This window comes from Streptomyces hyaluromycini (assembly GCF_002217755.1).
Lineage (GTDB): Bacteria > Actinomycetota > Actinomycetes > Streptomycetales > Streptomycetaceae > Streptomyces > Streptomyces hyaluromycini.
Genome location: NZ_BCFL01000031.1, coordinates 1 through 230,686, shown reverse-complemented (window position 1 = coordinate 230,686; position 230,686 = coordinate 1). Strand labels below are relative to the sequence as shown.

Annotated in this window: 195 protein-coding genes and 20 pseudogenes (1 of these 215 cut by a window edge); 103 read left to right on the top strand and 112 right to left on the bottom strand. The window is 70.8% G+C overall.

Translation table 11 applies throughout. The features are described 5' to 3' along the window. The 4 genes from SSP29_RS42580 to SSP29_RS42565 all read left to right on the top strand — a co-directional run. On the top strand, positions 1–1,009 hold the 3' portion of the coding sequence (locus tag SSP29_RS42580) for an NAD(P)/FAD-dependent oxidoreductase (RefSeq protein ID WP_089106313.1). The gene continues 410 nt to the left of window position 1, outside the view; the window shows 1,009 of its 1,419 coding nt (coding positions 411–1,419); its start codon lies beyond the left edge, outside the window; it ends in the stop codon at positions 1,007–1,009. Between the two features lie 79 nt (positions 1,010–1,088). Then, entirely contained in the window at positions 1,089–1,985 is an 897-nt protein-coding gene (locus SSP29_RS42575) for a dihydrodipicolinate synthase family protein (protein ID WP_089106312.1), read from the top strand. A gap of 58 nt (positions 1,986–2,043) precedes the next feature. Next, positions 2,044–3,045, top strand: a complete 1,002-nt coding sequence (locus SSP29_RS42570; protein WP_089106311.1) for a proline racemase family protein — start codon at positions 2,044–2,046, stop codon at positions 3,043–3,045. A gap of 45 nt (positions 3,046–3,090) precedes the next feature. Continuing rightward, positions 3,091–3,798 carry a GntR family transcriptional regulator gene (locus SSP29_RS42565; protein ID WP_089106310.1) on the top strand — a complete coding sequence of 236 codons (708 nt, stop codon included), beginning with the start codon at positions 3,091–3,093 and terminating at the stop codon, positions 3,796–3,798. 118 nt (positions 3,799–3,916) lie between these two features. Here the strand turns inward: SSP29_RS42565 and SSP29_RS42560 are convergent, their stop codons facing one another. Beyond that, positions 3,917–4,939, bottom strand: coding sequence for a LacI family DNA-binding transcriptional regulator (locus tag SSP29_RS42560; RefSeq protein WP_089106309.1), 1,023 nt, complete (start codon positions 4,937–4,939; stop codon positions 3,917–3,919). Positions 4,940–5,224: 285 nt separating this feature from the next. On the opposite strand from SSP29_RS42560, the gene SSP29_RS42555 reads away from it, so the two are divergent. The 8 genes from SSP29_RS42555 (at position 5,225) to SSP29_RS42520 (ending at position 15,795) form a co-directional block, all read left to right on the top strand. Continuing rightward, positions 5,225–7,168, top strand: coding sequence for a glycoside hydrolase family 127 protein (locus SSP29_RS42555; protein ID WP_089106308.1), 1,944 nt, complete (start codon positions 5,225–5,227; stop codon positions 7,166–7,168). Positions 7,169–7,200: 32 nt separating this feature from the next. Further along, positions 7,201–8,439 (top strand): sugar ABC transporter substrate-binding protein, encoded by a 1,239-nt coding sequence (locus tag SSP29_RS42550; protein ID WP_150136005.1) that lies wholly within the window; start codon positions 7,201–7,203, stop codon positions 8,437–8,439. 7 nt (positions 8,440–8,446) lie between these two features. After that, positions 8,447–9,406: a carbohydrate ABC transporter permease gene (locus tag SSP29_RS42545; protein ID WP_089106306.1), complete on the top strand. Its 960-nt coding sequence runs from the start codon at positions 8,447–8,449 to the stop codon at positions 9,404–9,406. Between the two features lie 44 nt (positions 9,407–9,450). After that, positions 9,451–10,212 carry a carbohydrate ABC transporter permease gene (locus SSP29_RS42540; RefSeq protein WP_089106359.1) on the top strand — a complete coding sequence of 254 codons (762 nt, stop codon included), beginning with the start codon at positions 9,451–9,453 and terminating at the stop codon, positions 10,210–10,212. Between the two features lie 30 nt (positions 10,213–10,242). Next, complete coding sequence (locus SSP29_RS42535; protein ID WP_089106305.1) at positions 10,243–11,973, top strand: RICIN domain-containing protein; 1,731 nt, start codon at positions 10,243–10,245, stop codon at positions 11,971–11,973. 222 nt (positions 11,974–12,195) lie between these two features. Further along, positions 12,196–13,839, top strand: a complete 1,644-nt coding sequence (locus SSP29_RS42530) for a serine/threonine-protein kinase (RefSeq protein WP_089106304.1) — start codon at positions 12,196–12,198, stop codon at positions 13,837–13,839. Between the two features lie 41 nt (positions 13,840–13,880). Further along, positions 13,881–14,846, top strand: coding sequence for a pirin family protein (locus tag SSP29_RS42525; RefSeq protein WP_089106303.1), 966 nt, complete (start codon positions 13,881–13,883; stop codon positions 14,844–14,846). A 313-nt stretch (positions 14,847–15,159) separates the two neighbouring features. Continuing rightward, positions 15,160–15,795, top strand: a complete 636-nt coding sequence (locus tag SSP29_RS42520; RefSeq protein WP_089106302.1) for a TetR/AcrR family transcriptional regulator — start codon at positions 15,160–15,162, stop codon at positions 15,793–15,795. A 19-nt stretch (positions 15,796–15,814) separates the two neighbouring features. On the opposite strand, the gene SSP29_RS42515 is transcribed toward SSP29_RS42520, so the two are convergent. Next, the gene (locus tag SSP29_RS42515; RefSeq protein ID WP_089106301.1) at positions 15,815–16,594 is read right to left on the bottom strand and encodes an LmeA family phospholipid-binding protein; all 780 of its coding nucleotides are present in this window, start codon (positions 16,592–16,594) and stop codon (positions 15,815–15,817) included. A 51-nt stretch (positions 16,595–16,645) separates the two neighbouring features. Then, positions 16,646–17,359: a TetR/AcrR family transcriptional regulator gene (locus SSP29_RS42510; protein WP_089106300.1), complete on the bottom strand. Its 714-nt coding sequence runs from the start codon at positions 17,357–17,359 to the stop codon at positions 16,646–16,648. Between the two features lie 96 nt (positions 17,360–17,455). Between SSP29_RS42510 and SSP29_RS57485 the strand changes: the two are divergent. Next, a pseudogene (locus tag SSP29_RS57485) lies at positions 17,456–17,665 on the top strand (MFS transporter); the annotation flags it as partial. A 94-nt stretch (positions 17,666–17,759) separates the two neighbouring features. On the opposite strand, the pseudogene SSP29_RS60540 reads toward SSP29_RS57485, so the two are convergent. Then, positions 17,760–17,852 (bottom strand): annotated as a pseudogene (locus tag SSP29_RS60540) (TetR/AcrR family transcriptional regulator); the annotation flags it as partial. 227 nt (positions 17,853–18,079) lie between these two features. Further along, on the bottom strand, positions 18,080–19,117 hold the full coding sequence (locus SSP29_RS42495; protein WP_107436376.1) for an RsbRD N-terminal domain-containing protein: 1,038 nt from the start codon (positions 19,115–19,117) through the stop codon (positions 18,080–18,082). Positions 19,118–19,534: 417 nt separating this feature from the next. Here SSP29_RS42495 and SSP29_RS42490 point away from each other — a divergent pair, with 417 nt between their 5' ends. The 6 genes and pseudogenes from SSP29_RS42490 to SSP29_RS61420 all read left to right on the top strand — a co-directional run bounded on the left by SSP29_RS42490 (position 19,535) and on the right by SSP29_RS61420 (position 25,713). Further along, positions 19,535–20,689, top strand: coding sequence for a VOC family protein (locus SSP29_RS42490; RefSeq protein ID WP_089106298.1), 1,155 nt, complete (start codon positions 19,535–19,537; stop codon positions 20,687–20,689). 28 nt (positions 20,690–20,717) lie between these two features. Continuing rightward, positions 20,718–21,656, top strand: coding sequence for a fumarylacetoacetate hydrolase family protein (locus SSP29_RS42485; RefSeq protein WP_089106297.1), 939 nt, complete (start codon positions 20,718–20,720; stop codon positions 21,654–21,656). A gap of 19 nt (positions 21,657–21,675) precedes the next feature. Next, positions 21,676–23,322, top strand: a complete 1,647-nt coding sequence (mhpA, locus tag SSP29_RS42480; RefSeq protein WP_089106296.1) for a bifunctional 3-(3-hydroxy-phenyl)propionate/3-hydroxycinnamic acid hydroxylase MhpA — start codon at positions 21,676–21,678, stop codon at positions 23,320–23,322. Next, a pseudogene (locus SSP29_RS42475) lies at positions 23,319–23,891 on the top strand (acetyl-coenzyme A synthetase N-terminal domain-containing protein); the annotation flags it as partial. The gene mhpA and the pseudogene SSP29_RS42475, both read left to right, overlap by 4 nt. Before the next feature lie 265 nt (positions 23,892–24,156). Continuing rightward, a complete protein-coding gene (locus SSP29_RS42470) occupies positions 24,157–25,449 on the top strand; it encodes an MFS transporter (protein ID WP_089106295.1) in 1,293 nt (430 codons plus the stop codon). 99 nt (positions 25,450–25,548) lie between these two features. Beyond that, positions 25,549–25,713 carry a condensation domain-containing protein gene (locus SSP29_RS61420; protein WP_107436364.1) on the top strand — a complete coding sequence of 55 codons (165 nt, stop codon included), beginning with the start codon at positions 25,549–25,551 and terminating at the stop codon, positions 25,711–25,713. A gap of 241 nt (positions 25,714–25,954) precedes the next feature. On the opposite strand, the pseudogene SSP29_RS57475 reads toward SSP29_RS61420, so the two are convergent. Further along, positions 25,955–26,125: pseudogene (locus SSP29_RS57475) on the bottom strand (IS481 family transposase); the annotation flags it as partial. A 71-nt stretch (positions 26,126–26,196) separates the two neighbouring features. After that, complete coding sequence (locus SSP29_RS42460) at positions 26,197–26,562, bottom strand: VOC family protein (RefSeq protein ID WP_089106294.1); 366 nt, start codon at positions 26,560–26,562, stop codon at positions 26,197–26,199. Positions 26,563–26,655: 93 nt separating this feature from the next. Between SSP29_RS42460 and SSP29_RS42455 the strand changes: the two genes are divergently transcribed. Then, entirely contained in the window at positions 26,656–27,621 is a 966-nt protein-coding gene (locus SSP29_RS42455) for a helix-turn-helix transcriptional regulator (RefSeq protein ID WP_089106293.1), read from the top strand. Between the two features lie 355 nt (positions 27,622–27,976). Continuing rightward, positions 27,977–28,827: pseudogene (locus SSP29_RS57470) on the top strand (methyltransferase domain-containing protein). A 228-nt stretch (positions 28,828–29,055) separates the two neighbouring features. Here SSP29_RS57470 and SSP29_RS42445 read toward each other — a convergent pair. Next, positions 29,056–29,751 carry an SDR family NAD(P)-dependent oxidoreductase gene (locus SSP29_RS42445; RefSeq protein WP_089106292.1) on the bottom strand — a complete coding sequence of 232 codons (696 nt, stop codon included), beginning with the start codon at positions 29,749–29,751 and terminating at the stop codon, positions 29,056–29,058. A 135-nt stretch (positions 29,752–29,886) separates the two neighbouring features. Between SSP29_RS42445 and SSP29_RS42440 the strand changes: the two genes are divergently transcribed. Beyond that, a complete protein-coding gene (locus tag SSP29_RS42440) occupies positions 29,887–30,813 on the top strand; it encodes a helix-turn-helix transcriptional regulator (protein WP_089106291.1) in 927 nt (308 codons plus the stop codon). Positions 30,814–30,995: 182 nt separating this feature from the next. Here SSP29_RS42440 and SSP29_RS42435 read toward each other — a convergent pair whose 3' ends face one another. The 8 genes and pseudogenes from SSP29_RS42435 to SSP29_RS42400 form a co-directional block, all read right to left on the bottom strand. Further along, on the bottom strand, positions 30,996–32,471 hold the full coding sequence (locus SSP29_RS42435) for an MFS transporter (RefSeq protein ID WP_089106290.1): 1,476 nt from the start codon (positions 32,469–32,471) through the stop codon (positions 30,996–30,998). A gap of 352 nt (positions 32,472–32,823) precedes the next feature. Then, positions 32,824–32,970, bottom strand: a complete 147-nt coding sequence (locus SSP29_RS57460; protein ID WP_245883511.1) for a helix-turn-helix domain-containing protein — start codon at positions 32,968–32,970, stop codon at positions 32,824–32,826. A gap of 405 nt (positions 32,971–33,375) precedes the next feature. Further along, positions 33,376–34,044 carry a hypothetical protein gene (locus SSP29_RS42425; RefSeq protein WP_089106358.1) on the bottom strand — a complete coding sequence of 223 codons (669 nt, stop codon included), beginning with the start codon at positions 34,042–34,044 and terminating at the stop codon, positions 33,376–33,378. A gap of 220 nt (positions 34,045–34,264) precedes the next feature. Beyond that, positions 34,265–34,606: a hypothetical protein gene (locus SSP29_RS42420; RefSeq protein WP_089106289.1), complete on the bottom strand. Its 342-nt coding sequence runs from the start codon at positions 34,604–34,606 to the stop codon at positions 34,265–34,267. Positions 34,607–34,690: 84 nt separating this feature from the next. Then, positions 34,691–35,122 (bottom strand): annotated as a pseudogene (locus SSP29_RS42415) (helix-turn-helix domain-containing protein); the annotation flags it as partial. Positions 35,123–35,413: 291 nt separating this feature from the next. Beyond that, a complete protein-coding gene (locus SSP29_RS42410) occupies positions 35,414–35,779 on the bottom strand; it encodes a peptidoglycan-binding domain-containing protein (protein WP_245883510.1) in 366 nt (121 codons plus the stop codon). 520 nt (positions 35,780–36,299) lie between these two features. Next, a pseudogene (locus SSP29_RS42405) lies at positions 36,300–37,114 on the bottom strand (IS5 family transposase); the annotation flags it as partial. 45 nt (positions 37,115–37,159) lie between these two features. Next, positions 37,160–37,744 carry a DinB family protein gene (locus tag SSP29_RS42400; protein ID WP_089106286.1) on the bottom strand — a complete coding sequence of 195 codons (585 nt, stop codon included), beginning with the start codon at positions 37,742–37,744 and terminating at the stop codon, positions 37,160–37,162. A gap of 5 nt (positions 37,745–37,749) precedes the next feature. Between SSP29_RS42400 and SSP29_RS61035 the strand changes: the two genes are divergently transcribed. Together SSP29_RS61035 and SSP29_RS57455 are read left to right on the top strand one after the other, a co-directional pair. After that, positions 37,750–37,878 carry a hypothetical protein gene (locus SSP29_RS61035; protein ID WP_275539787.1) on the top strand — a complete coding sequence of 43 codons (129 nt, stop codon included), beginning with the start codon at positions 37,750–37,752 and terminating at the stop codon, positions 37,876–37,878. A gap of 148 nt (positions 37,879–38,026) precedes the next feature. Then, positions 38,027–38,452, top strand: a pseudogene (locus SSP29_RS57455) (IS5/IS1182 family transposase); the annotation flags it as partial. 36 nt (positions 38,453–38,488) lie between these two features. Here SSP29_RS57455 and SSP29_RS42390 read toward each other — a convergent pair. The 4 genes and pseudogenes from SSP29_RS42390 to SSP29_RS52020 all read right to left on the bottom strand — a co-directional run. Next, positions 38,489–38,923 carry a VOC family protein gene (locus SSP29_RS42390; RefSeq protein ID WP_089106285.1) on the bottom strand — a complete coding sequence of 145 codons (435 nt, stop codon included), beginning with the start codon at positions 38,921–38,923 and terminating at the stop codon, positions 38,489–38,491. Positions 38,924–39,065: 142 nt separating this feature from the next. After that, positions 39,066–39,201, bottom strand: a pseudogene (locus SSP29_RS61635) (IS110 family transposase); the annotation flags it as partial. Positions 39,202–39,615: 414 nt separating this feature from the next. Next, complete coding sequence (locus tag SSP29_RS42380) at positions 39,616–40,002, bottom strand: hypothetical protein (RefSeq protein ID WP_089106284.1); 387 nt, start codon at positions 40,000–40,002, stop codon at positions 39,616–39,618. Positions 40,003–40,046: 44 nt separating this feature from the next. Further along, positions 40,047–40,226 (bottom strand): annotated as a pseudogene (locus SSP29_RS52020) (hypothetical protein); the annotation flags it as partial. 89 nt (positions 40,227–40,315) lie between these two features. Here SSP29_RS52020 and SSP29_RS42375 point away from each other — a divergent pair. Then, positions 40,316–40,807 (top strand): SMI1/KNR4 family protein, encoded by a 492-nt coding sequence (locus tag SSP29_RS42375; protein WP_089106283.1) that lies wholly within the window; start codon positions 40,316–40,318, stop codon positions 40,805–40,807. Positions 40,808–41,016: 209 nt separating this feature from the next. On the opposite strand, the gene SSP29_RS42370 is transcribed toward SSP29_RS42375, so the two are convergent. Next, entirely contained in the window at positions 41,017–41,568 is a 552-nt protein-coding gene (locus SSP29_RS42370) for a TetR/AcrR family transcriptional regulator (RefSeq protein ID WP_218036968.1), read from the bottom strand. 327 nt (positions 41,569–41,895) lie between these two features. Here SSP29_RS42370 and SSP29_RS42365 point away from each other — a divergent pair, with 327 nt between their 5' ends. Beyond that, positions 41,896–42,822, top strand: a complete 927-nt coding sequence (locus tag SSP29_RS42365; protein WP_089106281.1) for a zinc-binding dehydrogenase — start codon at positions 41,896–41,898, stop codon at positions 42,820–42,822. Between the two features lie 668 nt (positions 42,823–43,490). Here the strand turns inward: SSP29_RS42365 and SSP29_RS42360 are convergent. Next, positions 43,491–44,252, bottom strand: a complete 762-nt coding sequence (locus SSP29_RS42360; protein ID WP_245883508.1) for a zinc-binding dehydrogenase — start codon at positions 44,250–44,252, stop codon at positions 43,491–43,493. A 213-nt stretch (positions 44,253–44,465) separates the two neighbouring features. Next, a complete protein-coding gene (locus SSP29_RS42355; RefSeq protein ID WP_089106280.1) occupies positions 44,466–45,026 on the bottom strand; it encodes a carboxymuconolactone decarboxylase family protein in 561 nt (186 codons plus the stop codon). Positions 45,027–45,094: 68 nt separating this feature from the next. Here SSP29_RS42355 and SSP29_RS42350 point away from each other — a divergent pair, with 68 nt between their 5' ends. Next, a complete protein-coding gene (locus SSP29_RS42350) occupies positions 45,095–45,445 on the top strand; it encodes a winged helix-turn-helix transcriptional regulator (RefSeq protein ID WP_089106279.1) in 351 nt (116 codons plus the stop codon). A 250-nt stretch (positions 45,446–45,695) separates the two neighbouring features. Further along, the gene (locus tag SSP29_RS42345; protein ID WP_150135991.1) at positions 45,696–46,595 is read left to right on the top strand and encodes an NHL repeat-containing protein; all 900 of its coding nucleotides are present in this window, start codon (positions 45,696–45,698) and stop codon (positions 46,593–46,595) included. A 212-nt stretch (positions 46,596–46,807) separates the two neighbouring features. Here SSP29_RS42345 and SSP29_RS42340 read toward each other — a convergent pair whose 3' ends face one another. Further along, on the bottom strand, positions 46,808–47,065 hold the full coding sequence (locus SSP29_RS42340; RefSeq protein WP_089106277.1) for an IclR family transcriptional regulator domain-containing protein: 258 nt from the start codon (positions 47,063–47,065) through the stop codon (positions 46,808–46,810). Between the two features lie 213 nt (positions 47,066–47,278). Then, a complete protein-coding gene (locus tag SSP29_RS42335) occupies positions 47,279–47,677 on the bottom strand; it encodes a RidA family protein (RefSeq protein WP_089106276.1) in 399 nt (132 codons plus the stop codon). A 106-nt stretch (positions 47,678–47,783) separates the two neighbouring features. On the opposite strand from SSP29_RS42335, the gene SSP29_RS42330 reads away from it, so the two are divergent. The 3 genes from SSP29_RS42330 (at position 47,784) to SSP29_RS42320 (ending at position 50,128) form a co-directional block, all read left to right on the top strand. After that, the gene (locus SSP29_RS42330) at positions 47,784–48,716 is read left to right on the top strand and encodes a threonine/serine dehydratase (protein ID WP_089106275.1); all 933 of its coding nucleotides are present in this window, start codon (positions 47,784–47,786) and stop codon (positions 48,714–48,716) included. A gap of 129 nt (positions 48,717–48,845) precedes the next feature. Further along, complete coding sequence (locus tag SSP29_RS42325; protein WP_089106274.1) at positions 48,846–49,556, top strand: alanyl-tRNA editing protein; 711 nt, start codon at positions 48,846–48,848, stop codon at positions 49,554–49,556. Beyond that, positions 49,553–50,128, top strand: a complete 576-nt coding sequence (locus tag SSP29_RS42320) for a helix-turn-helix domain-containing protein (RefSeq protein ID WP_089106273.1) — start codon at positions 49,553–49,555, stop codon at positions 50,126–50,128. Before SSP29_RS42325 ends, SSP29_RS42320 begins: the two co-directional genes overlap by 4 nt. Positions 50,129–50,151: 23 nt before the next feature. Here SSP29_RS42320 and SSP29_RS42315 read toward each other — a convergent pair whose 3' ends face one another. From SSP29_RS42315 to SSP29_RS42300, 4 genes are all read right to left on the bottom strand, one after another. Further along, positions 50,152–51,246 carry an MBL fold metallo-hydrolase gene (locus tag SSP29_RS42315; RefSeq protein ID WP_089106272.1) on the bottom strand — a complete coding sequence of 365 codons (1,095 nt, stop codon included), beginning with the start codon at positions 51,244–51,246 and terminating at the stop codon, positions 50,152–50,154. A 204-nt stretch (positions 51,247–51,450) separates the two neighbouring features. Beyond that, positions 51,451–51,723, bottom strand: a complete 273-nt coding sequence (locus SSP29_RS42310) for a hypothetical protein (protein ID WP_145969019.1) — start codon at positions 51,721–51,723, stop codon at positions 51,451–51,453. A 51-nt stretch (positions 51,724–51,774) separates the two neighbouring features. Then, a complete protein-coding gene (locus tag SSP29_RS42305) occupies positions 51,775–52,611 on the bottom strand; it encodes an SGNH/GDSL hydrolase family protein (protein ID WP_089106270.1) in 837 nt (278 codons plus the stop codon). Positions 52,612–52,896: 285 nt separating this feature from the next. After that, positions 52,897–53,829 (bottom strand): catalase family peroxidase, encoded by a 933-nt coding sequence (locus tag SSP29_RS42300; RefSeq protein WP_089106269.1) that lies wholly within the window; start codon positions 53,827–53,829, stop codon positions 52,897–52,899. A gap of 330 nt (positions 53,830–54,159) precedes the next feature. Here SSP29_RS42300 and SSP29_RS42295 point away from each other — a divergent pair, with 330 nt between their 5' ends. Continuing rightward, positions 54,160–57,285 (top strand): AfsR/SARP family transcriptional regulator, encoded by a 3,126-nt coding sequence (locus tag SSP29_RS42295; protein ID WP_089106268.1) that lies wholly within the window; start codon positions 54,160–54,162, stop codon positions 57,283–57,285. Between the two features lie 37 nt (positions 57,286–57,322). On the opposite strand, the gene SSP29_RS42290 is transcribed toward SSP29_RS42295, so the two are convergent. The 3 genes from SSP29_RS42290 to SSP29_RS42280 all read right to left on the bottom strand — a co-directional run bounded on the left by SSP29_RS42290 (position 57,323) and on the right by SSP29_RS42280 (position 62,630). Further along, positions 57,323–57,898, bottom strand: a complete 576-nt coding sequence (locus SSP29_RS42290) for a sigma-70 family RNA polymerase sigma factor (protein WP_089106267.1) — start codon at positions 57,896–57,898, stop codon at positions 57,323–57,325. A gap of 232 nt (positions 57,899–58,130) precedes the next feature. Beyond that, the gene (locus tag SSP29_RS42285; protein WP_089106266.1) at positions 58,131–61,262 is read right to left on the bottom strand and encodes an ATP-binding protein; all 3,132 of its coding nucleotides are present in this window, start codon (positions 61,260–61,262) and stop codon (positions 58,131–58,133) included. 327 nt (positions 61,263–61,589) lie between these two features. Continuing rightward, positions 61,590–62,630, bottom strand: coding sequence for a zinc-binding alcohol dehydrogenase family protein (locus SSP29_RS42280; protein ID WP_245883507.1), 1,041 nt, complete (start codon positions 62,628–62,630; stop codon positions 61,590–61,592). Between the two features lie 196 nt (positions 62,631–62,826). Here SSP29_RS42280 and SSP29_RS57430 point away from each other — a divergent pair, with 196 nt between their 5' ends. After that, complete coding sequence (locus tag SSP29_RS57430; RefSeq protein ID WP_089106265.1) at positions 62,827–63,189, top strand: winged helix-turn-helix transcriptional regulator; 363 nt, start codon at positions 62,827–62,829, stop codon at positions 63,187–63,189. Between the two features lie 173 nt (positions 63,190–63,362). Here SSP29_RS57430 and SSP29_RS42270 read toward each other — a convergent pair whose 3' ends face one another. Next, positions 63,363–63,575, bottom strand: coding sequence for an MbtH family protein (locus tag SSP29_RS42270; RefSeq protein ID WP_089106264.1), 213 nt, complete (start codon positions 63,573–63,575; stop codon positions 63,363–63,365). A gap of 207 nt (positions 63,576–63,782) precedes the next feature. On the opposite strand from SSP29_RS42270, the gene SSP29_RS42265 reads away from it, so the two are divergent. From SSP29_RS42265 to SSP29_RS42235, 7 genes are all read left to right on the top strand, one after another. Then, positions 63,783–64,094: an anti-sigma factor family protein gene (locus tag SSP29_RS42265; RefSeq protein ID WP_145969018.1), complete on the top strand. Its 312-nt coding sequence runs from the start codon at positions 63,783–63,785 to the stop codon at positions 64,092–64,094. A 187-nt stretch (positions 64,095–64,281) separates the two neighbouring features. Then, complete coding sequence (locus SSP29_RS42260) at positions 64,282–71,406, top strand: non-ribosomal peptide synthetase (RefSeq protein ID WP_145969017.1); 7,125 nt, start codon at positions 64,282–64,284, stop codon at positions 71,404–71,406. Positions 71,407–71,410: 4 nt separating this feature from the next. After that, on the top strand, positions 71,411–72,157 hold the full coding sequence (locus tag SSP29_RS42255) for a sulfotransferase-like domain-containing protein (RefSeq protein WP_089106261.1): 747 nt from the start codon (positions 71,411–71,413) through the stop codon (positions 72,155–72,157). Positions 72,158–72,255: 98 nt separating this feature from the next. After that, positions 72,256–73,083: a phosphotransferase enzyme family protein gene (locus SSP29_RS42250; protein ID WP_089106260.1), complete on the top strand. Its 828-nt coding sequence runs from the start codon at positions 72,256–72,258 to the stop codon at positions 73,081–73,083. Positions 73,084–73,254: 171 nt separating this feature from the next. Beyond that, on the top strand, positions 73,255–74,208 hold the full coding sequence (locus SSP29_RS42245; protein WP_089106259.1) for a hypothetical protein: 954 nt from the start codon (positions 73,255–73,257) through the stop codon (positions 74,206–74,208). A 155-nt stretch (positions 74,209–74,363) separates the two neighbouring features. Beyond that, positions 74,364–75,131, top strand: coding sequence for a hypothetical protein (locus tag SSP29_RS42240; RefSeq protein ID WP_089106258.1), 768 nt, complete (start codon positions 74,364–74,366; stop codon positions 75,129–75,131). Between the two features lie 39 nt (positions 75,132–75,170). Further along, positions 75,171–76,376: a cytochrome P450 family protein gene (locus SSP29_RS42235; protein ID WP_089106257.1), complete on the top strand. Its 1,206-nt coding sequence runs from the start codon at positions 75,171–75,173 to the stop codon at positions 76,374–76,376. 86 nt (positions 76,377–76,462) lie between these two features. On the opposite strand, the gene sbnA is transcribed toward SSP29_RS42235, so the two are convergent. From sbnA to SSP29_RS42200, 7 genes are all read right to left on the bottom strand, one after another. After that, positions 76,463–77,554, bottom strand: coding sequence for a 2,3-diaminopropionate biosynthesis protein SbnA (gene sbnA, locus SSP29_RS42230; RefSeq protein ID WP_089106256.1), 1,092 nt, complete (start codon positions 77,552–77,554; stop codon positions 76,463–76,465). 36 nt (positions 77,555–77,590) lie between these two features. Further along, positions 77,591–78,661: a 2,3-diaminopropionate biosynthesis protein SbnB gene (sbnB, locus tag SSP29_RS42225; RefSeq protein WP_089106255.1), complete on the bottom strand. Its 1,071-nt coding sequence runs from the start codon at positions 78,659–78,661 to the stop codon at positions 77,591–77,593. Next, positions 78,658–79,662 carry a TauD/TfdA family dioxygenase gene (locus SSP29_RS42220; protein ID WP_089106254.1) on the bottom strand — a complete coding sequence of 335 codons (1,005 nt, stop codon included), beginning with the start codon at positions 79,660–79,662 and terminating at the stop codon, positions 78,658–78,660. The genes sbnB and SSP29_RS42220 overlap by 4 nt, the downstream gene beginning before the upstream one ends. A gap of 39 nt (positions 79,663–79,701) precedes the next feature. Continuing rightward, positions 79,702–82,983 carry a non-ribosomal peptide synthetase gene (locus SSP29_RS42215; protein ID WP_089106253.1) on the bottom strand — a complete coding sequence of 1,094 codons (3,282 nt, stop codon included), beginning with the start codon at positions 82,981–82,983 and terminating at the stop codon, positions 79,702–79,704. Positions 82,984–82,996: 13 nt separating this feature from the next. Continuing rightward, complete coding sequence (locus tag SSP29_RS42210; RefSeq protein WP_089106252.1) at positions 82,997–85,570, bottom strand: Pls/PosA family non-ribosomal peptide synthetase; 2,574 nt, start codon at positions 85,568–85,570, stop codon at positions 82,997–82,999. Between the two features lie 288 nt (positions 85,571–85,858). Then, positions 85,859–86,134 (bottom strand): hypothetical protein, encoded by a 276-nt coding sequence (locus SSP29_RS42205; protein ID WP_150135983.1) that lies wholly within the window; start codon positions 86,132–86,134, stop codon positions 85,859–85,861. Positions 86,135–86,209: 75 nt separating this feature from the next. After that, positions 86,210–86,650, bottom strand: coding sequence for an ATP-binding protein (locus SSP29_RS42200; RefSeq protein WP_089106250.1), 441 nt, complete (start codon positions 86,648–86,650; stop codon positions 86,210–86,212). 268 nt (positions 86,651–86,918) lie between these two features. Between SSP29_RS42200 and SSP29_RS42195 the strand changes: the two genes are divergently transcribed. Genes SSP29_RS42195 through SSP29_RS42185 form a run of 3 tightly spaced genes read left to right on the top strand, consistent with a single transcriptional unit; the run spans position 86,919 to position 88,905 of the window. Continuing rightward, a complete protein-coding gene (locus SSP29_RS42195; RefSeq protein ID WP_089106249.1) occupies positions 86,919–87,794 on the top strand; it encodes a Sco1979 family transcriptional regulator in 876 nt (291 codons plus the stop codon). Next, a complete protein-coding gene (locus SSP29_RS42190) occupies positions 87,791–88,063 on the top strand; it encodes a DUF397 domain-containing protein (RefSeq protein WP_089106248.1) in 273 nt (90 codons plus the stop codon). Before SSP29_RS42195 ends, SSP29_RS42190 begins: the two co-directional genes overlap by 4 nt. 35 nt (positions 88,064–88,098) lie before the next feature. Continuing rightward, complete coding sequence (locus tag SSP29_RS42185) at positions 88,099–88,905, top strand: SAM-dependent methyltransferase (RefSeq protein ID WP_089106247.1); 807 nt, start codon at positions 88,099–88,101, stop codon at positions 88,903–88,905. A 229-nt stretch (positions 88,906–89,134) separates the two neighbouring features. Here the strand turns inward: SSP29_RS42185 and SSP29_RS42180 are convergent, their stop codons facing one another. Continuing rightward, the gene (locus SSP29_RS42180; RefSeq protein ID WP_150135981.1) at positions 89,135–89,380 is read right to left on the bottom strand and encodes an antibiotic biosynthesis monooxygenase; all 246 of its coding nucleotides are present in this window, start codon (positions 89,378–89,380) and stop codon (positions 89,135–89,137) included. A gap of 19 nt (positions 89,381–89,399) precedes the next feature. On the opposite strand from SSP29_RS42180, the pseudogene SSP29_RS57425 reads away from it, so the two are divergent. Further along, positions 89,400–89,609 (top strand): annotated as a pseudogene (locus SSP29_RS57425) (IS5/IS1182 family transposase); the annotation flags it as partial. 99 nt (positions 89,610–89,708) lie between these two features. Beyond that, positions 89,709–90,248 carry a hypothetical protein gene (locus SSP29_RS52665; RefSeq protein WP_145969016.1) on the top strand — a complete coding sequence of 180 codons (540 nt, stop codon included), beginning with the start codon at positions 89,709–89,711 and terminating at the stop codon, positions 90,246–90,248. Between the two features lie 23 nt (positions 90,249–90,271). Here SSP29_RS52665 and SSP29_RS42165 read toward each other — a convergent pair whose 3' ends face one another. Then, the gene (locus tag SSP29_RS42165; protein ID WP_089106245.1) at positions 90,272–91,717 is read right to left on the bottom strand and encodes an NF041680 family putative transposase; all 1,446 of its coding nucleotides are present in this window, start codon (positions 91,715–91,717) and stop codon (positions 90,272–90,274) included. On the opposite strand from SSP29_RS42165, the gene SSP29_RS42160 reads away from it, so the two are divergent. Next, positions 91,618–92,997, top strand: a complete 1,380-nt coding sequence (locus SSP29_RS42160; protein WP_438363840.1) for a transposase — start codon at positions 91,618–91,620, stop codon at positions 92,995–92,997. The two genes, SSP29_RS42165 and SSP29_RS42160, sit on opposite strands and share 100 nt — an antisense overlap. A gap of 8 nt (positions 92,998–93,005) precedes the next feature. Here SSP29_RS42160 and SSP29_RS42155 read toward each other — a convergent pair whose 3' ends face one another. Together SSP29_RS42155 and SSP29_RS42150 are read right to left on the bottom strand one after the other, a co-directional pair. Continuing rightward, a complete protein-coding gene (locus tag SSP29_RS42155; protein WP_089106244.1) occupies positions 93,006–93,863 on the bottom strand; it encodes a chitosanase in 858 nt (285 codons plus the stop codon). Positions 93,864–94,003: 140 nt separating this feature from the next. Next, positions 94,004–94,204, bottom strand: coding sequence for a hypothetical protein (locus tag SSP29_RS42150; protein ID WP_150135979.1), 201 nt, complete (start codon positions 94,202–94,204; stop codon positions 94,004–94,006). 406 nt (positions 94,205–94,610) lie between these two features. On the opposite strand from SSP29_RS42150, the gene SSP29_RS42145 reads away from it, so the two are divergent. From SSP29_RS42145 to SSP29_RS42105, 9 genes are all read left to right on the top strand, one after another. Further along, positions 94,611–95,138 (top strand): hypothetical protein, encoded by a 528-nt coding sequence (locus SSP29_RS42145; RefSeq protein ID WP_089106242.1) that lies wholly within the window; start codon positions 94,611–94,613, stop codon positions 95,136–95,138. Positions 95,139–95,453: 315 nt separating this feature from the next. Then, positions 95,454–97,586, top strand: coding sequence for a hypothetical protein (locus SSP29_RS42140; RefSeq protein WP_089106241.1), 2,133 nt, complete (start codon positions 95,454–95,456; stop codon positions 97,584–97,586). Positions 97,587–97,700: 114 nt separating this feature from the next. Then, positions 97,701–99,221 carry a GT4 family glycosyltransferase PelF gene (pelF, locus tag SSP29_RS42135; protein WP_089106240.1) on the top strand — a complete coding sequence of 507 codons (1,521 nt, stop codon included), beginning with the start codon at positions 97,701–97,703 and terminating at the stop codon, positions 99,219–99,221. Beyond that, positions 99,218–100,645 (top strand): hypothetical protein, encoded by a 1,428-nt coding sequence (locus SSP29_RS57420; protein ID WP_089106239.1) that lies wholly within the window; start codon positions 99,218–99,220, stop codon positions 100,643–100,645. Before pelF ends, SSP29_RS57420 begins: the two co-directional genes overlap by 4 nt. A gap of 40 nt (positions 100,646–100,685) precedes the next feature. Next, entirely contained in the window at positions 100,686–101,687 is a 1,002-nt protein-coding gene (locus SSP29_RS42125) for a GDP-mannose 4,6-dehydratase (protein ID WP_089106238.1), read from the top strand. 43 nt (positions 101,688–101,730) lie between these two features. Then, positions 101,731–102,444 (top strand): nucleotidyltransferase family protein, encoded by a 714-nt coding sequence (locus SSP29_RS42120; RefSeq protein WP_089106237.1) that lies wholly within the window; start codon positions 101,731–101,733, stop codon positions 102,442–102,444. A gap of 7 nt (positions 102,445–102,451) precedes the next feature. Further along, a complete protein-coding gene (locus SSP29_RS42115; RefSeq protein WP_089106236.1) occupies positions 102,452–103,345 on the top strand; it encodes an NAD-dependent epimerase/dehydratase family protein in 894 nt (297 codons plus the stop codon). Beyond that, the gene (locus SSP29_RS42110) at positions 103,342–104,010 is read left to right on the top strand and encodes a spherulation-specific family 4 protein (protein WP_089106235.1); all 669 of its coding nucleotides are present in this window, start codon (positions 103,342–103,344) and stop codon (positions 104,008–104,010) included. Before SSP29_RS42115 ends, SSP29_RS42110 begins: the two co-directional genes overlap by 4 nt. Beyond that, the gene (locus SSP29_RS42105; RefSeq protein ID WP_150135976.1) at positions 104,007–104,948 is read left to right on the top strand and encodes an endo alpha-1,4 polygalactosaminidase; all 942 of its coding nucleotides are present in this window, start codon (positions 104,007–104,009) and stop codon (positions 104,946–104,948) included. The genes SSP29_RS42110 and SSP29_RS42105 overlap by 4 nt, the downstream gene beginning before the upstream one ends. A gap of 18 nt (positions 104,949–104,966) precedes the next feature. On the opposite strand, the gene SSP29_RS42100 is transcribed toward SSP29_RS42105, so the two are convergent. Continuing rightward, positions 104,967–105,539 (bottom strand): dihydrofolate reductase family protein, encoded by a 573-nt coding sequence (locus SSP29_RS42100; RefSeq protein ID WP_089106234.1) that lies wholly within the window; start codon positions 105,537–105,539, stop codon positions 104,967–104,969. Positions 105,540–105,706: 167 nt separating this feature from the next. Between SSP29_RS42100 and SSP29_RS42095 the strand changes: the two genes are divergently transcribed. After that, positions 105,707–106,078: a tetratricopeptide repeat protein gene (locus SSP29_RS42095; protein ID WP_089106233.1), complete on the top strand. Its 372-nt coding sequence runs from the start codon at positions 105,707–105,709 to the stop codon at positions 106,076–106,078. A gap of 46 nt (positions 106,079–106,124) precedes the next feature. On the opposite strand, the gene SSP29_RS42090 is transcribed toward SSP29_RS42095, so the two are convergent. From SSP29_RS42090 to SSP29_RS42080, 3 genes are read right to left on the bottom strand one after another with little or no spacing between them, the layout of a single operon-like run. Next, the gene (locus SSP29_RS42090) at positions 106,125–107,045 is read right to left on the bottom strand and encodes a M56 family metallopeptidase (RefSeq protein ID WP_089106232.1); all 921 of its coding nucleotides are present in this window, start codon (positions 107,043–107,045) and stop codon (positions 106,125–106,127) included. Positions 107,046–107,051: 6 nt separating this feature from the next. Then, entirely contained in the window at positions 107,052–107,468 is a 417-nt protein-coding gene (locus tag SSP29_RS42085) for a BlaI/MecI/CopY family transcriptional regulator (RefSeq protein ID WP_150135974.1), read from the bottom strand. A gap of 57 nt (positions 107,469–107,525) precedes the next feature. Next, positions 107,526–108,974, bottom strand: coding sequence for a PepSY-associated TM helix domain-containing protein (locus SSP29_RS42080; RefSeq protein WP_089106231.1), 1,449 nt, complete (start codon positions 108,972–108,974; stop codon positions 107,526–107,528). Positions 108,975–109,097: 123 nt separating this feature from the next. Between SSP29_RS42080 and SSP29_RS42075 the strand changes: the two genes are divergently transcribed. After that, on the top strand, positions 109,098–109,742 hold the full coding sequence (locus tag SSP29_RS42075; protein ID WP_089106230.1) for a peptide deformylase: 645 nt from the start codon (positions 109,098–109,100) through the stop codon (positions 109,740–109,742). A gap of 113 nt (positions 109,743–109,855) precedes the next feature. Here the strand turns inward: SSP29_RS42075 and SSP29_RS42070 are convergent, their stop codons facing one another. Beyond that, the gene (locus SSP29_RS42070; protein WP_089106229.1) at positions 109,856–111,283 is read right to left on the bottom strand and encodes a dihydrolipoyl dehydrogenase family protein; all 1,428 of its coding nucleotides are present in this window, start codon (positions 111,281–111,283) and stop codon (positions 109,856–109,858) included. Positions 111,284–111,417: 134 nt separating this feature from the next. Here SSP29_RS42070 and trxA point away from each other — a divergent pair, with 134 nt between their 5' ends. After that, the gene (trxA, locus tag SSP29_RS42065; protein ID WP_089106228.1) at positions 111,418–111,798 is read left to right on the top strand and encodes a thioredoxin; all 381 of its coding nucleotides are present in this window, start codon (positions 111,418–111,420) and stop codon (positions 111,796–111,798) included. Between the two features lie 16 nt (positions 111,799–111,814). Here trxA and SSP29_RS42060 read toward each other — a convergent pair whose 3' ends face one another. Both SSP29_RS42060 and SSP29_RS42055 read right to left on the bottom strand, forming a co-directional pair. After that, on the bottom strand, positions 111,815–113,251 hold the full coding sequence (locus tag SSP29_RS42060) for an aldehyde dehydrogenase family protein (RefSeq protein ID WP_089106227.1): 1,437 nt from the start codon (positions 113,249–113,251) through the stop codon (positions 111,815–111,817). Positions 113,252–113,375: 124 nt separating this feature from the next. Continuing rightward, the gene (locus SSP29_RS42055; RefSeq protein WP_089106226.1) at positions 113,376–114,422 is read right to left on the bottom strand and encodes a LacI family DNA-binding transcriptional regulator; all 1,047 of its coding nucleotides are present in this window, start codon (positions 114,420–114,422) and stop codon (positions 113,376–113,378) included. Between the two features lie 160 nt (positions 114,423–114,582). Here SSP29_RS42055 and SSP29_RS42050 point away from each other — a divergent pair, with 160 nt between their 5' ends. Both SSP29_RS42050 and SSP29_RS42045 read left to right on the top strand, forming a co-directional pair. Further along, complete coding sequence (locus SSP29_RS42050) at positions 114,583–115,254, top strand: TetR/AcrR family transcriptional regulator (RefSeq protein WP_089106225.1); 672 nt, start codon at positions 114,583–114,585, stop codon at positions 115,252–115,254. Positions 115,255–115,263: 9 nt separating this feature from the next. Further along, positions 115,264–116,430 (top strand): FAD-dependent oxidoreductase, encoded by a 1,167-nt coding sequence (locus tag SSP29_RS42045; protein WP_089106224.1) that lies wholly within the window; start codon positions 115,264–115,266, stop codon positions 116,428–116,430. Here the strand turns inward: SSP29_RS42045 and SSP29_RS42040 are convergent. Continuing rightward, the gene (locus SSP29_RS42040; protein WP_150135971.1) at positions 116,405–117,085 is read right to left on the bottom strand and encodes a TetR/AcrR family transcriptional regulator; all 681 of its coding nucleotides are present in this window, start codon (positions 117,083–117,085) and stop codon (positions 116,405–116,407) included. The genes SSP29_RS42045 and SSP29_RS42040 overlap by 26 nt on opposite strands. A 100-nt stretch (positions 117,086–117,185) precedes the next feature. Here SSP29_RS42040 and SSP29_RS42035 point away from each other — a divergent pair, with 100 nt between their 5' ends. Continuing rightward, on the top strand, positions 117,186–117,743 hold the full coding sequence (locus SSP29_RS42035; protein ID WP_089106223.1) for an NAD(P)H-dependent oxidoreductase: 558 nt from the start codon (positions 117,186–117,188) through the stop codon (positions 117,741–117,743). A 79-nt stretch (positions 117,744–117,822) separates the two neighbouring features. Here SSP29_RS42035 and SSP29_RS42030 read toward each other — a convergent pair whose 3' ends face one another. Then, entirely contained in the window at positions 117,823–118,704 is an 882-nt protein-coding gene (locus tag SSP29_RS42030; protein ID WP_089106222.1) for an LLM class F420-dependent oxidoreductase, read from the bottom strand. A 228-nt stretch (positions 118,705–118,932) separates the two neighbouring features. Here SSP29_RS42030 and SSP29_RS42025 point away from each other — a divergent pair, with 228 nt between their 5' ends. Next, positions 118,933–119,907, top strand: coding sequence for an alpha/beta hydrolase (locus tag SSP29_RS42025; RefSeq protein WP_089106221.1), 975 nt, complete (start codon positions 118,933–118,935; stop codon positions 119,905–119,907). A gap of 114 nt (positions 119,908–120,021) precedes the next feature. Here the strand turns inward: SSP29_RS42025 and SSP29_RS42020 are convergent, their stop codons facing one another. Next, complete coding sequence (locus SSP29_RS42020) at positions 120,022–120,480, bottom strand: (2Fe-2S)-binding protein (RefSeq protein WP_089106220.1); 459 nt, start codon at positions 120,478–120,480, stop codon at positions 120,022–120,024. 32 nt (positions 120,481–120,512) lie between these two features. After that, a complete protein-coding gene (locus tag SSP29_RS42015; RefSeq protein ID WP_089106352.1) occupies positions 120,513–122,567 on the bottom strand; it encodes a molybdopterin cofactor-binding domain-containing protein in 2,055 nt (684 codons plus the stop codon). A gap of 194 nt (positions 122,568–122,761) precedes the next feature. Between SSP29_RS42015 and SSP29_RS42010 the strand changes: the two genes are divergently transcribed. Next, positions 122,762–123,790, top strand: coding sequence for a helix-turn-helix domain-containing protein (locus SSP29_RS42010; RefSeq protein ID WP_089106219.1), 1,029 nt, complete (start codon positions 122,762–122,764; stop codon positions 123,788–123,790). 15 nt (positions 123,791–123,805) lie between these two features. On the opposite strand, the gene SSP29_RS42005 is transcribed toward SSP29_RS42010, so the two are convergent. Continuing rightward, positions 123,806–127,897, bottom strand: coding sequence for a bifunctional nitrate reductase/sulfite reductase flavoprotein subunit alpha (locus tag SSP29_RS42005; protein WP_438363841.1), 4,092 nt, complete (start codon positions 127,895–127,897; stop codon positions 123,806–123,808). 393 nt (positions 127,898–128,290) lie between these two features. On the opposite strand from SSP29_RS42005, the gene SSP29_RS42000 reads away from it, so the two are divergent. After that, a complete protein-coding gene (locus tag SSP29_RS42000) occupies positions 128,291–130,048 on the top strand; it encodes a SpoIIE family protein phosphatase (protein ID WP_089106217.1) in 1,758 nt (585 codons plus the stop codon). 112 nt (positions 130,049–130,160) lie between these two features. Then, a complete protein-coding gene (locus SSP29_RS41995; RefSeq protein ID WP_089106216.1) occupies positions 130,161–131,105 on the top strand; it encodes a polyprenyl synthetase family protein in 945 nt (314 codons plus the stop codon). A gap of 83 nt (positions 131,106–131,188) precedes the next feature. Here SSP29_RS41995 and SSP29_RS41990 read toward each other — a convergent pair whose 3' ends face one another. From SSP29_RS41990 to SSP29_RS41945, 10 genes are all read right to left on the bottom strand, one after another. Next, positions 131,189–132,214 (bottom strand): alcohol dehydrogenase, encoded by a 1,026-nt coding sequence (locus SSP29_RS41990; RefSeq protein ID WP_089106215.1) that lies wholly within the window; start codon positions 132,212–132,214, stop codon positions 131,189–131,191. 95 nt (positions 132,215–132,309) lie between these two features. Further along, positions 132,310–133,356 carry a helix-turn-helix domain-containing protein gene (locus SSP29_RS41985; RefSeq protein WP_089106214.1) on the bottom strand — a complete coding sequence of 349 codons (1,047 nt, stop codon included), beginning with the start codon at positions 133,354–133,356 and terminating at the stop codon, positions 132,310–132,312. Positions 133,357–133,372: 16 nt separating this feature from the next. After that, positions 133,373–133,834 carry a hypothetical protein gene (locus SSP29_RS41980; RefSeq protein WP_089106213.1) on the bottom strand — a complete coding sequence of 154 codons (462 nt, stop codon included), beginning with the start codon at positions 133,832–133,834 and terminating at the stop codon, positions 133,373–133,375. Between the two features lies 1 nt (position 133,835). After that, positions 133,836–135,425, bottom strand: coding sequence for an AMP-binding protein (locus tag SSP29_RS41975; RefSeq protein ID WP_089106212.1), 1,590 nt, complete (start codon positions 135,423–135,425; stop codon positions 133,836–133,838). 57 nt (positions 135,426–135,482) lie between these two features. Further along, positions 135,483–136,304, bottom strand: a complete 822-nt coding sequence (hcaB, locus tag SSP29_RS41970) for a 3-(cis-5,6-dihydroxycyclohexa-1,3-dien-1-yl)propanoate dehydrogenase (RefSeq protein WP_089106211.1) — start codon at positions 136,302–136,304, stop codon at positions 135,483–135,485. Further along, entirely contained in the window at positions 136,304–137,152 is an 849-nt protein-coding gene (locus SSP29_RS41965) for an alpha/beta fold hydrolase (RefSeq protein WP_150135966.1), read from the bottom strand. The genes hcaB and SSP29_RS41965 overlap by 1 nt, the downstream gene beginning before the upstream one ends. Before the next feature lie 39 nt (positions 137,153–137,191). Continuing rightward, positions 137,192–137,743, bottom strand: coding sequence for an aromatic-ring-hydroxylating dioxygenase subunit beta (locus SSP29_RS41960; RefSeq protein ID WP_089106209.1), 552 nt, complete (start codon positions 137,741–137,743; stop codon positions 137,192–137,194). 4 nt (positions 137,744–137,747) lie between these two features. Next, a complete protein-coding gene (locus SSP29_RS41955; RefSeq protein ID WP_089106208.1) occupies positions 137,748–138,950 on the bottom strand; it encodes an NAD(P)/FAD-dependent oxidoreductase in 1,203 nt (400 codons plus the stop codon). Beyond that, positions 138,947–139,282, bottom strand: coding sequence for a non-heme iron oxygenase ferredoxin subunit (locus SSP29_RS41950; RefSeq protein WP_089106207.1), 336 nt, complete (start codon positions 139,280–139,282; stop codon positions 138,947–138,949). Before SSP29_RS41950 ends, SSP29_RS41955 begins: the two co-directional genes overlap by 4 nt. Next, complete coding sequence (locus SSP29_RS41945; RefSeq protein WP_089106206.1) at positions 139,279–140,649, bottom strand: aromatic ring-hydroxylating dioxygenase subunit alpha; 1,371 nt, start codon at positions 140,647–140,649, stop codon at positions 139,279–139,281. Before SSP29_RS41945 ends, SSP29_RS41950 begins: the two co-directional genes overlap by 4 nt. 101 nt (positions 140,650–140,750) lie before the next feature. Here SSP29_RS41945 and SSP29_RS41940 point away from each other — a divergent pair, with 101 nt between their 5' ends. Both SSP29_RS41940 and SSP29_RS41935 read left to right on the top strand, forming a co-directional pair. Next, positions 140,751–141,746, top strand: coding sequence for a zinc-binding dehydrogenase (locus tag SSP29_RS41940; RefSeq protein WP_089106205.1), 996 nt, complete (start codon positions 140,751–140,753; stop codon positions 141,744–141,746). After that, on the top strand, positions 141,743–142,681 hold the full coding sequence (locus SSP29_RS41935; protein ID WP_167450131.1) for a 3-carboxyethylcatechol 2,3-dioxygenase: 939 nt from the start codon (positions 141,743–141,745) through the stop codon (positions 142,679–142,681). The genes SSP29_RS41940 and SSP29_RS41935 overlap by 4 nt, the downstream gene beginning before the upstream one ends. A gap of 25 nt (positions 142,682–142,706) precedes the next feature. Here the strand turns inward: SSP29_RS41935 and SSP29_RS41930 are convergent, their stop codons facing one another. Beyond that, positions 142,707–143,498, bottom strand: coding sequence for an IclR family transcriptional regulator (locus tag SSP29_RS41930; RefSeq protein ID WP_089106203.1), 792 nt, complete (start codon positions 143,496–143,498; stop codon positions 142,707–142,709). A gap of 111 nt (positions 143,499–143,609) precedes the next feature. Between SSP29_RS41930 and SSP29_RS41925 the strand changes: the two genes are divergently transcribed. Continuing rightward, on the top strand, positions 143,610–144,227 hold the full coding sequence (locus SSP29_RS41925) for a helix-turn-helix domain-containing protein (RefSeq protein WP_089106202.1): 618 nt from the start codon (positions 143,610–143,612) through the stop codon (positions 144,225–144,227). Here the strand turns inward: SSP29_RS41925 and SSP29_RS41920 are convergent, their stop codons facing one another. The 6 genes from SSP29_RS41920 to SSP29_RS41895 form a co-directional block, all read right to left on the bottom strand. After that, entirely contained in the window at positions 144,228–145,313 is a 1,086-nt protein-coding gene (locus SSP29_RS41920) for a hypothetical protein (protein WP_089106201.1), read from the bottom strand. 166 nt (positions 145,314–145,479) lie between these two features. Next, the gene (locus SSP29_RS41915; RefSeq protein WP_245883506.1) at positions 145,480–146,898 is read right to left on the bottom strand and encodes a lamin tail domain-containing protein; all 1,419 of its coding nucleotides are present in this window, start codon (positions 146,896–146,898) and stop codon (positions 145,480–145,482) included. Positions 146,899–146,984: 86 nt separating this feature from the next. Beyond that, on the bottom strand, positions 146,985–148,361 hold the full coding sequence (locus SSP29_RS60525) for a HupE/UreJ family protein (RefSeq protein WP_089106199.1): 1,377 nt from the start codon (positions 148,359–148,361) through the stop codon (positions 146,985–146,987). Further along, positions 148,361–149,449 carry a DUF3500 domain-containing protein gene (locus SSP29_RS41905; protein ID WP_245883505.1) on the bottom strand — a complete coding sequence of 363 codons (1,089 nt, stop codon included), beginning with the start codon at positions 149,447–149,449 and terminating at the stop codon, positions 148,361–148,363. The genes SSP29_RS60525 and SSP29_RS41905 overlap by 1 nt, the downstream gene beginning before the upstream one ends. A 278-nt stretch (positions 149,450–149,727) precedes the next feature. Then, positions 149,728–150,159 carry a thiamine pyrophosphate-dependent enzyme gene (locus SSP29_RS41900; RefSeq protein WP_089106198.1) on the bottom strand — a complete coding sequence of 144 codons (432 nt, stop codon included), beginning with the start codon at positions 150,157–150,159 and terminating at the stop codon, positions 149,728–149,730. Next, positions 150,128–150,799 carry a GntR family transcriptional regulator gene (locus SSP29_RS41895; RefSeq protein WP_150135963.1) on the bottom strand — a complete coding sequence of 224 codons (672 nt, stop codon included), beginning with the start codon at positions 150,797–150,799 and terminating at the stop codon, positions 150,128–150,130. Before SSP29_RS41895 ends, SSP29_RS41900 begins: the two co-directional genes overlap by 32 nt. 118 nt (positions 150,800–150,917) lie before the next feature. Here SSP29_RS41895 and SSP29_RS59215 point away from each other — a divergent pair, with 118 nt between their 5' ends. Continuing rightward, a complete protein-coding gene (locus SSP29_RS59215; RefSeq protein ID WP_150135962.1) occupies positions 150,918–151,388 on the top strand; it encodes an NAD(P)-binding domain-containing protein in 471 nt (156 codons plus the stop codon). Here SSP29_RS59215 and SSP29_RS41885 read toward each other — a convergent pair. After that, the gene (locus SSP29_RS41885; RefSeq protein WP_089106197.1) at positions 151,294–152,049 is read right to left on the bottom strand and encodes a GbsR/MarR family transcriptional regulator; all 756 of its coding nucleotides are present in this window, start codon (positions 152,047–152,049) and stop codon (positions 151,294–151,296) included. The genes SSP29_RS59215 and SSP29_RS41885 overlap by 95 nt on opposite strands. A 236-nt stretch (positions 152,050–152,285) precedes the next feature. On the opposite strand from SSP29_RS41885, the gene SSP29_RS41880 reads away from it, so the two are divergent. Together SSP29_RS41880 and SSP29_RS41875 are read left to right on the top strand one after the other, a co-directional pair. Then, positions 152,286–152,951 carry a DUF4097 family beta strand repeat-containing protein gene (locus tag SSP29_RS41880; protein WP_089106196.1) on the top strand — a complete coding sequence of 222 codons (666 nt, stop codon included), beginning with the start codon at positions 152,286–152,288 and terminating at the stop codon, positions 152,949–152,951. A gap of 199 nt (positions 152,952–153,150) precedes the next feature. Then, entirely contained in the window at positions 153,151–154,377 is a 1,227-nt protein-coding gene (locus SSP29_RS41875) for a YyaL domain-containing protein (protein WP_089106195.1), read from the top strand. A 13-nt stretch (positions 154,378–154,390) separates the two neighbouring features. Here SSP29_RS41875 and SSP29_RS41870 read toward each other — a convergent pair whose 3' ends face one another. The 6 genes from SSP29_RS41870 to SSP29_RS41845 form a co-directional block, all read right to left on the bottom strand. After that, a complete protein-coding gene (locus SSP29_RS41870) occupies positions 154,391–154,573 on the bottom strand; it encodes a hypothetical protein (RefSeq protein WP_089106194.1) in 183 nt (60 codons plus the stop codon). Positions 154,574–154,768: 195 nt separating this feature from the next. Further along, positions 154,769–155,425, bottom strand: coding sequence for a maleylpyruvate isomerase N-terminal domain-containing protein (locus tag SSP29_RS41865; protein WP_089106193.1), 657 nt, complete (start codon positions 155,423–155,425; stop codon positions 154,769–154,771). A 75-nt stretch (positions 155,426–155,500) separates the two neighbouring features. Then, a complete protein-coding gene (locus SSP29_RS41860; protein ID WP_089106192.1) occupies positions 155,501–156,925 on the bottom strand; it encodes a dihydrolipoamide acetyltransferase family protein in 1,425 nt (474 codons plus the stop codon). An 11-nt stretch (positions 156,926–156,936) separates the two neighbouring features. After that, entirely contained in the window at positions 156,937–157,914 is a 978-nt protein-coding gene (locus SSP29_RS41855) for an alpha-ketoacid dehydrogenase subunit beta (protein ID WP_150135959.1), read from the bottom strand. Next, positions 157,911–159,047 (bottom strand): thiamine pyrophosphate-dependent dehydrogenase E1 component subunit alpha, encoded by a 1,137-nt coding sequence (locus SSP29_RS41850; protein WP_089106190.1) that lies wholly within the window; start codon positions 159,045–159,047, stop codon positions 157,911–157,913. The genes SSP29_RS41855 and SSP29_RS41850 overlap by 4 nt, the downstream gene beginning before the upstream one ends. Before the next feature lie 175 nt (positions 159,048–159,222). Beyond that, positions 159,223–160,374, bottom strand: a complete 1,152-nt coding sequence (locus SSP29_RS41845; RefSeq protein WP_089106189.1) for an acyl-CoA dehydrogenase family protein — start codon at positions 160,372–160,374, stop codon at positions 159,223–159,225. Positions 160,375–160,535: 161 nt separating this feature from the next. Between SSP29_RS41845 and SSP29_RS41840 the strand changes: the two genes are divergently transcribed. The 3 genes from SSP29_RS41840 (at position 160,536) to SSP29_RS41830 (ending at position 162,489) form a co-directional block, all read left to right on the top strand. Next, a complete protein-coding gene (locus SSP29_RS41840) occupies positions 160,536–160,985 on the top strand; it encodes an Lrp/AsnC family transcriptional regulator (protein ID WP_089106349.1) in 450 nt (149 codons plus the stop codon). Positions 160,986–161,122: 137 nt separating this feature from the next. Beyond that, entirely contained in the window at positions 161,123–161,932 is an 810-nt protein-coding gene (locus SSP29_RS41835; protein ID WP_089106188.1) for a class II aldolase/adducin family protein, read from the top strand. 149 nt (positions 161,933–162,081) lie between these two features. Further along, positions 162,082–162,489, top strand: coding sequence for a RidA family protein (locus tag SSP29_RS41830; RefSeq protein ID WP_089106187.1), 408 nt, complete (start codon positions 162,082–162,084; stop codon positions 162,487–162,489). A 92-nt stretch (positions 162,490–162,581) separates the two neighbouring features. Here the strand turns inward: SSP29_RS41830 and SSP29_RS41825 are convergent, their stop codons facing one another. Together SSP29_RS41825 and SSP29_RS41820 are read right to left on the bottom strand one after the other, a co-directional pair. Beyond that, entirely contained in the window at positions 162,582–163,184 is a 603-nt protein-coding gene (locus tag SSP29_RS41825) for a helix-turn-helix domain-containing protein (protein ID WP_089106186.1), read from the bottom strand. Between the two features lie 92 nt (positions 163,185–163,276). Next, positions 163,277–163,972 carry an alpha/beta hydrolase gene (locus SSP29_RS41820; protein ID WP_089106185.1) on the bottom strand — a complete coding sequence of 232 codons (696 nt, stop codon included), beginning with the start codon at positions 163,970–163,972 and terminating at the stop codon, positions 163,277–163,279. 341 nt (positions 163,973–164,313) lie between these two features. Between SSP29_RS41820 and SSP29_RS41815 the strand changes: the two genes are divergently transcribed. Together SSP29_RS41815 and SSP29_RS41810 are read left to right on the top strand one after the other, a co-directional pair. Next, positions 164,314–164,706, top strand: a complete 393-nt coding sequence (locus SSP29_RS41815; RefSeq protein WP_089106184.1) for a nuclear transport factor 2 family protein — start codon at positions 164,314–164,316, stop codon at positions 164,704–164,706. 257 nt (positions 164,707–164,963) lie between these two features. After that, complete coding sequence (locus SSP29_RS41810; RefSeq protein ID WP_089106183.1) at positions 164,964–165,482, top strand: MarR family winged helix-turn-helix transcriptional regulator; 519 nt, start codon at positions 164,964–164,966, stop codon at positions 165,480–165,482. 32 nt (positions 165,483–165,514) lie between these two features. Here the strand turns inward: SSP29_RS41810 and SSP29_RS41805 are convergent, their stop codons facing one another. Continuing rightward, the gene (locus SSP29_RS41805) at positions 165,515–166,141 is read right to left on the bottom strand and encodes a TetR/AcrR family transcriptional regulator C-terminal domain-containing protein (RefSeq protein WP_089106182.1); all 627 of its coding nucleotides are present in this window, start codon (positions 166,139–166,141) and stop codon (positions 165,515–165,517) included. A 106-nt stretch (positions 166,142–166,247) separates the two neighbouring features. Between SSP29_RS41805 and SSP29_RS41800 the strand changes: the two genes are divergently transcribed. From SSP29_RS41800 to dacB, 3 genes are all read left to right on the top strand, one after another. Beyond that, positions 166,248–167,726, top strand: coding sequence for an FAD-dependent monooxygenase (locus SSP29_RS41800; protein ID WP_089106348.1), 1,479 nt, complete (start codon positions 166,248–166,250; stop codon positions 167,724–167,726). A 13-nt stretch (positions 167,727–167,739) separates the two neighbouring features. After that, entirely contained in the window at positions 167,740–168,495 is a 756-nt protein-coding gene (locus tag SSP29_RS41795; RefSeq protein WP_089106181.1) for an SDR family oxidoreductase, read from the top strand. 139 nt (positions 168,496–168,634) lie between these two features. Further along, complete coding sequence (gene dacB / locus SSP29_RS41790) at positions 168,635–169,963, top strand: D-alanyl-D-alanine carboxypeptidase/D-alanyl-D-alanine endopeptidase (protein WP_089106180.1); 1,329 nt, start codon at positions 168,635–168,637, stop codon at positions 169,961–169,963. Positions 169,964–170,172: 209 nt separating this feature from the next. Here the strand turns inward: dacB and SSP29_RS41785 are convergent, their stop codons facing one another. Then, a complete protein-coding gene (locus tag SSP29_RS41785) occupies positions 170,173–171,399 on the bottom strand; it encodes an MFS transporter (RefSeq protein ID WP_089106179.1) in 1,227 nt (408 codons plus the stop codon). Between the two features lie 216 nt (positions 171,400–171,615). Here SSP29_RS41785 and SSP29_RS41780 point away from each other — a divergent pair, with 216 nt between their 5' ends. Beyond that, positions 171,616–174,264 carry a beta propeller repeat protein gene (locus SSP29_RS41780; protein WP_089106178.1) on the top strand — a complete coding sequence of 883 codons (2,649 nt, stop codon included), beginning with the start codon at positions 171,616–171,618 and terminating at the stop codon, positions 174,262–174,264. Positions 174,265–174,301: 37 nt separating this feature from the next. On the opposite strand, the gene SSP29_RS60520 is transcribed toward SSP29_RS41780, so the two are convergent. Next, positions 174,302–174,790, bottom strand: coding sequence for a hypothetical protein (locus SSP29_RS60520; protein ID WP_150135952.1), 489 nt, complete (start codon positions 174,788–174,790; stop codon positions 174,302–174,304). A gap of 397 nt (positions 174,791–175,187) precedes the next feature. Between SSP29_RS60520 and SSP29_RS41770 the strand changes: the two genes are divergently transcribed. The 4 genes from SSP29_RS41770 (at position 175,188) to SSP29_RS41755 (ending at position 181,517) form a co-directional block, all read left to right on the top strand. After that, complete coding sequence (locus SSP29_RS41770) at positions 175,188–177,857, top strand: Ig-like domain-containing protein (protein ID WP_145969015.1); 2,670 nt, start codon at positions 175,188–175,190, stop codon at positions 177,855–177,857. A 151-nt stretch (positions 177,858–178,008) separates the two neighbouring features. After that, a complete protein-coding gene (locus SSP29_RS41765) occupies positions 178,009–179,373 on the top strand; it encodes an FAD-dependent oxidoreductase (RefSeq protein ID WP_167450129.1) in 1,365 nt (454 codons plus the stop codon). Positions 179,374–179,856: 483 nt separating this feature from the next. Beyond that, positions 179,857–180,765 carry an MBL fold metallo-hydrolase gene (locus tag SSP29_RS41760; RefSeq protein WP_089106175.1) on the top strand — a complete coding sequence of 303 codons (909 nt, stop codon included), beginning with the start codon at positions 179,857–179,859 and terminating at the stop codon, positions 180,763–180,765. A 122-nt stretch (positions 180,766–180,887) separates the two neighbouring features. Beyond that, complete coding sequence (locus SSP29_RS41755; protein WP_089106174.1) at positions 180,888–181,517, top strand: TIGR03086 family metal-binding protein; 630 nt, start codon at positions 180,888–180,890, stop codon at positions 181,515–181,517. Between the two features lie 154 nt (positions 181,518–181,671). Here the strand turns inward: SSP29_RS41755 and SSP29_RS41750 are convergent, their stop codons facing one another. From SSP29_RS41750 to SSP29_RS41730, 5 genes are all read right to left on the bottom strand, one after another. Then, positions 181,672–182,004 (bottom strand): winged helix-turn-helix transcriptional regulator, encoded by a 333-nt coding sequence (locus SSP29_RS41750; RefSeq protein ID WP_150135951.1) that lies wholly within the window; start codon positions 182,002–182,004, stop codon positions 181,672–181,674. Between the two features lie 545 nt (positions 182,005–182,549). Continuing rightward, complete coding sequence (locus tag SSP29_RS41745) at positions 182,550–183,536, bottom strand: SDR family NAD(P)-dependent oxidoreductase (protein ID WP_089106172.1); 987 nt, start codon at positions 183,534–183,536, stop codon at positions 182,550–182,552. Positions 183,537–183,547: 11 nt separating this feature from the next. After that, positions 183,548–183,838 (bottom strand): hypothetical protein, encoded by a 291-nt coding sequence (locus SSP29_RS41740; RefSeq protein WP_150135950.1) that lies wholly within the window; start codon positions 183,836–183,838, stop codon positions 183,548–183,550. Between the two features lie 64 nt (positions 183,839–183,902). Then, positions 183,903–184,037, bottom strand: a complete 135-nt coding sequence (locus tag SSP29_RS61415) for a hypothetical protein (protein WP_368669286.1) — start codon at positions 184,035–184,037, stop codon at positions 183,903–183,905. 339 nt (positions 184,038–184,376) lie between these two features. Continuing rightward, positions 184,377–185,582: an MFS transporter gene (locus tag SSP29_RS41730; protein ID WP_245883504.1), complete on the bottom strand. Its 1,206-nt coding sequence runs from the start codon at positions 185,580–185,582 to the stop codon at positions 184,377–184,379. Positions 185,583–185,720: 138 nt separating this feature from the next. Here SSP29_RS41730 and SSP29_RS41725 point away from each other — a divergent pair, with 138 nt between their 5' ends. The 6 genes and pseudogenes from SSP29_RS41725 to SSP29_RS57400 all read left to right on the top strand — a co-directional run. Then, a complete protein-coding gene (locus tag SSP29_RS41725; RefSeq protein WP_089106346.1) occupies positions 185,721–186,257 on the top strand; it encodes a TetR/AcrR family transcriptional regulator in 537 nt (178 codons plus the stop codon). Positions 186,258–186,602: 345 nt separating this feature from the next. Beyond that, positions 186,603–187,244 (top strand): TetR/AcrR family transcriptional regulator, encoded by a 642-nt coding sequence (locus tag SSP29_RS41720; protein WP_167450128.1) that lies wholly within the window; start codon positions 186,603–186,605, stop codon positions 187,242–187,244. After that, the gene (locus tag SSP29_RS41715) at positions 187,241–187,642 is read left to right on the top strand and encodes a hypothetical protein (RefSeq protein WP_089106169.1); all 402 of its coding nucleotides are present in this window, start codon (positions 187,241–187,243) and stop codon (positions 187,640–187,642) included. Before SSP29_RS41720 ends, SSP29_RS41715 begins: the two co-directional genes overlap by 4 nt. A 129-nt stretch (positions 187,643–187,771) precedes the next feature. Then, positions 187,772–188,209, top strand: a complete 438-nt coding sequence (locus tag SSP29_RS41710) for an ester cyclase (RefSeq protein ID WP_089106168.1) — start codon at positions 187,772–187,774, stop codon at positions 188,207–188,209. A 1,050-nt stretch (positions 188,210–189,259) separates the two neighbouring features. Next, a complete protein-coding gene (locus tag SSP29_RS41705; RefSeq protein WP_218036967.1) occupies positions 189,260–190,291 on the top strand; it encodes a serine hydrolase domain-containing protein in 1,032 nt (343 codons plus the stop codon). 189 nt (positions 190,292–190,480) lie between these two features. Further along, a pseudogene (locus SSP29_RS57400) lies at positions 190,481–190,573 on the top strand (IS5/IS1182 family transposase); the annotation flags it as partial. Between the two features lie 480 nt (positions 190,574–191,053). Here the strand turns inward: SSP29_RS57400 and SSP29_RS41700 are convergent. Beyond that, the gene (locus SSP29_RS41700; RefSeq protein ID WP_089106166.1) at positions 191,054–191,815 is read right to left on the bottom strand and encodes a DeoR/GlpR family DNA-binding transcription regulator; all 762 of its coding nucleotides are present in this window, start codon (positions 191,813–191,815) and stop codon (positions 191,054–191,056) included. An 89-nt stretch (positions 191,816–191,904) separates the two neighbouring features. Here SSP29_RS41700 and SSP29_RS41695 point away from each other — a divergent pair, with 89 nt between their 5' ends. Beyond that, on the top strand, positions 191,905–193,104 hold the full coding sequence (locus tag SSP29_RS41695; protein WP_245883503.1) for an MFS transporter: 1,200 nt from the start codon (positions 191,905–191,907) through the stop codon (positions 193,102–193,104). A gap of 65 nt (positions 193,105–193,169) precedes the next feature. Here SSP29_RS41695 and SSP29_RS60510 read toward each other — a convergent pair. The 4 genes and pseudogenes from SSP29_RS60510 to SSP29_RS41675 all read right to left on the bottom strand — a co-directional run. After that, positions 193,170–193,679 (bottom strand): annotated as a pseudogene (locus SSP29_RS60510) (carbohydrate binding domain-containing protein); the annotation flags it as partial. 651 nt (positions 193,680–194,330) lie between these two features. Further along, positions 194,331–195,971, bottom strand: coding sequence for a glycosyl hydrolase family 28 protein (locus SSP29_RS41685; protein ID WP_089106163.1), 1,641 nt, complete (start codon positions 195,969–195,971; stop codon positions 194,331–194,333). 10 nt (positions 195,972–195,981) lie between these two features. Further along, positions 195,982–198,609 carry a ricin-type beta-trefoil lectin domain protein gene (locus tag SSP29_RS41680; RefSeq protein WP_150135945.1) on the bottom strand — a complete coding sequence of 876 codons (2,628 nt, stop codon included), beginning with the start codon at positions 198,607–198,609 and terminating at the stop codon, positions 195,982–195,984. A 306-nt stretch (positions 198,610–198,915) separates the two neighbouring features. Next, positions 198,916–201,687 (bottom strand): ricin-type beta-trefoil lectin domain protein, encoded by a 2,772-nt coding sequence (locus tag SSP29_RS41675; protein WP_150135944.1) that lies wholly within the window; start codon positions 201,685–201,687, stop codon positions 198,916–198,918. Between the two features lie 403 nt (positions 201,688–202,090). On the opposite strand from SSP29_RS41675, the pseudogene SSP29_RS61410 reads away from it, so the two are divergent. Beyond that, positions 202,091–203,226: pseudogene (locus SSP29_RS61410) on the top strand (beta-1,3-glucanase family protein). Between the two features lie 52 nt (positions 203,227–203,278). Here SSP29_RS61410 and SSP29_RS41665 read toward each other — a convergent pair. The 4 genes from SSP29_RS41665 to SSP29_RS41650 form a co-directional block, all read right to left on the bottom strand. Then, positions 203,279–204,721 carry an aldehyde dehydrogenase family protein gene (locus SSP29_RS41665; RefSeq protein WP_150135942.1) on the bottom strand — a complete coding sequence of 481 codons (1,443 nt, stop codon included), beginning with the start codon at positions 204,719–204,721 and terminating at the stop codon, positions 203,279–203,281. Between the two features lie 117 nt (positions 204,722–204,838). Further along, positions 204,839–205,921, bottom strand: coding sequence for a lipocalin-like domain-containing protein (locus SSP29_RS41660; RefSeq protein WP_167450127.1), 1,083 nt, complete (start codon positions 205,919–205,921; stop codon positions 204,839–204,841). 58 nt (positions 205,922–205,979) lie between these two features. After that, a complete protein-coding gene (locus tag SSP29_RS41655) occupies positions 205,980–207,014 on the bottom strand; it encodes a type 1 glutamine amidotransferase family protein (RefSeq protein WP_089106161.1) in 1,035 nt (344 codons plus the stop codon). 42 nt (positions 207,015–207,056) lie between these two features. Further along, positions 207,057–207,893 (bottom strand): oxidoreductase, encoded by an 837-nt coding sequence (locus SSP29_RS41650; protein ID WP_089106160.1) that lies wholly within the window; start codon positions 207,891–207,893, stop codon positions 207,057–207,059. 192 nt (positions 207,894–208,085) lie between these two features. Between SSP29_RS41650 and SSP29_RS41645 the strand changes: the two genes are divergently transcribed. Then, the gene (locus tag SSP29_RS41645; RefSeq protein ID WP_089106159.1) at positions 208,086–208,763 is read left to right on the top strand and encodes a TetR/AcrR family transcriptional regulator; all 678 of its coding nucleotides are present in this window, start codon (positions 208,086–208,088) and stop codon (positions 208,761–208,763) included. 101 nt (positions 208,764–208,864) lie between these two features. Here SSP29_RS41645 and SSP29_RS52000 read toward each other — a convergent pair whose 3' ends face one another. Continuing rightward, positions 208,865–209,806 carry a helix-turn-helix domain-containing protein gene (locus SSP29_RS52000; RefSeq protein ID WP_107436361.1) on the bottom strand — a complete coding sequence of 314 codons (942 nt, stop codon included), beginning with the start codon at positions 209,804–209,806 and terminating at the stop codon, positions 208,865–208,867. A 452-nt stretch (positions 209,807–210,258) separates the two neighbouring features. Between SSP29_RS52000 and budC the strand changes: the two genes are divergently transcribed. Then, positions 210,259–211,035, top strand: a complete 777-nt coding sequence (gene budC / locus SSP29_RS41635; RefSeq protein WP_089106158.1) for a meso-2,3-butanediol dehydrogenase — start codon at positions 210,259–210,261, stop codon at positions 211,033–211,035. Between the two features lie 85 nt (positions 211,036–211,120). Continuing rightward, positions 211,121–211,471: a nuclear transport factor 2 family protein gene (locus SSP29_RS41630; RefSeq protein WP_089106157.1), complete on the top strand. Its 351-nt coding sequence runs from the start codon at positions 211,121–211,123 to the stop codon at positions 211,469–211,471. A gap of 25 nt (positions 211,472–211,496) precedes the next feature. On the opposite strand, the gene SSP29_RS58885 is transcribed toward SSP29_RS41630, so the two are convergent. Continuing rightward, positions 211,497–211,664, bottom strand: coding sequence for a hypothetical protein (locus SSP29_RS58885; RefSeq protein ID WP_167450126.1), 168 nt, complete (start codon positions 211,662–211,664; stop codon positions 211,497–211,499). Positions 211,665–211,694: 30 nt separating this feature from the next. Next, positions 211,695–212,162, bottom strand: coding sequence for a MarR family winged helix-turn-helix transcriptional regulator (locus tag SSP29_RS41625; protein ID WP_218036966.1), 468 nt, complete (start codon positions 212,160–212,162; stop codon positions 211,695–211,697). A gap of 67 nt (positions 212,163–212,229) precedes the next feature. Here SSP29_RS41625 and SSP29_RS41620 point away from each other — a divergent pair, with 67 nt between their 5' ends. After that, a complete protein-coding gene (locus tag SSP29_RS41620) occupies positions 212,230–212,742 on the top strand; it encodes a hypothetical protein (protein WP_145969013.1) in 513 nt (170 codons plus the stop codon). Further along, complete coding sequence (locus tag SSP29_RS41615; RefSeq protein ID WP_089106155.1) at positions 212,739–214,337, top strand: multicopper oxidase family protein; 1,599 nt, start codon at positions 212,739–212,741, stop codon at positions 214,335–214,337. Before SSP29_RS41620 ends, SSP29_RS41615 begins: the two co-directional genes overlap by 4 nt. A gap of 142 nt (positions 214,338–214,479) precedes the next feature. On the opposite strand, the gene SSP29_RS59210 is transcribed toward SSP29_RS41615, so the two are convergent. Continuing rightward, the gene (locus tag SSP29_RS59210; protein WP_089106154.1) at positions 214,480–216,909 is read right to left on the bottom strand and encodes an FtsX-like permease family protein; all 2,430 of its coding nucleotides are present in this window, start codon (positions 216,907–216,909) and stop codon (positions 214,480–214,482) included. Between the two features lie 41 nt (positions 216,910–216,950). After that, a pseudogene (locus tag SSP29_RS41605) lies at positions 216,951–217,409 on the bottom strand (ABC transporter ATP-binding protein); the annotation flags it as partial. Between the two features lie 731 nt (positions 217,410–218,140). Here SSP29_RS41605 and SSP29_RS57395 point away from each other — a divergent pair. After that, positions 218,141–218,908: pseudogene (locus SSP29_RS57395) on the top strand (transposase); the annotation flags it as partial. Between the two features lie 24 nt (positions 218,909–218,932). On the opposite strand, the gene SSP29_RS41595 reads toward SSP29_RS57395, so the two are convergent. Beyond that, positions 218,933–219,325 (bottom strand): nuclear transport factor 2 family protein, encoded by a 393-nt coding sequence (locus SSP29_RS41595; protein ID WP_368669288.1) that lies wholly within the window; start codon positions 219,323–219,325, stop codon positions 218,933–218,935. A gap of 602 nt (positions 219,326–219,927) precedes the next feature. Here SSP29_RS41595 and SSP29_RS61630 point away from each other — a divergent pair. Further along, positions 219,928–220,659: pseudogene (locus SSP29_RS61630) on the top strand (transposase). Positions 220,660–220,694: 35 nt separating this feature from the next. Here the strand turns inward: SSP29_RS61630 and SSP29_RS41575 are convergent. The 3 genes from SSP29_RS41575 to SSP29_RS61625 form a co-directional block, all read right to left on the bottom strand. Then, complete coding sequence (locus SSP29_RS41575; protein ID WP_089106151.1) at positions 220,695–222,332, bottom strand: Clp protease N-terminal domain-containing protein; 1,638 nt, start codon at positions 222,330–222,332, stop codon at positions 220,695–220,697. A 206-nt stretch (positions 222,333–222,538) separates the two neighbouring features. Further along, entirely contained in the window at positions 222,539–222,847 is a 309-nt protein-coding gene (locus SSP29_RS41570) for a transposase (RefSeq protein ID WP_150136020.1), read from the bottom strand. Between the two features lie 223 nt (positions 222,848–223,070). Beyond that, positions 223,071–224,149, bottom strand: a protein-coding gene (locus SSP29_RS61625; protein WP_438363839.1) for an IS630 family transposase whose coding sequence is annotated in 2 segments (ribosomal slippage) — positions 223,071–223,669 and positions 223,669–224,149 — 1,080 coding nt in all. Because the reading frame shifts where the segments join, the coding sequence is not laid out codon by codon here. Positions 224,150–224,246: 97 nt separating this feature from the next. Here SSP29_RS61625 and SSP29_RS41555 point away from each other — a divergent pair. Both SSP29_RS41555 and SSP29_RS41550 read left to right on the top strand, forming a co-directional pair. Further along, positions 224,247–224,840, top strand: coding sequence for an alpha/beta hydrolase (locus tag SSP29_RS41555; RefSeq protein ID WP_368669287.1), 594 nt, complete (start codon positions 224,247–224,249; stop codon positions 224,838–224,840). Then, positions 224,779–225,135 (top strand): annotated as a pseudogene (locus SSP29_RS41550) (hypothetical protein); the annotation flags it as partial. The gene SSP29_RS41555 and the pseudogene SSP29_RS41550, both read left to right, overlap by 62 nt. Here SSP29_RS41550 and SSP29_RS41545 read toward each other — a convergent pair. From SSP29_RS41545 to SSP29_RS41530, 4 genes and pseudogenes are all read right to left on the bottom strand, one after another. Further along, positions 225,092–225,832: an IS5 family transposase gene (locus tag SSP29_RS41545; RefSeq protein ID WP_174856052.1), complete on the bottom strand. Its 741-nt coding sequence runs from the start codon at positions 225,830–225,832 to the stop codon at positions 225,092–225,094. The pseudogene SSP29_RS41550 and the gene SSP29_RS41545 overlap by 44 nt on opposite strands. 266 nt (positions 225,833–226,098) lie before the next feature. Next, entirely contained in the window at positions 226,099–226,602 is a 504-nt protein-coding gene (locus SSP29_RS41540) for a GNAT family N-acetyltransferase (protein ID WP_089106148.1), read from the bottom strand. 165 nt (positions 226,603–226,767) lie between these two features. Then, a protein-coding gene (locus SSP29_RS57380) for an IS5 family transposase (RefSeq protein WP_089106147.1) occupies positions 226,768–227,585 on the bottom strand; the annotation gives its coding sequence in 2 pieces (ribosomal slippage) (positions 226,768–227,237 and positions 227,237–227,585; 819 coding nt in all). A 50-nt stretch (positions 227,586–227,635) separates the two neighbouring features. Then, positions 227,636–227,855, bottom strand: a pseudogene (locus tag SSP29_RS41530) (transposase); the annotation flags it as partial. Positions 227,856–228,322: 467 nt separating this feature from the next. Between SSP29_RS41530 and SSP29_RS41525 the strand changes: the two are divergent. Both SSP29_RS41525 and SSP29_RS60490 read left to right on the top strand, forming a co-directional pair. Further along, complete coding sequence (locus SSP29_RS41525) at positions 228,323–229,939, top strand: purple acid phosphatase family protein (RefSeq protein WP_150135929.1); 1,617 nt, start codon at positions 228,323–228,325, stop codon at positions 229,937–229,939. 477 nt (positions 229,940–230,416) lie between these two features. Continuing rightward, positions 230,417–230,686 (top strand): annotated as a pseudogene (locus SSP29_RS60490) (hypothetical protein); the annotation flags it as partial.

Below are 230,686 nucleotides of genomic sequence, written 5' to 3'. Positions count from 1 at the left end.
GCTGCCGTTCCCCGGCTGGACGCTCCCCGGTGTCGTCACGGCGGGCGGCGCGCAGGCCATGCTGAAGGGCGGACTGGTGCTGCCGGGCCGTACGGCGGTCGTCGCCGGCACCGGACCACTGCTGCTGCCGGTCGCGACCGGGCTCGCGGCGGCCGGCGCCCAGGTGGCGGCCCTGGTGGACTCCGCCGACCCGCGGGCCTTCGTACGGCGCTCACCGGCGCTGGCCGCCCAGCCGGCCAAGCTCGCCGAAGGCGCGCGCCACGCGGCCCGGTTGCTGCGGCACGGGGTGCCCACCCTGGTCCACCACACTGTCGTCGAGGCACACGGCGACCAGCGGCTCGAAGCCGCCACCGTCGCCGCGCTCGACACCGCGGGCCGGGTACGGCCGGACACCCGGCGGCGCATCGGCTGCGACACCCTGGCCGTCGGGCACGGCATGCTCCCGCACACCGACCTCGCCGAGGGCCTGGGCTGCCGGATCGACGGGGTCGCGGTGCACGTGGACGACGAGCAGCGCACCGACGTGCCGGGGGTGTGGGCCGCCGGCGAGGCAACCGGCGTCGGCGGCGCGGTCCTGGCCCTCGCCGAGGGGCACATCGCGGGCCGGTCTGCTGCCGCGCGGCTGTCGGGCCGGGAGCCGGACCCGCGCGGCTGGGCGGGGGCCGACCGGGCCCGTGCGGGTCTGCGCCGGTTCGCCGCGGCGATGGACGACGCCTACGCGCCGCCCGCCCACTGGGCCGAGCAGGTCACGGACGACACGGTCGTCTGCCGCTGCGAGGAGGTCACCGGCGGGGCGGTCCGGCGGGCCGTGACCGAGCTGGGCGCCGGAGACGTACGGACCGTCAAACTGCTCACGCGGGCCGGGATGGGCTGGTGCCAGGGGCGGATGTGCGGGACGGCGGTCGCCGGGCTCGCCGGCTGCCCGGAGACCGCGGCACGCAGGCCGTTCGCCCGGCCGGTGCCGCTCGGGGTGCTCGCGCGGGCGGGCAGCGCCGACGACGAACAGTGATATGTCACATGCCACCGGGGTGGTATGTGACATGCCACCCGGATCACCCCGACCACCCCGACCACCCGAAGGAGCCCCGATGTCCACCCCGCACCCCCACCCCTGGCGAGGCGTCCTCGTAGCCACCGCCCTCCCGCTCGGCGACGACCTCTCCGTCGACTACGACAAGTACGCCGAGCACTGCGCCTGGCTGGTCGGAAACGGCTGCGACGGCGTCGTACCGAACGGCTCGCTCGGTGAGTACCAGGTGCTCACCCCCGAGGAGCGCGCCAAGGTCGTCGAGACCGCCGTGGCCGCGGTCGGCGGGGCGCGGGTCATGCCCGGGGTCGCCGCCTACGGATCGGCCGAGGCCCGCCGCTGGGCCGAGCAGGCCCGGGACGCCGGCTGCGCGGCCGTGATGCTGCTGCCGCCCAACGCCTACCGCGCCGACGAGCGTTCGGTCCTGGCGCACTACGCGGAGGTCGCCAAGGCGGGGGTGCCCGTCGTGGCGTACAACAACCCCATCGACACCAAGGTCGACCTGGTCCCGGAACTCCTCGCCAAGCTGCACGGCGAGGGGTACGTCCAGGCCGTCAAGGAGTTCTCGGGCGACGTCCGGCGCGCCTATCATCTCGCCGAACTGGCCCCGGATCTGGACCTGTTGATCGGTGCCGACGACGTGCTGCTGGAGCTGGCGATGGCGGGCGCCAAGGGCTGGGTGGCCGGTTACCCGAACGCGCTGCCGGCCGCGACGGCCGAGCTGTACCGCGCGGCGACGGGCGGCGACCTGGACACCGCCAAGCAGCTGTACGGGCAGTTGCATCCGTTGCTGCGCTGGGACTCCAGGGTCGAGTTCGTCCAGGCGATCAAGCTGTCCATGGACATCGTCGGCCGCCACGGCGGCGCCTGCCGCCCGCCGCGCGTGCCGCTGCTGCCGGAGCAGGAGGCCGCGGTCCGCGCGGCGACCGAGAAGGCCGTCGCGGCCGGACTGGCGTGACCGGCGTGACCGGCGTGACCGGCGACCGGCCCCTGACCCCCGACCCACCAGGAGCGTCATGCGCAGCAAACTCGTCCTGCACGCCGTCGACTCGCACACCGAGGGCATGCCCACCCGTGTGATCACCGGCGGGATCGGGACCATCCCCGGCGCGACCATGAACGAGCGGCGGCTGTACTTCCGTGAACACCGCGATCACATCAAGCAGTTGCTGATGAACGAGCCGCGCGGGCACTCCGCGATGAGCGGGGCGATCCTGCAGCCGCCGACCCGGCCCGACTGCGACTGGGGCGTGGTCTACATCGAGGTCTCCGGCTATCTGCCGATGTGCGGGCACGGCACGATCGGCGTGGCGACCGTGCTCGTGGAGACCGGGATGGTGGAGGTCGTCGAGCCGGTCACCACCATCCGGCTCGACACCCCGGCCGGCCTGGTCGTCGCCGAGGTGGCGGTGGAGGACGGCGCGGCGAGGAACGTCACGCTGCGGAACGTGCCGTCGTTCTCCGTCGCGCTGGACCGGAAGATCGTGCTCGCTGACGGGCGGTCAGTGACATATGACATGGCATACGGCGGCAACTTCTACGCCATCCTCCCCCTCGACGAGTTCGACCTCCCCTTCGACCGCACCCGAAAGGACGACATCCTCCGGGCGGGCCTGTCCCTCATGGAGGCGATCAACGCGGAGGCGGAGCCGGTCCACCCCGAGGATCCGTCCATCCGCGGCTGTCACCACGTCCACCTGGTCGCACCGGGCGCCACGGCCCGCCACTCCCGGCACGCGATGGCCATCCACCCCGGCTGGTTCGACCGCTCCCCCTGCGGCACCGGCACCAGCGCGCGGATGGCCCAGCTGCACGCCCGTGGCGAACTCCCCCTGGACACCGAGTTCGTGAACGAGTCGTTCATCGGCACCCGGTTCACCGGCAGGCTCCTCGGCACCACCGAGGTGGCGGGGCTCCCCGCGGTCCTGCCCAGCTTCACCGGCCGTGCCTGGATCACCGGCACCGCCCAGTATCTGCTGGACCCGGCCGACCCGTTCCCGGCCGGCTTCGTACTCTGATTCCCCCGACGACCCGCCACCCGACGCCCCTCCAGGAGTTCCGCCATGGCCGACCGGCCCAGCAGCACGCCCACCGCCGCCAAGCCCGCCATTCCGTCGCTCGGCGGCCGGAAGCCGAACTTCCGGGAGCGGGTCGTGGACGTCCTGCGTGCCGCGCTGATCGCCGGTGAGCTGCGCCCCGGCGAGGTGTACTCGGCGCCGGGGCTCGCCCCCCGCCTGGGCGTCTCCGCGACCCCGGTGCGCGAGGCCATGCTGGAACTGGTGAAGGAGGGCATGGTCGAGATCGTTCCGAACAAGGGGTTCCGGGTCACCGCCGTCTCCGAGAAGCAGCTCGACGAGTACACGCACGTCCGGTCCCTGATCGAGATTCCGACGACCGTCGCCCTCGCGGCGACCGCCGACCCGGGTGACCTGGCGGCGCTGCGCCCGGTGGCCCTGGAGATCGTCACCTCGGCCGTGAAGGGCGACCTCATCGCGTACGTCGAGGCCGACCTGGCCTTCCATCTGGGGTTGCTGGCACTGGCGGGCAACGACCATCTCGTCGAGGTGGTACGGGACTTGCGGCGCCGTTCGCGGCTGTACGGGCTGACGGCCCTGGTGGCGGCGGGTCGTCTGAAGGCCTCGGCCGAGGAGCACCTGGAGCTCCTCGACGCCCTGCTGGCCCGCGACGAGCGGGCCGTGCGCGAGATCATGACCCGCCATCTGGGCCATGTCCGCGGCCTGTGGGCGGCCCGGCAGCCCGAGCACGGCTGAGAGCTCCTGGCAACTACGTCCCGGGGCGGGCGAGTTCGATGTCGTGATCGTGGATGCCGGCGCCGGAGACGGCCGCTTCGGCGTCGCGGGTGAGGATTCGGCGTACGTCCGTCCGCCGTCAGGTCGACTCGCGCACCACCAGGCGGCACGGCACCGTGTGCACCCCGGTCTCCGGCTCCGCGTCGATGGCCTGGAGCAGCCGGAGCGCGGCGATCCGCCCGATCTCGGCCAGGTTCATGTCGACGGTGGTGAGCGGCGGCCGGCAGGCGAGGGCCATCGTGTCCCAGTTGTCGTAGCCGACCACGGCGATGTCCCCCGGCACGTCCTTGCCGCGCTCGCGCAGCGCGTCCGCGACCCCTCGGGCGATCTGGTCGTTGCCGCAGAAGACGGCGTCCGTGTCGGGCGCCGTCCGCAGCACCGCGTCGGCGGCGCGCCGCCCCCAGGCCTCGCTCCACTCCCCGAAGTGCACGCGCCCGGCGGCGAGTCGGAGGTCCGCCTCGGCCAGGTGCTCGACGGCGTGCCGGGCGCGGTCGCGGGCGGCCTGGTGGTGCTCGGGTCCGGTGACATGGGCGATGCGGGTACGACCGGTGGCGAGCAGGTGCTCGACGGCGAGGCGGGCGCCGCCGCGGTCGTCGGTGACGACGGAGGTGTCGGCGGGGTCGGTCGACGGGGAGAGGGCGTAGACGACCGGGATCGCCGGGTCGATGCCGGTCAGCGGCGGGCGGGGGTCGGTGCGGCGGCCGGCGACGATGATGCCGTCGACCCGGCGGTCGGTGAGGGTGCGCAGATGGTGCTGCTCGCGGATGGCGTCGCCGCGGGTGTCGCAGAGCAGGACGGAGATCTTCCCGGCGCCCAGCGCGTCCTCGGCACCGAGCAGGACCGGGGTGCTGAAGCGGCCGATGCCGTCCGTCGTCATCAGGCCGACCGTCCAGCTGCGGCCGCTGTGCAGGCTCTGGGCATGCTGGTTGGGCCGGAAGCCGAGCGCCTCCACCGCGTCCAGCACCCGCTGCCGGGTCTCCGGGCGCATCCGGCCTGCGCCGTTCAGCGCCTTGGACGCAGTACCGACGCTGACACCGGCGAGCGCGGCGACATCGGCGAGCCTGGCCCGGCCGGCGGGCGGAGAGGCTGGAGCAGAGGTCACGGGCAAACCTTTTCCTGGACGGGGCCTCGGTGCTGCCGCGGGCCTCCCGACGGCAGAGCCGCCCCACATCGTCGCAGCCGCCCATCCGAAGTACCACCCCCTCCGGGCAACTTGAAAAAACTACGCCGGGCGTCTTGACCCCTTTCCCTGGCTGCCCTGTACTTCTCGGCGAGAAAACGGTTGCTCAAAGCAGTTCCCCACCACTCCGTGCTCGACATTCCAAACGGCGTTCGATATTTCGAAATTCACCTCCAGGCACCCCGTCCCTCCCCACCTCGGAGAGCCATGCCCCGCACCCGCTCCGCCCTGCCCTCCCCCGCCGGCCCGGTCCGTCTCACCCCCGACGCCCGTACCGCGCTGCGCCCGGCGGCCGGCACCGTCGACGGCGGCTTCTGGCACGACCGTCGCGCGACCAACGCCCGTGTCTCCCTCCCGCAGGGCCCGGACCTGCTGGAGTCCGCCGGGAACCTGCACAACCTGCGGTTGGCGGCCCCCGCGCCGAAGGCGCTGTCGGACGCAGCGGCCGACGGCGCGTTCCAGGGCGCGTACCCGTTCGTCGACACGGACGTCTACAAGTGGCTGGAGGCGGCGTCCTGGCACCTCGCCCAGGACACCGACGAAGCACTGGCCGCGGACGTGGCACGGATCATCGGCCTGGTGGCCGCGGCCCAGCAGCCGGACGGCTATCTCAACACCTGGTTCCAGCTGGTCAAGGGCGGTGAGCGGTACCAGGACCTGCGCTGGGGGCACGAGCTGTACTGTGCCGGCCATCTGATCCAGGCCGCCGTCGCCCACCACCGCTCCACCGGCCGCCCCGAACTCCTCGCCGTGGCAAGGAAGTTCGCCGACCACATCGACTCGGTGTTCGGTCTCCCCGGCAGCGGCAGGCCCGTCGACGGCATCGACGGCCACCCGGAGGTGGAGACGGCCCTGGTGGAGCTGTACCGGGAGACCGGCGAGCGCCGGTATCTCGACCTGGCCGGCTATTTCGTCGACCGGCACGGCCACGGCCTGCTCGGCGGCGCGGCCTACTGCCAGGACCGGGTACCGGTGCGCGAGGCGACGGACGTCGAGGGGCACGCCGTACGGCAGTTGTACCTGCTGGCGGCCGCCGCCGACCTGGCGGCGGAGACCGGGGACGCCGAACTCCGGGCAGCCTGCGAGCGGTTGTGGCACGCCATGACGACCACCAAGACCCATCTCACCGGCGGTCTCGGCGCGCACCACGACCAGGAGGACTTCGGCGACCCCTACGAACTCCCCAACGAGCGCGCCTACTGCGAGACCTGCGCGGCGATCGCCTCCGTCCAGTGGAGCTGGCGCATGGCCCTGCTCACCGGCGAGGCCCGCTACTCCGATCTGATCGAACGCACCCTCTACAACGGCTTCCTGGCCGGGGTCTCGCTGGACGGCGAGCGCTGGTTGTACGTCAACCCGCTGCAGGTCCGCGACGGCCACACCGACACCGGTGGCGACCAGTCGGCCCGCCGCACCCGCTGGTTCCGCTGTGCCTGCTGCCCGCCCAATGTGATGCGGCTGCTGGCGAGTCTGGAGCACTATCTGGCGTCGAGCGACGAACAGGGCCTGCAGATCCACCAGTTCGTCACCGGGACGTACGCGACCGAGCGGGTCCGGGTGCGCGCCGAGACGGACTATCCCTGGCACGGCACGATCGCGTTCACCGTCGAGGAGACCCCGTCCGACGGCCCCTGGACGCTGTCGCTGCGCATCCCGCAGTGGTGCCGGGAGTTCCGGGTGCGGTGCGGGGAGGAGACGTACGACCCCGCGGCGGACGACGGCTGGCTGCGGCTGTCGCGTACCTGGGCGCCGGGCGACCGGGTGGTCCTGGAACTCTCCATGGAACCCCGGCTCACCGCCGCCGACCCGCGCGTGGACGCGGTACGCGGCTGTGTGGCGATCGAGCGCGGGCCGCTCGTGCACTGCCTGGAGCAGGTCGACCATCCGGGCGGCGGCCTTGACGACATCGTTCTCGACCCGTCCCGTCCGCTCGCCGTGAAGCACCGCCCGGACCTGCTCGGCGGTGTCACCACCGTGGTGGCCGCGGGCCGGCGGCGCCGCATCCCCGGCGGGGGCTGGTGGCCGTACGCCCCCGCCCACGGCGTTTCTCCGGAACCCGGCGGCGAGCCGGTCGAGTTGACCGCGATCCCGTACCACGTCTGGGCCAACCGCGAGGACGGCAGCATGCGCGTCTGGCTCCCCACCTCCTGAGACACCCCGTCCTACGACAACGAGGTCACCCCGTGAAACCCACCCGCCGTACCCTCATGGCCGTCGCCACGGCCACCCTTCTCCCGCTCACCGCCTGCGGTGGCGGTTCCGGCTCCTCGGGATCGTCGTCCTCGGCCGGCGGGACGTACACCTTCTGGGACCCGTACCCGCAGTTCGACGCCTCCTCGGACTGGGGCAGGCGGGTCACCGCGTGCGGCAGCGCGGCCGGGGCGAAGCTCAAGCGGACCTCGTACGACACCACCGACCTGGGCAACAAGGCGCTGCTGGCCGCGCAGCAGGGAAACGCGCCGGACGTGATGCTGGTCGACAACCCGGTGGTCTCCACGCTGGTGGAGGCGGGGATCCTCAACAAGACCGGCGACCTCGGCCTCGACACCTCGTCGATCCAGCAGAACATCATCGGCGCCGGCACGATCGACGGCGCCTCCTACGGCGTCCCGATCGGCGCCAACACCCTCGCGCTCTACTACAACAAGAAGGTCCTCTCCGCGGCCGGCGTCGACCCGGCCTCCGTCAAGGACTGGGTGTCGCTCACGGCCGCGCTGAAAAAGGTCAAGGCGGCCGGGAAGAAGGGGATCACCTTCTCGGCGATCAACACCGAGGAGGGCAGCTTCCAGTTCCTGCCGTGGTTCTGGGGCGCGGGCGGCGACCTGACAAAGCTCGACTCTGCCAAGGGAGTTGCCGCGCTGTCGCTGTGGAAGCAGTGGGTGGACGCGGGGTACGCGCCGAAGGACGTGCTGCAGAACACCCAGACCACCAGCTGGCAGGAGTTCGCGACCGGGGACTACGCGTTCGGCGAGAACGGCACCTGGCAGCTCGGCAACGCCGACAAGGCCGGGTTCCCGTACGGGGTCGTCAACATCCCCGGACAGAACGGCGGTTCGGCGCCGGTGCCGACGGGCGGCGAGTTCGTGACCGTGCCCGTGCAGAAGGACTCCTCGCGGTACGACGTCAGCAAGAAGATCGTCGGCTGTCTGACCAGCTCCACCAACCTGCTGGCCACCGACACCACGCTGATGTACGTGGCGCCGACCGCTGCGGTGCAGACCGAACAGGTCGCGAAGAACGCGGAGTTGAAGCCGTGGGTGGCGGCGGTCGCGGCGGCGCGGGGCCGGACCAGCGGCGGTCTCGGCACCAAGTACCCGACCATCTCGCAGCCCCTGTGGACGGCCGTCCAGGCGGCGCTCTCCGGTGGCAAGAGCCCGCAGGACGCGCTGGCGGCCGCCCAGTCCAGCGCGCAGAAGGGCTAGGTCCGGCATGACCGTCGCCCGGGTCGACCGTCCGCGGCGAGCACCGGCCGCCGCGGCGCGGGCGAGCGGCAGCGGCGCCCGCTCCCTGCGCCGCAGGCGGCGGCTGACCGCGCTCGCCTTCCTGACCCCTCTGCTCGCCTACCTCGCCGCCTTCTACGTCTATCCGCTCTACCGCAACCTCGATCTGAGCCTGCGCGACTACACCGTGCGCTCCTTCGTGGCGGGCGACGCGCCGTTCTCCGGCTGGGACAACTTCCGCACGGTGCTGGACGATCCGACGTTCGGGCCGGCGATGCGGCACACCATGGTCTTCACCTTCGTGTCGATCGCCTTCCAGTACGTGATCGGGCTCGCCCTCGCGGTCTTCTTCAACCGGCACTTCCGGCTGTCGACCGTGCTGCGGGCGCTGTTCCTGATCCCCTGGCTGCTGCCGCTGATCGTGTCGGCGTCGACCTGGTCGTGGATGTTCAACAGCGAGTCGGGGGTGGTGAACTACTTCCTGCACTTCTTCGGCGTGGCACCCGTCGGCTGGCTGACCGCACCGGACTGGGCGCTCGTGTCGGTGATCATCGCCAACATCTGGATCGGCATCCCCTTCAACCTGGTCATCCTGTACAGCGGCCTGCAGAACATCCCGGGCGAGCTGTACGAGGCGGCGGCCCTGGACGGGGCGGGCGCCTGGCAGCAGTTCCGCCGGATCACCTTCCCGCTGCTGCGCCCGGTGTCGGCGATCACCCTGCTGCTGGGGCTCGTCTACACCCTCAAGGTGTTCGACCTGATCTGGATCATGACCAAGGGCGGTCCCGGCGACGCCTCCTCCACCCTGGCCACCTGGTCGTACCAGCTGGGCTTCGGCACGCTGCTGCCCAGGTTCGGTCCCGGTGCCGCCGTCGGCAACATCCTGATCCTCATCGCCCTGGTCTTCGGCCTCCTCCACATCCGCGTCCAGAGGAGGCAGGAAGCGTGAAGTCGCGCGGCTACACCGTGATCGGCCTCTGCCTCACCGCGCTGATGCTGTTCCCGGTGTACTGGATGCTCAACGTGTCCCTCACCCCGCAGCAGGACATGCGCAAGGACCCGCCCGACCTGCTCCCGCTGCACCCGACCTTCGAGGGCTACCGGGCGGTTCTCGACGACCAACTCCCCTACCTGGGCACCAGTCTGCTGATCGGGATCGGCACGGTCGCCCTCACTCTCCTGATCGCCGCCCCGGCCGGCTACGCACTGGCGAGACTGCGGCCACGCGGCGGCGGTGCGCTCGAACTGGCCCTCCTCATCGCGCAGATGATCCCCGGGATCGTCATGGCGATGGGCTTCTACGGCATCTTCCTGGACCTGAGTCTGCTCAACTCCTGGTGGGGACTGATCGTCGCGGACTCCACCATCGCCGTGCCCTTCGGCGTCATGATCTTCACCGCGTTCATGTCGGGCATCCCCGGCGAGCTCCTCTCGGCCGCCCGGATCGACGGCGCCGGAACCTGGCGCACCTTCCGGTCGGTCGTCCTCCCGCTGAGCCGCAACGCGATCGTCACCGTCTCGCTGTTCGGCTTCCTGTGGGCCTGGTCCGACTTCGTCTTCGCCAACACCCTGGACGGCGGCGGCAGTTGGAAGCCGATCACGCTCGGCATCTACAAGTACATCGGCAACAACAACCAGGAGTGGAACGCGATCATGGCCACCGCCGTCGTCGCGTCGGTCCCCGCGGCCGTCCTCCTGGTCCTCGCCCAGCGCTACGTGGCCGCGGGCGTGACCGCGGGCGCGGTGAAGGACTGACGCCCCCAACTCCTTGAGGAGACGCATGCCATGAGCCGCACACCCCTCAGAGCCGCCCTCGGTGCCGTGATACTCACGGCCGCCCTCGGCACCGCGGTGCCCGCCCACGCGGCGCCCACCTCCTCGACCACCCTGGTGGTGAGCGCCAACCAGACCCTGCGCTCGGTCACCCACGTGGCCTCGGGCAGCCTCTACGGCCTGGACACGGCGAGCGTCCCGGCGGACAGCCTCGTCGAGCCGCTGAAGCCGAACACCTTCGTACAGATGGCTCCCGGCGGCAGCCAGCTGCCCAACGGCGAGCCCAGCCCCGGCGGTGACGCCCTCGTCGTCGCCCCCGAGGCGGCCAGGGCCGGTGCCAAGGTCGTCGTACGCATGCCGGACTGGTATCCCGACTTCCCCTACAAATGGGTGAGCTGGAGCGACTGGCTGTCCGCCGTGGACAAGCAGGTCGCCTCGGTGAAGTCCTCCGGCGCCACCGACATCTCCGCCTACGAGCTGTGGAACGAACCCGACTGGACCTGGGACACCTCGGCGGCCGGCAGCTTCGACTCCGGGTGGGCGACGACGTACAAGGAGGTCCGTGCCAAGGACTCCACCACCCCGATCCAGGGCCCGAGTTACTCGGCGTGGAACCAGAGCTGGATGACCGCGTTCCTCACCGACGCCAAGGCCAGCGGCACCGTGCCCGACATCGTCTCCTGGCACGAGCTGCAGGGCTCGCAGAACATCGCCGCCCATGTCGCCGCCTACCGCACCCTGGAGACCAGCCTCGGCATCAGCGCCCGACCGATCGCCATCGAGGAGTACGGCACCACGAGCGAGGTCGGCGTCCCCGGACCGCTCGCGAGCTATGTCGCCAAGTTCGAGCGAGCCGGGGTCCACGACGCCGAACTGGCCTTCTGGAACCACTACGGCACCCTCGGCGACACCCTCACCGACACCGGCGGCTCCCCCAACGGGGCGTACTGGCTGTACAAGTGGTACGGCGACATGTCGGGGAACATGCTGGTCACCACGCCGCCTGCGCAGACCGGCATCGACGGCTTCGCCTCCCGCAACGGCGCGGGCAACCAGATCAGCGTGGTGACCGGCGGCTGCACCGGCTCGTGTGCCGTCACCGTCAACGGGCTCTCGTCGCTCTCCGCCTTCGGCAGCACCGTGCACGTCAAGCTGGAGTACACGCCGTCCAGGGGCCGTACGACCGCCGTCTCCGGGCCGGTCACCATCTCGGACACCGACTACCCGGTCAGCGGCGGCTCGATCACCGTGCCGGTGACGATGAACGCCTCCGACGGCTACCACCTGACCATCACCCCGAGCGGCTCCGCCACCTCGCTGGCCGGCCGCTACCAGATCACCAACAAGAACAGCGGCCTCGCCCTGGACACCAGCGGCGCGGGCACTGCCCAGGGCACCGCCGTCGTCCAGGCCGCCGCCACCACGGGCACCGACCAGAACTGGACGCTGGTGGCGGCCGGCAACGGCCTCTACAAGATCCAGCAGCAGGCGAGCGGACTGCTCCTCGGCATCACCAACGCGGGCACGAGTGACGGCGGCACCGCCCTGATCTGGGGTGACAACGGCACCGCCGACCACCTCTGGCAGCTGATCCCGTCCGGCGACGGCTACTACAAGATCGCCAACTACAACAGCGGGCTGCTGCTCGGGGTGACCAACATGAGCACCTCCTCCGGCGCCCAGGTCCTCCAGTGGGACGACAACGGCACCGCCGACCACCTGTGGAGACTGACCGCACGCTGACATGTGCCGCAGTGAACCCGAGCACACCCACGCGGGGCGACGACCGGCAATCGTTGCCCCGCACATCCCTCTCCGATTGATTCGCAGCCGGAAAGACCCGGTCGCTCCCACCTTCCCAGGAGTACAGCTCCGGCAGTCGGCAGATCCGAACAGGTGACCAGCAACGGGCGGTTATCGTGACGGGACTCATCGAACGCGGGCAGAGCTGGCGGAGGACGGGCGGTGTCGGACGAGGGGCGGCTGGTCGCCGGGCGGTACCGGCTGACCGAACGGATCGGACGCGGCGGCATGGGCACCGTATGGCGGGCCGAGGACGAGGTGCTGGGGCGACACGTCGCGCTCAAGCAGCTGCATCCCCGCCCGCACCTGTCCGACGACGAACTGGCCACCCTCTACGAACGCACCCGCCGCGAGGCCCGCAGCGCCGCCCGGGTCGTCCACCCCAACGTGGTCGTCGTGCACGACGTGGTGGACGACGACGGCCGCCCCTGCATCGTCATGGAGTACGTCGCCGCGCCCACCCTCGCCGACCTCCTCGACGGCGGCCGGACGCTCCCGCCCGAGGAGGCCGCCCGGATCGGCCTCGGCATGATCGGCGCACTGCGCGCCGCACACGCCGCCGGCGTCCTGCACCGGGACGTCAAGCCCGGCAACGTGCTGCTCGGCCCCGGCGACCGGATCGTGCTCACCGACTTCGGCATCGCGCTGACCGCCGGCTCGTCGACGCTCACCCAGACCGGCCAGATGGTCGGCTCGATCCCCTACATGGCCCCCGAGCGACTGCGCGGCCTGACTCCGGGACCGGCCTCGGACCTGTGGTCGCTGGGGGCCACGCTGTACCAGACGGTGGAGGGCCGGCCGCCGTTCCGGCGCGAGACCGCGATGGAGACGGCGTACGCCATCGTCACCGACCCCGTCGAGCCGATGAAGCAGGCGGGCCCGCTGGAGCCGCTCGTCCAGCTGCTGCTCGCCAAGGACCCGGCGGACCGTCCCTCGGCCGAGCAGACGGAGCGCGCGCTGCTGGCGACCTGGTCGGGAGCGGTGACGGAGGCGACGCGGCGACAGCCGACACCGACGCCGGCGGAGCAGGTGCCGGCCGGGGCGCGGACGACCGGACCGGTGACCACCGAGCCGCAGCCGACCGGCCCGGTCCGCCCCGAGCCGGTTTACGCCCAACCGGTGCACGCCCAACCGGTGCACGCCGAACCCGTCCGCGCCGAGCCGGTGCGCGGAGCCGCCGGTGCAGGTCGACGGCGGCGGCGCGCCCGGCGCGGCCGGCTCGTCCTGGCGGCCGGGGCGGTCACCCTCGCGGCGGCAGCCGCGGTCACGGCGGCCCTCGTGCTCCCGCACACACCCGCCGGCAAACACCCGGCGACGACGCCGAGGACGACGACGGCGAGCCCGCCTGTCTCCCCCTCTCCCCTCCCCCAGGCCTACCACCTCGTCACCGACAAGGCCCTCGGCGTCTCCTTCCCCGTCCCCGACGGCTGGACCACCGTCACCCGCGCCACCGACGAGGTCACCTACAAGGACCCGACCGGCCTGGCCGGCGTCACCATTGGCATGGTGGAACCGGCCGGCGCGAACCCCGTCACCCATTTCGCCGACATCGAGGCGAACACCAAGGTCAACTACCCGACGTACCGCAGGCTGCGGATGCAGCGGACCGCCTTCCGCGGGCAGCCGGCCGCGATCTGGGAGTTCACCTTCCGGGGCCGGGCCCGCGTCTTCCGCGCCATCGACCTGGGCTACGGCACGGAGGGCGGCCGGGAGTACGACATCTACCTCTCCGCGCCGGACGCGAGGTGGGACACCTACCGGCCGGTCTTCGACAACGTGAGGGACGGATTCCGTACGACCGGCTGACCGCTCGGCAACCGGGACCTTCGGCCGCTAAGTTGTCCGGCATGAGCAACCTTGACCGCGCGCCCGTTCCGAGCGTGTGCGGCGGCCGCGGATTCGTCGTCGCCGAACCCGTCCGCGAGCTGCTGAGCCCCCGCCACGTGCAACTCGGCGAGTCGACCGAGGTACGCCGGCTGCTGCCGAACCTCGGCCGTCGCATGATCGGTGCCTGGGCGTTCGTCGACCACTACGGGCCCGACGACATCGCCGACGAGCCCGGGATGCAGGTCCCGCCGCATCCGCACATGGGGCTGCAGACAGTCAGCTGGCTGCACCAGGGCGAGGTGCTGCACCGCGACTCGACCGGCAGCCTCCAGACGATCCGCCCGCGCGAGCTGGGGCTGATGACCTCGGGCCGGGCGATCAGCCACTCCGAGGAGAGCCCCAAGTCGCACGCCCGGTACCTGCACGGCGCGCAGCTGTGGGTGGCTCTCCCGGACTCCCACCGCCACACGGACCCGAGGTTCGAACACCACCCCGATCTGCCGACGGTCACGGCCCCCGGCCTGACCGCCACGGTCATCCTCGGCTCCGTCGACGGCGCGACGTCCCCCGGTACGACGTTCACCCCCATCGTCGGCGCGGACCTGGCCCTCGCCCAGGGCTCCGACCTGCGCCTGCCCCTGGAGCCCGACTTCGAGTACGGCGTCCTGGCGATGTCCGGCGAGGTGCACGTCGACGGCGTTCCGGTACTCCCGGGCTCGATGCTCTACCTGGGCTGCGGCCGCACCGAGCTCCCCCTGCGCGCGGAGTCGGACGCGTCGATCATGCTCCTGGGCGGCGAGCCGTTCGAGGAGGAGCTGATCATGTGGTGGAACTTCGTCGGACGCACCCAGGACGATATCGAACAGGCTCGCGAGGACTGGATGAACGGGTCGCGATTTGGGGAAGTGAAGGGTTACGGCGGAGCACCCCTCCCCGCTCCCGAACTGCCGCCGGTGCCGCTGAAACCGCGGGGCAGAGTGCGCTGAGCCGGGACTTCACAGTCCTGCACACAGATCCACCGGGCGAGGCGAAACGCACCCCGCCCGGTTCACTCAGATAGCGCGAGCAAAAAACGCGTCACGCCACTCGTTCCATCGCACCTCGAAGTGCAGGATTCGCCGGCGTGGGGTCTCCACGACGCCTGGGTGCCACCGCCAATGGCTCTGGTCCTCGGCCGGCAGGGGCGATTCGGTGTCGGAGCCAGTCCGATCGCGAGCGCGTTCGGCAGGCAGGAGGCGGCTTACGGTGATGGTTTCATCAGGACTGCAATGATCATCGGCGCCTAGTTAGACTCTGAGCATGCCTACGTCAGCCCCACCCAGCAACCGGTTCGAGCGGCGCCGCGCCGAGACCCGTCAGGCGCTCGTCCGTGCGGCCCGGCAGATCCTCGCCGAGACCGGCGACACCAGCGCCAGCATTCAGGCCATCGCCGAGCGCGCGGACGTCGGCTTCGGCTCCTTCTACAACCACTTCGAGTCGAAGACGGAGCTGTTCGAGGCGGCGGTGGCAGACGCCTTGGAGGAGTACGGACAGGCATTCGACACACACCTGGCAGGGATCGACGACCCCGCGGAACTCGTCGCGGCAGGATTCCGGCTCAGCGCACGCCTGACCACGTCCCACCCGGAACTGATGCAGGTGCTGCGCCGGCGCGGCCTCGGCCACATCCACTCGGACAACGGACTGGCTCGTCGCGCATCACGGGACCTTCGAGCCGGAATCGCCTCCGGCCGCTTCACCGCCCTGGACCCGACGTTCGCCCTCACCGGTCTGGGCGGAGTCCTGCTGTCCCTGGTGGAGCTGCGATTCTCCCGCCCGGACCTGGACGGCGACGAGGCCGCGGCGAACCTCGCGGAAATGGCCCTGCGCATGCTGGGCGTCCCTCCGGAGGATGCCCACGAGGTCGCCCGGCGCCCCCTTCCCGACCTCGTCTGAGCACCCTTCGGCACCGCCCCTACGCTGATGACGAACCGGGGCGGAAGGTGACCGAACGGCCGGTGAAGCGAGCTTCGATCCCGCGCTGCGTGGTGGTCACCGACCGCAGACGCAGGCCCTGGGGAACGTTCTGCAGCGGAATGAGCTGCGCGAGGGCCTTGTCGAGCACCGCCTTGAGCGGAGGCAGCAGTTCACCCTGACCGGCTCTGATGTCGGTAAAGGCGATGCGGTTGCCGCTCGCCGCCGAGACGGCCGCGCTCACGGTCACGTCACCCACGACCGGCAGGCCGGCCGTCGCATCGACCCGGTTCGGTCCGTCCCCCTGCGACACGGTCACCCCCAACGCGTGCGACAGGTCCTCGTACGACAGGAACGCGGTGGCGTCGACGCTTCGGGCGTGGGCCTCGTCGGCGCTCCCCGAGGTCTTCAACCCGTCGAGGCCGACCGTCAGCTTCGTCACGGGCAAGGGCCTGGTCGTGTCATCGGCGGGTAGGTCGTGGGCGGTGAGGTCGACGTGCCGCAGGCTGCCCTCGGCCAGTTGGGTCAGCACGGGGAAGCCACTGACGTGGACCGACGGCCGCTCCGCGGTTCCCATCCCCTCCTGAAACGCTTCGGCCGTTCGGCTCTCCGCACGGGCGGCGGCAATCCGGTCGACCGCGACGGCGCCGAGCAGCAACGCCACAACGGACGCGACGACGACGATCAGACGCCGCCTCCGGGGCGGGGGGCTTGTGTACACGGCACCTTCGCCGTAGTAGGGCTCGCCGACAAGATCGCCATCGGGTTGGGGCTGATACATGGGTGTCCACTCCAGGAAGTAATCAGGGGAACAAGTTCGGGTTGTGCGCGGTCACGCCCGCCACGCCGAGTCGGCGACCGTGTGCGGGATCCGGCCGATGTGCTGCTCAGGCGCCGATGCGCTCGGGGCGGCCGAGTCTCGCTCGGGTCGGCCGAGTCTTCGGACGCAGGATTCGGCGACACCGCCGTCCGCCCCCATCGCGACCAGCGCGGCGGTCACGGTGCCCCTACCGTCATCGGTCCAGGTCCCCGCGTTCACGCACTCAAGGAGTCCCAGCAGATACCCCTCCAGCGCCCGGCTCAACGGACCGGCCGGAACGCCGGCCTGGAAGACCCCCTGCCACTGCCCCCGCGCGATGATCGCCGCCGCCGTCTCGCGCGCGGGGGCGAGCACCTCGTCGACCCGCTCGGCCCCGAGGTCCTGGGGCGCGAGTCGAAGAAGAATGCGATACCGGTCGCCGACCGGCCACACGGCCATGACGAAGCGCGCCAGCTCCGTGACGGCGTCCGGCACGGGAGCCCCCAGGGCCCCGATCGCCTGTCGCAGTGACTCGGCGGCGTCCTCCACCAGCCCCTCCATGAGGGCGGCCCGGCCGCTGAAGTGGCCGTAGACGGTGCGCCGCACCACCCCCGCCACCTCGGCGATGTCACCGAGGCTGCTGTCGGGGTTACGGCTGAGCTCCTGCCGTGCGGCCTCGATGATGCGAGCCCGTGTGAGGCGGGTGCGGTTGCGGGCCGGTGTGTCTGCCGCCTGTGCGCGGGTCATATCAAGCCTCCGGCCGACGGGGGGAGGACAACCCGATACTTGCACGCCTGCGAGCAATAAACCAGTCTGCACATTGGCGGGCAATTAATCGTCCGAGGTGCCCCGCAGGCCCAGGCCCTGGTCGGCGCGGTCCACGAGTCCTTCGCCCACGCCATCGCCCACACCAGCCTCATCGGCGGCATCATCATGGCGGTCGGCACCGTGATCGTCATTGCCGTCCTCCCCGGCCGCAAGCACAAGGGCAGGCACCGCCACCAGGAGACGACGGTCACGCCGGCGGAGACCGAACCCGTGAGCGCCGCCTGAGCCTTCGAGGCCGACGCGGGCTGCGTCCGCCGAGCGGAGGACGCCGGAGGCCCGTGCCGGATCGGCATCCTCCCCAAGACGGGCCGTGCCTGATCCGCCCGAGCTCGTGACGCACGGCGGCCAGGATGCGCGCCCGGTTGGACCGCGCGTTACGCCGCTGCGGCACTCGGCCAACGGGCTGGGACACGGAAGACCTCGACGGAAGTGATCGGCGAGAGAACAGGCCGCCATCCCGGCACGCAGGTCCAGGCACGATCCGAAGCCCGGCCGCGCTCCGGGCCGGCCGCTCGGACCGGTGGCACTTTGGCGCCGGCCCACCCCCACGACCGGATCCCGCCCGAAACCACGACGCCCGGCAAGCGCCCCCACCCGCCCCGCCCATCGACTTCAAAGCCGCTGTTGACGATCAAAGGATCATGCGCCGCCTCCGCCCTCGCCGGTGTCCTGGCGACACCCGCCACCGCCCACGCCGACGGCGTCGCCGCCGCCCACCCCCAGTTCGGTTCCCGCCGGCAGGTAGCGGCAGGCGACCTCCACGGCGGACTGTTCCGGCGCCCGTGTCTGGAGGAGACTGCGCTGGAGGGTCAGAGCGGTGGCGCGGGCGTGCGTGTAACGCCGGGCGTTGTCGACGGCGACGGCCGCCCTGGCGACGATCTCCTGGGCCAGGAGCAGGTCCTCGTCGTCGTAGCGATCGGGGTTGCGGCCGCGGGAGAACTGCGCGACGCCGAGCGTGGTCCGGCGGGCTCGCAGCGGAACCGCCAGCGTCGAGTGGATGGCCGAACGGTCGTCGGGCCCGTCGGCGTGATACCTGCCGGGTTGCCCGGTCGTCAGAGCCCGGTGCAGTCGCGACGAGACCGGATAGCTGTGGAGCTGCTTCGGTGTGATTCCCGTTCCCGGGCTGTCGTCGGTCACCGAGCGCTGCGCGTACCGGCGCATCGTCAACGGTGCACCCGCGGCGGCGTCCTGTCCGACCAGTAGGGAGTCGAGGAGGTCGACGGTGGCCAGATCGGCGAAATGCTCGGTGGCGAGGCCGGCCAGTTCCTCGGCTGTGCGTGCGATGTCCAGGGTGGTACCGATGCGCATCCCGGCCTCGTTGACCATGGACAGCCGCCATCTCAGCCGACGGTCCCGCTCCTCCTGAAACGCCACGACACCCTGCTCGGAAGTTCGGTCCACGTACCCCGTCGCCAACTCGATCAGTTCGCGCGCCGACGCGCTGACCAGTTCGGCGTCGTCCGTCAGCCGGGGCAGCGCCTCGATCATCCGGTTGATGACGATGGCCTGGGCCAGCCGGTGAGCTCTCAGCATGGTGTTGACGGGAATCCCCCGCCGGGCCAGCCGACGCGCGCGATCACTGTCGGCGGCCGGTGGCTCGATCTTGTCCGGCTCGATGCCGAACTCGATGCCGATCAGTGCACCGACGATGTGTTCGGCGACGTTCTCGGATGTCATACAGGCGATGTCCGGGTCGTCCCAGAGTTCGGGAACCTGCTCCGCAGGACCTGCGCCACATCCGAGATCAGCGCGTCCGCACTCGTTACGCCGTACGGGCGAGTAGGGACGGCGGAGGGCCGAGCGGCACTCTCACTCGGCCTCCCGCACGCGGCTTGAGATCGATGCTGGTCGATCGGGGTATCGGCCTCCACCGGGCCGCCACCGGGCGCCCGGTCATCCGTGCCGCGAGAGTCCTGTCGAAGGCTGTCGCCATCAGGGGCCGAAGCCGCACACCCGCCATCACAAAACCACTACATCAGGCAAGCCGGATACTCCGGCTAGACCCGTCCGCCACTGCACTGAAGCCCGCTATTGACGATCAAAGCATCAACACTGATGATTTCCTCATTGCGGCAATGTTGCTTGGAGGACACCATGTCCGAAACCCACGTCAACGCAGTCGGCGCCGGCGACGTCAGGACGGCCCACCAGGACCTCCACAGCGAGCAGGGTGCACTGCGCGGCGAGCATCCGGGGCGGTCCCGGAACCCCGTGATCAAGGTGGCGGACCTGGCCTGGCTGGAGTTCGAGAAGCCCGACCTGGACCGGGCGGGGACCTTCGCCCGCGACTTCGGGTTCGGGATCGCCGCCCGCACGGACGACGAGCTGTGGCTGCGCGGTACTTTCGCCGGCTCCCCGTGCATGGTGATCCGCAGGGGCCGCACCAGCCGCTTCATCGGCCCGGCCTTCCGGGCGGCGGAACGGGCCGACCTGGACCGGCTCGCCCGGGCGACGGGGACGGACGTGCGGGACGCGGACGTCCCTGGCGGCGGAAAGGCCGTACACCTGCTCGACCCGTCCGGTTTCCCCGTGCGGGTGGTGCACTGCGGCGAGGACCTGCCCGCGCTGCCTGAACAGCGGCCGCTGCTCCTCAACTTCGGCACCGATCACCGGCGCAGGAACGCCACCCAGCGCCCGGCGCGCGAGCCGTCCCGGATCCAGCGCCTCGGGCATCTGGTGCTGGAGACACGGGTGTTCGCCCGCGCCCTGGACTGGTACCTGGACACCCTCGGCCTGATCGTGTCCGACTTCCTCTTCCTGGACGGCCAGCGCGGGCGCGGTCCCACGATGGCGTTCATCCGCTGCGACCAGGGCAGTCTGGCCGTCGACCACCACACCCTGGCCATGCACCTGGGCCCGGGCAACGGCTATGTGCACTCCGCCTACCAGGTCACCGACCTGGACTCCATCGCCGCCGGCGGCGAGTACCTCAAGGAGCGCGGCTACCAGCGCAGCTGGGGCATCGGCCGGCACATCCAGGGCAGCCAGCTCTTCGACTACTGGCGCGACCCGGACCGCTTCATGCTGGAGCACTTCGCCGACGGCGACCTGTTCTCCTGCGACGTCGAACCCGGCTGGGCGCCGATGTCCACGAGCGGCCTCGCCCAGTGGGGACCGCCCGCCACCCGCGACTTCCTCGGCGCGAACCCCTCTCCGCAACGCGTCCGCGACGTCATCGAAGCGCTGCGCGGCGACAACGAGATGGACCCCGCCCGGCTCCTCGGCCTGCTCAAGGCCGCCAACTCCTGACCCCCACCCCCGCGACGAAAGCACCGACATGAGCACCAGCATCCTGCGCACCGCCGAAGGCTGGTGGGTGGTCCGCGACGCGCGGGCCGTCCGCATCGACACCAAGGCCGTCACCACCGCCGAGTTGATCGCCGACCGGGCCGCCGTGCTGGAGGCGGCCCTCTCGGACGAGACGGGGACACCTGTCGCCGACCTGGTCGCCCTCTCCCCCGTCACCGCCCCCTGCCGGGTGGTCGCCCAGATGGTCAACTACCGCAGCCATGCCCGCGACTCGGGCTTCACCGGCGACATCCCCCCGGCCTTCTTCCGCAAGGCGTCCGGCTCGGTCAGCGGCCCCGACCAGGCCATCGTCCGCCCGGCACACGTGAAGTTCCTCGACTACGAGGTGGAGCTGGGCCTGGTCATGGGCGCGCCACTGCCGGTGGGCACGGTCGTCGAGGAACGGGACCTGCCGTCGTACGTCGCCGGACTCGTGGTCACCAACGACGTGAGCGCGCGGGACGTGCAGCTCACGAAGACGCAGTTCTACGAGAGCAAGTCGTATCCGACCTTCCCGCCCACTGGGCCGTACCTCTCCCTGCTGGACCCCGAGGACTTCGCCCACTTCCTCGACCTGCGGCTCAGGCTGAGCGTGAACGGCGAGCTGCGCCAGGACCGCGCCCTCGCCGACATGATCGTCCGCCCCGCACAGGCACTCACCCTGCTCGCCCGCTTCCAGACCCTCGACCCCGGCGACCTGCTGCTCACCGGCACCCCCGGCGGCACCGCCCTCAAGGCTCCGCCGAAGGCCGTCGAGAAGATCGGCTCACTCCTGCCGCCCGCCATGAAGTGGAAGGCGTTCTTCAAGAGCCAGGCCCGCAACCCGCACTACCTCAACCGGGGCGACCTGGTCACCGCGACGATCGCCACCCCGGACGGGCGGATCGACCTCGGCGAGCAGCGCAATCCCGTGACCGACGCGAACTAAGACCCTAAGCGAGCCGCACATGACCGCCGAACGCATCCCGCCGGACCTCCCCGTGGTGACCGCCGAACACACTCCGCCGGACGCACCCGTGGTGATCGTCGGAGCCGGACCGGTGGGCGTGACCGCCGCCCTCCTGCTGGCCCGGCGCGGGGTACGGACCCTCGTTCTCGAACGCCACCACGGCGTCTACCCGCTGCCGCGCGCCGTCGCCACCGACGACGAGGTCCACCGCATCCTCCAGGCGGTCGGCGTCCACGAGGAGTTCGCGGCCATCGCCCGCCCCGCACGCGGACTGCGGCTGCTGGACGCCCGGCACCGGGTGCTGGCCGAATTCCCGCGGACCGCGCAGGGAACCCACGGCTACCCGCAGACCAGCATGTTCGACCAGCCCGAGCTGGAGCAGGTGCTGCGCACGGCACTGGCCCGCACCCCGGAGTGCGAACTGCGCGGCGGAGCGGAGGTCACCGCCGTCGCGCAGGACTGCGCCGGTCCGGTCCAGGTGGTCTACCGCGACGACCGCGGGGAGCACGAGGTCCGCGCGGCCGCCGTCCTCGGCTGCCACGGCGCCAACAGCCTCACCCGCCAGGCCGTCGGCGCCGCCTGGGAGGACCTCCGCTTCGAGGAGACCTGGACCGTCATCGACGTGCGCACCAGCCTCCCGGTCCGCTCCTGGGAGGGCGTCGAGCAGATCTGTGACCCGCACCGGCCGGGCACCTTCATGCGGGTCGGCGAGGACCGCTACCGCTGGGAGTTCCGGCTGCCGGACGGCGCGGAGCTGGACGAGGAGCGGCTGCGGCAACTGGTCGCGCCGTGGGTGGACCTCGCGCCCGGCGCCGACTTCGAGGTGGTGCGCCAGGCGCAGTACACCTTCCGGGCCCGGATCGCCGACCGCTGGCGCCGGGGCCGGGTCTTCCTGCTCGGCGACGCCGCCCACCTCACTCCCCCGTTCATCGGACAGGGGCTGTGCGCCGGACTGCGCGACGCCTACAACCTCAGCTGGAAGCTCGCCCGGATCCTGCGGCAGGGCGGCGACGACAGGCTGCTGGACACCTACGAGAGTGAACGCAGGCCGCACGCCCGGCACGTGATCCGGCTCGCGGTCGCCATGGGGTGGGCCATGACCGGCGGCCAGGACGGCGCCGCCGCGCTGCGCCCGGTGGCCCTGAACGCGGCGGTCCGGATCCCGGGCCTGACCGAGCTGGCCGTCCGCGACCTGAGCCCGGCGCTGACCGCCGGTCCGCTGGTACGACGCCGGTTCCGCGTCGGCGGCCGCGACCCCGTGGGCCGCCTCGGCCCCCAGCCGTGGGTGACCGCCGAGGGGCGGCGCGTCCGCCTCGACGACCTGCTCGGTGACGGCTTCGCCGTTCTGGCCGCCGCGCCGCTCTCCCCCTGGCTGCGAACGGTCACCGACAGCCTGGGCGCCCGAACCGTCCTCGTGACGGCTCTGGACGACGACGGCAGCCTCGCCGCCTGGCTGCGCGCGGCGCACGCCGACGCCGTGCTGCTGCGCCCGGACCGCGTCGTGATGGACCTGGTCCCGGCCGGTGGCCGCGACTTCGGCGGCAGGGCCGACTGGGCACCCCTGCTGCACACCACGCGGGCCCCGCGCCCTTTTCCTTCCCAACGGACTGTTGGGACAAGCCTGCTGAGGAGTAGCAGGCGATGAACGCGCCGTACCCGGCACCTTTCTTCCCGCCCGATCCGCAGACGGCCGCAGGCAGCCGCATCGCGGAGTTCGCCCGGCGGCAGGGCATCGACAGCGGTGACTACGCGGCCCTGCACCGCTGGTCGGTCACCGACCTGGAGGGCTTCTGGGCCGGTGTCTGGGAGTACTTCGGCATCGACGCCGCCACGCCGTACGAGCAGGTGCTGGCGGAGGAACGGATGCCGGACGCCCGCTGGTTCACCGGGGCCACCCTCAACTACGCCCACCACGCGCTGCGGCACCTCGCCGACGACGACACGGCGATCGTCGCCCTGGACGAGACCGGCTCCGGGTACGAGGTGACCGGGAAGCGGCTGCGCGCCCAGGTCGCGTCGGTCGCCGCCACCCTGCGCGACCTCGGCGTCGGCGAGGGCGACCGGGTCGTCGGCTACCTGCCCAACACCCCGCACGCGATCGTCGCGATCGTCGCGTTCCTCGCCGCCGCGAGCCTGGGCGCGGTGTGGTCGGTGTGCGGGCAGGACTACGCCCCGCAGGCCGCCGCCGACCGGTTCGCCCAGCTCGAACCCACGACGGCCGCCTCCTACTCGTCGGTGGGGGCGGTGGGTTCACGGGGTGGTGCGGTGGGGGCGTATGCGTCGGCTCCGCACATCGGCGAGGAAGGCCAGGACGAGCATGCACCTCATGCTGGTCGTCACGTCACGTGAACGACCGGCTGTAGTACCGGGCCGGACTCATGCAGGACGAGAAACGGCGCCACAGCTGACGGGATTTCGGCGATGTCTGTGACTGAGGGTGGCATGGACATGGGCTGGGGGCGCTGACACCATCTGATGAATGGCCGGCGACAGTAGAACGCGTTCCTCGATCTGGCACAATCGCGAATTCCTGCTGTTATGGGGCGGCCAGACGGTCAGCGAGATGGGGACGCAGATCACCGTTCTCGCTCTGCCGTTGGTCGCCGTCGTGTTGTTGGAAGCCTCCGCGTTCCAGGTCGGCCTATTGGCGGCGGCGGAGACAAGTGCGTATCTCCTGGTGGCGCTGCCGGCCGGGGCCATAGTGGACCGGATCGCCAAGCGCCGGCTGATGATCTGGTGCGACCTCGCGCTGTTCGTGGTGATCGGCTCGGTGCCGCTGGCACACGCCGCCGGAGCGCTGACGCTCGCTCAGCTCTATGTTGTCGCACTGGTCTCCGGCGTGCTCTCCGTGTTCTTCTCAGTCGCCTACCAGGCCTATCTGCCGACGGTCCTTCACCGCGACCAGCTCATGGACGGCAACGGCAAGCTCGCCGCCTCCCGGTCGGTCGCACAGATCGCCGGACCCAGTACGGGCGCGGGGCTGGTGACGCTGGTGGGCGCCGCGGGGGCGATGGCCGCCGACGCGTTCTCCTTCGCGTTTTCGGCGTGCTCATTGTCGGCGATCCGTACCCGTGAGCCGCACCGTCCCCGGCCACAAGCCGACCAGCCTCCCACGCTGCGATCGCAGATCCGTGAGGGCCTCGACCATGTCTTCCGCGATCCCATCCTGCGCAACTCGGTGGCGTTCAACGGCACCGCCAATTTCTTCGTCATCATGGTGGAGACCCTCGGCCCGGTGTTCCTGATCCGCACACTGCATCTACGGCCGGGCCTGGTCGGGCTGCTGCTGGCGCTGGGGGCCGTCGGTGGGGTAGGGGGCGGCGTGGCGGCACGGTACCTCGCCCTGAGGTTCGGCTCGGCGCGGATCAGCTGGATCTCGATGACCGTGCTGTCGCTGCCCGGTCTGCTCATCCCACTGGCCGGGCGCGGTTGGTGGGTCCTGCTGTTCGGCATCGGCTGGATCTCGTGGACCTTCTCCTCCACCGTCGCGGGCATCTCGCTGACCAGCTACCGCCAGGCCGCCTGCCCGCCGGAGATGCTCGGCCGGGTCAGCGCCGCCGCTCGCTGGATCACCTGGGGCACACTGCCGCTCGGCGGTCTGGCCGGCGGCGCGCTCGCCACCGCCTTCGGCGTCCAGACCACGTTGTGGATCGCCGTCGCCGGCGGCTGCTGCGCGGGACTGTGGCTGTTCTTCTCACCGTTGCGCGGGATGCGCGACATCCCGCTCAAGGAACCCGAACCTGAACCCGAAGCCATGGCCGAAAAGCCGTGACAACACCCCGATGTCGTCAGGCCGTTCACCACGGCCGACCGAACGACCGGCGCCGCCACCCGGAACGAGTGTCGTCGAAGACAGTCACACCGTCATCGGATGGGGGAACCGATGATCCCGCTTTCCCACGCCCACCGTGGACTGTGGTTTGTGTCCCGACTCGGAGAACACGGCGCGGCCTACAACGTGCCACTGGCCCTCCGGCTGACCGGAAGCCTCGACCGCGATGCGCTGCTCCAGGCTTTCACCGACGTCGTCGAGTGACACGAGGTGCTGCGCACCGGCTTTCTGGAAGTCGACGGCGAGCCCTACCAACAGGTACGCGATACCGAGCAGGCCCGGCCCGTCTTCCTTGTGCGGGAGAGCGATCCGGAGCGGCTGACCGACGATCTCGACAGCGCGGCACGCCATGTCTTCGACCTTGCCGCCGAACTCCCCGTCCACTGCGGCTGCCCGTGCTCGGTGAGACCGACCACGTCCTGCTGGTGCTGTCCCACCACATCTGCCGGTCTTGCAATCCCGCATCACCGTGTAGCCGCCGGCGATTTACCCACTTGCCGGCGCATGCGCGAGAGATGCTCATCTCAGCGGCGACGGGGGCGAGGGGACGTGTCCGGCACCGCTTCACGAGCCGCCTACGGCCCTCGACGCTCAGGGGCGCATTCGCGTGGGGCACTCGTCGTCCTCTCGAAGCCAGACGACGGCAGGCGCGACACCTGTCGTGCGCGCCTGCCGCATTGCGGCCTTTCAGCCCCGCGGTGCGACGCGGATACGGTTCCCGTCAGGATCGGCTGCGAGGAAGGTCAGCCCGAACCCCGCATCATGAGGCTCGCGCAGGATCGTGACCCCCTGGGAATTCCACTGCTCAAAGGTCGCGTTGAGCTCGTCGGGTCCACCGTCGATGGCCAGGCAGACCTCACCGGTGCGCGGGACGTCCGGTGACAGATCCTCGAACTGGCCAGACCACAGACCGAGGTCAGCGCCTGGCCCGAGGTCGAAGGTGATGTATCCCGAAGTCTCGAACGAGGGGCTCATGCCGAGGAGGCCGCCGTAGAAACGAGCTGCGGCGGGAGCGTCGTTCACGTAGACGATGGACACGACGGATGCGGTCATGGTTGTTCCTTCTCCCAGGTCGTAGGTACGCATCCACCAGCCTGACCGGGATATGCGCCGCGTCGTGTCGCACATTCCTGAAAAAATTGGCGTGTGACCCCAGACCGCTTCTTCACCCTGATGCTGCTCCTCACATCGAGGGATGCCGTGACCACTCAGGAACTTGCCTCAGCGCTCGGGGTGTCCCTTCGAACCATCACCCGAGACCTGAACTGGCTCCGCGACGCCGGTCTGCCGGTGACCGCACACCGGGGCCGCCTCGGAGGCGTGACCATGCTGCCCGGGTCCGGGCCCGACCTCACGCGACTCACACCGGGCGAGCGTGATCATCTGTCGCTCACCGGGCTGGACGAGAAGCAACGTGCGGAGCTCAACGCATCGGCCGAAAGCCGGCGTGCGCTCTCCAAGATCGCCGCTGCACAGCCACGTCGAGTTCATGAGCTCCTGCCGCTCACCGACGTGGTGCACGTGGACAGCCGTCCCTGGCGTCAGGCACGAGCTTCCGGCACGACTCCGGCTTCGCTGATCGGCGCAGTGCGGCGAGGCCGCCGGCTACGGATCGAGTACGACAGCCCACGCGAGTCATACCCACGCGACCTGGTCGTGGATCCCTACGGGCTGTTCGCCAAGGCCGGCATCTGGTACCTCGTCGCCGACTGTGCCCGAGTGCCACGGATGTACCGACTCGAACGGATCACGACGTGGAAAGAAGTCGACCAGCCACGACGGATCCGCGAGAGCCAGACCCTGGCCACCGTCGCTGCCGCGCTCACTGATCAGTGGGAGCACAACCACGCGATAGAGGTCAGCGCCACCATCGACCAGACCCAGATCGAGCGAGCGCAACGGATCTTTGGCCAACGACTCGTCCCGGACGACCAAGAAGAATCCGCCACCGGCCACAAGGTAACGATCCGCTTCCTGCATCTGGAGGACGTGCGAGCACTACTGCCGTTCGGGAGCGCCATCACTGTGCACGGCCCCACCGAAGCCAGGGCTCACCTCAGCGACCTCGCCACCAACCTTGCCCACCACTATGCGCCGTCACCAACGTCCTGACCCGCAACAGCCAGACGCCGAGTAACCGCACCACTCAGCACGAGCCGGCACCGCCGACCAACAACAGGGCGAACGTTGCCTGATGCGGCACCAGGTCGTGTCTCCCCCCACTCCGGTGGGGCGTGGGGGGCTTCGTCGGTGCTCGTAGACTCGTGACGTGGCATTCATGAGCACCCCGCACTGCTGCTTCCTGTAACCGGAAGGCGCTGAGGGCCATGCCGGACGGCGTCGCCCTCCTTGGTGTGCCTGCGGCGTGAACCACGGTCGCGACGCTGCCCGTTCCTTCCTGAGGCAGTGACGCTCGGGCGCGCGTGCAGGCACGGTCTCTTCCTTTCGCCCTTGCCAGGAGTGCCTCGTGCCCGTGTCGCTTCCCCCTGCCCTCGAACTGTCCCTCGACCTGCTGTGCTGCCCGACGTGCCGCACGCGCCGTCTGCACCCCGTCCGCGGCGCACTGCGCTGTCCGGTGGGCCACACCTTCGACATCGCCCGCCACGGCTACGCCGGCCTGCTGACGGGCACCCGCGCCACCAGCGGCGACGACACAGCCATGGTCCAGGCCCGGAGCCGGTTCCTGTCCACCGGTACCTACGCGCCCATCCGTGAAGTCGGGGCCCGCCTGGCGACCGATACCGCGCCTGAGCAGGCCACGGTTGTGGACGTGGGATGCGGCACGGGCTACTATCTGGCCGGCGTACTCGACCGGCTACCCGGCGCTCGTGGTCTGGGCCTGGACACATCGGTGCGCGCGCTGCGCTCGGCGGCCGTGCCCACGACCGAGGCGCCGCGGTGGCCTGGGACGTCTTCCGTCCCTTCCCGCTGGCCGACGGGGTGGCCGATGTCGTGCTGAACGTGTTCGCCCCGCGCAACCCGGCCGAGTTCTACCGCGTGCTGCGCCCGACCGGCCGGTTGATCGTGGTCCGTCCCACGGGTCGGCACCTGGCCGAGCTGCGCGACCGGTTGCCTGCGATGGTCACGATCGATCCGGGCAAGGAACAGCGCCTGCACCGGGCGTTGGCCCCCTTCTTTGAGGCCGCCGTCACTGACGAGGTGGAATACTGCGCGACTCTGTCCAGGCAGGATGCTCTGGACCTGGTGGCGATGACGCCGAGCGCCCGCCATGTGAGCCGTGCAGACCTGACCGATGACGGCTGCCTGCCCGATCAGGTCATCATCTCCGTGCTGACCACCGCCCACCAGCCTCGGTGACCACGAGCGGGCGCATCCTCCTGCTGACCGACGCGCAGTGGGCCCGCCTGGCGCCCTGCCTTCCCCACAACACGGGAAGGCGGGGCGTCCGCCCGCCGATCACCGGCGCATCTGAGCGCACGTGCCTTCGTCGTGCCGGGAACTCGGGCGGCACCGGCAGGTGATGAAGGCGCCCTTGCCGTCGAGCTGTCCAGTGCGTGCTGCTGCTCTCGTCCGGCCGGCGTCGGCTCAGGCCCCGTTGAAGTGCTCGTCGACGAAACCCGGCTTGGCGTCGTCGATCGCCCGCCGGTACCGCTCGGCGATGTGCTCGGGGTCGAACGGGGTGCCCGGCTCGACCGCCCCGTTGACCGTGAGGGTGAGGACCCGAATGCCGTCGTCGGCCAGCTGGGTGCCCAGCAGGTTGGCGACGCCGCGCAGCGCCAGCTTGCCCAGGGACAACGTGGCGAGGCTCGGGTGCGGCTGGTCGGCCAGACCGCCACCGGTGAACAGCAACGTGCCGCCGCCGGCGGCTCGCATGGCCGGCACCGCGACCTGGGCGGCCACCACCCCGCCGACGACGTTGACGGTATAGGCGCCCAGCAGGTCCTCGGGCGCGGCCGACAGAAGGTCGTCGGGCGTCAGCCGGGCAGCGTTGTACAGCACGACGCCGGGCGGGTTCGGAGCCGCGTAGAGCGAGCTCAACGCCTCGCGCAGCTGCCCGGGGTCGGCCGCGTCGACGCGCACGACGGCCACCTCGGCCCCGGTCGGGTGCAGGTCGGCGGCGAGCTCCTCAAGCTTGTCCCGGTGCCGGGCGGCAAGGGTCACCCGGAAGCCGTCGCGGGCGAAGCGACGGGCGGTGGCGGCGCCGATGCCGGGACCGGCACCGATCACGAGCAGGTGGCGTGCATCGGCGGGCTGCGGCGAGGGGGACGTAACAGCGGACACGGTAGGAGGGCTCCTTCAGGGCAGGGTGCACAAGACCGATGGCCGTATCGTTTCGGGTACCAAGAGTGGTATCAAGTCACTGCTGATGCTAGTTTCCGGACTGACTGGGGGCTGGTCGGCCCCCGGAGGATCCTCATGGTTGTGTACACCGTGCCGCGGCCCGAGGAGCCGGTCGACCCGTCGCCCGGCTACGGTGATGCCATCGGTCCCGAGAGCCGCGGCGACTCCGACGACGCGTCCGTCCGGCGCCGGGAACTCGCCGTCTTCCTGCGCAGCCGGCGCGAGCGCATGTCGCCGAGCGAGCTCGGTGTCGTGGCGGTCACTCGGCGACGCACCCCCGGTCTGCGCAGGGAGGAGGTCGCGCAGCACGCCGGGATGAGCGTCACCTGGTACACGGCCCTGGAGCAGGCCCGCGACGTACGCCCCTCGCCGCAGGTACTCAACGCGCTCGCCCGCACACTGCGCCTGGACCACGACGAGCGCCACCACCTCTACCGGCTCGCCGGTGCCGCGGACGACGCCGTGGTCACGGAGTGCAACGCCGTGAGCGCCGAGTTGCACGCCGTGCTGAACAAGCTCGACCCCTACCCCGCCTGCGTCCAGAACGGCAAGTTCGACCTGCTCGCCTACAACAGCGCGATGCGCCTGCTGATCACCGACCTCGACGAGGTGCCGATCGCACAGCGCAACTGCGTCTGGCTCACCTTCACCGAGCCGCGCTGGCGCGAGCGCGTCGTCGACTGGGAGCAGGCCGCGGCTCGCCAGGTCGCGAACCTGCGCGTCGCCATGGCCGAGCACGTCGACGACGGCCGATGGAAGGCACTGGTTTCGCGGCTGCGCGCGGAGTCGTCGGAGTTCGCCGAACTGTGGGACCGGCACTCCGTCCGCGGTGTCGACGCCGGTGTGCTGCGCCAGATCGACAACCCGGCGATCGGTCGGCTGACCTTCACTGTCTCCAACACCTGGGTCGCGCCCGGCTCGACGACCCGGCTGCAGGTGCTGCTCCCCGCGGACCCCGACACCGTCGAGCGGCTGACCAGGCTGGTCGCCGACGCCGGCTGAGCCGGCCCCGCGCTCAGCCGGCCCGGTCGTCGAGTCAGTCCCCCGCGGCGCAGCAGACCGGCCAGAGCGGCATCGACCACCGTCTCGCCGTTCGCCCCTGGTCAGCGACCCGTGTCCGACGATCAACCGCGGCGGCGGATCAAACCGTTGTGGGCCACGCCACTCCTGCGGTCCGCGGGCGGTCACGCGTCGACCGCAACCCCGGTCTCCCCCGGTCGCGCATGCAGGTGGGGCAGGGTGAGCGAGCCGGCCGCGATCGCGAGCATGATCGTGGCCTGGACCGCGAGCGACACCACGAAGGCGGTTCCGACGCCGGTCTTCTCGAGCCCGACGAACAACGTGCCCAGCGTCGCCACCCCGAGCGCCAGGCCGGACTGTTGCACCGTGGTGACCACACCGCCCCCCACCCCCACCAGGTGCTCGGGGACGTCGAGCAGGATCAGCCGGAAGAGGCAGGCGAAGACGAGCGCCTGGCCGGCCCCCGCGAGCACGAGTCCCGGTGCGAACGCCCAGTAGTCGGTGTGCGGCCACGTGGTCACGGTGACCAGGACGAGCACCAGGAGGCCGAGGGCGACGGCCACCGCGGCGACGGCGACGACGCGGCGGGCGTCGAACCGGGCGATGGCGTGCGGCGCGGCGAGGGACCCTGCGAAGTAGGCGACCGCCGGCGGGAGGACCGCCAGCCCTCCGCCGAGCACCCCGCTGTGCAGGCCCGTCTGGACGGTGAGGGCGAACACGAACATGAAGGCGCCGTAGGTGAGCATGAAGGGGAGGTGCATCGCGAAGCCGCGCCTCATCGACCGCAGCCGCAGCAGCGAGGGGGGCAGCAGCGGCACCCGCCCGGCCGCCTCGGCGCGGCGTTCGACGACGACCGTCGCCGCCGCGAGCACCGGCACCAGCACCAGCGCGCCCCAGCTCCACGGGGGCCAACCGATCGTCGGTCCCTCCGCGAGCGGCACCAGCAGGGCCACCAGGGTCCCGGCGAACAGGAGCGTCCCCGCCAGGTCGAGCCCGAGCGGGTGCGGTGAGCGGGTCGCCGGGACGAGCCGCCCGGCCGCGATCAGGGCCACCGCACCGATCGGTACGTTGACCAGGAAGATCGGCCGCCATCCGGTGCCCGCGACGTCGGCGGTCACCAGCAGGCCACCGACGAGCTGGCCGACCACGATCGCCGCGCCCGCGGCCGAGCTGTACAGCCCCAGGGCCCGGTGCCGCCGTTCCCCGCTCAGCGTCGCGTGGAGCGTCGCGATCACCTGGGGGACGACCAGGCCCGCCGCGGCACCCTGCAGGATCCGCGCCGCGACCAGAACGCCGATCCCGGGAGCCGCCCCGCAGACCAGTGAGGTGAGCACGAAGCCGGACAGCCCCGTCAGCAGCATCCGCCGACGGCCGATCATGTCGCCCAGCCGCCCGCCGAGGACCAGTGTCGCGGCATAGGCCGTCCCGTAGCCGGCGACGACGAGTTCGAGCGCACCGGCACTCGCCCCCAGCGACGACTGGATCGTGGGAAGCGCGACGTTGACAATGAAGAAGTCGACCTGAGGCAGGAAGACCGCGGTGATCAGCACGGCGAGGCCGGCTCTGGTCAGGCCGGCGGCCGGCCGGGCGGAATCGCCTGCGGTTCGGACGACGGCTGCAGGACGGGGGAACGAGGTCATGGCCCCCATGCTCGGCACCCTCCGCACGGGCAGCCAGCAACGCTTCATCCTAGGAGTCGCAGTGACCGGCACGGAGCGGAAGCAGCGGATCGACGGGGCCGACAGTCCCGGGCCAAATGGCGCCTTGCCGCCTCCCCGCCTGGGCGAGCGGCGCCGTGAACACACGCTCCCAGGTGCCGTCGATGCCCCAGTACCGCGGCCTGCTCTGGCCTCGCCGTTTCGGTCGGAGTGATGAGGCATCGCTGAGAGGCAACTGCCAACTGACCGAGGTACTTTCGCTGTTCGGGCATGGTGGAGTCCCGGCGCGGTGGTCGGGTTCTCCAGGGTCCTTCGGGTCGTGGCGGGCAGGGGTTTACCGGTCAGCCGGCGGGGCGGCGACGTCCAGCAGGCCGCGCGGGCAGGGGGCCGCGGCGCCGAGGGCGCGGATGCGGGTGCCCAGGCGGTAGGAGCCGTCGGCCGCCCGCTCCAGCCCGCCCCACGCGACCAACTCCCGGACCATCCGCAGCGGGGTCCCGGCGAGGGCTGGCGGGCCTCCACGATGCCGCGGTCCCAGTCCTGCTCGATGAGCGGGTACTCGGCGGTGCAGGTGGTCCGGCGAGCCTTGAGGTGGTCCTCATGCCGGCATCTGCCGTACGTGCGGGAGCGCTTGTGGCCGCGGGCGTGGTAGCCGATGACCTTCCGGAACGGCCGGTCGGAAAACTCGGCAAGCCCCCGCCGGTCCAGCGGCCGGCCCTTGTACTTCGGCGAGCACGAGTTCCCGCCGGCGGCCTGGACGACCGTGCCGTAGCTCTTTCGCGGCCGAACGACGGGCCGCACGAGCCGTCAGAGCCGCCTATGCAGCAGAGATCGCTCGGCGAACCTGACCCACGCCGCATTCAGGACCTGCACTCGTTCCCCGACAAGTTCAGCCGTCGCCGGCCTCGACGCCTCCTCGCAGTCCCCACTCGTCAAGGCCGGAGTAGATCAACGCGATGCGACCTCGTGGGAAGTCGAGTGACGTGGCCTCCCCCGTATAGAGCGCCACCAGCGAGTCGGGCCCCCTCCACCAGGTGTCCGCGAGGCCCATCACCTCGCTCACCGGCTCGTATCCGTCCAACTCGATGCCCTCTACGTCATCGCCGACGAGTCTGGTCACCTGCTTTGCCCACATGGATGCGTGGTGGGCCAGTGCCAGCGATTCCACCCAGCCCTCTACGGTCGCGTGGAGAGGCGCCCACCTGTCTGCGTGAATGCCAAACTCACCAGACGGACTGATCATGAACGAGTAGGGGACTGCGGTCCGCTGCATCCCCGCTTCGAACCACCACCCTGCAGAGTCTGATTCGGGTGAGTCCGGGTCGAGGTACTTCGGGCCGCCGTCGTACTGCGATGCAGGGGGCAGGAGCAGACCGCCCCATCGCCTCTGGTAGGCCGTCATCCGGTCGATCACCGCTGCGGGGATGTCCCGCTCAAGCCACCACTGCCGGTGGCCCTCGACGGACCGAACGTCGACCTTGACGCCGTGCACGCCTACAAACGATCGAGCTCGTCGGGTCAGGCCACAGGGTACGTCGTTGATGAGGTGAACATTCACCGGAGGGACGCTACCCAGCAGCCGTCGGAAGAGCACGCCCCCGCCCGGGGCCAGTCCGCACACTCCGCTGTACCCGCGGCCCGGACTATGGCCGCCTTTCCGCACAAGTGAATGAGCCCCTTCCAACCTGGCTATGAGATCAAGCGGTTGCGGTGAGGGGCAATGAAACTTCAGGTAGTTGGCCGGGGGGGTCTGCCCCCAGCCGTACCGCCGCGCGAAGTCAAAAACCAAGCCGCGCAGGAAGGTCTGATCGCACGAGGCGGACGCGCGCCGCTGGTATGCGGCCGGGCAGGTAGACGAATCCGTTGCCGTTGTCGAGGAGCGACCCCTCATCGATGGCGTCCACGGACCAGAGATCAACCGGCCCACCGGTGTTGTTGATCTGAAGGAAGAACTCAGCTTCCTCCTCGCCCCGACAGACGAAGATCCCCTCCACCTCAGGGCTGCGGCTGCCGGCGATTCCCCGTGCGGCGCCCATCCGGGTCCAATCCAGGCCATGCTGAGCGATCGACCGCCGATTGAGCACGGACGAAACGTGGAGGAGGTTCGATGTATCAAACACGCCAGGAGTATAGAAGGCGGTAAGGCTCCCTCCTCAGGTCGAGGCCGTCAGCTCCAGGGTGAGGACGGCCTTGACGAGGCCGGTGACGCGGACGGCGGGGCCGGAGCCCTGGTACGCCTTGTCGGCCCAGCACCGGATGCCGCCGACGCTGAGGGCGTCGAGCAGGCCGTGGGAGCGGGTGGGGAAGAGCCGGTCCGCCGCGACGCGGTCGATGGACAGCAGGGTTCCGTCCAGGATCACGAACGCCTTGCGTGCGGCAACCGCCATGGTCTGCTGGAGGGTGAGGGCGAGGACGGCCAGGACGTCCACGGCCTCGGTGACGTAGCGGTGGGCGGTGGCCAGGCCGACGCCGAACCCGGCCGTGAGTGGGGCGAAGGTATGACCGCAGCGCGGGTGGGCCAGGGCCATCAACGCCTGTCGGCCGCAAGTGAGTCGACGCCAGCGGGTACCGATCCGTCGCCGCCGAGCGGTCAGCTCCCGCCGCAGCAGCCGCAGTGCGGAAGTGGACAGGTCCAGCTTCGGGTGTCAGAACGGGTCCGTTGCGATATTTCGGGCCGACCGTCTTCGTTTTGAGAGCTCGTGACACGATCTTGGCGAAGTGCCCTGGTCGGCGTGACCGATGTGACGATTCGGCCGTGCGGGAGGGTGCGGGTGCTCCGCCGTGGACCGCGGATGACGACCTGCGGCTGCTGGTCGAGTCACTGCCGCCCCGTGGCCGAGGAAGTCGCCGGAGCTGTTGTCACGTACCGGGCTGGTCGAGCAGCCAACTCGCCGCTCGACCAGCCCGACGCGGCATGCAGGGTTGGCTCAGCAGCCCGTGGCGTTGTAATTCCAGAACGCGGCCCTGGTCTGCGGTCCGGCGATCCCGTCGGGGGTCCCGGCGTTTTCGCCGACGGCGTTCAAAAACTTCTGTAGCGCCGTGATCGTGTTGGTCCCGACGATCCCGTCGACGGTACCGGCGTTGTAGCCCCAGGCGTTGAGCATCCGCTGTGCCGCCATCCAGCTGTTGGTGCCCAGCTGCCCGTCCTCGGTCCCGGCGTTGAAGCCCCAAGCGTTCAGGCAGCTCTGCCAGTTCTTGGCCCGGGTTGTGTCCAGGCCGAGGTTGTTCACCGCGCGGGGGGAGACCTGCCGGCTGCCGACCGCAGGCTTGGTGGCCTGCTGAGGAGCCGCCACGCTCGCACTCGCACCCGCGAGACCTCCAGCGGCAATGCCGACGATGGCGCTCGTGGCAACGACTGCCCTGGCCAGAGAAGATCGCATTGCTTTCCTCTTTCCGATCGACTGCGAAGGCTTTGACGCGACCGCTCGCACAGGCCGTCTGCGCCGCCCCAAGCGTGCCAGGAGCGTTCGCCCAAATCTCGCGAAAATGCGATCCAATTTCTCGTATGACAGATTTCAGGCCATATTCGGAGCATGCCCCGCGGGGGATTCCGACAGAGAGCCTATGAATTCCGGCCGCCACTCGCGCAGCAGCCATCCCGAGAAAACGACGTCACGACAATTCTCCTGGTCGGAGCTCGTAACGCGATCTTCATCGTGCTATTTGAGGCATCTCCAACAGATAGACCGTGCGGCGGCAGTTCGGAGGTCAGGACATGGTGCGCTCGATGACCTAGGTGCGCTTTCCCCGCAGCTATTTCTCGCAGCTATTTCTCGCAGGCGGGGAACGTCGTACGCCTAAGAGGGTGTCTCCCGTGGCAAGTTTCGCGAGCTTCTTGTAGCAGGTCAGGGCGGCGGCCAGGCCGAGGAAGGCGAGGAGGTGCGAGCCCTTTCGTTCGTATCGGACGGTGAGGCGGCGGTAGCCGAAGAGCCAGGCGATCGACCGTTCGATCTTCCAGCGGTGCCGACCGGGGCGTTCGCCGGACTCGATGCCTGGCCGCGCGATGCGCGCGACGAGCCCGCGCTCGCGCAGCCAGGCCAGGTGTTCGGCAGAGAAGTACGCCTTGTCCGCGCGGAGTTTGACGGGTCGGCGCCGTCGTGGTCCCCGGCGGGACCGGACGGCGGGCATGCCGCGGATGAGCGGCTTGAGGGCGAGGCTGTCGCGCATGTTCGCGCCGGACACGGCGACGGCGAGCGGGATGCCCTGGGCATCGGACAGCACGTGCAGCTTGCTGCCCTTCTTGCCACGTTCGACCGGGTTCGGCCCGGTCGGCGATCCCCCCTTTTGGCGCAAACGGAGGCCGCGTCGACGATCGCCGAGGTCCAGTCCACCTCGCCCCGGGCCCCGAGTTCGTCCAGCACCGCCCGGTGCAGCCGACGCCACAGGCCGGCCTCGGTCCATACCGTGAAGCGGCGATGCGCGGTGGCGGGCGACATGCCGAACGTCGGCGGCAGATGCCGCCAGGCACAGCCGCTGGTCAGCGCGTACACCACTGCCGTGGACACGGCCCGCTCGTCACGCGGAGCGGTCCCACCACCTTGCGGACGAGCAGCGAACGACGGCCGCAACGGGGCGGCCGGCTCCCAGAGTTCATCAGGAACCAGACGCTTCGATAGACCAGCACCCACGACCGGCATCATGCCGCACGAACATCAAGTCACGTGACACAACCTCTAAGCCTTGATCGGTGCGGCCGACCTGGCAGCCTGCTCGATCTTCGCGCAGTAGGCTGCACGGGCTTCCTCGTCGATCGGCTGCTCGTGTTCGGCGCGCACCCCGGTCCGGCCGTCGAGGCCCTCGCGCAGGATATCGGCGTGCCCGGCATGCCGGATGGACTCGCCGAGGACATGGACCATGACGGCGAACAGGTTCGTGTGGGGATAAGGCTCCGGCCACCACGGCACGTGGCCGGGGGCGTCGAGGGGAAGCTCGTTGATCGTCGCGTCCGAGTGTTCCCACGTGCGCCGGTAGAACCCGATGATCTGATCGCGGGTCTCGTCCTCGGTCGCCCACAGATCGCTGCCGTTGTAGTCCTGCCACCGGGGCAGCGGTTCCGGGGAAGGGCGGTCGAAGACCTCGCCGAAGTACCTGGCCTCGACGGTGGCCACGTGTTTGACCAGACCGAGGAGGTTGGTCCCGGTCGCTGTCAAAGGCCGGCGGGCGTCGTATTCGGACAAGCCGTCGAGTTTCCAGAGCAGCGCCTTGCGGTCCCGCCGCAGTCTCCCGTGCAGGTTTTCTTTCGCGAATTCATCGATCATGCGGCATGAGCCTGCCATGGGCTGCTCGCGGTCTCAAGATCCCGTACGTGGTCCGCAACGACTGGCAGAGCCGAGGCCTGGCCATGGCCGCCGTCCTGACCTGCTACAAGAAGCTCGCGAAACTGGCCACGTGAGACACCCTCTAAAGCCCACTCGGTCCACGGCCTTCAGAACTCGGCAGCCCAACCAGCGATCTGCCAGCCGAGGTATCCATAGCTCACCTCCAGGGCTCTCTGCGCGCGGCCGGGAGAGGGTCTGCACTCCCATCACCAGTTCGCCGCGCGCCAGCTCGCCCCACTGTTCGGGCTGCCGAAGTCGGACGCTGACGGCATCTTCGGCCGCCTCGGGCCGAGTCGACGGCGACGCCCTGGCCCCCACGTGGGATCACACGGTTGCCGAGCAGTCGAAAAACTACCGGTATTCGACCAATGACCAGGGTCGTCATCGACGCCGGCCCCCGACTCGTGGTCGCCGTCGGCTGCCCGCTGCCGGCTACCCGCAACGACTGCAAGGCGTGGGAACTATCCGGTGCGAAGGCAGCCGTCGGCCGGGCCACGGTCGTAGCGGACGGCGGTTACCGAGGCACCGGCCTGCTCGTCCCGCACCGCCGCGAACGCGGCCAGACCGAAGACCCTTCGCGACTGCCGTCTGAAGGGGGACCGTATTCACACCGCGCTGCTAGGCATCGCCCGACTTCACAACCTTGCCCCCCCCACAGGACGACTTCCGCCCCCACACGAGACCTCAGTCGAGACAGAACTCGTTGCCCTCGATGTCCTGCATCAGGATGCACGACTCGTTGTCGTCGTCGGCAAGCAGCGTTCGCACGTGTACGGCACCGAGCGCAACCAGTCGTGCGCATTCGGCCTCCAGCACGGCGAGGCGCTCTTCACCCACGAGTCCGGTGCCGGCCCGCACGTCGAGATGCACCCGATTCTTGACGATCTTCCCTTCGGGAACACGCTGGAAGAGCAGGCGCGGGCCCACACCCGAGGGATCACTGCATGCGAAGTAGATGACCTGCTCCTCAGGCGGCAGCGAGCGATGGTAATCCGCCCAAGTGGCAAACCCCTCCGGGATCGGCGGCACGACGTACCCCAACACCTCGCACCAAAAACCGGCTAGGCGCGCAGGTTCTGCACAGTCGAAGGTGACTTGGAACTGCTTGATCGATGACACCGGCGCACCATAGCAAGGGAGCTCTGGTGCCCACCTTTCGGCGTGGATCCTCATGTTGTCGGGAGAACCTGGCAGCTGCCGAGTCTTGCGGCTGCAGAAGGAAGCCGATACCGGTGCCGGTGCCGTCAAGGGGTTGCCCGCCGCTCATGCGGCGGCGGGTGAGGGCGAGCAGAGCCTGCTTGTGTCCTTTCCCCAGGGCAGGACTTGAGACCGGCCAGCGCAGACAAGTACATGGTCCGGAGCAGCCCACGGTGACAGCGGCGGGGTCTGCGCAGGTTGTCGCCCCTTGTCTCGTCGTGCTGTATCTGACGGGACAGCAGACGATCTCGCCGGCGTTGTCCTGCAGCGGCGATCGAGTCGCGTCTCCCCATTGGCGGTCGAGTCGTCATGGGGCTCTGGGTGGCCACATCCCGTAAGCCATCCAGCGGCTCAGCCCTGGCAGCCGTACCCGGAGCCCCCGAGCCCTCCGATCGTACGAATGATCAGATCAGACCCACGCCGTGGGCGCTCAAGGCAGCTCACGATCCTGCCTGAAGTCCGCGATGGCGAGAACAGCCGCGGACTGCTCCTCAGGAAGGAGGCCGGTGCCCAGTCGCTCGCACGGGAGTGCCACCGTCGAGTCACCGTGTTGAGAGCGCAGCAAGGATTCGCTCCGCGTCGGGTAGGCCGCCGCCTGGCCCGAAGTCGCAGGGTCAGCTCAGGTCCGGGCAAATAGGCCGTACGACGTGCCCGGCCGAGCAGACCCATTCCGCCACCCCAGCCGCCGTGCTGGAGGGATGGACGCCCAGTCCGTGGGCCGGACAGGTGGGCCATACCGTCCAGCCCGGGTAGGCCAGGTAGGTCTGGACGCCGTCGGCGGCCTCGGCGAGGACGCCCTGCGCGTCGACCGACTGGATGTGGGTGCCCTCCACCGCGACCTTGCCCAGGCGGAACTGGGGGTCGGGGTCCATGACGTCGATGACGATGTCGGGTGCCGGATGCCCGGCGGCGCGGATGTCGCGGATCAGCAGGGCGACCGAGGACTCCGCCAGGAAGGTGCGGCGCGCCGTCACGTGGGGGGCGAGGTGGTCGGTGGTCATCTCTCCGTTGCCCCGGAAGAGGGAGTACAGCCACTCGCCGCCACTCAGACCACTATCTCGACGATGTAGTCGTACGCACCGCACACGGTCCGGGTGCGGTGCACGAGCTTGGTTCCGCGGAGGTCCAGCCGGTTCACCGGATCGGCGGCGGCGCAGTCGCAGGCGTTCGCGCCGCTGTCGTGCACGGGATCGGTGGACAGAAAGCGGCCGGTGGCCGGGGCGTAGAGGCGTCCGTGTTCGTCAGTTGCCCGCGGCTCGCGCCCTGGGCGAGGGCAGCAGCTGCCGTCACGACGAACACCCCTAAGCTCAACCCATGACCGCGTTCGACGACCTCACTCGCCTCGTCCCTCCGCCGCCGCAACCACGGTGGGCGAACGGAGACTGGAACGAGGTGGAGGCAGCACTCGGCCTGGAACTGCCCTCGGATTTCAAGGAGTTGGTCGGAGCCTACGGGGCCTACCACTTCGCCGAGTTCTTGACGCCGCTTACGCCCTTCGGCGGGCGAGACCTGCTGGTCGGCCCGGCGAAGCGGCTGCTGGACCAGGAACGCAACTTCCGGGACAGCAACCCCGAAGACTGCCCGTACCCCTTCTACCCGGAGCCGGGCGGACTCCTGTCGTGGGCAGGCACCGACAACGGCGACCGCGTGTGTTGGCTCACTGACGGGAAGCCGGACGACTGGACGGTCGTCTGCTGGAATCCGCGGGGCTGGCGCTACGACGCGCATCCTGTGGGTGCGGTCGAGTTCCTGGTTGGCTGGCTGTCGGGAAACATCAGCACCAACGTCTTTCCTGATGCCGCCTAGCTGATCGAGGCCGCGTCGGCAGCCGCGCGGATGCTCACGACGGTGTCGCGCTGGCCGGCGAGGGCCGCTGAGTCGGACGGGCCGGCCGGTCAATCTCCTTGCGACGACCGTTGGGCGGCACGGGCGGTGCACCCCACGCGTGCACTTACCGGCCGCAATCAGCCCGGCTTGGCAGGCGGCCTCTGCCGAAGGTCAGGAACAGGATGCCGCTACTCGGCCGGGGTGCGCAGGCCGGCCAGCATCACCTCGTGCGCGCTCTCACGCTGCCGGGGGGTTGAGGCCGAGTCGGCCATGCGCATGAACGCCGCCACGTCTTCGGCGGTGACGTCCCCGCGCAGTTGGCCGCTTCGCCAGGCCCGGTCGGCGACCGGGGTGATCAAGGAGGCGGTGAGAGTCGCCCCCCGCTCGGCCGCCTGCGGGCTCGTCTTGCACAGAGCGTCGAACAATCGCAGCCCCGCGTCATCGAGTACGCACCCGCTGGTGAACACCGCGCAGAAGGCCTCCCAGTCGTCGGCGATGGCAGCGGCCTCCTCCGCGACCCGGGAAGCGCCGCTCGCCAAGTCCGCCAGCAGTTGGAGGACAAGGTCGTCCTTGGTCGCGAAGTGCCGGTAGAAGGTGGTCGCTCCCACTCCCGCGGTCCGGGCGATGGCCTCGATGCTCAGGTCGGGTCCCTGCTCGGCGATGGCCAGGCGGGCCGCATCGAGCAGCCGCCGCCGGTTGCGAACTTGATCTTTGCGCGGCGCACGCGACGTGGCGGTCAATCCAGGCTCCTGATCGGGACACCCACCGAGGCGGCAGTGGTCGCCCCGCCTCGGTAGCACGATGGATTCGGTAGCGATACTACCGCTTCTTTCGGAGGGTGCGGCCTTCCACCCCCGCCCGCCAGAGCGCAGGCGCACGGCGCCAGGTGCCCGCATCACCCTCGCCAAGGCACACCCGCCGTCCAGTCGCCCCCTCGATTCGCGGTATTCGCGGCGGGCGTGACCCCCTCCGGGGGCCTCACCGCGCACCGATCCGGTTGTTCCACTACCGTTTTTTGCGTACGGTGAAGCGGTAGCCGTACTACCACTTCTCAGGAAGGTGCCTTCATGCGCGCGCTTGTCCCGACCGGCAACCCGGAGACCCTCACCGAGCTGGGGGAAGTCGACCTCCCCACCCCGCAGCGCCACGAAGCGCTGATCCGGGTGACCGACGTCGCACTCAACCGAGCGGACTTCTTGTACCTGAGCGACCCGTCGACCACGTTCCGCCCCGGCATCGACGCGGCCGGGGTGGTCGCGAAGGCCGCAGCCGACGGCAGCGGACCGTCAGAGGGCAGCCGGGTGGCCCTCCACCTGCCTGCGGGAGGAGGCGCCGCAGAGTACGTCTCCGCCTCGGCGGACCGTCTCGCGGTCATCCCCGACAACGTGGACTCCGCGTCCGCGGCCGCGCTCCCCTTGGGCGGGCTGGTGGCCCAGCGGCTCCTCGCCCTCGCCGGCCCTCTGAAGGGGCGCAGGATTCTCGCCACGGGAGTGGGAGGCGGAGTCGGCCAGGTCCTCATCCAGCTCGCTGTCGCGGCGGGAGCCGAGATCACCGCCGTTGCCGCGCAGGGCCAGCCGACCGACCACATGGCGGCACTGGGCGCCAAGATCGCTCTCGACATTGATGCCGTCGAGGACACTGCCTTCGACATCGTCCTGGAGTCCGTGGGTGGCGACCTGGGGTCGAAGACAGCCCACAAGCTGCGCCCCGGCGGCCAGTTCCTCTGGTTCGGCCAGGCCAGCGGCAGCCCCATCACCCTGGACTTCTTCCGGCAGGTCCAGGGGGGCGCCTCTCTGACCTTGCGCCACTTCGTCTACGGCGACGGTGACGCGAGTCGTGACGCCCAGGACATGAACGCGCTACTGGACCTGGCATCGCAGGGGAGGCTCCAGGTCGAGATCGGTCGCCGCAATGACTGGGCCGACGCGGACTCGCTGCTGAAGGAGATGGCAGCAGGCCACCTGCGGGGCAAGGCCGTACTCAGCGTCGGCTGAACCCTCCCGAGCCGGCCGAGATGAAGGTGACGGCGAGGGCGGACGGCGAAGGGCTGCCGGTCCACAGCAAACGACGCGACGACCGGCACGCCCTTTCCTGCCGGGGCCGAACGCTCCGACGCGTGCCGAGAGACGGATCGTCAAGGTCCGGATCCTGCGCCGCCGGGGCCCCGGCCGCATCGGCTGCCTACTCGGGACCAACGCCGCCACGGTGCACCGCGGCCCTGGGCCGTCAGGCCGGCGGCAGGAGCGGGAGCTGTAGGCATTGTCGGCCATGGCCTGGTCGGGCCGGCAGCGTGGTCGGCCCGGTCCCGGTCCGGGGAACTCGGATGCGTTCCAGGAGCGGGCGTGCGCAGATGCTGTCGTGGCGTTGTCCTGGCGTTGTCCTGGCGTCGCCAGGATCGTGGATCTTGTAGACCATCCCGTTGATGACCTGCCGGTCCGCCACGCGCGGCCGCCGCGTCGCAGGTCGTGGTATCAGCGGAGTCAGTAACTCCCCGTCCTGGTCGGTGAGTTCATGGCGGCCTATCGCCTCATCATGATTCACCACGCGATGATCTTTGAAGAAGGACCCTGGTGCTGCAAGGTGTCGGGGCGGGTGAGGCGCCGGCGGGTGACGGCGCGGGCCGGCCGTGGGGCTCGGCCGGTGGCAAGACGGGCGTTCGTCTTCAAGGGCGGAGGACCAGTTTCCCCTTCGTACGGCGGCCGAGCAGGTCCTCGTGCGCGTCGCGGGCCCGCGCCAGGTCGTACTCCGCGCCGACCAGGGGTCGCGGGCGGCGCCGCGCCGTGAGGTCGAGCAGCTGCGCCGGCTCCGCGCCGCCGGCACCGTTCCTGACGATGAGTGGGACGACCCAGAAGCCGGCGACGGTGATGCTGTCCACCGCCAGTCGGCTCGGCGTGATCGCGGAGGCTGTCTGCCGGGACGAGGCGCCGTAGGTCACCAGTCGGCCGAGGTGTCCGAGGGTGTCCAGGGCGGCGTCGAGGACGGGGCCCCCGATGGCGTCCAGGACGATGTCGACCGGGTGTCCGTGGTCGGCGTCGAGGACCCGCTCTCGACAGCCTTCCGCGCCGCCGTCGACCGCCGCGTCCGCGCCGCGTTCGAGAGCGAGGGCGCGTTTCTCGTCGGACGACGCCGTGGCGATGATCCGTCCGGCCCCGAACTCCCGGGCCAGTTGGACGACGAGACTGCCGGTCCCGCCCCCGGCGGCATGGACCACCACGCTCTCACCGGGCCTGATACGCGCGACCGACCGCAGCAGCTGCCACGCCGTCGGCCCCTGTACGAGAACCGCCAGCGCCTCGCCCGCACCCACCCCCGGCCGCAACGCGACCAGGTGGCGGTCGGCGACGGCCGTCTTGGCGGCGTGACCGCCCTGCGGAACGTAGCCGAGGACTCGTCGGCCGGCTCCGGTCCTGCCGACGACCTCCATGCCGGGAAGTACGGGGCAGCGGGCCTCGGGGGGCGTACGGACCGTCGCTGTGTCCGCCCGCGATCTGCTTGATGTCGCCGAAATTGACACCCGCGGCCTCCCCCTGGACCAGGGTCTCGCCCGGCCCCGCCGGCGGATCCGGCACATCGGCCTCCTCCAGGACCTCCGGGCCACCGAACCTCCCGAACCGCATGGCACGCACGCGAAGTACCGTCACCGGGCCGGAAAGCCGGTGCCCCAGGGTTCCTCTTCCAGGAGGAGCCCGTTGGCCAGGTAGCTGATGGTGCGGTACCAGCCGGCCAGAACGAGGAGTTCGAGCAGTTGGCCGTCCTCGTAGTGCACGCGCAGGGCATCCCAGGCGGTCTGCGAGAGCTGCGCCGTGTCGTGCAGTTCGTCGACCGCGCCGAGCAGTGCCGCGTGGTGGGGCGGCCATGAGACGTTCGCCGCGGGATCGGTGTCGGTCGTCGCCTGAAGCTGTTCGGGGCCGAGCCCGGCCTGCCGGGCGAGGCTTGCGGCGTGTACGCCCCACTCGTAGGAACAGCCGGTGCGCGCGGTGACGCGGGCGATGACGAGCTCCCGGTCGACGGCGGGGAGGCTGCCGTGTCCCAGGAGCCCGGCGCCCAGGGCGAACATGCGTGAGGCCAGTTCCGGGTTGCGGTGCAGGACGCGGAACAGCGTGAGCGGCTCGTGCGGCACGTCGGGGGGCATCCACCGGCGGAGCGCCTGGTCGACTTGGGCCGTGTACGGCGGGCTGAGCGGTTCGATGCGCGGCATACGACATCCCTTGCTTCGATTTTCGAATCACTATCATGCTTCGAGAAGCGAAGCGCAAGGAGTGGGTAATGGGAGCCAGAGCGCCACGGCCGGGCGTGCCGGTACGGGGGTCCGAGTCGGGCCGTCCCGTCATGGCCGCACTCGATCTGCTCGGACGGCGTTGGACGATGCGCATCCTGTGGGAACTGAGTCAGGCACCGACAGGCTTCCGCGAGCTGCAGCGCCGATGCGAGCGCATGTCCTCCAGCGTGCTCAGCACCCGCCTCGACGAACTGACCGGCGCCCGCCTGCTCACCCTGCACAGCGACGGCTACCACCTCACGCCACTCGGTCAGGACCTTGTCGAGGCGCTGAGTCCGTTGGACGCCTGGAGCCGACGATGGGCAAGGGAAACGGACAACGCTGCGGCCGAGGACTGAAATGGTCGGGTGTCGCGCCGGCGGTTGGGGTCTGCGGCCTCGCGACCCGGCATGACACGACCGCCGCCGCATCCTGCGAAGCGGCGATCTCCCTGGCCCCGTGCCTGCTTTGGGCAGGATCCGTTCGAAGACGGACCCTGGTACTCGCCTTCGTGAACCTCTCCGTACCCCCGTACGTAGCCAGTGCAGTGCCCACGGCGATCCCGTGGGCCCACCGATCGTCGACGGACAGGAACGGATGGACTCAATGATGAGATCTAGGACCGCGACGCGACTCCCGCTCGACCGTCCCACCCGCTCGCTCACCGCACGCGGGCGCGCCCTGGGCGTGGCGCTGGCCCTCGGCGCGTTGCTGGCGTCGGGCGCGGCAACGGCCCTCGCCGCTCCGGCAGTTGCCGCGACAGGTGACGTCAAGTGCCCGTCCGCGGATTGCGTGCGGATCGCGCCGGCGGCCGGCTCCCCGGTCGCCATCGCCCCCGACAACGCCGGCGCGGTGTACCTGGCGTACTCGGGAGGCGACCTGCTCAAGCTCGACCTGGCCACCGGAGCGCTCGACACGGTCACCACCGGTCTGGGCAACCTCCGCGGAGTGGCCGTCGCTGACGGCAACGCGTACATCACCAGCTTCGACGGCACGCTTCAGCAGGTCACCCTCGCCACCGGCAGTCGCCGTACGCTGGCCGCCGGCCTGCCCGCGCTCTTCGGCGTGGCCCGCTTCGGCACCACCACCTATGCCACCGACACCAACGGAGAGATCATCGCCGTTCCGGACGGCGGGACACCGCGCATGGTGGCCACGGGGCTCGGCTTCTCCTATGGCCTCGCGTTCGACAAGGCGGGCCTCGCCTACACGGCGGACATGGGCCAGGGCCGCATCCTCCAGACGAACGTGGCCACCGGTACGACGCGTGTGCTGGCCGGCGAGAGCTACGAACCCACGTCGATCTCGGTCGGCGGCGACGGCCTGGTCTACTTCCAGGTCGGCGACGAGGTGAAGCGCGTGAACGCCGTCACCGGGGTGCAGTCCCACGTCACCAACATCGTCGGGATCAACACCTTCAGCTTCTCACTGGCGGCGTCCGGGGACGCGTACACCACCGGTAGCGGAGGCGACGGTTTGTGGCGGATCACGGGGCTGACGTCGCGATGAGGCGGTAGGCACCTCGCCCGGTGGTCCGGAACACCGGAACACCGGAACACCGGAACAGTGATCGCGGAAGGGCGCCCGGCGGGTTTACTCCCGGCCGGGCGCCCTTTCGCGTGACCTGAGGATTTCCGGCCCTTCACGCGGGCGAAGGTGTGCCCGACGCGGACGTACGGTGCGAGCACAGCACCCCCACCGGGCCACCGGGGACCACGCGATCAGGGGGTGGGCAGGCCGCGGGAGATGCTCAGCGCGGTGGTGCGGACGGCGGGTCCGATGCGGCGGATGTCGACCCTGCCGATCCAGCCGGATGCCGAGACCGCGGCGACGGGCGGGCCGTCTCCGGCCCGGATGACGGCGGCGACACAGGCCACGCCGAGGGCCGACTCCTCGTGTTCGTAGGCGATGCCGCCGGAGGCGATGCGCTGGAACTGACGTACCAGTGGTCCGGGGAGGGCGAGGGTGCGCGGTCCCACCCGGGGCCGGGCAGGATCCGTCGCCCGCGCCGAGGCGCAGAGGTGAGAACCGTGATCTTCTCGGTGACGCGGGCGGTCGCGGGGAGCCTAAGCGGGTCCGGCGAAGTCCGGTGCGGTTCGGCAGCGCCCCGAAGGGGCGCGGGGAACTGCGCGACCAGCCACGACGGCGCCGCAGTCGACAGACGGCACATCGCGGCACTTCCAGCGGAGCGCTTAGTCGCCGAGGTACACGACACAGTCGATCTCGATGTCGAAGTTGGTGAACCACGAGGCCACCGGTACGAACGTCCTCGACGGGAACGGGCCGTCCGCGCCGAAGTACTCGCGGTACACCTCGTTGATCGCGGCGAACCAGCCCGAGTTGGTGCTGTAGATGCGCACGTTGGCGATGTCGTCCTTCGTTGCCCCCGCCGCTGCGAGGCAGGCGTCCAGGGCGGCCAGGCAGGTCTTCACCTGGGTGGACACATCACCGGAGACCAGTTCGCCCGTTTCGGGCGAATAGGGCGGGAGTCCGGAGATGTAGACGTGGTCGCCGGCACGGGTGACGAGTTCCAGCGGGGCGAACTTGAGGGCTTCCGAGAGGACCGGGACGGCGATGGTCTGCTTCGGCATGACGCTCCTTGCTCCTTGCGTGGGCGGTGGTTCGGCAACGCAACGTAACAGATTCTGCCGAACGTATCGTACAGTAAATTGAACGCATCGACGTGAGGAGCGAAAGATGATCACCAGGGACGACGTCCTGACCGCCGGAAACCGGATCCGCGGGCGCATACGCCGCACCCCGCTGCTCCAGGTCGGCACTCCGGACCGCCCGCTGTGGCTGAAGTGCGAGTTCCTGCAGCACACCGGCTGCTTCAAGCCCCGCGGGTCCTTCAACCGGGTACTGGCCGCACGGGATCGCGGCGACCTCGACCCCGCGATCGGCGTCGTCGCCGCCTCGGGCGGCAACGCGGGCCTGTCAACCGCGTATGCGGCAGCCGCCGTAGGCGTGCCTGCCTCCGTCTTCGTGCCCGAGACCGCGCCGGAGGTCAAGGTCTCCCGGATCGAGTCCTACGGAGCGAAGGTCCACCTCGTGGGCCGCGAGTACGCCGAGGCGTACGAGGCCGCCGTCGCGTTCGCCGAGCAGTCCGGAGCCCTGTTCTGCCACGCCCACGACGGGCTGGAGATCTCCGCGGGTGCCGGGACGATCGCCGAGGAGATCCTGAGCGACGAACCCGCCATCGACACGATCCTCCTCGCCGTCGGCGGCGGCGGCATGCTGGCCGGCACCCTCGCCTCGGCCGCCGGGCGGGCTCGCGTCGTCGCCGTCGAGCCGCGGAACATCCCCACCCTCGACGCCGCGCTGCGCGCCGGCGCCCGGGTGGACGTTCCCGTCTGCGGTGTCGCCGCCGACTCCCTGGGCGCACGCGTCATCGGCGAGACCGCTTTCGAGAGCACCCAGGACGCACCGCACCTGGAGAACCTGCTGGTCGACGACCACGACATCATCGCCGCCCGCGAAGCACTGTGGAGCGAGTACCGCATCGCCGCCGAGCACGGCGCGGCAACCGCATACGCCGCCCTGACCTCGGGCGCCTACCGGCCCGAGGGCCGGAACATCGCGGTGATCGTGTGCGGTGCCAACACCCCGCTGGAAACCCTGGGCCGCTGATCCACCGCCCGGCCCGCGGCCGCGCTCCGCAGGCACAGCTCCCGAGCGGCACCGAATTCGCCACAGCACATTCGTCACACCGCATTCACCACACCTGATTCACCACACCGGATTCGCTATACTGAACGAATGGTTCAGTATTCCGGTATCCAGGTGAGCGAGTACCTTACCGACACCTACGCTGAAACGGTGAAGACGAAGATCATCGCCTCAGGCGAGCGGGACGGTACCGGTTGGGTGGCCGTCGAGCGTTCACTCTTCCATCCGCAGGGCGGCGGCCAGCCCGCCGACCGCGGCCGGCTCGACGAGCACGAGGTCCTCCCTGTACGCGATCACGACCTCGGCCTGATCACCCTGAGCTCCGCGGACGGCACGGCGCTGCCCGCCCTGGCGGACGGCGACACGGTCGTGACCCGCATCGACCTCGGCCTCCGGCTGCTGCACGCCGCCCTGCACACCGCAGGCCACCTGGTGGAGGCGGTCGTCCGGTCGCACGGCTGGACGACCGTCGGCAACAACCACTTCCCCGGCCAGGCCCGGGTCGAGTTCCAGACCGGGTCGCCCGACCCGCGGCTCGCCGACCCGGAGGGCCGGGAGGCCGTCACCGGCGAACTGCGCGAGGCCATCGCCCGCGCCATCGAGGCCGACCTGCCCGTCGGCGCCGGCCACGACGGCGACGGCCGCCGCCTGATCCGCCTCGGTGACATCCACACGGCGCCCTGCGGCGGCACCCACGTACGGAGTCTGGGCGAGCTCGCCCACGTCACCCTTCCGGCCTTGCGGGTGAAGAAGGGCCGCATCAAGGTCTCGTACTCCGCCGAGCACCGGGCGGCCTCATGACCGGGCCCGCCGCGGAACGGACGCCGGCCAGCAGCATGTCGGCCGCGATCGGCGCGCAGATCCGCCTGCGCCGTACCCAGCGCGGTATGACCAGCGCCGAACTCGCCCGACGGGCCGGCATCAGCAAGGCCACCCTCTCCAATCTGGAGGCCGGCACCGGCAACCCCACCATCGGCACCATCGACGCGCTCGCCATCGCCCTGCGCATCCCGATCACCGACCTCATGGCCCGCGACACCGATCCCGGCCCCATCTACATCCAGGCCACCGAGGCCAAGCCCGGCGAAGTGACCCGTGAACTGCTGCGCCGCATCAGCGGAGGCCACAGCCTGGAGATCTGGCGCATGCGGATCCCGCCGAACAGCGAGATCAACGGCCTGCCCCACGCCACCGGAACCGTGGAACACCTCCTGATGTCCTCCGGCCGGCTCACCGCCGGATCGACCGACAACCCCCAGTCCCTGGGCCCCGGCGACATGCTCGCGTTCGCCGGCGACGCGCCGCACGTCTACCGGACCGGGGACGAAGGTGCCGACGTCACCGTCGTCTTCGCCTCACCCCTTCTCAGCTGACGGGGATCCGGGCTCTCGGTGCGTCACGGCCGGATGCCGAAGGGCCCCAGTACGCCGGAGTCGATGCGCAGCGACTCCAGCAGGGTGGCCGCGTTGTCGAACGTGAAGACGTCGGCGGCGGCCAGCCTGCCGAGGTACTTGCCGGCGACCGGATCGGCCGCCGTCCGCGCCACCGCGTCGAGGTAGGTCCTGAATATGGCCCAGGCGTTCCCGCCCGGCCCGTACTCCTGGAAGTACGGCGTGGGGTCCACCGACTTGATGGCGGCTCGGACGCCGGCCTCCAGGTCGGCCATGTACTCCTTCTGCAGCTCGCCGTCGGCCCGGACCCCGAGGCGTCCGAGATGGCCTGCGACCAAGGTGGTCCAGGGATAGGACAGCGCCACGTCGTGCGCCTTGATCCAGGCGGGAATGTCCTGGGAGACGGCGAGGCTCTTGAACGGGACCCATCCGGGGAAGAGCACGTCGACGAGCATCAGGGTCCGGTAGGCCGGGGCGTAGACGTAGATGTTGTCCGGCGCGTGATTCGGCCCGTGGTACGCCAGCTCCAGGTGCTCTCCGCCGACGGAGAGGGTGTACCGGCTGTCGAAAGTCACCTTCGGCGCCGGCCTGTTGGGGTCGTCGGCACGCAGCAGCAGCTCGCGGTTCACCCTGTGCCCGATGCGTACGACGTCGTTCCCGAACAGGACGGACGCGCCTATGTGGTCGGCGTGCGCGTGCGAGTGGACGAGATGTGTCACCTTGTCAGGCCTCCCGTTGGCCCTGGTGACGTCCTCGATGGCACGCAGGAGGTTGGTCCCGATGGTCGGCGGGGCGTCGACGAGCACCACGCCGTGCCGGGTACTGAGGAACATGGCCTGGTAGTAGGCGTCGGTCACCCAGTACAGGTTCCCCTCGATCCGGCCGACGTAGTAGCCGTCCGCGTTGAGCGCCGGCCCCATGGACCCCACGGGCACCGGCTCGAAGCCGGGCAGCCCGGCCGTGCCGACCGCGTGCGCGGTACCGGCCGGCAGGCCGAACACGCCGGCGCCGACCGGGACTGCCGCAACGGCAGACGCACGCCTCAGGAAGGTACGCCGGTTCGCGGCGGCGGAACCGGAAGCGGTGGGCTCGGACGTCATAGGTCCTCCTCGGGAAAGGGGAGTTGAAGCACGGTCAGGCATGGCGCGGCAGGTGTGCCACGCCGCCTCAGGCTCGGAGACCGGTCAACTTGGTTGAACCATAAACGACTCTGGTTGAATCGTAAACCACTCTGCGGGTCGTCCAAGGGGGCGTCCGTCGCGGGGCGTCCGTCACCGCGGAGGGCACAAGCCGGTTCCCGTCGGTCAGCCCCTGTCCGACCAGGCGCGTGCCGCCCGCTCACGCGCCTCCCGGATCAGGTCCTTCTCTTCCTGGGTGAGCAGCCGGAGCAGCTTCTCGTTCTTGAACCAGTCGTTCATGAGGGCATGGGAGCCGCCCAGGCTCAGGGAATAGGCCCACAGGCTCCGCCCTCTCCGTTCTCCTTTCCATTCCGTGGCCCAGGTGATCAGATGGTGGATTTTCTGGTCCGGCGTGAACTTCGAGATCGACATGATCGCCATCCGTCTGCCTTTGCTCACGGGCCGCCGGCTCTCCGTCAGGACAGCCGGCGGCCCGTCTTTCCACCGGGGTCAGCGGCGGTGCGCGCCGCAGCGGAGGACATGCTCCACCGCTGCCGCCATGGCCTGCTGACCCTGGGCGTTGGGGTGGGCGGGCGCGGCCGGTGCCACCGTGACCAGGGGTTCGATCCAGCGCTCTCCGGCCGGCCGGCACATGTCGTGTCCTACGGTCGGGGTGTAGGTGTCGACGTAGCGCGCGCCGTGCGCGGACGCCTGGCCGGCGAGCATCGCGTTGAGCTTCTTCTCGGTGTCCCGCAGATAGCCGAAGTCACCCGCGGCCAGCGGCATCACGGAGCTGGTGCAGCCGACCCCGTCGTCCGGGAACAGGTCGGGATAGCCGACCACCAGGACCTTGGCACGGGGCGCCCGCTGCCGTACGGCGTCCAGCGCCGCGGCGATCCTGGGGGCGGTGTCGTCGACGCGCTGCTCCAGCCGGTCGGTGCCCTGGCTCGTGAAGAAGGTCTGGCACGGGTTGCCCGTCGGGTCCTTGGCCGCGAGCCCGGCGCAGGTGGCCAGGTCACTGGAGAAGCCGATGTCGTTGCCTCCGATGGTCAGGGTGACCACGTCCGTGTCCGCGTCCAGCGCGTCCAGCTGAGGGGCCTGCGCACCCTGGGGTCCGGCCAGGGCGGTCGTCGTGGCGCCCGCACAACTGACGTCGGTCAGCCGCGCGTGCGTCGCCGCCGCGAGGAGGGACGGATAGTTCTGGTCGGAGCGCGCGCACGCGGTGTCGACCTGGGCCGGGATGCCGGGGCCGGAGGCGTACGAGTCGCCGAGCGCCACGTAGTCCACGGTGCGCGCGGTGGGTGTCGCGGCGCTTGCCGATATCGCGCCCGCTGTGGAGAGGGCCATCGCGCAGCACGCCACCATGGCGCCTCGCAGCAGGCCTCGCCGTCCGGGGGATCTCTTGGTCTGGTTGTTCAAGTCCGTCCATTCGTCAGGCCCCGGGAGCGCTTGTCGAGTCGCTCCGACAACAGTCGTCAGCCGTGGGGCGGTGTGCTGACGTGAAATCAAACGATGCCGGTACCAGGGAGGTTCACTCGACCGCGCGCCGAGGTGGTGCAGCCACGGATGCGGCGCGGAAGGGGATCCGCGCGTCGGTCCGCGCGAGCGGTTCGGGCGGCGCGGGGTGGGCCTCTACCGGTGGTGACTGCGCCGGAGGTGGGACTCGACGTAGGCGTGTGCGCGGAAGGCGAGGACGGGGTCGTCGGAGAGCTGGATGCCGGTGGTGACCCGGGTGGGGTTGAAGGCCTGCGCGTCCCAGTGGTCCTGGTCGTCCGCGGGTGCGGTGATCTCCAGGCGCCCGGCGATGATCTCCCTGCGGTGGTCGGGCCAGACGGTGCTGGGGTCGTGGGTCGGGTCGTCGGGATCGGCGAGCTGGACCCGCAGCACGAACGCCACCGGCCCCCGCTCCAGGCGCTGGTGGAGTTCGTCGGTCAGGTAGTGGGCGGTACGGGTGGCCGCCTCGTCCGCGGTCAGGCCGAGGCGTCCGGCCTCCGGTTCCCAGCGGTACCGCACGGCCTGCCTGGTACCGGCCGCGTCGACCCATACGAAGGCATGGATGGCCCAGTAGGCGGCGGAGGCGTAGCTGACGGGGACGGGCGGCTGCTGCGCGACGGCCTCGGCCAGATGGGGGTGGGCTCCGACAAACGCGTGCACCCGGGCCAGATCGGGCTGGTGGGTGACGGGGTCGGGGCGCAGGGCCTCGGTCAGTTCGAGGAACTCCCGGGGGGTGGCGGCGACGAACCGGGGGACGGTGAGGGCGATGAGGTCGGTGTCACTGCCGTCGTGCAGATGGAAGCGGGTGGCCATGCCACGGGTGACCGGGGCGGTGTCGGGAGTGTGCGGATTTCCCTCGGAGTTCGAGAACCGTACGGTGGCCGGAACCGGCCGCGTCTGCAGATGTGCGGCCGTGGTCAGGGCCGCCGCGGCCCCGGTGGGTGCGAAGGTGGCCCGGAAGGCGGCTCCCCGGGCACTCGACCGGCGCTGTCCCGGGTGCCTCCCGCTCATGCGCTCCATGCTGTCGACCACCTCGACGGCCAGGGTGTGATCAGTGGAACTGCTCGACATGTCAATCCTCCGAAAACGAAACAGGTAAGGAGCCGGCCATGGCCTGGGGGACCCACGTCCTGCGGGTGCTCGGCGCGGCACCGGCCGCGCCGGCGCGCCGCCGACGGGCGGACGGACGGACGGGCGGACGGGCGGACGGGCCCAGGGGCTCAGGGCAGACAGGGGCGGACCGCCCCGGACGAGCCGTTCGCCGGACTCGTCTCATTGCGGGGTACGAGCCGCATCAGGGCCCGGTTCACCCACTTCGGGAGGCGGGTCGGTCGGCGGCCCCGCGTCCGACGGCACATGGCGGGACCAGGGCCGGCCCGCTCACCCGTGCTAGAAAAGCACATGCATTTTCGATTGCTCGGACACCTCGAAGCGGTCGCCTCCGACGGGTCCTTGATTGATTTCCCGGGTTCCCTGGGGCGCTCCGTCATCGCGAGGCTGATCCTGGCCGAGGGGCGTCCGGTGCAGAGCGAGACCCTCGTCGACGAACTGTGGGGTGAGCGGGCGGCGAGGAATCCCGTCAACGCCCTGCAGGTGCAGATGACAAAACTGCGTACCTCCTTTGCCGCCCGAGGCGAAGAGGGGCGGATCGTCACGCAGTACGGCGGCTACCGGTTGGTCCTTTCGGAACACGACCGTGTCGATGTCACCGAATTCGAGGACCGGATTCTCCGCGGCCGGGAGAATCTCCGCGAAGGGAATCACACAGAGGCGGAAGCGCTGCTGCGGGACGCGCTGGCACTGTGGCGGGCTCCCGCCCTCAAGGACCTGACCGGCTTCTTCTTCGACGCAGAGCGCGCCCGGCTGGAGGAGCTCCGGCTCACGGCGAACGAGGATGCCGTCACCGCCGGCATGGCACTGGGAAAGGCCCGCGAACTCGTCGTGGAACTGGCGCATCTGGTGACCGCGCAGCCCCTCCGGGAAAAGCCGCGGGCTCAGTTGATGCTGGCGCTCTACCGCTGCGGACGGCACGCCGAGGCGCTCGCGGCCTTCCACGAAGGACGGCGCCTCCTGGACTCCGAGCTCGGACTCGCCCCGTCTCCCGAGCTGGAAGCGCTGCACAGGGCGATCCTTTCGCACGACCCTGCCCTCCGGGGACCCGGCGGTGCATCGGGCACCCCGGAGGCTTCCGGGGATCGTCCGCCTCACGCGACGGCGGAAGGGAACCTGATGGTTCCCCCCGGCGCGTTCGTGGGACGCGTCGGCATGCTGCGGAGTCTGCGGGCGGAGATCGGCCGTCAGCGCCTCGTCACGGCCGTCGGCCCGGGAGGTGTGGGCAAGACCCGGCTCATGCTGGAGGCCCTGTCGCGACGGGGCGACGCCGGCGCAGCCGTCTGGTGGATCGACCTCGTGGCCGCCGGAAAGGACGGTGTGCTGCCGGCCCTCGCCTCCGCACTCGGTCTGTCCGAGAGCTCGGTCACGGCGGACCAGTATCCACTCGGCCCTCTCGAGCGGATCGTCTCCTATCTGAAGGAACACCCGGCGATCCTGGCGTTCGACAACTGCGAACACGTCCTGGACGGGACGGCGCTTCTCGTGAAGAAGCTGCTCGACACCTGTCCGTCGGTCACGATCGTGGCCACCAGCAGAGAACCGCTGAGCACCTCCGGCGAAGTGCTCTTCCCGGTGGACCCGATGACCGCGGAGGAAGCCGCCCGGCTCTTCGCCCTCCGGGCCTCGATGATCGATCCGTCGTTCGACCAGGACACGGCGAGGGACCACGGGGTCGTCGAACTGTGCCGCCGGCTGGACGGACTTCCGCTCGCCGTCGAACTCGCCGCCGCGCACGTGAGACTGCTGTCCGTCGCGGAAATCGCCGCACGGCTGGACGACCGGTTCGCCCTGCTGGTCAAGGGAGCACGCACCGCCCCCCGACGGCACCGGACCCTCCGCGCGGTTCTCGACTGGAGTTACGCCCTGCTCAGCGAATCCGAGCAACTGGTCCTGGGCGAACTCGCCCTGCGCGTGGCCGGCTGCTCCGTCGAGGACGCGGAGAAGGGCGGACCGCCGCCTTCGGACCCCGCCCCGGCGGACAACGCCGGCGTTCTTCACGTCCTGGGTCAACTGGTCGACAAGTCACTGATTTTCACGGTGCGCACCGCCGGCGGGACCCGTTTCCAGATGCTGGAGACGGTACGCGAGTACGCGCTGGCGAAGCTTGCGGAAAAAGGACAACTGGCGCCGGCCCAGGACCGCTTCATCGCGTGGTCGCTGGGGTTCGTCAGAAAGGGCCACAAGGGCATGCCGTCGCGGGAGCAGGCCTACTGGTCCCGCCGTGTCACCGAGGAGTCCGCGAACCTCAGAGTCGCCTCGGAACTCATGACGCGCACGGCGCGGGTCGCCGACGCGCTTCGTCTCGAATCGTCTCTCGGCTACTTCTGGTACATCCTCGGCCGCGAAGAAGAGGGAATCGACAGGCTGACCCGCACCCTGGACGCCTACGACACGGCCATGCGGACCGCCGCCGGTCACCGGCGTCCGACACCCGGGGAGGAGTGGGCCCTCTGCTATGTCTTCGTCTGGCTGGCCTGGCTGAACCATGTCTCCGGACGGCATGACAGCGCACTGGAGTACGAGGAGCGCTACAGCGGCACATGGCGGACTGCGAGGAATCCGGATCTGGCGGTCGTGGGTCCCGTCTGGGAGGCCCTGCACGCGCGGCTTGCCGCCGAGGAGGGCTGGGAGGCCCGGTTCGCGGCGGCCGACGCGGGGATCGCCGGTACGGAGTTCGGCTGGGACCGGGTCGCCCTGCACTACGCCTGGTCGACCTACTGCCTGCACGCGGGAGACGCGGACGCGGCACGGGAGCACGCGCTGACCGGCATCGAGGTGTCCAAGGCCATCGACGACCCCGTCACCCTGTCGGTCTGCCTCACGGCCCGCGGCGACGCCGAGGAGAGCGTCGGCAGGAGGGAGGCGGCCCGGGAGTCGTGGAGCGAGGCCTGCGGTGTCTTCCGGTCCATAGGCGCGCGGTCGCGGTGGGCCTACCGAGCGTTGCGGCTCGCCTTCCTCGATGTGGGAGAAGGGCTCATCGACTCGGCGGACAGGAGACTTTCCGAAGTGGAGAAGGTCGCCTCCGAGCTCGTCTCGTACGACCTCGGGGCGGCCGTCGCCAATCTGCGCGGGGTGGTCCTGGCCGGCCAGTCGCGCTTCGACGAGGCCGAGGCGGTCTTCCGGGAGGTCTGGTCGTCACCGACCTCCCCTCGTAACCGCAAGGCGGTGGCGGGCCTTGCGCTCGTCGCCTGTGTGCCGCCGTCGCACCCGGAACCTGCCGGGGGCGCGGACCGGCACGAAATCCTTCTCGAGGTCGGGCGCCTGACCGATCTGCTCATGGAGCCTCTCACCCGGAAGGCGGTCGGCTGTCTCCTCGCCGACGTCACGGAGGGGAGACAGGCAGTGCCGACGCGGGGACATCCCCTCCACGAGCGTCTGTCGGGCTCGCCGTCGGTGCTGGCCGCCTTCTGGTGAGTGCGGGGGCAGCGGCCGCGGCGGAACGAGGTCCCGCTCAGAGGTGGGTGTAGCCGCGCTCGGCCAGTGCGGTCCGCAGGGCTCTGAGGGCGAGGTGGGTGCGGGATTTGACGGTGCCGCGGGGTATGCCGAGGAGCTGGGAGGTCCGTTCCACCGAGTGGTCGAGGAAGTGGGCGTGGACGAGGATCTCGCGGTGCTGGAGGGTCAGGTCCGCCAGGGCTTCGCGGACGATCTTCTTGCTGAGGGCGCGTTCCAGGCGTTCGGGGCCGGGCAGGTCGGCGAGGGTGGTGTCGTCGGTCTCCGGGGGGCGGGCCCGGCGGGCACGGTGGCCGTCGATGACGAGGTTGCGCAGGACGGTGACGAGCCAGGGCCGCACTCCCTCCGCATCGGGGTCGAGGACACCGGCGTGCCGCCAGGCCCGCAGGACGGTCTCCTGCACCATGTCCTGGGCCTGATGGGTGTCACCGCACAGCAGCCCGGTCGCCACTCTCGCCATGAACATCCCGTGCTTGTCGTAGAGGGCACGCACGAACGCCTCGTCGCCCGCCCTGTCCCGGGCACGGCCGGTCGGTCGCTTCTGGTCCGTGCCCCGGTTGCCTGTGCTGTGTCTCATGCCCGCGTTTCCCCGCGCGCCGACAGCGAACGGAAGGCGCGCAAACTCGTTGAAAGCTGAACGGGCCAACCCTTGAGGGGACTGCTTGCCAACCGCTTGCCGTCCGCTTAACCGGCATCCAGCTGCGAGGACAGCCGCGCGAAAGGGGAATGAGCACCCATGAGGGGTTCACAGCCGGCTGCGCCGAGGGCGGGGCTCGTACGGTGGGTCCGCCCCGGTCGGTGAGCCCGGATCAGCGGTGCCGGCCGGGGCCGTTCAGTACTCCGCTGAAGCAGACCATGACGAAGGGGTTGCCGGAGAGCCATTCATGGACCCGGTCCGCCGCGGTTTCGTGGCTCGGACCGGACCGGTGGCAGGCGTCCACCTTGTCCAGCAGGGCGGCCACCGCGCGGTGGGCCAGCGGTTCGAGAACCCGGGCGTGGGCCCGGTGTGCGCGCTCCAGCCACATCCGGACGTCGTCCGACGCGGAGGGGGCAGACAGGCCGAACGTCGCCACTACGGCCAGGCCGACGGCGGAGACCGCTCTGCGGTCCAGCGGCGCCATGGGGCTGTTCCAGACGCCGCTGAAGATCCTCTGCGCGTCCGAGAGGCGACGGTCGTGCAGCGCGAGCACCGCGCGCAGGATGGCGGTCGCGGCCCGCAGGTCGTCCGCGCTCAGTTCGTCCGCGAGCCGGTCCAGCTCCGCCAGCCGTGCTTCGGCCGCGTCGAACGCTCCTTCCGCGATGTCCAGGCAGGCGATCCTGAGCGCGGTGTACGCGTACAGCGCCCGCGCGCCGATGCGGCGCAGAATGCGCGCCGCTTCGGTCCAGTGCTCGCGGGCCCGGTCACGGTGGCCGCCGCTCTCCTCCGCGTCGCCGCAGGGGACGAGGGAGAACGCCCTGGCGAAGTCGTCGGACGCGGCGCGTGCCGCCGAGACGGCGGCCAGGCCGCGGCTGCGGGCGCCTTCGACGTCCCCGTGCTGAAGGCAGTGGAACGACCAGTTCACGTAGAGGACCGTCCGGTCCCAGTGGAAGTCGGTGCCCTCGACACCCTTCTCCGCCAGGGCGAAGAGTTCTGCCACGTCGTCCTGCCCGTTCAGCATGGCGTGCATCGGCTCGAAGCAGGGCCCCAGGACCGCGAGGTCGGGGTTCTTCGCCTGCCTCCATTCCGTTCTGAACCGGTCGATGAGGGTGCGGGCCTCCGCGTGCCGGCCGACCACGTGGTTGAGCCAGACCAGCCAGGCAAGGGTGTAGAAGAGCGCCCGCTCGTCCTCCGCGGTGGGTGCCGCGGCCTGCGGTCCCGGTGCGGAGTCGAAGGCCTGGAGGCCGCGCTGCAGACGCTCGATTCCCTCTTCTTCACGGCCGCTGATGTGCCAGTAGTAGCCCAGCCGTGCTTCCAGCCAGAGGACCTGGGCCGTCCTCGACCTGTCCAGCATCAGATCCGAGGCGGCCCTGATGTTGGCGGACTCCGCGGTGAGCCGTCGGACCCACTCCCCCTGGTCGCCGGACGCGATCCCGTCGCCGCCCTCGCGCACGAAGTCCATGGCCCATGCCATGAGGCGTTCCTCCGCCTCGGCCGCCCTGCCCTCGTCGAGGAGCCGGGCCAGGGCGTACTCACGGACCGTCTCCAGCATGCGCAGCCGGTTGCCGTGGGGCGTGGGCACGGAGAAGAGGAGGGACTTGTCGACCAGTTGGGCCAGCACGGGCAGCAACTCGTGCCTGCACTCGTCGTCCAGTGCGACCGCGGTCTCGGCGACCTCGACGGAGCACCCTCCGACGTACAGGGCGAGTTCCGTCAGCACCCGCTGCTCGGTCACGTCGAGCAGTGCGTAACTCCAGTCCAGCACCGCACGCAACGTGCGGTGACGGGCCGGTGCCGTCCGTTCCCCCTTCGTGAGCAGCGCGAAACGGTTGTCCAGACGGGCCTCGATCTCCCGCACCGACAGCAACCGCACGTGGGCGGCGGCCAGTTCGACCGCCAGCGGCAGGCCGTCCAGCCGACGGCACAGCGAACGGATGTCCCGTACCCCCGCCTCGTCCGCGAGGAACGACGGGTCGATCATCACGGCACGCGCGGCGAACAGGTCCGCGGCCTCCGTCTGCGGCATCGGCGCGAGCTGGTAGAGCACCTCACCCCGAGCCCCCAGCGGCGCCCGGCTCGTCGTCACGACCCTCAGCGAGGGGCAGTTCCCCAGCAGCGTCCCGGCCAGTGGAGCGACCGCGTCGAGCACATGCTCGCAGTTGTCGAGGGCGAGAACCGCGTCCCGTCCCGCGAAGAACGAGGCCAGCCGGTGCGCGTAGTCGTGCGGCGGCTGATCCGGCCGTACCGAGGCGTCCGACAGACCCAGGGCGCCGGCGACCGCGGCCGGCACGCCCGCTTCCTCGGTCGAGGCCAGATCCACCCACCACACGCCGTCGCACGAGGACTCCAGAACCGCGCCGGCCTCCAGCACCAGCCGCGTCTTGCCCACTCCCCCGGGCCCCACCACCGTGACCAGCCGCTCCCTGCCGACCGCCGCGCAGAGCCCCTCCAGGTCCCCCCGCCGGCCCACGAACGGGCCCAGCGGACGGCCCAGATTGCCCTTTCTCGCCGGCGACGCGGCATCCACGGTGACGGCGCCCGCCGCTCCCGGGGCCCGGACCGACGGATCGTGCCGCACGAGCGCCGCGTGCAACGACCGCAGCTCCAGCGACGGAACGACCCCCAGCTCCGCCCGGAGCAGCCGCCGCCCCTCCTCGTACACCTCCAGCGCATCGGCCAGCCGCCCGGAACGGTAGAGCGCCAGCATCAGCCGCTCACGCAACCGTTCGCGTAACGGCGAGACGGCCACCAGCGCCTTCAGCTCCGGCACCAGCTGTTCCGCACGCCCCAACTCCAGTCCCGCCGCCGCGACATCCTCCAGTGCGCCCAGCCGGAGATCCTCAAGACGCGACCTCTCCGACCCGAACGCCCGGCCCTCCAGATCGTCCAGAGCCCGCCCACGCCACAACGACAGCCCCTCCCGCAGGGCTGTTTCCGCCTCCCGGTGGGCACCCGCCTTCAGGCAGTCGTGCCCCCGTCGGACCGCGGTCTCGAAACGGAGCGTGTCGAGCTCGTCCTCCGGCCTGAGGTCGACCTGGTATCCCCCGTGACGCGACAGCAGACGCTCGCCCTCGCCCTGCGCCGCGAAGGCCGAGCGGAGTTTGGTCACCTGGACCTGCAGGGCGTTGACCGGATCCTTCGCCTCACGCTCCGCCCACAGATCGTCGATGAGCGTGTCCCGCTGCACGACCGCTCCCTGGGCCAGGAGCAGCCGCGCGACGATCGCGCGGGAGAGGACTCCGGGAAGCACGACGGCGCCACGGTCGGAAAGCAGTTCAAGGGGACCGAGGAGCCGAAAGCGCATGACGTCCTCTTTCATCTTTCGGCCTGTGCACCAGGATGTGCCACCGGGCTGGCGCCGCGGGCGGTCAGGCTAGGGCCTGTCTGACAATTCCCGTCGTCGCCCGGAGGGCGGCCTCGCGGCGTCAGGTGCGTGCTCTCGGCGTGCCGGGCGTAGGCCCTCGTACTGGACGTACTTGGGTCTGCGCCCGGTGCGGCGAGAGTGCGTGCATGGCGTCGCGAGGCAGACGGGAATTGTCAGACAGGCCCTAGTCGCTCCAGGGGGTGTCCCGGAGACGGCTCGCGGCCCGCGCCGGCACGGAGTCCCGTGCCTCGGCCGATCAGGATCCGGTCAGAATCCGGTCAGAGTGGTCTTGCCGACGGCTGCGCCGGACTCCTGGACGCGGTGGGCCTCACGGAGGTTGGCGGCGTTGACCGGGCCCAGGTCCCGGGTGGCCGTGGTGGTGAGGATGCCGGCGTCGACGAGGCGGGCGACCTGGGTGAGGATGTGGTGCTGCATGCTCTGGTCGGCCGTACGGAACATCGACCGCGTGTACATGAACTCCCAGTGGAAGGAGATGCTCTTCGCCTTGAGCACTCCGAGGGGCAGCGAGTCGAAGTCGTCGATGGCGACGATCCGGCCGAAGGGGGTGAGCGCCTCGGCGTACGCGGCCAGGTTGTGGTCGGTCGCCGTGGTGCTGAACACGAAGTCGACGCCGTCCGGGGCCACTTCGGCCAGCTGCGCGGCAAGTGGCCTGCGGTGGTCGACAATGTGGTGGACACCCATGCGGCGCGCGAAGTCGACGCTCTCGGGCCGCGACGCCGTACCGATGACGGTGAGGCTGGTGAGGGCGCGGGCCAGCTGCGCGGTGATCGAGCCCACGCCGCCGGCGGCCGCGGTGATCAGCAGGGCCCCGGTCTGCTCCAGGGCACCCGTGCGCAGCCCCAGCCGCTCGAAGAGCCCCTCCCACGCCGTGAGCGAGGTCAACGGCAGCGCGGCGGCCTCGGTGAAGGAGAGGGTGGCCGGCTTGCGGGCGACGATGCGCTCGTCGACCACGTGGTAACGGGAGTTGGCGCCGGGGCGGTCCAGCGCACCGGCGTAGTACACCTCGTCGCCCACCGAGAAGAGTTCCACCTCGCCGCCGACGGCGACGACGGTCCCGGCGGCGTCCCAGCCGAGCACCTTCGCCTCCCCGCCCGGGTCGACGTTCTGCCGGATCTTGTAGTCCACCGGATTGACGGCGATCGCCTCGACCCGCACCAGTACGTCACGGGGTCCCGGCTCCGGGGTGGGCAGCGTGACGTCGACCAGGCTCTCGGCATCGTCGGCGGGCAGCGACTTGCGGTACGCGACCGCGGGCATCGTCGCGGGGATGTCGTACGTGTCGTTCATGGCGGTCGGGCCTTTCCACGTGTGCGTGATCCGAGAGCCGCGGACGGTGCCGCTCCGCTTCAGATACATCGAGAGGACGTGGTCGAGCCGACAGGACACGCGCGACGGTCCGCGACTTCGACCACGTCAGCGACAGTACGAAATGGATAGTGGTTACCCGCAAGGGCCTATAGTTCCCATTGGGTACTATCGCTGTATGACGACGACAGCACACGTGTGCGACGACCCGAAGAGCGTCTACCTGGCCGCCTGCCCCTGCCGGGACATGCTGGATCTGCTCGCCAACAAGTGGAGCGCCCTCGCCCTGGGCGCTCTGGAGGACGGGCCCCAGCGCTTCGGGGCACTGCGGGCACGCCTGCAGGGGGTGAGCCCCAAGGTGCTCACCCAGACGCTGCGCCGCCTGGAGGATCACGGCCTGGTCGACCGCGAGATCTACCCGGAAGTCCCGCCCCGCGTCGAATACAGCCTGACCCCGCTGGGCGAGGACGCCTGCCGGCCCCTGGCCCACCTGCGCACCTGGGTGGAGGAGAACATCGAACGGTTCCCGGCGTCCCGCTGACACAGCGGCTCCACGGCCGTCACACCACACCGTGCCCACGAGGACCGGCTGCGGTGAACCATCCCCGCCACCCGCCCGTATCCCAAGCGGCTGGGGCTCTCCCTCGTTCGTTCCCGGCCGCTCCGGACCCGGCCTGTCTTCCCCCGGCGCACGCCGGGTCCGGATCCTCTCCTTCACTCGTCGTTCATCGCGTCGATCAGGCTCTTCGGGCGCATGTCGGTCCAAGTGGCCTCGATGTACGCGTCACAGTCGTCGCGGGGAGCCGCGCCGAAGACGGCGTCCCAGCCGCCGGGCACGTCCACGAACACCGGCCAGAGCGAATACTGGTGCTCGGCATTCCGCAGTACGAGGTAGGCGGCATCCGGGTCCTCGAACGGATTGGTCATGGAACTTCCTTCCTGGTCGATCACGCGATGTCAGTGGCCTCACAGGTGCCCACCGTCGTCGTCTACGGCCGCCACCCGGACGAGGTTCACCGATCGGCCGGTCTGCCGCGGCCCGGGTGTTCGGCTCCGTCATGAACCGTTCGGGCCCGCTCGTCGTAGACCAAGCGAGTCGCCGGGGGAACGGAGACCATTCCAGGAGACCGCAGCGTGAAATGCGAACAGGAGAAGTCACAACTGGCTGCCTATGTCATGGCAGCCCTCGATTCCGAGGAGTCCGAAGGCGTCAGCGGACATCTGCGTGCATGCCCGGCCTGCGCGGCCGAAGCCGACGACATCCTCGCGACGTTGTCCGGTCTGCGGGACCTGCCCGGGGAGGAGCTGCTCGGTGACTGGTCCGGCAGGATCCCCGCACTGCGGGAGGCCGCGGTCCGCGCCGTACTGGCGGAGGCCGACGCGGTGCCTCCGCTCCCCCCGGATGCGGTGAGGAAGCATGCGAAGACCCGTCGGAGCCGGCCCTAGCCCGCCCGGCGGACCCGTCTCCCTGCCTTGGTGAACCTCCGTCCGGTCAGGTACGTAGAGACGCAGGGCAAAGACGCGCGACTCCCGCCGAACCAGATGTGTGGCCTGCTTGCCGGGCGTAATTCACACGGCGTGATGCGCAGGTCCCTTCGCCGATCCTCCCTTTGACCACCAAGGAGCCTTTAGCGTGTCGAAAAACGATGAGCCCGCCTCTCGGCCGTTGATGGAGGGACAACTCGGGATTTGGTACGCCCAGCAACTCGACCCCGAGAACACCATCTTCAATGCCGGTGAATATGTTGAATTCTGTGGCGAGCTGGACGTACCGCTCTTCGAGACCGCGCTCGGCCGCAGTGTGAGCGAGGTCCAGGCGGTCCACGCGCGGTTCGTCCTCGACGGCGGCTCCGTACGGCAGGTGTTCGACGGGCTGGTGGACTGGAGCCTGCATCGGATCGACGTGAGCGGCGAGCGGGATCCGCGAGCCGCGGCCGAGCACTGGATGTGGTCGGACATGAGGCGTCCGGTGGACCTGCTCAAGGGGCCACTCTTCACTCACGCGCTTTTCACCACCGCTCCCGGCCGGTTCCTCTGGTATTCGCGGTGCCATCACATCGCACTGGACGGATTCAGCAGTCCCCTGCTGCTTGCGCGCACCTCTGCCGTCTACAACGCGCTGCTGCGCGGGCAGTCCCCTGACGAGGGAACGCTGAAGCCGGTCGACGTGCTGATCAAAGCCGAGGCCGCGTACCGCGCTTCCGCCTCGTTCACGGCCGACCAGCGGTTCTGGTCGGAGACGTTCGCGGACCGGCCCCGGCCGGTGAGTCTGAGCGGCGGCTCCGCGGCGCGGAGCAAGCCGACATGGTTCCGCCGCCATCTGGAGGTGGTCTCCACCCGGCGGGCGGATCTTCTCCGGGAGGCGGCGAACCGGACCGACGCGAGTCTGGCAAGCCTGTTGATCTCCGCCACCGCGCTCTTTCTCCACCGGATGACGGGTGAGCAGGACATCGTTCTCGGTGTCCCGTCCCTGGGCCGCACGGGCGTGGTACAGCGCAGGATTCCCGCGATGATGGCCAATATTCTCCCGGTCCGCCTCATGGTCCAGCCGGAGATGACTCTCGCCGAGTTGGTGCGGCACACTTCGGGCGTGCTGCGTGAGGCACTGCGCCATCACCGGTACCGGTACGAGGACATCAACCGCGACCTCAGGCTGGTCAACTCCGGGACGCTCTTCGGCCCGTCGGTCAATGTCATGTCGTTCGACTTCGACGCGGACTTCGGCGGCACTCCCGTGGTCCCGTACAACCTCTCGAACGGGCCGGTCGACGACCTCACGATCTCGGTGTACGACCGGGCGGCGGACGGCAGCATGCAAGTCGCGTTCGACGCCAACCCCGAACTGTATGCCGAGGATGTCAACCGTGCCCATGCCCGCCGGTACCAGACGCTGCTCGACTCGATCGCGGCCCCGTCGGCTCCGGACACCCCGATCGGCCGCATCAGGCTCCTCGATCCGGCCGAGGAGCACCGCGTCCTGGTGGAGTGGAACGACACGGCGACGAGTACCCCACCCATGTGCCTGGCCGAGCTGTTCGAGCGGCAGGTGCGGGCCACCCCCGACGCCGTCGCCGTCACCCAGTACGGCGCCGGGCCCGATCCCGTCCAGGTCAGCTACGGGGAACTGAACCGGCGGGCCAACCGGTTGGCCCGGCATCTCCTGGCGCAGGGCGCCGGCGTCGAGAAGCCCGTCACCGTTCTCATGGGCCGGACCTGCGACCTCGTCGTCACGCTCCTGGCCGTCGCGAAATCGGGGGCAGCGTATGTGCCGCTCGATCCCGAGCATCCGCCGGCCCGGCTCGCCCACGTGATCAGAGACGCCGAATCGGCTCTGCTGATCACGGACCAGACCCTGCACCCAGAGCTCGTGGGGCAGCTCCAAGGGGTCAGGACACTGAGACCGGACGCCCCCGCGGAGGCAGCGGAGATCGCCGCACAGGCGGGCGGCGACCTGTCCGACAGCGACCGGGGGGCGGCCCTGCACCCGTCGCATCCGGCGTATCTGATCTACACCTCCGGATCCACGGGCAGGCCCAAGGGCGTGGTCGTCACGCACGAAGCCCTTGCCAACCTGCTCATGTGCAGCCGGAGCTTCCTGCCGCTCACCCCTGACGACCGCCTGCTGGCCGTGACCACGGTCGCCTTCGACATCTCGGCCCTCGAACTGTACGCACCGCTGATCGTCGGCGCACGAGTCGTGCTCGCCGACTCCGGCAGTGTGCGCGATCCGCATCAACTCGCCGGACTCGTCGACCGCTCCGGTGCATCGGTCATGCAGGCGACACCGTCGGCCTGGCAGGCGCTCGCCACGACTGCTCCCCAGGCGCCGCGGAAGCTGCGGAAGCTGCTTGTCGGAGGGGAGCCGCTCTCCGCGAACCTGGCCCGCCACCTGCATGAATCGGGTGCGGAAGTCACCAATGTCTACGGCCCGACGGAGACCACGATCTGGTCGACATGCGCTTCGCTGGACGAAGCACGCCTCGACTCGCCACCGATCGGGGTCCCGATAGGCAACACCTCCGTCCACGTCCTGGACAAGAACCTCCGACCGGTCCCCCCGGGCGTCAGGGGGGAGCTGTACATCGCCGGCGCCGGTCTGGCCCGCGGCTACCACGGTCAGCCGGTTCTCACCGCGGGCCGGTTCACCGCCAACCCCTACGGCCCTCCTGGCAGCCGGATGTACCGGACCGGCGACACCGCCCGGTGGAACCCCGATGGCACATTGCAGTACACCGGGCGTACGGACCATCAGGTCAAGCTGCGCGGATACCGGATCGAGCCGGCCGAGATCGAGCACGCCCTCTCGCAGCATCCTCGTGTCGCACAGGCCGTGGTGACAGTCCACGAGTCCGGCCCCGACGACCGGCGGCTGGCCGCCTACGTCACCCCACGCTCCGGGTGCGAGGTCGGCTCCGCCGAGCTCGCCGCGCATGTGTCCGCCCAGCTGCCCCCTTACATGGTGCCCGGCTCGATCACGGTGCTGGACCGCATCCCGCTGAGCCCGAACGGAAAGACCGACCGCAAGGCGCTGCCCGCACCACTGCCCTCCGCCGTCTCCGCCCGCCCGCCCCGCAACCCCCGTGAGGAACTGCTCTGCGGGCTGTACGCCGAGACACTCGCGCTGCCGCGAGTCGGCATCGACGACGACTTCTTCTCGCTCGGCGGTCACTCGCTGACGGCCATCCGTCTCGTCAACCGGGTGCGGAGCGTCCTGGGCGTCGACCTCACCCTTCGCACCCTGTTCGACAATCCCACACCCGCGACGCTGGCCCGGCACCTGGGCGAACCATCGGCATCCCGGCCCGAGCTGGGTGTCCGCCCACGACCGCGCCGTGTGCCCTTGTCGCCCGCTCAGCACAGACTCTGGTTCCTGGACGAGCTGGAGGGACCGAACGCCACGCACAACATCCCGATGGCAGTGCACCTCTCGGGTCCGCTGGACCGGGCCGCCCTGGGTCGGGCGTTGCTCGATGTGACAGACCGTCATGAGGCGCTGCGGACGGTCTTCCCCGCCACCGACGGTGAACCCGAGCAGGTCGTGTTGCCGACGGAGCACACAACTGCGCTGCGGGTCGCCGGACTTGAGTCGGACATGGCCACCGCGCTGGCCGTCGAGGCGGACCGGCCCTTCGACCTCGCCACCGAACCGCCCCTGCGCTGCACTCTGTTCACCGTGGCGGACGAGGAACACGTCCTGAGCCTGGTACTCCATCACATAGCAGGTGACGGCCTGTCACTGGGCGTCCTCGCACAGGAGTTGTCGACCGCGTACGAGGCACGTCGATCAGGTCGCGAACCGGCCTGGGCGGCGCTGCCGGTCCAGTACGCCGACTTCACCCTGTGGCAGCGGGAACTGCTGGGCTCGGCAGAGCACCAGGACAGTCTGCTTTCGCGTCAGTTGGCCTTCTGGCGGCGTGAGCTGGCCGACCTGCCGAATCGGCTGGAGCTGCCGACGGACCGGCCGCGTCCGGCCCGGCCCGGCCGCAGGGGGGCGACCGTGCCGGTGTCGATCGACGCCGCGTTGCACCAGCGGCTCGTACAGACCGCACTCCGGCACGACGTCAGCACCTTCATGGTGATCTACACGGCCCTGACGGTCCTGTTGAGCCGTATCAGCGGGCAGACGGACATCCCGGTCGGCTCGCCGATGGCGGGACGCGACGACGAGGCGCTGGCCCCTCTGATCGGGTTCTTCGCGAACACCCTCGTGCTGCGCACCGACACCGCCGGCAACCCCACTTTCGCAGACCTCCTGGCGCGGGTGCGCGAGACCTGCCTTTCGGCGTACGCCCACCAGGAGGTGCCGTTCGAGCGGCTCGTGGAGGAGCTCTCACCGGCCAGGTCCGCCTCGCATCATCCGCTCTTCCAGGTGATGCTCGCCGTCGACGGCGGGCGCCCGGAACTTCGCCTGCCCGGACTGACCGTGCGCCCTCTGCCGGGTACTCCCCGGCCGCCCAAGTTCGACCTGTCGATCAACCTGACCGAGCAGCGCGATGCCGACGGCACACCGATCGGCCTCACCGGACTGATCAACTTTGCGACCGACCTTTTCGACGAGTCGACGGTCGCCCGCTTCGCCGACATGCTGACCAGGATCCTCGACTCGGGCTCCGCCGCGCCGCGGACACCCGTCGATCGGCTCCGTCTTCTCGGCCCCGCCGAGGAACACCGGGTCCTGGCCGAGTGGAACGACACCTCCGCCGACACCACGCCCACGACGCCGGCGGACCTGTTCCGGCACCGGGTGCGTGAGCAGCCTTCGGCGACCGCGGTGGTCCACGAGCACGGCAGCCTCACCTACGCCGAACTGAACGCGCGAGCCAACGCCCTGGCACGGATGCTCGTCGCATCGGGGATCGGGCCGGAAGGGGTCGTCGCCCTGGCGGTGCCCCGGTCGGCCGAGATGATCGTCGCGCTCCTGGCCGTCGTCAAGAGCGGCGCGGCCTACCTGCCGGTCGACACCGCCTATCCCTCCGAACGCATCGCGTTCATGCTCGCCGACGCACAGCCGTCCGTCGTCCTCACCACCGGTGCGGTCGCGGACTCCCTGCCCTGCGCGGCCGGGACTCCCCGCATCGTGCTCGACGACGCCAGGACGCGCGCGGCGCTGGCCCGGCAGGACGAGACCGACCTCGCCGACGAGGAGCGGACCACACCGCTGGAGCCGGATCACCCCGCCTACGTCATCTACACCTCCGGTTCGACCGGCCGGCCCAAGGGGGTTCAGGTAACCCACGCCGCGGTCGGCGCGGTGGTGCGGTACCAGATCGAGCGTCTGGCCGTCGACCGGCACAGCAAGGTGCTGCAGTTCGCATCGCTGAGCTTCGACGCGGCCGGCGGGGAGATACACCGGGCACTGCTCGCCGGCGCGTGCCTCGTCGTGCCGTCGACCGCCCCGGCCCCCCATGAACTGGCCGGCATCGTCCGCGAGCAGGGCATCACGCACTGCTTCGTTCCCCCGGCCGTCCTCGCGGTGCTTCCCGACGATGCTCTGCACGGCGTGCGTACCCTGACCGTCGGCGGCGAGGCCGGCGCGACATCGCTCGCACGGCCGTGGTCGGCCGGTCGTCGCATGCTCAACGGCTACGGCCCCACCGAAACCACCATCGCCGCCACGTACCACCAGGTACATCCCGGCGATGCGGAGGCGCCGCGCCCCTCGCTGCCGATCGGCCGCCCCATCCACAACACCCGTACTTATGTTCTTGACTCGGGACTCAACCCTGTCCCGCCCGGTGTCGTGGGCGAGCTGTACCTGGCGGGCGTCGGTCTGGCCCGTGGCTACCTGCGCCGCCCGGGTCTCACGGCGGAGCGGTTCGTCGCCTGCCCCTACGGCACCGAGGGCGAACGTATGTACCGCACAGGGGACTTGGTGCGGTGGAACTCAGCGGGGCAGCTGGAGTTCGTCGGCCGGGCCGACAGTCAGGTGCAGGTCAGGGGCTACCGCATCGAACTCGGCGAAGTCGAGGCGGCACTGGCCCGGCACCCCGCCGTCAGCAGCGTGGCCGCCGCCGTGCACGAAGACCCCGCCGGCGACCCGCGGCTGGTCGCCTATGTCGTACCGGCCGCCGAAGGCCACCTCGACACCGCCTCGCTCAGGTCCTACGCGGCCGGGATCCTGCCGAGCCACATGCTGCCCGACAAGGTCGTGACCCTCGACGCGCTGCCGCTCACGCCGAACGGCAAGAGGGATCGCCGGTTGTTGCCACAGCCGGACTTCACGGCAGCCCCGATGCCCTTCCGCCCGCCCCGAACCGCGGACGAAGAGGTGCTGTGCGGGTTGTTCGCGGACGTACTCGGTCTCGAACAGGTCGGTATCGACGACTCGTTCTTCGAACTCGGCGGCCATTCACTGACCGCCACCCGGCTGGTGAGCCGCATCCGCGCGACGCTGGGGCGCGACCTGCCGCTGCGGGACCTCTTCGAAGCACCTACCGTGGCCGCCCTGGCCGGCAGGCTCGAAGCGGAGTTCTCCGGCAGCGCGCTGGAGGTCCTGCTGCCTCTCAACCTCCGTGGCGACGGGCCGCCCCTGTTCTGCTTCCATCCGGCCGGCGGACTGGCCTGGGTCTACGCACGCCTCATCCAGCACCTACCCGCGGACCAGCGGCTCTACGGCCTCCAGAGCCGCGGACTCACCCGGCTCCGGGACGTCCCGGCCACCGTCGAGGAGATCGCCGCAGACTACGTGAACGAGATCCGGTCGGTGCAGCCGCACGGCCCCTACCGGCTCCTCGGCTGGTCGTTCGGTGGTGTCCTCGCACACGCGACGGCGGCACTGCTGCAACAGGAGGGCCAGTCCGTCGACTTCCTGGTACTGATCGACGCGCACCCCACCGCCCGGCCCGACGAGGTCGACCCCGAGCCCGGCCACCTGCCGGATCTGGCAGGCGCGATCGGTGTGCAGCTGGATCTCGCAGAGGTCGATCACCACGATCCGCGGGAACTGCTCAATGCCCTCAAGGCATCCGACCACCCGCTGCGAGATCTCGACGAGTCGACGGTCCTCGCCATGTACCAGGACTACGAGACGGCCCGGACGTCACGGCACACCTATGTCCCTCCGCGATTCCGCGGAGATGTGCTCGCCTTCACCGCGGCATCCGACCGACGCGAATCCGCGGTCAGGACATGGGCCCCCTATGTACACGGGCATATCACCGAGCACCCGATCTCCTGCCACCATCACGAGATGATGCAGCCCGGCCCGCTCGGCGCGATGGCGACAGAAATCCGGGACATCCTCCGGGGAGAGAACTGAGTTCATGACCCACCCCATCGTCTTCCTCTGGGCCCACCCGCGGTCCCGGTCCACCGCATTCCTTCGTATGATGCTGGAACGCGGAGACTTCCTGGTACTCCACGAGCCCTTTTCCAGCATCACCGTGCAAGGGCACGCACACATGGCGGAGGAAAGCGCAACAAGCGCCACGGAACTCCTCGGCCTGCTGGAGGTCGCGGCCGAGAAAAACCCGGTCTTCGTCAAGGAAACCACGGAGTACCGATACGACATCCTCGACGATCCCCGGCTGCCGCACCTGGGTGAACACACGTTCATCATCCGGGACCCCGGGCCCACCCTGGCCTCCCACTACGCCATGAACCCACAGTTCACGTGCGGTGAAGTCGGCTACGAACACCAGGTCGAGATATTCGATCTGGTCAGGAGATCCACCGGCCGAACCCCGTTGGTGATGGAGGCGGAAAAGCTCGTCAAGGAACCCGAGCAGGTGATCCGACATTACTGCCTGGAAACCGGAATCCCGTTCGGGGAATCCGCCCTCACCTGGGAGCCCGGCGAACAGCAGGCCTGGAGCCGGACAAGCGAATGGCACCAGGCCGTCGCCCGGAGTACCGGATTCCACTCGTCGGAGAGCACCTATCCGGTAAGCATCGAAAACAACACGATGCTGGCGAGATACCATTCTCACCACATGCCCTTCTATGAATTCCTGCGGTCTCACGCATTCACCGACGAACCCGATGCGAAGCCCACCTGGGGCTACCGGTAGTGCGTCGCTGACGGCTGAGTGTGCAGGCCGGTTCCGTTGTCCGGCCTGCCCGCTCCTCGGCCTCCGCCTGTCTGACGGCACCTTGGTAGGGTGCGACGATGCAGGCGTCAGAGGTCCCGCGTGCGGTGGCCGCCGCCATGTCGACCGCCTCGTCACTCGGTCTGGCGGTCGACGACGCGGTCGTTCTTCATGACTCGAACAAGCTCACTCTGCGTCTGCTGCCTTGTGACGTCCTGGCCCGGGTGGCACCTGTAGCGCATCAGGTCGCACAGTTCGAAATCGACCTTGCCCAGGAACTCGCCGGATCCGGATGCCCCGTGGCCGCTCTGGAACCCCGGGTGGAACCACGCGTCTACGAGCGTGACGGCTTCGCGGTCACGCTGTGGACCTACTACGCACCGGTGACGCCACGTCGAGAGGTCCCACCGGCCGACTACGCCCGTGCGCTCGACCGACTGCACGCCGGCATGCGCGAACTCGACGTTCCGACGCCGCACTTCACGGATCGGGTCGAGCAGGCCCAGAGACTCGTGGCGGACCGCGACCGCACTCCGGAGCTCGCCGACGCGGACCGGGAGCTGCTCGGTGACACCTTGCGAAGCCTGGGGCGAGCGATCGGCCGGCGCGGCGGGGCCGAGCAGCTGCTGCACGGCGAGCCGCACCCGGGCAACGTGCTCAGCACCGCGAACGGACTGCTGTTCATCGACCTCGAGACGTGCTGCCGTGGGCCCGTCGAGTTCGACCTCGCCCATGCGCCCGAAGAAGTCGGCGAACACTATCCGGGTGCCGATCAGGCCCGGCTGCACGAGTGCCGGATCCTCGTACTGGCGATGATCACCGCGTGGCGCTGGGATCGAGGCGACCAGCTCCCCAACGGGCGCCGGCTTGCCGCAGAGTGGCTCGGCCAGATCCGAGCAGCGCTGTAACAGACCGGCCGGTCAGGGGTGTTCGGGAAATCGAGCGCAACCCTTCGCCGGGCTGGCGTGTCTGAGCCAACTGTCAACCGTCAACGCCGACCGGGTTCGGTCGGCCCATGGAACTCATGCGCCGGGACGGCGTCCTGTCGTCGCTCCCGGCGCGTCTCCCACGGAGAACGCATGCGTATACGCACCACCGCGGCCGTCGCCGTCGCCTGCGGCGCCGCCGCACTGACCTGTGCCGCCGTTCCGGTCGCCACGGCAGCCGATGCCCCGGCTTCCGTACGGCCCTGGCAGCTCACCACCGGCTCGTCGGCCGGCGGCGGGCAGAGCGCCCTCACGGCCGTGACGGCGAAGGCCAAGCAGCCCTACGCGCTGGCCGTCACCTTCTCCAAGGTGAAGGTCGCCGGCGGCAGGTCCGCCGTGTCCGTGGGCACGGACGCCATCGTGCACCTGTCCTACAGCTTCGCGCTCACCGCGACCGACGTGGACGTCTCCGCCTCGGACTTCTACGTCGGTCTCGACCTGTACCGGGGCTCCGTCACCAAGCCGGCGAACGACCTCTACGGCGACCAGCCGGCCACCTGCAGCGTGACCTCCTCCGAGTCCTCGTCCGAGAAGGTCGTCACCGGCATGACGTGCACGGGGAAGGTGGACATCTACCCCCGCTCGGACCTGCACAACGCCGATGCCGGAGCCAAGTGGCACGGCGTGGCCTGGGCGATCGCCTACAACGGCCAGAACCAGCAGGACCCGGCCGACGTCAGCAAGATCGGCACCGCCGAGCTGACGGGGCAGTCCTCCCCCACGGTCCGCCGCCTGTCCAAGCTCACCACCGACGCCACGCCCGAGCCGGTCGGCAAGGGCAGAACACTCACCGCCACCGGCGCTCTCACCCGTGCCGACTGGGACACCCACAAGTACGCCGGCTACACCGGGCAGAACGTCAGGCTGCAGTTCCGCAAGAAGGGGACCAGCACCTACACGACCCTCAAGACCGTCACCACGGACAGCCACGGCAAGCTCAAGGCGACCTGCAAGGCGAGTGCCGACGGCTACTGGCGCTACTCCTTCGCCGGCACGGCCACCACCCCGGCCGTCTCCGCCGCGGGCGACTTCGTCGACGTCAAGTAGCCCGCCGTAACCGCCGTTTCCGGGGCCGGTGTCCGTGCCGGCTCCGGAGCCGCCTGCCGCGCGGTCCCCTGAGTACGGCTACTCATGCCGCCCCGCGCCGTGCCAGGGACGATGGGCTGTGTCGGCGTGCGGGCAGGAGACGGGGGAGACGGGGCGTGGGCAGATTTCTCGGAGCGGTGGCGGCCGTCGTGGCGGCGGCCGCGGCGTTGGTCCTGGCGTATGTGGCGGGGGCGCCGCCCACGGTGGTGTTCGCCGTGGGGGCGGGAGTGCTGAGCCTGCTGTGGCTGCTGCTCCTGCTCACCCTGCCCTGGAACCTGTACTTCCGGGCGCATGCGGTGCTCGCCGAGATCGCGGTCAGCCGGGAGAAGGGCATCCAGGTCCCGGCGGCCCGGGACACCGAGGCCTCGCGCATCGCCCGCGCGATGCTCCGGGCGGCGGTCGCGGGGCACGTCCTGACGGCGGTGGTGGTCGTCGCGGTCACCTGGGCGACGGACGGGTTCACGGGGTACTGGTTCGCCGCGTTCTTCCTGCTGAGCACCTTCTTCCGGCCGGCCGGCGCGTACTTCGGCCAGCTCCGCAGGCGCCTGGGCACCCTCCTCAAGGACGTCACGTATCCCCGGGACGACGTCGTCGAGCTGCAGGCCCGGCTGAACCGCGCCGAGGCCGGGACACGGGTCCTGGAGGAGAAGGCGGAGGAACAGTACCGGGCCCTCGCCGAACTGCGCCGCACCGTCGACGCGTTGGCCATGAGCTCGTACGAGCGGGCCGAGGAGGCGGACCGCAGGATCGCGGCGCTGGGCAGGCAGTTCGAGTCCACGGTCAACCGCCTCACCGACAACCAGGAGATCATCGCGGGAGTCAAGGCGTTCCTGCGGCTGCTGCACACCACCGACGCACCGGACGGCACCCCGGCCTCCGGGTGACCGGCCGCCGTTCCCTCATGCACTGTCTAGGGTTGGGGCATGGACGCCAGTACAACACCCCCCGCCCCGGCCGCCGTTGGCCCTGAGGAGCTGCTCTCCGACCCGTACGCCGGGTACGCCCGGCTGCGGGAGGCCGGGCCCGTGCACCGGGTCGCCGGAACCGACGGGCTGCCGGCCTGGCTGGTGACGCGGTACGAGGACGTGCGGCAGGCCCTGGCCGATCCGCGGCTCTCCCTCGACAAGGCCAACGCCAAGCCCGGCGGCTACCGCGGGCTCGCGCTGCCGCCCGCGCTCGACGCCAACCTGCTGAACATGGACCCGCCGGACCACACCCGCGTCCGGCGCCTGGTGTCCCGGGCGTTCACGCCCCGCCGTGTCGCCCTGCTGCGCGAACCGGTGCGGCGGACCGCCGACGCGCTGCTCGACGCCATGGCGCCCCTCGGCCGTACCGATCTGATCGCCGCCTACGCGGCACCGCTGCCGATCGCCGTGATCTGCGAACTGCTCGGCGTGGCCGAGGAGGACCGGCCGGACTTCCGGTCCTGGACCGACGCTCTCGTCGTCCCGGACCCCGCACGGCCCGAGCGGGTGAAGGCGGCCGTCGGGGCGCTGCTGGCCTTCTTCGCGCGGCTGCTCGCCCGCAAGCGTGCCGAGCCCGCCGACGACCTGCTCTCCGCGATGATCGCGGTACGGGACGAGGAGGACCGGCTCAGCGAGGACGAGTTGATGTCGCTGGCCTTCCTCATCCTGTTCGCCGGGTACGAGAACACCGTCCATCTGATCGGCAACGCCACTCTGGCGCTGCTCCGGAACCCGGCCCAGCTGGCCGCGCTGCGCGCGGAGCCGGACCGGCTCGGCCCGGCCGTGGAGGAACTGGCCCGCTACGACGGACCCGCGCCGCTCGCCATCCGCCGATTCCCGACCGAGGACGTCATCATCGGCGGGGTCACCGTCCCGGCGGGCGAGACGGTGCTGCTGTCCCTGGCGGCGGCCCACCGCGACCCGCGCCGCTTCCCCGAGCCCGACCGGCTCGACCTCGGCCGCGATGCCACCGGACACCTGGCCCTCGGCCACGGCATCCACTACTGCCTCGGCGCACCGCTGGCCCGGCTGGAGACCGAGATCGCCCTCGGCGCGCTCGTCGAACGCTTCCCCCGCCTCGAACTCGACGTGCCGGCGGACCGGTTGGAGTGGCGTCCGTCGATGCGCACCCGCGGGCTGCTCGCCCTGCCCGTGCGCTACTGAGGGGCCCGGACGGCGGGCACGCCGCGGCCCCCCGGGTGCTGCCGCGCGGGCGTCTCCGAGGGGCTGCGCTTCGGCGTGGCCTGCCGTCAGGTGCTGCTGCGCCGGCGGGCCGGTGCGCGGGAGGCGGGCTTGGGCTCCCGGGGCAGCGGCTTCGGCGGTGCGGTGTCCCTGGTGTCGGGCACCTGGGCCTCGTCCCCGGTGTCCGGCACCCGGTCGCCGTCCTCGGCGGCGAGCACCTGGTCGCCGTACAGGTCCTGCAGCCAGTTGGTCTGGTAGATGGTGTCGAGGTAGCGCTCGCCGAGGTCGGGCGCGACGGCCACCGCGGTGAGGTCACCGGCGTCGTGCCGGGACAGCCAGTCCGTCGCGCCGCTGACCACGGTCCCGGTGGAGCCGCCGAACAGGAAGCCGTGCCGGGCCATGCGGTGACACATCCGGATGGTGTCCGGCTCCTCCACCCGGATCACCTCGTCGACGAAGGACTCGTCGAGCAGCGGCGGGCGCATGCTCATGCCGAGGCCCGGGATCATCCGGCGGCCCGGTTCGCCGCCGAACGCCACCGAGCCCGCCGCGTCCACGGCGACGATCCGCACCGGCCGGTGCCACTCGCGGAAGTAGCGGGCGCAGCCCATGAGCGTTCCGGTGGTGCCCGCCCCGACGAACAGGACGTCCAGTTCGGGGAACCGGCGGGCGATCTCCGGGGCGGTGGTGCGGTAGTGCGCCGTCCAGTTGCCCGCGTTGGTGTACTGGCTGAGCCACACGTACCGGTCGTCCGACGCGCACAGCGAGCGGACGTACTCGATCCGGGTGCCCAGGAAGCCGCCGTTGGAGTCCTGGTCGGCCACGATGTGCACCTCGCTGCCGAGCGCCTCCATCAGGAGTCTGGTCGACAGGTTGCAACGGGAGTCCGTCACACACAGGAACCGGTAACCCTTGCTCGCGGCGATCATGCTGAGTGCGACGCCGAGGTTGCCGGAGGAGGACTCGACGAGGACGGAGTCCGCTTTCAGGATTCCGTCCCGTTCGGCGTTCTCCACCATCTCGTTGGCGGCCTTCAGCTTGATGGATCCGGCGAAGTTGAAGGCCTCGCACTTCAGATAGAGCGGGTGTCCGCAGATCGACTCCAGGTCGACGTAGAGGTCGCCCTCGTTGAAGGCGTAGGGAGCGGAGATGACAGGCACGGCGGGCCTCCTGGTGCCGGGCCGAGGACGACGGCCTCAGCCGTACCGGCGCAGTTCGTGGAAGAAGTCATCGATGAGACAGAGGTCCCCGGCCCGGGACACCTCGTCGTAGACGTACTTGCCGACGGCGAGGTCGAGGACGCCGAGTCCGAAGGGCGAGAAGATCACCGGGCGGTCGGGCGGTGGTGCGGCCCGGCCCGACATGACGTCGCCGAGGGTTCCGTTGAGGAAGTCGCGGCCGCCGGTGAGCTGTTCGACCAGATGGGGTGACGTGTCGGCCTTGAGGCAGTGGTCGACGTCGTCGACGAAGTTGGCCGCACCCAGCAGGACCTCGGGGGCGAGGTCGCGCAGGGACACGTGCAGGACCAACGGGTTGTGGGTGAACCAGGCCGGGTCCGTGACATGGGGCCGGCCGGCGATGGTGGCGAAGACCACGAGGTCGCTGTCGCGGACCAGGTCCTCGGCGCGGTCGTGGACGGTGATCCGCGCGCCGGTGCCGGTCTGCTCCAGATAGCCGCGGAAGCCGCCGGAGCTGTCGGCGGACAGGTCGTGCACGCCGATCTCGTCGAAGTCCCAGCCGGTGCCGGCCAGGAACGTGTGGATGTAGCGGGCGATCAGGCCCGTGCCGAAGAAGCCGACCCGGGTGGGGCGGGTGCGGTTGCGGCTGAGCCAGTCGGCGGCCAGTGCCGCGGAGGCCGCGGTCCTGGTGGCGCTGATGATGGAGCTCTCCAGGCAGGCGAACGGGTAGCCGGTGTCGTGGTCGTTGAGGACGAGCACCGCGGAGGCCCGCGGCAGCCCGGCACTCACGTTCTCCGGAAAACTGGAGACCCACTTCAGGCCGTCCACCTGGACCGTCCCGCCGAGGGAGGCCGGCAACGCGATGATCCGCGAGGTCGGCCGGTCCTCGAAGCGCAGGAAGTACGACGGCGGGTTGACCGAGTCCCCGGCGTCGTGCATGCGGTAGACGGCCTCGACCAGCTCCACGAGGTCCTTCTCGCGGCCGCTCAGCGCTCGTTGCACCTGCGCGCCGGTGATCACCGCGAAGGTCGGCACGGATCCCCGCTCGGGCCTGGCCGCCCGGGCGGCCGACGACAGTACATCGGTCATCGCTCGCTCGCCTCCAGTGCCGGGCAGTCCTCGGCCGGCCGGACGGGTTCGCCCATGCCGACCAGCACCTGCCGTTCGCCGGTGAACACCTCTCTGCTGTGCGCGGTGCGGATGTTGTCCACCAGCAGCAGGTCACCGCGGTGCCAGGGTTCGCGCCGGGTGTGTGCCTCGTAGGTGCTGTTGATCAGCTGGACGACGTCCTCGCCGATCGGACTGCCGTCGCCGTGGCGGGTGTTGAAGGGCAGTCCGTCCGCGCCGTAGACGTCCACCAGGTACTCGCGCACCTCGGGTGCGAGGGTCCACTCGTTGAGGAAGGCGATCTGGTTGAACCAGCAGCGCCGGCCGGTGAGCGGGTGCCGGACGACGGCGTTGCGGCGCTGTTCGGTGCGCAGGGAGCCGTCGGGCTGCCAGGTGAAGTCGATGGCGTTGGCCCGGCAGTAGCGCTCGATCCCGGCGCGGTCGGCGGTGCCGAAGGACTCGGTGAGGCTCGCGCCGATCTCGTCGTTGTAGGTGCGGGTCAGGATCCAGCCCTCCCGCTCGAACCGTTCGGTGAGCCCGCCGGGCAGTGCTCGGAGCACCTCTTCGGCGTCGGCCACCGCGGTCGCCCCGCCCTGCTCGGACGCGGTGAGGCAGGCGAACAGCATCAGGCCGGGTACCTGGAGCCGGTAACTCAGCTCGTGGTGCATGCACATGGGCTGGTTGGCCGGCCAGGGCGTGGACGCGTACACGCCGGGGCGGTGGGTCTCGCGGGGGGCGAAGGCCTCCTGCTCCGTGATGAGTTCCCCGGCCAGGTGCCTGAAGACGGCGCCGGTCTGGTCGGGGTCGCGCAGTCCGAGGCCGCGGACGACCAGTGCGCCGTGCTCGGTGACCTGCGCGCGCAGCGCCTCGCGGTGCTCGGCCGCCCACTTCGGTGGGTCGTCGGGGGGATCGACGCGCAACAGTGCCGGCTTGTCCGGCCGCAGCTCCACGTCGAGCGGTGATGCCAGGGATGAGGACGGCATCTCGGGTTCCTTTCGGTCGACCGCCTGGGGTGTGACGGATCAGGAGGAGGCGAGGGGGAGGACGGTGGTCAGGACGGCCTGCGCCGCCTCGGCCGGGCGGGTGCGCAGGAAGTGGTGGCCGCCGTCGGCGAGTTCGTGCGGGTCGACGCGGTCGGCCAGGAGCAGCCAGTCCTGGTGGCGGCGGGCGTGGCCGGCGGTGTGCGGGTCGTCCGCGGCGACGACCACGGAGACCGGCGCGGACACCTTGCCGGGCGGCGGGGCTTCCAGGGCCGCGGCGAAGTAGCGGTGTGCCGCGACGCAGTCGTGCCGGTAGGCGGCGGCGATGCGGGCGGCGTGCCGCGGGTTCAGCTCGGCGAGTTCGGTGTGGCCGCCGTCGGCGGTCAGCCGTGCCGCGATGTCGGCGTCGCTCAGGTGCGTCAGTTCGGTGACGGCGGTGTGCCGTTCGGGCGCGGTGCCGAGCAGTTGCGCGCCGAGGAAGAGCCGCTCCACGCGTACGCCCCGCCGCTGGAGCCTCCTGGCCGTCTCGACGGCCGGTGCGGCTCCCGAGGAGTGGCCCCACAGCATGACCCGGGTCAGTCCGCGTGCCGTGATCTCGGCGGCGACCTGTTCGGCCACCTCCTCGACGGCCGCGAAGGGCTCGGCGGGCGCGGCCAGGTTGTGGCCGGGCGGGTCCACGGCGAGGACCGCGAGGCCGCTGTCCGCGAGCGCGCTCGCCATCGGCTGGTAGTTGACGGCGTTGCCGCCCGCGTACGGGAAGCACACCAGGGCGCTCTCGGGCGTGCCGCTCCCGTTCGCCAGGGTCAGCAGCAGCTCCGGGCGCTGCGGGGCCGGGCCGTCGAGGAGGGCGGCCAGGTCGGCGAGGACCGGGGTGCGGGTGATGTCCTTCAGGGACACCGCGCGGTCGAGGGCGAGGCTGAGTTTGACCGCGGTCAGGGAGGTGCCGCCGGAGTCGAAGAAGTGGTCGGTGCGGCCGATCTGTTCCACCGGCACCCCGAGGAGTTCGGCCCAGGCCGCGGCCACTCTGCGCTCGGTGGGGCCGAGTCGGTCCGCGGCCGTCCGATGAGCATCCCCGGCCGCCCGGTGCGGGTCGCCCGTCGGAGCGGTCTCGGCCAGCCTGGTCAGGGCCTTCTTGTCGATCTTGCCGTTGGCGGTCAGCGGAAGGCTGTCCTGCCAGTGGAAGGCGGAGGGGACCATGTAGGCGGGCAGCGCCGCGCCGAGCGCCTCGCGCAGGGCCTCCGGCCGCTGCCGGCCACCGGAGTAGAAGGCGATGAGCTGCTTGCCGCCGCCGGACCGCTCGGCGACGACCACCGCGCCGTCCCGTACCCCGGCCACCCGCAGCAGGTTGTTCTCGATCTCGCCGATCTCGATCCGGAACCCGCGGATCTTGACCTGGCTGTCCCGGCGGCCGAGGAACTCCAGCCTGCCGCCGGGGTGCCAGCGCCCCCAGTCGCCACCCAGGTAGAGCCGTTCGCCGGGCCGGTACGGGTCGGTGCGGTACGCCTCCCGGGTGCGCTCGGGATCGTTGACGTAGCCCCGGCCCACGCAGACTCCGGAGAAGGCGATCAGTCCGGGGGCGCCCAGCGGTACCAGTGACAGGTGCTCGTCGACGACGTGGACGCGGACGTTGTTGACGGCCCGGCCGAGCAGTACCCGCTCGGGCACCTCCCGGAGGAGTTCGTGGTTGGTGTCGTCCGACGTCTCGGTCAGTCCGTAGGCGTTGAGCAGCGCGATGCCCGGCTGGACCGCGAACCAGCGCTGGACCAGCTCCCGTTTCAGCGCCTCGCCGGTCACCGACACGCAGCGCAGGTCCGGCAGGGTGCGCGGGTGCCGCTCCAGGTAGGAGACCACGACCTCCAGGTACGACGGCACCAGCTGGGCCACGCCGACCCGGGCGTGCTCCAGGGTGTCGGTGAACCGTGCCACGTCCGTGATCACGTCCTGCTCGACCAGCAGGGTCCGCCCGCCCACCAGGAGCGGGGCGACGAGCTGCCACAGGGAGATGTCGAAGCACTGCGGGGCGGTCTGCGCCACCACGGTCCGCGCGCCGATCGCCAGGTCGTCGATCTTGGCGTGGAGGTGGTTGAGCATGCCCGTGTGCTCGCACATCGCGCCCTTCGGCTCGCCGGTGGAGCCGGAGGTGAAGTAGATGTAGGCGAGCTGGCCGGGGTCGACACGGATCCCGGGGTCGTCGTCGGCGTGCGGTTCGGCGTACGCCGTGTCGAACGGCAGCTTCTCGACGTCCGGCAGGGCAGCCAGCGCCTGGTCCAGGGTGTCCGTGCTGCCGGGTTCGGCCAGGGCCAGCCGGCAGCCGGCCCGGGACAGGGTCGCCTCGATGCGGCCGGCCGGGAAGTGCGGTTCGATGGGCAGGTACACGCCGCCCGCCTTGAACACCGCCAGCACCGCGGCCAGCCAGTCGAGGGTGCGCTCGGAGACGACGGCCACCACGTCCTCCCGGCCCAGGCCCCGGGCCAGCAGGGCGCGCGCCAGCCGGTTGGCGTGCCGGTTGAGTTCGTCGTACGTCCACTCCCGCGTGCCGTGTACGGCCGCCACGGCCTGCGGATGGGCCCGCACCCGCTGTTCGAACAGTTCGTGCGCGCGGGCGTCCGGCAGCGGGCGGTGCGGCCCGGCGAGGTCTTCCAGCTGCTCGCGCCGTTCCTCGGCCGACAGCAGACTCTGCCGGCCGTGGTCGGCGTCGGGGTCCGCCGTCATCAGCCGCAGCGCGGTCAGGTGGTAGCCGCCGATGCGGGCGGCGGCCTCGGCGTCCAGGACGTCCGTGCGGTACCGCAGGTGCAGTGCCAGCCGGCCGTCCCGGTCGGACCAGCGCACGTGCAGGACACCCTCGTCGGCGTGGACCTCCCCGGCCTCCTCGGCTCCGCGGGGACCCCAGACGACCTCGTACGGCGGCTCGGTCAGCCCGAGTTCGCGGCGCAGCTCCGCCACCGGGTGGTCCGGGTGCGCCCGCACCTGCGCCTCGGCGTGCCCGGCGGCCGTGAGCAGGGCCGCCCAGCTCCCCGGGGGGACGGGCACCCGGCACGGCAGCGGCTCGCCGGCCGCGCCGGTGGCGAGGCCCGTGACCACCTCCGGCTCGCCGGAGAGCACGGCCAGCACCTTGAGGTGGGCGGCCAGCAGGAGCGTGCCGGCCGACAGGCCCTGCTGCCCGGCCAGTGCACGCACCGCCCGCGTCACGTCGTCCGGCACCGGTGTCTCGTGCCCGGCCGCTCCCGGCACCGGTTCCCGGACCCACCGGGGCACGGCGGTGGCACCGCCGGCGGTCAGTGTCCGGGTCCAGAACTCCCGGTCCGTCTCCACGCGCGTTCCCATCGAATGGCCTTCCTCAACTCACGGTCGCCGTGGCGGCGTCAACTGCGGTCGCGGCCCTGCCGACGCCGGCGGACCGGCTGTCGCGGTCGGGCATGTCCACCGCGGGATTGCCGCCCCACTGGGCGTTCGGGGGGACTTCCTCGCCCTTCATGAGGAAGGAGTCGGGCGCCAGCACGGAGCCGTCGCCCATGGTCACGCCGTAGTGCACATGGGCGGCGATGCCCAGCGTGCAGCCGGCGCCGAGCGTGGTGACGTCGGACTTGAAGGTGCCGTCCTCCTGCGAGTGGCACTGGATCTTGCTGCCGGCGTTGAGGGTGCAGTCGTCGCCGATGGTGCCGAGGGTCCGCTCGGTCAGGTAGCAGCCGTCGTCGAACACCCGGCGGCCGATGCGCACCCCCAGCAGCCGCCAGACCAGGCTCTTGAACGGGGTGCCGTTGAAGATGTTGAGGAAGTGGTCGGGCACCTTCCACAGTCGTTCGTGCCACCAGAAGTACGGGTCGTAGATGGAGCACAGCCGGGGGCGCAGCGCGCGGAAGGAGGCGAGGCAGCGCTCCACGAGGATGAAGTACGCGGTGGAGAAGGCGAGGGTGACCGCCAGGTAGCCGGCGATCACCACGCGCCCGAGCACGCCGTACAGGTCCACGGAGGCGAGACCGAACAGGGTGAGCGCGAAGGTGTGCAGCCATCGCACGAACAGCATGAGCACCATGGAGCGGAAGTTGTAGCGGTTCTTCGCGGCCAGCCGGTGGCGAAACGTTTCTCCAGTCCGGAGGTGGTCGAAACTGGCATCGCGGTCGACCGAGCGGGGGATCTCGAAGCACGGTGAGCCGAGGAGCCCCACTCCTTCCCGGATCTCGCCGTCGAGGGGAACCATCACCTTCGTCGCGAGCAGGCAGTTCTCGCCGGTCCTGGCGCCCGCCGGATAGGCGATGTTGTTGCCCAGGAAGTTGTGCGCCCCGATGGTGGCCCGGGACAGCCGGAAGGACGTGCTGGAGAAGTCGGCGTTGAGGACGGAGAGGCCGTCGGCCACCATCGTCCCGCTGCCGACGCTGACCAACAGCGGTGTCTCGTGCTGCACTTCGGTGCCGAAGTTCGACCCGGTCTGCTCCACCTTCGACAGGTCGTACCCGATGCCGCGGAGGTAGCCCACGATGTAGGAGCTGTCGCCGAAGAGCCAGGCGAAGAACTTGACGTTCGTCATGCGGGCCGTGGTCCGCTGCAGCGCGTAGTGGAACCCGTAGAGCGGATACACCTTGTCGGGCCTGACCACGAGGCCCACCAGACGCGGCAGGGTGCACAGGGCCGCCAGCCCCAGGACGAGGAACCCGAAGAACAGGACGAGGGAGAGCAGCAGCGCGTCGGGGAGCAGTTGCGCCCAGCCGAGCGCGGCAGTCGTCGGATCGAGACGCTTGCCGATCGCCGGTACCTGGGTGAACAGCATGTAGACGCCGCCGACGGCCAGCGGGACGTACAGGAAGATCAGCTGGAGCAGGGTGCCGAGGCCGAACCAGGCGCGGCGCAGGGTGCCGCAGTTCGCCGGGGCGATCCGGAGGTAGTCGGTCCCGGTGGGCTCCGCCGGGGATCCGTGCCAGTGCTCGCCGTCCGGGACCGCCTGGCCGCGGTGCAGGGCGGAGGAGTGGCCGAGCTGGGCACCGTGCCCGAGGGAGGTGTCGATGTCCAGGACGGTCTTCTCGCCGACGAAGGCGTCCGCGCCGAGGGTGATCCGGCCGGTCTGGATGTGTCCGGCGTACGCCCGGTAGCCGAGGAAGAAGGAGTCCTTGCGGACCACCGTGCCCGAGCCGATCGTCAGCAGGTCGGTGCAGACGGGAACGGAGTGGGAGAGGATCGTGACGCCCTTGCCGATCCGCGCGCCGAGGGCCCGCAGGTAGAGCACGTACAGCGGGGTCCCGGTGAGGAAGACCATCGGGTTCGCGTGCAGCAGCACCTTGACGAGCCAGAAGCGCAGATACGTGAGGCTCCAGACGGGGAACTCGCGGGGGCGCCAGCGTCCGACGAGCACCCATTTCGCGACGACCGGGAACGCGCACAGCGCCACGAACGCGGCACTTCCGAAGAGCAACGACCGCAGATAGACGTCGACCAGACCCTTGCCGGAGGCGATCCACTCGTACCCGGCGGCGGTGACGAACCCGGAGACCAGGGAGTAGCCCAGGAAGACGAGCAACTGGAGGGTTCCGCAGAACAGATGGTTCCGCCGGTGCACGCGCGGTTCCGGTGCCGGCGCGGGCGGCTGCGGGGTGGGTACCGGATCGGCGGGAGCGGGGGCGGTCTCACCGAGAGCCGCCGCCAGGCTCTGGATCGTGGGGTGCCGGTAGACGTCCCGCATGGACGGCGACGGCAGATCGGCCGTCTTGCGTATTCGTGCGCAGAACTGGGCCATGACCAGGGAGTTGGCGCCGAGGTCGGCGAAGAAGTGGCCGTCGACCGGAACGGACTCGGCGTCGAGGAGGTCGGCCAGCGCCTGCGCGAGCCTCCGCTCCGTCTCCGCCCCCCCGGGGCCGGCGCCGGTCACGGCGACAACAGGTTCATCCGGCTCCGACACGACCTCGGAGGACTGCTCCACCATGCGATCTCCTGGAGAACGTGGATGTTCCTGATCACGAACCGGCGGATTCAGTTTGTCCGGATAAGGGCGCTACCTGCCACTTATCCCGGTGATGGGGCCGAGTGCCCGTCATGAGCCGTCAGGCCCGTATTCCCTTGGTTTCACGCCAGGAAGGGGAGCGCGCGAATCACCCGAACGGCGGCCCCCCGGCCGGCAGCCCGCATCCCGGCGCGGCGGCCGCATCCGGATCCGCCCCACGCCGACGGGAGCTCTCACCGGCGGCGCGGGGGCCCGGAACCCCGGGGCAGGTCAGTCGTCGGCGCCGTCCGCCGCCGCGGGCTCGCGCGCCGCGATGCCGACGAAACGGCGTACGGCCTCCACGGGCATGTCGAGCCCCTCTGAGGCGGCGCGCTCGTCGCCGAACACCTGTACTGCCTCGGCGACGGCCACCGCCAGTTCGGCCTCCGCCTTGCGGACCTTGACCTCGGCCTTGTCCACCGTGTCGACCACCGCGAGCTGGCGGCGCTGCTTCTCCTGGAGGCGCTGCTTGCGAGAAAGCGTTTTGTCAGAGTTCTGCACAGTCACGACCAAGATCATATGCAGGCCCGTGCACCCGCGCGAAATCGGCAACACCGCATGCCCGAGGCCCTGTTCAAAGCCTCAGGCGGTCAGCGTCGCCCACACCGCGTGGCCGCTGGTGAGCCTCGACCGGTCGACGCCCCAGGATTCGGCGAGCTGCTCGACGAGCAGCAGCCCCCGGCCGCCCTCGTCGTCGGGGCCCGCCTCGCGCCGGGGCAGGCCGCGGCCGGAGTAGTCGTGGTCGTGGACCTCCAGCCGCAGGCATCCGTCCGCGACCAGTCCCATGCCGCACAGGATCCGCACGCTCAGCGTGTGGATGACGGCGTTGGTGGCCAACTCGGACACGAGCAGCACCGCGTCCTCGCACAGCTCGCGGGAGAGTCCCCACTCACCGAGCCGGGCTCTCACGGAGCGGCGGGCGACTCTGACGCTGGAGCGGTGCGAGGGCAGCTCGATCCAGTGCGCCCGGTCGGGCGCGTCGACGTCTAACAGGTCGCGGGGGGAGGTCGCGTGGGGGGACACGAGGCTGCCTTCCGTAAGGCGGACGCGGCGGAGAGCGGGCGGAACAGGCGGAGCGGGCGGAACAGGGCAGGCAGAACAGAGCAACGGCCGCACGGGGAGCGGGGCATGGCCCGTGATCGTGGCCGCGATTTACTCAAGTAATCATGCGCGCAGGCAAGTTCATGCTGCAACCGGCTCCCTGATAATTTCAGGATGCCGGTATCGGTCTGGTCGCTTCAGCAAGTGCCTGTCACACTCGTCCGGGTGACAGTCCCTCAGGAGGTAGGGCGTGAGCGAAGGCCGTTCGAACGCGGGCAGCACCAGTGCGCCCACCGTTCTGCGCATGATCCTGGGCCGCCGGCTCCAGGAGCGGCGGCAGGGCGCGGGCGTGTCACTGGAGGACGCGGCGCGGGCGCTTCGGGTCACGCCCCTGACCATCCGCCGGCTGGAGAAGGCGGAGGTGACGCTCAAGCCCCTCTACGTGGAGAAACTCCTTGAGACCTACGGTGCCGACCGGCAGGAGCGGGAGGAGTTCGTCGCCTTCGCCGAGCGGGCCAACGAGCCGGGCTGGTGGCACACGTACCGGGATGTGCTGCCCAACTGGTTCAGCGCCTATGTGAGCCTGGAGACCGGCGCGACGACCCTGCGCACGTACGAGCCGCACTACGCCACGGGGCTGCTGCAGACCCGGGACTACGCGCGCCATGTGCTCAGCGGCGGCTTCCCGAACGACAGCGACGAGGACCTGGAGCGGCGGGTGAACCTGCGGCTGCGCCGTCAGGTCCTGCTGGAGCGCCCCGACGCGCCGACGCTGTGGGTGGTGATGGAGGAGGCCGTCCTGCACCGGGTGGTCGGCGGGCCCGAGGTGATGCGGGAACAGATCGAACGGCTGCTGGAGGCCTCGGAGCTGGAGCACGTCAGCGTCGACGTCGTCCCGTTCACCGCCGGTGCCCATGTGGGCGCGTGCGCCCCGTTCACCTACTTCCGGTTCGCGGAGCCCGAGCTGCCGGACGTCGTCTACACCGAGATCCTCTCCGGCGCGATGTACCTGGACCAGCGCTCCGACGTCGTCGCCCACCTGGAGGCGCACAACCGCATGTCCCTGCTGACCTCCGACGCGCACAGCAGGGCGCTCCTGAACCGCATGCGCAAGGAGTACTCATGACCACCTTCGACACCTCCTTCGACCGCAGTGTCCACGACGTGTACAACGGCATGCCCGCATCGGACCTGGGGGAACAGGGCTGGGAGTCGCCCTGGAGCGGCCCCAACGGCGGTCAGTGCGTGCAGACGAAGCAGCTCGCCGACGGCAGGATCGCGCTGCGGCAGTCGACGGATCCGGCCGGCCCCGCGCTGATCTACACCCCGGAGGAGATCACCGCGTTCGTCGCGGGGGTCAAACGGGGCCTCGCCGACCACCTGACCACCGGCTGACCTCTCCCCCACGCTCCCCCTCTGAAAGGTTCAGGATGACCAACTCGCCCGTGGCCCGGGACATCGACACCAGCAGGCCCCACTCCGCCCGCATGTACGACTACTACCTGGGCGGCAAGGACCACTTCGAGGTCGACAAGCAGGCGGCCGAGAGCGTGGCGTCCGCCTACCCGGGTATCTTCGTGTGCGCGCGGGAGAACCGTGCCTTCATGCACCGGGCGACCCGCGTCCTCGCGCGCGAGCACGGCATCCGGCAGTGGCTCGACATCGGCACCGGCATCCCCACCGAGCCGAACCTGCACCAGGTGGCCCAGTCCGTGGTCCCCGAGGCCCGGGTGGTGTACGCCGACAACGACCCGCTGGTGCTCAAGTACGCCGAGCGTCTGATGCGCAGCAGGGCGGAGGGCCGCACCACCTACATAGAGGCGGACGTCAACGACCCGCAGACACTGCTCGACGCCCCCGAGCTGGCCGAGATCCTGGACCTCGACCGCCCGGTGGCGCTGTCCCTCAACGCCCTGATGCACTTCGTGACGGACGCGCAGGACCCGTACGGCATCGTCGGCCGCCTGCTCGACGTGCTTCCCTCGGGCAGCGCGCTCGCCCTGAGCCACTGCACGCCCGACTTCGACCCGGACACCTGGCAGAAGGTCACCGACATCTACAACAACGCCGGAACCCCGGTGCAGTTCCGCTCGCGGGCGGACGTGGCGCGGTTCTTCGACGGGCTGGAACTGCTCGACCCCGGCGTCTGCGTCGGCCACCGCTGGCGCCCGGACGCCGAACCGACCGCCACCGACGCGGAGGTCAGTCTGTGGACCGGGGTGGGCATCAAGCCGTAGGGACCATTCCGAGGGGGGATCCGCCTCCGGGCTGTCGTACGGCATGGGGGTGCGGTACGACAGCCCGGGGGCCGTGAACAGTTACGGCCTTGTCGGCCATTGAAGATCAAGGCCAGGAACGTGTAGCTGAGGACCCGAGCCGCTGACCGAGGATGGTGGTTCGGCTGGTGGTGAACGCCGGTCCGGGGCAGGAGCCGTTGGGGCACCGAGTCGCGCGACGTGCGGATGGTCACTCGGCGGTAGTTCCGGGGATCTTGGCTGCCAGGATGTCGGTGTACTCGATCGTCGGCGGCTGCCCGAGCAGCTCAGGGAGCCGGGCCAGGCGGGCACGGCCGGCCTCCAGGTGCTCCTGGCAGGCCTCCTGATCGGGGAAGGCGTCGACGACGGCGAAGGTGGTAGGGCCGAGGCGGAGTGCGAGCCGAACGGTGGTGTCCGGTTCTTGCTCGACGTCCGTCAGTGCCGCGGTGATGGGCATCCCGCTCATTCGATCCCGGCGGGGACCGCGCCGTCGGCGGCCTGCCAAGCTGCACGGGGACAAGGGCTATGACTACGACCACCTGCGGAAATGGCTGCGGAAACGCGGTATCGTCCCGCGAATCGCGCGCCGCGGGGTCGAGAGCTCAGCCCGCCTCGGCCGTCATCGTCGGGTGGTCGAGCGGACCATGTCGTGGCTGTCCGGTGCCGTCGGCTGCATCGGCGCTACGAGCGCAAGCGCGAACACTTCATTGGCTTCACCGCGATCGCAGTCATGGTCATGTGCCTGCGGCGTCCGGGTGTCAGCGCCGGCCGGTAGCGTCTGCGAGGTGACCGACGACGCAGTCCTCTGGAACCGACTTGCCGGCTTGCTGCCAGAGGCTGAAGCCCAGGAAGTCAAAGACTGCTGGGACATCGGAGAGCAGGAGGCGGGACTTGGCCTGCTCGTCTCCGGCATCCTCGGCCACCAAGTGCCGATCAGCGAGACGGTCAGGGCCCAGATCTCCGTACTGGCGGAGACCTGGGGCGAGCGGGAGGCCCTCACACCCCAGATCCTTCAATGCCGTGACGAAGGAACACCAGGTCCTCTGAAGCTGATCGAAAGCGACGGAGGCAGGGCCCCAGAGGCAATAGGCGTGGTCGAACAGAACCTGGCTGGTCTCCTCCTCGTCCCCTGGATCACCTGCACAAGATGCGGCCAGGTCCTGATGCGCGCCCATGCCCGAGAAAGCTGGGGAGATCTGTCCTACCTGGCGGTTCACTACGTCATCACGACGCCGAACCGGGCCACCGTCCTGCGGCTGTTCCCTGCCGACTCCGCCGGCGCGGCCTTCGCTGCCGTTCAGCGTGCGTGTTCAGACGCACCATAAGAAACGACCTCTCAGCTTGTTCTTTATGGTCTGCCCTGGTCACGTTCGGCGATCGTCTCGGGCCGCCTGACCGTTTTGCCCACGTCGCAGCGGGTGGCGGGGTGTCGGTTCTTCGAGCCGGGCGGTCTGCCGGGGCCGGGTCGGTTGGGTTTCGGTGCACGGGCCGGGCAGGGCAAGCTGGGGCGGAGGTTCCTGAACCCGCGGCGGACCCGGGCTGGGGTGAGCCGACCAGGCTCGGTCGGCTTCTCCCAGGGCCGGCGGAGGTCTGCGGCCGGCGGCCGGGCGAGGCGGAGCTGGGTGTGCGCGGCGATGACCAGCCAGGTCCACCGGTCCGCCGCTGCGGGCGCGCGGAGCTTCGGGCGGGTCCGGCCCAGCGTCTGCTTGATCATCCGGAAGGTGTGCTCCAGGTCGAATCTGCGCAAGAACGCCTGCCAGCGCGGGTCGACCGCCTGGCCCGGCAGGCCGGTGGCCGACGACCACAGCCAGACGGGGAGTGGATCGTGGCCGCCGGGCAGGCGGTCGACCTCAAGGAGGATCAACGTGCCCTCGATGAACGGGAGTTCGCCGGAGTGGTCGATCCACGCGGAGCGGGTGGTCAGCCGGGGATGAATGGGGTCCCAGGCCATCGCGCGAGCGGTGCCGTAGCGCTCGGTGACCTGAACGGTCGCGACATGGGGCCCGCCCCAGGTGTCGGGCTTGGCGAAGCGGAACTCCTTGCCGTGCTTGGGCGGCCGTCCGCCCTGCGGCGGCGAGATCCAGGGGACCGGGACGGGCTGGCGCATCACGCGGTCCGTGCGCATCCGCCCCAGCACCTCCACCGGCAGTCCTTCCAGCAGATAGGCCATGCGCGGAGCGTCGTAGCCGGCGTCGAAGACGATCAGGATGTCGCGGTCGCCCTGCTGCCACCGCCCTATGTCGATCAGGACCTCGACTACGCGGCGGACCTGGACAGCGGTGACCTCGGCCACGTCGTCGGCCGGCCCCAGCCTCAGCGCGTCCAGGATCTGGCACCACGAGGTCCGGCCCGACTCCAGCACGGCGATGAACGAGTAGGGCCAGCCGGGCACGAACTGGTCCGAGGACCGGCCGCTGCGGCCGTAGACGTGGCAGAACAGTCGGTCCGCGCTGGTCGGCGCGTCGGGCCGGAGGCGGTGGGTGACGTCCACCGCCAGGACCAGGCGCCCTTCGGCGGCCGCGAGTTGTGGCAGGCCGGCCAGCACCTGTCGCAGCCGCGGTACGTCGACATTCCCGCTGTTCAACGCGTCGTACATGGCGCCGTGCCCGCGCCGGTGCTCGGCCGTCAGCATCAGGTCCACCGGCGTGGTCACCGGGCCGTCCGCGCACAGCAACGCGTCGGTCAGCTCGAACAGTGTGTCCCCACGCGCGGTCAGGCAGTCGAAGAAGTCGTCCCGGAAGTGCGACGCCACCGCGAACGCCTCCCGCCGGACGTCATGCTGCAGCAGACTCATTCCCCCATGGCCTTCGTCCTGGTCAAGTGCCTCTTTGGTCGGAGCACAGGATCAGACGAAGGCCGTGTTCACGCCCTGGGAATCCCCGTACGGGCGATCACGTCCGGGCCGGCGTTCGAGGCCGTCACGGGATCAGCCCGCGCCGCTTGGACGTCCGGCGGACAGCGGAAGTGACGTGGTTAACCAGATCGCTGGACGTTTGGGCCGAGATCGCGTCCGTCCAGAACTTCAATGTCGGTGTGGCGGAGCGCCGCTTCCTCCAGGCCGACGGCGAGTCCGGGAAGCGGTACGGCAACGAGACCCTCCGTGTCACCCCCGACGGCGAGGTCTCCACCAAACTCCCCGCGCCGCTGACGTACCTGGCGAACGCGCCGCACGGCCGGTACGTGCTGGCTGTGCAGGTGTCGTTCGCTCACCGTGGCGAGCAATGGGCCGACCGTGTCACCGCCAACAGGGCTGTGGCCTACCGTATCCATCAGGACACCACACGCGGCCGTTGGTACTTGACCGCGTCCTGGACCCTCCCACCGGTCCGGACGGTGCCGCTGGATACGGCCCGCGCGAGAGGCCTGGTCGGCGTGGACACCAACGCCGACCATCTCGCCGCCTGGCGCCTCGATCGGCACGGCAACCCCATCGGCGAACCACCGCGCTTTGGCTACGACCTCACCGGCACCACCGACCACCGCGATGCCCAGATCCGGCACGCATTGATCCGGCTGCTGCACTGGGCCAGGCGCCAAGGCCTCGCAATCGCCGTCGAGGACCTCGACTTCACCGCAGAGACGAGCCGGGAGAAGCACGGCGGCAAGAAGCGGTTCCGGAAGCTGATCTCCGGCATGCCGGTGACAAGGTTGCTGGTCCGGTTGGTAAGTACGGCGGCAGAACTCGGCGTCCCGGTTATCGCCGTCGACCCAGCCTCTACCTCCCGGCGGGGCGCCCAGCACTGGCAAAAGCCCCTCACCAGCAAGAACAGGAAGACCACCCGCCACGACACACCCGCCGTGGCGATCGGAAGGCGCGCCCTGGGGCACCCGATCCGGCGTCGGACGACACCGCCCCGCACCCACCAGAGCGATGGATGCGGGCATCGGACCGTCCAGGCCAGACCAGGCACCCCAGGACGTGAGGGACACCGCCCCCGCATTCCCGGACCACGGACACGATCCGCCGGCGCCGGACGCGGAGCGAACGCAGTGGACCAGAACGCCCAGCACCGTTCGGGGTGTTCGGCTGAGCACGACTCCTGGCAACAGGACTCGCTCCCGCTCAGTCTCTAGGAACGGTGTCAGCCGATGTGGTAGCTGTCGCCGTACACCTTCCAGTCCAGCGGGGTGTTCAGGCACAGGTTGCCGTTGCGCAGAAAGACCCGCTGTTCGGTGTCGACCCTGGTGGTGTCGCTGTGCGCCTCCTCCTGCTGCATGGCCCACACCCGGGCGTCGAGGAAGGCGTTGAGGTACGTCGTCTCGTTGCCGCCCTGCGCCGGCGGCTTGGCATGGCCGAGGGCGCGCTTGCGTATGTTGCGGAAGCTGGTGGCGTCGTCGCCGTCGCCGTGCATGACGATGGCGTCGTAGTAAGTGAACTGGCCCAGCGTGCCCAGCCCGTCCGTCTTGCCCTGCTGCACGGCCGGGTTGAAGTACACGCGGTCGCGTTCGTCGTTCTGGGCCTGCTGGAAGGCGGTGTCCTGGGCGGCCTTGCGCCAGTCGGCGGGGAAGTTCGGGTCGAGGCCGCTGTGCGAGTCGGTGCCGTTGACCCGGCGCAGCGCCGGCAGGTACTTGGCGAGCACGTTGGAGGGCTTGCGGTCGGTGTAGAGCTGGACGAGGTCGAGCATGTCGCCGGTGCCGGAGCAGAAGCCGATGATCCCGGCGGTGTAGCCGCGGCCGTCGCCGATGTCCTCGATGTACTTGTACTGCGCCTTCCAGTCGAGCGAGGAGTTCTCCGCGCTCGACACCAGCTTCATGGCGATCTCCTTCTTCGCCGGGTCGTCGAGGCCCGCACAGCTCGCGGCCGTCGGGGCGGCGGTGGCGTGCGCGGGGCGCAGCAGCACGGCGCCGGCGCCTACGGCGGACGCGCCGAGCAGGGCGAGCAGGGTGCGGCGGGAGGTCAGGACGGGGTTCGTCGTGGTCGTGTCGTTCGGTTTCCGCACAGGGACTCCAGTGGGGGGTTGCGGTCGGTCATCGATAGGAAGGTTTCCTATCAGTAGTGCGCGCTGATGTGTACCCGTCACACAGAAAGTTCGTAGAGTCGAACAAGTCCGCCGCTGCGGTCCGGGATGTCCGACGCGGGTCAGCCGGTGGCGGTCCAGGCCTTCGGCCCGATGCCGCGCCACTCGATCAGCTCGGGGTCGTCGACCGTCGTACTGGCCTCGGGCAGGCCCGCGCGACGCAGGAACTCGACGACGTCGAGCAGGTGGTACGCGATGCCGACGTACTCTCCGCGGATGGTGACCCGCCGGCCGCCGTCGGGGCCCGGCGGCTGCACGATCACAGGCGCGCCTTCCATAGTGACCGGATGCCCCCTGACGGCACGGTTCATGCCGCGAACAGGGCCACCCGGCGGATGCCCGCGAGCAGGGGCGGGGCGCCGGCACCGGCGGGCGGGGCCGGAAATCTGCGGTTGGCCGAGAGTTTCGGGGGGCGGAGTGACGGGAGGGCGGTTCGGTGCATCCGATACGCGCCAATAACCGCCCTCCGGGGCGGCGGATCGGCTTCCGCCGCCGGGTCCGGGTGGCGGCCCGGACGGATCGGCCGGCACTTGCGTGTTTTGCCGGTCGATTACGCCTTCATGTGTCGGTTACAGCGTCTTCACAGAACGCGTACTTTCGGTCACTCGGCGTGTCGGTCCGGCCGCCCGGGGAAGACGCCCGCACAGGGGGCTGCCTAGCCTCCCCGCCATGCGATCACCACTGATGAGACGCTTCGGCCTCGGCGCCGTCCTCACCCTCGTTCTGGCCCTGTTCGGGCTGACCCCCAGCGCGAGCGCCGACTCGGCGCCGGCCGGGCTCACCTTCGCCACCGACGCCGCGACCACCACGCCCGGCGGCACGGTGCACCTGTCGATGACGATCACCAACAACAACACCTACGACATCTGGTTCGTGTACCAGACGATCGACCCGACCTACCTGACCACACAGCGCCCCGACCTGAAGTACAGCTTCACCGGCTGCAGCCTGGCCGCGTCCGACGGCACCGCCACCGCCTGCTCCGGCACCGGGCCCACCAACCTCGGCACCGACTACGGCGCCACCGTCCCGCCCGGCCAGAGCCGCACCGTCACCCTGACGCTCAGCGTGGCCGCCGACTCCGGCTGCAACGGCAACATCGGCTTCTACTCGTACTACTACGCCGAGTTCAGCGACTCCACGAACACGAGCGGCGGCCCGGTCTACACGCCCGAGACGCGTGTCCTGTGCGCCTGACGGCCTGTCGGGGATGACCTGAAAGGTCTGCGATCAGCCGATGATCCGGGGCCGGGCACTCTTGCCCGCGCAGAGGGCCCGGCCTGCACCGCGGACGGAAAAAAGCCCAACTCGGTTCCATCTGAGGCCTGTTGGATGCCTGCTCTTTTCCGTCACGTTTCGCAACACGACCGCGAAAGCTACACACAGACACCACTATGTGACGCGACGGATGCGTCGACGACTGGCCTCTCAGGGGAAGCCGGCGTCGGGGCAAAGGGGTGCGTCCGCCCTGCGGAGCCGCACTCACCCCGTCCGGGGAGGGGACTTCACCGCATGAAGCGGACCATACGCACGACCGTGCTCACGGTCGGTGCGCTCATCGCCGCGCTCGGCCTGCCGGCCGGCGCGGCCCATGCAGACGACGCACCCAGAATCGACTTACGGGTACTGCTGGTCAGCGACGGCGGACCGTCGACCGCCGCCATCGCCGCCGAACTCACCGATGACGGCACGCCGTTCACCGAAATCGACCTGACCCAGTCCGGACGGCAGGTCATCGACGCCGGTTTCCTCGCGGACACCGTCGACGGACGGGCACGCGCCAAGTTCCAGGCCGTGGTACTGCCCAACGACAATCCGTTCGCGAGCGGTTCAAGTGAAATGGCGGCACTCACAGCGTACGAACAGGTTTACCAGATCCCCCAGGTCGATGCCTATACCTATGCGCGACCGGAAGCCGGTCTGCAGTACCCGGCGGGCAGCGCGGGCTACTCCGGCAGCATCGACGGCACCCAGGCCGACGTGACCGCCGCCGGCCAGGCAGGCCCCTTCGGCTACCTCGACGGCACCGTCCCCTTCGAGGACAACGACCCCTCCGTCGGCGAGAGTTACGCCTACCTCGCGCAGCCGGCGGCCGGCGCCGACTTCACGCCCTACGTCGAGGCGACGATCCCCGGGTCGTCCACCAAGGGCTCCCTGGTCGGCGAGTACCGGCACGACAACCGGCGCGAGCTCGTCGTGACCTTCGTCTACAACCAGTACCAGGAACAGTTCCGGCTGCTGGCCCGCGGCATCGTCGAGTGGATGACCGGCGGGGTGCATCTCGGCGCCTCGCGCAACTACTTCGCCGTGCACGTGGACGATGTGTTCGCCCAGGACGACCGCTGGAACAGCGAGCTCAACTGCACGCCCGGCGACGTCGACTGCACCGACTCCGGCGCCACGGCCGACCCGATCCGGATGACGTCCACCGACGTCGACTACGCGGTGGCCTGGGAGCAGAGCAAGAACTTCACCTTCGACCTCGCCTTCAACGGCTCCGGCAGCGTCGACCAGCGCGAGGACAACAACGGCGTCGACCAGCTCGCCGACAAACTGGTCGCGGACAAGAACGACTTCCGCTGGATCAACCACACCTACACGCACGCCTTCCTCGGCTGCGTGCAGAACACCACCGTGGTGCCCTGGGTGTGCGAGACCAACGCCGACGGCAGCACCCAGTGGGTCGGCCAGAACGACATCTCCGACGAGATCGCGAACAACCGGGTCTGGGCCGAGACCAACGGACTCCCCCTGGAGAACGACGAGTTGGTCACCGGCGAGCACTCCGGGATGCGGATCCTGCCGCAGCAGCCCGACGACAACCCGAACCTGGCGCCCGCCCTCGCCGCGAACGGCGTCGACTGGCTCGGCTCCGACAACTCCCGTGACCCGCAGCAGCGTCAGGTCGGGGCGGCCGAGACGGTGCCCCGCTACCCGATGAACATCTTCTACAACGCGGGCAAGGCCTCCGAGGAGGTCGACGAGTACAACTGGCTGTACACCAGCCGCGCCCAGGGCGGCAGCGGTATCTGCGAGGACAACCCGACCACCACGACCTGTCTGTCGGCGCCGCTGGACACCAGCACCGGCTACACCGGCGAGATCGTGCCGCTGGAGACCCGGATCGACCTCGGGCACGTGCTGTCCAACGACCCCCGGCCGCACTACATCCATCAGTCGAACCTGACCGAGGACCGCATCGCCTACCCGGTGCTGAACGGCGTGCTCGACGGCTACCAGGCCCTGTTCGCGGACAACACCCCCGTGGTGAACCTGCGGATGAAGGACATCGGCACCGAGCTGAAGCGCCGGGCGGACTGGCAGGCCGCGCTCCAGGCCGGTCAGGTCACCGCCTACCGCATCGGCGACGCCGTGACCGTCGAGGCACCGGCCGGCCTGGAGGTCACCGCGACCCTGCCGACCGGGACCACAGTGGGCGGCGCCGCGTTCGGCTCGGCGTACGCGGGCGCGGTCTCCGGCTGGACCCCTTCGGCCGGCTCCCCGCTCAGCCTGACCCTGCCCGCCACCACGGCGTCCCCGTCCGTCACGGCTGCCGACGACACCGCCCCGGCCACGGATCCCGCGCCCGGCACCCGGGTCCCGGCGGGGGTGGCCGATCCGGTCCCCGCCACCGTCACCGACTGAACAGCGCTCCGCCGCACCGACGACCGAAGCAAGAACGGATCCGCGGTTCCGGCCGCCCGCCGGCGGCCGGAACCGGCACGACCACCCCCCACACCTCGGCCGTGGAGCAAACCGATGTCCCTTCCCCAGGGCGCGCCCCCCACTCGAACTACGCGCGTCACCCTGCTCACCGAAGGCACCTACCCGCACAGTCACGGCGGCGTCAGCGTCTGGTGCGACCAACTGGTGCAGGGCATGCCCGACATCGACTTCGACGTGATCGCCGTCACCGGCACCGGACGCGAGCCCGTCGTCTGGGACCTGCCCCCGCACGTCTCGAACGTGTGGTCCATGCCGATGTGGGGCGACCCGCCCGCGGGCCGCGCGCCCCGGGGCCGGGCCCGCCGTGAACTCGCCGACGCCTACGGCCGGTTCCTCGCCGCGCTGCTCGACCCGCGGGCGGAGGACGGCTTCCCGGCCGCTCTCTACGCCATGGCGCGCGCCGCGGCGGACGGCACGCTCGGCCCGTTCCTGCGCACCGACCCGGCGATCACCGTCCTGACCTCGCTGTGGAACCGGCCCGGCGTCGCCGTGCGCGAGGCCCGGCCCACCCTGCACGACGCACTCACCGCGACCGCGCTCCTGGAGCACGCGCTGCGCCCGCTGACCGCTCCGCTGCCCACCACCGGCGTCGCGCACGCGGTGAGCGGGGGCGTCGCCGCACTTCCGGGGCTGGCCGCGCTGGAACAGCACGGGGTCCCGCTGCTGCTCACCGAGCACGGCGTCTACCTGCGGGAACGCTACCTCGGCTATCGCACCGCGCCCTACCGCTGGCCGGTCAAGGCGGTCGTGCTCGGCTTCTTCCGCCTCCTGGCCCGCGAGTCCTACCGCAAGGCGGCCCTGATCACCCCGGGCAACCGCTACAACCGGCTCTGGGAGGAGGAGGGCGGCGCGGATCCGGAGTCCATACGCACCGTGTACAACGGCGTCGACCCGGCCGCGTTCCCGGCGGCCGGACCTGAGCCGGAGGTGCCCACCCTGAGCTGGGCGGGCCGCGTGGACCCCATCAAGGACCTGGAGACCCTGATCCGGGCCTTCGCCGTGGTCCGGGCTCGGATCCCGAAGGCGCGGCTGCGGTTGTTCGGCGGCACGCCCAGGGGCGGCGAGGCGTACCGGGAGCGCTGCGAGGCGCTGGCCACCGCACTCGGGCACGGCGACGCCGTCGCCTTCGAGGGGCGCGTCGACGACATCAAGGACGCCTACGCGGCCGGCAACGTCGTGATGCTCTCCAGCATCAGCGAGGGCTTCCCGTTCACCCTGATCGAGGCCATGTCCTGCGGGCGGGCCACCGTCTCCACCGACGTCGGCGGGGTCCGGGAGGCGGTCGGCGACACCGGGCTGGTCGTCGCGCCCCGGGACCCGGCGGCGATGGCCGCGGCCGCGCTCGAACTGCTGGGCGATCCGGCGCGCCGCCGGGCGATGGGCGAGGCGGCCCGGCTGCGGGTGATCGAGCAGTTCACGCTCCGCCAGACCATCGACACCTTCCGCGCCATCTACCTCGAACTACCCGACCGCGCACGCAAGTCGGCGGCCGGGCCGGCCCCGGCCCCGGCCCCGCTGTCCGCCGCGGGCGTCACCGGGAGCGTGGCCCGGTGAGCGGACCGATGTCCCTCGAACCCGGCGGCTCCGAACAGGAGACCCTGGCCCTGCGCCTGGCCGAGCCCCGGCCGCCGCGCCGCCGCCGGCCTCGCTGGGCCCTCGACGACACCACGCTGACCATCCGGCTGCCCCGGCGCGGCCCGGACGAGGACGCGATCAGCGAGCTCGCCGCCGAACTCGCCGACCGGATCGGCCCCGCCGTCCACCCCTACGAGGTGGCCGCCCTGCTGGAGTCGGAGGGCCTGTCGGCCGCCGTGATCAACGAGCGGTACGGCCACCCGAACCTGTTCTCGCTCGCGTCCGCGCTCTACGAACGGGTGCCCAGGACCTTCCCGGAGCCCGCGCCCGCGGCCGACCCCTGGCGTCCGGACACCGTGCGCTGTCTGCTGCGGGGCGTGCTGTTCGCGCTGCCCGGGCTGGCCTATCTGCTGACCTCTCCGCTGTGGAACGCGGCCGGGCACGCCGCGGCGCTGATCGTGGCGGGGCTGGTGTCCTGGGCGTGGGGGCAGGCTCTCGGCCACCGCGCCCATCTGCGGATGGCGAGCGGACGGCGGGAGGCCGGCCGTACCCTGCTGCTCGGTGCACCGGTCGGGGCGGTGCTGGCCACGGGGGCGGCCGCCGTGATCGCCGGGGGCGGCCCGGTCGTCCTGGCCGCGGCGGCCCAGTCGGTCTACCTGGCCGCGGCGGGCGTGCTCCTGGTACTGGCCCGGGAGCGGCTGCTGCTGGCCGCGCTGAGCCCCCTGATCGCCGGTGCGGCCGTACTGCCCCGGTGGGAGCCGGGCCGGCTGCTGCGGGCCGGGCTGCCGCTGCTCGCCCTGACCGCCACGCTCGCCGTCACCGGCTGGGTCCTGTGGCGCACCCTGGCCGTGCCGGCCGCCCCCGCGGCGGGCCGGCCCAAGGTGCTGTGGTCGCTGCCGTACGGCCTGTTCGGTCTGGCCGCCGGGGTGCTGGTGCTGCTGGAGGGGCTCCGGGAGTCGCGCGCACCGTACGCGGTGATCGTGCTCACGGTGAGCATGGGCCCGGCGGAGTGGCTGCTGTACCGCTACCGGGGGCTGTCGGTCGCCGCGCTGCGCGCCACCGCCACCCCCGCCGCGTTCCTGCTGCGCTCGGCCGGCATCCTCGCCCTCTGCCTGCTGCTGTACCTGTTGCCGCTGCTGCCGGCCGCCCTGTTCACGGGCGCCGACCCGGCCGCCCTGCTGCTGCTCGCGGCCACCCTGTGGACCGCGCTGCTGCTGCAGGCGTTCGGCGCGGCCTGGCCGTCGGCCGCGCTCTGTGTCACGGCCGCCGCCGTCGCCGGCGCGGTCACCCTGCTCGGTCTCCCCGGGGCCGGCCTGGCCCTGCCGCTGTGTTGCGGCGCCGCGGCGCTCTGTCTCGCGGCCTGCGCGCTTGCGCTGCTCGGCCGCCCCGCCCCGCACGGATAGTCACTCCCCCCACGCACAACCAATCGGAAGGACACCGCAGTTGACCTCCCAACCGCTCGCCGCCGTCACCGGGGCCGAGGGTTTCATCGGTTCGCACCTCACCGAGGCGCTGGTCGCCTCCGGACACCGGGTGCGGGCCATGGCCCAGTACAACTCCTTCTCCTCCTACGGCTGGCTGGAGACCCTCGCCCCGGACGTCCTGGACCAGGTGGAGATCGTCCTCGGCGACGTCCGCGACCCCGGCTCGGTCCGCGGCCTGCTCGACGGCGCCGACACCGCCTACCACCTGGCCGCGCTGATCGCGATCCCGTACTCCTACCGGGCCCCGCACAGCTACGTGGACACCAACGTCACCGGCACGCTGAACGTCCTGGAAGCGGTCCGCGCGCTCGGCACGCCCCGGCTGGTGCACACCTCGACCAGCGAGACGTACGGCACCGCGCAGACCGTGCCGATCACCGAGGACCACCCGATCAACACCCAGTCCCCGTACGCCGCTTCGAAGGCGGGCGGGGACCGGCTCGCCGACAGCTACCACGCCAGTTTCGAGACACCCGTGGTGACGCTGCGGCCGTTCAACACGTTCGGGCCGCGCCAGTCGATGCGCGCGGTGATCCCCACCGTCATCGGTCAACTCGCCGCCGGGGAAACGACGATCACCCTCGGCGATCTCCGGCCCACCCGGGACTTCATGTTCGTCGAGGACACCGCCCAGGCGTTCCTGACGGTCGGCACCGCGCCCGCCGAACAGGTGGTGGGCCGTACCTTCAACGCCGGTACCGGCGGGGAGATCTCGGTCGGCGACCTGGTCGCGCTGATCGGCAAGGTCATGGGCACCGCCGTCGACGTCCGGGCGGACGAGGCCCGGATCCGGCCGGCGGGCTCGGAGGTGATGCGGCTGGTCGCCGACGCGAGCAGGCTCAGCGCGGCCACCGGCTGGCAGCCCGCGCACTCCCTGGAGGAGGGCCTCGCGCAGACCGCCCGGTTCTTCCGCGACCCGGCCAACCTCACCCGCTACAAGACCGGCATCTACAACATCTGACCTCGTCCGGCACGTCTGCGCACGTTCACGAAGGAGGAGTCCCATGCACGCAGTGATCCTGGCCGGAGGCAAGGGCATCCGGCTGCGCCCCTACACGACCGCGCTGCCCAAACCGCTCGTCCCCATCGGCGACCAGCACGCGATCCTGGAGATCGTGCTGCGCCAGCTCTCCACGGCCGGCTTCACCAGCGTCACCCTCGCCATCGGCCATCTCGGCGAGATCATCCGCGCCTACGTCGGCGACGGCTCCCAGTGGGGCCTGGCCGTCGACTACGCCACCGAGGAGAGCCCGCTGGGCACCATGGGCCCGCTGCTCAACCTGCGTCACCGGCTGCCCGAGACCTTTCTGGTGATGAACGGCGACATCCTCACCGACCTCGACTACGCCGACGTCCTCGCCCGGCACAGAGCCTCCGGTGCCCCGCTGACCATCGCCACCTACGCCCGCAAGATCCACATCGACTTCGGGGTGCTGACCACCGACGACAGCAAGGTCGTCGCGTTCACCGAGAAGCCGAGCGTGGACTACCGCGTCTCGATGGGCGTCTACGGGCTGTCCCGCGCCACACTCGACGACTACACGCCCGGACTCCCGCTCGGCTTCGACGAGTTGGTGATCGATCTGCTGAAGGCCGAAACTCCGCCGCACGCCTACGAGTTCGAAGGGTACTGGCTGGACATCGGCCGCCCGGACGACTACGACCGGGCCAACGCCGAGTTCACCAGCCGCAAGCCGCTTCTGCTCAAGGGAGCCTGAGCACGTCATGCGCATTCTCGTCCTGGGCCGCACCGGCTATCTGGGCACCCATGTCGCCGCGGGGCTGCGGGCCGTGCCCGGCGCGCAGGTCCTCGGCGGCGGCCGCTCGGCCGGCGTGGAGCACCACGTCGACCTCGCCACCGTCCGCCCCGGACAGCTGGCCAAGACCCTGGCGGCGGTCGCGCCCGACACCGTGGTCAACTGCGCGGGCGCGACCGGCGGCGACGCGGTCGCCCTCGCCGAGGTCAACGCCCGTGGCCCGGCGGTGCTGTGCGCCGCGCTGCGCGACGCGGCCCCGGCGGCCCGCCTGGTGCACCTGGGTTCGGCCGCCGAGTACGGCCCCGGCGCGCCGGACGCCCCGGTGACCGAGTCGGCACCCACCAGCCCGGTGGGCCCGTACGGTGCGACCAAGCTCGCGGGCACGGCCGCGGTGACCGCGGCCGGCCTGGACGCGGTGGTGCTGCGGGTGGGCAATCCGGTCGGGCCCGGGGCGCCGGCCGCCTCGCTGCCCGGGCGGATCACCGGCATGCTCCGCGAGGCGGGCCCGGACGCGGCTGCGGTGCTGCGGCTCGGGGACCTGTCGGCGTTCCGCGACTTCGTGGACGTACGGGATGTGGCCGGGGCGGTGGTGCTGGCGGCCACCGTGCCCGGGCCGCTGCCGCCCGTCCTCAACATCGGCGGCGGCCGGGCCGTTCCGGTGCGCGAGCTGGTGCACGCCCTGGCCGGCCGGGCGGGTTTCCGGGGCCGTATCGAGGAGAGCACGACCGGCTCGGTCCGCTCGGCGAAGGTGTCGTGGCAGTGCTCCGACATCTCCGCCGCCGGGCGGGCCCTGGGCTGGCGCCCCGCCCACACCCTGGACGACGCGCTCACCGCCCTGTGGGAGAGCGACGGTGTCCGGTGAGCCTGCTCGTTCCGCTGTATGTGCACCCGGCCGAGGACCCGGGCGCCTGGCACCGCCTGATCACCGCCGCGCACCGCACCTACGGCGTGGTCCTCAACCCGGCCGACGGCCCCGGTGACCGCCCCGACCCGGCGTTCGCCGCGGCGGCCGACGCGCTGCGCACGGCCGGGGCGCTCCTGCTGGGATACGTCGACACCGACTACGGCATGCGCGGACAGGCCCAGGTCACCGAGGAGATGCGCCGGCACGAGGAGTGGTACGCGGCCGACGGCTGCTTCCTCGACCGGGTGACGGCGACCCCGCAGGGGCTGCCCGCCTGCCGCAGACTGGTGCGTGCCGTACGGAAGGCGGGCGCCGGGAGAGTGGTGCTCAACCCGGGCGTCCACCCGGCGCCGGGATACCTCCGGCTCGCCGACCTGACCGTCACCTTCGAGGGCCACTGGTCGACGTACGTCTCGGCGTTCACCCGGCCGGCGTGGGCCGGCCGGCAGCCGCCGGAGCGGCTGTGCCATCTCGTCTACGGCGTGCCCGAGGCCCTGGTCCCGCTCGCGGTGCGCACCGCGCACCGGCGGGGCGCGGCGGTCTGCGGTCCGGTGACGGGCGAACCACCCAACCCCTGGGCCGAGTTGACACCGGCGCTCACCGGGGCGGAGGCGGAGCGATGAGGGCACCCGCACGGCCGCGGGCGCGCATCCTGCTGCCCGCCGCCCTGACCGCGGCGGCCCTCCTGGCGGGCTGCTCCGCACCCCGGGACTCACCGTCGGCACACTCGGCCGCCCCCTCGGCGTCCGCCGACTCGCCGACGGCGGGCACGGGTTCTCCCACCGCGTCCGCGGGCTCTCCCGCCGCACCGACGGCCTCCGCCGCCACGCGCACGGCCTCCGCCGGGGCACACCCCGCCAAGGCCCCATGGAAACCCAGGCCCGGTCTGGCCTGGCAGTGGCAGCTGGACGGGGAGGTCGAGCCGACGGTGGACGTGCCCGTCTACGACATCGACGGCTTCGAGAACTCCGAGGCGGACGTGGCCGCACTGCACCGCGCCGGCCGCAAGGTCATCTGTTACGTCAACGTCGGCGCGTGGGAGAACTTCCGGCCCGACAAGGACGACTTCCCGCGCTCGGTGCTCGGGAAGAACAACGGCTGGGCGGGCGAACGCTGGCTGGACATCCGCAGGCTGTCCGTCCTGCGGCCGATCATGGAGCGGCGCTTCGACATGTGCCGCGACAAGGGCTTCGACGCGGTCGAGCCCGACCTGGTGGAGGGCTACGGCAACGACACCGGTTTCCGGCTCACCACCGCCGACCAGCTCCGCTACAACCGCATGATCGCGGACATCGCCCATGAACGCGGCCTGTCCGTGGGCCTCAAGAACGACCTCCCGCAGATCCCGCAGCTGCTCGCCGACTTCGACTTCGCGGTCGACGAGGAGTGCGCCCAGTACGACGAGTGCGCGCGTCTGACCCCGTTCATCAAGGCGGGCAAGGCGGTCTTCCACGTGGAGTACAAGGAACCGACCAGTGCCTTCTGCGCCGAGTCCCGGCGGCTGGGCCTGTCGTCGATGCAGAAGAAGCTGGAACTGGGGGTGTGGCGCAAGCCCTGCTGACGGCGGCGCGGGGCCGGGTCAGCGGACGACGTCGAAGACGTTCTTCTGCACGCCGTTGGCGTAGACCTCGTGCTCGACCAGCTTCAGCTTCTGGGTGTCCTTGTCCGTGGCGCTGAACAGGCGCTTTCCCGCGCCGAGCAGCAGCGGGTAGACGAGCAGGTGGTAGCGGTCGATCAGGCCCGCGTCGGACAGGGCGTGGTTGAGCGAGGCGCTGCCGTGCACGATGACCGGGCCGCCGTCGGTCTCCTTGAGGGCGGCGACCTCGTCGAGCGAGCGCAGGATCGTGGTCTCGCCCCAGTTCGACACCAGGTCGTCCACGGTGAGGGTGGTGGAGACGACGTACTTCGGCAGCGTCTTGTAGTGCGAGAACTCGGCCATGTCCGGCCACACCGGGCTGAACGCCTCGTAGCTGGCCCGGCCCATCAGGACCGCGGCCGACTCCTCCTGCTCCCGCCCCTTGATCTCGAACGCCTCGGGGACGAACTCGATGTCCTTGAAGGTCCACCCGGAGTTCCGGTAGCCGGGTTCGCCGCCCGGGCCCTCGACGACCCCGTCGAGGGAGATGAAGGCAGTGCTGATCAGGGTTCGCATCGGGGTTTCCTCGCAGTCTCGGGTCTGGTGCGGTTCTCCGCGGCACCAGCCTCTAACCGACAACAAAAATTGTCAAGGAAACTCAACTTGTCGGAAGACAGACCCCGGCCGAGTTGGTGGAATTTTCAACTACCCCGGTCTGTTGTCAGGGCCGAAGGAGGTCACGAGTGGACACGACGTACGACACGACTTACGACACGGCGTACTACGACCAGGGAACCGCCGCCGAACGGTGGGCCCGGGCCCAGCTGTTCTTCGACGCCAAGGACTACGCCGGCGCCGCCCGGGTGCTCGCCGGGCTGGTCGAGGAGGCCCCGGAGCAGACCGGACCCCGGCTGCTGCTGGCGCGCTCCTACTACCACTCGGCCCAACTGCGCCGCGCGGAGGCCGAGTTGCGCGAGGTCATCGAGCGCGACCCGGTGGAGCACTACGCCCGGCTGATGCTGGGCCGTACGCTCCAGCGGCAGGCCAGGCACGAGGAGGCGGAGCCGCATCTGCGGATCGCCTCGGCACTGGCCGGTGACTTCCCGCAGGAATGAGCGGCGATCGACGAGGGCCCCCGGATCTCCGGGGGCCCTCCGGCCGTCACAGCGGGGTGGACGCGTGCAGGACCAGGAACAGGGTCACCGCCGAGTTCGCCGAGGACATCGCCGATACGAGGGTGCCCGCGGCGGCGCCCCAGACGGCGAGGCCGGCCGCGGTGAACGTGGCGGGCCGGCTGTGGGCCACCGGGGCGGGGCCGAGCAGCGCGGCGACCCGGCGCGGCACCGGACCGGTGCCGGCCAGTGCGGCCAGCGTCGGCGCCGGGGTGCCCGTGGACAGCAGCGCCGCCCTGCCGATGGCCCGTGCGACCGTGCGCCGGTCCGCCACCGAGCGGGCCGCCTCCTCGTCCGCCCACCGCTCGGCCGTGTAGACGACGGCGGTACGCAGGGGCCGCAGGAACGGGTTGGCGCGCGCCGCCAGGTGGACGGCGAGCAGGTGCCGGTGGTGGCGGGCGGCGAGATGGGCGCGTTCGTGGGCGAACAGGGCCCGGCGTTCACCGGGCGCGAGACCGTCCAGGAGCGCGGTGGTGACGACGATCCGGTCGGGCAGCGCGTAGGCGTACGGCGTGCGGTCGGGCAGCACGGCGACCGTGCGGCCGGGCAGTCCGGCGAGCGCCCGGCGGGCCTGTCGGGTGACCCGGCGGTGCCGGTGGAGGGTGCGGCCGCCCAGGACCGCGACCGCGACGAGGGCGGGGATGGCGGCGCGGCCGGCGATCTCGTCGTGCGGGACGGAGGCCCGTACCTCCGGGTCGGACCAGCCGTCCGGGAGGGGGTTGCCGGGGAGCTGGGCGGTGCCGACCACCATCAGCAGGGCCAGGCAGAGCGTGCTGCACCCGGCCATGACCACGGCCATCGCGGTGAGCAGCCGGGTGGCGGCGCGCGGATGCAGCCGCCCCTCGGCCAGCCGGGCGACGGGCCACGCGGTCAGCGGCAGGACCAGCGGCAGGAAGACGAAGACCCCCATGGACGGTCAGTCTTCCGTACCGCCGTGGTCGGTGGGCGAGGTGTTCCGAGTGTTCACCCGGCCCGGCCCGGCGGCCTCCAGCAGGGCCCGCAGCACCTGCTCATCACCGGGCGGCAGGGCGGTGACGAAGCTGGCGAGCACCGCCTCGCGGTCCCGTTCCAGGTCGAGGAGCCGGCGCATCCGCAGGGCGGCGAGCCGGGCCACGTCGGCGGTGGGTGTCCACAGGAAGGAACGGCCGTGCCGCTCGCGGGCGACGACGTCCTTGGCGAGCAGCCGGGTCAGGATGGTCACGACGGTGGTGTAGGCGAGGTCGCCGCCGAGCCGCTCCTGCACCCAGGCGGCGGTGACGGGACCGTCGGCCTCGCGCAGCGCACCCAGCACCTGGCCCTCCAGCTCCCCCTGCCCCCGCCGGGCCCGTGCCATAGTCCCCGTCTCCCTCCGGCGTCGGTGGTGACACGCGCGTCAGCGTGTCTGACCACGCTACTTCACGCCGGCCCTGCCCCCGTACGTCCGCCCGCCGCGACGGTGTGCGATCTCGCCGAGGACGATGTCCACGGCGAGGAAGGCGGCCAGCGGGATCCCGAGCAGCGGCACGAAGTAGCCGAGGACCGCGATCACCGCCATCGCCGGGACGAGGAGGTACGGCGGGACCTCCGCCCAGGCCCCGCGCGGGACCGGCCGGCCGAACGTGGCGCCGCGGCCGCGCTGCCACCACATCCGGTAGCCCCACAGGATCAGCAGGATCAGGGAGAGCGCGAGCAGGGCCAGGGCGAGCTGGTTGACGAGGCCGAAGAGGATGCCGGTGTGCAGGTCGATGCCCCAGCGGGTGAGCTTGGCGAGCACCGGATGGTCGGCGAAGCGCAGGACGTCGGTCACCTCGCCGGTGCCCGGGTCCACGGCGACGGAGTCCTGCTTCTCGGGCCAGCTGCGCTGGACCTGCCTGACCACGTAGGCACTGTTCGCGCCGGCGGGCGGGACGATCTCGACAGGGTCGCCGAGCCCCTTGGCACGGGCGGCCGCGAGCACCCTGTCCAGGCCGACGCCGTGCTCGGCGTCGCCGCCGGTGCCGGCCGCCGTGCCGTGTCCCGCGTGCTCGCCGCCGCTCACGGCCGCCGAGACGGACGGGGTGGCCTGGCCCAGGGAGGTGCGCAGTTCGTCGATGTTGGCGCCGGCGTAGGTGGACCAGGTCAGGCCGGTCGCAGAGAGGAAGACGAAACCGGCGGCGGCCCACACGCCGACGGTGCCGTGCAGGCCCAGCGTGCGCCGTCGCCCGCTGGTGCCGCGCACCTTGCGCAGCGCCCGGCGCCGGGAGAACCACAGCACCAGGCCGCCGCCCGCGATCACCCACAGCCAGCTCGCCGCGAACTCGCTGTAGAGCCGGCCGGTGTCGCCCAGGTGGAGGTCGCGGTGGAGTTCGTCGATCCAGGTGCGCAGGGGCAGCGCGCCCGTCGATCCGTACTGTTCGAGAGCGCCGCGCACCTTGCCGGTGTACGGGTCGACGAACACCGCGAGGGTGTGGTCCGGGTTCACGCCCGCGACGCCCGAGAGCAGCACCCTGGTGGTCGCGTCCGCCTCGGGCGACGGGCGTATCGCGGAGACCGTGCCCTCGGGGTGGGCCGTGCGGGCGGCGGCGACCTGCTCGGAGATCGGCAGCTTGGTCTCGCCCACCGGGACGGTCAGCTCATGGGCGTACACCAGCTTCTCGGCCTGGAAGGAGAAGGCGTACAGCAGGCCGGTGGCGGCGGCGACGAGCAGGAAGGGGGCGACCAGGACACCGGCGTAGAAGTGCAGGCGCAGGACGAGGGGGCGCAGCGGGGCCCAGCGGCTCGGGGAGGCGGCCGGGACGGTGGGTTGCGGGGCCTCGTCCGATGGCGGTCCCCCCGATCGAGCGGAGCCGGGACTGGGGGAGGTCGAGGAAGCGGTGGACATCGGCGGGCTCTCCGGGGACTCGTGGCTGAGCGGTGACGGTCCAGTAGTCGGGGAGCGCGTGGACCGAGTTCCCGGCAGGAAAGGTGACCCGCGTCACACTCCGCTCCATGGCATGCTGGCGCGATGGCATCTCCCCGCGATCACGCGCCCCTTGCCGAACGGGTCGAGGAACTCCTCGGCCCGGGCGGCCCGTTGCCCATCGTCGCGGCCGGCGACCCGGTCCTGCGGCGTGGAACCGAGCCGTACGACGGTCAGTTGACCCCGGCCCTGCTGGCCCGGTTCGTCGAGGCGCTGCGCGTCACGATGCACGCGGCCCCGGGCGTGGGCCTGGCCGCACCGCAGGTCGGCGTCCCGCTCCGCATCGCCGTGATCGAGGACCCGGCGCCGGTGCCGGCGGAGGTCGCGGCGGCCCGGGGCCGGGTCCCGCAGCCGTTCCGGGTGCTGGTCAACCCGGCCTACCAGCCCGTGGGCACCGCCCGCGCCGCGTTCTTCGAGGGCTGCCTGAGCGTGCCGGGCTGGCAGGCGGTGGTGGCCCGGCACGCCGAGGTACGGCTGCGCGGCCAGGACGAGAACGGCCGCGCGCTCGACGAGGTGTTCGCGGGGTGGCCGGCCCGCATCGTCCAGCACGAGACCGACCACCTCGACGGCATGCTGTACCTGGACCGGGCAGAACTGCGTTCCCTGTCGTCGACCGAGGCGATGACAGAGCGCTGGACCCAGCCGACGCCGGCGACGGCGGCGCAGGCGCTGGGCTTCACTCTTCCGTAAGCCAACAGCGCCCCGTCAGAGCGCGGTACTCGACAGCGCCCCGAAAGGGGCGCGGGGAACTGCGCGACCAGCCACGAGGGCGCCGCAGCCGACCGACGTCAGCTCCCTCGCCACTACCCCCTGTACGCCTCCAGCAAGCGCAACCACACCTCACTCAACGTCGGATAAGACGGCACCGCATGCCACAGCCGGCTGATCGGCACCTGGCCGACCACGGCGACCGTCGCCGAGTGGATCAGCTCGCCCACCCCCGGCCCCACGAAAGTGACGCCGCGCAGGATCTCCGAATCCAGGTCGACGACCATCCGGGCGCGCCCCTTGTAGCCGTCGGCGTACAGCCCCGCCCCGGCGACGGAGGAGAACTCGACGTCGACGGCGCGCACCCGGTACCCGGCCTGCTCCGCCTCCGCGAGGGAGAGCCCGACGGCCGCCGCCTCCGGCTCGGTGAAGACGACCTGCGGTACGGCGCCGTGGTCGGCGGTGGCCGCGTGCGCACCCCACGGCCCGTCCAGGAGCGGCGTGTCCGCCGCGCGGGCCGCGATCGCCGCGCCCGCGATCCGGGCCTGGTACTTGCCCTGGTGGGTCAGGAGCGCCCGGTGGTTGACGTCCCCGACGGCGTAGAGCCAGTCGGTGCCCTCGACCAGGAGGGTGTCGTCGGCCGGCAGCCAGGAGCCCGGTTCCAGGCCGACCGTGTCGAGGCCGATGTCGTCGGTGTGCGGGACGCGCCCCGTGGCGAAGAGGATCTCGTCGGCCTCGATGCGGTCACCGGTGTTGGTCACGGCCACCACCGTGCCGTTCTCGCGGGTCACCGACTCGACGGAGGTGCCGATGCGGACGTCGACACCGGCCTCCTTCAGCGCGTCGGCGACGAGCTCGCCCGCGAACGGCTCCATGCGGTTGAGCAGGCCCTTGCCCCGGACCAGCAGGGTGACCCGGGAGCCGAGGGCCTGCCAGGCGGTGGCCATCTCGGTGGCGACGACACCGCCGCCGACGACGATCAGCCGGCCGGGTGCCTCCTGGGCGCTGGTGGCCTCGCGGCTGGTCCAGGGCTTCACCTCGGCGAGGCCGGGCAGGTCGGGCAACTGGGCCCGGGTCCCGGTGGCCACGGCCACCGCGTGCCGGGCCGTGAGGGTGGTGAGGGTGCCGTCGGGGCCGGTCACGGTGACCGTGCGGGGTCCGGCGAGGCGGCCGTGGCCGCGGTGGAGGTCGGCGCTGATGCCGTCCAGCCAGGCGACCTGGCCGTCGTCCTTCCAGTTCGAGGTGAAGTAGTTGCGGCGGGCGAGGACCGCGGGGGTGTCGAGGGGGCCCTGGACCGCCTGGGCGAGGCCGGGCAGGCGCCGGGCGTCGGCCTGGGCGATGACCGGCCGCAACAGGGCCTTGCTGGGCATACACGCCCAGTACGAGCATTCGCCGCCGACGAGTTCGCTCTCCACGACCGCGGTGGTGAGGCCGGCCGCACGGGTGCGGTCGGCGACGTTCTCCCCCACGGGCCCGGCCCCGAGCACCACGACGTCGTAAGCGATGGATTCCGATTCCGTCATGGGGCCAGTCTTGCCGGTGGCGTGCGCCCGGGCCACACGGGTAGGGGGCGGAATACCTGCCCGGCCGGACATGTTGTCGGGATCGGTTTCGCCCCACACCGGGACGCCCCCACATCAGGAAGAGGGAATCAGGCATGAGCAGCACCGTGGAGCTCACCAAGGAGAACTTCGACCAGACGGTCACCGAGAACGAGTTCGTCCTCATCGACTTCTGGGCGTCCTGGTGCGGCCCGTGCCGGATGTTCGCCCCGGTCTACGAGAAGGCCGCGCAGGACAACCCCGACCTGGTGTTCGGCAAGGTGGACACCGAGGCGCAGCCGGAGCTCGCCCAGGCCTTCGGCATCCAGTCGATCCCGACCCTGATGATCGTGCGCGACCAGGTCGCCGTCTTCGCCCAGCCGGGTGCCCTGCCGGAGGCCGCCCTGACGGACGTCATCGGCCAGGCCCGCAAGCTGGACATGGACGAGGTCCGCAAGAGCATCGCCGAGCAGCAGGGCAGCGCCCAGGGCAAGTGACCCCCGCCGGCGGAGCTCAGAAGGGGTACTGCGCCGCATCCCCGCGTACGGTCGTCCACCGCACGTCCGTGAACGCCTCCAGGTTGGACTCGCCGCCGAACCGGGCTCCGGTGCCGGAGGCGGCGACTCCGCCGAAGGGGGCCACGGCCTCGTCGTTCACGGTCTGGTCGTTGATGTGGACGATGCCGGTCGGGATGCGTTCGGCGAGGTCCAGGGCGCGAGCGGTGTCCCGGGTGACGATGCCGAGCGAGAGGCCGTAGGAGCTGTCGGCCGCGAGGGCGGCGGCCTCGTCGGCGTCGGCGAAGGCCCGGACGGGCGCGACCGGCCCGAAGACCTCCTCGGCGTAGGCGGGTGTGCGGTCGTCGACGCCGGTCAGGACCGTCGGCCGGTAGAAGAGGTCCTCGTGGGTGCCGCCGGCGGCGAGTCGTGCGCCCTGCGCGGTGCTGGACTCCACCAGGCCGTGGATCTTGGCGAGTTGACCGGCGTCGATGATCGGGCCGAGGTGGACCTGTTCGCGGTGCGGGTCTCCGACGGCCAGCGAGTCGGCCTTGGCGGCGAGGCGTTCGGCGTACTCCTCGACCAGTGAGGCATGGACCAGGTGCCGTCCGGTGGTCATGCAGATCTGGCCCTGATGGAAGAAGGACCCCCAGGCGGCGGTGGAGATCACCGCGTCGAGGTCGGCGTCCTCCAGGACGATCAGGGCCGAGTTGCCGCCGAGTTCGAGATGCACGCGCTTGAGACGGCGGCCCGCGGCCTCGCCGACCGCGCGGCCCGCGGCGGTCGAGCCGGTGAAGGAGATGACCGGCACCAGCGGGTCCTCGACCAGCGCCGCGCCGACGTCGGCGCCGCCGGGCAGCACGTGCAGCAGCCCCTCCGGCAGTCCGGCCTCCGCGAACACCGCGGCGAGCGCGAGCCCGCCGCAGACGGCGGTGCGCGGATCGGGCTTCAGGACGACCCCGTTGCCGAGGGCCAGGGCGGGCGCGACCGAGCGGATGGACAGGATCAGCGGCGCGTTGAACGGCGAGATCACCCCGACGACACCGACCGGCACCCGGCGGGTGTACGACAGCCGGGGCGCCTCGCTGGGCAGTACCTGGCCGGCCGGGCGGGAGGCGAGGGCGGCGGCCTCGTAGCACTCCTGGGCGGCGACGTGCAGTTCGAAGTCCGCCTTGCCGGGTATGGAGCCGGACTCGCGGACGATCCACTCGCGCAGTTCGCCGGCGTGCTCCGTGAACAAGTCACCTGCCCTGCGCAGGACCTGGGCCCGGACGAAGTGCGGGGCGCGGGCCCAGTCGCGTTGTGCGGCGCGGGCGGCCGCGGCGGCCGTGGCGACGTCCGCGGGGGCGGCCAGGACGACCGAGCCGAGCGTGTCGCCGGTGGCGGGCTCGGTGACTTCGTACGGCGCGCCGGACAGGGCGCCCGCCTGCCAGGTCTTCGGGTCGAGCAACGGCATGACGGCTCTCCGATCGATCACCGGGATTGCGCGGCCCACGGCACGCCCATGAGCCGTTTGGTTGAGCGCGCAACATCCTAGCCAGGGGGCCGGGAAAAGCACCGCCCCCGACCAGGGTCGCCCATCAGCTGGACTCGCGCTGCACCACACAGGCGCCGAGCACCCGGCGCATCTCCGGTTCGCAGTCGGGATCGCGCACCACGCGGTCGACCAGCTCGGCGAGCTCGCGGCCGGACGGCAGGTCGATGTGGATCGTGGAGAGCCGGGGCCGCAGCAGCCGGCCGAGCATCAGGTCGTCGGCGCCGAGCACCGCGGTGTCCTCGGGGATGCGCACGCCCGCGTCCTGGAGGGCGCGCATGAACAGCATGGCGTACTCGTCGTTGTACGCGAACACCGCGTCGAGCCCCAGCTCCGGCCAGCGCGCGGCGAGTTCGGCCGCCGACTGCTCGGTGTAGCCGAGCGGCAGCCCGGTCACCTCGGCGTCGGTGCCGCGCAGCGCCTGGCGTACGCCTTCGAGGCGGGGCCGGGAGTACGTCTCCAGGCCGGCCCCCTCGGGGACGATCACGCCGATCCGGCGGTGGCCGCGGGCGTAGAGGTGGCTGCCGGCGCAGTGGCCCACGGCGTCGTGGTCCATCAGCAGGGCGTGGGCGCCCTCGACGCGTTCGGGGCCGAAGGTGACCACGGCACGGGCGCCGGCCCGCTTGAGGACCGAGACGCCGTCGGGGCCGAGTTCGGCACCGGGGACGAGCACGGCGACCGGCCTCAACTCGGCCCAGGCGCGGGCGGCTTCGTCACCGCGCAGGCCCGCGGTGCCGTACTGGACGACCGTGTAGTCGAGGCGGCTGAGCGCCCACTGGAGATCGGTGATGAACTGCCCGTACAGCGGGCCCATCGGGATGGCCGGGGCGGGCATCAGGACCATCCGGCTGTGCCCGGCGCGCAGGCTGCGGGCGGCCGCGTGGGGGACGTACCCGAGTTCCTTCGCGGCCTCGTGGACCCGGCGGCGGGTGGGCTCGCTGATCCGGACGGCACTGGTGTTGTTGAGGACGTAGGAGACGGTCGCGCGGGAGACGCCGGCCAGGCGGGCCACATCGGCGCTCGTGGGGACCGAGCGCTGGACCGGCGACGCCGCCGAGGGCGGTTTCGGGATGTGCACCATGACGTACGGCATCTTGGCAGAAGCCCGGGCAGAGGGGACCGGCGGGGCAAGGTGGTTGACCGTTCGACGAGTTGGGCCCTCGACCCCCCTGATTCGCGGGCACGTCACAGATGACGACGAACATGTTCGTCACGAACTTGCTCGCAACGAACATGTTCGTTACGGTGGACGCATGCCAGCAACTCCCCGTTCCCGCCGGGAGCGTCCCGCCAAGCCCGCCCTGACCAGGGCGGGCATCGTCGCCGCCGCCGTGGAGATCCTGCGCGCCGAGGGCCTGCAGAAGGTCACCATGCGGCGCCTGGCCCAGGAGCTCGACACCGGTCCGGCCTCGCTGTACGTCTACGTCCGCAACACCGCCGAGCTGCACGCGGCGGTCCTGGACGAGCTGCTCGGCACCCTGCCCCCGGCCCCGTCCGAGGGTGGCTGGCGGGAGCGGCTGGAGCAGGTGCTCGTCGGCTACACCACGATGCTCCTGGAGCATCCGAGCCTGGCCCGGTCCGCGCTGACCTCCTGGCCGAGCGGCCCGCACTACCTCAACCTGATCGAGACCCTGCTCGGCCTGCTCGACGAGGGCGGAGTGCCGCGCGACCGGGCCGCCTGGGGCGTCGACCTGCTGCTCCAGCGCGCCACCGCGACCGCCGCCGAACACGCGGGCGGGGAGTCCCAGGAGGACTGGAACGCCCTCGGCCGGGCGCTGGGCGAGGTGTCGGACCGTACCCATCCGCACATCGCCGCCGCCTCCGGGGCGCTCCTGTCGGGCGCGCCCGAGGCCCGCGTGTCCTGGGCGTTCCAGGCCCTGATCAACGGCATCGAGCACACCGCCGTGCCCGAACCCCACGACTAGGAGATCACCATGTCCACTCCCCACCACCCCATAGCGATCGTCGGAGCCGGTCTCGGCGGGCTCACGCTCGCCCGGGTCCTGCGGGTGCACGGCGTCGAGGCGGCCGTCTTCGACCTCGACGCCTCCCCCGCGGCCCGCACCCAGGGCGGCATGCTCGACATCCACGACGACTCCGGCCAGGTGGCGCTGCGCGCGGCCGGGCTGTACGACGCGTTCCTGACGCACGTCCACGCGGGCGGCCAGGCGACGCGGGTACTGGACAAGGACGCCCGGGTCCTGCTGGACACGCCCGACGACGGCGACGGCGGGCGGCCGGAGATCGACCGCGGCGAGCTGCGCCGGCTGCTGCTCGGCTCGCTTCCCGAGGGCGTGATCCGCTGGGGCGCGAAGGTCACCGGCGCCCGCCCGCTCGGCGGCGGCCGGCACGAGGTGACCCTCGACGACGGCGGCTCCTTCACCACCGATCTGCTGGTCGGCGCGGACGGCGCCTGGTCCCGGGTGCGCCCGCTGGTCTCGGACGCGCGGCCCGCGTACACCGGCATCTCGTTCGTGGAGGCGGACCTGCCGGACGCGGACGTACGGCATCCGGTGAGCGCCGAGGTGGTCGGCGGCGGCATGCTGTTCGCACTCGGTGCGGGCCGGGGCTTCCTCGCCCACCGGGAGAGCGACGGCAGCCTGCACGTGTACACGGCGGTGGAGGCGCCCGAGGAGTGGCTGGACGGGATCGACTTCGCCGACACCGAGGCGGCCAAGCGGGCCGTGCTCGATCACTTCGACGGCTGGGACAAGAGCCTGCGGGCACTGGTCGGGGACGCCGAGGGCACGCTGGTGCCCCGGCGGATCCACGCCCTGCCGGTCGGCCACCGCTGGGACCGGACGCCCGGGGTCACGCTGCTCGGCGACGCGGCGCACCTGATGTCGCCGTTCGCCGGTGAGGGCGCCAACCTGGCGCTGATCGACGGCGCCGACCTGGGCCTCGCGCTCGTCGCGCACCCGGGTGACACCGAGGCCGCCGTGGCCGCCTACGAGGAGAAGATGTTCGCGCGTGCCGAGCGGTCCGCGGCGGACTCCGCCCAGGGCGGGGCCGTGCTGTTCCGCGCCGATGCGCCGCAGGGCCTGGTCGACATGTTCACCGGCGGTCTGCCGGAGGTCAGCGGGTCGGCGCCGTCCGCGTGACGCGGTCGACCAGGTCGGTCCAGCCGGCCTCCAGGCGCTCCATCGGCATCCCGCACTGCCTGGTCAGATGGTGGATCTGGGCGGGGTCGAGGTAGGCCAGCAGCGTCTGGGCGAGCAGTTCGCAGTCGGCGTTCGGCTCGACCTGCCGCAGCAGCATCGTGATGTGCGTGCGCAGCGCCTGGATCGGCGGATTGGCATAGCGCCGGGTGGGCTCGGGCTGGGCGGCCAGCTGGAGGTCCAGCTGGTCGGCCGAGCGGTAGAGCACCGCGACGCCGAACGCCCTCAGCCGCTCCACCGGCGGGGCGCCGGGGCCGAGGGGCGGCGGGCCGCCCAGAAAGTCCGCCTGGAGCTGCCGCGAGGAGTGGTCGAGCAGCGCCATCAGCAGTCCGGTGCGGTCGCCGAAGCGGCGGAAGACCGTGCCCTTGCCCACCTCGGCCGCCGCGGCGACCGCCTCCATGGTCACGCCGGCCACCCCGTGCTCGGCGATCAGCCGGGCGGCGGCCTCCAGCAGCCGGGCACGGTTGCGGGCCGCGTCGGCACGCAGGCACGGCTCCTCGGGAGCCGGCCCGACCTCAAGCAACTGTGGGGTGTCGAAGGGCTCCTGGGGCTGCGGGAAGGGCGGCAGGACGCTGGACATGAAGACAGCGTAAAGCATCGGGAACAGAACTGGACCAGGGTCCGTTTAGAGTGTTAGAAATTAAGCGGACTTCGGTCCGGATTCGTAACGGCAGTGTTTCACCCCCCTGGAGTTCTCCATGTCTGTCCGCATCCTTGCGCTCGTCGGCAGCCTTCGTGCCGGTTCGCACAACCGCCAGCTCGCCGAGGCCGCCGTCAAGCTCGCCCCCGAGGGTGCCGAGGTCGAGGTCTTCGAGGGCCTGGCCGACATCCCGTTCTACAACGAGGACATCGACGTCGCGGACAGCCTCCCGGCCGCCGCCGCGAAGCTGCGCGAGGCCGCCCAGGCCGCCGACGCCTTCCTGCTCTTCTCCCCCGAGTACAACGGCACCATCCCGGCCGTCCTGAAGAACGCCATCGACTGGCTGTCCCGCCCGTACGGCGCCAGCACCTTCGGCGGCAAGCCGGTCGCCGTCATCGGCACCGCCTACGGCCAGTACGGCGGCGTCTGGGCGCAGGACGAGGCCCGCAAGGCCGTGGGCATCGCCGGCGGCAAGGTGATCGAGGACATCAAGCTGTCCATCCCCGGCTCCGTGGTCCGCTTCGCCGAGACCCACCCGGCCGACGACACCGAGGTCGCCGCGCAGCTGACCGAGGTCGTCGCCCGCCTGCACGGCAACGTGGGCGTGGCCGCCTGAGGCACCCCCTGAAAGGGGCCGGCGCTCGCCGGCCCCTTTTCGCGTCTCTCCCGTCCGGTCTCGCTCCCGTCCCGCCTCGTCACTCGATCCCGGCGAGCCGCTCGACGGCCGGAGCGGCGAAGGTCTCCATCCATCCCGAGGTCTCGCCCAGGCGCGGGGACAGGATGACGGTGTCGACGCCGAGCTTGGCGTAGCCCTCGATGTCCCGGGTGCAGGCGTCCAGGTCGCCCGCGGTGGCCGGCTCGGCGCCGTACGCGATGGTCTTGCGGATGGTGTCGTAGTCCCGTCCGACGGTGTCGCAGTGGCCGCGCAGCACGTCGAGCTTGTGCCGCAGCTCCTCCGGGGAGGAGGGGATGAGGTTGCAGGCGTCGGCGTACTGGGCGACCAGGCGCAGGGTCTTCTTCTCCCCCTGGCCGCCGATCATGATCTCGGGGTGCGGGGTGCTGACCGGCGCCGGCACGCAGAGGGTCTCGGCGAGCTGGTAGTACTCGCCCTCGAAGGGACCGTTGTTCTCCGGGTCCCACATCTGCAGGCAGATCCGCAGCGCCTCCTCCAGCCGCTCGAAGCGCTCCGCGATCGGCGGGTAGGGCACGCCGAGTCCGTGGTGCTCACGGTCGTACCAGGCGGCGCCGATGCCCAGCGTGGCCCGGCCGCCGGACACCACGTCGAGGGTGGTGGCGATCTTGGCGAGGAGTCCGGGGTGGCGGTACGTCACTCCGGTCACCAGGGCGCCGAGCCGCACGGTGGAGGTGCGGCCGGCGAGGTAGCCGAGGGTGGTGTAGGCCTCCAGCATGGGGTCCTCGGCGCCGCCGTTGAACTCCATCTGGAAGTAGTGGTCCATCACCGAGACCCAGCTGACGCCCGCCGCCTCGGCCGCGGCACCGGCGGCGGCGAGTTCGGCGCCGAGGGCGGGGCCGCCCCCGGGGTGGTTGAACCGGTTGATGTGCACGCCCACGCGCATGACCGTTCTCCGTTCCGCCCGGATCGTCTTCTGCCTTCCCGACGCTAGGTCTTCGAGCGCTCTCGAAGTCAAGCCTCGGCGCCGGTGGTCCGGCGTGTCCCGGACACGTCCGCGGGCAGGCACCCGCCGGATGGCGGAGAGCTTCCGCCGTCCGGCGGCCCCCGGGGAGCGCAGGACCGCGCGGATCATGGGGGTACGAGCCGCAGCGCACCACCGCGAGGAGCCGCCATGACCGCCGTACCGCCCCCGTTCGACCCCGAGCTCTCCGCCGCCCTGGAGCTGATCAAGGACGTGATCTCTCCGGCGTTCACGATGGCGGACATCGCCGCGATCCGGCAGGGCGAGGGGATTCGGCTGCTCGCCGAGCTGGACCTCACCATGGACGGGGCGTTCGAGGTGACGGAGCACGCGGTGCCCGGCCCGGTGGACGCCCCCGAGATCTCCCTCCTCATCTGCCGCCCGACCGCCCCGGCCGCCTCCGGTCCGCTGCCGGTGATCTACCACGTGCACGGCGGCGGCATGGTGCTCGGCAACAACCGGGTGGGCCTGGACGTCCCGCTGGCCTGGGCGAAGGAGCTGGGCGCGGTGGTGGTGTCGGTGGAGTACCGGCTGGCGCCCGAGCATCCGCATCCGGCGCCGGTGGAGGACGTGTACGCCGGGCTGCTGTGGACGGCGGAGCACGCGAAGGAGATCGGCGGCGACCCGGACCGGATCGTGATCGTCGGCGCCAGCGCGGGCGGCGGTCTCACCGCGGCCCTGGCACTGCTCCTGAGGGACCGTCAGGGTCCGTCCGTGATCGGCCAGATGCTGCTCTGCCCGATGCTCGACGACCGCAACGACACCCCGTCCAGCCACCAGATGAAGGGCCTCGGCGTCTGGGACCACACGTCCAACGACACCGGCTGGACCGCCCTGCTGGGCGACCGCCGCGGCGGCCCCGACGTCTCCCCCTACGCGGCCCCGGCCCGCGCCTCCGACCTCACGAACCTGCCCCCGGCCTTCCTCGACGTCGGCTCGGCGGAGACCTTCCGCGACGAGACCGTCACCTACGCCTCCCGCGTATGGCAGTCCGGCGGCATCGCCGAACTCCATGTCTGGCCCGGCGGCTTCCACGGCTTCGACGGCTTCGCCCCGCAGGCCGCCCTGTCCCAGTCGGCCAGGACGGCCCATGTGGACTGGCTGCGACGGCTGCTGGCGCGCTGAGCACCGATCGGGCCTGCGGTCAGCGCGGGCCCGGACCCGGTTCCCTGCGGTACGGCGACCTCGGGCCCGCCGATCGTCTGTGCCCGGGTGACTTGAGTCGCCGTTCACCGGGACTCAACCCCCGTTCGCCGCCGCCTTCTTGATGGCCTCCCTGATCCTGGAGTAGGTGCCGCAGCGGCAGACGTTCTCGATGGCGTCGATGTCGGCGTCCGTCGGGTGCGGGGTGTGTTCGAGCAGGGCGGCGGCCGCCATGATCTGGCCGGGCTGGCAGAACCCGCACTGGGCCACGTCGCAGTCCAGCCAGGCCTGTTGGACGGGGTGCAGGGTGTCGCCGTCGGCCAGGCCCTCGATGGTGGTGACCGCCCGGTCCGCGCAGTCGGCGACCGGGACCGTGCACGGCTGGATCTCCGCGCCGTCGAGATGGCTGGTGCAGGCGCGGCAGACGCCCACCCCGCAGCCGTACTTGGGGCCGGTGACGCCGAGCAGGTCGCGCAGGACCCACAGGAGGGGCATGTCGGCGGGGGCCTCGACCGTCACCGGTTTGCCGTTGAGGACGAACGAATACGAACGCATCGGTGCCTTCTGGGAGTTGGGGAGGCGGTGGGTCAGAAGTCGAGGGGGAAGCTGCGGGGCTTGCGGCCGGTGGCGCGGGCGTACGCGTTGGCGACCGCGCCCGCCGCCGCGGGGACGCCGAGTTCGCCGGCACCGCCCGGTTCCCCGCCGGACTTGATGACGTGGGCCTCGATCACCAGCGGGGCATGCCGCTGGCGGGCGTAGTGGAAGTCGGCGAAGCTGCCCTCGCGGACCGCGCCCCGGTCGATGTGCAGCCCGGCGCGCAGCACGGTGGAGATCCCGTCCACGGCGGTGCCCATGAGCTGCGCCTCAAGCCCGCGCGGGTTGACGGCCGTACCGACGTCGGCGGCCATCACCACCTTGGTGACCCGGGGGTTCTTCGGGTCGGTGGCGTCGATCTCGGCCAGGCAGGCGACGGCGGACCCGTACTCCTCGTGGACGGCGACGCCCTGGGCGGTGCCCGCCGGCATCCGGCGCCCCCAGTGCCCGGCGGCGGCCGCCTTGGCGAGGACGGCCTTCACCGTCTTGCTGCGCAGGGTGGTACGGCGGAAGGCGACCGGGTCCCGGCCCAGTGCGCGGGCGATGTCGTCGACGACGATCTCCTCCGCCGTGCGCATGGTCCCGGAGTCCACCGAGCGCCAGGCGCCGAGCGGTATCGGCAGTTCGATGCCGCCCGAATCGCCGCCCACCCGGCCGAAGTTGTACAGCCCGCTGTCGCTGGGCAACGGCCGTACCGCACCGGACTTCGCGGTCAGGCCCTGCTCGTCGGAGGACTCCCCCACCGAGGCCGACATGTGCTGGAAGGCCACCACCCGGCCCCCGGCGACGCTGGCCCGGATCCGGTGGTGGTCGGCGGGGCGCATCCTGCCGTGCCGGATGTCGTCGTTGCGGCTCCACATCAGCTTCACCGGCCGGTGGGCCGCCTTGGAGACGAGCACCGCCTCGATCGCCTGGTCGAAATTGAGCCGCCGCCCGAACGAGCCGCCCCCGCGCATCACATGGACCCGCACCGCGGTCTTCGAGAGCCCCAGCAGGTCGGCGACGGTCTCGCGGGCGTCCATCGGGGTCTGGGTGGCGAACCACAGCTCGGCCCGGTCGGCGCGGACGTCGGCGACGGCCGTGAGCACCTCCATCGGGGCATGGCTGACGAACGCGAACGCGAACTCGCCCTCGATCTGCGTGGATCCGCGCGGCGGGGTGCCGAACCGGGGCACCGCGGCCCGCAGCCGGGAGCGGATCTCCTTGTCGGACAGGGGCACCAGCGGGCCGTCCGCCCAGGTGATCCTGAGCGCGTCCCGGGCCTGGAAGGCGTGGTGGAAGGTGTCCGCCACGACGGCGACCCCGCCCGGGATCCTCACCACCGCGTGGACGCCGGGCAGGGCGCGGGCCGCCGTGTCGTCGAGGGAGACCAGTCTGCCGCGCAGGGTCGGCGGCCGGGCCACCACGGTCGGCTTCGCACCGGCCACCGCCAGGTCACCGGCGTACTTCGCGGCGCCGGTGACGATGTCCCGGGCGTCGATCCTGGTCGTCGGCTTCCCGATCACCCGGTGCCGGGAGGCCGGCTTGGGCCTGCTGGACACGTCCGGGGTGCGGATCCGGGCGGCGCTCGCGGTGAGGGAGCCGAAGGTGGCCGTCCGGCCGTCGGGGGCCACGACCTGGGTGTTCCAGGTGCGCAGGGTGCGCGCGGGGAGCCGCCAGCGGCGGGCGGCCGCGGTCACCAGCCGGGCGCGCGCGGTGGCGGCGAGCTGCCGGGCCGGGCCGTAGAGCGAACTGACCGAGCTGGAGCCGCCGGTGTACTGGTTGCCCTTGCTGCGGGCGTCGGCGAGCGGGATCCGCACGTCGGCGAGGCGGGCGTCCAGCTCCTCGGCGATCATCATGGCGACGGCGGTCGTGATGCCCTGGCCGACCTCGACCCGGGGCAGCCGTACGACGACCTCGTTGTCGGCGGTGACCTCCAGGACGAGCATCTCCTCGTCGGTGCCGGTGACCAGGACGCCCGGGGCCGCGGTGGCGCCGTCGGCCCGTGGGGTGTCGCAGCCGAGCGGGGCGGCGACCGTGAGGGTGGCCGCGGCCACCGTGTACACCATGAATCTCCGGCGGGACGGTCCGGCGGCGGCCCGCGGGGGCTCGTTGCGGTCCAAGCGGGGCTCCTGTCGGTCGGTTCGTGTGCCGGCGCTGTGTGCCGCCGTGTCTCGACACCTAGGAGGGGCGGGCGGGTGCGGGGGTTGCCTGCCGTGCCGGGCTCTCCTCGCCGTACGGCCGGATGGCGCATCATGGCTGTATGAAAGAGCTGGCGGGGCGGCTGGCCGCGGTGGACCCGGATGCCGGGGCCGCCGTCGCGGTCATCGCCTACTTCGACCGGCTGGCCGAGACCCGGGCCGGTCTGGAGGCGCTGGTGCGCGGGGCCGCCGTGCTCGCCGGGTGTCCGGCGCGGCTGGTCGACGAGGAGCGGCGGGTCCGGCTGCGGGTGGAGCCGGACGGACGGCGGCTGGACGCCATGGGCACGCCCGGGCCCGACTGGCCGTGCGCGCCGCTGCTGCCGGGCGGGCCGCCGGCACTGTGGCTGGAGCGGGCCGGGGCCGACGGTCCCAGTGTCGTCGACGCGGTGATCCTGGAGCGGGCCTCGGCGGCCGTACGATCCGTGCTCGACCGCACCCGGGGGCGGGCCCCGGGGCCGCCGTCGGACGACCCCGCACTGGTCGAGACGGTCCTGGACGCCGACGCCCCGCTGCCGGCCCGGCTGCACGCGGCCCGTCGGCTGGGCCTGGACACCGCCGACCCGGCGGCGCGGTTCCGGGCGGTGGCGGTGGCCGGCGGCCCGCCCCGGGTCGTGACGGACGGGCCACCCCCCGTACCGCCACCGAGGCCGTCGGCGGAACGCGCGGGCGTGGGCCCGGCCGTGGCCGTCGCCGACCTCCCCCGGTCCTGGTCGGCGGCCCGCACCGCGCTGCGGTTCACCTCCGCCGGCGGCGCACCGGAGCCGGGCGGCCCGCCCGTCGTGCGCGCCGACGAGCTGGGCGGGGTCGCGCTCCTCGCCGAACTCGTCGTACCCGGTGCGGAACCGGCGCCGGACGTCCGTGCCGTCCAGGCCGCCGCGGCGGACGCGCCCTGGATGCTGCGCACGCTGCACGCGGTCGCTTCGACGGCGAGTCTGCGGGCGGCGGCCGCCGACATCAACGTCCACCATTCCACGCTCCAGGACCGGCTGACGCACGCCGAGCATCTGCTGGGCTGGTCGGTGCGCACCCCGCAGGGCCGGTTCCGGCTGCAACTCGCCCTCACCATGCGCCACCTGATGGAAAGTCAGTAGCGGGCCGGCAGAGGGTCAGTAGACGTCCCGGACGTAACGCCGGTCCGCGGCCAGCTGCTTGACGTACACCGTCGCCTCGTCCTCGGTCAGTCCGCCGTGCACGACGGCGATGTCCTTCAGGGCCCGGTCGACGTCCTTGGCCATCCGGGAGGCGTCGCCGCAGACGTAGAAGTGGGCGCCGTCCTGGAGCCAGGACCACAGCAGCGGGCCGTGTTCGCGCATCCGGTCCTGGACGTAGACCTTGGCACGCTGGTCGCGGGAGAAGGCGGTGTCGAGGCGGCTCAGGGTGCCCTCGGCGAGCAGGGCGGTGAGCTCCTCCTCGTAGTAGAAGTCGGTGGCCCGGTGCTGTTCGCCGAAGAACAGCCAGTTGGGGGCGCGGTGGCCGCGGGCTCGGCGCTCCTCCAGGAAGCCGACGAACGGCGCCACCCCGGTGCCGGGGCCGACCATGACCATGGGGGTCGACGGGTCGGCGGGCGGGCGGAAGTGCGGGGAGCGCTGGACGTGCACCGGGACCGGTGTGCCTGGGTCGGCGTCGGCGAGGAACGGGGAGCAGACGCCCTGCCGGGACGTGCCGTGCAGGTTCTCGTAGCGGACGACGGAGACGGTGAGCGAGACCTGGTGGGGGTCGCTGAGCGGGCTGGACGAGATGGAGTACAGGCGCGGCTGCAGCCTGCCGAGGACTCCCGCCCATGCGCCGGCGTCGGCGCGGATCCCGAACTCGGTGACGACGTCGACCGCCTGCCGGCCCCAGGACCACTTGGCCAGCTCGTCCTTGTTGTCGGGGCGCAGCAGTTTCCGCAACTCACGCGGGTCACGGGTGCGTTCGGCGGCGAAGCGGAGCAGGTCCGGGGTGACGCGGGTGATGTCCAGATGGCGGGAGAGGGCTTCGGCGAGGGGGACTTCACCGACTCCGTTGATCTCCACGCCGGTTGTGGCGTCGAGGCCGGTGACGGTCAGCCATTCCGCCACCAGAGCACGGGAGTTGAGAGGACGGACGCCGAGCGCGTCGCCCGCCTCGTAGACCAGCGGGGTCTCGCTGTCCCGGCTGTCGAAGGTGAAGCGGCGGACCTCCTTGCCCGCGCCGGGCAGGCTGAGCAGCCGGTTGCCGACGAGCCGGGCGGTGACGGGGGCGGGGCGCCGTGAGGTGACCGGAGCGGGGCTGGCGGACGCGGGGCGGGCGGACGCGGGGGTGGCCGCCGCCTCGGCCCCGTCCTTGAGAGCGGTGAGCACCTGGTCGAGCCAGGCCTCCGCCTCCGTCTCGTAGTCCGGTTCGCAGTCGGAGCGCGGCGCGAGCCGGACCGCGCCGAGTTCGTCCATCCGGCTGTCCAGGCGCCGCCCGTGCCCGCAGAAGTCGTCGTAGGTGGAGTCGCCGAAGGCCAGCACGGCGTACCGGCGGCCTTCGAGGCGCCCGGCGTCGAGGGCGGCGAGGCCGTCCCAGAAGCCGGCGCCGTTGTCGGGGGCGTCGCCGTCGCCGAAGGTGCTGGTGATCAGGAGCAGGTCGGCGCCCGTGGGCAGGGCGGCCGGGTCGGCCTCGTCCATGGCGACGAGGGAGGCCGCGTGGCCGCCCGCGGTGAGGCGCTCGGCGGTGGCGGCGGCGAAGTCCTCGGCGTTGCCGGTCTGCGAGGCCCAGAGGACCACCACCTGACGGGTCGGCGACACCGGCACCGACGCCGGCGCGGTGACCGGGGCCGCGGCGGAGCGGGAGTACATGCCGGCGAGGGTGCCGTTGACCCACAGGGCGTGCTCGGGGCTGAACGGCGCGTCCGGCGGCAGCACGGGGACGCCCGGGGCGCCGACCGGGATACCGGCGAGGAAGCCGACCAGGTACTGGCGTTCGCGACCGGTGAGGACCGGCGGCGGCGCCGGGTCGAGGCCGAACACGGCCGCGGCGGAGGGCAGCACGGCCGTGGGCGCGACGACGGCGGCAGCGGGTACGACGGCGGTGGCAGCGGGTACGGCCCCGGTGACAGCGGGTACGACGGCGGCGGCCGGGGTCCGCTCGCTCCCCGGCACCTGCACGCTCACCGGCGTGGCCACCTTGGTCAGCGACACCGCGCACACCTTCAGCTCGGGCTGGAAGGACAGCGGGTCGACCGCGTCGCTGGTCACCGCGTTGACACTGAGGTACTCGCCGAACAGGTCGTTCCAGTGGAACGGCGCGAAGCAGGACCCCGGCAGCACCCGGTCCGTGACGACCGCCGGCAGGACCGCCCGGCCGCGCCGCGAGGCGACCTCCACGGAGTCGCCGTCGGCGAGCCCGAGCGCGGCCGCGTCCTCGGGGTGGACCTCGACGAACGGGCCGGGGTTGAGCTTGTTCAGCTTCGCGACCTTCGCGGTCTTGGTCAGGGTGTGCCACTGGTGCTGGAGGCGGCCGGTGTTCAGGACGAACGGGTAGTCGTCGTCCGGCATCTCGGCGGGGTCCACGTGCGGCCGGGCATGGAAGACGGCGCGTCCGGAGGCGGTGGCGAAGGTGAGGGAGCCGTCGGCGCCGACGTAGCGGACGGGGTTGCGGTCGGGGCCGTCGGCGGTGGCGGCCGGCCACTGGACGGGGGTGGCGCGCAGCCGGTCGTAGGTCACGCCTCGCAGGTCGTAACCGGTCTGCGGGTTGTGGAAGCACTTGATCTCCTCGAAGATCTCCTCCGCGCTGTCGTAGGTGAAGCCGTCCTCGAAGCCCATCGCGCGGGCGACGCCGGCGATCAGCCGCCAGTCGGCGGTGGCCTCGCCGGGCGGGTCGGCGGCGGGACGGGCGAGGGTGAGGTTGCGCTCGCTGTTGATGAGGACGCCCTCGGTCTCGGTCCACAGGGCCGCGGGCAGGACGACGTCGGCGTAGGCGTTGGTCTCGGTGTCGGTGAAGACGTCCTGGGTGACGACGAACTCGGCGGCCTCAAGACCCTCGATGACCGTCTTGCGGTTGCCGACGGAGGCGACCGGGTTGGTGCAGATGATCCAGCAGGCCTTGATCTCGCCGTCGGCCATCTTCTGGAACATCTCGACGGTGCCCTTGCCGACGCCGTCGGCGCGGATCGTGCCGGGCTCCAGCCCCCACTGCCCCTCGACGAAGGCGCGGTCGGCGTCGACGAGGACCGACCGCTGGCCGGGCAGCCCCGGTCCCATGTAGCCCATCTCCCGGCCGCCCATGGCGTTGGGCTGCCCGGTGAGGGAGAGCGGGCCGCTGCCGGGGCGGCAGATCTTCCCGGTGGCGAGGTGCAGGTTGACCAGCGCGTTGGTGTTCCAGGTGCCGTGCGTGGACTGGTTGAGGCCCATGGTCCAGCAGCTGGTCCACTCCCCTGCCTCGCCGATCAGCCGGGCGGCCGCGCGCAGGTCGGCCTCGGGGATCCCGGTGATCTCGGCGACGGCGGCGGGCGGGTAGTCGGCGAGGAACTCCGGCATCGCCTCCCAGCCCTCGGTGTACGCGGCGACGAAGTCGGGGTCGGTGTGGCCGTTCTCGTACAGCAGGTGCAGCAGGCCGTTGAGGAGGGCGAGGTCGGTGCCGGGTTTGACCTGGAGGAACAGGTCGGCCTTCGCGGCGGTGGCGGTGCGGCGCGGGTCGACGACGATCAGTTTCGCGCCCGCCTTCACCCGGTCCATCAGACGCAGGAAGAGGATGGGGTGGCAGTCGGCCATGTTGGCGCCGATGACCAGGAACACGTCCGCCTTGTCCAGGTCCTGGTACGAACCGGGCGGGCCGTCGGCGCCGAGGGAGAGCTTGTAGCCGGTGCCGGCGCTGGCCATGCACAGCCGGGAGTTGGACTCGATGTTGTTGGTGCGGAGCCAGCCCTTGGTGAGCTTGTTGGCGAGGTACTGGGCCTCCAGGCTCATCTGGCCGGAGACGTAGAGGGCGACCGCGTCCGGGCCGTGCTCGTCGACGATCGCGCGCAGCCGACGCGCGGTCTCGGCGACCGCCGCGTCCACGGCCGACGGCACCGCCTCCTCGCCCCGCTCGGGCCGCAGCAGGGCGGTGGTCAGACGGCCGGGCGCGGCGAGCATGTCGGCGGTGGTGGCGCCCTTCGTGCACAGCCTGCCGAAGTTCGCCGGGTGCTCCTTGTCGCCGGAGGCCTTCAGGACGGTACGGCGGCCGTCCGGGCCGCTGCCGATGTCGAGGACCATGCCGCAGCCGACCCCGCAGTACGAGCAGACGGTCCGCACCCTGCCGGTGTCGGTGCTGCGCGAGTCCGGCGCGGCCACGGGCGCCCCCTGTTCCTGCTGGTCAGCCTCTTCCATCCGACTCCGACCGTAGGTACGGCTGATTACGTCGGCGTCACCGCTCCTGATCAACGGGGGTTAAGGCCGCCGCACAGACCCGCTCCGTGCGCTGTGAGCGAAGCCGTCCGAGATGCCGGCCGGTACGGTCCCAGGATGCCCGGCGGATGCCACGCGCGGCCGCCCGGACCGGTCCCGGGACACCCCGCACGGCAGCCCGGACCGGTCCCGGGATGCGCCGTGCCGGGACCTGGTGCACGATGAGGGCGGCCGAGGGAGGGGGCAGGCGAGGAGGACCGGGTGGACAGGGACACCTCCTCACGACGGCCGGCCGCACCGGCTCCACCGGTCGCCCGGGGCACACCGGCATCCCCTCCGGCACCGGCACCGGCGGGCGCGCGCCCCGTCGACATCGGCTACATCGATCTGCTGCGCGGCATCGTCGAGGACGCGGCCGTCGGTTTCGCCGTCCTCGACACCGGTCTGCGCTACATCTACGTCAATCCGCACATGGCCCGGATGACGGGCCTGCCCGCCGCCGCGTACCTCGGCCGCACCCAGCGCGAGGTGCTGCCGCACATCCAGCGGCCCGACCAGGTGCTCCTCGACGTCATCCACGACGGACGGCCGCGCGAGGCCATCGTCACCGGGCGGACCTGGGTGGACTCGCCGTACCAGGTCCGGGAGTGGCGGTGCGTGTACCACCGGCTCGTGGACAGCACGGGCAAGGTCGTGGGAGTCGCCGCGGTGGGCCTGGAGATCAGTGAGCCACAGCAGTACGTCTACGAGCTGGAGCGCGCCCACCGGCGGCTGGCGCTGCTGGACGCGGCCGCGTCCCGGATCGGCACCGGCACCGATGTCGCCGGGACCTGCCGGGAGCTGGCGGAGTTCGTCGTACCGGAGCTGGCGGACGCGGCCGGGGTGGAGCTCAGTCCGCCGGACACGGCGTCGGCGCGGCGGGCGCCTACCCGGCTCGCGGCGTACGCCACCCGTCCTGGGCTGGTCACCGGCCTCGCCGCGCTCGACGCGCGCGGTGAGCTGGTCGGCTGGCCGCGGGGCACCGGGAACCGGCAGAACCTGGCGGCGGGCCGGATCTGGCAGCGCAACGCGATCACCGCGGCGCAGTGGCGGTCGCTGATCCCGCGCTGGCCGCCGGCCCGGGCGTGTCTGACCGCCCGCGTCCACTCGGTGCTCCTCGCCCCCCTGGTCTCGGACGGCCGGGTGCTCGGCATCCTGCTGCTGGCCCGGGCCGGGGACTCCGGGCCGTTCTCGAACGAGGACGCCACGGTCGCCCGCGAACTCGCCGCCCGTGCCGCCCGCGCCCTGGACCGCGCGGTCCGCTTCGAACGCGAGCACACCATGGCCCTGGAACTGCAGCGGGCGCTGCTGGCCGAGCCCGGCCAGCTGCAGCAGCACGCCGGTGTGGAGACCACCGCCCGTTACCGCCCCGCCGACGACGGCTCGATGATCGGCGGCGACTGGTACGACGTGCTGGCGCTGCCCGACGGCCGCACGATGCTCGTCATCGGCGACGTGATGGGCCACGGCGTGGACGCGGCGGTGGCGATGAGCCACTACCGTTCGACGCTGCGCGCCCTGGCCCTCGCGGGGCTGTCGCCGCGCCGCATCCTCCAGCACGCGGACCGCATGGTCGCCGACTCCGGCTTCGAGCGGGTGGCCACCTGCTTCCTCGCGCTCGGCGACTCGGACGTCGCCACGCTCACCTACGCCAGCGCCGGCCACCTGCCACCGGTCTGGCTCTCCCCGCAGGGCGAGATACAGCTGGTCCCGGTGCCGGTCGGCCCGCCGCTGGGCAGCGGGCTCGGCCGGTACGAACAGCGCGTCACCCCGGAACGCGGCGGTGTGCTGCTGCTCTACACGGACGGGCTGGTGGAGCGCCGCGGCGAGGACATCGACCGCGGCCTGGCACGGCTCACGGGACTGTCGCTGTGCCCCACCGACCCGCTCGACAAGATCCTCGACACGGTCCTCGCGCACCTCGCCACCGGGTCGGAGGACGACATCGCGCTGCTCGCGGCCCGCGCAGTGCGGAGCTGAGCGCACGCACGTACGCCGGGGCGCACGCCCGCCGCGCCTCCGGTCGCCGTGTGACACCGCCGAGGCGTGGCTCGTTCACCGCCAGGGAAACGATCAGCAGTGAGGACCGGGAATGCGGCACGAGGAGAACGGCGCGGCGACAGCCGTGGAGCAGGCGCTGCGGGAGTGGCTGTCCCGGGACGCCGGGCATCCGCTCACCGAGGTGCACCGCTGGGCGCTGCACCCGCCGGGCAAGCTGCTGCGGCCGGTGCTGCTGCTGGAGTCGGCGGCGGCCGTGGGCGGGTCGTACGAGCGGGTCATGCCCGCCGCGGTCGGGGTGGAACTGGTGCATGTGGCGAGCCTGTTGCACGACGACATCCTCGACGACGACCAGCTGCGCCGCGGCAAGCCGTCGGGGCACGCCAGGTTCGGGCAGGGCGCGGCCGTCCTGGGCGGTGACGCGCTGATGTTCGCGCTGTTCGAGCAGGTGGTGGAGTGCGGTCGGCGCGGGGTGCCGGACGCGGCCGTGCTCCGGGCCGTGGGCACGCTGGCGCGGGCCGGCCGGCGGATGGCGCAGGGGGTGGCCCGGGAGCTGGACCCGGTCCGGGCGCCGGATGCGATCGGCGGGTATCTGGAGATGGTCCGGCTGAAGACGGGCGCGCTGCTGAGTGCCTGCTGCGAGGCGGGCGCGGTGCTGGGCGGCGGCTCGCCGGGGCAGGCGCGGGCGCTGGCCGGGTACGGCGAGGCGCTCGGGGTGGCGTTCCAGATCCGCGACGACCTGCTGCCGTACGGCCCGGAGGCCGGGCGGGAGGGCAAACCCGCCGACAGCGATCTGCGCAACGACCGGCCCAGCCTGCCCCTGCTGCTGGCCGGGCCGGTCTCGAAGGATCCGGAGAAGGTGGGGCGGCTGCTGGTGGAGACGGGCGCGCTGGAGGAGTCCACGCGGCTGGCGCGGACGTATGCGGAACGGGCCCGCCGGGAGCTGGACCCGCTGCCGCAGGGCCCGCACCGGGCCGCGCTGTGCCGGACGGCCGAAGCGCTGGCACCCGGGCCGTGGCACACGGGCGATGCCCGGTGAGGACACGGCTGGCCGCCTTGGCGGTGGTGCTGCTCGCGGTCCACGAGCCCTACGAGGAGGGCGGCGCGGTGGGTGCGTGGCGCTCAGTCGTAGGTGAGGACCATCCGGAAGCGCGCGGCCCCGCTGAGCATCTTCTGGTAGGCCTCGCCCGCCTGCTCCAGCGGTACGGTCTCGATCGTCGGGCGGATCCCGTGCAGGGCGCTGAACTCCATGGTGTCCTGCACGTCCTGCGCGGTGCCGGACGGATGGCCGCGGATCTCGCGCGCGGCCCCGAGCAGCTGGAGCGGGCTGGCCCCGAGCGGCTCGGTGTCCAGGCCGATCACCACCAGCTCGCCCCGGGGGCCCAGCCCGTCCACGGCCGCCGTGATCGCCTGGGAGTTGCCCGCGGTGGCGAGCACGACCTTGGCGCCGCCGAGCGACTGGAGGGCCTCCGCGACCGGGGTCGCAGTCGTGGAGTCGACGTAGTGGTGGGCGCCGAGCTGCTTGGCGAAGTCGGCCTTCTCGGAGCCGCGGGCGACGGCCACCGTCTCGAAGCCCATGGCCACCGCGTACTTCACGCCGAGGTGGCCGAGACCGCCGAGGCCGACGACGGCGACCAGGTCACCGGGGAGCGCCGGGCTGCGCCGCAGGCCGTTGAAGGTGGTCACGCCCGCGCAGCCCATGGGGGCCGCGTCGGCCGAGGTCAGCCCGTCGGGGATGCGGGCCAGGGCGTCGACCGGCGCGATCACCTGCTCGCCGAAGCCGCCGTCGTAGGTCCAGCCGGGCGTCTTCATGTTCTCGCAGACGATGAAGTCGCCCTGGCGGCAGGGCTTGCAGTGGCCGCAGCTGCCGCCGAACCAGCCGACCGCCACCCGGTCGCCGAGCTGCCAGCCCCAGTCCTCGATGCCCTCGCCGAGCTCCTCGATCCGCCCGGCGATCTCGTGGCCGGGTACCACCGGGAACGTGACGCCCGGCAGTGCGGCGGTGACGAAGAAGACGTCGCTGTGGCAGATGCCGCAGGCCTCCACGGCGATCCGCACATGGCGGGGGCCGGGCCTCGGCACCTCCCGCTCGACGATCTCGAACGGCCCGCCCAGGGCGGGCACCTGCGCGACTCGGTAGATACTCATGCGTCTCTCCCGGAACGGGTACGACGGGTACGGTCCGAAGCCCCCTCACCCAGCACAGCAGCTCCGGGCCGATCGCGCGCGTCGAACCCCGGGCGTCAGCTCCCGACGTACTTCTGCAGCCAGGGCAGCAGCAGTGCCCGAGTGGCCTTGGTGCCGATGTTGGCGGAGGACTGGTCGTAGGCGTGCTCCAGGAACGGGAGCTCGACATAGCGGTGGGTGATGCCGGCCGCCGTCAGTTTGTCGGCGAACGCCTTGGTGTGGTCGGCGAAGACGAGGTGGTCGCGGGAGCCCTGGAGGATCAGGGCGGCGACCAGCGCGGCCCGGTTGGGCACGCCCAGCTTGCGCATGCTCGACGCGAGGCTGGACTTCACGGTCTCGGCGCCGATGCCGAGCCGCGCGGCGGCCTCCCGGTTGGTCGCGCCGAGCGCGACCTCGGCGAGGATCTCCCGCTCCCGGGCCGTCAGTACGTCGTCCACGGCCGCCGCGGCCTCGTTGGTCAGCGTCAGGACCAGGGCCTCGATCTGCCGCCGCTGCGGCCCGTCCGCCATCGAGGACGCGATCTGCACCAGTTCCGAGCAGACGCCGGCGAGCCGCCGCCGCTCCGCCACGCCGCCCGCCCCGCCGCAGCCGCCGGCCGCACGCCCTCCGGCCGCCGCCCGCAGGCGCTCCAGACGGCGGTTCAGGGCCAGGTCCTCGGCGAGGTCCCGTTCCAGGGCGCGGACGAACGTCAGGACGTCGCCGATGACGCGGTCGCCGAAGACGTGTTCATGGCGCAGTCCGCCCACGAGCACGCCCCGCGGCCCCCGGGGCACCCTGATCGGCACGGCGAAGGAGGCGCCGACCCCCTCCCGGCGTACGGCCGCGTCGTAGTCGTGGCTGATCCCCTCCGCGCTGCAGTAGTCCTGGACCAGTACCGGCCTGGTCAGCAGCATCGCCTTGCCGCCGAGTCCGGCGCCGACGGTGACCCGCAGGTTGCGCAGGCCGTCGCTGGTGGTCCCGACGAGCTGGTCGACGACGTAGTGGTCGGCGCCGGTGTCCATGAACGTGCCGACGACGAGGTCAAGCCCGGCCACCCGCCGCACGTCGTGCAGAAGCAGCGTGAACGACGACAGCTGCGCCGGGGTGAGGGCCGGTACGGTCATGTGCTGTGCCCCGCTCTCAGGCGCCCGGGACGCGGTCCAGGTCGATGTCGGTGACGGTCACCCAGTCGGGTTCCGCCACCAGCAGGGCCAGTTCTTCCTGCCCGAGGTCGACGTCCACGGCGTAACGGTAACCGGCCGACCCGGCGGCATCGATCCCGCCCCGGTCGGCGACGGGCAGGGCGAGGACGACCCGCCGGCAGTGCGGATCGGCGTCCCGGACCGCCGCCGTGAGGCTCCGCAGCAGCGCCGGGAGCAGGTGCTCCGGGCATCCGGCAGCCACCCGTAGCTCCAGGTCGCGGGCGCCGGCCGGATACGCGTTCTGCAGCCGTCCCGCGGCACACCGTTCCAGGCGTACGTCCACCGTCACCCCGTCCCGGCACAGGCGGAAGCCGGCCGCGGTGCGGCCACGGGCGGTCGGCACGGTCTCCCAGCCGGGGTGCGGGGCGAGGTCCGCCGGGACCGCGGGCACCGTGATCATCTCAGCCCTCCTCGGTCGCCAGCCGTCGGATGACGGCCTTGTCCAGCTTTCCGGAGGCGTTCCTCGGCACCGCCGGCACCAGCGTGAGCCGCCGCGGGAGTTTGTAGCGGGCCAGCCGGCCGGCCGCGTACGCGCGGACGTCCTCCAGACCGATGCTGGTGCCGGCGGCGACGGTGACCACCGCCGCGACGGACTCGCCCCACTGTTCGTCGGCCACCCCGACCACGGCGACGTCCACCACACCCGGCATGGCCGCCAGGACCCGCTCCACCTCCGCCGGGTAGACGTTCTCCCCACCGCTGATGATCATGTCCTTGAGGCGGTCGACGATGAAGAGACAGCCGTCCTCGTCGAGATAGCCGATGTCCCCGGAGTGGAACCAGCCCCCCGCGTCGAACGCGGCCGCTGTCGCCTGCGGATTGTTCCAGTAGCCCGCGGTGACGTTGGGGCCGCGCACCACGACCTCACCGGGCTCCCCCGCCTTCACGGGTTCGTTGCTGACGGCGTCCACGACCCGCACCTCCGTGTAGGGCATGGCGATCCCCGCCGACCCCAGCTTGTCCAGGGTGCGCTCGGCGGGCAGGTGGGTGGCGAAGGGCGCGGTCTCGGTCAGGCCCCACGCCTGCTGCAGCAGCACCTCGCGCCCGGCGTAGAGCTCGACCAGGGACGGCGGCACCGGTGCGCCCGCGACCACCACCGCGCGCAGCTCGCCGAGATCCCGCTCGAAGAAGCCCGGGACGCGGGCCAGTGCCGCGAACATCTGCGGGACGCCGAACATGGAGTTGACCCGGTGGGTGACCAGGTCGTCGAGGCACTCCTGCGGATCGAAGGAACGGCGTACGACGACCGTGCCGCCGCGCACGAGGGTGCGCAGGGCGAAGCTGTTGAGGGCGCCTATGTGGAAGAGCGGGGCGGCCGCGTAGGTGACGTCACCGCGGCGGGTGTCCAGGCGCAGGTCGACGTTGACGGAGTTCCACCAGGCGTTGCCGTGGGTGAGCACGACTCCCTTGGGCGTCCCGGTGGTGCCGGAGGTGAACATCAGGATCGCCGGGTCGTCGGCGTACTTCTGGGCGAGGGCGGTCGTCGGCGGCGCGGCCGCGATCAGCGGCGACCAGGGCTCCCAGCCGGCGGCGCCGGCGGCGGCCGGTACCTCGGGGTCGTCGTCCACCAGCAGGAGGCGCCGCAGCTCCGTGGCCCCGCGCACCGCTTCGACCGGGAGGCGGTGGCCCTCCTCGCAGACGATCACCTCGGCGCCGCTGCCCGCCAGGACCCGCTCCAGCTCGGGCTCGGCGAGCCGGAAGTTGACCGGGACGAAGACGGCACCCAGCCGGAACGCGGCGAGCATGGTCACCAGGAACGCCGGGCTGTTCAGGCCGAGATAGGCGACGCGGGTGCCGTCGACGACGCCGCCGCCGCCCGCCAGGACGCTCGCCAACCGGGCCGCCCTGTCGTCGAGTTCGGCGTAGGTGAGGTCGCCGCCCGGGTAGCGGACGACCACCTCGTCGGCCTGCTGGCGGGCGTGGCGGGCCACCGCCGCGGCCGGGTTGAGGTCGACCCGGAGTCCGGAGTTGCGCGGGTGGGGGCTGGACACAGTCAGCACTCCTCGTCGAGTGTCATGGGTCGGGAGTCGTCGGAGTCGTCTAAGTCGTCAGAGGTGGTCGCCGCCGGCGGCGTGCGTGAAGCCGCGGACGCCGATGCCGCCGTCGACGGAGATCGCGTGTCCGGTGATCGGGCCGCTCTGCTCGCGGGCGGCGAGCAGCACGTACGGCCCGGTGAAGTCGCGCGGGTCGGTGCTGGAGTCGTGCAGCGGGACGAGCGCCGGGGCGTCCGGCCTCTTCTTCGCGAAGGACGCGGAGATCGAGCGGTCGCCGAGCGCCAGCGCCTCGGGGCCGCGCAGGTCGGTGTTCATGCCGCCGCAGGCGACGCCGTTGACGCGGACCTTGGGCGCGAGTTCGTAGGCGAGTTCGCGCATGAGGCCGAGGCAGGCGTGCTTGCTGGCGGTGTAGAGGGGGCCGCCGCCGTTGACGTAGAAGGAGGCGTTGGAGAGGGTCATGACGATGCTGCCGCGGCTCTTCACCAGTTCCCGCCAGGCCGCCTCGGCCGCCAGCAGGCAGCCCTTGACGTTGACGGCGAAGATCTCGTCGAAGGCGGCGTCGAGTTCGGCGGCGCCGAGCCGGGTGAGCTGCCGCTGGTAGTCCCAGACACCGGCGTTGGCGACGAGGGTGTCGAGCTTGCCGAAGCGTTCGACGGTCTCGGCGACGGCGGTGTGCAGCCGCCCGGAGTCGCGTACGTCGCCGGTGACGGCGTGGATCCGGTCGGGGGCGACGGCGACGACCTTGTCCAACTGGCTCTTGTCCCGGCCGAAGACGGTGACCGAGGCGCCCTCGGCCACGAACCTCTCGGTGACCGCGCGGCCGATGCCCGCTCCCCCGCCCGTGACCAGGGCGACGTACCCGGGCAGCCAGCCCATCACCGCTCCCCGAGGTGGCCGACGACCAGCTCCTCGAACTCCGCCTGCCGTTCGAGCTGCACCCAGTGCCCGCACCGGCCGAACACGTGCAGCTGCACGTCCTGGATCTGCCGGAGCATCAGCTGGGCGCCGTCGAGCGTGATCGTGCGGTCGTCGCGGCCCCAGAGCAGCAGCGTGGGCGCCTTGATCCGGTGCAGGTCGCGCCAGAGCGGGTCCATGCCCCCGCGCTTCGCGAACGCCGCGTTGTAGCGGTGGTAGAAGGCGATGTGGCTCTCGTCCAGGGAGGCCTCGTAGCGGGCCTTCACCACGTCCGCGCCGAACTGCTGGTGGTCGTAGACCATGGTGCGGATGAACGCGGCCATCTTCTTCTCGCTGGGCCCGCCGCCGTTGTAGTAGCGGAACATCTCCTTCTGTCCCTCGGTGGGCGTCGGCCCGGACGGCAGCCAGCCGCCGCCGGGTGCCATCAGCACCAACCGGGCGACCCGCTCGGGGCGTTGCTGGGCCATGGCGATGGCAGCCGCGCCGCCGAGGCTGTTGCCGAGCAGGTGGAAGCCGTCGATGCCGAGGGAGTCGAGGGCCTGGAAGAGCGCGTCGACGGTGATCGCGGTGATCGACCGTTCGGCTAGGTCCGCGTCGGTCGGTCGGTAACTGCCGCCGAAACCGGGCTGGTCGGGCAGGACGACCCGGAAGTGCCGGGCCAACGCGGCGAGGTTCTGGTGGTAGTTGGCGACGCCGGAGGCTCCGGGGCCGCCGCCGTGCAGCATCACCAGGACCGGTCCCTCACCGGTCTCGGCGACGGCGATCTCACCGAGCGAGGTGGCCACGCGATGGTGCTTGAGTTCGGTCACGACGGTTCCCAATCGGAGGAATCAGAGGAATCACAGGAGTCAGAAGAAGGTCGAGATGTTCTTGGCCAGCAGCACGTTCTGGTCGAGGAGGACGGTCCGGCGGGCCACCCGCAGGCTGCCGTCCTCGCCTCTGCGCAGCACGTCCGTGCGGCTGCCGGCGAAGACGTTCTCCTCGCGTTCCAGGCGGTTGCGGTAGACCAGAAACGCGGAGCGCACCTGCAGGTCGTCGGCGGTGAACTCCGGGTTCTCGGCCGGGTCGTGGTGCCGCACCATCACGTTGGACACCAGGTGGCGGGTGCGGGACGGCGGGTCCTCGGCCCAGGCCATGCCCGAGTCGAACCGGCGGATGCGCCAGGCCAGGCTCTCCTTGGTCTCGTCGAAGAACGCGGCCTCGCCCCGCGCGGCCACCGCCAGCGTCTGCTGCCGGCGCAGCCGGTTGGTGCGGGTGGGCACCCAGTAGTCGAGGTCGTCGGCGAGCAGGTCGAGCCAGTCGGTGTAGCGGCCGTCGTCGAGGAGGGCGGCCTCCTCGTAGTAGAACTGCTCGACCTCGAAGTGCGTGTCGCGGTCGGCGCGTTGGGCGAGGGAGGTCACGGGGTCACCTTTCCGGGCGCAGCAGGGCGCGCAGGCTCACGTCGGGGTCCGCCAGCCGTCCGGCGTCGACCGGTGTCCGGCGGTCGATCATCCGGCGGGCGGCGCGTACGGCGGCGGAGTCGTCGACGGCGGCAGCGGCCACCACCCGTCCGTCGCGCAGGCCGAAGACCGCGAAGGACGGCTCGGCGCAGGAGCCGCGTACGACGGTCTCGGCGGCGGACGCCATGTGCCCGGCCGCCTCGATGTGGCGGCCGTGCCGGTCCGTCCAGAACCAGGGCGCCGTCGGGGCGGGTGCCGCGGTGCCGAGGAGGGTGGCGGCGGCCCGGGCGCCGTCCTGTTGCGCGGCCTCCCAGTGCTCGGCGCGGGCCTGACCCCGCGGCCGGGCCGGGTCGCCGACCGCCAGCACGGCCGGGTTGGAGGTCGCCTGTCCGGCGTCGACCAGGATGCCCCGGTCCACGTCGAGGCCGGCCCGCTCGGCGAGCCCGGTGTGCGGGACCATGCCCACGCCGACGACGACGGCGTCGTACGACCGTGATGCGGCCTTTCCGGTCAGCCGGACCTCGACGTGGCCGCCGCGGTCCGTGAACGACTCCACGGCCGCCTGGACGGTGGTGATGCCGTGCCAGGTGTGCATGTCCTGCAGCCAGGTGGCGAGTTCCGGGCCGAGCACGGCGGCCAGCGGTGTGGCCAGCGGGTCGACCAGGGTGACCTCGCAGCCCAGGCGTACGGCGGTCGAGGCGGTCTCCGCGCCGATCAGGCCGGCGCCGACGACGAGGATGCGGGCGCCTGATGTCAGTGCGGGGCGCAGCCGGTCGGCGTCCTCGACGGTGCGCAGGACGTGCACGCGCTCGCCGTCGATGCCGGGGATCGGCGGGCGGGCCGCGCTGCCGCCGGTGGCGAGGACGACCCGGTCGGCGGGCAGCATGGTGCCGTCGGAGAGTTCGAGCTTGCCCTCGGCCGGGCGCAGCGCGGTGACCGTGGTGCGGTTGACCAGCCGGACGCGCTGATCGTCGTACCAGGACGGCTGCTGGAGGGCGAGCTGCCGTGCGGGCCTGGTCCCGGCGAGGTAGTCCTTCGACAGCGGCGGCCGGTCGTAGGGGAACTCACCGGCGTCGACGAGGGTGATCTCGCCGTCGAAGCCCTGGGAGCGCAGGGCGGCGGCGGTGCTGACGCCGGCGATGCCGCCGCCGACGACGACCACGTTCACGGCGCCTCCCCGGGGAAGAGCCAGACCTCGCCGTCGCGGACCTCGACCCGGTGCGGGCAGGTGTTCCTGGTCGCGGGCAGCCCCTGGACCTCGCCGTTCTTCAGACAGAACCTGCTGGCGTGCAGCGGGCATTCGACATAGCCGTCCTCGACCCAGCCGTCGGCCAGTGAGGCGTCCTCGTGGGTGCAGGTGTCGTCCAGGGCGTACACGGTGTCGTCGGTGTCGCGCAGCAGGGCGATGTCGTCGGCCGTGCCGGTGATCTCCTTGGCGACGGCGAGGCCTTCGCCCTGGGGGATGTCGTCGAGGGCCGCGACCCGGATGCCGTTGCTCATGCCTTGCTCTCCTCGTGCTCCTCGTGCCCCTCGTGCCAGGCAGGGGTGTTCATCAGCTCGCGCCAGCGGCCGTAGAAGGCGCGGCCCGCGGCGTCGCTGTACAGCTCGCTGGTCAGACCGGGATGGCGGCCGTCGTGGCGTTCGCTGCCCATGCCCATCTGGTAGTTGAGGGCGACGCCGTTGGTGATGAAGCCGTGTGCGATCGCCTGCACCTCGCTCCAGTTCTCGCCGTCGTCCTGCTCGAAGATCCCGCTGGGCCCGAACGTCCGCAGGTTGTAGAGGCGTTGGGCCTCCCGGACCTCCTCGGGCATGGACTTGTCGACGATCGTCCAGGCCCATACCTCCATCCGGTCCGGGCCCTTGGGGTGCCAGACCCGGACGGAGCCGTTGACGGGGAGGTAGGAGAAGTTCGGGAAGACGGTCGCGTGTCCGTTGGTCAGCGGTCCCTCCACCCGCGCCGCGCCGAGGCGTTCGCGCAGGGCGTCGTAGTCGGTCCACTTGTGCACGGTCTGCGCGTCGAACCGGTTCCTGGGATGGACCGGGAAGCCGGCGCCGTGGCCGTTCGGGTCCGCGTACTGGCGGCCGGTGCGGTGTACGACCTCGTCCTTGGGCTTGCGGCCGGCCGGTGCGAGCAGCATGAGTGCCGAGGCGTGGCTCATGTTCACGTGGTACCAGTCGGTGGCGAACTGCTCGGCCGCCAGTTTCCAGTTGCCTTCGAGCACCCACTTGTGGACCCCGCCGACGACGACCGTGCCCTCGCCGTCGTGGTCGAGCATGGCGTCCATGTACCAGGCCATGTCGCCGAGCGACTCGCGCAGCGGGACCGGGTCGGAGTTCCAGGTGCCGAAGACCAGCCCGCGATAGGTCTCCACGTGCGGGACCTCCACCAGGCCCCAGTCGGCCGGCGCGAACTCACCGGGATAGCCGTCCCGGTTGGGGACGCTCACCAGCGAGCCGTCCAGGTTGTAGGACCAGCCGTGGTACGTGCAGGTGAAGTTGCGGGTGGTGCCGGAGTCGGCGCGGCAGACGCGGGCGCCCCGGTGCCGGCAGGAGTTGAGGTAGGCGCGGATCCGCCGGTCGCGGTCCAGGGTGACGATGACCGGATCCTCGCCCATGTACGTGGTGAAGAAGTCGCCGGGCCGGTGGAACTGGTCGGTGTGCGCGAGGAACAGCCAGCTCGGCGCGAAGACCCTGCGCAACTCCTGCCGGTACAGCTCCCCGTCGGTGAAGACCATGCGGTCCAGCAGACCGCCCTCGGTGTCGACGAGCCCGGAGACGTCGATGTTCCGTGCCAGGTCCGCGGGGCGCCTGAGCGCCCCGCGCGGTGCCGCCGTGGCAGCGCCCTTGGGTTCGTTCGTCGAGGTCATGGCCTCAGCGAACAGCAGCAGGTCGGACGGGTGCCATCGGCCGTTCCGTACGACGGCACGCGGGCTGTCGGCGGCCCGGGGCGGCGGGAGAGCGTGCTCCCATGCTTGCCGCAACCGCCGTCTCCCAGAGCGCGTCCGACCCGTTGGCCGGTCTCGTCGTCGGAGACGTTCCCGAGCCCGGGCCGCGCCCCGGCTGGTCGACCGTCCGTGTGATGTCGTCGTCGCTGAACATGCACGACCTGTGGACCCTGCGCGGGGTGGGCCATCCACCGGAACGGCTGCCGGTCGTCCTCGGCTGTGACGCGGCGGGGTACGACGAGGACGGCAACGAGGTCCTCGTCCATCCGGTGATCGCCGACGCGGACGCCGGTCTGGGCGACGAGACGCTGGACCCGGGGCGGGCGCTGCTGTCGGAGCAGCACGACGGCGCCTTCGCCGAGTACCTCTCCGTCCCCGCCCGCAATCTGATCCCCAAGCCGGCGTGGCTCACCTTCGACGAGGCCGCCTGTCTGCCGGTCGCCTGGGGTACCGCGTACCGGATGCTCTTCACCCGGGCCGGGATCCGGGCGGGCGACCGGGTGCTGGTGCAGGGCGCCGGGGGCGGGGTCGCCTCGGCCGCGATCAAGCTCGCGGTGGCCGCCGGGGCGGTCGTCTACGCCACCAGCCGCAGCGCTCAGAAGCGGGCGCAGGCCGAGTCCTGGGGCGCGCGCCGGGCCGTGGCGACCGGTGAACGGCTGCCCGAGCGGGTGGACGTGGTGGTCGAGACGGTCGGCGAGGCGACCTGGTCGCACTCGCTGAAGTCGCTGCGCCCCGGCGGCACGGTCGTCATCGCCGGGGCGACCAGCGGCACCAACCCGCCCGCCGACCTCGGCCGGGTCTTCTACCTCCAGCAGCGCATCCTCGGCTCGACCGGCTGCACCCGGGCCGAACTGGTCGCCCTGCTGAAGCTGATGGACGCCACCGGTCTGCGTCCGGTCATCGACCGCACCCTGCCCCTGGCCGAGATCCACAAGGGGTTCCAGCTCATGATCGACGGGCGGCTGACCGGCAAGCTCGTCGTCCACCCCCAGCCCCGCCCCCAGGGAGAACCATCGTGAACGCCGCCGCCGTCGGGCTGTCCCACTCCCCCCTGATCGGCAGGAACGACCCCGCGCCCGAGGTCCTCGCCGCCGTGGCCGAAGCGGTCGAGGGGGCCCGTTCCTTCGTCCGCGCCTACGACCCCGAACTGGTCGTCCTGTACGCCCCGGACCACTACAACGGCTTCTTCTACAGGGAGATGCCGCCGTTCTGCCTGGCCACCGCGGCGCACGCCGTCGGTGACTTCGGGTCGGCGGCCGGTCCGCTGTCGGTCGACACGGAGGCGGCCGGGGCGCTGGCACGCGGGGTCCTCGACCGTGGCGTGGACCTGACCGTCTCGGCGCGGATGACGGTCGACCACGGTTTCGTCCAGCCGCTGGAGGTGCTGTTCGGCGGCATCGACAAGGTGCCGGTCGTGCCGGTCTTCGTCAACGGGGTCGCGACTCCGCTCGGCCCGGTCGGCCGGATCCGCGCGCTGGGCACGGCCGTCGGGCAGGCCGCGGCCGGACTCGACCGCCGGGTGCTGTTCCTCGGCTCCGGCGGGCTCTCCCACGACCCGCCCGTCCCGGTCCTGGACGGTGCTCCGCCCCGGGTCGCGGACGCCCTGATCGAGGGACACCCGCCGACGCCCGAGCAGCGGGCCCGGGGCGAGGAGCGGGTGGTGCAGGCGGGCCGGGAGTACGCGGCCGGCTCGACGCGAATGATCCCCATCAACCCCGCCTGGGACAACCAGGTCCTGGACGTGTTCGAAAGCGGACGGCTGGCGGACGTCGACTCCTGGACCGTGGAGTGGATGGGCGCCGAGGGCGGCGGCTCGGCCCACGAGGTCCGCACCTGGATCGCCGCGTTCGCGTCCCTCGCCGCCACCGGTGACTACCGGATGACCTCCCGCTTCTACGCGCCGATCCCGGAGTGGATAGCGGGCTTCGCGGTCGCCACGGCGGAGCGCGCCTGAGTCACGGGCGCGGCAGGTCCCCGGGTCACGGGCGTTGCAGCCGGCCCGTCCGCTGCTGCGCCAGGGAGGCCGCCGCCGCGACCCGGCGTACGTCGGCGCCGAGCCGCCGGGTGTCGATCCGGCCGCGCCGCCCGGCGATGGAGAGCGCGGCCACGGCCCGCCCCGACCGGCCCAGGACGGGCGCGGCGACGCAGCTCAGCCCGAGCTGGCTCTCCTCGTCGTCGTAGGCGATGCCGGTCCGGCGGATGCGGTCCAGTTCCGCGGAGAGTGCCGCCGGGTCGGCGATGGTCCGGGCGGTGAAGCGGTGCAGCGGCCCGGCGATCGCCTGGGCGGCCGCCTCGGCGTCGTAGGCGAGCATGACCTTGCCCACGGCGGTGGCGTGCGCGGGGAGCCGGCCGCCGATGCGGGACGGGACCGGCTCCGGGCGGTGACCGTGGAGTTTGCCGAGGTAAACCACGTCGGTGCCGTGCAGGACGGCGAGGTGGGCGGTGTGCCGGGTGAGCTCGTAGAGGTCGGTCAGGTACGGCAGGAGCAGGTCGCGCAGGCTCTCGTGGCCGGCCGCGTACACGGAGCGGCCCAGCTGGTGGAGGCGCTCGCCGAGCCGGTAGTCCGTGCCGACCCGTTCCACGACGCCGTTGCGCTCCAGCATGCCCAGCACCCGGTGCGCGGTCGACTTGCTCAGCTGGGCCCGCCGGGCCAGCTCGCTGACGCCGACACCGCTGCTCGCCCTGTCACCGAAGGCGACCAGCAGGCTGATGGCCTTGTCGACGGCGGCCCGGTCGTCACGGGCCTGGGAGGCGAGGGAGGCGGTGGTCATGGCGGTTCACCTCAGCTGCGAGGGGGTCCGGTGTCATTTTCAGTAGACCGTCCGGAAACTTTTACGTGACAAGCATGGCCAGACCGCCAGCCGTCCGTCAACAATGACGGGATGCACATTAAAAGTGACGACCTGGCCCATGAGAACGAGCTGGTGGCCCGCAACGTCCGCCGGTTCCGGCTCGAACGTGCCATGTCACTGGGCGAACTGGCCCGCCGTTCCGGTCTCTCGAAGCAGACGCTGTCGAAGATCGAGCAGGGCTCGGGCAACCCGACCGTGGAGACGCTCTCGCTGCTCGGCGCGGCCCTGGACGTGCCGGCCCGCCGGCTGCTCACCGAGTGGGGCACGCCGGTCTACGTCCAGCGCCACGACGAGGGCCAGTGGGCGGACGCGGGCAACTGGTCGGAGCGGCTGCTCGACGAGGTGTACGGCTCGGGATACGTGCGGACCCTGGTGCTGCGCCTTGAGCGCAGCGGCAGGCAGCCCGAGCCCGTCGTCCCGCACGCGGCCGGCACGCTCCACCACATCTATGTGATCACCGGCAAGCTGCGCACCGGCCCGGTCACCGAACCGGTCGACCTGGCGGCAGGGGACTTCGCCCGGTTCCCCGGGGACATCCCCCACCGCCATGTCTGCCTCAGCGAGCGCGTGGTCGCCCACATGGTCACCACGCTGCCTCAGGTACGGCAGATCAGCCCCACGGTGCTGCAGGGCGGGCCCGGCGCCTGATCAGGAGGTGATGCCGTTGTACTGGTCCCAGGTGTAGGCGAGGTCCGGCGAGGAGGGCTTGCCGGACCAGTTGAAGTAGTCCCAGACGAGTTCGGCGGGGTTGGTGGCGAGGTAGCCCCGGCCGGGCAGGTCGTTCGAGTCGTCCCAGGCCCAGGGCGGGTTGGCCGCGTCGGTGTCGCACGCGCCGTTGGCCGGGCCGAGGACCCCGCCGGCGCCGCACTTGGCTCCGTAGGGGTTGGAGCTGTCGTCGCCCGCGAAGTTGTTCGGCGTCGCGAAGAGCGTGGTGAGGGTGCGGTTCGCCCACATGCCGTTCGCGGCGAAGACGTCGGTCAGGGTGTACTGCACGTCACGGTCGTTGGAGCCGGACGGCACCTCGGCGGTGGAGCCGGGGTAGTAGACGATGCCGTCGCCGCTCGCGTACTGGCTGCGCTCCTGGGACAGGTAGCCCTCGGCCCACGCGGCATGGGTGTTGGGCTGCTGGGTCGTGAACGGGCGGCCGTGGCCGTCGTCGTGCGGGTCGCCCTGCAGTTTGAGCGTGCCGTCGACGGTCTCCTGCCCGCTGGTGAAGTCGCTGCCGGAGGGCACCCAGGAGTAGAAGTTGCTGTGCGCGACCGTGATGGCGGCCTTCAACTGCCCATGTGCGGAGCCGTCGTTGGCGACGACGACCAGGACGCCCTCGGCGTCGTTCTCGTGCTCGGTGAGGTCCTCCTGGTAGTTGTCGAGGACCCCGTCCGACCAGTCGCGCGGGTGGAAGTACGTGTACAGCAGGTAGGAGAAGGACGGGGTCTGGACGACCGAGTAGTAGACGTGCGCCGCGAGCGGGAACTGGCTGGTGTTCTCCCAGTTGTTGCGGCCGTTGAGGTCGCCGTCGTAGTCGTAGGACGTGATGTAGTCGGACTTGCCGCCGAGGGCGGTCTCGCCGGTGGAGTCGACGTCCTGGAAGTTGACCGGGGCCCACCACTGGGCGAGGGCGGCTCGGTCGCTGGCGGCGTCCGCGCTGGCGGGGGTCGGCTGGGTGAGGCCGGCACCGCAGACGGCGGCGAGGGCGGCCGTCACGGCGAGGGATCTGCGTCGGGTCAGAGGCACACGGAAACGGTGGGTGCGGGGGGTTGCCACGGTTCCTCCGGGGGCGGCGAAAGGAACCGGCACGTCGGTGAAGTCGACGTGCCGGTAAGGGAGTTGGCGTGTGTTCCGAATGGTGCGGGTGATGCCGGGCGTACCATACAGCGCGGCGCGGGCGGCCCGGCAGGGCTCAGCAGGTGATGGTGCCCCTGCGTAGCGCGTGACCGTTGTCGTTGCTGTCGTCGGACCACCACACGGGCTTGCTGCCGCCGCTGCACGCGTCGGAGCCGGAGACGGCGAAGCCCTCGTTGTTGAAGTTGTCCATGCCGGACGGGCGGTTGTAGACGGCGGTGGCGGCGAAGACGCCGGAGGTGTTGATCTGCATGGTGCGGTGCTGGCCCGAGCAGGTGTCGTCGCAGACCACCCAGAGACGGGACGCCTGCGGCTCCCACTGCAGCTCCATGACACCGGCCATGCCGCTGCTGACGGACGCGACGCGGGTGAAGGTGCCGCCGTCGTTGAGGACGTAGCCGTAGATCATGCCGGTGCCCTCGACACCGACGAAGAACACCCCGCCGGTGTGCGAGCCGTAGTTCGCCGGGTTGTAGGCGGCACCGGTCGAGGCGTCCTTGAACCCGGCGGCGGTCAGAGCGGCGTCGGGGACCCAGGTGATGCCCTCCAGGCCGAGGTTGGAGCCCACCGACGGCAGGTCGGAGGTCAGGTTCCACTCGGTGGAGGCGGTGATGGTGGTGGCGGTGCCGCTCACGTCGTACTTGAGGACGGAGAGCCGGCTGGTGCCGGACGAGTCCGCGTTGCGCTCACTCGACACGTACACGCCGCCGCTGGAACCGGAGCCGGTCAGGGTGACGCCCTCGTCGTCGGGCGTGCCCGAACCGCCGGGGAACTTGAGCGTCTTGCCGGAGGTCCAGCCGCCTGTGGTGTCGGCCTTCCAGGCGGTGGAGCCGTTGGGCACCAGCCGCCACAGCTTGCCGCTGTTCTGTGCCGCCCACAGCACGCTCCCCTCCTGGTAGAGGCCGCTCAGGTCGGAGCCGAAGGCGTTCTTGGTGTCGGCGGTGGCGATCGAGCTGCCGCCCGGCCATGCGGTCGCCGAAATGCCGCCGGAGCCGCAGTCGTTGGCGGCGCCGAGGGTCAGCACGGCCGAGCCGAAGGCACCGGTGCCGTCGGGGCAGCGCGACCATGAGGGGTCGGAGTGCTGGGTCCAGCCGAAGCTGTCCACCAGGGTGGTGCCGTCCGCGAGGTAGAGGCGCGCCTCGTCGTCGGAGCCCAGGCCGAAGGAGTTGTGCACGTCGAAGGCGACGAATCCGCCGGGCGCAAGGGTGGTCCCGGAGGCTATCGCGTACTTCGAGCTGTCGTTGTCGTCCCTGAGGATCCAGTCGGAGAGGTCCACCGTGGCGGTGCCCTTGTTGTAGAGCTCCACGGAGTCGTTGACGTCCCCGGTGGTCACCACCTCGTTGATCCGGATGTCGTCGGCCGCCGCCGCGTGGGCGGGGGACGCCGTCAGGGCGCCGACGGCGAGCGTCGGTCCGGCGACGGCGACGAGCAGAACACGGAGGCTGCGGCGCCACCGGCGAACGCGTGATTCGGTCACCAAGTCCGTCCTGGGGTTTCGTTGTGACAGGCCGCCAGGACCTTTCCGGCGCGGCTGGAACGGCCGCCTTCGCGCAGGTGAGGACGTTATGAACGGTGTGCGAACCGCCAAGATCGACGGGGGTTGCCGCGATCGTGCGGGGCGACCGTCCAGAGCGTGGCGAGCACGGCAGCGGTGACCAGGACGAGGAGCAGCTGGGACGTGTGGGTCCCCGCGCTGTCCGCCGCGCGGGCGACGGGGTTGGCCACACCGAGGCGGTCCAGCAGCCAGCCGAGGGCCGCGACGGCGGTGAGTCCGGCACAGGCGGTGCGCAGGGCTGCGTGCCTGCGCAGCCGGGTGAGGCAGACCAGGCTCGGCAGGGCGAGCAGGACCAGGACGAGTTGCATGCATTCGATACCGAGATTGAATCCCGCGAGGCTGAGCGCCAATTGGGAGGTGGAGAGGTGCATCTCGGCGAGGGTGAGGGAAAAAGCGAGCCCGTGCCCCAGGCCGAAGACACCGGCGACGACGGCCTCACGCCCCGGGAAGAGCGGTCGAATTGCGTGGACGGCGCCGACGAGAATACTGAAGGCGATGAATGCCTCGACCGGTTGGGCCGGTATGTCGAGGCGTCCGAAGGCGCTCACGGCGAGCGCGACGGAATGCCCGACGGTGAATGCCAGCGTGGTTCGGCCGATGCGGCCGACGGCGGTCCTTGTGCTCGCCAGTCCGCGCCAGCGGTTTCCGGCGGCCTGCAGGGGTGCGGGCAGCAGCAGAATGAGCAGGAACAGCAGATGGTCGGTGCCTTCGAGAATGTGGTGGGCGCCGAGCCGGAACATGGCGTAGGTGCCGCTCCAGATACTCCCGTCCTCCAGGTCGACGGTGAGCGGGGCGATGGTCATCGTCCGGGTGTCGATGCGGATGACGCCGACCTGGGTGGCGTCGCTCTGGCCGTCGTCGGCCACTTTTCCGGTGGCCCAGTCCTGGCGGACGGAGACCAGCACGGTGTGGGTGACGACCTGGTGGACGATGACGTCGTAGTCGAGGACGAACCGGCGCGGGTCCCCGCCGGCGGGCGGGGTGAGCGTGGCCTGGACGGTCAGTTCGCGGTAGGGACCGGTGGAGGTCTGCTCGGACCGGCTCAGGCCCATGGCTCCGAACGTGACGGTCCAGGCCTGGCCCCGGCGGGTGGTGGGGTGCACATGGGCGGCCAGGTAGCGGCGGATCGCGGCTTCCCGCGCCGACAGCTGCCGTGCCGTGGTGTCCTCGTCCAGGTCGATTCCGCCGGCCCGGGCGAAGTCGCCGACCGGGAGCTCCAGTTCGGCGGTGACCGACGTCTCGTGCACGTCGAGCAGGAGCACCGAGTGCGGCATGGGATGTGCGGCGGCGGGCGGCGCTGCCAGGAGCAGCGCCGCCGTGACCACCGTCGCGATCCCGGCCAGCATGCGCAGGGCATGCGACAGTGAGATCGGCAGGCGGTTCATCAGAACGAGAACTCTCCCCCGTAGTCGCTGTCGTGGTCCCGGTAGACGGTGTGGTAGTGGACCTGGCTCTGGTACACCACGCCGTTCTGGCAGACGAACTCGATCCAGACGCCTGGGCCGTCGATGCGCACGTAGTCGCCCTGGGCGCTCAGGTCGGAGCTGCCGGAGTAGGCGATGTAGGTGTCGTCGAGGTCCGCCTTGTAGGCGCTGAGCACGGAGGCCGCGGTCGTGTCGTCCGCCACGTCGACCCAGGGCTCCATCGCCGCGAGGACCAGTTCCTGCTGGTCGTCGGTGAGTTCGCTGACCTGGAGGCCCTCCTTGGTCTCCGGGAAGTCGCCGTCTTCACCGGGGCCGAGCAGCACGTCGCTGAACGACTCGGAGAGCTTCGCCTCCGCCAGCTCGTCGTCGCTGAGGCCGGCGAGCATGTCCTCCATCCCGTCGTGCATCCCGGCCAGGGGTGCGTACGAGGTGCCGTCGTCGCCGGTCCAGCTGGTCGGCTCCACCCCGATGAAGAACGGGGTGGTGCCCTCGACCTCGCCGTCCTTGTAGGTCAGGTTGAGCGCGAGGTGGTGACCGCCGAAGTGCAGCTGCCAGGTGCCGTCGGTGCTCGGGGTGCCGAGGAACGCCAGGTAGTAGTTGCCGCTCCCGTAGCCGCTGGCGGTCTCGCCGAGCTTGTCGTCGGCGGCCAGAATCTGGGTGACCTGGTCGTACCCGGTGCCGCTGCCGGTACCGGTGGCCGCCTCGATCACCGCCTTGGCGGCGGTCAGTTGTTCGTCGCTGAGGGTGCTGAACTCGATGCCGACCCGGCAGGTCGAGCCGCACGGGAGGTTCGACCAGGCGGTGGCGTTCGCCTCGGTGAAGTCGAGGAGCACGTCGGACTGCTGGTCGCTGTCCAGGGTGTCCAGGAACGCGTTGGCGGCGTCGACCACGTCCGAGACGGACGACGAGGCCTCGGTGGTGGCCTCGGTGGTGGCCGCGGTGCCGTCGGCCGACGTGTCACCGGCCGAGGAGTCGCTCGGGGTGGTCGCGGCGTCGGCGTTGACGTAGATCCCCCCGAGGAGCAGGGCCGTTCCCGCGGCGAAGGCCACGCCCGTGCGCTTCCACTTGCTCTTTAACCTGCGGTGAGTTTTGGTTTCTGGCATCTTGCCGGTCCCTTCGGAAGACGGGGTGCAGGAATTCCGGACGCGGTTCCCATAAACGCAGCCGCCGGATCACTTCCCGGAGTTCTCCGCCCGTTGCGTGAAGGAGATAAATTCCACCAGCAGCCGCTATGGATGCCATCGAGAAGTACTCGGATTCACCTGTGGTTTGCTGTGTCCTACGACCGAGAATTTCAGTTTCTTCACCTGGTGCATTCGGTGCCTGATCAGTACGCTACGCCCCCCTGGAACTGGGCCTCGTACTGGGCGGGGTCGATGCAGGCCTCGACGAGCAGGGGGCCCGTACGGGTCGCGAGGCCGGTCGTGGCCTTCTCCAGTTCGGCCGCCGAGGTCACGCGCACGCCGTCGCAGCCCATGGCGCCCGCGAGCGCGACCAGGTCGATGTCGTCCAGCCGGGTCGCCGTGCCGCCGTAGCCGAGGGCCCGCTGTTTGAGCTCGATGCGGTTGAGGCTGCCGTCGCAGAAGACCATCACCGTCAGCCGCAGGCGGCGGGCGACGGCCGTCCGCAGTTCGGTCGCCGTCACGGCGAAGCCGCCGTCGCCGATCAACGGCGCGCAGAAAGCGGTACCGACCGCCGTCCGCGCCCGACACGGACCGGCCGCCGCGCTAACTCGCCCGCGAGGATGCCGTGTCGGCACTCATCCGCAGTGCGTGGATGACACTGCCGAGGTGCCCCCGGGCGGCCTGCTCGGCGGCGACCGGGTCCCGGCCGCAGACGGCATCGATGATCGCGAGGTGTTCGGGGAGCGAGACGGCCGGCCGCCCCGGCTGCAGGGCGAGCCGGAACTGGTGCCGCACCGACTGGCCGCGCAGCCGCTCCAGCGCGCCCCCGGTCGTGGCCTGACCGCTCAGCTCCACGAGACGGCGGTGCAGCCGGTTGTTCAAGCGGGAGTAGATCACGACCTCCCCGGCCTCGACCGCTGCGATCATCTCCGCGCGGATCTCGCGCAGTTCGGCGATCTCCGCGTCGGTCACCCGCTGGGCGGCCTTGGCGGCGCACAGGCCTTCGACCACCATCCGGACCTCGGTGATCTCGATCGCCTCGGCCGGCGGCACCGCGCGCACCCGGGCGCCCCGGTTGGGGATGCGCTCCACCAGCCCCTCGTTGCCCAGCTGGAGCAGGGCGGAACGCACGGCGCCGCGGCTCACCGAGAACCGCTCCGCCAGATCGACCTCCACGAGCCGCTGGTCCGGCACATGGTCCCCGCGCACGATCGCCGCGCGGATGACCTCGACGACCGGGTCGGACCCGGGCGGGATGCTGGGTGCTGCCGACACGTGGTTCCCCTTTCCGCTCCGCAACGGAACGATCAGAATGGCAACGATATTGTCGCCAATCCTGCCCTGCCGTGACGGCCTCCGGCCAGGGACGATGAGCACGCACTGGGAGGCACCTGTGAACTCCACCGCCGTGGCCGGTCTTCGTATCGCCGTACTCGGGCTGGGCGAGGCGGGCGGCGCGATCGCGGGCGACCTGGTCGCCGCGGGGGCGCTGGTGCGCGGCTACGACCCGAAGGCCGCGGCGCCGCCGGGTGTCGTGGGCACCGGCGGCGAGGCGGAGTCGGCCGCGGGCAGCGATCTGGTCCTGAGCGTCAACAGCGCCTCGGCCGCCCCGGACGCGCTGCGCGCGGGCCTCGCCGGCACCGCGCCCGGCTGCCTGTGGGCGGACCTCAACACCGCGTCGCCCGCGGTGAAACGGCACCTCGGCGCGCCCTGTGGACTCTGCGGACTCGCTGAGCAGGTCTTGCCGTCGCGCCGACCGGGACGGCCGTCTATTCGTCGTGCGGACTCGGCCGGCCGGTGTCGTCGGAGGCCGGGGCGGGTCTGGCGTGCAGGACCTCGCGGGCCTGCTCGGCGGCGCGGGTGATGCTCTCGCTGACGAAGTCGAGGAAGCGGGCGATGTTCTCCAGGCGGTTGGCGGCGGGGGTGCGGGGGCCGAGGACGGCGACGCCCTGCCGTGCGGTCTCGGCGACCTGGGCGGTGCCGCGCGCGCTGGCCACCATCGACTGGTACCAGACGTCGTCGTCGACGAAGTAACGCTCGCGGCGGCGTTCGTCGCGCTCCCGGCGGACGAGCCCCTGCTCCTCCAGGAACGCGACCGCCTTGGAGACGGACGCCGGGCTGACCTGGAGCCGCTGGACGAGTTCGGACGCGGTGAGGCTGGCCGCGTCGCTGATACAGAGGCAGGCCAGCACCCTGGCCATCATCTTGGGCGTACCCGACTGCATGAAGACGGTGGTGAGCGTCTCCTCGTACTCGGCCACGGCCTCGGGGTCGCGTCCGTGCGGCTGCGGCACCGCCCCCGGCCCCCGGGAGGAGGCGGGCCGGCGCCGGTGGGCGCGGCGTTCGGTGGCGCGGTGGGCCAGGTCGGCGCGGTAGGCGGCGGGACCGCCGTTGCGCATCACCTCACGCGTGACCGTCGAGGTCGGACGGTCGAGGCGGCGGGCGATCTCGGCGTAGGGGAGGCTGTCGGCCAGCCCCAGCGCGATCTGCTGGCGTTCCTGCTGACTGAGCCTGCCTCCCGGCATCACGTTCTCCTCGTTGTTCCTCGGTGGCGGTCCCTGCCCCCCGAGCATAGCGTTCACCAGTAATCCATTGCAACGAAGACAGTCTCAGCGTTGCATTGATTTCCGATCCGTTGCAACAGTTTCTAGGCACTGAGCTGCTACTTTTCACACCTTACGCAACGAACTCGTTGCCACAACCGGGAAGGCAACGTAGCGTTTTCAATGTCGGAAACAACGAACGCCAACGGGAGACCACGATGCAGAAGTTCGACACCCCCGCCCCGATCTCCGCCGTCCTGGACATCCCCGCCGGACGGATCCAGTTCATCGCCGCGGACCGCACCGACACCACCGTCGAGGTCCTGCCCTCCACCCCCTCCAAGAGCCGCGACGTCAAGGCTGCGGAGCAGACCGCCGTCACCTACACCGACGGCGTCCTGCGGATCACGGCCGCGGCCCCCGGCAACCAGCTCTTCGGCCCCTCCGGTTCCGTCGAGGTCACCGTCCAGCTCCCCGCCGGCTCCCGCGTCGAGGCCAGGGCCGCCAGTACCGAACTGCGCGGTGTCGGACGGCTCGGCGACGTCGCCTTCGACGGCGCATACCGGCAGATCAAGATCGACGAGGCCGCGAGCCTCCGCCTCACCGCGACCGACGGCGACGTCGAGGTCGGCCGGCTCGGTGGCCCGGCGGAGATCAGCACCGCACGGGGCGGCATCCGGATCAACGAGGCCATGCGCGGCACGGTCGTGCTCCGCACCCAGGACGGCGACATCTCGGTCGGCGCGGCCGCCGGCGTCTCGGCCGCCCTGGACGCCGACACCGGCCACGGCCGCATCAGCAACGCCCTCAAGAACGACGGCACCACCGAACTCGACATCCGCGCCACCACCTCCCGGGGCGACATCACCGCCCGCAGCCTCTAGACGCACCGACCGGCCGCCCGCCCCGAGGAGCCCGGCGACCCACGCCGGGCCCCTCGGGGAAGCCGTCGGCCGGACTGGCGAACCACCCATCACATTCACATACTTGAACCTTGCGCACATGTATATACGCACGCGCCCCTGCATGCGAGACTCCTTCAACTCCCCCCACGGATCAGCCAAGTTGGAGAGGAAGGCACCCATGCACATGTCCCGCAGGGCCGTGCTGGCCACCGCAGGCGGCGCCGCGGTCGCGTACGCCGCCGTACCTCAGTCCGCGCAGGCGCTCACCGGCCAGGCGCCTGTGGCGACGGAGGCGGCGCTGCGTGACGCGGCCGACTACGCGGTGGCGAAAGTGCGAGCCGTCGCGCCCGGGGTGAGCGCCTTCCCCGTCGGGACGAAGTCCGAGAAGTGGGTCTACTCCCAGAACGGCGACTGGGTCGGCGGATTCTGGCCGGGCATCCTCTGGATGAGCTGGCTCCACAGCGGCGACGACGGCCTGCGCACCCTCGCCCTCGCGTCCGCCGCGAAACTCGCCCCCCGCCAGTACGACACCGGCACGCACGACCTGGGTTTCCTGTTCACCCCGTCCTGGGTCACCGCCTGGCGGCTGACCGGCGACACGTCCTGGCGGGACGGCGCCGTGCAGGCCGCGCGCTCGCTGCTCCAGCGCTACAACCCCCGCGGCCGTTACCTGCGGGCCTGGGGCGCGCTCAACACCCCGGACAACGCGGGGCGCATGATCATCGACACGATGATGAACCTCGACCTGCTCGTCTTCGCCGCCCAGCAGACCGGCGAAGGCGCCTTCATGGACGCGGCCGTGGGACACGCGCAGACCACCGGCCGCCTCTTCCCGCGACCGGACGGATCCACCCCGCACGTCTACGACCTCGACCCCGCCACCGGCTCCCCCATCGGCCCCAACACCGTCCAGGGCTACAGCCCCACGTCCTGCTGGGCCCGCGGACAGGCCTGGGGCATCTACGGCTTCACCACCATGTTCCGCCGCACCGGCGACCGCCGGTTCCTCGCCACCGCCCGCACGCTCGCCGACTACGCCGTCAAAACCCTCGGACCGGACCACGTGCCCGTCTGGGACTACCGCGCACCGCAGCAGCCGTACGACGTCAAGGACGCCTCCGCCGCGACCGTCATGGCCTGCGGGCTGCTCGACCTGGCCGCCGCCACGGGAAGCACGCCGTACCGCACCACCGCCCTGCGCATACTCGACGCGCTCTGCCGTACCTGCCTCACCACCCACTCCACCCGCGCCGAGGCCGTCGTCGCCCGCTGCACCCGCAACCGCCCCGCCGAGGACGGCATCGAGATCTCCCTCCCCTACGCCGACTACTACCTCCTGGAGGCGATCCTGCGCGTCCTGCAACCGCACGACCTGGACCGGGCGATCGATCTGTCGACGGTCTGACGACGCTCGGCCCTCAGGGGGAGGCGCTCGTCGTCCCGGGCGCGTCAGTCGACGGTGCGGTGAGGGGAGACGGCGGCGGCGGGGACGCCTCCCCCGAGTCGGCCTGGACGACGAGGACGACCGCGATGACCGCCGTGGTCAGGGCAGCCATGGTGGCAAGCCACCAGATCCCGATCGCTTTCGCGTGAGCGGCCATGGCACCCTCCTTCGACGCGGAGCGTACGCCGTTGCCCGAAGACGGAACTCTCTTTTCACAGCACCCGACGTCCGGCGCCCCACACCACCGGCCTCACCGCCACATTCTGACCGCCTTTCACGGCTGTCGCGCCGAATTGGGGAATCTGCGGGGCGATCGGCCCGGTGAGCCCTTCCCGTCCTGTGCCCGGGGCTCCTATGCCCGGGGCGCGCCGTCCCAGCTCCATGTGGTGAGACGAGGGTGCCCGGGCAGTTCGGCGCGTCCCGTGGCCCACAAGAGGGTGGGCCAGGGATCCGTGGACGACGGGGCGTCCGGAAACAGCCGGACGAGCACCCGGGAGCACAGACCGGCAGGCGGACTCCATGCGAGTCCGAGCCCGCGTGCCAGGTCGTGCGTGTGCACCAGGGTCTCCACGATTCCCATCGCGGCGAAGCCCTCGGGGTCCGAGGCGCCGAAGACGTGGTGGGCGCGGGTCTGCGGTGGCGTCGTGCGCACCATGGCCACCAGCAGCGCACCGCTCGCCTCCAGGACCTGCAGCAGACCGGCGGGTCCGGCCGCGCGGTCCGCGTGAATGGCGTTCGCCGGACCGCCGGGCCGCCGGCTCTCCCACACGAAGGGCACCTCCCCGTCCAAGGGCGGTGTTTTCGGGCCCAGTTGCGCGGCGTAGGCGAAGAGGTCGTCGCTGAGGTGCTCGACGGTTTCCCAGCAGTCCCACTCCAGCGAACCGGCCTTGCCTTCCCAAGCGGCCGGGGGCGCCTCGCTCAGGACGGCCACCGCGAGTTGCACGGCGAGGTCGAGGTCATCGGCGGTGACAGGGGACCGGGAGAGATCACTATCGGCTGATCGAGACATGGCAGGACCGTACCGTGACCCGAAGGAGCCGCCCCTCCCTGCGAACACCGGCCCGGCGACCGGTGGTTCGCCCCGTCAGAGCATCGCCAGCCCGGGATCGTGCAGGACGGCGGCGATGCCGGCCAGCAGCTCGGAGCCCTGTTGGCCGTCGATGAGCCGGTGGTCGAAGGACAGAGCCAGCTGGGTCACCCAGCGGGGCTCGATCGCCTCCGCCCCCGACGCGTCCGTCACGACCCAGGGCATGCGCCGGACGGCACCCAGGGCGAGGATGGCCGCCTCCCCCGGATTCAGGATCGGGGTGCCGGTGTCCACGCCGAACACGCCGACGTTGGTGATGGTGATGGTCCCGCCGGTCATCGACCGGGGCGTCGTCCTCCCGGCCCGGGCCGTACCGGTGAGCTTGGCGAGCGCCTCGGCGAGCTCCCGCAGGGACATCCGGTCGGCGTGCTTGATGTTGGGGACGATGAGCCCGCGTTCGGTGGCGGCGGCGATGCCGAGATGCACGTGGTGCTTGAGCACGATCTCCTGGGCGGCCTCGTCCCAACTGGCGTTCGCCTCAGGGGTCCTGCGCAGAGCCAGCAGGAGTGCCCGGGCCACGAAGAGCAGTGGCGTGACGCGCAGGTCGCGGAACTCGCGGCGGGCGGCCACCGTGTCCCGTAGCCGCATGGTCGCGGTGACGTCCACCGTCGTGAACTCGGTGACGTGCGGCGCGGTGAACGCCGAGGCGACCATGGCGGCGGCGGTGCGTCTGCGTACCCCGCGAATCGGGATACGGGTCTCGGCGGCGGACTCCGGAACGGTCACCGGGACGCTCCCCGGGGCACCTTCCGGCGCCGTGACGGGACTCGATCCCGCCGCCCTGCGGACGTCGTCGCGGGTGACGGTGGATCCGGGTCCCGTCGGCGTGACGGTGGCGATGTCAACGCCCAGGTCCCTGGCGAGTTTCCGGACGGGCGGTTTCGCGGCCGTCCGCCCGACGGCCGGGTCCGGCGGTTCGGCTGCGACCGCCGGTTCCGCGACCGGCGGTCCCGCGACCGGCGGTTCCGCGACCGGCGGTTCCGTGACCGGCCGGGCGGTGGGCACGGCGGGGGTAGGACGGCGTCGGCGACGGCCGGCGGGCTCCTGCGGCCCGTATCCCACCAGGAGGGCCTCCATGCCGGAAACCTCCGCGGTCTCGGCGGCCGAGTCGGGACTCGTACCGACACCGACACCGGCATCGACACCGGCATCGGCATCGGCATCGGCATCGGCATCGGCATCGGCGAGGATGGTGATGAGGGGCTGCCCCACGGGCAGGGTCTCGCCTTCCCGCGCGTGCAGGGTCCCGACAACGCCCGCGTAGGGAGAGGGGAGTTCGACCGCGGCCTTGGCCGTCTCGACCTCGACGAGGATCTGGTTGATCTCCACGGTGTCGCCGGCCTTCACCGCCCACTGGAGGATCTCGGCCTCGGTGAGCCCTTCGCCGACGTCGGGCAACAGGAAAACTCGTTCTTGTGACATGGTGCCCGCCTCTAGTAACTCATGCTGCGGTCGAGGGCATCGAGGATCCGGTCGACACCGGGAAGCCAGTCCGACTCGATGCGGCTCGGCGGGTAGGGGGTGTCGTATCCCGTGATGCGGAGAACCGGTGCTTCGAGGAAATGGAACTCCTCCTGCTGGATCCTCGCGGCGAGTTCGGCCCCGAACCCGTGGGACAGGGAGGCCTCATGGGCGACGAGGGCGCGACCGGTGCGGTGGACGGACTCCCGTACGGTGTCCATGTCCAGCGGCGACAGACTGCGCAGGTCGACGACCTCGACGCTGCGGCCCTCCCCGGCGGCGACGTCGGCCGCTGCCAGGGCGACGGGGACCGTCGGACCGTAGGCGATGAGGGTGGCGTCGGTGCCGGGGCGCGTGACGCGCGCCCGCTCAAGCGGTGCCGGGGGCTCGTCGGTGACGTCGCCCTTGCTCCAGTAGTGCCGCTTGGGTTCGAGGAAGATCACGGGATCGTCGGCGGCGACGGCCTGGCGGATCATGTCGTAGGCGTCCTGCGGGCTGGAGCAGGTGACCACCTTCAGCCCGGCCGTGTGGGCGAAGTGGACCTCGGGTGACTCCGAGTGGTGCTCGATGGAACCGATGCCGCCGCCGTAGGGGATGCGGATGACGACCGGCAGGGTGATCGCGCCGCCCGAGCGGTGCCGGAGTTTCGCGAGCTGGCTGATGATCTGGTTGGCGGCGGGGTAGACGAAGCCGTCGAACTGGAGCTCGCAGACCGGGCGGTAGCCGCGCAGGGCGAGACCGATCGCGGCGCCGACGATGCCGGCCTCGCCGAGCGGGGTGTCGACGACTCTCAGGCTGCCGAACTCCTTCCGCAGGCCGTCGGTGACGCGGAAGACCCCGCCCAGGCGTCCGATGTCCTCGCCCATCAGCAGGACCTTGGGATCGTCCTGGAGGGCCCTGCGCAGACCGTTGTTGAGGGCTTTGACCATGGAGATGCCTGGCATGCTCATCGCGTGGCCCCGTTCTCCTGGCCGGAGGCGACGAACTCCAGGTGCCCGGCCAGCTGGTGCCCGAGTTCGGCGGGCATCGTGGTGTAGGTGTGCTCGAAGGACGAGGCGGGGCCCGGCACAGGGAGCGACCGGCAGCCGGTCCTCAGGTGATCGGCCAGTTCGTGTTCCCGCCGCTCGATGCCGGCGAAGAACTCCTCGTCGACCGCCCCGCTCGCGGTGAGGTGGCGGCGCAGCCGCTCCAGGGGATCCTTGGCGATCCACTCGTCGGTCACGGAGGCGGGCCGGTAGCGGCCGGCGTCGTCCGCGGTGGTGTGCGCGTTGACGCGGTAGGTCACCGCCTCGATCAGGGTGGGCCCGCCGCCCGACCGGGCCCGGGCGAGGGCGTCACCGGTCGCCGCGAGACAGGCCAGCACGTCGTTGCCGTCCACGCGGACGCCGGGGAAGCCGAAGCCGGACGCGCGCTGCGCGACGGGGACCCGGCTCTGCACGCTGTAGGGGGCGGAGATGGCCCACTGGTTGTTCTGGCAGAAGAAGACCACGGGCAGGTTCTGGGCGGCGGCCCAGACGAAGGCCTCGTTGGTCTCGCCCTCGCTCAGCGCGCCGTCGCCGAGGAAGACCAGCACGGCCGTGTCGCGGCTGTCGTCCCCCGAGCCGATCGCGTCGTCCCGGACGAGTCCCATGGCATAGCCGACGGCGTGCAGCGTCTGCGCGCCGATGACCAGGGTGTAGAGCTGGAAGCGGTTCTCGTAGGGGTTCCAGCCGCCCAGCGTCGTACCGCGGAAGAGACCGAGGAGCGACACCGGGTCCAGTCCCCGGCACCAGGCCACACCGTGTTCCCGGTAGGTGGGGAACACCATGTCCTGGGCGCTCAGCGCGTGGGCGGCCCCGACCTGGGCGGCCTCCTGCCCGCGCAGCGAGGGCCACAGCCCCAGCTCTCCCTGGCGCTGGAGCGCGATCGCCTCGGTGTCCAGACGGCGCACCAGGGCCATGTCCCGGTAGAGCGCGGGCAGATCGAGCCTGGCGGGCAGCCCGAGCCGGCTGTCGGACTCCAACGCCCCCTCGGGTGTGAGGAACTGGATCGGTCCGTCGGAGCGTCGGGCGTCCGCGGTCGGTGTGGGCGGCTTTCGTGGCATCACGGCTCTCGTTCTCGGAGGCGCCCGAGAGGGCACCGGCGGATATGGGGAGGACAGGAACACGGGCGCGGGTCGGCGCGGCGCCATACGGGCCTCACGCGCTATACGGGCCAGCGGGCCGTACGGGGCATGCGGGGTATACGGAGGGATCCGTCGAGGGGAGGACGGGCGCCGACTACCGTGCGGAAGCGGCGAGTTGGCGGCTGATCACCAGGCGCTGGATCTGGTTGGTGCCCTCGAAGATCTGGGTGATCTTGGCTTCCCTCATGAGCCGTTCCACGGGGTGGTCGAGCACGTATCCCGCGCCGCCGAGGACCTGGACGGCATCGGTCGTGACCGCCATCGCCGTGTCGGTGGCGATCAGCTTGGCCACACTGGCCTGCCGGGTGTACGGCCGGCCGGAGTCCTTGCGGCGAGCGGCCGCCAGGTAGGTCGCGCGGGCCGCCTCGGTTCGCGCCGCCATGTCGGCCAGCAGGAATCCGACGCCCTGGTGCTCGATGATGCGGCGCCCGAACGTCTGCCGGTCCCGGGCGTAGCCGACGGCGTAGTCCAGCGCGGCCTGGGCGATGCCGACGGCGACCGCGGCGATCCCGAGCCGGCCGGCGTCGAGCGCGGCCAACGCGATCGGCAGGCCCTGACCCGGAGTTCCCACGAGCCGGTCGCCGGGGATGACCATGTCCTCGAAGTGCAGCTCGGCGGTCGTCGAGCTGCGCAGCCCCATCTTGCGTTCCGGTGCCCCCGCGACGAGCCCCGCCGTACCGGCGTCGACGTGGAAGCAGGAGATGCCCGACCGCGTATCGGGGGAGGTCCGCAGGAAGACGGTGTAGAAGTCGGCCTCGCCGCCGTGCGTGACCCAGGACTTGGTGCCGCCGGCCGTCCAGCCCCGCGGGCCTTCCGACGCGGACGCGCGCAGCGCCGCGGGATCGGAACCCGCGTGGGCCTCCGACAGGGAGTACGCGCCCAGCAGCTTTCCGCTCAGCATCCGCGGGAGGAACCCGGTCTGCTGTGCCTGGGTGCCGAACGTGGCCATCGGCAGACAGGCCAGCGTGTGCACGCTCATGCCCACGGCCACCGCGGCCCAGCGCGCGGCGATCTCCTCCAGGACCTGGAGGTAGACCGTGTACGTCTGTCCCCCGCCGCCGACGTCCTCACCGAACGGCAGGGTGAGCAGCCCGGCCTCGCCCAGGAGCTCGAAGACCTGGCGCGGAAACCTTGCCTCGTCCTCGAACTCCGCGACCCGCGGCCCCAGTTCCCTGTCCGCGATGTCCGTGACCAGTTCCAGCAGGTCATAGGCCTCACGGGATGGCAGTTCTCGTTCGACTTTCACTGCTGTGTCCCCTCCTGCGGTCGGCTCCCGGTGGAGGACCACAGTCGGCAGCACGCGACCCGTGGTGCAATTAACCTGCTGAGTTCTTGCGATGTGCACAAAATTTCCTATGCACGACCCGGGTTCCGCGCAAGGAACCCGCTTCTGAGCGAGGGGTGGAGATGTCCGGTACCGAGCACGTCGACAGCGTGGACAGCATGATCATCGACCTGCTGGTGCAGGACGGCCGGCGAACGGTCACGGAGATCGCGGACCACGTCAGCCTGTCCCCCTCCGCCGTGAAGCGGCGCATCGACCGACTGGAGCGGGTCGGGGTCATCGCGGGCTACACGGTCATCCTCGACCACAACAAACTCGGGTCCAGCTTCGAGGCCTTCGTCGAGCTCAGGTTCGCCGGGGACGTGAAGGTCGAGATGATCACCATGGCGGCCACGAGCGTCCCGGAGGTCCTGGAGGTCTTCACGGTGGCCGGGGACCCCGACGCGCTGGTCCGGGTCCGGGTGTCCGGCGTCCAGCATCTGCGGGATGTCATCGACCGGCTGCGCCGGTCGGGGCCGGTGATCGGGACGAAGACGCTGATGGTGCTGGGGGCGTGGCGCCGGGACGGGTGAGGACGACCGGCAGACCGGCGTTCCCCGCAAAAATTGCCTAGTAGGCACATTGATTTGCCTGCCAGGTTGACTTCGCCCATCCGTCGCCCCCACCCTGAAGGAGGTCTGACCGCACCAACCGAGAGAGGCATCAGCGCATGTCCGTGTCGACCGACAGCGCCGGCGCAGCGGAGCTGGAGAACATCGGCGAGCTCGACATACCCCAGCTCTCGGAAACCAAGGACTCCGTGGAGTCCGAACGCCGGCACCGCAAGGAACAGCTCGCGATCGCCTTCCGGATCTTCGCTCGCCACGGGTTCGACGAAGGCATCGCGGGGCACATCACGGCTCGCGACCCGGAGTTCCCCGACCGCTTCTGGGTCAACCCCTACGCCGTCCACTTCTCGAAGATCCGGGTGAGCGATCTCCTGCTCATCGACGAGCAAGGGCGCGTGATCGAGGGTGACCGCCGCACCAACAAGGCGGCGTTCTGGATCCACTCCTCGATCCACCAGGCGCGACCCGACGTGGTCGCCGTCGCGCACGCCCACACGATCCATGGCCGGGCGTTCGCCTCGCTCGACAAACTGCTCGACCCGATCGTCCAGGAGTCCTGCGCCTTCTCCGGCGACCACGTGCTCTTCGACGAGTACAAGGGGCTCGTCCTGGAGAAGGCGGAGGGCGAGCGCATCGCCGAACGGCTCGGGGACAGCAGGGCCGCGATCCTGCGCCACCACGGACTGCTCACGGTGGGCCGGTCGGTGGAGGAGGCGGCCTGGTGGTTCATCACCATGGACCGGGCCTGCCAGATGCAGCTGCTGGCCGACGCCGCAGGACGGCCCCGGATCATGAGCGACGAGGAAGTCACCCTGGCGCACCGGCAGTTCAGCAACGCCAACATGGCCCGCCACAACTTCAACCTCCTTGCCGGGCTCGTGACGGACGAGGAACCCGACGTCCTGGAGTAGCGAGGACGGCGTCCGCCCGACGCCGATGCAAACCGGCCCTGTTGCCGACATACAGCAACAAGTACCGCCAAGGGACTACGCCTCGTGCCCTGCGCCCTGCGCCCCTGCGCCCCTGCGCCCCTGCGCCCGACGACGATTCTGGAGAAGTGATGTCGATTCAACGCGTCAACCCGGACGCTCTCGCACCCCCGGTCCAAGGCCTCTACAGCCACGCGGTGACGGGCACAGGCACCCGCTTCATCGCCATCGCCGGTCAGATCGCCCTGGACAAGGGCGGCGACCTCGTCGGTCCCGGTGATCACGAGGCACAGGCCGAACAGGCCTTCCGCAACTTCAGGGTTGCCCTGGAGGCCGCCGGCGCCACCCCGGACGACCTGATCAAGAACACGATCCACGTCGTCGGCCACCGGCCCGAGCTGATCGAGCCCATCTTCGCCGCGGGCAGTCGCGCCTTCGACGGCAAGTGGCCCGTGTCCGCGAGCACCTTCCTCGGAGTACAGACGCTCGGCATGCCGGAATGGCTCATCGAAGTCGACGGGTTCGCGGTCCTGCCGTAGGAAGAACCACCCAGCCGGGCAGCCCGCGGCCCGCAGCCCACCGCCGCCGGCCTCGCACGGACTCGGGGCCCGCCGCCGACCAGGCGGGGGGGTCAGTCTCGCGGGGCCGCGGAGCCGCGGCGGGACGCGGGGATGGGGTGGCGCATGGGAACGGTCGCCGCGGTCGAGGCGATCAGTACGGTGGCGGCGGCATCCTCGTCGTTGACAAGGCGATGCTCCTTCGACGAGTCGAAATGCACCGAATCACCGGCTCCGAGCTGCAGCGACGTCCCGGAAATGTGGAGAGTGATCGTCCCGGTCAGGACATGCAGCCATTCCTCGCCGACATGCCGGGCGGTCTTGCTGTGCTTGCCGGGCGCCAGGTCGACCCGGATGACCGACATGGTCTCGCGCGGGCCGCTCAGCACGGTATAGCGGCCGTCCTGGCCGTCCCGCGTCGTCGCCGCGTCGGCGCGCACCAGATGGAAGTCGTTCTCGTCCGGTTCCTGCACCAACTCGCTGATGGACACGCCGTAGACGCGGGCGATCTGCAGCAGGCTGCCGATGGAGGGCTTGCGGACACCCTTCTCCAGGCGCGACAGATGCGCCGAGGAGATGCCGGTCTGTTCCGCCAGGGTCGTCAGGGTGATACCGCGCTCACTGCGCATGTCCTTGAGACGTTGGGCCACCCAGAGATCGGTGTCTTCGATCGACATTTCCGCAAGATAGCATGCCTGTCAGGCAAGAGACATAACCTGACAGGCATGCTGCTGTTGCAGTGGAACCCTCTCGACCGCGCCGGCCGCACCTACCCGAGGTTCAGCAGTTCCTGCGCGAGCACATGCGGTTGCGTCAGCAGGTCGACGTGGGTGGCGCCGGACAGCGCGACGACCCTGAACTCCCGTTCCTCCGCCGAGGCGGCCATGTCCTTGAAGATGGCCTGGTCGGCGCAGTAGAGGTACGTGACCGCCTTGCCGGCCAGCACCTCCTCGCTGCCCGGACCCAACGGCTCTTCATGGGTGCGCCGCGGCATCGGTGTCAGCCTGCTCGACAGCCATGCGGCGCCCTCGTCGTCGGCGCCGAGCGAGTCGGGGCTCAGCGGAGCGACCTCCCATGCCGCGGGTCCCGGCGAATCGGCGAACGCCTGCTCCAGCCATGGCAGCAGGCCGAACGCCGACTCTCCGGTCACGGGCGCGAAGGCATCGGCGTACACCACCTGCCCGATGCGGTCACCCGCGAACGCGGCCACGCCCGTGATCACCATCCCGCCATAGCTGTGCCCGACGAGGACGGCGTCCTCCACCCGCTCGGACTCCAGGAGTTCGACGACATCCCGCACATGCGAGCTCAGTCCCACGTCCGGCGCGGACAGGTGCCGCCGCTCGGCGAGACCGGTCAGGGTCGGCGTCAGAACACGGTGGCCGGCATCCTCCAGCCGGGGGCGCAACCGGTCCCAGACCCAGCCGCCACCCCAAGAACCGTGCACGAGTACGAAGGTTGCCATTTGCCGCTCCCAGGAGGGTCCGGGCCCCGAGGCCCCGCATCCGCGAGGACCCTGTGGCCCTCCCTCACAGGGTCAGCAACCATCACACACTAGTCAACCTACTTGGCACATAAAATTGCCTCAGAGGTCAGGCATCGAAGTGGTGGCGGATCGCCGGCAACAGCATGGGCCCAGGTCAGGTCAGGTACGTGTCGCGGTCACACACAGGCAGGCAACAGGCCCCGCGACTCGCCTTCACAGCCTCAGCGGCACCCACCCAAGAGCGTGCGTCACGCACGCATCTACTGTTACGGCAAGAGCGGAGCGTGCGCAACGCACGCAATCTCGCGCAAGGAGTAGCCATGCCCCGCACCGACATGAAGACCGCCCTCACCGACCTGCTCTTCAACCCGGCCGTCCCGCTGGAAGAAGCCGTCGACCGTCACTTCACCCCGGAATACCGGCAGCGCACCGACGGGCGGTGGGACGACCGCGCCGGGTTCGTGGAACACATCGCCCACCTGCGGACGGTGGTCGCCGGCGGCCGCGTCGAAGTCCACGACGAGCTGTACGACGGCACGAAGTACGCCGACCGCCACACCGCCCACATCGAGAAGAAGGACGGCTCGACCGTGCGCATGGAGGTCTATGCCTTCGGGGACCTCGCCCCTGACGGCCGCTTCAACCGTGTCGAGGAGACCACCCTGATGATCGAGGGCTCCGACGCCGACCGGAACATCGGCAACGCCCGCTGACGGAAAGGCCGGCCGCACACACCTCGTACATCGCGGCCCGCCCGACATCGCCCACCCCGGCCGGATCGAGGCCCACAGCCCCGGGCTGCATCGCCCGGGGCTGCCGAGTACGACTCGCCGCGCCGCCGACCGGGTGACCGAAGGCGCCCTCGCCCTGGACGAGGAGCGCAGGCGTGAGGCCCGTTGAGCGTCGGCGCGTCGCACTCGGCCTCCTCCGCATGTGCTTCGCATGCGCCGCGCACGCTAATTTTCCTGCCATGCCGAACGATGTGGGTCACGAGATCGCCGACACCCTGGGACTGCTGCTGCGGCGCAGCACCCGCGCGCAGCTCTACCGCCGGCTCACCGAGGGCATCGGCGAGTCGTTGGACGAGACCACCTACCCGGTGCTCAGCGGCCTGGCCCGCACCGGCGCGGTGAGCGCCGCGGAGCTGGCCACCGAGATCGGCCTGGACCGGTCCGGGGTCACCCGGCGCGCCACCCGCCTGGAAGAGGCAGAACTGCTGCGCCGGGAACCGGACCCCGCCGACGGGCGGGCCACCCTGCTGGTGCTCACCCCCACAGGCGAGCAGGCCGTGCAGGCCACCCGGGAGCGCCTGGCCCAGCAGATCTCCGTCGCGCTCGCCGACTGGCCCGACGGGGAGGCCCGCGCCTTCGCCCGCATGCTGCACCGCTTCACCGCCGAGGGGCCGTTCACCCGCTCGGCAGCGGTGGCCGACCGTCCGGACGAGTCACCCGGCGCAGGCGCGTCCCCGAGCGGAGGAGAGCCGTGCTGAACGCCTGACGGGGGCCGCCCCGCTGCCCGGCCTCAACGACGGGGAGACGGCCGGCCGGCGAGGATCGCAGCCACGCCGAACTCGAATCTCTCGTCGAAGGACCCCGGCGCGAGATGCGCGACCACCCGGTGCAGCGAAGGGTGGGTCGTCTCGGAGACCGCGTTGGCCAGCGCCTCACCGAGGGGGCGGTCTCCGGCCGCCTGCTGCTCCTGGGCCAGACCCAGGGCGAAGTAGGTGAGCGCCCACGCGGTCCAGGCGACCTCGCGGTCTTCGAGGCCGCACTCCAGCAGCGCTCCCACCAGGGTGTCCGCGAAGCGCAGGGTGTGCGGTTCGACGCCGTACGTGCCGACGACGAGCGCGGCACCGTCACGGTGGGCGAGGAGAGCGCGGCGGTAGCGGCGGGCCAGTTCGAGGACGCGTTCGTCGGGGGCCGGCGGCAGCTCGTCCAGCCGGATCTCACCGAGTACGGCGTCCGCCATGAGCTCCAGCATCCGGACCTTGGTCTTCACATGCCACAGCACCGTGTTCATGCGGACACCGAGACGGTCGGCGACCGCCCGGGTGGACAGCGCGTCCAGGCCGTTCTCGTCCAGCAGTTCCAGTGCCGCACCGATCACGGTGGCCGGATCCAGGCGGTCGCCTTGTTGCCTGTTGGTCATTGACCTAGTGTACGGACCGCGCCAGACTCTTGGTCATCGACCAAGAGTCTGGCGGTCTCAGATCCTGGCCACAGACCCAAGGAAAGGTGATCGCATGGAAAAGCAGATGGAAAAGCAGCAGGTCGTCATCGCCGGCGGCGGGCCCGTCGGGCTCTGGCTCGCCGCCGAACTGCGGCTGAACGGCATCTCCGTCACGGTCCTGGAGGAGCGCACCGAGATCGACCAGCGCTCCAAGGCGCTCACCATGCACCCGCGGAGCATCGAGCTGCTGGCCTCCCGCGGGATCCACCAGCGGTTCCACGACGAGGCACCGAAGATCCCCACCGGCCACTTCGCCAATCTGCCCAGCCGCCTGGACTTCTCGCTGCTGGACACCCCGTTCCCGTACACCCTCTTCCTCCCGCAGGCCCGCACCGAGGAGCTCTTCGAGGAGTACGCCCGCGGGCTCGGCGCCACCGTACGGCGCGGCCACCGTGTCACCGGCTTCACCGAGCACGCGGACTCGGTGACCGTGCAGGTGGCGGGGGAACAGGGGCCGTACGCGATCGAGGCCGAATACCTCGCCGGCTGCGACGGCAGCCGCAGCACCGTGCGCGAGAGCGCCGGCATCGACTTCCCGGGCACCCCGTTCAACTTCCTCGGCTGGCTGGGCGACGTGGCGCTCGACAACCCGCCCCCGCTCGCCTTCAACCAGTTCAACGAGCACGGCGGTGTACTGGTCGCGCCGCTGCCCGGCAACCGGTGGCGGCTCGCCGGCACCAGTCCCGACGGGGGCACCACGGAGTGGCCCGGCGATCTCACGATGGACGAGCTGCGGCAGAAGACCGTCGCCATCACCGGTGACGACTTCGGCATGCGCGACCCGTCCTGGCTCTCCCGGTACAGCAACACGACCAGGCTGGCCACCGAGTACCGACGCGGACGCGTCCTGCTCGCGGGCGACGCCGCCCACCAGCACTTCCCCACCGGCGGCGTCGGCATGAACTACGGCATGCAGGACGCCCACAACCTGGGCTGGAAGCTCGCCGCCACCCTCAACGGCTGGGCCCCCGAAGGCCTGCTGGACACCTACCACACCGAACGGCACCTGATCGGCACCCAGTTGGAGGAGCACAGCCGCGCCCAGACCCTGCTGCTGACCACCTTCACGCCCGAGGCGCTCGCCATGCGGTCCCTGACCGCCCAGATGATCGCCGCCGTGCCGGAGTTCGGCCGGATCCTGGCCGGAAAGATCAGCGCGATCGGCATCGGCTACCCCAGCGACGACCCGGCGGCACACCCGCTGACCGGCACCCGCGCCCCCGGACTCACCTTCACCGGCACCGGCTTCACCCTCTTCGGCCTGCTGCGCGCGAACGCGTACCTCCTCCTCGACCTGACCGCCGACGGCGCCCTCGCCGATCGCGCGCAGGAGCGGATCGCCGTGCACGGCGGGTCGCCGGACCGGGCCCACGACGGCTGGGACGACGTGCGCGCCGCCCTGATCCGGCCCGACGGGCATGTCGCCCGCGCCTGGACGGAGCAGGACGACGCCAAGCTCGGCGCGGCCGTGGACGACGGCATCGCCGCCGTCCTGGGTCGCTGAAGGGACACGGGCCATGGATCTCGAACTCAAGGACAGGGTGTACGTCCTCACCGGTGCCACCCGCGGGCTGGGCTTCGCCGTCGCCCGCGAACTGGTCGCCGACGGGGCCAGGGTGGTCGTCGCAGGCCGCGACGGGAAGCGTGCGGCCGAGGCGGCGGCGGAGCTCGGTCCGAACGCGGCCGGAGTCGGCGTCGACAACGCAGACCCGCGAGCACCGGAACAACTGATCGCCACCGCACGTGAGCGGTTCGGCGGCTTCCACGGCATCCTCGTCAGCGTCGGCGGACCACCCGCGGGCCGCATCGCGGACCACAGTGACGCACAGTGGCAGGCGGCGTTCGAGTCGGTGTTCCTGGGCGCGGTGCGGCTCGCCCGGACAGCAGCCGCGGAGCTGACGGCCGGGGGCTCCATCGGGTTCGTCCTGTCGATCACGGCGTACGAGCCGACCCCCGGGATGGTCATCTCCAACGGGCTGCGGCCCGGCCTCGCCGGTCTGGCCAAGTCGCTGGCGGACGAGCTGGGGCCGCGCGGCATCCGCGTCTTCGGACTGCTGCCGGGCCGGATCGGCACCGATCGCATGCGTGAGCTGGACGGGCTGTCCGCGGACCCCGAGGGCACGCGGGCCGCCAACGAGTCCCGGATCCCACTGCGGCGGTACGGCACGCCGGAGGAGTTCGGACGCGCGGGCGCGTTCATGCTGTCCCCGGCGGCCTCGTACCTGACCGGGCTCATGCTCCAGGTGGACGGCGGCGCGCGACACGGATTCTGACGGTGCACGGCGGTGCGGGTGTGAACGTCCACAGGAATCACCTCGGAAACGGGATCATGCCTGTAACTTTCACTCTCGGGAGCCCAGGTTCTCCCCGCCAACTCCCTTTTCCGCACCAGCACTTCGCCGAGAGGCCTGCATGTCCAACCCCCCTTCCCGCGCCCGTACGACCGCTCGTGACCGCAAGGCGAGAACCCTCCACCCCGCACTCCGCCGGGTCGCCGTCGTCGCGGTGACCGTCCCCGTCGCCGGGACGATCCTGTTCGGTACGACCGCCTTCGCCGCCGGCAACACCGTCTCCACGGCCACGGCACTCGACCCCGCCGAGCAGAAGATCGCGGACAATCTCAGCACCCGCGTCCAGGACACCCGTCTCGGCAGCACCCTCAGCGGCGTCGTCATCGACGCCGAGTCCGAGAAGGTCGTCTGGGGCCACGACGCGGCCACCGCGCTGATGCCCGCGTCCAACACCAAACTCGGCACCGCCACCGCCGCGTTGACGGTGCTCGGCCCCGACCGCCGGTTCACCACCAAGGCGGTCTACGGCAACGGCACGCTCACCCTCGTCGGCGGCGGCGACCGCACCCTGACCAACGCCGACCTCGCCGAGATGGCGAATTCCGCCGTCGCGGGACTCAAGAGCGCGGGTCTCACCTCGGTCAAGGTCCGGGTGGACGACAGCCTCTTCCCCGAGCCCACACTCGCGACCGGCTGGAACGACGGCTACTACCCGGACTCCGTCGCACCGGTACGGGCATTGGTGGTCGACGGCCACGAGGTCACGGACACGTCCCTCGACGCGGGCCAGGCCTTCGCCAAGCTCCTCGCCGCGCAGGGCGTCACCGTCACGGGCGCCGTCACCCACGGGACGGCCGCCACGGGCGACGTACCGGTCGCCCAGCACCAGTCCGACGCGCTGTCCACCATCGTGAAGCACATGCTCAAGGTGAGTGACAACGATATCGCCGAGACACTGCTGCGGATGACCGCGATCGGCGCCGGACGCCAGCCCACCTTCGAGGACGGCACGGCCGTCGTACGCGAGGTGCTCAGCGGCTACGGCGTCTCGCTGGACAACTACGAGATCCACGACGGCAGCGGTCTGTCCCGCGCCAACCGCATCCCGGCACAGACCATCGCCGACATCCTCGACGTGGCCGAGGCCCCCCGCAACGCGCAGATCCTCGGTTCCATCATCGACGGCCTGCCCGTGGCGGGAGAGGCCGGCTCCACCCTGGGTCCCGAATGGGGCCGGTTCGACACCGCGGACTCGCAGTGCGCCGTCGGCAAGGTCATGGCGAAGACGGGCACCCTCACCGGTGCGATCGCGCTGAGCGGACTGACCAGGGCCGAGGACGGAAGCTGGAAGATCTTCTCCTTCATCGAGAACAACTCCACCGCCGACCCGGCCGCCACCAAGGACGCCCTCGACGGCCTGGCGGCCACGGTCAACGGCTGCTGGGCATAAGGCCCTCGCGCGAGGGTGCATCTGCCCCGGGCGGGTGACGGACTTGGCGAGGCGCGAGGATGCGGTTCGCGAAATCCCGGGAGTCCAGGTGCCGTTCCAGCGCCTGCCCGCCGTGCGTCCCTGCTCGCATCGCCCTCGTGGCGGGCGAGCAGGAGGGGCGGATCGTGCGCCACGGTCCTGGCCTGCGGTCTCGGTGTCCCGTACGCCGTTCAGTCCCCGCGCCGACGCGGCCGTGCCCACTCGCTGACCATGAGCAGGACGAGCGCCAGCACCTGAACCGTCACGACCACCGCGATCAGGGCCGTGATCGACACTCCGTAGAGGGCGCCGATCAGGGCGCCGCCCGCCAGGCTGGCCCCGCCGACCACCCCCGCGAAGACGCCGTAGGCCGTCGCCCGCCTCCGTGGCGGCACCAGGTCGGCGACCGTCGCCCGCAGCGTGGACTCCTGAATGCCCATGGCCGCGCCCCACACCAGGGAGCCGAGCACGGCCACCGTCACGGTGTTCGCGAACGCCAGCATCGGTACGGCGGCGGCCAGCACCGGCAGGGCGACCAGCACCCGCGCCCCGACACGGTCGTACAGCCAGCCGGTCGCCAGCGCGGCGAGGGCGTCGACGGCCATCGCGGCGGCGTACAGCACGGGTACCCAGGCCGCCGTCATCAGGTGGTGCTCGACGAGGTGGTAGGAGAGCAGGCCGAAGGTGGCGAAGCCGGCGGTGGTGGCGGCGGTGAACGCCGCGTACGTCCAGAACGCGCGCGGCAGGCGGCCGTCCGGCGCGGACTCGTCCGTGGGACCGGAAGCCTCCCGCTCGTACCCCTGCGGGTCGGGTACGCGTGCACGCAGCCACACCAGCAGACCCAGCACCGCGACCCCCGGGACGGCGAGCACTCCGAGCGCCGGCCCGTAGTCGTCGCCGGTGAGTGCGAGCATGCCGGCCACGACGAGCGGGCCGATCAGTGCGCCGACCTGGTCCATCGCCTCGTGGACGGCGAAGCCGCGCCCGCGCCCGGTGGCGGCGGTGGCGTGCGACAGCAGGGTGTCCTTGGCGGGTGAGCGCACCGCCTTGCCCACCCGTTCGGCGATCACCAGCACGCACGCGGCCCACAGCACGCCGACCGTGCCCAGCAGCGGTACGGAGATCACCGTCAGCGCGTATCCGGCGATCGTCAGACCCCAGAAGCGGTGGGTGCGGTCCGCCAGCGGCCCCGAGACCAGCCGCAGTCCGAGCGCCGCCGCCTCGCCCGCGCCGGTCACCACGCCCACCACCAGCGCAGAGGCCCCCAGCGAGGCCAGCAGCGGTCCGGTGATCGAGCGGGCGCCCTCGTACACGAAGTCCGCGAGCAGACTGACCGTGCCGAACCACACCACGAACCGCCAGGGCCGCATCCGGGCCGGTGATGCCGGGTGGGCCGCCCGGGGCTTCGGGGCTGTCATGGGCGTACGTCTCCTCGTCGTCGACGCCACCGCTTCCGGGACGTCCGTGCCGCCCATCATCCACCGACACGTTTCCCTGCCGTGCCCGGCCCTCATCCACCCGCCGCACCTGAAATGACAGGTTCCAGTCAAAGCCTGCCCAAGTTCCGGACACACCCTCCCGCCCGTGATCGGGTCCCAGCGACGGCAGTACGAAAGTCCGTTTGGGAGGATCTGGTGTCAGCACCAACCCGTAGAAGACGATGGCTCACGACCTGTGCCATCACCGCAACCGCCGCACTCCTCGCGATGCCCGCGAGCGCCGCGTCCAGCCGGAACAACAGCCCTTTCGGCGCCCGCACGCTCGCCCGGCTCGCCGCCGAACACACCCAGTCGGTGGGGGCCGTCACCCCCAAGGTGACGGCCGAGGACGATGACGGCGGCAACGAGGCGGACGAGATCGCCGAGGGGGCGGACCAGTACGCCGAGGCCCGCACCTCACCCGGCATCGTGGCCCCCGGCGCCTACGGCGCCGCCTGGACCGGTCTGAGCAACCTGCCCAGCACGGGCGGCAGTTGGCGGAACATCACCGACCTGCCGTACAACTCCGACGACCCGCGCTACCGGGACATCGACTCCAACTCCAGCGGTGGCTCGGGCAATGTCACGGGCCGGATGGCCGCGATGGCCGCCGACGACGACGGATACGTCTACGCGGGCAGCGCGGGCGGCGGAGTGTGGCGCTCCCGGTCCGGCGGCGGGCACTGGCAGCCGATCAGCGACCGGCTCTCCTCCCAGTCCACCGGCGCACTCTCGCTCGACGCGGCCGGTCGCCTGTGGCTGGGCACCGGCGAGGCCACCACCAACGCGGACGCCTACCTCGGCAGCGGCGTCTACGTCCTGTCCGACCCGCACCACGGCACCTTCTCCGCCCGCAGCCGGGTCGGCGGTGACGAGCTGGAGTCCACCACCGTCCACGAGCTGCGCTTCGGCGGCGGCAAGGTGTGGGCGGCGACCAGCGAGGGCGTGTGGAGCCACTCCACGAAGACGCTGAAGGGCGCCTGGAAGCTGGAGTTCGCACCCAACCCCGACTACCTGCCCGGCGGTTCGCTCGCGAGCGACCCCTCGGCCGCGTACAAGAACATCGCCAACGACATCGCGATCGACCCGAAGGACCCGGGCAAGGTGGTCCTCGCGGTCGGCTGGCGCAGCGGTGACGACTACAACGGCTTCTACACCAAGGACTCCAGCGGCACCTGGACGCGGATCAGCAGCGGCTTCGGCGACCTGCCGACCGACGCGGACAACGTCGGCAACGTCACCTTCGCCCGCTCCGCCGACGGCTCCCGCTACTACGCCATCGACGAGTCGCCGGAGCAGCTGAGCACCAACCCGGACAGCGGCCTGGAGGGCATCTACCGCGCGGCCTCGCCGTCCGGCCCCTGGACGAAGATCGCCGACTACAAGCAACTGGCCGCGGACGGCTCGGCGTTGACCTCCAGCGGCTACATGCCCGGTGTGCAGGCCTGGTACAACCAGTTCCTCAGCGTCGACCCGAGCGACCCCGGGCACGTGTACGCGGGCCTGGAGGAGGTCTACGAGACCAAGGACGGCGGCAGCAGCTGGTCCACCGTCGGCCCGTACTGGAACTTCAACTTCGCCTGCTGGAGCATTGACCCGGCCAAGCAGACCGGCGACTGCAACGCGACCACCCACTCCGACCAGCACGGTGTCGCCATCGGCCGCTACCACGGCAAGAGCTTCGTCTACGTCGGCAACGACGGCGGCGTCTACAAGCGCCCGGTCGACGGCGCCCAGGACACCTCCGGGCACGCCACCGACTGGACCTCCCTCAACGACGGCACCATCGACACCCTCCAGTACTACTCGGTGGGCATCGGCAAGGACCTGACCTACGGCGGCGTCTCCGTCACCGGCGGCCTGCAGGACAACGGCCAGTCCGTCCTCCGCGGCAACGACACCGTCATGGGCTCCAACTTCGGCGGCGACGGCGGCGACACGCTCACCGACCCCGCCAACGGCTGCGACATGGCGGAGGAATACGTCTACCTGGCGATCCAGGTGACCCAGAACTGCGCGGTGAACGACGGCAGTTGGATCACCGACGCCACCAAGGCCACGTCGTACAACGTCGCCCCGGCCGACAACGCCACCGGCGAGGCCCGCTTCATCGCCCCGCTCGCGGCCGACGCCAAGAACCCCGCGACCTGGATCGCGGGCGGCCGGCACATCTGGGTGCAGACCCACGGCTATGCCATCCGCAGCGGTGACGAGTGGAAGAGCGTGTACGACCTCGGTGCCGGCCACACCGCGACCGCCGTCGCGGCCTCGGGCGGCAAGGTCTACGCGGCCTGGTGCGGCCCCTGCAACAACCAGGGCTTCGCCCGCGGCATCTCCGTCGGCAACGCGGACGGCACCGGCTGGCACGACATCAGCCTGCCCGGCACCGGCGCGGACGGGACCGTACCCAACCGCTACCTCAGCGGCTTCGCCGTCGACCCGAAGAACGCCGACCACGTCTTCCTCGCGGTCAACGGTTTCTCGCGGCACTGGACGGAGGGCCCCGGCACGGGCGTCGGCCACGTCTTCGAGTCCACCGACGGCGGCACCACCTGGAAGGACATCTCGAAGAACCTCCCCGACGTACCGGCCAACTCCGCGGTCGTCACCCCGAACGGCGGCCTCGCCGTCGCCACCGACCTGGGCGTCGTCTACCGCGCCCCGGGCCGCACGCGGTGGGAGCGCGTCGGCTCGCTCCCAGCGGTCGCCGTGCTCCAGCTGAAGCTGAGCCCCGACGGCAGCACCCTGTACGCGGCCACCCACGGCCGCGGCATCTACACCATCAAGGTGCGCGACTGCGACTGACGCAGCAGCATGACGGGGTGACCCGGACTCTTCCGGGTCACCCCTGCGTCGGGTACGGCACCACGCTCACGTCAAGCGTGAAGGCGACCCGCGCGGCGCCCGCCACGTCCGGCGCCTTCGCCGTCACGGTGACCACGGTCGTACCGCCCCGGGTGCCGGCGCAGCGCAGCGAGGCGTGGGCGGTGCCGTCCGCGTCCAGCCGCCATCCGGAGGCCACGGCGAAGGCCGGCGCCGAACTCCGCGCCCCCGTCCAGCGCTTGTCGTCGATGCGGGGCTCCAGGACGAGCGACACCACGGTCCCGGGCCGTACGCACAGCTCCCGCCGGGGCGCGTCCCCCGGCGCGACGGTGACCTCGGCGTGTCCGGCGGCACAGCTCCCCGCCGAAGGCGCGGTGACCGAGGCGGACGGGCTTACGGACGGCCCCTCCGCCGTTCCGTCGCCCGCTGTTCCGCCACCCGCCGTTTCGCCGCAAGCCGCCAGCACAACCGCCCCCACGACCATCGCCACCCCTGCCCACCAGCGCATCCCGCCGCCTCCCGCCGCATTCGTACACATACCAGCATGCCCTCCAACTCACATTCCCTGCCGGGATGTTGCCGCGCAGGGCCGGTCGCCCTTCCCCGCCGCAGGTGCGGCAGACCTGCGACGGTCCGTGCCGCCGCCGCTCCCGAACGGGCGAGCGAGGTGCTCCGTACGGATGGTTCCGGTGAGGGTCTTGGTGAATTCAGCGTGTCCCGGTCGAGGGCTCACGGGTGAACGGTAACGCGGTGTCACAGTCATCTGGCCCGATGAACAGATCTTCAGGGTGCCCGCACCTCGGCCGGACCAGAAGGAGAGGGATGATCAGGATCAGAGAGGGGGACCCATGTTGAACAGCCACGTTCAACGGCGTGTCCTCACCGTTGTCGGCAGCACTCTTCTCATGCTGCAGTCGCTCGTGGTCATGGGACCCGCCTCACCCGCGTGGGCGGGCGACGACCGCAGTCTCGCCACCAACGGCAACGAGCCGCACAACGCCACCGTCAATCCCCGCAGGCCGAGCCAGGTCGCCGTCATGCAGGGGTGCACCGTCCGGATCGACAACAACTTCGGCAAGGACGGCTTCCCGATCACGCGGACGTCGACTCTCCCCTGCTCGGGCGACCCCTCCCTCGCCTTCGACTCCCAGGGGCGCCTGTTCGTCGCCCATCTCTCCGGGAGTTTCAACACCGCCCCCAGCTTCGGGGTGGGTGTCGCCCGGATCAACGATCTGATGACGCCGGGGAACCAGACGTACACGGCGACCCAGGTGAGCGCGAACAGCGCCGTCAACGACGACAAGCCCTGGCTGGTGGCGGACACCAACCCCACCAGCCCGTACCGGGACAACCTCTACATCGTCTGGTCCCACCTCGGCACCCCGTGGCAGATCCAGTTCTCCCGCCTCGTGAGCGGGAGCACCACGTGGTCGGCGCCCAGCGTCCTCTCCGCGGCCGGAGAGGGGAACGTGTGGCCTTCGCACGCGGCGGTCGGCCCGAACGGTGACCTCTACGTCGCCTACCACGCCAACGGCTGCACCGAAGGAACCAACGGAGCGCCCGGCCAGGGCACCACACAGCTCCTTCGCGACGGTTCCGGGGGCGCCGACTTCGCCGCCGGTACGGTCCAGCAGAAGGCAACGGCGTTCGGGGCGGGGCAGGCCACCATCACCTGCAACGTGGTGAACTCCCCGGCCGGTGTCATCCCGGGGACCGACTTCTGGCTCCAGGGCAGCATGCAGCCCTGGATCCTGCCCGACCCGGCGCGGCCGGGGAACGTCTACGTCGTCGCCAACGACGACCCGAACAACGTCTTCGGGAACGGCGACGACGCCGACGTCGTCATCGCCCGCTCCACGGACAACGGGCAGACGTTCACCCAGGGCAGGGTCGACCACGGGCCGGGCCGGACCTTCGCCGTGATGCCCACCGCGCACATCGACCAGGACGGCAACGCGGTCGTCACCTGGTACGACAACCGCAGCGGCCGGCGCAACTTCGGCACCGGGCCGAACGGGAGCAACAACTTCCTGCTGGAGCTCTACGGCACGACGAGCCGCGACGGCGGGCAGACCTGGGCGCAGGACTTCCGGGTCAGCGACTCCCCCTTCGACCCCGATGTCAACGCCCCCTGTCGTTTCAACTGCGGCGCCGGCTCCACCCAGCAGACCCTGCGCATCGGGGAGTACAACGGACTGTGGTCGGCCGACGGGATCGGTTACGCGACCTGGACCGGCAACACCACCCCGCCGACGGCCACCGCGTCGGCCCAGGGCAGTCAGACCACCTACTTCGACGTCTTCTCGCTGCTCGGGGCCTTCCCGGACGCCTTCGAACCGAACGAGTCGATCGACACCGCCGTCGCCACCGCGCTCGGTACGAGGAACAGGGTCACCAAGCCGCGCCTGACCCTGCACAGCGCGACCGACGTCGACTTCTTCAGGGTCGAGCCCCGCCGCACCGGGCACCTGCAGGCCGAGATCGCCTTCAACGAGGTGATCTCCCGGCTCCAGGTCCGCGCGTACGACAAGTTCGGCAACAAGGTGGCCACCGGAACCGTCGCCACCACCAGGCCGGGCAGTTCGACCAGCAGACTCGCCATCCCGGTCGTCGAGGACCAGCCGTACTTCATCGCGGTCAGCGACGCCGGCATCACCGACCCGACCAGGCCGGGCGACGCCTCGCCGACCGACCCGCCGCAGGCCACCTACGACCTCACCGTCGTCAACCGCGCGGCCCCCGAACCCTTCGGCCTCGACCTCACCCGCACGTCGGACTCGGGCCGGTACGACAACGACGACGTCACCAGGGTCCGCGGTCCGCAGCTCTTCCTGCGGGTCGACGACTCGGAACTGCGGGCCGCGGGCATCCCGCTGTCTCCGCAGAACAGCACCGCCACGCTCACGGACGACGCCCCCGGCTACAAGGTGGCCGTGGAACGCGACGGACGGCGCGTCGGCTTCGCCCAGCCGGTGGACCCGGTCGCCAGACCGGGGCTGTACCGGATCCGTCTGAACCCTGTCCTGGTGGAGGGCGAGAACCAGATCACCGCGGAGGTGGTGATCGTCGACCCGTCCGACGACCCGGGCGTCCCCGGGGTGTCCCACGTCGTCGGTTCGGGCAGGGAGAGCGCGCACCGGCTGTTGATCACACTCGACACCCACGCACCGAGGCGTCCGGGCGCCCCGGACCTGCTGCCGTCGAGCGACACCGGCAACCACAGGGACAACATCACGTCGATCGGCAAGCCCGCCTTCCAGGGCCGGTCGGTCGAGCCCAACGCACTGGTGCGGCTGACCGCCGATCCGAAGGGACCCGTCGGCCCGGCCGTGGTCGGCAAGGACACCGTCACCTCACACGGCGCGTACGAAATCGTCAGCGCCACGCTCGACCTGGGGAAGTACGGCTTCGCCGTACGTCTCGAAGACCTCGCGGGCAATGTGAGCCCGGCATCACCGGTCCTCAAGGTGGAGATCACCAAGAACCCGCCTCATGCCAACCAGCACCACCCGAAACCCGCTCCTCCCTGTCGCTCAGGAGGCTGTCACCACCGTCTGCTCCCGCATCCCCTGTAGACGCCGAGTGAAGTGAAGCCTCCGCCAACGGTGTTCGGCCCGGCCCCGGTCCACCCCGGGACCGGGCCGAGCAGTTGAGGGAAGCCGACCGGCCGTGTCGCACTGATCAGTGCCGTCGTCGATCCACGTGATGCGCCCTGCACCGGCAAGCGTGGCAGACGACATGCAGACGAACCGCCCCTGGGGCAAGGCCGTTGTCATCGGCGGGAGTTACGCGGGGCTGGTGACCGCGCGGGTGCCGGCCGACTTCTTCGCGGAAGTCGTCCTCGTGGAGCGGGATGCCGTGGACGAGGACACCGGTGCCCATCAGGGTGCGCCGCAGGGCTATCACGCGCACGCCATGCTGGCCAAGGGCGGCGAGATCCTGGAACGGCTGTTTCCTGGACTGCGGGACGAGCTGCGGGAAGCCGGTGCGCCGGTGTTCGACTACGGGCAGGGAATCGACTTCCTGCTGCCGACCGGACTGGCACCCCGTGCCCGGACGGGGGTGCAGATCCAGACGTTCACCCGCGACGAGCTGGAGCGCCGGCTGCGGCGCAAGGTGCTCGCACGCTCCGAGGTCACGCTGCTGGCCGCCACGCAGTGCTCGGGGCTGACCCGGGACGCCTCGGGGCGGGTGACCGGTGTGACGTGCCGGCAGCGGGGCACGGAAGCGATCGACCTGGCCGCCGATCTGGTCGTCGACGCCTCCGGGCGGTCCAGCTCGCTGGAGGACTGGCTGGGTGCGGTCGGTGTCACGGTCCCCACGAAGCGGACGGTGAAGGCGAAGGTCACCTACACGTCGATGAACTTCGACCGGCCCGAGGAGGGCCACCCGAGCCACCCGGACTACTACATCGCGTACCAGATGCTGTTCGCTCCGCGCGTGCCCCGGGCCGGGGTCCTGCTGGCCGTGGAGCGGAACCGGTGGACGTGCTCGCTGCTGGGCTTCCAGGACCCGCCGCCGGCCGACGACACGGGCTACCCGCGGTTCGCCGAGAGCCTGGACAACCCGCACCTGGCCCAGCAGATCGGACGCCGTACGGTCCAGGAGCCGACCCATCGCTACACCAACGTCGACAACCAGTGGCGGCCCCATCACGCCGTCAGGAACTGGCCGGACCGGCTCATCGCCGTCGGGGACGCGGTCTGCGTCTTCAACCCCGTCTACGGCCAGGGGCTGACCGTGGCCGCGATGGAGGCGGAGCTGCTGCAGCGGACGCTGGCCCGCCGCAGCGCGTCCGGGAAACAGCTGGACGGGATGGCCGGCGGTTACCAGAAGCGGGTGGGCCGGCTGCTGCTCGGCCCGTGGACACTCTCCACCAACTCGGACCTGATGTGGAACCCGGACCCACAGCCCCTGGGAGCGCGGTTCGCGCACTGGTACAACACGAGGCTCTTCCAGGTCGCCGTGAAGGACGCGGCCGTCTGGTCGAGGTTCGTGCGGGTGGTGAACATGGTGGCCACCCCCGCGGTGCTGTTCCACCCCGCCGTGGCCCTGAAGGTCCTGTCCACCGCGCTCATCCCCCGGGGCTGACCTGTCGCGAGCGCGACTCGGCGGCCGGGCCGCGGACACCACCGCGGGGCCGCCCGCCAGTCCGGCGAGTGCCGATACATCGGCGGCCGGCGATACCGCTCCCGTCCTCCGCTTGACGGCGCCGCGTGGCGCCCCCGGTCACGAACCACGTGCCGCACGTGATTCCTGGAGCCAGGGAGTGGTGTAGATCTCGATACACGAGACGCCTGGCCCGGCGATGCCACACCCCCCCGAGCAGGCACGCAGGCTTGCGCGCGGCCGGGCGCCCGTCGCAGCCGCAGCGCAGCCCTCGATCACAGAGAGCCGACCGACGGTCCGCCCGCCGACGGCGGTGTCGCGTCCCTCCACACCATTCCCCCGGGATCCCATTGGGCACTAGCTTCCCCAGGGAAACATGGTCTACATTGGTAACCATTCCTTCCTCCGTCCACCGGCACATCGACAGACCCGTCCGCCGGGCGGAACCGCAAAGAGGAGATCACCATGACCGAGTTCAAGCCCGTGCCCGACTTCGCCCTCGGGCCGGACATCCCGGAGTCCACCGGGTATGCCGTCACCGACCTGGGTGGCGACGCCTACATCGTCACGCAAGGGATGATCAACACGGTGTTCCTGGTGACGAAGAAGGGCGTCGTCCTCGTGGACGCGTCACCGTTCCTGGGGGACAAACTGCTGGAAGCCATAGAGTCGGTCACCCCCAAGCCCCTCACCCACCTCATCTACAGCCACGCGCACGCCGACCACATCGGCGCCGCGCACCTGCTCAATCGGGACGGCCTGAAGATCATCACGCACGAGATCACCGGCGATCTCGTCAAAGAGGCCAAGGACGACCGGCGCCCGCTTCCCACCGAGACCTTCAGCGGCCGGCACCAGGAGCTGGACATCGACGGGGTCCGGTTCGTCCTCGACTACACGAGAGACTGGCACGTGGCCGGCAACCTGTTCATCCACCTCCCGGAGCAGAGGCTCATGACAGCGGTGGACAGCTTCACACCGAAGAGTGCGCCGTTCTTCCGGCTGTACTTCTCCGCACACGTGCCCGCGTACTACGACGCGATGGACGAGTTGCTCGAGTACGACTACGACACCATCGTGACCGGCCACATGGCCCTGCCCGGCACCCGCGAGGACGTGGCGGACAACCGTGAGTTCATCCGCGACCTGCGCACCGCTGCCGCCGAGGCGCTGCGGACGGTCGACCTGAGGGAAGCCGCGGCCGCCGCCAAGGTTCCGCACAACAACCGCCAGGCCGAACTGAAGGTCTGGATGGACGCGGTCGTCACGCGCGCGGAGGAGCTGATGCCTTCCTGGGACGAGCGCCTGGCGGGAACCGACATCTTCCTGCGTGACAACCTCAACGCGGTCGCCTGGAGCGTCTTCATCGACTAGACCGAACGGCCCGGCACTTGACTGCAGAAGCGGGGGAAACGTTTGGTGCATCGCGGTGCATCTCGAACAAGCCGCCACAGGACCGTTCGTCCGGATCCGGCGGCGGCGCGGAGGGACGTCCCATGACACCACTGGCCGGAGCGGAACAGCTGACGCAGAGTATCGGCCTGGTCGCGGCCGCTGTCGACGGTGCACCGGTGGACCAGTACGAGAACCCGACTCCGGATGCGGAGTGGAGGGTGAAGGACCTCGTCAATCACATCGCCATGATGCTTGTGCTGACACGGGATGCGGGTGCCCGCACGGCCTCGGACCCCGCCCTGCTGACTGCGAATCCGGTGCCCGTTCTGGCCGGGCGGCCGGAGTCGGAGTGGGCTCTGGTCGTGAACGGCCTGGCGGGGCCGGCAGCCGGAGCGTGGTCCGGCACGAGGGCATGGCAGGGGAAGGCGGCCCTCGGCGGGCCGCCCATGCCCGCCGAGGCGCTCGGCGGGATCCTCATCGCGGAATTCGCCGTCCACGCCTGGGACGTGGCGGTAGCCACCGGCCAACGTCTCGACGTGCCCGAGTCCTTGGCCAGGGCCATGCTCGGCACCTATGCGCGTGAGGCTCCTCGTATGCGAGGACTCGGCCTCCTGGCCGACGAAGTGCCCCAGGACGTCCACGCGTCCCTGTTCGAGCGAAGTCTGGCACTCAGCGGCAGAGATCCGCGATGGAGTCCCCCGTGCGCCCGAGGCGGCAAGGGTTGCAACTGATGTCGGGTGATCCGGTGGTGCCCCGCCGAGCGGCGAGCGCGCCCGTTCGCCCTTTTCCGCGCCCTGGCCTCCCCGAACCGGGTCGGCTTGTCGGCGCCACCCGGCGGAGGGCGCGGCCGGGGAACCGGTGACGGGCTTCGAGGCGGCGCTGGTCTCAGGCGTCCTGGCCAGCGTCCTGGCGTCGGTCGTAGGCCGCGCGGGCTTCGTGTACCACGGTGGTCCGCTTCTCGGTCCAGGCGCACAGAGCCCTTGTCTCCTCGGCGAGTTCACCGCCGAGTTCGGTCAGGCTGTACAGCACCAGGGGCGGAGTCGACCTGGGGTCGACGGAGCGCAGGACAAGACCGTCCCGCTCCAGCGTCCGCAGAGTCTGGGACAGCATCTTGCGGCTGATGCCGCCCAGGGAACGATGCAGCTCGGAGTAGCGTTGGGCGCCGCCTTCGCGAAGACACACCAGCATGAGCAGAACCCACTTGTCTGCCAGGTCCACGAATACATCACGGCTCGGGCAGAGCGCGTCGAGAATGTTCGGCCGGTTCGGGGCACTGCTCACTGATCGGTCTTCTACTGTCACAGTCGAACCCTATACTATGCCCCCAAAGGGGTCCATGGCTCCGCCTGTGACATGGTAACCATTGGAGATCTGGTTCCCCATTCCGCCCGGCAGGGTCGACGCGAACGCGAACGCCCCCGGCGTGACTGCGCTGATCGAGACCGCGCGTGTGTCGCCGCGGACCTCGTATGTGCACTTCCCGGCCAGGAACGCGCTGGTGGAGAAGTATCTGACGCCGGTTCGGCGATTGTTGGCGATCTTCGCTCCGATCGGCGGGGCCCGAGAACTGCCACCGCCGCCGAGGCGGGAGCGGCCGACCCGGAGCCCCTGGGCCGGCAACTGGCCGCAGTTCACGACAGCGCCAACGCGCTCGCGGCCTCCAGCAACGACGCGGACCACACCCTGACCCGGGACGCGGGCCACCGGGCGCACCGGGCGCACCGGCTGGGGCCGGCTCAGGGCGTGGTGTCCGACGACCGTGGTTACGCGCGCACTGCGGCGAGCGAAAGTTCCCACAGGCGCTCGGCGGCGGCCGGGTCGAGCGCGTACGGGGCCACGCCGCCGGGGGCGGATCCCACGGCCTCGGACGTCAGCTTCTCCGCCTCGTTGTTGTCCTCGAAGTAGCGACCGCCGATGCCCTCCAGCCGGGGCGAGGTCGCGACCAGCACGCTCGTCGCCGCGCCCTGGGCGATGGTCTTGAACCGGAACGGCGCGCCCTGGATCGAGCCGGATTCCCCGGCCGCCTCGGCGGCGCGCAGCTGTGCGGCCTGGTCGGGATCCATGTAGCGCGACAGGTTCGTCGACATGATCACGCCGGGGTGGACGGCGTTGGCGGTGATTCCCTCGGTGGCCCAGCGGTTGGTCGCCTCGACTGCGAAGAGAACGTTGGCGGTCTTGGACTGCCCGTAGGCGAGCCACGGGTCGTAGGGGCGGGTGTTGAAGTTGATGTCGTCGAACTCGACGGGCGAGGCATGGTGGCCGCGGGAGCTCAGCGACACGATCCGTGCCTTGCCGGCGGCCGCGAGCGCGTCGTGCAGGCCGAGCGCGAGTGCGAAGTGCCCGAGATGGTTGGACGCGAACTGGAGTTCCCAGCCGTCCGGTGTGCGCTCCAGCGTGGGCAGTGCCATGACGCCGGCGTTGTTGACGAGGATGTGCAGGGGCCCGGACCAGGCGTTCGTGAAGGCGGTGATCGACGCCTTGTCGGCGAGATCGAGCCGGCCGACATGGACGGCGTCGTTTCCGGTCTCCTTACGGATCTCGGTCGCGGCCTGCTCTCCGGCGTCCGTGTTGCGGACCGCGAGGGTGACCGAGGCGCCGGCGCTCGCGAGGGCGCGGGCGGTCTCGGCGCCGAGACCGGAGCCGGCGCCGGTGACGACCGCGTGCTTGCCGGTGAGGTCGATGCCTTCGATGACCTCGGCGGCCGTCGACTCTTCTCCGAAGGGGGTGTGGATGCGCTGGGTGGTTGTCATGACCTCAAGTCCTAGTCAGTGGTCGGTTGTTCTGCCCTCACCGGAACAGGTGAGGAAGTGAGTGCGGCCGGGAACGTCTCGATGTCGCCGTGCACCTTGTCCTCGACGCTCGTCAGCCGACGGGCGGCGAGCCAGTGCGACATCTGCGCGATGGCCTCGGGGTACCGGTGGGCGAATGCGGGAGCCGCGACGTCGGCCGTGGAGGCGCTCCGGTACAGGAGGGACGGGTGCCGGCCGGGCGTGCCGAAAAGGGCACCGAAGGCCGCCGGAACGAGTTCTCTGTCCTGCTCGGGTGTGGACATGACGTGCTCCAGAGGGCGACTGTCTTGGGTCCTGCGGACGTCGTCACGAGTGCGCTACGCGGTGCTACGCGGTCTTCGCGGTGCCGCCGATGAGGTCTGCGAGGCGGCGCCACTGGTCGAGCGGCGGGCGCTCGCCTCCCTCGCCGGTGATGAGTTGCAGGGCCAGGTGGTCGGCGCGGGCCGTGTGGAACTCGGCCAACCGGTCGCCGATCGCGTCGTCGGTTCCCTACGCGACCAGGGCGTCGACCAGCCGGTCGCTGCCGCCGTCGGTGAAGTCCTCGTCGGTGAAGCCGAGGCGTTCGAAGTTCGTGGTGTAGTTGGGCAGCCGGAGGTACAGGTCGAGATGGTCACGTGCGATGGCACGCGCCCGAGCCGGCCGACAGGCAGGTCACCGCAGATTCGGAGGACTCCGGAGGCCCGGGCGGGAAACTCGCTCTCCTGTGTCATGGTGCGCCTTCTGACTGTCGGGGTGTCGCCTGAGGAGGAAGGGGGTGCGTGGTCGCCGTTGATCATCGGCGATCGCCGGGCGATTCGTCGGTCAGCGACCGGCGGGCCTGCGGTACTGCGCGAGCAGGCCGAGAGCCGCGGCGGCGATGATGACGACGCCGTAGCCGAGGACGGTGTGCAGCAGTCCGAGCGGGGCGATCAGGAGGCCTGCGATGATCGCCGGCACTCCGAAGCTCAGGTAGGCGACCAGGTAGACGGCCGCGAAGAGCCCGGCCCTCTGATGGGGTTGCGCGAGGGGGGTGATGGTGCGCAGGGCTCCGGAGAAGGAGGCTCCCACGCCCACACCGCCGATGAGACCCCCCAGCCACAGCAGCGGGAGTGCCGCGGTGGCGACTCCGGTCATGTTGACCGCGGTACCCAGCAGCACGCCCACACCGCCGACGAGAATCGTGCGACGCGGCGTGAGGCGGCCGAGCGAGAGGCCGGCCACGGCGGCGGCCGCGGGCTGGACGAAGACCGTGGCACCGTTCAGGAGACCGCTGTGCAGGCCCAGCAGGTCGCGGAGGATGGTGGGGACGAGCCCCATGAACAGTCCCGCCAGCATCCATGCGGCCATGTGCACGGGGATGCTCGCCACGAATTCACGGCGCGCGGCCCTGGGGACGGAAACGTGAGGCACCAGGGAGCGCGCGGTTCCCGGCTGCGGAGACACCGTCTCGGCCGAGAACGCGACGACACCCGTGCCGACGACCATGATCACCGCTAGGGCCGTGAAGACCAGGGCGCTCGCATGGGTGCTGAACTGGACCGCCGCGCCGGTCAGGAGGGCGCCCAGGCCCAGCCCGCCGGCCGGTGCGATGCTGGTGACGATCGTTGCCAGCTTCTTGCGGTACTCCGGGGCGTGTTCCACGACCGAGGCCGAGAAGGCGCTGGTCGCCGCGCCGGTGGCGATGCCCTGGATGGTGCGGGCCGCGATCACCCAGCCGATGTCGGAGGCGAAGACGAACATCAGCATCGCCCCGAGCTCCACCGTGAGGGATCCGATCAGGACGGGTCGGCGCCCGACGTGGTCGGACAGGGAACCCGCGACCAGCAGGGCCGTCAGCAGGCCCAGCGCGTAGGACGCGAAGGCGACCGTCAGTACCCACGCCGGGAAGCCCCACCGCTGCTCGAAGACGACCAGCAGCGGCGTGGGCGCACCCGCGGCCACGTAGAGCGCCGCGAACACGGCCCCCGATCCGGCGAACGCGGCGGAAGGAGCAAGCAGTCTCCGGGCCCGGGCAGGCTCGGCGTGCACCAGGACCGGACTGGGATCAAGCGTTGGTTCGATGACGCGATTCACGTCGAAGCCCCCTAAGGCCAGGATCTGTGCGTTACGAGGAGCCTAGACCCGGAGGAGAGTTATTGCCAAGCCCTGTGCGTTACTGTGGCGTCCATGACTGCCGAATCGACCCCGCGACGCCGCACCGGCGGCCGCAGCGCCGCCGTACTCGCGTCCATCAGGAAAGCCGTCGAGGAACTGATCTCCGAGCTGGGCAGCGACGCCATCACCATCCCGATGGTCGCGGAGCGCGCCGGGGTGAATCACTCCAGCATCTACCGGCGCTGGGGCGACGCCAGGACGATGATCAACGACTTGGCGACCTATCGACTGGACCCCGAGCGCAGCCTTCCCGACACCGGGGACGTCCGGAGCGACCTGGCCGCATGGGCGCGGGAGCTGATCAGTCACTACAGCGCCCCCGTGAACGCCGCCATCCTCCGGGGCGGGGCCGCCGCGGCCGGCGAGAGCGAGTCGGACTGCCTGCGTGACCGGCGGGCCGAGGCGGCCGCCTTCGCCGCGCGCTCCGGCGGCACGTTCAGTGGTGACGAGGTCATCGACCGGGTGGTCGCCCCGATCATCTACCGGGTCATTTTCCTGCCCTGGACGCTGTCCGAGATCAACGTGCAGGCGTACGTCGACGAGCTCTGAGGCCGGAGCGCCCAAGATCCCGCGAGCACGGGGCATTCCTCCCGCCCCTCGGCCGAACCGGCGCGGCGACCGACCCTCACGGCAGCCCGCCCAGCCCCTCCCCCGGATCGCCGGGCCGGCACGCCGCAGCTGCCGGCCGGCGTGGTCCGAGCGGCGAGCCCGCACCACGCCACCCGCGAGCCCGGCGGCCGAATCTCGAACCCCTTCGGGGTTTTACGTCGCGGTCGGCGACTTGGCGTCGCGGTGTCGATCAGTGGCTGGTTTTGGACTCTTGCACGGCGCTTCTGACGACCCCTACGTTTTGAGCAGTTGCTCAATCCGATCGCTCAGTCGAAGGGGTGCAGCGTGGCCAGAGCCGGCGGGAAGAGGTCGGTCGAGCCGTCCGGGAGCCCCAGTGCGGCAGCGACACGAGCGGCACTGGTCGCAGGAGCCGTCGCCGCACTGCGCGAGGAGGGCTTCGCCGGGGCCAGCGCGCGGGAGATCGCCCGGCGGGCCGACTGTCAACAGTCGCTGGTCTTCTACCACTTCGGTTCGGTGGCCAAGCTGCACCTGGCGGCCCTGGACGAGGTCAGCGGCGCCCGCAACACGCGCTACCGGGCGATGGTCGACGAGTCCAAGAGCATCGGCGACCTGGTCCGGGCCGCCAGGGCGGTCTTCGACGAGGACCTGGACCAGGGGCACGTGACCGTGCTCGTCGAGATGATCGCCGCAGCCCAGTTCACCCCCGAACTCCGCCCGGAGGTCGCCGCCCGGATCCGTCCGTGGCGCACCTTCGCCGCCGACAGCATCCGCGAGGCCCTCGCGGGCTCTCCCGCCGCTCGACTGCTGCCCCCCGAAGAACTCGCCCACGCGATCGTCGCCCTGTACCTGGGCCTGGAGATGCTCGCCAACCTCGAAGAGGAACGCGAGCCCGCACTGGCTCTGTTCGATCGTGCCGGGAAGATCGCCTCCCTTCTCGACATCTTCAAACGAAAGAAGAAGGCATGACCAGCAACAGACGCGCCTGGCTGCTCTTCACAGGATGGCTTCTGACAGGAGCCTGCTACCTGCTCGCCCTGCTCACCATGCTGTCGATCGGGATCTTCATCCTGCCGATCGCCGTGGCCGGCACCGTCGCGCTGGCCACGCGTCGGGACACCCGGCAGAGCCTGCCCGGCCTGCTGTCAGGTGCGAGCCTGCCCCTGTTCCTGCTCGCCTACCTCAACCGGCACGGCCCCGGCACCTACTGCACCACCTCGGCCGGCGGCAGCAGTTGCACCGACGGCCTGCTCAACCCGTGGCTCCTGCTGGCTGTCGGCCTGCTCGTCCTCAGCGCCGGACCCGCACTGTTCCTCAGGATTCGGCGACAGCCGGTGAACAGCGCCACGCCGAGCCCCTCCGAGTAGTCGCACCGTCGTCCGGCCTGCTCCTCACACATTCAGGTGAGAGAACGGAATCGACGCCCAAGATAATTTCGGGTTGTCCGGTGCCGATCGGCTCGGTACGACGCCGTCTATGACAAGAGGCAAGACCAGATGACCAAGAGTGACGAATCGTTCATGACCGTCGAAGAGGCCCGCAGGATCTCAGCTCCGCTCTACGAGGCCCTGAACAAACCGAGCGAGAAGAACGTGTCGGAACTTCTGGCGCAGGCGTGCAACGACGACTATCACTCGTATCACACAAACCAGGAATTCCTGACGCGCGACCAGTTGGCCGACGTGTTCAAGTCCATGGGAGAGACCGTGCCCGATCTGGCATGGGAGGTGGTCGACATCCATGTGGTCGACGACACGATGATCGTGCGCGGAGAAGCGACGGGGACGCCGGTCAAGGAATTCTGGGGCGCTGCTCCGACCGGAAAGTCCTTCAGGACGATGGCCATTGACGTGTTCACCGTCCGCGACGGAAGGCTGGCGAAGGGCTACCACATTGAGAACTGGGCGACGGCGCTCCAACAGCTCAACGCCTGACAGGAGCTTGTGATCAGACTCGGCGGCCGCGACCGAGGGGGGCCGGCAACGGCGGTCGGTTCCGGAGCGAACGATTGGCTGTGACGGGCATCGAGCCTACGGCGTCCCGCAGACTTTCCAGAACCACTCCAGTCTCCCGAGGACACCCCTTCCAGCCGGTTCGCCGTCTCCTGCAAGAAAGCGAACAGTGAGGCATGTACGCCCTCCTCGGGACCGTATGCCTCGTCCCAGGTCCCGATGGTTCCGATGGTTCCGATGGTTCCGCCGAGGGTGCCCAAGAACGTCCCGTAGAGACCGTCGCTCTCCGCGGCAGTCGGCACCCGCTCACGGCGCCATAACGGATAGTCGGGGTCTGCCGGCGGCTGCATCTCCGCCAAGCCCACCCGGCTGAGGTAGCCCCTCTGAATATCCGTCAGCCCAAGAAGGAGATGGCCGCCGGGGACGGCCATCTCGCACCCCGGCGCCACCAGACACGACTGGCCACCTGGCTCCCCGGGCCGCCGAACACAGCGAGAGCTTCGGGGTCGTTCCGTTCAAGCCACACGATTACCCGGCCCCGCGCCTCGCGTGACCTTGGTGCGGAGCGGGACCGTGGAGAACGCTCGTTTCGCGGACTCCGCCCAGGAAACATGATCGAGTAAACGATATTCATCCTTTTCGCCCGGCCTCCCGGCTATCCTCCGAAGGATTCCCCAGGGCTGTACACGGCCCGTCGGAGCTGGCTTCGCCCCAGGGGCGGGCGACAACTCGCCGGGCGGAGTCCGGTGTTCTCCTCGCCGTCCCCCGATCGTGCTCGACGGTCTTCCCGGATTCTCGAAGGAGCATGAATTGCGTGTGAATGTGCATGTTCGACGGCGCCCGCAACCGACGGGGTTACGCGCAGTAGCAGCAGTTGCGGTGTCCGCGGCCCTCGTCGTGCCCCTCGCTGCGACCCCGTCGAGTGCGAACACGGTCCGCGAGAGTGCGGCGGTCCGACAGGACGGCACTGCGGAGACACGCGCTCACCTGCGGGAGTTGGCGCGGAAGTTGGTGGAAGAAGGAGTGCCTGGGGTGATCGTGCGGGTGGACGACGGTCACGGCAGGCCCTTCGAGATCTCCGAGCAGGCCGCCTGGACGAAGAGGGACCATCGGCTCAGGGCGGACGACGAGGTGCGAGAAGCGTCCAACACCAAGACGGTGATGGCCGCCCTCGTCCTGCAACTGGTCGCTGAGCACAGACTCGCCCTCACCGACCCGGTCGACAAGTGGCTGCCCGGCCAGGTGCGTAACGGCAGAGCGATCACCCTGCGCATGCTGCTCAACCACACCAGTGGGTTGTTCGACTACACCGACGACCCCGCCCTCGCACCGGCCCTCACCGGCCAGGACACCCACGTATGGACGTCGACGGAAATCCTGAGCCTGGTGAGCAGACACCCGGCACTGTTCGAGCCCGGCACCGAGTGGTCGTACAGCAACACCAACTACATCGCGATCGGCGCCGTCCTGGAGAAGGCCACCGGTAAAAGCCTTGCGGCGCTGGTGCGGGACCGGATCGCCGGACCTCTGGGGCTCCGGCACACCTTCTACGCCACCGGCTCCGCCTGGCACGACCGGCACGCGCACGGCTACGAACCTGACGCCGCCCACATGCCACCGGACGTCCCCGACGAGTTCAGGAACTACGCCGGACCGCAGCACGACGACCACGTGGACGTCACCGGCGACTACGTCACGGCCGACGGAGCGGATGCCGCGATCGTGTCCACCGCCGGTGACTGGTCCCGTTTCTACGGCGCGCTGATGTCGGGCCGCCTGCTGCCCGCCGCCCAACTGGCCGAGATGCGCACCACCGTGCCGGAGGACGGGCCGGGGGACCCGGACGAGCTCGGCTACGGGTTGGGCATCGAGACGGCGAAGACCGACTGTGGCACGGTCTGGGACCACGTCGGCATCGTCCCGGGCTATGCGACCTACAACGTCACCGACTCCACCGGCCATCGCACGGCCGCCTTCTTCTTTGCCACGTCCACTCTCAGCAAGCAGGCGCACCAGACCGGCGCGGCCCTGATGGACGCGGTCAACTGCGCCATCTTCGACTGACCAGCGCGTTTCCGTGGGGGGCTGCCTCCGGATCACGATGTGAAACGCTTGACTGAGCGGTTTTGACTTGGGGACTGGGCGGCGAGTTGGCGTGGGGGCGCTGTCCGGGAACAGGTGAAGCTCCTGGTAGACGGGTAGATGGGTAGACGGGTTGTCAACCAAGGTCGACCTGTCCGCCTGGGGTTTCGCCTGCTTGTCCACCCATCGGGGATCGATACGTCCAGCTCGACCCTGCGCTGTCTCTCCCGCCTGCCGGCCGCCCGACGCCGGGAGCGGGGCACGTGGTCAGCGAGCCGCCCAGCTCCTTCGTCAGGAACTGCGCGATCTGCGGCGCGGCCGCGGACTGCCCAAGTCCCGCGAGGAACAGGGCGATTGTCGCGCCGCGGTACAGGGGCGAGGCCAGGACCAGCCGGAGTGCGGAGTCCCCTGCCGCGGTCTCCCTCACCACCCCCCCGGGACCACGTCTGCGACGGAACCCGGCCGCTGCCCGATGTCGTCATGGTGGCTCATGTGCCCGCCGAAGTCCTCCCTGCGGGCGTTCCGGCACCCGCCTCGTCCAAGAATGTCTCCGGCGGATGCGGGCATCGGCCCGCCGCTTCCAACGCGGCCACGACATCTACGGCCAGGTCTCCAACGGCGAACCCATCGCCACTCCAGCCACGCGTGGAGGTCGTTGCCGCCGAGGTAGCCGTTGCCGGTGTCGAGGTTGAGGGCGTCTCGATCGCGACGGCGAAGCCGCGCGGTTCCGCGACCAGTTGCTCGTCAGACTGTCTTGACGACCGTGCTCGTGCCCTCGAACGCGGCGACTTCTTCGGCGGGCGCCGTGGAGTCGGTGACGAGGGTGTGCAGGAGCGCGGAAGGGCCGACGTAGGCGTAGGCGGTGCGGCCGAGTTTGCTGCCGTCCGCAGCGCCGATGATGCGGCGTGCGGAGGCGATGCCCGCCTTCTTCACCGCGGCGTCATCGAGGTCGTAGGCGGTCAGGCCCTCGGCTGCGCTCACGCCGCAACAGCCGATGACCGCGGTGTCGAAGCGCAGCGCCGACAGGGAGGCGAGCGTGAGAGGGCCGGTGAGGGCCCCCTCGGCGGCGCGGGGCCGCCCGCCGGGCACCATCAGCGTGGCCGGGCCCGGCGTCTCGCCGAACAGGTGGATGGCCTGCAGCGACAGGGGCATCACCGTGACCGGTCGTTGACGCAGGTGGCGGGCCACCTCCAGGCAGGTGGTGCCGCTGTCCAGGAGGACGGTCTCGCCGTCGGTGATGAGCGAGGACACCTCGGCCGCGATCCGGCGCTTGGCTTCCACGGCCTCGCGGGCGCGCAGCGCGAAGGGCGGCTCCTCGCCCCTGAGCAGCAGGGTGCGCGCTCCGCCCCGGACGCGTTCGAGAACGCCTTGCGCGGCCAGCGTGTCGAGGTCACGTCGGATGGTCATCTCCGAAGCACCGGTCAGCTCGGCGAGGTCCTGGACCGTGGCGCTGCCCGACTCCCTGAGGGCCTGGGCGATCAGCCCGTGCCGGTCTGTGTTGGTCATACCGCGATTGAACACCACCCGAAATGAACATTCAACGTGTTCAATGAGTGGACTTTCGAACATGGAAAATGTTCGTTACGGTGATCGGCATGGATCGTTCGCTTCGAGCCGCCCGTGCGGCGACCTTCGTCTACTTCATCCTCTGCGGCACTCTGATGGGCACCTGGGTGGTGCACATCCCCGCCGTCGAGGAGCGAGTGGGCATCAGCCATGCGACGCTGGGGGGCCTGCTCGTGCTGCTGGGGCTCGGGGCCTTCGTCGGTATGCAGGTGGCCGGGCGTCTGGCCGACCGCCTCGGGGCGCGAGTGGTGGTCCCCGCCACCGGCGTTCTGTGCAGCGCAACCCTGGTGCTGCCCGGCCTGGCCCGTGATCCCGTGACGCTGGCGGGCGCCCTGCTGGTCTTCGGCTTCGCCAACGGCTGCCTGGACGTGAGCATGAACGCCCACGCCGTGCACGTGGAGAAGGCGTACCGCCGGCCCGTCATGTCGGCCTTCCACGCCATGTTCTCCGTCGGCGGTGTCCTCGCCTCGATCGTCGCAGCGGGTGCCGTGAGCACCCGCATGAGCCCGGCCGCGGCCATGGGCGCCCTGGGAGCCGCAGGCGTCGTGACCGCACTGGCGTCGGCACGCGCTCTGCTGCCGGCCACGCCGCCACCCGCCGCCACCAGCTCCGCGGAAGAGGAGCAGGCACCGGCCGCGAAGCCGCACAGCGCTCCCGGGCGCATCGGGATCCTCGCCTGCCTCGCCCTCATCGTCATGCTGTGCGAGGGAGCCGCGAACGACTGGAGCACCCTGCACCTGAAGGACGTCCTCGGCGCACCCGCGAGCACCGCCGCCTTCGCCTACGGCACCTACGCGGCGGCGATGACCATCGGCCGGCTGCTCGCCGACCGTCTCGTGGCCCGGTTCGGGTCCATGGCCGTACTCCGCTACGGCTCGGCGACGGCCGCCGTCGGCATCACGATCGTGGCCGTCTCCCCCTGGGTGTGGTCCGCGTTCGCCGGGTGGGCGCTGTTCGGCCTGGGGCTGTCCGGCTGTGTCCCCCAGTTGTTCAGCGCAGCCGGGCACTCCGACCCCTCCGCTGCCGGCGCCAACGTCTCCCGTGTCGCCGGCCTCGGCTACGTCGGCATGCTCGCCGGTCCGGCCGTCATCGGCTGGGCAACTCATCTCGTGGCGCTGAACCACGCCTTCGTACTGCTGACCCTGCTGTGTGTGATCACCGCCGCGGCCTCGGGAGTCCTGCGCACCGAGTCCGATCGCACGCGCGAGTTGGCACCCGGCAACCGCTGACCGCCTGTCCGGCACGGCCCCTGACACCGTGCCGCGCAGGCCTCGCTCGACAGGCTCTAGGTGTGACCGCTGCTACCGGGTCCGCTCAGGGTGATGTCGTCGGCGTAGTAGTCGCCCTGTGCGTACCAGCCGTGCACGTAGATCGTCGCGCTGGTCTGGGAGGTGCCGGTGGTGAAGGAGACGGTCAGTGGGCTGTATCCGGAGGGGGAAGTGGTCCAGGTGGAGACTCCGCCGTTGACGCCCAGGTAGACGTTGGAGCCGCGGACCCAGCCGCTGAGTGCGTAGGTGGTGTTCGGCCGTACCGCGACGGTCTGGTCGCACTGCGCGGTGTCACTCGAACTCACCGTCCCCTGGAGGGCTTTGGCGCCCGAGTGGACGGGAGAGGAGACGATCGAGCCCGGGTTGCCGGCGCAGCTCCACGGCGAGAGGCCGCCCGACTCGAAGCCCGGGTTGGTCAGGACGTCGGCGACCCCGACCGCGCCGGTGGCGGCCGATGTCGGGGCGGCCGTTGTCGGGGCGGCCGACGCGCTTGCCGAGGGAGCGGTCGGGGTGGCCTCGGTGGGGCTGGGGATCAGGAGAGAGCAGCCGAAGCCGACGACGGCCGCCGCGACGACCGCCATCGAAACGGCCGCCCGGCGCTGTCCGGGCCCCAGCCGCGGGCGGTCCTCAGGACGCGGCGGGCGGGTGCCGCCGCCGAGTACGGGCAGTTCCTCCGTCTTGCCGCCGGGGACAGCCGGGAGTTCCTCCGTCTCGCCGTCGGTCGGGGTGTCCGGGACGGGTGCGGCCACGGGTGCGTGGTCGCGGTAGTCCCTGTCCTGGCGTATGTCGTCGAGCAGTTGGGCCAGCGCGTCGGTGTTGCGCTGACGCAGCACGCGGATGGGCTCCAGCGCGGTGCGGTCGTCCGGTGCCTCGGACGCGGGCGGTGTGGGCACGGTGCTCTCCTTCCGTCCCGTGGCAGAGACCGGGGGTGTCCCTTCGGAACTCATACGCAGCGCCCGCTCCGGAGGTTCAGCCGGTACCGCGCCGGGGAAGCCACGCCCGACGCCCGTGCGCGCGGCGTTGGCACCGGTCCACGCGAGTGGGACGTCCGGTCATGAGCCCGGCACACATCGCTCGGCATCGTCCCCGTCACGAGCACGCGGAGCGGCCGCCGGACACCGCCGCCGCCGGCGCAGCACTCCTGCGACCGGCGGCGAGCAGCAGATCAGTACTCGAACAGCAGGTGCCTACGGTGTGATCGTGACGGGGCCGTAGTCCGAGAGGTCGGTGAGGTTCATCTGAGCGAGCGTGGTCGCGGCGGTGGTGCTCGCCGGCATCACGATGTCGCTCAGGGTGACCCCGGTGATGGGGGCACCGGGCCGGCCGTTGATGCGCGCGGCCGTGGTGCCGGCGTCCCGGACCCTGACGTCGGAGATCGTGACGCCCGTGACCGGGCCGACGCCCTGGGTGTTGCCGGTCATCAGGGCCAGCCATGTCCTGTTGTCGTCGTTGGTGAAGTCCAGCCGCTCGATGTCGATGTCGTCGAAGCGGATGTTCGTGGCACTCGACGCTCCGTACTTGTGATGGACGCCGATGCCCACGGCGGCGTCGTAGACGACGACGTGCCGGAACGTGACGCCGTCCTGCGACTGGATGACGCCCTGGCCCACCTTGACCCCGTAGCAGTAGGTCCAGGAGACCAGGTCGTCGAAGGTGACGTTCTTCAACGGGCGTGCGGTACCGGGGACGGACTTGTAGATGTCGGCGACATCGCCCCAGGTCTTGGTGGAGAACGGGTCGTCGAGCGCGATGCCGATCGCGTGGGTGACGGTGACGTTCGTGGACTCGGTGACGTCGATCCCGTCGTTCTCGCCCATGTCGAACCTGTTGAAGAGCTTGATGTTGCGGAACGTCAGGTTCGAGGACCGCAGAGGGATGACCGCCCAGCTGCTCGACTCCCGGAAGGTGATGCCGTCGACCGTGAGTCCGTCGGTGTAGACGGGCATGAGGAGGTTCACGCCCAGGTTGCCGGGCTTGAGCGAGGCCGCCCCGTTGCCGTCGACGATTCCCCGGCCGTAGATCTTGATGTTCGACGACGAGTAGCGGGTGGAGATGAACCAGGTGAGGTCGCGCCCCTGGGAGTCCTTGTGCCCGTCCACCACGTAGTGGTCGGGCTCCCCGGTGTAGCGGAGCACCGCACCGGGGGCGAGGTAGAGGGCGAGGTTGCTCCGCAGGTAGAGGTTGCCCAGCGTGTAGACACCGGCGGGTACGTAGACGATGCCCTGTCCGCCGTTGGCGGAGCCCCACGCGGCGGCGTCGTTCAGTGCGGTCTGGAAAGCGGTGGTGGTGTAGGCGCCGGTGTTCGGCGGCACGTTGTACGGGGCGTTCTGCACGTCGAAGACGCCGGTGCCGGTGGGCGGCGGGCGGTCGGACTCCTGCGGGTCGGCCGCGATCACCAGGTTGGGGCGGCCGTCCAGTTTCACGATCAGGTAGTCGTCGTGCTGCACGGTGAAGGTCAGGGTCGAGCCGCTGACCGATCCGCTGAGGTTCAGCTTCTGCGGACTGATGCGGTACGAGCCGATGCCGGTGTTGTTGGTCTTGGTCACCGCCATGGTGGCGGTGCCGGTACCGAGGGCGAACTGGGCGATGTCGTACCCCGGGTACTTGGTGACGGGGACGGACGTTCCGTTGACGGTGAGCGTGTAGTCCGTCGACGCCGGGTAGATCGACGCGACCGGATACACCGCCACGCCCGCCGGCGCGGCCTGGGCGGGACGGGGAAGTCCCAGCAGGGCCGCGACGGCCAGCAGGAGAGCGGTCAGGCAGAGAGCCGGGCCGCGTGCGGTACGGCGCTCGGCTGCGCCGGCCGCCGTGAACGGTGATCTCATAGGGGTTTCCTCAACTCCTCGTCCACACCTGGTTGGTACCGCCGTTGCAGGTCCACAGCTGCAGTTGGGTGCCGTTGGCGGTGCCGCCGTCGATCGCGTCCAGGCAGGTGCCGGAGGCGAGGTTGACGATCGTGCCGTCGGAGCGGACCCGCCACTTCTGGCCGTAGGTGCCGTCGCAGTCGTGGATCTGTACGGCGGTGCCGTCGGCGGTGGCTCCGCCGGCCGCCTCCAGGCAGCGGTTGGCGAAGACGGTCAGTTCACCGCTCACCGTGGAGAACCAGGTCTGGTTGGTGCCGCCGTTGCAGTCCCACAGCGCCGGACGGGTGCCGTTGGCCTGGTTGCCGCCGGGCAGGTCCAGGCATCGGCCGGACTGCTTCTCCTGGTAGGCGGCGGTGGTGTTGCCGCGGTACCAGGTCTGGTTGGTGCCGCCGTTGCAGGTCCAGATCTGCAGCAGGGTGCCGGTGGTGGTGCCGCCACCGGTGGCGTCCAGGCACTTGCCCGAGGCCGGGTTGACCACCGTACCGTCGCTGTTGACGGTCCACTGCTGGGCCGTCGAGCCGTTGCAGTCGTAGATCTGCACCGCCGTACCGTCCGCCGTCGCGCCGCCCTTGACGTCCAGGCACTTCGCCCCGCCGTAGACCGTCAACTGCCCGGTCGGGGAGGCGGTCCAGGTCTGGTTGGCCTGCCCGTGGCAGTCCCACAGCGCGACCTGGGTGCCGTTGCCCTGGCTCGCCCCCGGCACGTCCGCGCACAGGCCGGACTGGCTGCCCTTCAGCGCGCCGGCCTGGCCCCGGGTGGAGCAGGTCGTCACGCCGGACGTGTAGGGGCACAGGGCCGTCACGAAGCCGCCGTCGGCGGCCTCCGGTACCGACAGGGTGTCGGAGGCGGTGACGACGCGGGTCTCGTGGGTCAGGCCGCCGGTGCCGTCGCGGACCGTCTCGGCCAGCCACTGTCCGGCGCCGAGGAAGGACAGCGGGGTCTGGAAGGTCTTGGCGGACAGGGCCGAGATACCGCCGACGAACCAGCGCCCGCCGGCGCGACGGGCCAGGTACGTCTCCTTTCCGGGGCTGCCGCCGAGCAGGCGTGTCTCGTCCCAGGCGGTGGGCAGCTGGTCGAGGATGCGGAGCGCCTCGGGGTGTGCCTCGTAGCTCTCGGGGCTGTCGGCGAAGTGCTGCCAGCCGGACTCGAACACGACGGAGGTGGCCAGTTCGTGGGCGTCGGTGGTGTCACGGCCGGTCATGCTGAACACCACGGGGGTGAAGTCCATGCTGGAGATCACGTTCCGGGTGTAGGGCAGGATGGTGTCGAAGGCGGCCCGGTTGTGGAACTGTTCCGAGCCGTACACCGCCTCGGCGGCGACCACGTGGGGCCAGGTGCGCTGCATGCCGCGCGGCATGGCGGTGCCGTGGAAGTTGACCATCAGCTTCAGGTCCGCGGTCTGCGCGAGGACGGCGTCGTACCACTGCAGGGTCGGCTGGGTGTACTCGTCGATGAAGTCGATCTTCACACCGGCCACTCCCCAGTTCCTGACCTGCGGCAGCCACTGGGCGCGCTGTGCCGCGGTGCGCAGATCGGAGGAGTTGAACCAGAGGATGACCTGGACGCCTCTGGCCTTGGCGTAGGACACGATGTCCGGGACCCAGGAGGACGACCAGCCCTCGTCGATCAGGACATAGCCCCAGCCGTGCCGCTGGGCGAAGTCGATGTACTGCTTCTGCCGGGCCTCGCTGGACGGGCTGCTGTGTTCGCTCAGCCAGGACCAGGCGACGGCGCCGGGCTTGATCCAGGAGGTGTCGGAGACCTTGGAGGGCGTGGCGAGGTCGTCGACGATCGTGGACTGGGTGACGCTCGCCAGGTCACCGATGGCCGCCGTGCGCCACGGCGTCGACAGCGGCAGCGTGGTGGTGATCCCGCTCGCCAACTGGGCGGTGTAGGTGGCGGATCCGGCCGTGTGGGAGAGGTAGGAGGCGGCGTACCGGCCGTCGAGGTCCGTCTCGGCCACCAGCGCGTAGGCGTCGCCGACCTGGAACAGCGCAGGCAGGTGGTAGGTGTTGGTCGGAGCGGCGGCCGCGGTGGTGGCGAACCACTGGCCCTGGTCCTCGCTGTCGGGCGGCACGAGCCATGCGTTGGCGGAGGCCGGGACCGTCCACGACGACGCCTCACCGGTCACGGTCACCGAGCCGCTGCCCGGCAGCACGTAACGGTAGGCCACACCGGTGTCCGAGGCACGGACCACGACGTCGAGCCGGGCCCCGCCGGTGCCCGAGAAGGACAGGGTGGTCTCGGTGTAGGCGGTCTGCCGGTTGCGCTGCTTGCCGGTGGTCATCGTGTACGACTCGGTGACCGTCCGGTCGCTGCGCTGCAGGAACGTCAGGTTCTTCGTCAGGTCGGCGGCGCTGGTGCGGATGCCTATCGGGGACGGTGACAGCACGGTCTGGCCGTGGCTGGAGGCGGCGAAGGTGAGGGTGCCGTTGTCCAGCGTGACCTGTGCGGCGGTCGGGGAGCCCGCGGACGGGCCGGTGACGGTCCAGCCGGTGGCCGCGGCCGCGGCGTGCGCCGGCACGACCAGGAGGGCCAGGGGCAACAGCAGTGCCGTCAGGCAGCGTTGCAGCAGGCGTCTGAGCGGGGTGGTGGGCATGGGCGTCCTTCATCGAGGTGGGTGATGACGAGGGGGGTGCGCCGGGCAGCACGGTGCCGGCGAAGTGGTGAGCGGGCGACGCCGGGAGGAGGCCCGCCGGGCCGTGAGCACGTGTGGGGCGGCTACGGCCCGGCGGGAGCAGGGGAGGCTGAGCGGGTCCGGCGAAGTCCGGTGCGGTTCGGCAGCGCCCCGAAGGGGCGCGGGGCTGTATCCATATGCGGCTCCGCCGCGTGGGCGCGACCAGCCACGACGGCGCCACAGACGGCAGACGGCAGACGGCACATCGCGGCACTTCCAGCGGAGCGCTTAGGCCAGCCGCCAGACCTGGTTGGCGCCGCCGGTGCAGGTCCAGATCTCCAGTGCCGTGCTGTTGGCCGTGCCGTGCGCGACCGCGTCCAGGCACTTGCCGGATGCGACGTTGACCACGGTGCCGTCGGAACGCACCCGCCACTGCTGGGCCGTGCTGCCGTTGCAGTCCCAGATCTCCACCGCGCTGCCGTCCGCGGTGGCACCGCCGGTGACCTCCAGGCACTTGGAGTCGTAGACGGTCAGCTGGTTGCCGGTGGTGGAGGTCCAGGTCTGGTTGGTGCCGCCGTTGCAGTCCCACAGGGCGGGCTGCGCGCCGTTGGTCTGGCTGAAGCCGGGGACGTCCACGCAGCGGCCCGACTCCTGGCCCTTGACGGCCCCCGAGACCGCGCCGCGGATCCAGTTCTGGTTCGTGCCGCCGGTGCAGGTCCAGATCTCCAGCGGGGTGCCGGGGGTTCTGCCGCCCGCGGTGGCGTCCAGGCACTTGCCCGAGGCGGGGTTGACCACCGTACCGTCGCTGCTGACGGTCCACTGCTGGGCCGCCGAGCCGTTGCAGTCGTAGATCTGCACCGCCGTACCGTCGGCCGTCGCGCCGCCCTTGACGTCCAGGCACTTCGCCCCGCCGTAGACGGTGAGTCGGCCGGCGGGCGTCAGGGTCCAGGACTGGTTGGCGCCGCCGTTGCAGTCCCACAGCGCGATCTGGACGCCGTTGGTCTGGCTCGCCCCGGGCACGTCCGCGCACAGTCCGGACTGGCGGCCCTTGAGGACGCCGCCGTGGTTGCCCGGGGGGTTGGCGGTGACGGAGAGGTTGTCGAACTGGTCGGTCCGGTAGCCGACCACACCGATGCCGATCTGGCCCGCGGCGAAGGAGTCGTCGGTCGCGGTGCCGAGGGCGGCGCCGTCCGCGGTGGCGGTGATCAGGTCGCCGGAGAAGCCGAGGGCGAGGGTGTGCCACGAGTTGGTACCCAGCACTGCCCGGGTGCCGGAGGCCAGCGTGGTCAGGTTGCCGGCCGCCGAGCTCTTGACGATGGACCAGGCGCCGGTGTCGCTCACCCGCAGCCGGTACGCGGCCTGGTGGCTCTGCGGACGGTTCTGGGTGTTGGCCCGGCCGAGGAGTTCGACGGTGCCGGCCTGCTGCAGGTCGACGTCGGCCTTGACGGTGTAGTCGCTCCAGGTCGGGTCGCCGGCCAGCGAGAAGGGATCGGAGTCGTCCTGCCACTCGATCGGTTTGACCGGGGTCACCTGCTGCACGCACTGCCCCGTCCGGCCGTCGGCGCACGGGCGCGCCTCGAACGAGCCCTGCATGTCGGACAGATAGGTCGCCTCGGTGCCCGTCGCGTCGCTGTCGAACGTGTCGCCGTAGGGCAGTGCGAGGGCGTGGGCGGCGGGCGCGGTGGCGGTGCCCCTGCCCTGGCCGGTGGTCGTGGTGACGCTGTAGATCCAGCCGGGTTGCAGCGTCAGCGAGTAGGAGCCCCCGGCCGGGGTGATGTCCTGGGTGTGCACGAAGTCCGTGGCCGGGCTCGGGCTGTTCACCCGGGTCGCCCACACGTGCACCGCTCCGGTGGACAGGCCGCCCTTCACCTGGACGTCGACGGTCTGCGCCGAGCCGGCGGTGGTGGTCTCCAGCACCGTGGAGTAGTCGGAGCCGTTCGGCGATTTCAGCGTCACATAGGAGCCGTTGGACTCGGCTCCGCCGAGGTAGCCGGACGCGGAGTCGACGAACGTCCAGCCAGGCGTGGCGAACTGGGTGACCTGGGCGGTCGCCCACGTGTTCTCGCCGATCGCGTAGTTGCCGGACCACGGCGAGTTCGCGGTGGCCAGGCCGACCGTGCCGAACGGCAGGTTGGGGTAGAGGGCCGCGACCAGCGGCCAGTTGAGGTAGGCGGTCATCCGCGCGTCCACGTATCCGCGCACGATCGAGCGGATCAGCGCCGGCGCCCCGGCGTCCATGTCCAGGGAGCCGTTCTCGGAGGCCCACAGGGGCTTTCCGTTGTTCTTCGCCGTGGTGGTGCTGGAACAGGAGTCGGCGCTGCCGCCGTCGCCGCCCGCGCAGGGGTAGTGGGCGCCGATGACCGAAACGGCGTTGTCGAACGCCGTGTTGCTCGCCATGTCGTCGGCGACGCTCCAGCCCGAGTCGTCGGCGACGATCTGAACGGCGCCGTATCCCGCGTTGTCCAGCGCGGACCGCAACCGGACGTACCAGTCGGCGTCATGGCCCTTCTCGTTCCAGCCGCCGAGGTAGCCGACGGTGAGCCCGTGCTGTCTCGCGCAGTCCAGCCAGGAGATCAGGTAGCCGATGGTGTCGGTGGACCAGAAACCGCCGTTGATCCAGCCCGGGGCCGCCCAGGCCAGACCGTAGAACTTGATGTCCGGGTTACGGGCCTTGGCCTGCTCGGCGAGCCAGAACTCGTATCCGGCGTCGCAGTTGATCTGTCCCTTGGTGTGCTCGACGGACGGTTCCGAGCCGTCCGTGGAGTTGGCGTCCCCGCCGATCTCCAGCTTCAGCAGCTGAAGGTCCGCGCCGTAACCCGGCTTGAACAGATAGTCGAGGATCTGCGACCGCTGGGCGGCCGGATAGTCACGCAGCAGCCGGGAGTTGCCCCCGCCGCCGCTGATCGCGCCGATTCCGTCGAACGTCCGGCCGCTCTGACCGCCGTCCACCGTGATCGTCGTGTCCGTCGCCGCGCGGGCCGGCGGCACACCGGCCACGAGGAGGGCGGCCACCAGAGCCGTGAGCCACAGGGGCAGGAGGCATTTCAGGGTTCGCTGCACAGCGTCGTCCTTCTCCAGTGGGGGGTGAGGACTGCTCTTGAGAGCGCTCTCACGTGAGCGCTCAACGTCGAACCGTGCGTGGAGGTTTGGGCGCCAGTGTGGAGTCCTGTTGAATTACCGTCAAGGTCTGTACCAGAGAACCTGTTTGAATCAGACGGAATGCGTTGAGCCTGCCAGGCCGCAGGCCGTCAACACTCACACACAGTCACACGGTCACCCACCTTGACGGGTGCATGATCGATAGCCAACACTGCCAAACAGGTCTACACCAATCGAGTACTCGTGCGTTGGGGGACACGTGTCCCGTCCTGCCAAGGAGTGCCTCTTGCTCTCACGACGCGCCTTCCTGTCCGTCGCCGCGACCGCACCCGTGGCCGTGGCCGCGCCTGCCGCCCCCGTCCTGATGCCCGGGCTCGCCCCGACCGCCTCGGCCGCGGCGTCGCTGCCGATCACCCTGCAGAACAACTCCGGCTCCAGCACCGTCTACGCCTACATCTCCGGTGCGGACAGCAGCGGCCGGCCCGGCTTCGTCACCGCGGACGGCGTCTTCCACAGACTGTCCAACCCCTCCACGACCCTGACGCCCGTGCCGGACTACGCCATCGTCCTGGGCGCGTCCGGCACTTCCACCACACTCACCGTCACCGACTACGTGATCGGCGGCCGCGTCTGGTTCTCCGTCGGGAAGAAGATCCAGTTCTTCGTCAACCCCGGCCCCGGGCTGGTGCAGCCCGGATTCACCAGCTCCGATCCCAACTGGCTGACGGACTGGACCTTCTGCGAGTTCACGTACAACAGCACCAACCTGTACGCGAACATCAGCTACGTGGACCTGGTCGCCGCGCCCGTCTCCATGCGGACCACCGGCAGTTCCGGGCAGCAGACGGTCAGCCCGCTGCCGGCCGGGGCACTGCCCTCGATCGCGTCGGGGCTGGTCACCCAGTACCAGACCGATGGCGCTCCCTGGAACTCCCTCGTGGTCACGAACAGCGGCGGCACCGTCCTGCGCGTCATGTCCCCCGTGCACTCACCGACTTCGGCAGCTACTGGAACTCCTACCTCGACCAGGTGTGGAGCCGCTTCTCCAGCTCAACGCTCACCGTGGACACCCAGTCCCTCGGCACGTACACCGGCAAGGTCTCGGGCGACACTCTCGTCTTCACCGGCCTGAACACGAACGGCGTACCCTTCACCCGCCCCGGCGCGAGCGACATCTTCAGCTGCGACAGCGGGCCGCTGTACAACTCCGGGGGCAACGCGCGGGGCGCCGTGGCCGCCCGCCTTGCCGCCGCGCTCAATCGGAGCACCCTTCTGCTGGCCGGCGGACAGAACCAGCCCGGCGGCGTCGCCGCTGCGCAGTACTACACCAACGCCGTGACCAACCACTACGCCCGGCTGGTCCACAAGTACGCGTCGATCGGCTATGCATTCCCGTACGACGACGTCGGGCCCACCGGCAGCACACCCGTCGACGGACATCTCCAGGACTACGCACCGACATCCTGGACAGTCGCCCTCGGCAGCAGTGCCGGCGGTTAGAGACAACGGCTCTCGGTGCTCAACTCCGAGGATCGTCCGGCCGTCATGCGGCTCACTTGGTGCCGTGGTCCGGCAGGGTGACGCTGACCGTCTTGAGCTGGGTGTACTCGTAGAGGGCCTCGATGCCCTTCTCCCGGCCGATGCCGCTCGTCTTGTAGCCGCCGAACGGTGTCTCGATGCCCATGACGCCGCCGTTGACAGCGACCTGGCCGGCCTCGATGCGATGGGCCAGTGCCATCCCTCGGGCGGTGTCCCCGCACCACACGGCGCCGGCCAGGCCGTACTCGGTGGCGTTGGCGAGCGTGACGGCTTCGTCCTCGGTGTCGAACGGGATGGCGACCAGCACCGGCCCGAAGATCTCCTCTCGGGCCACCCGCATGTCGGGCTTGACGTCGGTGAGCACGGTCGGCTGGATGTAGAGCCCCCGCTCGGGCACCCCGTCCTCGCACTTGTGCCCGCCGACGGCGGCGTCGGCGCCCTCCTGCCGTGCGGTGGCCAGCATCCCGAGCACCTTGTCGAACTGGGCGGGAGTGACGATCGGGCCGAAGTCCTCGCCGGGCCGCTTGTCGTTCAGGATCGCGCCGATACGACGTACCAGATCGTCCTGCACGCTGCGCTCGACCAGCAGCCGGGTGGTCGCCGAGCAGACCTGCCCCGAGTTGGTCAGGACGGACATCGCCGCTGCCCTCGCGGCAGCGTCGAGGTCGGCGTCGGCGAAGACCAGAATCGGGCTCTTGCCGCCCAGTTCGAGGGCGACCGGTATGACGCGCTCGGCGGCGATCCGACCGATGGCCCGGCCCGTGGCGACCGAGCCGGTGAAGCTGACCCGGCGGACGAGGGGGTGTGAGACCAGCGGGACGCCGACGGCGGGGCCGAGTCCGGTGACGACGTTGAGGACGCCGTCGGGCAGTCCGGCCTCGGTGGTGATCCGCCCCAGGGCCAGGGAGGTGGCGGAGGTGAACTCGCTCGGCTTGAGCACGACCGTGTTGCCGGCCGCCAGCGCGGGGGCGATGCCGCGACAGCCCTGGTTGAGGGGGCCGTTCCACGGGGTGATGACGGCGACGACGCCATAGGGCTCGTGCCGGGTGTAGGTCAGGTTCTGCGGGCCCTGGTCGATCGTGTCGCCGGCGAGGGTGCGCACGATGGAGCCGTAGTAGTCGAAGTAGTCGGCGGCGACGAGCAGTTCCATGCGGGCGGGAGCGGGTAGTTTGCCGCCTTCTGCGCATTCCAGCTCGACGAGCCGGTCGATGTCCTTCCGTATCCCGGCCGCGATGGAGGTGAGGACCCGGGAGCGTTCTGCGGTGGTGGTCCGCCCCCATGCCTGCTGGGCCTGGTGGGCGGCGATGACGGCCTGCTCGACGTCCTCGGCGGAGCCGTCGGCGATGCGGAACACGAGTCCGCCGTCGTGGGGGCTGGTGGAGTCCAGGTGGCGGCCCGAGGCCGGCGGCGCCGGGTGGCCGCCGATCCAGTGCTCGAACTGCGTGACGGTGTCCATGATGTTCTCCGTTCCTGTGGTGGCGGATCGCGCGGCCCTGGCGTTCGCTTCGGCGGGCTCATCGACGTGGCACGGCGGTCGGTGCAGGTGACGTCTCCATGGGCCGTCGGACACGTCCTAGTTCCAGCGGCCGAACTGCTCGACGTAGGCGTCGCCCGTCACCGGTCGCCCCTGGTAGGTGCCGCGCACCGATGAGTCGGCCTCGTCGATTCCCGGCGTGAACGGCTGGTTGGACTGGATCTCCTGGAGCACGGGCCGGGCGGTCACGACGAGCTTGGTGTTCAGACCGGGGATCGTGACGGTCCACTTGCCGGCGTAGCGCTGGCCGGTCGTGGGGCTGGTCTCGAAGCGGGTGGCCTGCGGGGCGAGCGGATCGACCGAGACGACGCGGTGCGTGCCGTCGGGACTGAGCACGGTGGCCCAGTGCTTTTCCCCGTTGTCGTCGAACATGTCCCACAGGTCGAGGACTTGACCGTTGTCGAGCCGTACGGCCATCCAGGTCCACTTGTGCAGCGTGTCCCAGTTCCAGTTGCCCCACTGGCGGTCGAGCCAGGACGTGCCGGTGACCTGCTCGGTCGAGCCGTCCAGCGTGAGGGTACCGGAGGTCTGCAGGTTGGGGAGCGAGTAGTAGTAGCTGGTGTCGTCCAGGAAGGGGAACAGGCCGGTGCCGTTGTTGTAGAGCGTGGGGCCGACGGCCTTCAGCCTGACGTCCAACGTCCCCTTTCCCTGGGGCAGTTCCGCCTTCAGGTGCATGGCGTCGAGCGGGCCGGACAGTGACGCGTTCGGCATCCGCACATCGAGCTTGTCGGCGGACGTGCTGAACTGGTCGGGCTTGAAGGCGTTCTGCTCCGAGGTGTACGCCCCGCTCTCCTCATCCGTGAGGGAGATCTGGGTGATGCCCTTGCGGCTGAGCTGCACCTCGTAGCCGTACTTGTGACCGCCGGCCCGGAGGTGACCGACGGTGTACCACCATTCCTGCTTGGCGTTCGGGTGTGCCGCCTGGTCGGCGGGCATGTGGACGAAGGTGGGGAAGCCCGGGTCGGCGCTCGGACCGGGCCGCGACACCTCCTGCGAAGCGGTGTGTGCGTGGCTGCGAGCGTCGTCGGCCGCCGCAGGCATTCCCAAGGAGCCTGCGGTGGCGACTCCGGCAAGGGCGACCGCCACCGCCCTGCGTCCGTGGACCCGGTTCAGGGTGCGCATCGGTTTTCTCCTCTCGTGACGAGTTCTCGACGGCGGCCGAAGTGCCGGCCGGGTACATCTAGCGCGTGCGTGACAAGGAGTTGCGCGACCGGCCGCGCACGATCTCGGCCAGCCGGGCAGCCTGCTCATCCACGGCCTGGGGTCCGTTGCCGGTCAGCAGGGAGTGGTCGGCGTCCCAGATCACCTTGACGGCCGAGGGATTGAGGGAGAGGTTGACGTCGTAACCGGCCTCCTTGAGTGCCACGTCGACGTAGTAGGTCAGGCGCGTGCGCTCGCCGGGCACCTTCGGGTACTGGAACCCGAGCATCGCCTTCTCGCCGTACTTCGGCACGGTGGTGATCCGTGCGCCCTTGAAGGCATGGTCGAGATCGGTCGTGACCTTCCCGTCGCCGTCGACCCGGTAGCGCGCCGAGGTGAGGGCCACCGGGGCATGGCAGATGAGCGAAATCGGGACGTCTGCTTCGCGCAGCGTGTGGAGCAACTCCCCCATCCACGGGTTGTCGTGGAAGTCGACCATCGGGGCATGTCCGCCGGGCATGTGGACGAAGGCCAGGTCTGCCAGCGAGAAGCCGGATGCGGGATCGCGGTGCCGTTCGATCAGCTGCTGGACGGACAGGTACTCGCGCAGCGGCGATGCCTCGAAGCCGGTGACGACTTCCTCTCGGACGGAGGTGGCCTCTGCGTCGGTCCTGGGAAGCGGCTCGGAGACCAGGATGCGGCCGAGAAGCCTGTGAGCGAGGGCGAGTTCGGTCTCACGACGCTTGAGGAGGTCCGGATTCCTCTCACGCAGCTTCTCGGGGCTGAACCGCTCGACTCCGCTCTGCATGGTGGTGCGGGCGGTGGCGAGACCGAGGTTTCCGCCCGCCTGGAAGTTGAGAGCGAGACCGTTGACGTCGAGCTGCGGCAGCCGGCCGTCCGGCGTGGCCAGGATGAAGTCGTAGTCGCTCTCGAACTTCGCCATCACGGCGGCGAGTTCGACGAGGAAGAAGCCGGTCGGTATCCCGGGGTGGCCGGCGGGCTCGCTCAGCGGGAGCACACGTGCCGACGACAGGACGATCAGAGCCTTGGGCCGAGGGGTGCTGGATTCGGTCACGGTCTTTCCTTCTCTTCGGAGTTGGTTTCGGAGCGGGGGCTTTCACGCCGGCACACCGGACGAGCGTTTGACGAGCGCGTCGAAGGTGCGGTCCGGCAACAGCCTGCTGAGGAGAATGAGCGGGCGCGCTCCGAAACCGACGCGGTAGCGGGTGCGCGGATGCCGGGCGGTCGCCGCCTTGGCCACGGTCTTGCCGATGACGGTGGCAGGTGAGGCCATGCGGGTGCCGGGCTGCGAGCTTCTCTCCAGGGACTGGGCCATCGCGTCGGCCTGCTCGGCGTACGGTCCGTGGCAGGAGGTGGCACGCAGTTTTTCGGCCGCGATCACACCCCAGTCGGTCTGGACGGAGCCGGGCTCGATGAGTACGACGTCGATGCCGAACCGCTTGAGTTCCAGGCGCAGCGCGTCGCTGAGGCCTTCGACGGCGTACTTGCTGGCGTGGTACCAGGCCCCCATGGGCGTGGCGAACCGGCCGCCCATGGAGCTGATGTTCACGATGGTGCCGCTGCGCCGGGCGCGCATGTGCGGCAGGACCAGCTGGGTCAGTCGCGCCAGGCCGAAGACGTTCACCTCGATCTGTGCGCGGGCCTCCTCCATGGGAACGTCCTCCAGCGCACCGTACGAGCCGTAGCCGGCGTTGTTGACGAGAACGTCGATGCGGCCCTGGGCCGCGATGATCTCGGCGACCGCGTTACTGACCGAGATCTCACTGGTGACGTCGAGCGAGAGCGTTCGCACGCCGGACGCCGCCAGGCCGCTCATCCGGTCGGTGCGCCGGGCCGCGCCGTAGACGATGAAGCCGGCCTTCTGCAGCTGTCGAGCGGCGGCTTCACCGATGCCCGAGGAAGCACCGGTGACCAGGGCTACCTTTTTCGTCATTGCCGTTCCTTGCGAGTCGTGCCCCAGCTCACCGGGGCTTTGAAGCAGTCAGGCTCGGGGCGGAGGCCGGTCCAGGGCGATCGGCGGCTTCCGTGGCTTTCAGCCGGTCCCACCTAACAGACCGGCGGCCTCTTCGACTATAAGAGACCTTCGGTCTCTACACAAGGGACCGCAGGTCTGTAACATGTGGGCATGAACTCGTTCCAGCGCGCCAGAAGCGAGGAGCAGCGCGAAGTACGCCGCCGGAGCATCCTGGAGACGGCGGCGACCATGCTCAGCGAGATGCCGGTCTCGGCCATGAGCCTCAATGAGCTCAGCCGCCGCGTGGGACTCGCGAAGTCCAACGTCATGCGCTATTTCGAGTCGCGCGAGGCAGTCCTGCTGGACCTCCTGGAGAGTCTCACCCGCGATTTCCTGACAGAGGTGGTCGATCAGCTGCCCGCCTGCGTCGACCGGTCGGGTTCCGCGGTCGCGAGGGCCGAGGCGGTGGCATCCGGTCTGGCCGCATCGTTCGCGTCCCGGAAGATGCTCTGCGAGTTGCTCAGCGCCCAGGCCGGCATCCTTGAGCACAACGTCTCCGCCGAGGTGGCCGCGAGATACAAGCGCGGGGCCCACGACGGTCTTGCCGGTCTGGCAGGCATGCTGCAGGAGATCCTGCCCGAGCTCGGCGACCGAGCGGCCGCCGAAGCGGCCAGCATGACGATCGTTCTCGTCGGAGCGTTGTGGACGCACAGCCATCCGGCGGCGGCCGTGCGTGCCGCCTATGCCACCGATCCGAGTCTCGTCTTCCTCCGTACACCCTTCGCCGCGACGCTCGAGCGTTCGATCACGATCTTCCTGATCGGCCTGCTGGCCGACTCCGACCGGTGATCCCAGCCGAACCGGCCGAACGCGGACTTGCCGTTGCTGACACACGTTCCAGCCGCCGCGCATGTGCTCAGTGCGGTGCGCGGCTCAGTGCCGTGCGCGGTTCAGTTCCGCGGCGGTGCGACTGAGCGGGCGTACTCGGTGGGTGTCCGGCCGTAGTGCTTCTTGAAGGCTCGGATGAAATGGCTGCTGTCCGCGAACTGCCAGTGGGCGGCGAGTTCCGAGACGCTCAGCCGCCCGGTGGGAGCGGTGAGGGCGAGTCGGGCCTCTTCCAGGCGTCGCCGGCGAATGTAGGCGGTCACCGGCTCTCCCGTCGCGGCGAATGCCCGTTGCAGGTTGCGCACGGAGACATTGAGTTCACGGGCCAGCATCGTGCCGGAGAGTTCGGGGTCGGCCAGGCGGCTGTCCGCGAGGTCCTTCGCTGCCTGGACCAGCGCGGGGGCCAGTTGGGGTTCCGCGTCGTCGATCCGGCGCCTGGCCACCGCCTTGGCCAGTTCGATGAGCGTGCTGTGGGCGGCTTGCACTCCGGCCGGCGCGAGGTCGGCGACGGTGTCGTACATCATGTTCGCGTGGGCCACCAGCAGGCGCACCTCGGCGGAGTCCGCCGGCCCGCTGACGCTCTGCCGTCGCCCCAGCAGTGGTTTCAGCATGGCCGCGGGCAGCACGAGGACCTTCGCCCTCGTGTCCGGCACCGTCTCGAAGTGCAGCGGCCGTCCGATGTGACGCAGGAGGAACTGCCCCGCCGCCACGGTCTGTTCGGCGCGGGCGAGCGGGGCTCCCAACGTCCAGGAGCCGTGTTGCACGACGTACATCCGCACCTGGTCCTCGACGCCGTCGAGGGGGCCCTCGGTCCGGATGGCCGACGCGCCGTGGAGATCGGTGACAGCCACGTCGCCCACCTTGGTGGCGCGGCTCCTGACCCTGAAGTCACGGGTCGTGGCCGGGCTGAACGTCGGCAGCGGGAAGCCGTCGCCGATCTCCGCCTCCCAGCCGCTGCGGAAGGCGTCGAAGCCCGAGCCGTCGGCCTTCGTTCCGCTGCCGCTCATCGACGGTGCCCTCCGCCTTCCTGACCCCGCGCTGTCTGGCGCCGATGTTCCGTCCGGCCGACGCCCTGGTTCAAGCCTGTTCCGGGTCGGTCTTCCTAGGGTTCGAGACAGGGCCAACCGCCCGCCCCGGCCCGGCGGATACACCGGCGGACGCACAGGAGGAGAGCCTCGTGAGCCAACAGTATTCCGGCCGCTCGGCTGTCGGCACGAGGGGTGCCGGCGTCAGAGCCGCTACCGCGTGCCAGTGCGCCGTGCATCGCCCCGTCGAGGTACGGACAGGCGATCGGCGACTTCGTCGACACCAGGTCATGCCCGGCGGCGGCTAGCCCGGCGACCGCCATGAAGCGGCGCCGTACCCCTTGCACGAGCCGCGCGCAGAGCACATCAGGACCGCCCGGAGCGGACGCGCGGGCGACACCACCACGTCACACATGAGGAGTTGGAGAATCTCGATGGCTGAGGACACGTTCACAGGCAAGGTCGTCATTGTCACCGGCGGCGGATCGGGCATCGGCGCGGCCACCGCTCACCGTTTCGCCGCCGGGGGTGCCACGGTGGTCATCATCGGTCGAACGCAGGCCAAGCTCGACAAGGTGATGTCCGACGCGCCGACGGGATCGACGCTGATCGCCCGGGTCGGTGACGTCTCGGACGAGGAGGAGATCACCGGGCTGGTGGACGCCGTGGCCCAGGAACACGGCCGGCTGGACACTCTGGTCAACAATGCCGCGACCTGCGAGCCGTTGGGCACCGTGTCCGACATCGACGCGACGGGCTGGCGACGTGTCATGTCCACCGATGTCGACGGAGTCTTCTTCGCCTCCAGGGCCGCACTTCCGCACCTGCGCGCCGTGGGCGGCAGCATCGTCAATGTCGGTTCGGCCTCCGGGCTCGGCGGTGACTGGGGTCTGGCCGCTTACGACGCCGCCAAGGGCGCGGTGACCAACCTGACCAACGCCATGGCGCTCGACCACGGTGCGGAAGGCGTCCGGGTCAACGCCGTCCACCCCAGCATGATCTCCACCGACATGACCGCGGGATTCCTGCAGAACGACGCGATCGTCGCCGCCGCCCTCAACCGTGTCCCCATGCAGCGCTTCGGCGAGCCCGCCGAGGCGGCTTCCGTCATCACGTTCCTGGCGAGTCCGGCGGCGAGTTACGTGAACGGGGCCCATATCCGCGTCGACGGCGGCCTCGGCGCATCGAACGGCAACCCGCACATCGCGTAACCCGGTGACATGCGAGGCGGATCGCCGCAGTCGGGGGTGCAGGTCGACCCCGCATGCCAAACCTCGCCGAACGAAAGGAAGTTGCGTGTCCGCTTTCCTCGACGACCTGCAGAAGGCGATCTCGACGCACGATCTCGAGGGTCTCGTCTCCTGCTTCACGGAGGACTACCGCTGCGACATGCCGACCCACCCGGCGCGCAGTTTCGTGGGGCAGGAAGTAGTACGCGAGAACTGGGCCGGCCTCTTCGCCCGCGTGCCGGACATCGAGGCACGCGTACTGCGGTCCGTCCGGGACGGCGATGCCATCTGGAGCGAGTGGGAGATGACCGGTACCACCGTCGAGGGCACGTCTCAGCTGCTGAGGGGCGTGGTCATCGTGCGCGTCGAGGGTGACCGGGCGGCGCAGGCGAACTTCTACCTGGATCCCGTCGAGTAGGACGTACCCCGGTCGCGTGGCCGGCCTACTGAGGTGAGCCCATGGCGATGCTCCACAGCATCGACCGCAGGAGCGCCTGCTGGGCGGCCGGGATGGTCACCAGCCGCTGCCGAACCGCCTCGTCGCGCGCCGCGGCCACCTTGTCCTGCAGGGCGAGCCCGGCCGCGGTCGCCTGGGAAAAGCGGCTCGTCACCGTGCTTCCAGCGGAGCGCTCGGCGTCGCGTCAGGCCTCCGGGGCCGCGACGAAGCGTTCCAGCAGGGTGCACAGCAGGTCCTGGTCGCCCTCGTCCATGTGGCCGAGGAGTCGTGCGGCCACGTCGTCGGCGACGACGGACGCCTCGGCGAACAGCGCCCTGCCCTGTTCGGTGATCTCGACGGCGTAGGCGCGCCGGTCGGTGGGCGAGGGACGGCGTACGGCCAGGCCACGGGTCTCCAGATCGTCGACCGTGCGCACCATCGAGGACTTGTCGCCGCCGGTGAGGTCGATGAGCCGGCGCTGGCTGAGCGCTCCGTGCAGGTTCAGGTTGAGCAGGACGCCGTAGTGGCGGCCCTCGATACCCAGGGGACGCAGGGCGTCGGCGAACGTATGGGCGGCGCGCCGCTGGGCGAGGCGGAGCAACGGGCCGACGCGGACACGGCCTGGGCCGGGGCGGGGGCCGGGTGGGCGCGGGGTGGAGTCAGGCGGGTTCATCGGCATCAGCATAGGGCAAGGTGAGATTGGTTCCAGTAAGACAGTTCCATATGGCACTATCTCGTGCATGCCTAAATCGACTGCGTCCACCTCGCCCCCGGTCCAGGTGCTGCCCCCACCCGCGAACGGCAGACGTCCTCCGGTGCGGCGCTGGGCCCTGATGCTCTTCCGAACGGTGGTGACCTGCGAGGCCGCCCTCGCTCTGGGGCAGGCGGTCCTCGCCGGAAGCTTCCTGTCCGGCCACTACGCGGCCCTCGACCTCCACGCGCTCAACGCCACCGCCACCGGGCTCACCGCCGTGGCGCAGACCGCGGCCGCGCTGCTGCTGTGGCGGCCGGGCGGCGGACCGGGCTGGCCGGCCCTGGCCTCCGTCGCGCTCTTCGGCGCGGAGGCCGGGCAGATAGCCATGGGGTACGGGCGGGTGCTCGTCGTTCATGTCCCGCTGGGCGTGGCCATCATCGCCTGTACGGTGCTGATGCTGGTCCGGGCCTGGCGCCCGGCGGCCGCATGGACCCCGTCCTCCCGTACCGAGGGCGCCGGGTCCACCGAGGGCTCGGCTGCCGAGGAGGGGTCCGCATGACCGGCGGCATCGCCAGGCGGCGCCTGCTCGCCGCGGCGGCCGTGGGCGGCGGCGCGCTCACCGCGGGCGGATGGGCCGTGGCCGGCGGGGCTCTGACGTCCGGTCAGCCGGGGCTGCTGCTGCGCAGCCGGGCCCCGCTGCCGAGGCCGTACGAGGTGCCGCTGCCCGTGCCGTCCCGGCTCGCACCGGTCAGCACGAGCGGCACGGCGGACGTCTACGAGATCACCCAGCGGCCGGCGCGGCTGCGGATCCTCCCGGGCCTGGAGACCGACGCCTGGACCTATGACGGGACGTTCCCGGGGCCGACCATCGTGTCCCGTTCCGGACGCCGGACGGTGGTGCGGCACCGCAACGAGCTGCCCCGTCCGACCGTGGTCCACCTGCACGGCGGGCACACCCCGTACGGCAGCGACGGCTATCCGACCGCGTTGATCCTGCCTCGGAACAGCACGGCGGGCACGGCGGGCACAGCAGGCGCAGCAGGCATGGCCGGGATGCCGGGCATGTCCGGGGCCGGTGACGCGCTGGACACCGCCGCCGGGCAGCGGACGTACACGTACCCGATGGAGCAGCGGGCCGCCACCCTCTGGTACCATGACCACCGCATGGGCTTCACCGGACCGAACGTCTGGCACGGGCTCGCCGGGTTCCATCTGGTCCACGACGACGAGGAGGAGGCCCTGCCCCTGCCCGCCGGGGAGCGCGACATACCGATGCTGATCGCCGACCGCTCCTTCGCGGCCGACGGCTCCTTCCAGTACCCGGCGCTCGATGCCGGACAGCGCACGGCGGGCGTCACCGACCGGTACATGGACGGCGTCCTGGGCGACGTCGTCCTGGTCAACGGGGCGCCCTGGCCGGTGCTCGAGACCCAGCGGCTGCGCTACCGGCTGCGGCTGCTCAACGGCTCCAACGCCCGCCGCTACCGACTGGCGCTCGACCCCGCACCGCCGGGCGGCGGCGCCCTGGTGCAGATCGGCGGCGACGGGGGCCTGCTGGAGCGGCCGCTCGCGCACGACACCCTGGACATCGCCCCGGCCGAACGCTTCGACGTGGTCGTCGACTTCGCCCGCTACCGGCCCGGCACCCGGGTACGGCTGGTCAACCGGCTGGGCAGCGGCGGCACCGCGACCGTCATGCGGTTCGACGTCTCCGGTGCCCGGCCGCCGGCCGACGACTCCCGTGTACCGGACCGGCTCTCGACGATTCCCGCACCACGGGCCGACCGGGCCGCGGCGACCCGTACCTTCCGCTTCCAGCGGCGGGCCGGATCCGGATGGACCATCAACGGCCGCCCCTACGAGCCCGGCAGGCCGCTGGCGACCGTCCGCCTCGGCACCACCGAGGTGTGGCGGTTCGTCACCGACTTCCACCACCCCGTGCACCTGCACCTGAACCACTTTCAGGTGACCGCCCGCAACGGCCGGTCGCCCGGCCCGTACGACGCGGGCTGGAAGGACACCGTGGATCTGCGTCCCGCCGAGTCCGTGGAGATCGTCACGCGCTTCACCGACTACCCCGGGCGGTTTCTGCTGCACTGCCACAACCTCGAACACGAGGACATGGGGATGATGGCCGACTTCGTCACAGAGTGAGCCGGCCCCTCCCGCCGATCGCACAGCCGAACGGCTGCGGACCGCTTGCAGACGCGGCCCGCAGCTGCGGCCCAGTGTGATGGCTGCGGCCCTGAACGTACTCGAAGGCCAACCGGTGGAGGGGCAGTATTCCGAGGGTGCGCTATTCACGGATGCCTACGGCCTCGATCGCACGCCCGCGGGTCGCACTCCACGTCGCGGCCGATGCGGTGGCCGGCGCGACGAGGGCGCAGGTCGCGACGGTGCCCCAGATCTGTGTCCACGGGATCACCGCCGGCGCCGCCGTCACGAGCCTGCTGAGCGAGGCGTGCTGGGTCACTGCGGCCAACACGGTCGCCACGGCGGCGAGCACGGTGCCGACGACGACCGCCACGGCGGCCTCAGCCGCGGCGACCTTGACGATCTGTCCGCGTACGGTGCCGGCGAGCCCGAGGAACGCGAACTCACGCCGCCGTCCGGCTGTCGCCATGATCAGCGTGTTGGCGACCCCGATCAGCGCGTAGGTCAGCGCGATTCCCAGAATCACCACTGCGGCGTTGTGCGTCTGCCGCGCGGCATGCGAACTCTGGGCCTTGAGGTAGGCGTCATACGTCATGACGTGGGCGCCGGAGTCCGCCAGCGCCCGGTTCACCGCGGCCGTCTGCCGTGCGTCGAGCTCCTTGCCGGCGCCCGCCGCGGACTGGACGTAGACCTGACTGGTCGCCAGGCCGTCGGCCAGCGAGGAGGAGACGTATGTGTCGTCCCCGCGCAGGCCGCGCGCGACGACAGCGGCGATGACAGTCGGGACTCGGCCGCCGCTCGGCAGCAGAGCGACAACGTGCATACCCACCGACAGGTCGTCGGATTCGGCCGCGTGCTCGTCGATGACCAGGAAATTCTCGTGCAGCGAGGCGAGAGAGCCTGAGAGCAGCGGCGGCCGGACGGTGTCGCCCATCGCCTTCGTGGGCACCGCGTTCGTGCTCAGCGAGTCGATCTGCTCGCCGTGGGCCGTACCGATCCGGACGTTCATGGCGGCCACGGGGGTGATCCGGATGCCGGGCAGGGCCTGGAGCCGGGCCAGTGTCCTCGCGTCGATCCCCAGGTCGCCACCGGGCACCACCACGGCCGCCGCGTGGATCTCCTGCCGCTGCCGGGCGAGCGCTGCGGCGTCGCCGGACTTCTGCACGGTCAGCAGCGTGCCGACGAGGCCGACGAGGCCGACGAGGCCGACGGCCACCACGATCGGCGCCACGGTGGCGGCAGTACGGCGCCGGGAGGTCAGGATGTTCTCGCGCACCAGCAGCGGGCCGGCCTTGGCCGAGCCGCGCAGCGGACCGATCAGCAGCCCGGTGACCGGACGCAGCAGGATCGGGGAGAGCAGGGTGACCGCGCCGACGTAGAGAACCGGCACCGCCTCGTACTTGCGTACGGTGGCCGCGAGGTACGGCGTGGTCCGGGCGATCTCGATGCCCGCGACGACCGCGCCCACCAGCATGCCGACCCCGAGCAGCCAGCGGATCGGCGTCATGCCGCGGCGTTCCACCGCGCTCTCGCGCAGCACCTCGACGGGCCGGATCAGCGACACACGCAGCAGGGTCGCTGCCGAGCCGGCCAGGGCCGCGGCCACGCCGATGACGAAGGAGATCAGCAGCGGCACGACGTCGAACGGGATGGTGAACCACGACGGAGCCACATCGTGGTCGAGCATCCAGGAGCGCAGCGGTACGGTCCCGAGCGGGGCGAGCACGCATCCGGTGACCGCCGCGGCCAGGCCGATCAGCAGGGCCTCGCCGAGCACCATGCGCCGCACCTGCCGGGGCGCGGCGCCCACCAACCGCAGCAGCGCCAGTTCCCGGCGACGCTGCTCGGCGGCGAAGGCGAAGGCCGCGGCGACGACGAACACCGCGACGCACACGGCGAGTCCGGTCGTGCTGCCCGCCATGGCCTGGGCGTTGGCCAACTCCGCGGATCCGCCGGTGTCGTCGGGGTCGATCCGGGTCAGGTCGCCGCCGGTGAGGACCACGGCCCGGCCGCCCACGAGCGAGGCGAGCCTGCCCGCGTCCTGGTCGGTGACGAGGGCGTTGATACCCGGGGACAGCCGCGCCGCCTCCGCGTCGCTGAAGAAGACCGCATGCTCGAACCAGAGCGCGCCGGTGACGCCCACCACCCGGTAGCGGCGCACGCCGTCGCGCGTCGCCACCTCGGCCTGATGGCCGATCAGCGCCTCGGAGCCACCGCTCACCACGACCTCGTCCGCGGCGGCGGGCGCGCGCCCGGCCACCAGGCGGTAGCCCGCGTAGCGGGCCGACGACCAGGGGTGGCCGGTGGCGTCCGAGGGGCCGGTGGCGAGCCGAGCGGGGAAGCTGCGGTCGGGCGTGGCGCGCCCCGCCGCGGTCACCTTCGCGACGAGGTCCGCGGGGAGGACCGCGGGCGCCTCCATCGGAGTCCCGTCGAATCCCCGGGGCGCCACCACGGCCGAGGCGTCCTTGAAGCGCTGCGGCCCCGGGTGCGGCGTCCCGAAGGTCGCCGCAAGGGTCAGCAGCATCATGCCGATCATCGTCGTACCAAGTGCGAGGGCGACGAAGGCGCCCACGAAGCCCGTCAGACGGTGGCGCAGGGTGGCTGCGGCGATCTTCAGCGCGGCTTCGTCTCGCTCCCACCGGGCTCCAGCCGGGCCATCCGCAGGGCAACGGACTCGGCCGTCGGCTCGGCCAGTTCACCGGTCCGCCGACCGTCGGCGAGGAAGACCACGCGCTGCGCGTACGAGGCGGCCACCGGGTCGTGCGTCACCATGACCACCGTCTGCCCGTGCTCCTCCACCACTCCGCGCAGCAGCGCCAGGACGTCACGCGCGGTGCGTGAGTCCAGCGCGCCGGTCGGCTCGTCAGCGAAGATCACCTTCGGCCTGGTCACCAGGGCACGGGCGATGGCGACCCGCTGCTGCTGACCGCCGGAGAGCTCGGCGGGCCGGTGCCCGCCGCGCTCGGCGAGGCCCACCTCGGCAAGGACCCGGTCGATCACCGCCGCGTCGATCTCCCGCCCGGCCAGCCGCAGCGGCAACTCCACGTTCTGCCGGGCGGTCAGCGCCGGGATCCTGGTCACCCGACCCTCCCCGACCCCGCGCCCAGTGCACAACCAGTGCACATTTCCGCGGGAAATCCCGGGAAATCGAGGGAACTCGCGGGAACTACTGACATGCCGCCAGAACATCCGCCCAGGTCAGCAGCAGTGCAGGTCAAGCCCAGGATGTCACCCGAACAAACGAGTTGTCTTGCCGGGACAGTCCACACGCTTCCGCATACCTCATCTGACCTGCGGGGCAGCACGCCGACCGAGAACCGCTTGCACATCCGTTGCACATTTTCTCCGCCCGTCTGATCCGCTATGGCAGAGGGCGAAGCATCCAACCCAGTCCTGATTTCCTCACACGTATTCGACGACGGACGACCTGCCGGGCCACACGCCCCCGCGGGGCGGTGGACTCGCCACTACGCGCCACACGAGTCCCGTGCCCCAGACGGATTCCGAACAACTCTTCAAACGAGGCGGGCGCGTTCTCCCGGTCCACTCGGCTGCTGCAGCCGACTGCCATGGCGGTACTCCGTAGCACTCGCCTGCGTGCCGCCAGTGTTGTCAGTGCTCCGGGATACGGTGCGGCGTGATGGGCCGGACGGAGATCGTGAGGGACTCGCGGCCATGGGGGGTGGGTCGGACAGGCCCCGGCAGCCAGCTCGGGACTGGAGATGTTTTGCCGTGCTCCACCCCCCACCTCCGCCATTCAAGGGCTGTTCCGCGCGGCTGTTCGCGGGTGAGACGATCTTGTGGTGTCTGGTGTGATCACGGCGTCGGAGCCGTCCTGGACAGCCCCGTTCGCCGGGCTGAGCCCGCGGCAGTTCGGCAAGCTGGTCACCGCCCTGCGGCGCGAAGGCGCGGACTCGTCCTGCAAGGCTCGGCCGTGGAGCCTGCCGCTGCACGATCGGGTCCTGCTGGTCACCGCATAGTGGCGGACGAACCTGACGCTGCGACAGCTCGGCCCACTGTTCGGTGTGTCCAAGTCGGCTGCCGCCCGGATCATCGGTCATCTCGTGCCGTTACTCGCCCTGCGGCAGCGCAAACGGTTCCGCGAGGAGACCGTCCCGATCGTGGACGGCACCCTGGTCCCCACCCGCGACCACGCGGTCGCCGAGCAGTCGAAGAATTATCGGTACTCCACCAACCATCAGGTCGTCATCGACGCCGACACTCGACTCGTCGTCGCCGTCGGCCGGCCCCTGCCGGGCAACCGCAACGACTGCAAGGCATGGGAACTGTCCGGAGCCAAGGCCACTATCGGTAAGGCCGTTGTCATCGCCGACGGTGGATACCGGGGCACGGACCGGGTCATCCCGCACCGCCGCGAGCGTGGGCAGGACGCACTTCCCGCGTTGAAGGAGGAGCACAATGCCTCCCACCACAAGGTCCGAGCCCGTGTCGAGCACGTTTTCGCCCCCATGAAGACCTGGAAGATCCTTCACGACTGCCGCCTGAAGGACGACGGTGTCCACCGTGCCCTGCTCGGTATCGCCCGCCAGCACAATGTCGTCCTCACCGGCCGGGACCAGGTGGGACGCGCCTGGTCAGCCGGGCTTTGTCATCCCGCCCAAGGGAGTCCGGCGTGGCGAGACCCTGCGATGGCTGATCCTCCAGCCGTCAGCGGTACGCACGACGGTGTCGTCGTAGGAGACGGAACCGCAGGAGCCGTCCGCCTTGATACCCAGCCCCTTGGAACGGACCTGCACCCGGCCGTCCGCCCATGCCGTGACGACGACGTTGGTGACGTGATGGGCGACAGGGTTGGCCGCCCCCAGCGCCCATGCCGCATCTCGGATGGCCGCCACCCCGGACAGCGGCTCCTGGCCGAAGTCGGTCAGGTCGTAGACCACATCGGCGGTGAACAACTCCTCCAGCCGGTCAAGGCTTCCGTCGTCAACGAGATGACCGTGCAACGAGACCAGTTCGGTGATGGCCAAGCGATCTTCAAGAGCGAGCGACACACGCGTCCCCTCCGGCCCTACATGGAAAGCGCCAGGCCGAGCATCGATCCGACGCCAACACGGCACCACGCCACTCGACGCGTTTGGACGCGTCCGGCAAGAGAAGGGCCGTGCACGTCGTGATCGTCCCTTACCGGCGGTCAGCCTGCCACCGACTTCTCCACCTGCGCCCTGTCACGGCCAGCTGAAGCACGGCTTACGGGACAGCCCAGCTCTCGCACCCGATAGCGCCTTGCTGTTTCGCGACAACGTCGACCAGGCCCACCGTCACGGCGTTCAGTACATTGCAGAGCCAGGAGGATCCATCAGGTCCGACGAGGTTGAGGAAGCCTGCCGCGAGCATCGGATCATGCTGGCGCGCGCCGGGCTGAGGCTTCTTCACCACTAACAGCGAAGTTCAGCGCATTTGCGATCACGCGGGCGCGCGAAATGAGTATGTCGGCGGAGTCTCGAAACCGCAGTGACTTCCCAATGGAGAAGTCAAGCCGTGAGACATGGGCATTACTGACTTCGGCTCGTCAGGGCGAACTCTGTAGAAGTTCCTGATAGGGCCGGTGTGGCGGCTGTATCCGTGGTGTGTGAGGTATGCAGATGGGGGCGGGCTGACTCCTGCAGGACGTCAGCGCCGGGAGACCGTACGGATGCAGGCGGCTGAGTTGTTCGAGCAGAAGGTCAGGCCGCCGGAGGTGGCACGGTGTCTGCGGGTGAGCTCGAAGTCGGCTTATCAGTGGCACCAGTTGCGGCGGGAAGGCGGCGTGCAGGCGCTGGTGTCACGTGGCCCGAGCGGGTCGCGATGCCGTCTGTCCCCGCGCTGTCTGGAGAAGCTGGCTGCACACATCGACGAGCTCGGGACGCCTGTCCGTGGCCGGGCTGATCGCCGTGCGGCCCGGCTCGCGGACCCGGCTGTGCATCGCCTGCGCACCCACCGAGCAGGAAAAGACAGACGCCGCAGCATGGGCGAGCGGGACTTCATCGCGCTGATCGACGGCGTCCCCCAACTCGTCAAGGCGCCGATCGTGCTGGTCTGGGACCGGCTCGACACCACTGTCTCCCACGCCGTACGCGAGCTGATTGCCGAACGGACCTGGCTGATGGTGTTCCTACTGCCCGCCTACTCGCCGGACCTCAATCCCGTCGAGTGGGTATGGGCACACGTCAAGCGCAGCCTGGCCAACCTCGCCGTGGTCGCCCTCGACCGGCTTGAGGTCCTCGTCCGCAACCTGCTCACACGACTTCAGTACCGGTCCGCCACCCTCGATGGCTTCATAGCGGACACCGGCCTGGCCCTCGACGACCCAGCATCACCCTGACGGACCGAAGTCAGTAATCAAGCTGAGTCCGTGTCCTACTTGACCGGATCCCCCTCAGACGTGAAACCGCCGGCCCTCCAGACCGCTTGCTGAAAAACGGCCGTCGGCATGAGCGTGTCCGGGATAACCCCTTCGGGATATTCGCCCGGCGGGAAGAACACGCCGTCACACCGTCCGCAGTACCAGGCCGCCAGCCACATAGGCATCGCCGTGGCCATGCCGCTCTCAACGCGTGCAAGACGCGATCCGATCTTGCTGGCCACGGCGAGCAGCGCCACGACGGGGATCGCCATGACCGCCAGGAAACCGAGGGCAGCGGCCCGGGTCGCGCTCGGATGCTCTGTCGATGAACCTGACGCGTACAAACCTGCAGCGATGATGCCCCCGACGATGCCGATCAGGCAGGCCATCAGAACGGGCACACCGGGTGACGGCTGCAGTGTTGGACGCGGACTCAGCCTCTTCGCCAGCGCCGTCTGGATACCCCCCACCTGTCTGGCGGCACCGATGAAGACGTGGCCGCCGGCAGAACCGGCTACTGGGCCGAACGATTCCGTCCGGGCGGTTCCTTCGTCGTAGACGCTGGAGACCAGGCGGACCATGTCACCAGTCTGGTGGCGCGGGCATGCCGGAAACCATGCCGACACAGGTCCACCCGGCGTGCCTGTCGGCACTGCCGCGGGGCCTGGTGGAGCCGGCGGGGTGGGCGCGGGGCTTTGTGGCTGCTCGTCCTCGCGGGGCACATCGGCCCTTTCGCGGTTCACCTCGTCAAGTATCTGGGGGAGGGCGGTGCGCAGTCCGCTCAGAGTGGTGCCGAGGATCGCGCGTTGCAGTAAGTCGATCAATTCGAGGCGGCCCAATCCCTGGCCGAGTGCACGGGACGCTCCGCAGGTGTCGTCGGCGACCAGACCGAGCGCCAGCAGTCCAGGCGGCAGCGGCCACATGTCGTACCGCTTGGCGAGGCGTGCGGCGACCTCCAACGCGGTGACGCAGGCGCTGGTGAGCGGGATCGACTCCCACAGCCCGGCGGCTGCCCCGCCCGGGCCCTGCTCCGGGTCCTGGAAAGGCATTGCGGCGACGGCCTCGTCGTTGCCGCAATGCAGCCAGATGCGGTGCCACTCCCCAGCGTTGTCGGCGCGCATAAGAGCAACCAGCAGTTCGCGGGTGCCGACCGGCGGCCCTGTGGGGGCGGCGGCTCTCAGGGCCTGGGTCACCGAACTGTGCAGGGGCAAGTCCCGGAGGACTTCGCCGACGAGCATGAACCCGCGCAGTACCTGCTCGCGGGCGATGCCGTGGCGGGCGAGCAGTTCGCCGACCACTCCGGTGTCCTGCAGCAGGCCCAGCAGCAGGTGGAGAGAGGAGATATTTGCGTGCCGCAACTCATCCGCCGCAGCCGTGGTGGCCTCGATGACCTGCCTGGTCGAGGCGGCGAAGGGGACGTGCTCGTCGCGGGGGGCTCCGGTGCGTGCCGGGAGCACGCCGCTGTCCAGCTCCCCGCGGATCCGCGGGGAGCTGGACATGGCCAGTAGGCGTCCTGCCAGCCCATGGGTGTCGTCGATGATGGCGTAGAGCAGGTGCGCGGGAAGGATCTCCGCCCAGTTGCGGCGCTGTGCTTCGTGTTTCGCCTCGACCACCACGCGGCGGGCATCGTAGCTGTAGCGCTCGAAAACCACCCGGTACCCCCTCGTATGCAGCCGCGGGACGCTACAACAGGTCGCTAGTTGTTTGCGAGTACAGGTCACGACGCGGCACTGTGCCACAGGCCATTGATGCCCGGTTGTCAACCGATGCTCCAAACCAGCCTAACCGCCCCCAGACCCAGACGTCCTGGGCTGCCGACAGTGAGCTCGACTCTGTCGGCGATCTTGAGTGGTCGAGGTCAGTTGCCGAGGGTTCGCCAGGACTTCGACCGGGGGATGCCGTGCTGGTCCAGGAAGGTCTGAATGGCAGTCGGCGGCCGTGGTGAGGGCCTTTCCTCGATCGGTGGCAGGCCGCTGAGCCGCTCGATGTTCATGGCGATGGCCGTGAGTCCGTGTGTCAGATGGGCTCTCGGCTGACCTCGGTAGCGGCAGCGATGGATGCCGTGTCCGTGAGCGAACTCGTTGATGGTGCTCTCCACCCCGGAGCGGACCGCGTAGCGGGCCTGCCAGTCGGAGGTCTGCTGCTCGGCTCGGACGCGGACTTGCAGGTCGCGGAGTTCTCACGGGGGAAAGCCCAGGTTCCGAGCGCGCTCTCGCGGGAACTGGTGCACCGGGGCCGGTCCGGACACGGCTGGCACTGGCCCTTGGTGAACCGAGCCAGACACCTCGACAACTGCATTGGCCTTCGAAACAGCCACGAGCATGCCCGATGACCATGCTGGCGCACTGGCAAACTCCAAGATCGCCGACAGGGTTACTGACTTCGGCGTTTTAGGGACAGTTCGGTCTGCCGAGGGCGAGGCCCGTTCCGGCGAGGAACCCGGCGAGGATGCTGTGCCGGTACTGCAGCGCCTTGAGCTGGCTGCGCAGCAGAGTCTCCAGCTCGCTGAGGGTGCGGGCGGCAAGGTTGGCCAGGCTGCGCTTGATATGCGCCCACAGGCCCTCGACCGGGTTGAGTTCGGGCGCATACCCGGGCAGCAGGATGACGGTCAGCCATTCCCGCTCGGCCGCGAGTGCCTTCATCGTCTTGGAGATGTGGGTACTCAGTCGGTCCCACACCACGATCAGCGGGGCCTTGAGCAGCTGGTGGGCGCCATCCAGCAGGTGGATGTAGTCGCTCTCGCCGAGCGAGCGCCGCTCGCCCTTGCGGCCGGTGTGCCGGCGCAGCCGGTAGCACAGGCGGGCGGGCAGGCCGGGCCGGTAGCACAGCAGCCCGGCCGCCGGCAATCGTCCCCGGCTGCGGCCGGACACCTTGACCCTCGGGGTGCTGCCGCGTCGGCCCCAGGTGCGGCCCTTGGGCGGACGGCCGGTCACGCCCGCTTCGTCCTCGAAGCAGACGAACGCGCCGGTCGCCGCCCGGAGGAATTTACCTCCTGCCAGGTCGCCTCCCGCCATGAGGTGATCGCGTCCTCGTCACGTTCGGCGGCGGGCCGGGCGGGCATCTGCACGCTGAAGCCCATCCGGTGCAGCAGCCGGGTGACTCCGGAGACGCTGTAGGAGAGGTGGAACTTCCGCCCGATCAGCGTGCGTACCCGTGCGGCGGTCCACACCTGGTCGTCACTCCAGCCGTGCGCGGCCGGCCCTTCTTCCAGCCAGGCGGCGAGCTTGGCCTGCAGTTCGGGGCGGAGTCGGCAGTCGTAGCCCGGGGGTCCCTGAGATCGCAGCGCTTCCCGCCCGCCCGCCTTCCAGGCACGGCGCCACTGGTAGACCGACTTCTCGCTCACCCGTAACTCCCGGGCGATGCACGGGACTTTCACGCCCTCCTCGAAGAGGCCAGCAGCCCGTATGCGTACCTCTTCGCGGCGCTTGCGCTGCTCGGCGGTCAGCCCGCCCCCGTCCGGATACCGCATACTTCCGGGCTACCAGCCACGACGGACCCTGTCACCAGGTCCGACGAAGACCCAGACGCTATAACGCCAAGGTCAGTAAACCCCTTTGAGAGAGCTCGTGATCTCTCCTAGGTTGGCCCGCGTGACGATCGAGGTGCCCTACCAGCCGCTGCCGGTCGACCAGTCGGACGTCCGCTACGCCCACGGCCCCGACTCGGCTGTCCGGCCCGGCGTGCCTGTCGGCGAGACAATCGAGTTCGACTGGGACGACAGCGCGATCCACCCGGGCACCTCCCGGAAGTTCTGGGTTCACGTGCCCGCCCAGTACGACCCCGCACAGCCGGCGTCACTGATGGTGTTCCAGGACGGATGGTGGTACCTGGATCCCGAAGGAGAGGTCCGCGGCGCGATCGTCCTGGACAACCTCGTCCACCGCGGCGACATCCCAGTCACCATTGGCGTGTTCGTCGACCCCGGCGTCTTGCCCGAGGCTGCGGACCCGAAGAATCGCAACACCGAGTACGACGCATTCGACGACCGGTACGTCAGTTTCCTCCTGGACGAGATAATCCCCGAGGTCACACAGCGGTGCACGATCACCGAGGACCCTGATCGGTGGGGCATCTGCGGTGGCAGCAGCGGCGGCAACTGCGCCTTTACCGCAGCGTGGCTGCGCCCGTCGGGAGGCGGACAAGCAGCCGGCGTCCCGTGATGCGGCCAACCCGAAATCGCAGGTGCCGGTGTGGCGTGAGGAGGTCGCCTCTTCGGCGCTGTCGGTCGACTACCAGCGCATCCTTCAAGCCCTCGCGGACCGTGTCCGTCTCGGCCAGGGGCCGCTGACCTGCCAGGAAATGGCCGCAGTGTTCGGCATGGACGTGGTGCCGGCGCGGGTGGAGGCATTGCGGTCGAAGGCGAAACGCCTGGTCGCCCGAGGCTGGCTGGCCGAGCCCGCACCCGGCCGGTTCACCCTCGGCCCCGGTGTGGCCGGGCCAGGCGACGGGTCATGAGGGCGGCCATCGACCAGTAGATCATCGCCTCGGCACTGGTGATACGACGCTCGAAGTCGCGGGCCAGGCGGCGGCTTCGCATCAGGTGCGCGAAGAGACGCTCGACGATCCACCGCTTGGGCAGCACCACGAATCCCTTCATGTTGTCGCTGCGCTTGACGATCGCCAGGACCAGGGCGAACGCGGCCAGGCAGTGCTCGATCAGACTGCCGGTGTAGCCGCCGTCGGCCCAGACCAGGGCCAGGCGATGGTGAGCGGCAGCCACCTGTTCCAGCAGGATGTGGGCAGCGGCGCGATCGCCCGCATCCGCAGCGGTGACCATCACGCCCAGCAGCAGGCCGAGGGTGTCGACCACGACGTGCCGCTTGCGTCCGTTGACCAGCTTGCCGCCGTCGATGCCACGGGTGCCGGCGCCGACCACGGCATCCGCCTTGACCGACTGCGAATCAATCACCCCAGCCGTCGGCAGGGCATCGTGCCCTGCCCCCTCCCGGACCTGCCCGCGCACCCGGTCATGGAACTCCCGGACCAGGCCGCGATCGCGCCAGCGGCGGAAGAACGCATAGACCCGGTCCCACGGCGGGAAGTCGGCCAGCATCGCCCGGTGGCAGTACGCTTCCGGCTGCCCGCCCTGGCCCTGCATCCAACCCGGCACCGGCAGCAGCGGCCGCACCACCACCCACTCCGCGTCCGTCATGTCGCTCGGACACCGACGCTCTCGCAGGCGATTGTCGGCAGCGTTTCCGAACCGGTGAGCCAGACAGGCACACTCCCGAGTACCCGCGGTGGACTGCACGGGCATCGGCACGCAAGACTGCGACACCAGGGCCTCCTGATGCTCGGTGATTCGACACCAGCGAGCTGTTCAGGAGGCCCTTCTCGCATGCGCCGAGCACCCGACGACCACCCAATCGAGACGGCCGTTCGAGCACCAAGTCCCCAGAGCATTACGACAAAAGCCACTTACGCGTCGGGGTGCTCCGGCAGGGCGAGCCAGTCCGACCAGGAGATCTCGCGGCCGAGGAAGCGCGGCTGCTCGAACGGCCAGTCGGCGGCGATCCACTGCGGCACCAGCTCGTCGAGGGCCTGCTCGACCTTGCTGCCCACCAGCTCGTCCACCACCCACCAGGAGATCTCGCCGTCCGCGCCGGCCCTCTCCGGTGGGTCGATGTAGACGCAGCCGAGCAGAGCTGTCTCCGCCGCGTCGAACAGCGCGTAGTTGAAAGACTGGTGTGCGGCGATCTCCCTCTCGTGCCGCAACAGGTCGGCCTGGTCGGCCTCGTAGGTCATGGTGGCCGCGGGCCAGCCCCAGGCTGGGCCGAAGATGGTCCACAGCCGCTCGCGCGAACCCATCACAGCCGGATAGTCGAGCGGGGTGTCCGCCTCCCGGATCGGCCGCAGGTGATGACCACTGCCCGGCAGCGGTACCAGGACGGGATGGACGAAGTCATCGGGGAGCCAGCTCATAGCGCCCGACCGTAGCAGCGCGCGGCCGTCCGCTCCCCTGGATTTTCCCCGTATACCGCCAGGCCCTGCTCTCATGCCGGGCAGTGCCCGCGATCACCCGATCGAGACTCCCGTTCGATCGACAGACTCCATGATCGGTATGGCAACGGCTTCTAAGACCGTGTCCTACGTGGTGAGGCGGACGAGGCGCTTGTAGCAGCAGATGGCCGCGGCGAGTCCGAGAAATACCAGGTAGTTGCAGGGATGACGCTCGTAGCGGGGGCTGAGTCTGCGGTAGCCGGACAGCCACGACATCGTCCTCTCGATCACCCACCTGCGACGGCCCAATCGTTCGCTGGACTCGATGCCTTTGCGGGCGATCCGGACTCCAATGCGCTTGCCTCGTAACCATTTCCGCAGATCGGACCGGTCATACGCCTTGTCCGCGTGCAGGCGCTGGGGCTTGAAGTAGCGGCCGCGATGCGGGTCGTGTCTCGTTTGGTGACCCGTCACCATGGGCTTCAGTCCTTCGCTGTCGTGGGTGTTGCCGGCCGAGACGCCGACGAGGAGGGGCAGTCCGTTCGCGTCCGACAGGATGTGCATCTTGGAACCCGGCTTGCCCCGGTCCACGGGGCTCGGACCTGTGTGTTCGCCCCTTTTTTAGCGCGGACGTGGGCGGTGTCCAGGACGACGCGGGTGACGTCGATGAGGCTGGCGTCGTCGAGGCGGTGCAGGATGGCCTCGTGCAGGCGGCCCCAGACGCCGGCTCTGGACCAGATCAGGAACCGGCGGTGAGCGGTCGACTTCGATATCCCGAAGCACGGGGGCAACGCCCGCCAGGCGCAACCGCTCACCAGGACGTAGACGATCGCCGCGAACAGCGTCTCATCAGGCGTGTCCTGCGTTCCGCCGCCCTGCGGCCGTACCCTTGACGGTGTGATCAGCGGCTTCGCGATCTCCCACAGTCCGTCCGGCACGATCCAACTCCACGTTCCCCGCCCCATACCGAGTCAACGTCCGCCTCACCACGTAGGACACGGTCCAAGACGTCCTCTCATTTGGTGAGTCTGCGGTAGCAGATGAGGCTGCAGGCGATAGCGGTGAAGGCCAGGAAGTGCTCGGCCTTGCGTTCGTAGCGGCGGTGCAGACGGCGGCAGCCGCCCAGCCGGGACATCGTGCGTTCGATCGTCCAGCGGCGCCGGCCGAGCCGGGTGGAGGACTCTAGCCTTGCGGGCGATGCGGTGCGGGATGCCTCGCTTGCGCAGCCAGCTGCGCCTGGAGAGGGAGTGCAGGTCGTGGTTGCGCAACGGTTGCTGGCACTCGCGCCAGGCCTCGCGTGATCTTTCGTACCGATGCCGCGGCAGCGATCGCGGGTTGAGCTTTACGCGGCCTTCCGACGTGACGTTCCGCACCGGGACATCGAACCGTCGCGGAGACCCTGTGCCGACGAGGTGAAGCGCGGGCCTCGCGGCGTCGACTTCATCACGATTGACGGGAGCGCGCCCGAACACCCCAACCGCTCCAACGGCATTAGCCAGGACAGGGCCAGGCCGCCGGGCATTGCCGTCCGTTGCGGTGACCGCCATCTGGCGTTCATACCTGTCTCACCACTCCGGTCGACCGTGCTTCCTAGCGTCCGTGAGTGCGCGCACCGCTGACCTGCCGCAGCCCGCTGTCAGGTTCGGAGCGCTGCTGTCCGGTCGGTGTGCGACTGCACCCGACGACGCGAAAGGCCCCTGGAATGTCCGAAGAACCCAAGCAAACCAGAATCTCTCGTCGCAACGCGCTCGGCCTGTTCGGCGCGACGGTGTCCGGCGCCGCCGCCGGGCCACTGGTCCTCGGCGCCGGAACCGCCGAGGCGGTCCCGGCGGAGTCGGAGGTCACCGGTCTCACCACCGGCTCGGCCACCACCCCCGTCCAGGGCCTGCACCTGACCTTCGGCGCCGACCCACGCAGCCAGATGGTCGTCTCGTGGGTCACCGACGCGGTCGTCAAGAACCCCCGGGTCGTTTACGGCACGCTGAGTGGCGGCTTCGGCTCCACAGTGCATGCGACGACGAAGACCTACGTGGACGGCACCTCCGGGCGGACCGTCTGGGTCCATCACGCGCTGATCAGCAAGCTCAAGGCCGACACCGACTACCTGTACGCGGCCCAGCACGACGGCGCCACCCCCGACGCCGGCACCTTCCACACGGCGCCGTCCGGCCGAGCTCCGTTCACCTTCACCAGCTTCGGCGACCAGGGTGCGCCCAGTGTGACGTGGAAGACCGGAGCGAACCCGGCCGACGCCTCGGGCCGGGACTTCGAGCCCAACGCCACGCCCGCCGCTGCCGACATCGTCACCGGCATCGAGAAGGTCGGCCCGCTGTTCCACCTCCTCAACGGTGACCTCTGCTACGCCAACACCGGGCCCGACCGCATCCGCGTCTGGCACGACTTCCTCGCCAACAACAGCCGCTCAGCGCGATTCCGTCCGTGGATGCCGGCCGCGGGCAACCATGAGATCGAGCTGGGCAACGGCAAGCTCGGTCTCGACGCCTACCAGACCTACTTCGAGCTGCCCTCGACCGAGACCCAGCCCGAACTCGACAACCTCTGGTACTCCTTCACGGTCGGCGCGGTGAAGGTGATCTCCCTGCAGAACGACGACATCGCCCTGCAGGAGGGCGGCGACATCTACATCAACGGCTACTCCGGTGGTCGGCAGCTCGCCTGGCTGGAGCAGGAGCTCAAGTCGGCACGGGCTTCGAAGGCCATCGACTGGATCGTCATCTGCATGCACCAGGTGATGATCAGCTCGGCGACCGCCGCGAACGGCCCCGATGTCGCGCTGCGCGCGGCGTACGGCCCGCTGTTCGACAAGTACGGCGTCGACCTGGTGGTCTGTGGCCACGAGCACGACTACGAGCGCTCGTTGGCGGTGCGTGGCGTCGTCCCCGGCAGCGTCACCCTCACACCCAACCCGAGCCAGACCGCACTCGACGTGATCGAGAGCGAGCATGGCACCACTCACATGGTCCTCGGCGGTGGCGGCGTGTCCGGCATCACCAACAACAGCTTCACCACCGACGACGCCGATGGTCACGGGCATCACTCGGCATACGTCCAGATGGAGCACGTCGGCAAGTTCAACTCGGTCAAGGAGAAGGAGACGGCGGTCTGGATCGGCGTCCGCGACGCGGAGCATCCGTACGGCTTCGCCGAGTTCGCCGTCGACCCCGGCCGTCACCCCGGTGACATGACCCGCATCCACGTCACCTACTACAACATCATCACGCCCACAGGTGAGCTGTCGGTCTTCGAGAAGTTCACGCTCCAACGCCGTCGTAGTGACGGCGGCCACGGCCAGCCCTGACCCACCGCGATTAAACCTGCTCCTGTCCCGGTCCTGTAGTGCTGAGGTCCGTCGACGGTTGTACGCCGGGTGTGCGTCTGCGCGCCATACCCCGCGCGGTACGGCGCAGGCCGGGTAGGGCAGCATCTGCTCAGCCGTCGCCGTACCGTGAGGGGCCGTCATACTGTCCACCCGTCGTGCCATGCCGATCGTGGCGCTGTCCTGCCTGCTGGCCGCGGGCTGCAAGACCGGATCGCTGAGCGGCTTGTCGCCGTCCGGGAGCGCGAGCGCTTCGGCGGCGGCCGCCGGTACGAGCGGGGCGGGCGGCGCGGCGCGGGCGATCGCGGTGGGGGCCGCCGGTACGAGCGGGGCGGGCGGCGCGGCGCGGGCGATCGTGGTGGGGGCCGGCCCGCTGAAGAAGTACACGGTGCAGCAGCGGCCGGCCGCCGGCACGTGCCACTACCGCTACGAGAAGGGCGAGCCGCTGGAGGACCCGGCGTGCACCCCGGGCGCGATCTCCCCGGCCGTCACCCAGGCGAACCTGCCGTCGACGATCTGCCGCAAGGGCGGCACACCTCAGGGGTACGGCCCTCCACCTACGTCACCGGCAAGGAGAAGAAGCTCAACGCCGCCTCCTACGGCTACACCGGCGCGATGGGCGAGGCCGAGTACGACCACCTGCTCGACCGTCACGCCCGGACCGCGGTTCCTCGCGACCCGCACGACGTCCTCGCGGAACTCTTCCGGATAAGACGTCATTTCAGTTGG

Coding starts and splice junctions, on each gene's coding strand:
- SSP29_RS42575 (WP_089106312.1), top strand. CDS start 1,089: ATGTCCACCCCGCACCCCCACCCCTGGCGAGGCGTCCTCGTAGCCACC.
- SSP29_RS42570 (WP_089106311.1), top strand. CDS start 2,044: ATGCGCAGCAAACTCGTCCTGCACGCCGTCGACTCGCACACCGAGGGC.
- SSP29_RS42565 (WP_089106310.1), top strand. CDS start 3,091: ATGGCCGACCGGCCCAGCAGCACGCCCACCGCCGCCAAGCCCGCCATT.
- SSP29_RS42555 (WP_089106308.1), top strand. CDS start 5,225: ATGCCCCGCACCCGCTCCGCCCTGCCCTCCCCCGCCGGCCCGGTCCGT.
- SSP29_RS42545 (WP_089106306.1), top strand. CDS start 8,447: ATGACCGTCGCCCGGGTCGACCGTCCGCGGCGAGCACCGGCCGCCGCG.
- SSP29_RS42540 (WP_089106359.1), top strand. CDS start 9,451: ATGCTGTTCCCGGTGTACTGGATGCTCAACGTGTCCCTCACCCCGCAG.
- SSP29_RS42535 (WP_089106305.1), top strand. CDS start 10,243: ATGAGCCGCACACCCCTCAGAGCCGCCCTCGGTGCCGTGATACTCACG.
- SSP29_RS42525 (WP_089106303.1), top strand. CDS start 13,881: ATGAGCAACCTTGACCGCGCGCCCGTTCCGAGCGTGTGCGGCGGCCGC.
- SSP29_RS42520 (WP_089106302.1), top strand. CDS start 15,160: ATGCCTACGTCAGCCCCACCCAGCAACCGGTTCGAGCGGCGCCGCGCC.
- SSP29_RS42515 (WP_089106301.1), bottom strand. CDS start 16,594: ATGTATCAGCCCCAACCCGATGGCGATCTTGTCGGCGAGCCCTACTAC.
- SSP29_RS42510 (WP_089106300.1), bottom strand. CDS start 17,359: ATGACCCGCGCACAGGCGGCAGACACACCGGCCCGCAACCGCACCCGC.
- SSP29_RS42495 (WP_107436376.1), bottom strand. CDS start 19,117: ATGACATCCGAGAACGTCGCCGAACACATCGTCGGTGCACTGATCGGC.
- SSP29_RS42490 (WP_089106298.1), top strand. CDS start 19,535: ATGTCCGAAACCCACGTCAACGCAGTCGGCGCCGGCGACGTCAGGACG.
- SSP29_RS42485 (WP_089106297.1), top strand. CDS start 20,718: ATGAGCACCAGCATCCTGCGCACCGCCGAAGGCTGGTGGGTGGTCCGC.
- mhpA (WP_089106296.1), top strand. CDS start 21,676: ATGACCGCCGAACGCATCCCGCCGGACCTCCCCGTGGTGACCGCCGAA.
- SSP29_RS42470 (WP_089106295.1), top strand. CDS start 24,157: ATGGCCGGCGACAGTAGAACGCGTTCCTCGATCTGGCACAATCGCGAA.
- SSP29_RS61420 (WP_107436364.1), top strand. CDS start 25,549: ATGGGGGAACCGATGATCCCGCTTTCCCACGCCCACCGTGGACTGTGG.
- SSP29_RS42460 (WP_089106294.1), bottom strand. CDS start 26,562: ATGACCGCATCCGTCGTGTCCATCGTCTACGTGAACGACGCTCCCGCC.
- SSP29_RS42440 (WP_089106291.1), top strand. CDS start 29,887: ATGGTTGTGTACACCGTGCCGCGGCCCGAGGAGCCGGTCGACCCGTCG.
- SSP29_RS42435 (WP_089106290.1), bottom strand. CDS start 32,471: ATGACCTCGTTCCCCCGTCCTGCAGCCGTCGTCCGAACCGCAGGCGAT.
- SSP29_RS57460 (WP_245883511.1), bottom strand. CDS start 32,970: ATGGTCCGGGAGTTGGTCGCGTGGGGCGGGCTGGAGCGGGCGGCCGAC.
- SSP29_RS42400 (WP_089106286.1), bottom strand. CDS start 37,744: ATGATCGATGAATTCGCGAAAGAAAACCTGCACGGGAGACTGCGGCGG.
- SSP29_RS61035 (WP_275539787.1), top strand. CDS start 37,750: ATGAGCCTGCCATGGGCTGCTCGCGGTCTCAAGATCCCGTACGTGGTC.
- SSP29_RS42380 (WP_089106284.1), bottom strand. CDS start 40,002: ATGACCACCGACCACCTCGCCCCCCACGTGACGGCGCGCCGCACCTTC.
- SSP29_RS42375 (WP_089106283.1), top strand. CDS start 40,316: ATGACCGCGTTCGACGACCTCACTCGCCTCGTCCCTCCGCCGCCGCAA.
- SSP29_RS42365 (WP_089106281.1), top strand. CDS start 41,896: ATGCGCGCGCTTGTCCCGACCGGCAACCCGGAGACCCTCACCGAGCTG.
- SSP29_RS42360 (WP_245883508.1), bottom strand. CDS start 44,252: ATGGAGGTCGTCGGCAGGACCGGAGCCGGCCGACGAGTCCTCGGCTAC.
- SSP29_RS42355 (WP_089106280.1), bottom strand. CDS start 45,026: ATGCCGCGCATCGAACCGCTCAGCCCGCCGTACACGGCCCAAGTCGAC.
- SSP29_RS42350 (WP_089106279.1), top strand. CDS start 45,095: ATGGGAGCCAGAGCGCCACGGCCGGGCGTGCCGGTACGGGGGTCCGAG.
- SSP29_RS42345 (WP_150135991.1), top strand. CDS start 45,696: ATGAGATCTAGGACCGCGACGCGACTCCCGCTCGACCGTCCCACCCGC.
- SSP29_RS42335 (WP_089106276.1), bottom strand. CDS start 47,677: ATGCCGAAGCAGACCATCGCCGTCCCGGTCCTCTCGGAAGCCCTCAAG.
- SSP29_RS42330 (WP_089106275.1), top strand. CDS start 47,784: ATGATCACCAGGGACGACGTCCTGACCGCCGGAAACCGGATCCGCGGG.
- SSP29_RS42325 (WP_089106274.1), top strand. CDS start 48,846: ATGGTTCAGTATTCCGGTATCCAGGTGAGCGAGTACCTTACCGACACC.
- SSP29_RS42320 (WP_089106273.1), top strand. CDS start 49,553: ATGACCGGGCCCGCCGCGGAACGGACGCCGGCCAGCAGCATGTCGGCC.
- SSP29_RS42315 (WP_089106272.1), bottom strand. CDS start 51,246: ATGACGTCCGAGCCCACCGCTTCCGGTTCCGCCGCCGCGAACCGGCGT.
- SSP29_RS42305 (WP_089106270.1), bottom strand. CDS start 52,611: ATGGCCCTCTCCACAGCGGGCGCGATATCGGCAAGCGCCGCGACACCC.
- SSP29_RS42300 (WP_089106269.1), bottom strand. CDS start 53,829: ATGTCGAGCAGTTCCACTGATCACACCCTGGCCGTCGAGGTGGTCGAC.
- SSP29_RS42295 (WP_089106268.1), top strand. CDS start 54,160: ATGCATTTTCGATTGCTCGGACACCTCGAAGCGGTCGCCTCCGACGGG.
- SSP29_RS42290 (WP_089106267.1), bottom strand. CDS start 57,898: ATGAGACACAGCACAGGCAACCGGGGCACGGACCAGAAGCGACCGACC.
- SSP29_RS42285 (WP_089106266.1), bottom strand. CDS start 61,262: ATGCGCTTTCGGCTCCTCGGTCCCCTTGAACTGCTTTCCGACCGTGGC.
- SSP29_RS42280 (WP_245883507.1), bottom strand. CDS start 62,630: ATGAACGACACGTACGACATCCCCGCGACGATGCCCGCGGTCGCGTAC.
- SSP29_RS57430 (WP_089106265.1), top strand. CDS start 62,827: ATGACGACGACAGCACACGTGTGCGACGACCCGAAGAGCGTCTACCTG.
- SSP29_RS42270 (WP_089106264.1), bottom strand. CDS start 63,575: ATGACCAATCCGTTCGAGGACCCGGATGCCGCCTACCTCGTACTGCGG.
- SSP29_RS42255 (WP_089106261.1), top strand. CDS start 71,411: ATGACCCACCCCATCGTCTTCCTCTGGGCCCACCCGCGGTCCCGGTCC.
- SSP29_RS42250 (WP_089106260.1), top strand. CDS start 72,256: ATGCAGGCGTCAGAGGTCCCGCGTGCGGTGGCCGCCGCCATGTCGACC.
- SSP29_RS42245 (WP_089106259.1), top strand. CDS start 73,255: ATGCGTATACGCACCACCGCGGCCGTCGCCGTCGCCTGCGGCGCCGCC.
- SSP29_RS42235 (WP_089106257.1), top strand. CDS start 75,171: ATGGACGCCAGTACAACACCCCCCGCCCCGGCCGCCGTTGGCCCTGAG.
- sbnB (WP_089106255.1), bottom strand. CDS start 78,661: ATGACCGATGTACTGTCGTCGGCCGCCCGGGCGGCCAGGCCCGAGCGG.
- SSP29_RS42220 (WP_089106254.1), bottom strand. CDS start 79,662: ATGCCGTCCTCATCCCTGGCATCACCGCTCGACGTGGAGCTGCGGCCG.
- SSP29_RS42215 (WP_089106253.1), bottom strand. CDS start 82,983: ATGGGAACGCGCGTGGAGACGGACCGGGAGTTCTGGACCCGGACACTG.
- SSP29_RS42210 (WP_089106252.1), bottom strand. CDS start 85,570: ATGGTGGAGCAGTCCTCCGAGGTCGTGTCGGAGCCGGATGAACCTGTT.
- SSP29_RS42190 (WP_089106248.1), top strand. CDS start 87,791: ATGACCACCTTCGACACCTCCTTCGACCGCAGTGTCCACGACGTGTAC.
- SSP29_RS42185 (WP_089106247.1), top strand. CDS start 88,099: ATGACCAACTCGCCCGTGGCCCGGGACATCGACACCAGCAGGCCCCAC.
- SSP29_RS42180 (WP_150135981.1), bottom strand. CDS start 89,380: ATGCCCATCACCGCGGCACTGACGGACGTCGAGCAAGAACCGGACACC.
- SSP29_RS42165 (WP_089106245.1), bottom strand. CDS start 91,717: ATGAGTCTGCTGCAGCATGACGTCCGGCGGGAGGCGTTCGCGGTGGCG.
- SSP29_RS42145 (WP_089106242.1), top strand. CDS start 94,611: ATGCGATCACCACTGATGAGACGCTTCGGCCTCGGCGCCGTCCTCACC.
- SSP29_RS42140 (WP_089106241.1), top strand. CDS start 95,454: ATGAAGCGGACCATACGCACGACCGTGCTCACGGTCGGTGCGCTCATC.
- pelF (WP_089106240.1), top strand. CDS start 97,701: ATGTCCCTTCCCCAGGGCGCGCCCCCCACTCGAACTACGCGCGTCACC.
- SSP29_RS42120 (WP_089106237.1), top strand. CDS start 101,731: ATGCACGCAGTGATCCTGGCCGGAGGCAAGGGCATCCGGCTGCGCCCC.
- SSP29_RS42115 (WP_089106236.1), top strand. CDS start 102,452: ATGCGCATTCTCGTCCTGGGCCGCACCGGCTATCTGGGCACCCATGTC.
- SSP29_RS42105 (WP_150135976.1), top strand. CDS start 104,007: ATGAGGGCACCCGCACGGCCGCGGGCGCGCATCCTGCTGCCCGCCGCC.
- SSP29_RS42100 (WP_089106234.1), bottom strand. CDS start 105,539: ATGCGAACCCTGATCAGCACTGCCTTCATCTCCCTCGACGGGGTCGTC.
- SSP29_RS42090 (WP_089106232.1), bottom strand. CDS start 107,045: ATGGGGGTCTTCGTCTTCCTGCCGCTGGTCCTGCCGCTGACCGCGTGG.
- SSP29_RS42085 (WP_150135974.1), bottom strand. CDS start 107,468: ATGGCACGGGCCCGGCGGGGGCAGGGGGAGCTGGAGGGCCAGGTGCTG.
- SSP29_RS42080 (WP_089106231.1), bottom strand. CDS start 108,974: ATGTCCACCGCTTCCTCGACCTCCCCCAGTCCCGGCTCCGCTCGATCG.
- SSP29_RS42075 (WP_089106230.1), top strand. CDS start 109,098: ATGGCATCTCCCCGCGATCACGCGCCCCTTGCCGAACGGGTCGAGGAA.
- SSP29_RS42070 (WP_089106229.1), bottom strand. CDS start 111,283: ATGACGGAATCGGAATCCATCGCTTACGACGTCGTGGTGCTCGGGGCC.
- trxA (WP_089106228.1), top strand. CDS start 111,418: ATGAGCAGCACCGTGGAGCTCACCAAGGAGAACTTCGACCAGACGGTC.
- SSP29_RS42060 (WP_089106227.1), bottom strand. CDS start 113,251: ATGCCGTTGCTCGACCCGAAGACCTGGCAGGCGGGCGCCCTGTCCGGC.
- SSP29_RS42055 (WP_089106226.1), bottom strand. CDS start 114,422: ATGCCGTACGTCATGGTGCACATCCCGAAACCGCCCTCGGCGGCGTCG.
- SSP29_RS42050 (WP_089106225.1), top strand. CDS start 114,583: ATGCCAGCAACTCCCCGTTCCCGCCGGGAGCGTCCCGCCAAGCCCGCC.
- SSP29_RS42045 (WP_089106224.1), top strand. CDS start 115,264: ATGTCCACTCCCCACCACCCCATAGCGATCGTCGGAGCCGGTCTCGGC.
- SSP29_RS42040 (WP_150135971.1), bottom strand. CDS start 117,085: ATGCTTTACGCTGTCTTCATGTCCAGCGTCCTGCCGCCCTTCCCGCAG.
- SSP29_RS42035 (WP_089106223.1), top strand. CDS start 117,186: ATGTCTGTCCGCATCCTTGCGCTCGTCGGCAGCCTTCGTGCCGGTTCG.
- SSP29_RS42030 (WP_089106222.1), bottom strand. CDS start 118,704: ATGCGCGTGGGCGTGCACATCAACCGGTTCAACCACCCCGGGGGCGGC.
- SSP29_RS42025 (WP_089106221.1), top strand. CDS start 118,933: ATGACCGCCGTACCGCCCCCGTTCGACCCCGAGCTCTCCGCCGCCCTG.
- SSP29_RS42020 (WP_089106220.1), bottom strand. CDS start 120,480: ATGCGTTCGTATTCGTTCGTCCTCAACGGCAAACCGGTGACGGTCGAG.
- SSP29_RS42015 (WP_089106352.1), bottom strand. CDS start 122,567: ATGGTGTACACGGTGGCCGCGGCCACCCTCACGGTCGCCGCCCCGCTC.
- SSP29_RS42010 (WP_089106219.1), top strand. CDS start 122,762: ATGAAAGAGCTGGCGGGGCGGCTGGCCGCGGTGGACCCGGATGCCGGG.
- SSP29_RS42005 (WP_438363841.1), bottom strand. CDS start 127,897: ATGGTCCTCGACATCGGCAGCGGCCCGGACGGCCGCCGTACCGTCCTG.
- SSP29_RS41995 (WP_089106216.1), top strand. CDS start 130,161: ATGCGGCACGAGGAGAACGGCGCGGCGACAGCCGTGGAGCAGGCGCTG.
- SSP29_RS41990 (WP_089106215.1), bottom strand. CDS start 132,214: ATGAGTATCTACCGAGTCGCGCAGGTGCCCGCCCTGGGCGGGCCGTTC.
- SSP29_RS41985 (WP_089106214.1), bottom strand. CDS start 133,356: ATGACCGTACCGGCCCTCACCCCGGCGCAGCTGTCGTCGTTCACGCTG.
- SSP29_RS41980 (WP_089106213.1), bottom strand. CDS start 133,834: ATGATCACGGTGCCCGCGGTCCCGGCGGACCTCGCCCCGCACCCCGGC.
- hcaB (WP_089106211.1), bottom strand. CDS start 136,304: ATGGGCTGGCTGCCCGGGTACGTCGCCCTGGTCACGGGCGGGGGAGCG.
- SSP29_RS41950 (WP_089106207.1), bottom strand. CDS start 139,282: ATGAGCAACGGCATCCGGGTCGCGGCCCTCGACGACATCCCCCAGGGC.
- SSP29_RS41945 (WP_089106206.1), bottom strand. CDS start 140,649: ATGACCTCGACGAACGAACCCAAGGGCGCTGCCACGGCGGCACCGCGC.
- SSP29_RS41940 (WP_089106205.1), top strand. CDS start 140,751: ATGCTTGCCGCAACCGCCGTCTCCCAGAGCGCGTCCGACCCGTTGGCC.
- SSP29_RS41930 (WP_089106203.1), bottom strand. CDS start 143,498: ATGACCACCGCCTCCCTCGCCTCCCAGGCCCGTGACGACCGGGCCGCC.
- SSP29_RS41925 (WP_089106202.1), top strand. CDS start 143,610: ATGCACATTAAAAGTGACGACCTGGCCCATGAGAACGAGCTGGTGGCC.
- SSP29_RS60525 (WP_089106199.1), bottom strand. CDS start 148,361: ATGAACCGCCTGCCGATCTCACTGTCGCATGCCCTGCGCATGCTGGCC.
- SSP29_RS41885 (WP_089106197.1), bottom strand. CDS start 152,049: ATGCCGGGAGGCAGGCTCAGTCAGCAGGAACGCCAGCAGATCGCGCTG.
- SSP29_RS41880 (WP_089106196.1), top strand. CDS start 152,286: ATGCAGAAGTTCGACACCCCCGCCCCGATCTCCGCCGTCCTGGACATC.
- SSP29_RS41875 (WP_089106195.1), top strand. CDS start 153,151: ATGCACATGTCCCGCAGGGCCGTGCTGGCCACCGCAGGCGGCGCCGCG.
- SSP29_RS41870 (WP_089106194.1), bottom strand. CDS start 154,573: ATGGCCGCTCACGCGAAAGCGATCGGGATCTGGTGGCTTGCCACCATG.
- SSP29_RS41865 (WP_089106193.1), bottom strand. CDS start 155,425: ATGTCTCGATCAGCCGATAGTGATCTCTCCCGGTCCCCTGTCACCGCC.
- SSP29_RS41860 (WP_089106192.1), bottom strand. CDS start 156,925: ATGTCACAAGAACGAGTTTTCCTGTTGCCCGACGTCGGCGAAGGGCTC.
- SSP29_RS41855 (WP_150135959.1), bottom strand. CDS start 157,914: ATGAGCATGCCAGGCATCTCCATGGTCAAAGCCCTCAACAACGGTCTG.
- SSP29_RS41850 (WP_089106190.1), bottom strand. CDS start 159,047: ATGCCACGAAAGCCGCCCACACCGACCGCGGACGCCCGACGCTCCGAC.
- SSP29_RS41840 (WP_089106349.1), top strand. CDS start 160,536: ATGTCCGGTACCGAGCACGTCGACAGCGTGGACAGCATGATCATCGAC.
- SSP29_RS41835 (WP_089106188.1), top strand. CDS start 161,123: ATGTCCGTGTCGACCGACAGCGCCGGCGCAGCGGAGCTGGAGAACATC.
- SSP29_RS41830 (WP_089106187.1), top strand. CDS start 162,082: ATGTCGATTCAACGCGTCAACCCGGACGCTCTCGCACCCCCGGTCCAA.
- SSP29_RS41825 (WP_089106186.1), bottom strand. CDS start 163,184: ATGTCGATCGAAGACACCGATCTCTGGGTGGCCCAACGTCTCAAGGAC.
- SSP29_RS41820 (WP_089106185.1), bottom strand. CDS start 163,972: ATGGCAACCTTCGTACTCGTGCACGGTTCTTGGGGTGGCGGCTGGGTC.
- SSP29_RS41815 (WP_089106184.1), top strand. CDS start 164,314: ATGCCCCGCACCGACATGAAGACCGCCCTCACCGACCTGCTCTTCAAC.
- SSP29_RS41810 (WP_089106183.1), top strand. CDS start 164,964: ATGCCGAACGATGTGGGTCACGAGATCGCCGACACCCTGGGACTGCTG.
- SSP29_RS41805 (WP_089106182.1), bottom strand. CDS start 166,141: ATGACCAACAGGCAACAAGGCGACCGCCTGGATCCGGCCACCGTGATC.
- SSP29_RS41800 (WP_089106348.1), top strand. CDS start 166,248: ATGGAAAAGCAGCAGGTCGTCATCGCCGGCGGCGGGCCCGTCGGGCTC.
- SSP29_RS41795 (WP_089106181.1), top strand. CDS start 167,740: ATGGATCTCGAACTCAAGGACAGGGTGTACGTCCTCACCGGTGCCACC.
- dacB (WP_089106180.1), top strand. CDS start 168,635: ATGTCCAACCCCCCTTCCCGCGCCCGTACGACCGCTCGTGACCGCAAG.
- SSP29_RS41785 (WP_089106179.1), bottom strand. CDS start 171,399: ATGACAGCCCCGAAGCCCCGGGCGGCCCACCCGGCATCACCGGCCCGG.
- SSP29_RS60520 (WP_150135952.1), bottom strand. CDS start 174,790: ATGCGCTGGTGGGCAGGGGTGGCGATGGTCGTGGGGGCGGTTGTGCTG.
- SSP29_RS41770 (WP_145969015.1), top strand. CDS start 175,188: ATGCTGCAGTCGCTCGTGGTCATGGGACCCGCCTCACCCGCGTGGGCG.
- SSP29_RS41760 (WP_089106175.1), top strand. CDS start 179,857: ATGACCGAGTTCAAGCCCGTGCCCGACTTCGCCCTCGGGCCGGACATC.
- SSP29_RS41755 (WP_089106174.1), top strand. CDS start 180,888: ATGACACCACTGGCCGGAGCGGAACAGCTGACGCAGAGTATCGGCCTG.
- SSP29_RS41745 (WP_089106172.1), bottom strand. CDS start 183,536: ATGACAACCACCCAGCGCATCCACACCCCCTTCGGAGAAGAGTCGACG.
- SSP29_RS41740 (WP_150135950.1), bottom strand. CDS start 183,838: ATGTCCACACCCGAGCAGGACAGAGAACTCGTTCCGGCGGCCTTCGGT.
- SSP29_RS41725 (WP_089106346.1), top strand. CDS start 185,721: ATGACTGCCGAATCGACCCCGCGACGCCGCACCGGCGGCCGCAGCGCC.
- SSP29_RS41715 (WP_089106169.1), top strand. CDS start 187,241: ATGACCAGCAACAGACGCGCCTGGCTGCTCTTCACAGGATGGCTTCTG.
- SSP29_RS41710 (WP_089106168.1), top strand. CDS start 187,772: ATGACCAAGAGTGACGAATCGTTCATGACCGTCGAAGAGGCCCGCAGG.
- SSP29_RS41700 (WP_089106166.1), bottom strand. CDS start 191,815: ATGACCAACACAGACCGGCACGGGCTGATCGCCCAGGCCCTCAGGGAG.
- SSP29_RS41695 (WP_245883503.1), top strand. CDS start 191,905: ATGGATCGTTCGCTTCGAGCCGCCCGTGCGGCGACCTTCGTCTACTTC.
- SSP29_RS41685 (WP_089106163.1), bottom strand. CDS start 195,971: ATGAGATCACCGTTCACGGCGGCCGGCGCAGCCGAGCGCCGTACCGCA.
- SSP29_RS41680 (WP_150135945.1), bottom strand. CDS start 198,609: ATGCCCACCACCCCGCTCAGACGCCTGCTGCAACGCTGCCTGACGGCA.
- SSP29_RS41665 (WP_150135942.1), bottom strand. CDS start 204,721: ATGGACACCGTCACGCAGTTCGAGCACTGGATCGGCGGCCACCCGGCG.
- SSP29_RS41660 (WP_167450127.1), bottom strand. CDS start 205,921: ATGCGCACCCTGAACCGGGTCCACGGACGCAGGGCGGTGGCGGTCGCC.
- SSP29_RS41650 (WP_089106160.1), bottom strand. CDS start 207,893: ATGACGAAAAAGGTAGCCCTGGTCACCGGTGCTTCCTCGGGCATCGGT.
- SSP29_RS41645 (WP_089106159.1), top strand. CDS start 208,086: ATGAACTCGTTCCAGCGCGCCAGAAGCGAGGAGCAGCGCGAAGTACGC.
- SSP29_RS52000 (WP_107436361.1), bottom strand. CDS start 209,806: ATGAGCGGCAGCGGAACGAAGGCCGACGGCTCGGGCTTCGACGCCTTC.
- budC (WP_089106158.1), top strand. CDS start 210,259: ATGGCTGAGGACACGTTCACAGGCAAGGTCGTCATTGTCACCGGCGGC.
- SSP29_RS41625 (WP_218036966.1), bottom strand. CDS start 212,162: ATGAACCCGCCTGACTCCACCCCGCGCCCACCCGGCCCCCGCCCCGGC.
- SSP29_RS41620 (WP_145969013.1), top strand. CDS start 212,230: ATGCCTAAATCGACTGCGTCCACCTCGCCCCCGGTCCAGGTGCTGCCC.
- SSP29_RS41615 (WP_089106155.1), top strand. CDS start 212,739: ATGACCGGCGGCATCGCCAGGCGGCGCCTGCTCGCCGCGGCGGCCGTG.
- SSP29_RS41545 (WP_174856052.1), bottom strand. CDS start 225,832: ATGACGGACGCGGAGTGGGTGGTGGTGCGGCCGCTGCTGCCGGTGCCG.
- SSP29_RS41540 (WP_089106148.1), bottom strand. CDS start 226,602: ATGAGCTGGCTCCCCGATGACTTCGTCCATCCCGTCCTGGTACCGCTG.
- SSP29_RS41525 (WP_150135929.1), top strand. CDS start 228,323: ATGTCCGAAGAACCCAAGCAAACCAGAATCTCTCGTCGCAACGCGCTC.